The organism is Clostridium oceanicum, from assembly GCF_039521385.1.
Classification (GTDB): domain Bacteria; phylum Bacillota; class Clostridia; order Clostridiales; family Clostridiaceae; genus Clostridium_F; species Clostridium_F oceanicum.
On record NZ_BAAACG010000001.1, the window covers coordinates 1 to 230,686 of the forward strand.

A 230,686-nucleotide genomic window follows, 5' to 3' on the forward strand; every position below is an offset into this window, starting at 1 on the left:
AAGTTGTTGGAATAGTTGGAAGATCAGGTTCTGGTAAGAGTACGTTATCTAAGCTTATGCAAAGATTATATATACCTGAAAGTGGGAAAATAACCATGGATGGAGTAGATTTATCTTTAGCAGATCCAAGTTGGCTTAGACGACAAATAGGAGTTGTTCTTCAAGAAAATTGTCTTTTTAGTGGAAGTATAAAAGATAATATATGTATACATTATCCTCAGGCTACTATGGAGCAAGTAGTAGGATGTGCAAAACTTGCAGGAGCCCATGAGTTTATATTAGCACTTCCACAAGGATATGATACAGAAGTTGGAGAAAGAGGAGCAGCCTTATCTGGAGGTCAGCGCCAAAGAGTAGCAATAGCTAGAGCTTTAATAACTAATCCATCTATATTAATATTTGATGAAGCAACTTCAGCACTAGATTATGAATCTGAAAGGATAATACAAAATAATTTAAAATACATATGCAAGAATCGTACAGTTTTTATAATTGCTCATAGACTTTCAACTATAAAAGATTGTGATGGAATATTAGTTCTTGATAAAGGCAGTTTAGTAGAAGTAGGTTCTCATGAAAATCTTATAGAGAAGAAAGGGTTATATCATCATCTTTTTAGTCAACAAAGCTCTTAATTTACAGTATTAAATATGTAAGATTTTATATGGTTTTTGAACTAGTTTTATTAAAAAATAATTATCTTATTTTAAGTTTTATCAATAGGTTTATTTAATATAAAAAATCAATTAAAACAAAAACAGCTATGCATATAAGATTTTAGGAAACTAAAAATGGAGGAAGCTATAATATGAAATTATTTAAAAGAAAGAATGTTAGAACAGAATTTTTACCTTCAGCTATAGAAATAGTAGAAACTCCAGCATCACCTTTAGGTAAATTTTCTATATGGGCTATTTTTTTAATAGTTTTAGCAGCATTTATATGGTCTTTTAGTAAAGTAAATGAAGTTGCAACAGCAAGAGGAAAAGTTATACCAAGTGGAAATACAAATATAGTGCAATCTCTTACAGGTGGAACTATTAAATCTATAAATGTAAAAGAAGGAGAAGATGTTAAAAAAGGAGAGGTTCTTTTAACCATAGATGATGGACAGTTCAAAACTGATAAATCAAAACTAGAAAATCAATTAGAAGTTTTAAAAACAAGTAAAGATATTTTACAAGCTTATAAGGAAGGAAAAAAGCCAGATATAGATGTAAAAAAGTTTAAAGAATCTAAAGCTTTAATACTTGAAAAGTTAGGTTATAGCAAAACTATAGAAAGTATATATTCAATTGATTTAGAAAATACAGATATGGGCATAAATGATTCTAAAGAAGATATTTCTAAAACTCAAAAGAAATTAAGTGAAGAAGAAGGAAAACTATCTAAATTAAGAATTGAACTTCAAAATTTAGAAAATAATCAAAAGTCTAATGCTAATGAAGATGCTAATAAAGGTGAGGATAAAAAATCAGAAATAGAGAGAAAGAAAAGTGAAATAAAAAATTCGGAAGATAGAATAGAAAATATAAAGGAGAGTATAAAGGATAAACAAGACAATCTAAAAATTAAAGAAAATAATAAAGAAAAATATAAATTAAATCATAAACAGGAATTAGAAAAAGAATCAGTTAATGTACTTAATGCTATAGAAGAACATAAAAAAGCTATAGAAAAGGTAAACAAGCAGATGAAAGAGTTAATTATAAAATCCCCAGTAGATGGTAAAATTCAAAAATCTGCAGTAAATACTGTAGGAGGAGTGCTGCAAGCAGGTGCACCTATAATGCATATAGTTCCTAAAAATAAAGAATTAATAGTAGAAGCTATGATTTTAAATAAAGACATAGGATTTGTATCAAAAGACCAAAAAGTTCAATTGAAATTTGATACTTTTGATTTTCAAAGATATGGAACTATAGAAGGAACAATAACAAAGATAACTCCCGATGCAGTAGAAATAAATAATCAATCTATGTATAAAGCATCTATAAAACTAAGTAAAAAAGATATAAATATAAATGGTAAAGCACTGAAGTTTTCTCCAGGAATGACAGTAACTTGTGATATAGATACAGGAGAGAGAAGAATAATAGATTTCTTTATACCGGGAATCAAAGATGTTAAAAATTCTTTTAGATTAAGATAGGAATAGGTAAGGAGGTGATGGTTTATACCTTATAATACTTATATTTATTAAATTTATACTAATTGTAATTAGGGGGGACAAAACATTATGTACGATTATGAGGGGTACCAAGAAGCAAGAGAAATTTATGAAGCAGAACAAAGAAGAAGACAGGAAGAGGAAGCTCGATTAGAAGTGCAAAGAAAAGAAGAAGAACATAAAAGATTAGTAGAACAAAAAAGGCAAGAACAGCTACAGAAATTACTTACAACAACAGAACATACTGAGGATTTAGAAGGATTAAATATACAACAAATAGAGTCAGCTCCAAGAATACAACAAGAAGAAAGAATAAAAATGTTATCTTTTTTAAACAGTGGCAACAATGGTAGCAGTATTGATTCAAACCAAAACTCAGATAAAAATATTTTAATGCAATTTTTGGAAACGATTAAAAATGAGTATCATAAAGAAGAAGAAAGAGTTGATAGTCTTCAGCAGTATATAACTTCTGAAACTAATACGGCAACAGAAGAGCAAGAAAGATTTGCAAATGAGATAGCAGACAAATTATTTGGGGAATTTGAATTAACTGAAGAGGATAAGTTAGCTATAAAAAACTTAACAGGAAGAGAAAGAGTTGGACTTGCAGGATTAATTTATGGTGGTATAACAGGTGCTACCCAGCTACATACGCAAGCCACAGGACAATCTCATATAAAGGTAAGTGGACTACTTTCTAGATGGGTGAAAGATCCAGTTTCTATGCTAGCAATGGGAAATATAATTTATAAAGCAGTAAAGGATTTTGAAGATGGAGCTTCTACAACAGAAGTATTTTCATTTATATCTCAAGTATCTGTAAGCATGTTTAGTACAGCTAATTTTATAAATAGTTTTGTAGAAGCTAAGACAGAATCATTAACTAATGGAAAATCATTTTTAGAAACTTTAAGAGAAAAATATACAACCTCTAATATGTTAGAGCAAAAGTATAGATATACTTATAATTTTGACACAGATACTCATTCTCTTCAATCAACAAGATTTGTATCAAAAGATGTTTCAGATATAGTAGCTACAGATCCTATGGCAGGGGGTACATATAGACCTTTAAATCCTGATGGTGTTGTTCCACCTAAAGTGCCAGATGTTCCAAATGGAATAAATTTTGGTCACGGAAGTGTTTCAGATGTAGTAGCTACATCAGGAATTCAAGGCACATATAGACCTTTAGGTTCAGGCGTTGGAAATGTAGATCCACCTAAATTGCCAAGCCAATCATTAACTCCAGATGCTCCCCATGGTGGAAAAGGAGCAAAAATATTAGGAGGATTAGCAATAGCTGCTGATTTAGCCTGGGTAGGCTCTGCAATAGCTAACGTAGCAGATGGAGAAGCTAAACCTAGCGAAATAATGGATTTGGTAGGATCAGTAATTGCTACAGCAGGAGATGTTGTAGGATTAGCAGGAGGACCTATAGGAGAAGTAGTTGGAATGGCTATAAGTGCCTTAGGAGGAGTAGTTTCAGCAGCTGGTGGACTTGCAGATTTAAAGTCGGATTCAAGTCCAGCAGAAGTTGGAAGAGCAGTAGGAAATTTCTTTTTAGCTTTAAATCCACTACTGCCTTCAGTTGAATCCGTTGAAACAGCAATAGAGTATCAAAAGCTTAAAGATTCTGCAGATAATGAAGTAGATAGAATAATTTATGATGCTCTTCATAAAATAGCTTCATTAGATTGTACTCCTCTTATAAATTTAACTCATGGAATATATAATGAAGCAATAAGAGATGATGCAGCAGAGGAACTTAGAGATAAATTTGGTTCATTTGATAATATGATGAAACAGTACATTATTTCTGATTCGGAATTTCAGAATAATCTAAAAAATGTAGCTAACTTTTTAAAACAAAATGCTCATACAGATCATACACAATTTTTAACAGCATATCTTACTCCAGCTCAAGTTAAAGAAATATTTGGTGATGAGGCAGATTACAGAAGTGGGTATGATATAAGAAACATAGATACAAATTTAATGATTAAAGGACAGAAAGATGAAGAATTTTCCTATTATAGAGGTAGTGATGTATTTGAACTAAAAGAAGCTAGTGGATTAACTATACTTCCCGCAGGAGCTAGAATGAAAAATATAGGAGGACGAAAAGTATTAGATACTGTTTCTTTAGGCTATGGTATAGGAAGAAAAGTAATAACAGATGAAAGTGGTAAAGAAGTAAAAAACCCTAGAGTAATAGATACAGCAACTCGTATATCTTATAATAAAAGTCAATTACAAGCATTTATAAATGAATTTAAAAGACAACATACTGAAAGGTATATATCAGGATATACATCTGGTGGTTGTATACCGGGAGCTTGTGGCTTAGGCAGAGAACCTATTTATAGTGAAAGGGTAGATCCCCAGTGGCAAAATCCAGTAGTATGGCTTGATTTAGTTGATGACTTAAGTGGGGTAGAATTAACAAATCCGGAAAAACAATATGAAACTATGTTTCCAGAAATAAATAATAGAGTTATTTCAACTATGTCCGATGTAGTATATCCAAATATTAATCTAAGTGCAGGAGATGATGATGCAATATTTTCCGATGTTGTAAGAGCATATAATGGAGCACTTAGTGTAGTTAAGGTAAGAGCAGATGGTGGAGAAGGTACAGATATATTAGATCTTTCTGGTTTGAAAGAAAATGATGATCAAACATTTGATTTTAAGTACTCTGTAAAAGATAATAATTTAAGTTATCTAAGAAAAAATGGCGATGGGAAAGATTATGACTTAAGTTTTTCGAGTTTTGAAGAAATAAGACTTACTAAAGAAAATAATAGAATTTCTATGAAAGATGATTCTGATATTGTTTTAAATGAAGACCAAAAACCTAAAGAAATTAGAATAATAGGAGCCGGTGCTAAGGAAAATTATATAGATTTTTCAACTGTAGAAGGAGCATCACTTTATTTTCAAGGATCACTAAAGAGTACAAATAAAATTTCAGGTACAGAAAATAATGATGTAATAGGACTTTCAAAAGTTGAAGATGAAAGTACATTAGGGTCATTAACGGCTTATGGTAATAATGGTAACGACATGCTTCTAGGGGGAGATTTTAGGATAGCAGGAATGAGTAGTTTTGTTTCAGATGACTATGATGGTTGGCATGATTATGATAATGAAGTATATACTATAAATGTTAATAGAACTAGTCTTAGAAGATATGGTGGATCAATAAAGAACGAGCTTCATGGAGGAAATGGAAATGATTATATAAAAGGTCGTGGAGATTATAATGTGCTTTATGGGGATTCAGGTTCAGATATTATTCAAGGTAGCGATAGAAGAGGGCTTAATATATTAAGTGGTGGATCAGGAAATGATATTCTACTTGCTGGGAATTTTGACACTGAATTAAATGGTGATGAAGGTAAAGATACATTAAATGGTAATGATGGTAGAGATGTTATAAATGGGGGTACAGGAGACGACTATTTATCTGGTGGAAATGGAGCCGATAATTTTGTCTTTTCAAATGATTTTGGTAAAGATACTATTAAAGATTATGAATCTCAGGATAAACTAATTTTTGATAGTACTAGTGGAGTTTCTAGTATAAATGATTTAGTGTTTATGGAAAATGAAGAGCAAAATTACTTAGCTTTAATTCATGATTATGATGTAGTAAAAATCCAAGACTTTGATGATAGTAAAAGTTTAAATATTAGAATTGGAGATAAAGTAGTAGATTCTAATACTATAGAAAGTTTGATAGAAAGTTCAGTAGGATTCAATGATTATAAAGATGCTGTAGTATCTCAAATAGGCAATCTAAAAGAGAGAGAAAGAGTATTAAATTCAATTTCATATTCAACACAAAATCAATATTCTGCAGCTTTCAGTGGTTCAAATAATGGACAAGTATAAAGTTTATAATAATAAAAAATAGATTTAATGTAAAGTATATTAAAATATAAAATAACTTAGAATAAGTGTATTATAGATGATATTGTAGATTTTAATGTAAAATATATTTGTAAAAATTAAATGAAAATAATTTAAAACTGCTTATTAATTAATAAGCAGTTTTTTAACTTATTAAATATAGATTTATAAAAGGAATCTTATTAAATGATTAAAGAAAGAACTTAAATTTATATTGATTATATTTTAAAATTGTAAATAAATAACTTGCTTAAATTTCAATAATTATAGTATAGTATATTGTGGTAAGTTTAAAAATTAAATACTTAAGAAATAGGTTTAGTAGATATTTAATAACTGCTGATTAAAAGGGAAGTGGGTTAGAATCCCATGCGGTCCCGCCGCTGTAATAGAGAAGTTTCTACAATATTTGCCACTAGGAAACTGGGAAGGCTGTAGAAATGCTGATACTTGAGCCAGAATACCTGCCTATTTTAATACACTAAAAACTCTACGAGTGATAGGGGGTGTCAAGGTCGTGAAAAATAAAAAATATATAAGCGATTATTGAGCCCTTTAATTTTATATTAAAGGGCTCTTATTATTAATCAAATTAAAAAAATTAGTGAAATTATTAGGTTAAAAAGTAGGGGGATTACCTAATAAGAGTTTTATAAGTGCTGTATTTCGAAAATTCACAATTTTTGAATTAAATAAACTTAATTATAAGAGGTGAAATATGAAAATAGCAATTGGTGTATGTGAAAAAATAAATGGAATATGTACAACTATGGGATGCTTTAAAGCTTTAAATAATGTAGAAAAAAGCTTTAGTATTTATAAAAATGAAGATTTAGAGCTTGTGTCATTTTTTACTTGTGAAGCTTGTTCAAGTAATTCATATGAAAATTTAATTAATATAGCAAAAAAGTTAGGACAAGCAGGAGTTGAAAGATTGCATTTAGGTGTTTGCATCGTTAAATGTGAAAAGAAAAGAACTAAGGAAATAAGAAAGATATTTGAAGATTATAACATAGAAGTGATTGAGGGAACACATTAACTTAAAATAGTTAAAATTAAAATAATTATACATAAAGGAGAATTTAAAATGAAAAAGAAGGTAACCAGCATACTTTTAATAGCTTTTATGGTATTAGGAATTTTAGGAGTAACTGCTTGTAGTAATAAAACTACAAAAAAAGAAAGCAAAAATGATACAAATGTAGAGAAGAGTGATAAAAATTCTCATTATCCAGTAACAATTACAACTTATAATTATGCTAAAAAACCAATTAAGGTAACATTTGATAAAGCACCAGAAAAAGTTTTAGCAGTATATCAAAATTCAGTAGAGACACTTTTAGGATTAGGCTTGGAGGATAAGATTGTTGCAGCAGCAGCTTTAGATCATGACGTTAAACCAGAATATAAAGAAGCTTTTAAAAAACTAAAATATTATAAAAAAAGACCTACAAAAGAAGAGGTTGTAGGAATGCAGCCAGATTTTATATTAGGGTGGTACTCATTATTTAAAGAAAAAAGACTTGGAGATGTAGACTTTTGGCATGAAAAAGGTATAAACACATATATATCACAAAATAGTGGAGTTAAAAAGCCTAATACATTACAAAATGAATATGATGATATTTTAAATATGGGTAAAATATTTAATGTAGAGGATAAAGCTAATAAAATAGTTGATAACATGAAAAAAGAAATAAAAAAAGCAAAGGATTTTGTAAAAGGAAAAGAAAAGGTTAAAACAGTAATTTTAGAAGTAGAAAAAGATGGAGTATATAGAGTATATGGTGAAGATAGCATAGGTGGAGATGTAGCAAAACAAGTTGGAGCAGATTTAGTTGCAAATAAAAATGGAAGTATAGGTAATGAAGATTTAGTAAAACTTAATCCAGACGTAATATTTACTGTTTATTATGGAGACGAAATTGATAAAAATACAGCAGTAAATAAGTTTTTGCAAAATAAAGGACTTTCAAGTGTTTCAGCTATAAAATCAAAAAGAGTTAACCCTATAATGTTAAGTGAAGTTTATTCAAGTGGAATAAGAACTTTAGATGGAATAAAAACAATAACAAAAGGTTTGTATAAAGATTTAAAGGATGCTAAGTAAATGAGTAAAAATAATATTAAAAAGGGTTTGCTAAAAGCAAACCCTACTTATATAGTTGTTTCTATTTTACTTTTAATTATACTTATATTTTCAGTACTTTTAACAGTAACTATTGGGTCCTTTCATATATCTATAAAGGACGTTTATGAAATTATAATATTTAAAATCTTTGGTATTGGTAGTTCAGAAAATTTATCAAAGGGACCTATTCATGATATTGTATGGATTATAAGGCTTCCAAGAATTATTTTAGCAGTTGTTGTAGGAATAGGGCTTTCTGTTTGCGGAGTAGTTATGCAGGCAATTGTAAAAAATCCTCTTGCAGATCCTTATATACTTGGGGTTTCATCAGGAGCATCACTTGGAGCTACACTTTCTATTATGCTTGGGGTAGGAACTTTTTTTGGAAGTAATTATGTAGGTGTATCTGCTTTTATAGGAGCTTTTATAGTATCTATTTTGGTAATGATACTTGCAAATATAAAAGGAAGGGCAAATACAACGAAACTTTTATTAGCAGGGATGGCATTAAGTACTGTATGTTCAGCATTTTCAAGTTTTATTATATATTTTGCCGGTGATAAGGAAGGAATACAAAGCATAGCATATTGGCTTATGGGGAGTTTTGCTGGTGCAAAATGGGGAAACTTAAAAGTAATTATTCCTCTAATAATAATTATAACAGTGTTTTTTATAACTCAGTATAGAACATTAAATTTAATGCTTCTTGGAGACGAAGTTTCTATAACATTAGGAACAGATTTACATAAATATAGACAAATATATTTATTACTTACCTCTATAATTATTGGATTTATAGTATATTCATCAGGGGTTATAGGATTCGTTGGCCTTATAGTTCCCCATATTTCAAGAATGATATTTGGTACAGATCATAAAAGAATTATAATAATATCTGCATTAATAGGTTCAATATTTTTAGTATGGGCAGATGTTTTATCAAGAATAATAATAAGAGGAAGTGAACTTCCAATAGGAATATTAATTTCTATGATAGGTGCTCCATGTTTTGTATATCTTATGATAAGTAAATCCTATGGTTTTGGAGGTGAGGCTTAATGGAATTAAAAACTTTAGATATAGAGGCATATTTAGGTGAAAAACATGTTTTAAAAGGTATAGATATTCATGTGAAAGAAAAAGAATTTGTAGGAATAATAGGGCCTAATGGTAGTGGGAAAAGTACATTTTTAAAATGCATATATAGAATTTTAAAACCATTTAAGGGAACTATATATATAGATGAAACTAATATAAATAAAATTTCCATGAAAGAAAATGCTAAAAAAATGGCAGTAGTATCTCAAGAAAATAATTATAATTTTGATTTTAAAGTATCAGATATGGTTCTTATGGGAAGAGCTCCACACAAAAAGTTTATAGAAAAAGATAATGAATTAGATTATGAAATTATGAGAGAATCTTTACAAAAGGTAGGGATGTTAGATTACGAGAAAAGAAGTTTTGAAACATTATCTGGAGGAGAAAAACAAAGGATAATTCTTGCTAGAGCTTTAGCACAAAAAACAGAATGTATTGTTTTAGATGAACCGACAAATCATCTAGATATAAAAAATCAGCTTCAATTTATGTCTAGGGTTAAAAATTTAGGACTTACAGTAATATCAGCTATTCATGATCTTAATATAGCTGCTCTTTATTGTGATAAAATATATGCTATAAAAAAAGGCGAAATTATAGCATATGGCACACCAAAAGAAGTTTTAACATCAAAACTAATAAAAAACCTATATGAAGTTGAAGCAAAAATTTTAGAAGATAAAGAAACAGGAATTTTAAATATAATATATAAAAAAATATAAAGTTATAAAAATTATATAAAATTAATACTAAATTATTTGTTTTTAAGATTGATTTAAAAATTTGTTATAAAAGTTATAGAATTTTAAATCCTAAATTATATAATTTTTCTTTTTAACTTACATAAAAATAAATACATATATTGTAATTAATCCTAAAAATATCAATTTAATATGTATTTTATCCAAAAAAATTATTATGTAAATGTTTTAATTACAATTTTTTTGTTGAAATGTTATTGTACTAATGGAGTATATTTATTACAATAGAATAGTCAGGAAAAATGACAAATAGGATCATGCTTATAGTGGGAACTTAAAAGTCCCTGTGGGTCCTAAAGGTGTATACAGTAAAAATTATAATAATATAATTTATTATAGTAATAATTCATTTAAATACAGGAAGGAGAACAAAATATGATTTATTCAACAGAAGTTGAGAGAATGTGCCCTATAACTAAAGGAGCAAATCATCAATCAGCTCCAATTCCAGAAGAAGGAAAATGGGTTCGCGCAAAAGAGGTAAAAGATATATCAGGATTAACACATGGTATAGGTTGGTGTGCTCCACAACAAGGTGCTTGTAAACTTACTTTAAATGTTAAAGATGGTATTATACAAGAAGCTTTAGTTGAAACAATAGGATGTTCAGGAATGACTCACTCAGCAGCAATGGCATCAGAAATACTTCCAGGAAAAACTATTCTTGAAGCATTAAACACAGACTTAGTTTGTGATGCTATAAACACAGCAATGAGAGAACTATTTTTACAAATAGTATACGGAAGAACTCAAACTGCTTTCTCAGAAGGTGGTCTACCAATAGGAGCAGGTCTTGAAGACTTAGGAAAAGGCTTAAGAAGCCAAGTTGGTACTATGTATGGAACAAAAGCTAAAGGTACTAGATATTTAGAAATGGCTGAAGGTTATGTTACAAATGTAGCTTTAGATGAAAATGATGAAGTTATAGGATATAAATTTGTTCATCTTGGAAAAATGATGGAAATGATAGGAAAAGGAATGGATGCTAACGAAGCTAAAGAAAAAGCTACTGGACAATATGGTAGATTTGATGATGCTGTAAAAGTTATAGATCCAAGACACGAATAATATATAAGGAGGAAGAATGAAATGGCACTATTTGAAAGTTATGAAAGAAGAATTGATCAAATAACTCCTGTACTTGAAAAGTATGGTATGAAAAATATAGAAGAAGCTAAAGCAATATGTGATGAAAAAGGAATTAACGTTTACGATATCGTTAAATCAACTCAACCAATATGCTTTGAAAATGCTTGTTGGGCATACACATTAGGTGCTGCAATAGCTATAAAAAAAGGATGTACTAAAGCTGCTGATGCTGCTGAAGTTTTAGGAGAAGGTCTTCAAGCTTTTTGTATCCCAGGATCAGTTGCAGATGACAGAAAAGTTGGTTTAGGACATGGTAACTTAGCAGCTATGCTTTTAAGAGAAGAAACTAAATGTTTTGCATTTTTAGCAGGACATGAATCTTTTGCTGCTGCTGAAGGTGCTATAAAAATAGCTGAAAAAGCTAACAGAGTTAGAAAAGAGCCATTAAGAGTTATATTAAACGGTCTTGGAAAAGATGCTGCATATATAATTTCAAGAATTAATGGATTTACATATGTTGAAACTAAATTTGACTACTATACTAGTGAACTTGAAGTAGTTAGAGAAGTTCCTTTCTCAAAAGGACCAAGAGCTAAAGTTAAATGCTATGGTTCAGATGATGTTAGAGAAGGTGTTAAAATAATGCACAAAGAGGGCGTTGATGTATCAATAACTGGTAACTCAACTAACCCAACAAGATTCCAACATCCAGTTGCAGGAACATACAAAAAAGAATGTGTTAACATGGGTAAAAAATACTTCTCAGTTGCATCCGGTGGTGGTACTGGAAGAACTCTTCACCCAGATAACATGGCAGCAGGTCCAGCTTCTTATGGTATGACAGATACTATGGGAAGAATGCATTCAGATGCTCAATTTGCAGGATCATCATCAGTTCCAGCTCACGTTGAAATGATGGGATTGATCGGAATGGGTAACAACCCAATGGTTGGTGCTTCAGTTGCTGTAGCCGTTGCTATAGAAGAAGGAATGAATAAATAGTATAAAACTATATTAAATTAACACACGTTTTACTGATTAAATTCGGTAATACGTGTGTTTTATTTTTTGCCTATATTTTTTTAGCATAGAAGATTAAAATTCAAAATTTAAAATAGTATATATAAATCCTATGATTTTCTAGTAGGAATTTAAAGGATTTTTAGAAGTAGAAGATAGAAAAATATTTTTTTCAAATGTAGAACTTAGGTTATTGTAAATTTTTTTATTAGTAAAATAGATATAAAACATATTGGATAAAAAAGGTAATAGCTGCAATTATATAGAATAGTTATAATGCATGTGAAAATAAATAGAGGTGTTTTATATGGAGATAGAAGGACTATTGATGTTATCTTTAGTAATTTTAGCATTTTTATTAAAAAAAGTATTTCTAGCTAAAACAATAACTACTATATTAAGTACTTTAGTAGGTGTATTCAGTAATAGTTGTGGATTTACTATATTTTCAGTACTGTTTACCCTATCCATTTTCTATGTTAAAAAATGGATATTTGCTGATAATAAACATATAAATAAGAATAATAAGGTGATTTTTCTTGACGCTTATCATAAATAGGATATAGCGTTTTTTATTATTTAATAAATTATAATTTTATTAAGTAAAGATAAATAAGAGGTCATGTAAAATTTTATTATTGAAATATATATATTTCTTTTATTTAGATTTATAATAAAAAATAAAATATTCTAGATAACGAAATTTTTAAAAAACTGATGCTTTTATATTTAGATTATTAAATAAAAACTATTATTTTTTTATTAAATGTAATGAAAAAGAATACATTTTTGATATATAATAAAATAGTACAAGTAGTTTTCTTTAATCAGATTATATTAAATTTTAATCAAAATGCAAGTTTGATAAGTATATATGTTAAATAATGAATTATTAAATACATATACTTGTTAAAAGAAAAAAAAGCAGTCTACTAATAACAACAGAATTTTAAGGAGTTGATAAAATGGAGTGCAAAGAAAAATACTTTGATGATAAAATGAATCTGACAAATAAGGAAATAGAAGAAAGTTTAAAAAAAGCTATGGAAGAAGGTAAAAAACAAGGGATAAAAATTGGTAGAAAACAATCTCAAATTAAAATTATAACAAATTTATTAGCTATGGACATGGATTTAGATATAATATATAAAATTACTGGTTTAAGTTTAGAAGAAATAAAAGAGCTTATAAACTGAATTTTTTAATTCAGTTTAAACCGGTTAAGAATTTTCTTAAACACATTGTTAAATTTTATATTAAATGTTATAATCTTCATGTTGTATTAATTATATAAAATAGTTTATACATTTAAAGATATAATCTTAACTTTATAGTTATATTAAGTAAGATTTATATAACTATATATAAAAGAACAATCCTATCATAAAAATTCTTAAGAAGAAAATAGTATAAGTCTCATCACATGATATAAAAATAATTTTAATATTATAAGGTTTAATAAAAATAATATAAATTATACTACTACTATATGAATTTCACTCTAAATTAAGTTTGTTTACAAAAGATATTTATAAATTCTAAATTAAACATATAGAGGAGGATTTTATATGAAAAATATCGATAAAATGGGGTTTGCTACTAAATCAATTCATGGAGGCAGCATAAAGGATAAACAATATGGATCTTTAGCAACTCCTATTTATCAAACATCTACTTTTATATTTGATTCTGCAGAGCAAGGTGGAAAAAGATTTGCAGGAGAAGAAGAAGGATTTATATATTCAAGATTAGGTAATCCTACATGCATACAAGCAGAAGAAAAAATAGCACTTCTTGAAGATGGTGAAGCTTGTGTATCGGCAGCGTCAGGTATTGGTGCTATATCCTCAGCACTATGGACAGCACTTAAAGCTGGTGATCATGTAGTTGCATCTGATACCTTATATGGTTGTACGTTTTCTCTTTTAAATCATGGTGTTACAAAATTCGGAATAGATGTAACTTTTGTTGATATGTCAAATTTAGAAGAAGTTAAAAAAGCTTTAAAACCTAATACTAGAGTAGTTTATTTAGAAACACCGGCAAATCCAACTTTAAAAATAACAGATATTCAAAAAATTTCAGAGTTATCTCATAGTAATAACAAAGATAGTTTAGTATTTGTAGATAATACATTTTGTACTCCTTATATACAAAAACCTTTAAATTTAGGAGCAGATGTAGTAGTTCACTCTGCTACAAAATATTTAAATGGTCATGGGGATGTAGTAGCAGGTTTTGTAGTAGGTAAAAAGGATTTTATAAGTCAAGTAAGGTTATTTGGAATTAAAGATATGACAGGATCAGTTCTTGGTCCATTTGAAGCATATCTTATAATAAGAGGACTTAAAACATTACAAATAAGAATGGAAAAACATTGTAGTAATGCAATGAAAGTAGCTAAATTTTTAGAAGGACATAAAGCAGTAGAAAAGGTTTATTATCCAGGACTTGAAAGTTTTAAATATTATGAATTGAGTAAAAAACAAATGAAATTAAAAGGTGCTATGATTTCTTTTGAATTAAAAGGAGGATTAGAAGAAGGTAAAGTTGTTATGAATAATGTGAATTTATCAACTTTAGCTGTAAGTCTTGGAGATTCAGAAACATTGATTCAACATCCAGCTTCAATGACTCATTCACCATACACAGCTGAAGAAAGAAAAGCTGCAGGTATAAGTGAAGGTCTTGTAAGATTATCTGTTGGACTTGAAGATTCTGAGGATATTATAGAGGATTTAAAACATGCATTAGATTTGATAGTTAAATAGATTAAAAACCTACCTTAATTTAATTATATAAGGTAGGTTTTTTAATATATATTTTAAGCTTTAAATTCTTTTGTTAGTGATTTATTTAATTTTACCCTATCATTAACTGCAAGTTTATAAGCTTGAATTATTACTGTAGGTAAAAAAGCTAATATATATATCCATGCAAAATGTTCTACATTAAGAGGAGCAATTTCAAATAGTTTCTTTAAAGGATTGAAAGATAATACTGAATTTAATAATATGAATCCAGTTATAAATGCCATCCAGGTATACTTATTAGAAAATAATCCAATTTTAAATATAGAATTTTTACATCTACAGTTAAATCCATGAAATAATCTACCTAAACATAAAGTTGCAAAGGCCATAGTCATTCCAAGTTCTGTTCCCATATTAGATAACCCTATATGGAAAGCTATCATAGTAAATATAGTTATTAAAATACCCTCTACAGTTATAGCTTTTAAGAAATCATTAGTGAGAATAGGTTCGTCTATATCTCTAGGTTTTTCATTTAATAAGTTACTCTTAGTATTTTCAACACCAATTGCTATAGCAGGTAAACTATCTGTAAGTAAGTTTATAAATAAAAGATGTACAGCGGCAAAAGGTACCGGTAGAGCCATTAATGAAGCATACAATACGGATAAAATACCAGCAGTGTTTCCAGAAAGCAAGAATCTTATAGAATTTTTTATGTTAGCATACATACTTCTACCATTAGCAATAGATTTAACAATAGTTGCAAAGTTATCATCTGTTAAAATCATTGAAGCAGCATTTTTAGAAACTTCTGTACCAGTTATACCCATTGCAATACCAATGTCAGCTTGTTTTAGTGCAGGAGCATCATTAACACCGTCACCTGTCATAGCAACAATTTTATTTTTTTCTTGCCATGCTTTTACTATCCTTATTTTATGTTCTGGAGAAACTCTAGCATATACTGAAATGTTTTGAACTCTTTCTCTTAACTCTTCATCACTCATGTTATTAAGTTCAATGCCTTCTATTGCTTCATCTCCATTTCTTAATATTCCAATTTGAGAAGCTATAGAAGATGCAGTTATTTTATGATCTCCAGTTATCATTACAGGTTTAATTCCAGCTTTAATACATTCTTTGACAGCTTTAAATGATTCTTCTCGTGGTGGATCAATCATTGAAATTAATCCTAAAAATGTGTAGCTGTTTTCGTCATCTACAGAAAGATCTTTATTTTCATTTATTTCTTTATAAGCAAAGGCTAAAACTCTTAAGCCCTTTTGTGAAAATTCATAATTTGTATTTTCAACTTTTTCTTTATCTTTGTTTGTAAATTCTCGTATACCATCAGATGTTTTTATGTATTTTATCCTTTTTAGAAGTACGTCAACAGCACCTTTTGTAATCATAAGGTGCTTACCATTAATTTTATGGGATGTACTCATAAGTTTTCTATTTGAATCAAAAGGTATTTCAGAAAGTCTTTCATATTGAGATCTTAATTTAAGTTCATCTAATGAATAATCTTTCCCAAGTTCTACAAAAGCGATTTCTGTAGGATCACCTATTTTTTTGCCCTGTTGAAAAGTTGAGTCATTACAAAGAATAGAAGATTTCATTAAGAAGTTTTGTATGTTGTCTTTTAAATCAAATTCATTATGATTAAATACTTTATTATCTGTATATATTTTTTGTACTGTCATTTTGTTTTGAGTAAGGGTTCCTGTTTTATCAGAACATATAACAGAAACACAACCTAAACCTTCTACAGCTTTTAGTTTTTTTACAATAGCATTTTCTTTAGCCATTTTTTGAGTCCCAATTGCAAGTACGATGGTTACAATTGAACTTAAAGCTTCAGGAATTGCAGCTACAGCTAATGCTATAGCAAACATTAAAGAGTTTATAATAGTGGCACCTCTATAAAGGTCCAAAAGGAAAATTAAAGCTGATATTATTAAAATTATCATAGAAAGTTTTTTACCAAAGTTATCTAAGCTAACTTGAAGAGGAGTTTTCTTTTCCTCTGTGTTTTCCATAAGTGAAGCAATTTTACCAATTTCAGTTTTCATACCAGTTGCAGTAACTACTATAATAGCTCTTCCGTATGTAACAAAACTACCAGAAAATATCATATTCTTTTGATCGCCAAGAGCAATTTCATCTTTTGATATAATATCAGAAGTTTTAAGAACGCTTTCAGATTCACCAGTTAAAGAACTTTCATTAACTTGAACAGAGTAGTTTTCAATTATTCTTCCGTCAGCAGGTACTGAATCACCAGCTTCTAATATAAGAATATCACCAGGTACTAAATCTTTTGATAGTATTTCAATTTTTTTACCATCACGTACAACTTTAGCATGGGGAGAGGATAGTTTTTTTAAACTTTCTAGTGATTGTTCAGTTTTTACATGTTGGACTGTACCTAGTACTGCATTTAATGTGATAACAGCAAATATTACGATAGTGCTCTCAACACTTCCAGTCATCATAGACACTATTCCAGCTATTATAAGTATAATTACTAGAAAATCTTTGAATTGTTCTAAAAATACCTTAAATGTACTTTTCTTTTTTGCTTTTACTAATTCATTGTACCCATATTTTTCTCGCTCTTTTTGTATCTTTGAAGAATCTAAACCAGTTTTATCTACGTTAAAATGATCTAAAGTTTCTTCAATAGATTTTTGAAAATACTTTTCCATTAAAGTTTCCTCCTTTAGTTTTAAAATTAGAATGCTTTAAGTATTTATTTAAAAAAGTTTCCTTTTAATTAAAGATAATTAAAGTTAATATTTAAAAGGTAGATTGGTATTCATATAGTTACTTATTTATTTGCATTAATTTGCTATTTGTAAAATACCTAAAATTTGTAAATAGCTTATGACAAACAAAAAAGACCCTTAATATAATTCTCAAAACATTGAAGAACTATATTAAAAGTCTTGTAACCAAAATTTGGTATATAACACCAGGTTAGAAAACCAACCGGGAATGTTGATGTTATATTTTATACTACTCCCTCTTAATAAAATAGTAATATTTAACTTAACTACATAATATAACTTTTCAAACTGGTTGTCAACAAAATTTTAAAATGAAAACAGATACATAATGTTAAAAATCTGTAAAGAAGATATACCTTAGATAATAGTTAAGAGACTTTTTAAGTTTTATATAAAAATATAAAATTACAATATTTAAAAGTTATTATTAACTTTTAATATTTGTAAATTAAATCTTTAGTAGTGTAGGTACAAGCTTTAGGGTATAATTATATTAATAGAAAAATGAATTTGTTACATTTTAATACAGATATAATATAAAGGGTGAAATTTAAAAAGATGATAAATATGAAGATAAAAGTTTAAAAGATTCTAGAGATAATAAATAGTTATCAATCTTTATAATGTAACTATTAGATAAGAGTAATTGTTTTTTTAAAAAAATTAGTAAAGGGAGGAGGAGTTACATTAAAGCTAATTAGTATATTTAAAAGGAATATTAATCCTTTAATAAAACTAAATTATAAATTTTAAATAGATATATAATTGTTAAAGTATATGAATACTTAATGCTTTATGTAACGAATAAGTGTGTCTTTAAATAATATAAAGGATTCTGTTCAAGAGGTAGCTGAAGCTATAGCTACAGTTTTAAAAGTTGATGTTACTATAATTGATAAGAATTTTAATAGAATTGCAGCAACTGGTAAGTATAAGAAACTTATAGGAAATAAAATACCTGGCAAATGTTTATTTGAATTAGTTATAAAAGAAAAGAAACCTAATCATATAAAAAGATATTTAAAAGATAATCAAAAGAAGATAAATCCATCTGTATGTGAAAATTGTGAAGCAAAGGATAGATGCACAGAATATGCAACTATTGGTTATCCAATAATAATGAATGATGAAGTAATAGGGGTAATCGGTATAAATATTTTTAATGAAAAGCAACTTAATGTAATATCTGAAGAATTTAATTCTATGATAACATTTTTAAATAGATTAAGTACCCTTATTGTAGGAAATATTATTTATAATGCTACTATAAAGAAATTAGAGATTCAAACGGAAGAAACTAATCATATAATAGATAGCTTAAGTGATGGAATAATTTGCGTGGACAACAATGGAGTTTTAAAATATATCAATCAGAAAGGAAAAAGACTTTTAGGTATTAAAGAAAAAACATTAGTAAATACAAATATCAAAGAGATACTTTCAAATTTTAATACCAAATTTTTAAATAAAGAATATAAAGGAAAGAGAATAAGTATTCATCATAAAAATCAAAGTTTTTTGATTAAGAGTAGCCCAATTATATTTAAAGGTGAAAGAGTAAGTAATATAATAGAATTTAATAAAAAAAGCTATGAAGTACAAGCTGCTTATAAACTTTTTGCTAGCAGTAAAATTGTAGAATTTGAAGATATATTAGGAAATAGTAATAGCATAAAAAATGTAAAACTTATTTCTAAAAATATTGCTAAAACTGATTCTACAGTACTTTTAAGAGGAGAAAGTGGCACAGGTAAGGAACTATTTGCAAGGGCTATACATTTTGAAAGTGAAAGATGTGATGCTCCTTTTATAGCAGTAAATTGTGCTTCTATTCCAGATAATTTATTAGAAAGTGAATTCTTTGGATATGAAGGAGGTGCTTTTACAGGAGCTAAAAGAGAAGGACAGATGGGGAAATTTGAACTTGCAAATGGAGGAACTATATTTTTAGATGAAATAGGAGATTTACCATTGCATCTTCAACCTAAAATATTAAGGGTACTTCAAGAACAAAGTTTTACTAAAATTGGTGGTAAAGAAGAAATTTGTGTGGATGTTAGAATAATAGCCGCTACCAATAGAGATCTTGAAAGCATGGTTAAAAACATACAATTTAGAGAAGATTTGTATTATAGATTAAATGTAATTCCCATTTATCTTCCTAGTCTTAAGGATAGAGGAGAAGATATAATATTACTTAGTGAATGTCTTATGAATAAGTTTTGTATAAGATATAATTTATATACAAAGGAACTTTCAGAGGAAGTAAAAGATAGTTTTAGAAATTATGATTGGCCTGGAAACATAAGAGAACTTGAAAATGTAATAGAATATATAGTAAATACTACAAAAGAAAATGTAATATATAATGAGCAGTTACCAAAATGTTTTAAAAGATTGAGAGAAAAAAGAAAAAATAATAGAAGTCTTCAAGATAGAATTTGTCAGTATGAAAAAGGCTTATTAATATCAATGATAGATGAATATGGTGAAGATGGAAAAGGAAAAGAAAGAATTGCTAAAGAATTAAATATTAATTTGTCTACTTTATATAGAAAATTGAAAAAATACAATTTGCAAAAATGAGAATTTTTTTTGCAATAGTGCAAAAAACCTTAATCTGAATGTATGAAGAGTTAAAATATATAAGTAACCATATTGAATTTTGCAAAAATGCAAAAAATAATATGGTTACTTTTTTATTGAAAATTAAAAAAATAATAAATAAATAGTGAAGTTTAAGGGGTTTGAGGTAACTGAAAGTATAATTTGAAAACTTTGGCATATTTATTGCTAGGTAATATATGTAGAGCATTAAAATTTATGGGGGAGTGTATTTAAGATGTTAAAGCTATCAAAGAAAGAAATAACTGATGAATTACTTGAGTTAATAAAAAATGAAACTAAACCAGCTATAGGCTGTACTGAGCCTGTAGCAGTAGCTTTTACTGTAGCTGCAGGCAGAAAATATGTTAAAGGTGAAATTCTAAAAATAGATTTAAAAGTAAGTAAGAATATATTTAAAAATGGTAAATCAGTTACTATACCAAATACAGAAGTTTGTGGTTTGGATGTTGCTGGTGCTCTTGGAGGTATATGCGGAGATCCAGAAGAAGGGTTATTTGTTTTTAAAAATGTAAATGATGATTACTTAAAAGAAGCTAAAGGAATGATAAATAGAGGAGAAGTAGTCTTAGATACTATTGAAAATACTGATCCTGTTTTTGTAGAAGCTATTTTAAAGGGAAAAGATGAAGAAGTTACTGTGTTTTTAAAAGGCGGACATACTAACATAGTAAAAATTATTGTAAATGGTAAGATAGTATTTGAAAAAAAAGAAGAAGGTAAAGAAGATAACAAAGATTGCAATTTTATGAAAGACATCACTTTAAAAGAGCTTAGAGAAATTTCAGAAGACATTAATATAGAAAAATTGGATTTTATAATAGATGGAATAGATATGAATAAAAAGGCTTCAAAGGAAGGATTAGAAAGAGAGCAAGGCTTAACTTTAGGAGCATCTCTTTTAAAGTTACAAAAAGAAGGAAAAATAGGTAAAGATTCAGCAACTCTAGCAAGAATTTTGACTGCTGCAGGTGCAGATATTAGAATGAGTGGAGGAATGTGTCCTATAATGACAAGTGGAGGAAGCGGAAATCAAGGATTAGGTGTAATTATACCTATTACTGTAGTAGCAGAAGATATAAAAGCTTCCAAAGAAAAACTTTTAAGGGCAGTATTTTTTGGTCATGTAGTAAATAACTTTGTAAAAAAATATACAGGAAAATTATCTGCAATTTGTGGTTGTGCTATAGCAGCAGGAATAGGGGCTACGGCAGGAATAACATGGCTCTTAGGTGGCAAAGATAAGGAAATAGAAGGTGCTATTTCAAATATGCTTGCAAATCTTACAGGAATGGTATGTGATGGAGCTAAAGGTAGTTGTGCTATAAAGCTTTCAACATCAGCATCTGAAGCAGTTATATCAGCTTATTTAGCTTTAAATGATATAATAGTTCCTAATAATACAGGAATTATAGGAAGTTCTGTTGAAGATACAATAAATAATCTTGGAATGTTATGTAAAGATGGATTCTATAAAGCTGATGATGTAATGCTTTCTATAGCTTGTAGTAAATAGTAGTTAGTAATTTTATAAAAAAGAAACTTTAATGATATAGTTTTTATTATAATATATTAATTTAATTAAAAGACTGATGTATGTAATGCATTGGTCTTTTGTATTTTTATAGATTAAGTAAAATTAAAAGAAATAAAATTTTTATTTATATTTAATTTAAAAATATTGAGATATTATATGGAGTATAATGTTAAAATTAGTATAGAAAAGCTTTTCTTTTAGAGATAGATAAAGAAAATATTCACATATTAATGTAAATATTAACCATAACATCAATTGTTTTATTGAAAAATATAAATAAATCTAGTATAATTTGTAAAAAATGAACTATTTATTAATAATCTATATTTATGTGTGTAGATTTGGTTATTTTAAATCTATATTTTACAAAAGGAGATGAATTTAGTGTTAACAATATCTAATCTTACAAAGAAATATAATAAAGTTGTAGCAGTTGATAATTTGAATATTGAAGTAAATGATGGAGAAATAGCAGTACTTCTTGGGCCTAATGGTGCAGGAAAAAGTACAACAATTAAATGTATAACAGGGTTATTAAGATATGATGGAGAAATAGAAATATGTGGTTATAAAAATAAAAGTGTGGAAGCTAAAAAAATATTTGCATACATACCAGAAACACCTTCATTATATGAGCTTCTTACAGTGTATGAACACTTAGAATATATAGCAAAAACTTATAAAATAAAAAACTATAAAGAAAAAGCAGAAGAACTTTTAAAAGAATTTGATCTTTATGATAAGAAAGATAAATTAGGTAAAGAACTGTCTAAAGGTATGCAGCAAAAGGTTAGTGTATGTTGTGGACTTCTTATAAATCCTAAGGTTGTATTATTTGATGAGCCTATGATAGGTCTTGATCCTAAAGCTATAAAAGAGCTTAAGAGAATTTTTTTAACATTAAAAGAAAAAGGGTGCAGTGTAATAATTAGTACCCATATAATAGATAGTATTGAAGAATTGTGGGACAAGGCTCTTATTATGAGTAAGGGGAAGATAGTTTTATCAAGAACAAGAGAAGAGTTAAAAGAGAAAAATGAATCTTTAGAAGAAATTTTCTTTGAAGTTACGGAGGAATAGTGATGAAACCTTTATTTTATATAATAAGAAAAAGTATTAAAAATTATATAAAGAATCTTAGGTATAATAAGGGAGCTTTAGTAGTTTTTATATTTTATGCCTTTCTCTTTGGATATGCAGTAATAAGTTCTATATTTGGACCACCTCCTAAAACAAGTGGTTTTATTTCAAAAGAAATGTACTCTATTATTATAGGAGGAATTATTTTAGGTTTTTTATTTTTAAATTTAAAATCTGCTCTTAAAAATGGGTCAAGTTCTTTTAGAATGGCAGATGTAAATTTAGTATTTACAGGTCCAATATCGGCTAGAAAAGTATTAACTTATGGATTTTTAAAGGATATGAAAGGGGTACTACTTTTATTGTTAATAGTAGCATTTCAGATACCAACTATGAGACGTGTCTTTCCTATGAAAAGTTATGGGCTTTGGGTATTATTTATAGGACTTTTCATATACATATTTTCTCTTTCAATTATAAATATGTTTTTGTATTCAGTGGCATGTAAATCTACGAAACATAAAAAAGTAGTAGAAAAAGTGATTAATAGTATAATGGGTTTACTTGTATTAATTCTATTATATGGTGTATATAAAGGAGGAAGTTTAAAAAATGGGTTATCCTTTGTATTTAATAATCACTATTATACATATATACCTTATGTAGGGTGGATTCAAGGATTTTTTAATGCAGCAATAAATGGCATAGATTTAACTTTTACCATATACTTGTGTTTGATAGTAATATTTGTAGCAGCCATTTTACTCTTACTATATAAAACAGAACTTGACTTTTATGAAGATGTTTTAAGTGGAACAGAATATCTTGAAAGTAGTCTTAAAGCGGCAAAAGAAGGGAAAAATATAATGTTTTCCCCTAAAAAAGTTAGAAAAGTTAAAAATCAATATAAAGGACAAGGCGCAAAAGCTATATTTCATAGGCAACTTCTTGAATATAAAAAAGTTGGAATATTATTTGTAAATAAAGTTACTTTATTTATGGTTATAGTAGGAGTAGGATTTTGTTTTATTTCAAAAAGTAATAATATAAATGTATTGCTTATGTTTATGGCGTATATGTTGCTATTTTCAACACCTCAAGGAAAATGGAATGAAGAACTTAAAAAGCCATACATATATCTAATGCCAGAAGAATCCTGGAGTAAATTATTTTATTCTACCCTTGCAGATAACATAAAAAATTTTGTGAATGGAGTAGCTTTATTTTTAACAGTTGGGATTATATTTAAAACTAATCCTATAGTAATATTACTTTGTATATTGAGTTATACAAGTATTGGAGCTATATATATTTATGGAAATGTACTTTCTAAAAGACTGTTTGGAATGTATAGTAAAACTTTAGGATCACTTTTAAGCTTTTTAATTGTAATTTTAATAATATCACCAGGAATTGCAGGATTTTTAATTATTTACTATGTTTATAAATATGTTTATATAATGAAACTTTTGTCTTATGCAGTTTTGATAGTTTACAATCTTATAGTATCAGCTATTTTATTAGTTTGTAGTAAAGGTATTTTTGAAAAAACAGAATATAATGACTAAAAATATTATTTGAATGTTATTTAAATAGTATAGGAATAAAATATTTACTAAAACTAATAGCATTAGAATGCGATTTATGAAATTAAAAGTAATAAATTATTTTATGAAAAAGAGGATGAGAACTTATGAATAGAAAAGTAATTTTATATATTGCTACAAGTTTAGATGGATACATAGCAAGAAAGAGCGGAGAGGTTGATTTTTTAAAAGGTGATGGAAGTGAACCAGGAATAGATATTGGGTATAATGATTTTTATAAAAATATAGATACAGTAATTATGGGAAATAAAACTTATTCACAAATAATGGGATGGGGAGAATATCCTTATAAAGGAACTAAAGGATATGTTTATACTAGAAAAGATCTTAGAAATGATGAAAATGTAACCTTTACTAATGAAGATCCAAAATCCTTAATAGAAAAATTAAAATCTAAAGAAGGTAAAGATATTTGGTTAATAGGAGGAGCTAATATACTAGATTCATTTATTAAAGAAGATTTAGTAGATGAGTATATAATTGCAGTTATGCCAATAGTTTTAGGTTCTGGAATACCATTATTTAAAGAAAATGAAAGAGAAATAAAATTAAAATTAAAAGAAAGTAAGGCTTTTGATGGAATAGTTCAAAATCATTATGTTAAAAGATAGTTAATTTATTGAATTTATAATTACATTTAGGTTTAATAATATAATTTTAAAGTTTTGTGAAATTTGCAATATATTCTAATGAAATTAAGTAGTTATAAATCTTTATATAAATAGAATGAGAACCAAAATTATATATTTAATAAAAAATATTTAAATGAAAATTTAGACATTTTTATTTAAGCTAATAGCTTTATATAAATATATAAATTGGTTCTTATGTTTTTATATGAAAATTTAATTTTCAAAGTAAGTTTCCCAAAGAAGTTTCTTAAAGTCTTTAAAAAGTGTTATTTTTGAAAGATCCTCTACTTTATTTTTATCTGAGAATATATTAATTACTAAATCATATATTATACTTAGTTGAGGAGCATCTTTTTTATTTATTGCAAAAAGGAATGCAGATTTAATTTTGGTTTTATCCCAATTAATAGGTTTTTTAAATATAGTAACAAATACTGTAGTTTTTATGGAACGAGCATTAGTTGCATGAGGTAGAGCTACACCGGTATTTATTGCAGTTGAGATAAGGTTTTCCCTTTCAAAAACTGACTTCACATAATTATCATCTATATAATTTTTAAGTTTTAATGTATTACACATGTAGTTTATTGAGTCATCTCTTGTTTCTAGATTTATATTAGTATGAAAAAATTCTTCATTAAAAAAATGAGAAAAAATGATTTCAAAGTTATGTTTTTTTAAGTTTTTTAGTAAGTCATTTAAGGTATTTTTTACTTTAAATTGATCAATAAGATTAAAAGATGGATGTATTAGTAAACAACTTTTAATGCTTTGACAAAGTAAATTAGAAGTTGTAATTATTAAATCATATTTATGAAAATTTTTCTCATAAGTTTTTACTTCGTAATTAGTAGATATGCTTGTTATATCTATTTTTTTATTATCAAATAAGTTACAAATTGTATGAGAAATGTGATTTGAAGTTGCATTACCTTCTAATACAATAAGTAATATATTAAGACTATTTTTCATTGAAAGATTGAGATTGCTTTGATTAAAAGCAACACCTAAATAGGAAACTAAATAACTTATTTCGTCTTGTGTTAATTTTAAATTAAGTTTTTTATGAATTTTTTCAGACATACGTAAACCCATATCATATATAAAAGGGTATTCATTTCTCATTTTTTCTTTAAGTGGATTGTTAATTAATATTCCAAATCTAATTCTAAGTAATGCTATCTTAATGTGTAACATTAAATCATACATTATTTTAGGTGAAAATTTAAGATTAACTTGAAACTCTTCATTAAGTTCATTAAGTATTTCTGTTAATATAGTATAGAGTTTATCTGTTGACTTAACATTTAATCTTAAAGCTCGTTCTTTATTTTCAAAATTGATTAAAGAAGAAATATTATAAGTAAAATATGTTAGTTCACTATTATTTATATCAATAAAAAATTCTTTTTCTAGCAATTCTATAATAGATTTTGAAAGTAGAAATTCATAACTATGAGTGTTTACAGTGAAATTTTTAATAATTGGAGGCTTTTTATCTAAGTAAGTTCTTTCTAATATTAATCCAGTATAAGCTATTATATCTGTAAGTGTAAGATATTTTGATGTAAAATCTATGGATATTAAGTATTTGGAAATAGTGCTTGATAATTTTTTAACATCAAAAGTCGTAAATATTTTAGTTAATATTGAATTAGAGGGATCTGTATTAATTAATTTAATTATAGAAGTAATTAATTTATCATAAGAATTAGTTTCGCATTTTAAAATTATAGTATTTACATCTTTAAAAAGAGTGACATTTTTAAAGTTAAGTGTATTTATAAGATTTTTAAGGGTTGCTATATCTCCAAGTAAAGTAGATTCAGATATAAATAATTTTTCACATAGAGTATACATATTAATAGAATTATCATTTAAAATTAATTGGCTTAGTATATAGATTAATCTATCAGAAGAATTCATTATAAATAATTCTTCTATATTAGATAAATTATTATATTCATTATTAAAACGGTAACCGTTAGATTTAGAAGATAATATAATATCATCATTAGTATATTTTTTTATAGAGAGAATATCATTACGAATAGTTCTGCTGCTTACATTGAAAATTTCACCTAAATTTTTGCCTGTAACCCAAGAATGATTATTTGATAAATAATCAATTATTTCTTTTTGTCTTTTGGAAAAAAGCATTTACTCACATCCTTTTATATGAGAATTTATTAAAAGATAAACGTTTTCTAACTCTATAAAATAAAAATAAGAAAGGTAATTTAATTTGTGTTTGTCCTTGAAGTAAAAAATTAATAATAACTATTAACTAAAATCAGTAAAATATTAATTGGTATATTTTGTTTTTTATTAAAAGATATTATATATGATTATTTAGTATAATTATATATATTAAATTAAGTAATGTCTAATGGTTAAAATTACCGCATTAATAGGAGTTTTTAGTTGAATAGTGAAAGTATAAAATTGCTAATTATAAATAAAATTATTTTTTATCATAATTGTTTTGTAAATCTAAAAAATCATTATAGTTTTTAAAAATAAGTAGATAAATTCATTTTTAAAACAAAATCATCTACTTATTTATATAGTATTATAACCTATGCTTTCTTTCATATTCAACAAGAGTAGTTGCTATTTTATTAGCTTTTTCAAATACTAAATTTTCATCTAAAGTGGTAAGTGTACCATCTTTAACTATAACTTTACCATTAACAATAGTCATTTTTACAAGACTGCTGTTACCACAAGTTACTAAACCTACAAGGGGGTTATGACATCCTGCATATGCAATATCCTTTAAATCATAAAGAACTATATCAGCAGCTTTATTTTTAGATAAAATTCCAATGTCGTCTCTTCCAAGGACCTCTGCTCCACCTCTAGTAGCACATTTTAAAATTTCATAGGCATTTAATCCATTATTTCCATATTTTAAATGATTTAATAGATAAGATCGTCTAACTTCTTCCCACATATTTGAACCATCATTAGAAGCGCTCCCGTCTACAGCAATACTTAATTTAACTCCAGCATTTAAAAGGTCAGTAGTAGGACATATTCCACTAGATAATTTCATATTAGATGAAGGGCAATGGGATACTCCACATCCTTTTAATCTTTTTATTTCATCATCATTTACATGAATAACATGGGCAAACCATACGTCACTACCTATCCATTCAACTTCTTCCATTAAATCAACAGGTTTTTTACCATACATATTTAAACAAAAATCTTCTTCATCCTTTGTTTCAGCAAGATGGGTATGAAGCATAACACCTTTTTTTCTAGCTAATTTTTGTGATTCAATCATTAAATTTTTACTTACTGAAAATGGAGAGCAAGGAGCAAGTGCTATTCTTTTCATAGAAAATTTACTATTGTCATGATATTTATTTATTAGTCTTTCAGAATCTTTTAAAATTATATCTTCATTTTGAATTATACTATCTGGTGGTAAGCCTCCTTTGCTTTTACCAAGGGATATAGAACCACGAGCTGCATGAAAACGCATACCTATTTTAGATGCAGCCTTTATTTGTTCGTCAATTAAATTATTAGATGTTTTATTTGGAAATAGATAATGGTGGTCCATTGATGTTGTACATCCAGTTCTAAGAAGTTCAGTAAATGCTACTAGAGCACCATAATGCACAGCTTCTGGATTTAGATGTTTCCAAAATTCACATAATCCAACCAACCAAGGGAAAAGAGGCTTTTCCTGAACTTCATCGATTCCTCTAAACAAAGTTTGATAAAAGTGATGATGAGTATTTACAAATCCAGGCATTGCCAGAAGATTAGAACAATCAATTACTTCAACATTTTCGTCTATAGTAATATTTTTGCCTATAGAGTGTATTTGATTATCTTTTATGAAAATATCTTGATTTTCTAATATTTGATTTTCATCATTAAAAGTTACTATTTTTGAAATGTTTTTTAAAAGTAATGACATTTAAATAATCTCCTTTATAAATATACCAGCATATTTTAAAATATAAATTATTGTTTAATAATATACTAGATTTATAATGTTTTATATGGTGAATTTTAAAAGAAAAAAGCCCATAAAGTTATTAGAAATTTAAGTGGTTTACCTAGATTGTCAATTTTTTTTGTTTTTATAGTTCTAACATATTTAAGTTCAATATATGAAGAACAGATTATGACAATAAGAGGCAAAAATGCATAAGTTGGTTCATTAAATAAAACATATATTGTTATTATTGAAAAATAAATTAGTAATGCACTATTGCAGAGAAGACTAATTATAACTAATCTCTTCCATTTATCATTTAACAATCCATTTGGGGGAATTATATGCTTTTCTCTAGACATTTTGATAAACTCCATAAATTACTTTGTGTCTTAGGTACATATAATGTGGTGAATACATGAATATACTTATAAGTTCTGTGTGAGGATGATTAGTTGAGGTGAATTCTTTTCCATGCATCCCCATAGTTAATGATTTTCCCCCTAAATAAACACATGAATAATTTAAAAATAGTTCATCCATTAGTTCTTCTTCCATAAAAATATGAGTTAAAGTTGGAGATTCTACTAATAACTTTTCTATTCCCATTTTTCTTAAGATCTTTAAACCAACCTTATTATTAGGAATATTATTTTCACCAGTAACAATGATATATACTTTATTTTTATCAGGAATGAAGTCTTTAAAAATAATTTCCTCAGTAGTATTATAAGGTCCAATAATTATAGTTTCCTTTTTAGCATTTTTCTTACAAGTTTTTAAACCAGCAGGAGAAGTATAAAAAATAATAGGAACTTCACCACAAGTGAATTGAATATGATCAAAAGGTATATCAGAACCATCTAGTGTAGGAATTATGTTCCATGGAACTGACTCTCTGCCTAGTAATTCTCTAGCTTTTTCTAAATTGTTATCATATACATGACCAGTTCCATTAGGTTCTGCACTTAAAGTATTTGCTCCAAAGATAATACCATCTGCAGAAGATCTTAAAATATTTAAAGTCCACCAATCAGTAGTACTACCTAGTTTGCTAAGAAAATTTTTAGAAGCAATTAAAGGCCCTTCAGGGTCATCAGTAAAGGCGATTCTTCCGTCTATTGATGTTACTAAAGATGAATAAGTATAAGGTCTATCTTTAGGTATTTCTCCAAACATAAGAGCTTCACCGTATACTTTTCTTAATTCGTTGCAATCTATTCCTAAAGTTGGTAAATTTATATCTTTATTTTTAAAAACTTTGTTTAATTTCATTTCATTATAAGGGTAATTCATACTTTCTAAGTTAGATGGCATATAAGCACCTCCATATTATATTTATTATATTATAAACTTCCACCACAAATTGGTAAGTGGCCTCCAGTCATCCAGGATGACTCTTTTGTTGATAAAAATAAAACAGCATTAGTTATATCATCTACAGTTCCTATTCTTTCTAAGGGATATATACTTTTATAAAAGTTTAGTAAATCTTCAGGGTTATCAGCTTCATGGAGTCTTTTTTCTATCATAGGAGTATGAACAACTCCAGGCATTATAGTATTAGCTCTTATATTTGGAGCATAATCTAAAGCTATACATTCAGTAAGCATGTTAACTGCAGCTTTAGATGGATTATAAGAAATACGTTCTTTTAAGGGCTGTTTTGACATATCAGAAGATATATTTACAATAGTTGAAGTATGTTTTTTTAATTCTTTAATTGTAGCTTTACACATATTAAATACACCAAAAACATTAATTTCAAAAGTTAATTTAAATGTATCTAAAGTAGTAGTTTCTAGTGTTCCTTCTCTTGTTATTCCTGCTGAATTTACTAAACAATCTATTTTACCAAAGGTTTTAATAGCTTTTTCAACTACTTTTTTACAATCTTCTAAAATGCATACATTACCTGAATAATATATAAAATTAGGATCATTAATATTGCAAGTTTCTTCTAAAGAAAAACCAATAACCTTAGATCCTTCTTTTAAAAGTCTATTGGAAATAGCTTTTCCCATCCCAGAAGCAGCACCTGTTACAATGGCTACTCTTCCGTCCATTTTCATAACATAACCTCCTTTAATTATTTAATTTTTATAATTTAGATTATATTCAATAAATTGAAGCTTATCAAAAAATATATTTCCTAAGCTAGTTAGGAAATCAAATATTTGTTCTAGAGTATTAATTAAAATATAATCAAATTAAGCTAGCTTGGGAAAAATAAAATGTATAAAAAGGAAGGGTGAAAATATGGAAAAGTTACAACGATTTCTTTCAAAGTGGCTATTGCCTATAGCTGCTAAACTAGAAAAAAACAAACAATTATCAGCTATTAGAAAAGGAATGATGACTTTAGTACCAGTTACTTTAGTAGGATCTGTACCAATGATATTTATGCAACTACCTAATATACCAAATGCACCACAGTGGCTATTAAATCCTATAATTTATATAGGAAAAATAACAAACCCTATTTATTTTGCAACTTTTGGGTGTATGTCTTTATTTGTAGCAGCTTTTATAGGTTATTATTATGCATTAGAAAGAAAGGTATGGGACATAGGATCTATTGTAACCGCTTTAATGTCATTTATAACTGTAGCTACATTAACTAATGATAAAGGTGTTCAAGATTTTTCTTATTATAGTGGGACAGGAATTTTCGTAGCTATTATAGTAGCTTTAATATCTGTTGAAATACTTCATATATTTAAGAATAAATTGAAATTTACAATCAATTTAGGAGAAGGTGTTCCAACACCAATAAAAAGATCTTTTGAAAACTTATGGCCTATTCTTTTTTCAGTACTCATAATTGCAATACTTAAATTTTTTATAGAAAAATTTACTGGTGTACCAGTAGTTAAGACTGTAGAGGTATTATTTAAACCTTTAACAGCTTCAGTAAATACTTTGCCAGGTATAATATTTATTTTGTTTATACAACAATTATTATGGTGGTTTGGTATTCATGGATATGCGGTTACTTCACCAATTTGGTTAGCAGTTGCATTCCAAAATGCAGATGCCAATGCAGCAATGCTTAAAGCTGGAGTAGCTTCATCACAAATGTTTATTTTAACACCAAATTTTATGTGGGATATGGCATCGTTATCAGGTTCAGGTATAATTGGAGCTTTAGCAATATTAATGTTATTTTCAAAATCTAAAAGATACAAAGCAATTGGTAAACTTTCTATAATTCCAGAGTTCTTTGGAATTGGAGAACCGGTGTTATTTGGTATACCAGTAATTTTAAATCCAATTATGTTCATTCCTTTATTAATAACTTCACCGGTAGCAGCAACTATAGGATGGTATGCTATTAAAACTGGATTTGTACAGCCATTTAAAATGGTAGGTCCATATCTTCCAATACCATTTGGAGCAACAATTGCATCTATGGATTATAAGTATGTATTTGTGGCTATTGCTATAATAGCTTCAGCAGTAGTTATATACTATCCATTCTTTAAAATTGTAGAAAAACAAGCAATAGAAAAGGAACGTGCAGCAGAAGGTAAAAATGTAGAAAAATCATTAGATGATTTTGATTTTGATTTTGAATAATGTATATAAAATTTATTAGTTATCTATTTCAATTTGTATAAATAGAAAAATATGAAAGGGTTGAAGAGTATGAAAATATTATTAGTTTGTTACGGTGGACTTTCAACATCTATATTAGTTAATAAAATGGTTAAGGCAATTTCTGAATCAGAAAAATTTAAAAATAGAGGAATAGAAGTAGAAGCCTGGGGTAAGGAAGAATATGTAGAGCACTTAGATGGTGCTAGAGTAATTCTTTTAGGACCACAAGTATCTATGATTGAAAATGATGTTAAAAATACAGCAAAAAATAATGGCTATGATATACCAGTTTTAGTAATAGATAAAGAAGCTTATGCAATGATGGATCCTGTTCCAGTTTTAAAAGAAGCATTTTTAGCTATAAAAAATCATAAAAAGGATGAGTAAGTGTGATTAGAGAAGAGATTTGTTTTAATGAATACCCAGTTGAATATTTAGTATTTAAAATAGAAGAAACAGCTTCAATAAAAGAATTTTTAGAATTGCAACAAAAAGTATGGACTAAGTATTTATCTTCCTTTGATGCTTTTGTTTCAGAAGAGATATGGATAAATAAAGAAAATCCAGGAGAAATTCATAAAATAGTAGTGTGGAAATCTATGGATGGATGGAAAGATATATGTCCTATTGAGTTAAAAGAAAAGGATGAAGAATTTAAAAAATTATACAATAAACCTTTCCAAATTACAAGAAGACTTCATAAAGAATATAATCATGGATTATACAGAGTTAAATTGTTTTATAAATAGGAGGAAGAGTATGAAGACATTAGTATTTGTAGGGACACCTAAAAGAAAAGGTGATTCAATGGCACTAGTTAATGAAACATTAAAATATTTAGATGGAGAAGTAGAAGTTATTAATGTATTTGATCATTTAGATATAAAGCCTTGTATGGCATGTGGATATTGTGACAAGAAACCAGGATGTTCAATTAAAGATGGGTTCCAAGATATTCTAGAAAAAATTTATAATGCAGATGCATATATTATTGCGTCCCCAATGTGGTTTGGAAATATTACAGGTCCAATGCTTTCATTTTTCTCAAGACTTCAAACTATTTCATCTGGAATTATTTATAGAAAAGATACAAAGCAAACTTGGGATAAAGCAGGTATATTTTTAATGCCAACTGGTTCTAGATGGCATTCAATGGGAAAAGCAGTAGAAACTACAGTAGAATTTGTATTTGATCATTTAAATGCTTTTTGCTTAGATTTTGTTTATGCAAATAATACAAATATATTACCAGCAAAAGATAATCAGCAGGCTATATATAAGTGTAAAATAGCTTCGGAAAGACTTAATCAATGGTACAAAGATAAAAAAGAAGGTAGATATTATAAGTATGGGTATACGTCATATAATCATATAAAACCAGATGTAAAATAATAAATTGTTTTGGAGGTACCTATGAAAACAAACTATCATACTCATACTTATAGATGTAAACATGCCATAGGTAAAGATGAAGAATATATTGAAAATGCTATTAAATCAGGAATTAAGATATTAGCTTTTACAGAACACATGCCTGATAAAAAAATAGGAGATAAATATAGACCATCTTATAAGGAATTTGAAGAATATGTAGATACATTTTCTAAATACAAAGAGATATATAAAGACAGAATACAGTTATTAATAGGTCTAGAATGTGAGTTCTTTAATGAAAATTTGTATACTTATGAAAAATGGAAGAAGGATGAAAGAATAGATTTACTTATTTTGGGTAATCATTTTGCATCTGATAGAAAGAAGTATTTTTTTAATGCTATAAGTAAAGAAGAAATCATTCTATATAAAGATATTTTGTTAGAAGGTATGGATAGTGAATATTTTGATATTATAGCCCATCCTGATTTATATTTAGCTAATTACCCTAAATGGGATAAGGTGTGTAAAGAGGTAGCTATAGAAATATGTAGTAGAGCTAAAGAAAAAGAAATACCTATAGAAGTTAATTCACAGGGTATGAGATCTGTTAATTTATTTGATAAAAATAGAAAAAAATATTATTATCCAGTTAAAAAATTTTGGGAGATAGCAGCTTTATATAATAATGAAGTTGTAATAGGAGGGGATTACCATTCTCCCCTTCATATTGAAGATAAATATGTTCAATTAGCAAGAGATTTTTCAGAAAAACTAAATTTAAATGTTATAGATGAAATTAAATTGAATGGTAATATTAAGGAGGATTAATATATGAACTCAAAAGAAGAAGCAGTTGTATTTAATATAATATCAAGTGCAGGGGAAGCTTCAGCACATTTTTTAAAAGCTATAAAGTTAGCAGAAGAAGAAGGGGAATTTAAAAAAGCTTATGAAGAATTAAAAAAAGGTGAAGAAGTATCACTAGCTGCTCATAAAGAACAAACTAAGTTAATACAACGTGAAGTAAGTGGTGAAAAAATAGAAACTGGTATTTTAATGATACATGCACAAGATCATTTAATGAATTCCATTTTGTTAAAAGATTTAGCAAAGTCAATAGTTTCACTTAATGAAAAATTATATAGATCTAAATAAAAGCTAATAAATAATTTAATATATAAAGTAGTGTAGTTTCTAAGATATAAATTAACCTAACATAGTTTTTTAAAAGTAATTAAGGGAGGAGATCTTTTGTTTAATAATGGAATTGGTTTAAGCTATGATTTTGAAAATAAAGAATTTGTGTATAAGGGAAATAACTTTGGACCAATAACTGAAAAAAGAAGATTAGATGATATAAGAAAAAGTCTTAAAAATCCTAATTGTGATGGACCAGAAGTTGTGTATAGTATAGCAATGGATGTAGGTTTAAAAGAAGATAAAGAAGATTTAATAAATAGAAATTTGTTATATGGAGCCTGTATTTATTCTAATGGAGTGATGGAAGATGAACCAGTAAGATCTCAAGGGCATATTCATGCTATATCAGAATCTTGTAGATATTCAACTGGAGAGTTATATGAAATATGGTATGGAAAAGCAATTATATTTATGCAAGAAACTGCTAAAGATTATCCAGGTAAAGTATATGCTGTAGAAGCTAATACTGGAGATGTAGTATTTGTACCACCAGGATGGGCTCATTATACAGCTAATGCTAATCCAAAAGATTTTATGGTGTTTGGTGCTTGGTGTGTTAGGGATTATGGATTTGATTATAGAGATGTTCGTGAACATAATGGACTAGCATATTTTCCAATAGTTAAAGAAGGAAAGATAGAGTTTGATAAAAATCCTAAATATGATGATTGTAAATTAGAAATAAAAAAACCAAGAAAATATGAAGAATTAAATCTTGATTATTCAAAATCTATTTATGATCAATATAAAGATGAAAAGGATAGATTTAATTTTGTTACAGATCCACTGAAGTATAGAAAAATATGGGAAGATTTTATTCCTTAAAGTTAGGAGAAAATTTATGAAAATAATAGAAGCTAAATATAACCAGGATTTTTTTAATGGAGTAATAGAAGGAGAAAATGTTAAATCTTATAGAAAATTGTACAAGGATATTGCTTTTGCATACAATTCAAAAGATGAAAATTTAAGTGATGATACAGAAATGTATAGAGTCTATTCCTTTGATGAAGGTGGAGATAATACTATACTATGGGGATTAACAATACTTCACCCTGTTACAGTAAGCGGAGAGTGCAATTTAACTAGAGGACATTTTCATCAAGATAGAACTGAACCTGAAATATATTTCGGATTAGGTGGAGAAGGATTGTTATTATATATGGACAGTAAAGGAGAATGTTTTGCACAAAAAGTTGCTAAAGGATCAGTTCATTATATTCATGGTGAGTATGCCCATAGATTAGTAAATACAGGAAATGAAGATTTGAAGGTTGGAGCGGCGTGGAGAAAAGCTGCAGGTCATGATTATGAAGCAATAGAAAAAAATAATTTCCCTTATAGAATATATAAAATTGATGGAAATATAGTTATTAAATAGGAGGAAACTATGAGTTTTAAATATGATAAACAGCCACATGTAGAAGTAAAAGGCTATGAAACTGGACATGCATGGGAAGGCTATGATGAAATTATAGGTAAGATAAAAGATAGTATAGAATCTATTGGAAAAGAAAGAAAAATATTAGCTATAGATTTTTATCCAGGAGTAAGAACAAAAGAAATTAAAGAAGGTATTGTAGATAAATTAAATGGAGATATAGAAATTTATACAGATGAAGATGTATTTGAAGATATTAATACTGTTGAAAAAAAGATAAAAGATGTTGTAACTGATGATAGGATTTTGGGGAAAATGTCACTTCATACATTACAAGATTTTATTAATAAAGAAAAACTCAATAAAGTTAAAGAAAAAATAGAAAATACAGAAGGATTAGTTATAGTATATGGAGTAGGATCTACACTAGTAGCTGATCCAGATATATATATATTTGCAGACTTAGCTAGATGGGAAATTCAACAAAGATATAGAAAAGGTGATATTCCTAATTGGAAAGGTACGAATTATAAGGAAGATCCATTAAGAAAACTTAAAAGAGGTCATTTTTTCGAATGGAAAGTAGCTGATAGATATAAAAAAAGAAATCTTTTTAAATTTGATTATTTACTAGATACAAATTTAAAAGATACACCTAAGATGATTTCAGGAGAAGCTTTTAAAGAAGGACTAAAACAAACAGCCCATAGACCTTTTAGAGTAGTTCCATTTTTTGATCCAGGAGTTTGGGGAGGACAATGGATGAAAGAGGTTTGTGATTTAGACAGAAATATGGAGAATTATGCTTGGTGTTTTGATTGTGTACCAGAAGAGAATTCACTTTTACTTAAATTAGGAGAGACTATAGTAGAAATACCATCAATAGATGTAGTGTTTACACATCCAATAGAGTTATTAGGAGAAAAAGTTCATGCTAGATTTGGACCAGATTTTCCTATAAGATTTGATTTTTTAGATACAGTTGAAGGACAAAATTTATCATTACAGGTACATCCTTTAGTAGAATATGCTCAAGAGAAATTTGGATTACATTATACACAAGAAGAATCATATTATTTATTAGATGCTAAAGAAGAAAAAGATACTTATGTTTATCTTGGTGTAAAAACAGGAATGGACAAAGAAAAGTTTTTTGGTGATTTAAGAAAAGCTCAGCTAGGTGACAGTGATTTTAAAGCAGAAGAATATGCTAATAAAATACCTTGTAAAAAACATGATCATTTTTTAATTCCACCAGGGACAGTTCATTGTTCAGGAGCGGATACTATGGTGCTTGAAATATCTTCAACACCAAATATATATACTTTTAAACTATGGGATTGGGCAAGGCTTGGTATGGATGGAAAACCAAGGCCTATAAATATAGCTCATGGAGAAGAAGTAGTTCAATTTGATAGAAATACAGAGTGGACAATGAAAAATTTAGTTAATAGAGTAGAGAAAGTATCAGAAGGTGATGGTTTTATAGAAGAAAAAACTGGACTTCATGAAAAGCAATTTATAGAAACAAGAAGGCATTGGTTTAATAAAAAAGTAACTCATAATACTAATGGAGGAGTAAATGTATTGAATCTTGTTGAAGGGGATCAAGCTATTGTAGAATCACCAAGCAATTTGTTTAAGCCTTTTGTAGTTAATTATGCAGAGACCTTTATAATACCAGCTGCTGTAGGAGAATATACTATAAAACCTTATAATGATTCAGAAGGGAAAAGAATTGCTACTTTAAAAGCTTATGTAAGAACATAAAAATAATTTATAAAATTTAAAATAGCACACAATGAAAGCATATATTGTAAAGATATAAAATCATTACAATATATGCTTTTAAAGTTGAATACTATTTTTAATATAGTAATTTATGTCTTAAATAAAGGAAAGAGGGAGAATGCATGTGAAGAGATATTAATTTTGAGTGAGGATGATTAGAAGAAGTAAAGGAAGTATTATTACTTCCCATTGAAAGTGCTTTACCTCCAATGTAAAGACAAGAATAATTTAAAAATAATTCATCAAGTAATTTTTCTTCCATGAAATAATGAGTAACTGTTGGAGATTCTACTAATAATCTTTTTATTCCCATTTCTCTTAATATTTTCATACCAATTTTGTGGTCGAATTTTCTTTCCCTGTTAGTAACAATAATATAAGCTTTTTTAGAATCATATTTAAAATTATTAATTTTAATATTATCAATAGAACTGAAAGGACCGATTACTTCTACTTCTTTTTTTATGTTTTTCTTTATAGAATCAATTCCTTCTTCCGTTGTATAGAAAAAAGTTGACATATCTTTATTAGTAAATTGAGCTGCAGAAAAGCAAATATCTTTTCCATCTAATGTAACTACAATTCTCCAAGGTATAGGATCTATTCCAATTTCTTCTCTTCTTTTTTCAATGTGATTATCATAACAGTGGCCTGTTCCACCAGAAGTTGCTTCCGCTGCTATGGAGTTTGTACCAACTAAGATTGCATCTGCAGCACCTCTTAATACATTAAGTAACCAATAATCTAAATCAGCGCCTTTACCAGCATATTTATTTTTACGAGCAATTAATGGTCCTTTAGGATCATCTTCAAAAGCAATTTTTCCATCAATAGAAGTAACTAATGAATTGAATGTATAAGGTCTATTTTTAGGAATTTCTCCAAACATTAAATCTCGTCCAAAAACTTTTCTCACATTTTCATGAATTACACCTTCAGTGCACAGATTAATATTTTTATTAAAATATAATTCTTTTGCTTTCATATTATCATAGTCAAAAGATTTTTTAGGTAAATTTGATGGCATGGTAACCCCTCCTATAAATTTGTCCATATTTAACTTGTTTTTTAGTTGGATAGATAGGTTGTTTTAATAGAAATTTAAGTTTAATAGTTTATTATAGATTATTATTTAGTTCGAAATGTCTTACTTTATGAAGGCCATGATTTAATTCTTTGTGTATTCTCCTTGTCATTTTAAAATTATAACTAAATTTTTCGCAGAATTCTTTGTCTTTTAATTTCAATTTGTCTAAAGGTATATTTTTCCAGTGGTCCATAGATTCCCATATTAGGATCGTATGTATTTCTCCAGGAGTGTCATAATTTACCCATACTTCTTTAGAAATAAAACCAGGAAAAGAAGATAAGAAACTAGTCCATATTTCATGGTCTAATTCTATAAAACGGTCTATGTTTTCTTTATTTTCTATTTGAAAAATCAAATATTCTACTGGAAAGTTTTTATTACTATAATCTTTATTCATTATTAAGCATCTCCTTCTACTATTGATATACTATACATTTTTATTTTATATATGTTAGAAAATGTTTTCAATTAATGTTTTTCCTATCTAACATAGGAAGATAAAAAAACATATAATAGTTAAAGTAGAGTGATATTTGAAAGAATAGTTTATGTAATATGTTTCTTCAATATAAGCTTATCAACATCTAAAATCTTTGGACAATTAATATTAAATTATATATAATATAAAAATGAAAGTTAATGTTAATCAATTATGAATGGTTATATTAACTCTTATTATTTAAAAGTATATAAACACAGGAAAAAAGAGGTATTAAATATGAACCTTAAAAAGAAATATACATCTATATTTTATATATTAAAAAGAAGTTTTAAATGTTTTAAAAAGAGTTTTTATATAAACATAGGATTTGAAGCAATGTTTAAAGTAATTACAAGTTTTATTTTTATTCCATTTGTTACAGTGGTGTTTAATTATTTTGTATATATTAGCAAATTTGACAGTATCACTAATAAACAAATACTTAGCTTTATAGGAAGTATACCAGGAATTTTAACTATTCTAATTTTAGGTATAGCTATGTTTATTTTTGTTTTTATAGAATTTGGTGGATTAATTATTATTTCATCACAAGCATATTTTGAAAGAGTAGTTTCTGCAAGAGATGCATTTTTAACATCACTTAAAAATATTAAAGGGATTATGTCTATTGGTTTTATTCCAATTTTGACTTATGTATTCTTTATTGTTCCTTTTTCTATAGGGTTAGGATTTTCTTCTGATATAATTCCTAATGTAGAAATACCTTCTTTTATTTTAGATGTTGTATATAAATCTGTGAAATGGACTTCACTTTATATATTAGTACTGTTTATAGCAAATTATTTTTTAATAAGATGGATTTTTGCTATGCATTGTGTAATATTAGAAGGTAAGAATTTTTCAAAGGCTCTTAAACGCAGTTCTAAACTTGTTAAGGGTTCTTTCTTCAAAATATTGTTTAGTTTATTATTATTGAATTTAATTATTATGATAGTTTTAGGATTAATCTTTTTATTATTTATTTTTGTAATAAATATATTTGAATACAATTTACATTCAAATAAGAATTTATATTTAGCCATAATTTCTTTTGTAACAACAATAGGTTTTATTATAGCATTATTACTGGGATTATTAATTTTACCTTTAAATATAATAATGATTACCCAGCTATATTATGAACAAGTAGAAATAAAAGATAGCGTAGAACCAACATATTTACATATTAAAGCAAATGTAAGAAAGATAAATTGGAAAGCTTTATTTAACAGACATAAAAAGAAACTTATATCAATGATTCTTTTGTTAATTATGTTTTTTTCAGGAATTATATATTTTTATCTTACAATTAAAGATGTAGGTAATTTAAGGAATATAACTGTTACTGCTCATAGAGGGGATGCAGTAAATGCGCCGGATAATACTATGAGTTCACTTTTAGGTGCTATTAAAAATAAAGCGGATTATAGTGAATTAGATGTACAAGAAACAAAGGATGGAGTGGTAGTTTTAACTCATGATACTAATCTTAAGGAAACAGCAGGTATCAATAAGAGTATTTGGGAATTAACTTATTCTCAGGTAGAAAAATTAGAAGTAGGTAGTCATTTTTCCTCTAAATTTGCTGGTGAAAAAATTCCTACTCTTGAAAGTATCATAAAAGCAGCAGATAAAAAAATAAAATTAAATATAGAACTTAAGCTTAATGGACATGAAAAGCATCTTGAAAAAAGTGTAGTAAAGCTAATTGAAGATAATAATTTTATAGATAAATGTGTAGTTACTTCTTTAGATTATAAAGCTCTTCAGAAAGTTAAAAAGTTAAATTCTAAAATTAAAACTGGATATATTATGTTTATAAGTATTGGTGATATTAGTTCTTTAAATGTAGATTTTTTTAGTGTAGAAGCTTCAGTAGCTACTCCTGATTTCATTGAAAGAGTTCGTAACAATAATAAGAAAATTCATGTTTGGACTGTAAATGATACGGAAACAATGAGAAAATTTATTGATCTTAAAGTAGATAGTATTATTACAGATGATCCAATACAAGTGAAAACATTATTACAGGAAAAGAAAAAAGAAGATCCATCAGATCCATTAAATAGGATTTTAAAACTTATAGAAGAATAAAGATCATTATAAAGTTTAGAAGAATTAAATGGGATAATAGTAAGCTTATTTATATATTAATTTAAAAATATTTTTAGAAAAATAAGTTTATGATTAAAGAATATTATATTAAAATAATAAAAAACATATAACATGTTAATTCTATTAATTATTAAACAATATTAATAAAGTTATTAGAATCTATATTGTTATATGTTTTTAGATTGTGTAGAATTTTAACTAGCTCTATTTATCATAGCAAAAGCTTTTCTTTTAAAGGGAGCCCATTCTTTGTAGCTTTCAGCACTATTAGGTATAAGTTTCATTCTATTTAATCCTTCTCTTGTAGATCTATATTCAGATATTAAAAGATCATTAACCTTATAAATGTTAGTTTCTTTTATTAAGCCAACAGATTTTAAAGCAAGGATATGTTTAGTTATATTTTTATTTGAACATTGTTTTTCATTTCCGTATTCAGATTTTATTAAGTTTATAATATCTGATGTATTTATTATTTTAAACTCAATACTTTTTTCACAAATTAATTGAAGTATTCTAAACTTCATAGGTAATTTCATTTTCATAATTATTACTCCTCATATTCTCTTAGTTTTAACATTTCTTTTGGGTTTCCTGAAACCAAAACAGCCCCAAAAACGATTATAATGCATCCTATTATGAGATTAATAGAAGGTGTATTACCGGTGTATACCCATTCTATTAATATGGCCCACATAGGATAAGTTATATTAAGAGCCATAGCTCTTCCAACTCCAGTCATACTTAATCCAAGATACCAACTTATAAAGGATGTGCTACACAATAATCCAAGAACTATAAAAATTAATGTGTTAGTACCTGTAAAAGAACTAAAAAATATATTGTAGCCTTTTATAAATGGTATAACAAAAACTAGATACATAAGAAAAGAAAGGGTTTGTCTAACTAAAATAGCTATTTCAGGATCTATAATATCCATAGCATAAGCACCAAAAACTCCTTCTAACCCCCAACCAAGAGCTGCAACAAAAGCAAAAGCTATACCTATATAAAATTTAGGATGTAAGGAAGATACTGGAGCTATATATCCTGTAGCTATTGAACCTAGGACACATAATAAAATTCCAATCAAAGTTCTTTTATTTAGCTTTTCTTTTAGAAATACAAAAGCTAAAGCTGTTCCAATTGCGGGATAACTAGAAGTTATAACAGTAGTGTATGATGGTCCGGCCATATTAATTCCAAGTAAATATCCAGACATTGCTAGGGGACCACTACAAAAAGCGCAAACAACAATTATTGCTCCTACTTTACTAAATAGACATCTACCAAATTCTTTTACTTTACCGTTATAAATGGTATAAAGCAAAATTAAAATAGATGAAAAGCCAGTGTGTATTGAGGCTGCTACAAGAGAGGCTTGAATGGCAGTAGCGTTGTTGTTGAAAGGATATCTGGTTAATAAATATCCAAGGATAACTGCATCTATTCCCCAAGTTATTCCAGAAATCAAACAACTTACTATACCATTTTTAGCATAATGTAAATCTCTATCTAAGGTTACACTTGCTATGTTCTTCAAAATTTATCATTCCTTTCATAGATAAAAGGCAATTTAAACAGTGAAATTTAAATTTTATCTATTCCATATTGAATTGTTAATGTACATTTTTATTTAGATGTGCCTTAAGTAATAAAACTAATTAAGACTCTCATAAATGATTTAGGTAAAAGTCCTTATTATTTTTATTACTTTTCTTCTATAGTTCTTAATATTCTACAAGGGTTTCCAACAGCAACTACATTAGCTGGTATGTCTTTGGTAACAACACTGCCAGAACCTATTACGCTATTATCTCCAATTGTTACTCCAGGATTTATTATAGCTCCACAACCTATCCATACATTGTTTCCTATAGTTACAGCTTTTGTATAATCAGCATTTTTAGGTCTAAGTTTTGGACTAACTAAATGTGTTGCAGTAATTATGCTTACGTTTGGTCCTATTAAAACGTCATCTCCGATTTTTACAGGACCATCATCTAAAACTAAAAAGTTGAAGTTTGCATAAAAGCTTTCTCCAATTTCCATATTAGTACCATAGTCGCAATGAAAAGGGGGTTCTATTTCAAAGTTATCTCCTATTTTACCGAATAGTTTTTTTAATATGTTTTCTCTTTGAGTTGTTGCTTCAGGATCTGTAGTATTGTATGCTTTTGTAAGATGTCTAGCTTTATTTCTTAAAAGTATTAAACTATCTTCATAAGCGTCATAAATTTCACCTTTAAGCATTTTTTCATGATTGTTCATTGTTAATTTCCTCCTTTGATATTCCGTGGATATTATAACATAGTTGGATAAATAATACAGATAATACTTTCATAAAGTTTCTTATAGATAGTATAGTATGTCATTTTAAACTATAGATAATATTATTAAAGATTAGAGTATATATCAACAATAATGAGTGTATTATGCAAGTATATAACGGTGGAGATTCATAAATTGATAGTTTTATTTTATGGTTGAAATTAAAATTAAATGATTATACAATTTTAATAAATATTAAAAAGGGAAGAAATTTAATAAAAATAGAATGTTAGTATATAAATAAGGGTAAATATAATTATATTTCTATACTTACAAAACATAATTATATAAAAATTAAAAAAATAGAAAGTAAATTTATTATATTAAAATTTATAAAGGAGCAAAAAATGTATGATATTACTATAATAGGAGCTGGTGTTAGCGGTATCTTTACTGCATATACATTGGTTAGTAAAAATGAAAAATTAGACATTAAACTTATAGATATAGGAAATCCAATAGAAAAGCGAATTTGTAAAATTAAATCAGAAGGATCTTACAAATGCAAAAATTGTGATGTATGCAATAAGTTTTTAGGCTTTGGTGGATTAGGAAAATCAGAAGGAAAGTTTAACTATACTAGCGATTTTGGAGGAGACCTTCAAGATTTAATAGGAGAAAATAGCTTTAATTATTGTATGAGTGAGGTAGATAATATATTAAAAAAATTTGGAGGAGATAAAGTAAATTTATATAGTACATATAATGAATCATTTCAAAATAAATTAGAAAAACAAGGATTTAAAGTTTTGACTTCTAAAGTGAGACATTTAGGAACAAAGTTGTCCAATGAAATTATAAAAGGTATAGAAGAGTATTTAAATGAAAGAGTAAGCATTAGTTTAAATACTAATGTTAAAGATATTTCAAAAGAAGGTGAAAATTTTGTCCTATCAACTAATAAAGAAATATTTAAAAGTAGGAAAGTAGTTTTAGCTACAGGATATACAGGATTACAATGGTTACAAAGGCAGTGTAAAAAGTTTAATATAAAGTTTGGAAAGACTAGAGTAGATTTAGGATTTAGAATAGAATTTTTAGAAAATGATTTAAAGGAAATTACTAAAGAAACCTTGGAAACAAAACTATCTTTAAAGGTGGACAATACTATTGCTACAACATATTGTATGAATCCAAAAGGTAGAGTTATAAAAAAATATCAGAGAGGTTTTGTTTTTGCAGATGGTCAAAATTATTTAGAGGGAGATGGACCTACTTTAAATACTAATTTTACATTGTTTATTCCGAAGTATTTTCCCTCCGGTAAAGCAGGGGATAGGTATGTAAAAAATATTATGACTAAAATAAATAGTTTAGATAAAGAAATTGTTATGCAAAGATTAGGAGACTTAATAAATAATCGTAGTACAACAAAAGAAAAAATTCTAAACAATTCAGTAACGCCTACCTTAAATTGTAACCCTGGGAATTTGAATGAGATAATTCCTAAAGAATATATAAATATTACTATTGAGTTTTTTAAAAGATTAGAAAAAATAATAAAAAAACCAATTAATAAGGATGCTATATTATATGGATTAGATGCTAAATTTTATAATCCATATATCCATATTGATAAAACATTTCAAAATAAAATAGAAGGATTATTTTTTATAGGAGATTGTTCAGGGGTTACATATTCTTTATCTCAAGCCGCTGCAAGTGGAGTGTATCTAGGAAATATTATATTAAATAATTGTATTTAATATTTTGCAAGTAAGTAAAATTCTTACTTGCAATTTTTTAATAGTTATTGTATTATATAAAAAATCTAATAACCAATTAAACAAATCGGAAAAGTATATTAATTTAGTTCATATTTTTATTTAATTTAAACAGAAAGGAGGTAGTAGATATAAATTTAAATTGTTTTAAAACCTACTAAACAAATATGTTAACTTATATTTTAAAATAAAAACCTAGTAAATAAATATGTAATATATGTTATAGTCTTTTTATTATATTGTTAATAATATAATGAAGAATTATTAGATTTATATAGTGAAAATTTTAAGGAGTATATAGGATGAAGAAAACTATTTGGTCAAAAGATATTGAAGATAAAATTTATAAATTTGTTAAAGATTGCTATGGATGTAAAAGTTGTATGAGAAATTGTGTTATGTTAAATGACTTTTGTAGTTCACCTAAAAAATTGTTTGAAGATTTTTTAGAAAAAGGAGAAATTAACTCTATAATTCCGTATTCTTGCAATATGTGTAAACAATGTACTTTAGTATGTCCCAAAAAGCTTAAAATAGATGAAATATTTATGGATATGAGAAAAGAATTGGTTATAGAAAATAAGGGTAAGTCTCCTATAAAAGGTCACAAAGCAGTTGATATTCACCAGAAATTGTCTTATACCAATATATTTAAAGGACAATTTAGAAAAACAAGAGTAGCTTTTATGCCTGGCTGTAGTTTATCTTCATATAATCCCCAAATTGTTGAAAAGACTAAGGATTTTTTGAGTCAACATATAAAAGATATAGGAATAATACTAAATTGTTGTGGTAAACCAACTGAAGCTATAGGAAAACAAGAGAAGTTCAAAGAAAAATATAAAATTTTAGAAACAGATATAAAAAATGTAGATGAAATAATAACAGCTTGCTCTTCTTGTTATTCTATTTTATTAAAACATAGTAAAAATATAAAAGTAAGATCTTTATGGGAAGTAATACCTAAAATAGGAATTCCAGAAGAATTAAAAAATGTAGGAAAAGAAAGTGAAATATTATTTGGAATACAGGATGCATGTACTACTAGAGACAGCTTTAATATACATGAAGGAATACGATGGATATTAAAAGAACTTGGGTATAAATTTTATGAACCTATACATACAAAGGAAAATACCATGTGCTGTGGTATGGGAGGTATGGTCTTTCCGGCTAATAAAAATATTGCCCAAAAAGTAATAAAAAGAAGAGCAATGGAATTTAAATCAGATTATGTTGTAACATACTGTGCATCATGTAGACAGGCTATGGAACTTGGAGATAAAAAATCATTACATATATTGGATTTGATTTTTGGTAAATCTTTTAATTGTGATATAGATTTTAAACAAAAACAATTAACTATTATTAAAAGTTGGGTAAATAGATATAAAACAAAAAAAGCCTGTGAAAATTATAAATAAGTATATATTTAAATTTTTAAATAATAAAATTACATGTTAATCGATTTTTATATAAGAGTAATTAGGGGGAAACAAATGAAAAAAATTATATTAGGAATTTTAGTGATTATATTAGCATTAGGATCAGTTGGATGTGGAAGAAAAGTAAAATCTAAAACTGATAGTGAACTAGAAAAACAAGAAAAAAAATATAAAAGTTATTTAAATAAAAATGTAATTATTAGTGCTAAAAGAGCAAAACAAATCATTGATAAAGGTGGAAATATATCTGTTATAGATATAAGAAAAAGTGGAGATTATAAGGAGGGACATATAAAAAATGCTGTAAATGTTTGGAGACCAGATTATGAAAGTGAAAAATATCCTTTTGGTGGAATGAGAGCAGAAAAAGAAAAAGTAGAAAAAATGTTAGGAAACTTAGGGATAGATAGTAATACATTTATACTTTTATATGATGATAAAGGAGATTATGATGCAGCTAGATTGTGGTGGATATTAGATATGTATGGACATGATAAAAGCAAAATAGCTTTAATCGATGGGGGAATAAATGGTTGGAAAGCATCTGAATTTAAAGAAACAAAAGAGGAGCCTAAAATAATTAAGAAAGAATATAAGTTTAAAGACAAAACAGATGAAAGTAAACTTGCTACTTTGAAAGAGGTTAAAGAAGGAATAAAGGATCCAAATACAATAATATTAGATACTCGTTCAATTGAAGAATTTAAAGGAGATATAAAACTTAAAGGAGCTTTTAGAAAGGGAAGAATTCCAAGTAGTCTTTGGATTGAATATAAAGATGCTTTAAATAATAAAGAAGGGGAAGACACAACATTTAAAAATATTGAAGAGCTTAAAAAAATATATAAAGCAAAAGGTATTACAAAAGATAAAAAAATAATAGTTTATTGTCAATCAGCTGTACGTTCTGCCCACACTACTTTTGTATTAACACAATTAATGGGATATAAGAATGTTAAAAACTATGATGGATCCTGGATTGAATGGAGCTATAATAAAGAGTTACCTATAAAAACTGGGGAAGATGATTAAAATAAACTATAGAAATTTAAATGTAATTATACTATATAAAAATAGAAATAAACTTAGAAAAAATCATTAATATAAATATTTTAAATTGAAGGTATGGATTGTATATCTATACCTTAGATTTTTAGATAGCATTTAATATACTAATTAAGAAAGGAAAACTTATGAAAAAAATAATTAATAAAGATTATATAAAATTTGTTATAATTATTATGTTAATAGGAATAATAGTGTTTTTATTAAAAAAATATGGTGTTTTTAATTGTTTAAGTATTACTAATATACGAAAATTAAAGATAGTTATTGGATCCTTTGGCATTATAGCTCCTTTAATTTACATTGGTATATATATAGTAGCATGTATAGTCTTTTTACCAGGATTGCCTATAACTGTTTTAGGTGCAATAGTTTTTGGGCCTATAATGGGAGCTATATGGACTTTGATAGGAGCAACTTTAGGAGCATCTTTAGCTTTTTTAATTGGAAGATATGCTGGAAGAGGTATGGTAGAAAAATGGGTAAAAGGAAAAGAAGAGTTTGAAAAGATAGATGAAGGAGTTAGAAAGCAAGGATGGAGGATGCTTATGATAACAAGATTAGTACCAGTTTTTCCTTTTAATCTTCAAAACTTTGCTTATGGATTAACCAAAATTGATTTTAAAACATATGTTTTTGTTTCGGCTATATCTATGATACCAGGAATAATTGCTTTTACATTTATGGCTGGAGCTATAGTAAGTGGAGAAGGAATAGGTAAAATATCTGTGTATATTGGTATAGGAGCAATATTTTTTGTTATAATTTCACTTATTCCTAAATGGATAAAAAAGTAGGGAAGGAAGATAGAAAAATGCTAGATACTCATTGCCGGAAATATATAAATCCTATAATAGAAAGAACAGCAAAGTTATTTATATATCTAGGTTTTTCAGCTAATAAAATTACTATTTTAGCATTTTTAGTTGGAATGTTTACAAGTGTTATGATTTATTGTAATACTTCAATTGTTGCATGTACTCTTCTTTGGATATCAGGCTTTTTAGATTCAATTGATGGAGCTGTAGCAAGAATTACAAAGAGCTCTTCTTCAATAGGAACCTTGATGGACATAGTTTCTGATAGAGTTGTTGAAATAGGCATAATTTTAGCAATAGGAATTATAAATTATAATGTAAGACTTGAACTTATAATTTTAACTTCAACCATAGTTATATCTATGACAGTATTTTTAACCGTAGGAGCTTTAAGTGTACATAAAGGAGTAAAATCATTTTATTATCAAGCTGGTATGATGGAAAGAACAGAAGGATTTATAATGTTTACTCTAATGATATTATTTCCTAAATATTTAAGTTGTATTATTTTAATATTTGCTTTGTTTATAATAATTACTGTTTTTCAAAGAATAAATGAAGCTAGAAAAATTTTGAATTAAATTAAATTTAAAAGCAGTTACATGTTTAAGTGTAACTGTTTTTAATGTGGGTAAATATTTTGATTTTTTAATTGTTAAAAGTAGTAAGACTTTATAACAGATTGTTATTAATATAGAATTGTGGTATCTTATATAATGTATATTTTATACATATAAACATAATTATTATATTTAAACCTATAAATGCTAATAGTGTACATAAAAAGATAGTTCTTTATGCTAAAAGCTTAAATGGTTGAAGTTTAAGTAATTAATAAATAGTTAATAGAAGATTACATATTAGTATTAATAGATTTTTGAAAATAAGTTATAAGAGGAGGGTACTTAGGTGAAGAATTTTAAAAGGAGAGTTATGATAAGATTAGTTTGCTTTATATCAATAATAGTAGCAGCTTTTTTATTTATAACAGTATTTTTAAATAACGATACAATTTTTTCAAAGGGAAGTTTTAAATCAAAAGGTTGTATGACAATAAATACAAAGAATAGTATGAGCATGCATTATTTAGATTTTAAAGGCTATAAATACGCGGTATTAAAGCTTAAAAGTGGAGATACATTAGATATAGTAACTAGAATAAAGACAAGAAAAGGTAATCTGAATATATCATTGGTAGATTCTAATAACAACAAGTTATATGAAACTAAAAATTCTAAAGAAGAAATTAATAAAAAAGTAAAAATAAATAAAGATGGAAGTTATAAGTTGAAAATTGCAGGTAATCATAAAGGTAGTTGTAAAATTTCATGGAATGTAAATAAGTAAATATTAGGTAGGGTAACTAGTTTAATATTTGTTTTGTTTATTTACAATAATTACTGTCTTTGAAGAATGAATAAAATCAGGAATATTTTGAATTGAAAATTAAGTTATAAAACAACTACGTTTTGAGATGTAGTTGTTTTATAATGTTTAAAATTTGAATTTGAATGTTAAGATTAATAATAATTGTTATTAAATTTTTTTTATTACTAATATCAACAGTTAGAAGTATTTAAAAATAAAATTTTAATATAAAGAATTAATCCCAAAAGTTAAAGAATTAGTTGGATTTTAGAATATATTAATTTTAAAAAGGAATAAATAGTTTGTGACAATATTAATTAGGGGTAAGTAAAGTTATATTTGATATTAATTATGTCACCATTAGAGTGGATTGTGTTATAAAATGTTTGAATATTCACATAATTCTGAATTGATTTTTAAAAATGAGTTGGTATTAGTGGATTAAAAAAATGTGCCAATGATTAGGCACGATAATTGCTATAAATATAAACAAATAATTTAAAGGAGGGATAGATATGAAATACAGAATTTTATCAGTATGTGGAACTGGAATTGCAACATCAACAGTAGCAACAGAAAAAACAAAGGAATTATTAAAAAGGAGAGGGCTAGATGTAGAAATAATTGAATGTAAGGTTTTAGAAGTATCAAATAAAATTTTAATTTTCAAACCTCATGTAATCGTACACACGACCCCTGTTAGTGATGAAGTTACGAATGGAATAAAAAAGTTTTCAGGTTTAGCTTTTTTAACTGGAGTAGGAATGGATAAAATAGCTGATGATATTGCAGAATATTTAAGGTCATTAGAATAAATTATTTTGTTAGTAATTACTAACAAATATATTAATTATGAAGGAGGAATTTACAAATGCAAATTATTCAATTTATTCTCGATTTAGGTCCTACAGTAATGATGCCAGTTATTATAACTATATTAGGAGTACTATTTGGACAAAAAATATCTAAAGCTTTTAGAGCAGGACTAACAATCGGTATAGGGTTTGCAGGAATTAATCTTGTAATAGGGTTATTAGTAAATAATCTTTCACCTGCAACCCAAGCAATGGTTACTAATTGGGGGTTAAAACTAGATATAATGGATGTAGGGTGGCCAATTGCAGCTTCAATAAGCTTTGGTACAACAATAGTTCCAGCAGTGTTTCTCATTGGAATTTTTATTAATACTGTAATGTTAGGTTTGAATTGGACAAAAACAATGAATGTTGACCTTTGGAATTATTGGCATTTTATATTTACAGGTGCATTAGTAATGTATTTAACAAATAACGTAGTAATAGGGTTAATAGCATCTGCTTTGACAATTATAATTATATTAAAATTAGCAGATTTTACAGCACCATATGTTGAAAAGTTTTTCCAAATGCCTGGAGTATCATTACCACATACAGAAACAGTTTCTTGGGCTTTAGTAGGAATTGGAATTAATAAAATTTTAGATAAAATACCAGGAATAAATAAAATTAATTTTGATACAGATACAATTCAAAAGAAATTTGGGATTTTTGGTGAACCGATGATAATGGGATTAATACTTGGGGCTGGTATAGGAGGACTTGCTAAATATCAAGTTAAAGAAATTATTGTACTAGCTGTTAACATGTCTGCCGTTATGTTTATTATGCCACGAATGGTTAGAATTCTTATGGAAGGGTTACTTCCACTTTCAGAAAGTGCAAGAGAGTTTATTAATAAGAGGTTTCCAGGCAAAGAAGTTTATATTGGATTGGATGCAGCAGTAGTTATAGGTCATCCAGCGGTTATATCAACTGGACTTATAATGATTCCTATAACTTTATTAATTGCAGCTATATTACCAGGAAATAGACTTCTTCCATTTACAGATCTAGCGGTACTACCATTTCTTGTAATATGGGCAGTGGTTCCATCAAAAGGAAATATTATTAGATCAGTAATTACATCAACAATAATGGTTTGTTTTATGTTGTTAATTGCAACAGATATAGCAGGAGTTGCAACAATTATGGCGAAAGATGTAAATTTTGCATTCCCAGAAGGTACTTCAACAATTTCATCCTTAGATGCTGGAGCACATCTTATTCCTTATATCATATTCAAAATTGTTCAATTGTTTATGACCTAATAACTATTAATAAATAAAGAACTAATTAGAATAAAATTTAATATGTTTTTGGATACTGTTATTTAATTATAAGAAAGAAGGGGTGTTCTTGAAAGGTTTAGTAAAGTTAGTTCATGGAGAAAAAAATACTGAACTAAAAGAGGTAGAAAAACCTAAAATACAATCTGGAAAAGTTTTAATTAAAGTTAAAGCGAGTGGTATTTGTGGTACAGATTTAAAATTTTACTATACTGAAGAAGGAAATACTAAGTTAAGTCCTCCAGTAATACTAGGACATGAAGGCAGTGGTGTTGTAGTTGAAGTAGCTGAGGATGTTAATGATATTAAAGTTGGAGATAGAGTAGTATCAGAAACTAATTATTCATATTGTGGTAAATGTCATTATTGTAATTCAGGGAATATAAATATGTGCATAAATGGAAGAAAAGGATTAGGATCAACAGCAAATGGTTTTTTCGCAGAATATGTTTTATGTAATAGTAAAAGGATATATAAGCTACCGGAAGAATTTTCATTTCAAGAAGCAGCTTTGATAGAGCCATTAAGTTGTTGTGTGAATGCAGTAGTTGAAACATCATCAATAAAACCAGGAAATATATGTATTGTTTTTGGTGCAGGGTTAATTGGAAATTTTACTGCCCAATTAGCTTATGCTATAGGAGCTAAGGTAGTTCTTGTGGGAACAAGAAACAGTATTGATAGATTAAAATTAGCAAATAAAATAGGAATAGAAGAAACTCTTGTTTTTGGACAAGACGATATAGAAGGATATATAGAAAATATAAGTGAGGGGTATGGAGCAGATATAGTTTTTGAGTGTTCAGGTTCAGATAAAGCATTGGCTACTGGATTGAATGTAGTTAAAAAAATGGGAGAGATAATTTTATTATCAGCACCTAATGAGATGAATTTAGATTTATGGAACCAAATTGTTTTAAAAGGTATAAAAATGATTGGGGTAATTTCTTCAAGGCCAAGTTGTTGGGAAACTGCTATGAAATTATTAAAAAATAAGAAAATAAATGTAAAAAAATTAATATCATATACCTATCCTTTAAGTAATTGGGAAGAAGCATTTAAGAAAGCAAAATTTGGGAAATCATTAAAGGTAATTTTAGAACCTAATCAATAGAAATTATAGGTAATAAGCCTAATATAGTTACTTTTTATATCAATATGCATAAATATAGTTTAAAATATTAGTAATGAAATGTAAATTTAGATAGCTTATTTGGATATTTACCTGTTATTTTAATTTGAATTTACAGATTTGGATATTATGTTATTTTAAAGAATATTATAGTGTGCCATTGGTGTGAAAATTGCTTTTAAAGGTTAGGTGAGTAAAGTGAAAAAATTATTTGATTTGGTGGACAATGAAGATAAAAAAAATCCTTTGACAGATAATCAAATTGCAAAATTTCTTAATCTTAGTAGAAGTGAAGTGGTAAAATTAAGACATGCTAATAATATTGGAAATTCAAGAGAAAGAAGAGAAGAGATATTAAAAAAGGAAATTAAAAAGATTAAAGAAAAAGAACCCTTTGTTTCTCTAAGAGCTTTAACCTCAAAGTTAAATGAGGAAGGTTTTCATATATCTAGAAATATTGTATCTAGATTATTGAAAACGATTAAAATTAAAAATGATACTATAGTAGATGATACAAAGAAAGTGGAGAAAGATTTTTTGTATTCTTCCTTTGATACTTTAATAGGAATTAGAGGTAGTTTGAAATCAAAAATAAAGTTAGCCCAAGCGGCAATTTTATATCCAACTAATGGTCTTCATACATTAATATATGGACCAGCTGGTGTAGGAAAGAGTGAATTGGCAGAATGTATGTATAAGTTTGCTATAGAATTAAAGACTAAAGAGGAAGTTGCACCTTTTATAGTTTTTAATTGTGCAGATTATGCAGACAATCCTCAATTGTTATTAGCTCAATTATTTGGATATAAAAAAGGAGCTTTTACAGGAGCTGAAGTTGATAAGAAAGGTATTGTTGAAAAAGCAGATAATGGAATATTATTTTTAGATGAAATTCATAGACTTCCTTCGGAAGGACAAGAAATGTTGTTTTATCTTATAGATAAAGGTAAATATAGAAGATTAGGTGAATCCGGTGAATTTCGTGATGCTAAGATTATGATTATTTCAGCAACTACTGAAGATATAGGAGAGTCATTGCTTACAACTTTCAAAAGAAGAATTCCTATGTTTATTGAGTTACCATCTCTTTCAAAAAGGCCTTTGGGAGAAAGATTTGAAATTATCAAAAGTTTTTTTTTACAAGAATCATCAAGAATAAATATGAGAATTATCTTAGAATACAATGTAGTAGTAGCCCTGTTATTATATGTTGCTAAAGGAAATATTGGTCAACTTCGTTCGGATATACAGGTTATATGTGCAAGAGGATTTTTGAATTGTATTATTAATAAGGAAAATTATATAAAAATTGAAATAACAGATTTATCTACTCAAATTGTTAAGGGATTATTGAGGATTAATAATAATAGATCAAAAATAGAAAAATTAATAAATGAAAATATAGAAATACTTCCATTACAACAAAAAAAAATCAAATTGATAAAACAAAATGAATATATACTTCCAAAAGAGATATACACAGAAATTGAAACAAAATATGAAAAATTAGAGAATGAAGGAATGAACAAAGATATAATAAATAGAATTCTTGGAGATGAATTAGAAATTAGAGTTAATCAATTAATAAAGCAAGTGAAAGTTAACAAGAGAAAGTTAAAAAGGAGTGATTTGAAAAATATTGTTGGTGAAAAAATTGTTAATGCTGTTGAGAATATGATGAAAAAAGCTAATGATAAGTTAGGTGAATTAGATGATAGTTTGTTTTATTGTTTAGCAACTCATCTTGCTGAATCATATGAAAGAATACTTAAAGATAAGCCTATACAAAATCCTCAATTAAACAGAATAAAAAATGATTATAAATATAAAAATGAATATGATATAGCTAAAAAAATGGCTAAAATTGCAGAATCTTATCTTAGTATTGATTTACCAGAAGAAGAAGTAGGATTTATAGCTATGTATCTTAAATCTTATTCCCAAAAGAATATATTAAATGATACACATGTAGGTGTTTTGGTACTTACACATGGGCATGTAGCTAAAGGGATTGTTGATGTAGCAAATAGACTTTTAGGGGTAGAACATGCAAGGGCTATAGAAATGTCTTTAGATGATTCTCCAAAGATAGTTTTAGAAAAAGCTATGGAGATTGTAAAAATACTAGATCAAGGTAAAGGCGTTTTAATGCTTGTAGATATGGGTTCACTTGTTAGCTTTGGAAATATAATTACTGATAAAACCGGAATACAAACAGAAACTGTTGTTAGAGTTGATACTATTATGGTGATTGAAGCTGTAAGAAAAGCTTTGCTTACTGATGCAGATTTAAGAGAAATAGCACTATCTATTAAAAGTGAAAAAGAAAATTTACCATTTCAATTAAAACATAATAATAAAATTTATTTTTCAAAATGCATACTAAGTTTGTGTTTAACAGGAAAAGGAACTGCTCAGTTTATTTCAAATTTAATCCAAAAACATATTCCACAAGCTATTAATGATATTGAGATAATATCACTTGCTATATTAAATAAAAAAAATATTTTAGATATTATAGACAATTTAAATGAAAATAAAAATATATTAGCCATAGTAGGAACTGTTAACCCATTATCACATGAAATCCCTTTTATAGCAGCAAAAGAAATTATAAAAGGAGGGGGAATTGATAGATTAAAAAAAATTATTGATATGAATATTAAAAATAATATTATATTAAAAAAATATAATGAAAGAGTATCCTTGGAAAATCTAATTCAGACAGATCTTATTATATCTAATTCAAAACTTGTGGAAAAAAATGAAATTCTAGATGAAATGGCTTCTTTATTGCATTTAAAAGGATATGTAACAGAAAATTTTATTGTTTCTGTACATCAAAGAGAATTAATGGGAGTTACAGTATATCAAAATAGTGTTGCATTACCACATGGTAGCCCAGAAGATGTGAAAAAATCTAAAATATGTATTTTAGTAACAGAAAAACCAGTAGAGTGGGGAGAAAATAATAAAATTCAAGTAGTTTTTATGATTGCACTAAATTATTATAGTAAGGCAGAATTTAAAAAAATTTATTATAAGATAAATAATACTAAAATGATTGATTTTATAAAAAAAGAAAGGAATCCAGAGCAAATTAGGGAGGTGATTATTAATGGAGGATGAATTTGTTATTGACAGTAAAGTAGTAAATATAAAATTGGATGTAAATACTTCTGATGAAGCAATAAAAACAATAGCCTTATCCTTAAAGGATGCTGAATATGTTAAAGAAAGTTATATAAAGGCTGTGTTAGAGAGAGAAAAAATATATCCCACTGGATTACCAATAGAACAATTTGGTGTAGCAATACCTCATACAGATATAGAACATGTTAATAAACCTATGATAGCTTTAGCAACATTAAAAAATCCTGTAGATTTTTATGTAATGGGTGGCTGCAATAATGAAAAAGTACCAATTAAAATTATATTTATGCTTGCAATGACAAATAGTAAATCACAAATTACATTATTAACAAAACTTATGTCACTTATTCAAGATAAATATATATTGGAACATATATATAATTCTCATGATAAAAACGACCTCCTTAATATAGTTGGTGACAAATTACAAATAAAATAAAAAGACTGAAAATTCAAAATATTAAAAATTAAATTTAAAAGGAGAGGTAAATATGTTATTGGAAAAACAAAGGGAAAAAATAATTCAAATTGCATTAGAAGTACAAAAATTAAATCTTGTAGCTTTAACTTTTGGAAATTTTAGTATAAGAGATATAGAAACAGGATATGTTTGTGTTACTCCAAGTGGAATGAAATATGAAGATTTAAAAACAGAAGATATAGTTATTATGGATACTGATTGTAATATAGTAGATGGAAGTAGAAAACCATCAATTGAAGCTTCAATGCATTGTGCAGTTTATAGAAAAAGAAAAGATGTATTTGGTATAGTTCATACACATTCGGTATATGCAACAGCTTGGGCATCTTGTAATAAAAGTATTCCTTGTGTTTTAGCTGAAACAGCAGCTGTAGTTGGAGGTACTATAAAATGTGCTCCATTTAAACCTATGGGAAGTGTTGAACTAGCAGAGGTAACAATTGAAGAATTAGGAAACTCTGATGCAGTATTAATGGAAAGGCATGGAGTATTAGCTGTAGGAAACAATATAGATGTTGCATTAGCAAATGCAATTATTGTTGAAGAATCAGCTAAAGTAGCATACTTTGCTAAAAATATTGGTGAGATTTCTGAACTACCAAAGGATGTTTGTTTAAAACTAAGAAATGATGTTATGGAAAAATATGGTCAAAAATAAATATATTTTAATATAGGAGGTAGTTTTATGAATGGAAAAATGAAAGCACAAATGTTTTATGGACCAGGAGATGTTAGATTTGAAGAAATTGATATTCCAAAAATAAATGAGGATGAAATATTAGTTAAAGTTAAGGCTGCTTTAACTTGTGGAACAGATTTAAAAACGTATAGAAGAGGACATCCATCTATTATACAAAGGATTCCATCAACTTTTGGTCATGAATTTTCAGGTGATGTAGTAGAAGTTGGAAAAAATGTTTCGAATTTTAAAGTTGGTGATAGGGTTGTTGGTGCAAATTCAGTGCCTTGTTTCCATTGTTATTATTGTAAGAGAAACATGCATAGTTTATGTGAAAATTTTGAGTTTTTAAATGGTGCTTATTCTGAGTATGTGGTTATTCCAAAACAAATACTTAAATATAATTATCATAAAATACCAATTGGATTAGACTATAGAGAAGCTGCTTTAGTTGAACCATTAGCATGTGCAGTCCATGGAATTGATAGAACACCTATAAAAGTTGGGGAAAGGGTTGTTGTTATAGGAGCAGGGCCTATTGGGTTAATGTTTGTAAGATTAGCTACGTTAAAAGGAGCTAAAGTAATATCAGTTGATTTATCAGATTATAGATTGGAACAATCTAAGAAATTTGGGGCAATAAGTACAGTAAATGCTTCAGATGAAGATCATATAGAAAAGGTGAAAGCATTAACTTTAGAAGGTAAAGGTGCAGATGTAGTTATTGAAGCTACTGGATATCCTGTTGCATGGGAAAATGGAATTAATATGATAAGAGCTGGTGGACATGTTCTTTGTTTTGGTGGTACTAAGAAAGGAACATCAATAAATATTGATTGTCAAAAATTTCATTATGAAGAATTGCATATAGAAGCTATATTTCATCATACCCCATATCACGTTAAAATGGCTTTAGAATTATTAGCTACAAAACAAGTTGATGGTAGTTTATTTTTAACAGGACAGTATCCTCTTGAAAAAATTATAGATGCATTAGAAAGTGTTGGTAGGCAAGAAGGAATAAAATATGTAATAACTCCTTAGAAATTAAGATTAAAAATGTAATATATAAGTGTCTCTTATTTGATTAAGACATTAAATAAACATTCTAAAAGCAAAGGGGTGAAAATATGATATATAGATTTACTCGATTTATTTCAGGAAAATATCTTAATGGAGTAATTGATTATTATACAAATAATCAAATAATTTTCAATTCTATTGTGGTTATTTTGGGATTTGTTTGGATTGTTTATTTAAGAAATAAGAATAAAGGAAAAAAATCAAAAAAACAAATTTTTTGGTTTTAAAATTAAATAATAAAGAGGAAAAGAGATAGATTTTGTAAAAGTAAATATATCTCTTTTTCTATTGTAAGAAATATCTAGAATTTAGTATTATTTTATAATAGTTATAAAACTATATAAATTTAGCTTTAAAAAACTTATCATTAAAAATTTAACAACTTATGGTCATAAACTGTTGTAATTTTGTTGTTAATATGATATTCTAATATAAAGAAAGTGCCTATGGCTAAGGTTTAACAACATAAGATTTAATTTTATGGTTGTTACAATTTTATTTAGAAATTGTTTCTGTTGGACATTAACATGAGATTTATTTTATTTTTTCAGGTTAAACTAACAGAATTTTTTATATTAATAGGATGCTTTTTATTACAACACAATTAATACTATATTATTTAAACAAACATAAAAAAGATATAAAGTTGGATAAGCTTAACCTTTACTTCCCCCAAACCTTATGTGGTAAAATTAAGCCTTATCCAATTTTTATGTTTAATAATAAAACTTCTCTAATTAGATAAGAAAATGTATCTATATAGGGAGTTTTTTTATTATTAATATAATATTTTAAAAATATATATTTAAGAATAGTAAGTTTATGCTTTTTAAAATTAACTTATAAAAATATTTATTTTTATAAGTTAAGGTAAAGTAATTAATTTATATTTATTTTCTCTTAAGAAATTTGAAAGAATTATATAGAAAGTATTTTAAGATTTTACATATATAATAAGATTAGAAAGTGACAAAGGAGGAGAAAAAGATGTTATAATTTCAATTGAAAGGGTGATAGAAATGACAAAAGGTAATTATAATGTCCTAGTTGTAGATGATGAATTAGAAATAAGAGACGCTATAGAAATATATTTAAAAAATGAAGGAATAAGTGTTTTTAAAGCAAAAGATGGAATAGATGCCTTAATGATTTTAGAAGAAAAAGATATCCACCTTATACTTATGGATATTATGATGCCGAGAATGGACGGTATAAAAACTACTTTTAAAATAAGAGAAAAAAAGAATATTCCTATAATAATGCTTTCAGCAAAATCAGAAGATACAGATAAAATAATGGGGCTTACTATAGGTGCAGATGATTATATTACAAAGCCATTTAATCCGTTAGAGCTTATAGCAAGAGTTAAATCTCAGCTTAGGCGTTATATGAATTTTGGGAGTAGAGATGGAAAAACAAATAAAGATGATAACATAATAATTAGAGGACTTTTATTAAATAAAAAAGAAAAGAAAGTAGAAGTTAATGGAAAAGTATTAAGATTAACTCCTACTGAATATAAAATTTTAGAACTTCTGATGGAAAATAAGGGTAGAGTATTTTCAATTGAAGATATATATGAAAAGGTTTGGAAACAAGAAGCATATAGTGCAGAAAATACAGTTGCAGTTCATATAAGAAGAATTAGAGAGAAAATAGAAATAAACCCTAAGAGTCCTGAATATTTAAAGGTGGTGTGGGGAATTGGATACAAAATTGAAAAATAATGAAAATGATATAACTAAAAAAATGGTAGATGAAAATGATAATAATGAAGAGATAGTTGAAAAACATGATACAACTAAATATGATTTAAGACAGGATAGTACAACAGAGTTTGATTATAATTTAAAGAAAGATAAGTATAATAATGATGAAAAAGATGATTATAATCTAAAGGAAGATAAAGAAAATAAGTTAGAAAAAGAAGATTTAGAAAACTTTAGAAAAAATAAAAAGAAAGATGAAAGTTTAAAATCTCGATTACTTAAGAATAAGAATTTTGTTATTATAAGCTTAATATTACTAATGGGTTTAATAAGTTTTTCATGGCTTTGTACTAAAGATTATATAGATAACTATGCTTATACAAAAAATTATTTTAGAGATGAAGAAATAGCATCACATATGTCAACATATATTGAATCATTTAAAAATTTTTATGATAAATTTAAAGATTATGATAAAAAAGATAGTAAAAATAAAATTATAGAAAATGAAATGTACAGAGTAAAGATAGAAAATAATGATAAATTAAATCAAGAAATCAAAAGAACTAATGAAAAATATACAAAGTATTTATTTGAGGGATCAGAATATAGCAAAGAGGAAAAAGATAGGTATGTATCTCAAAAGAATGAAGAAATAAAATCTGTAGAAAAAATGTATAAAAAGTCAGATGATGAGCTAAGAAAAGAAATAATATCTAAAACAGATAATGAATATAAAGAGCTTAAAGCAACTATAAATGGAAGAACAGATATAAAATATTACATGAAAGATATACAAAGTAATAGAATATATACTAATTTAGATAAGAATGATAATGTACAAGATTATATTAAAAATAAATCTATATATTCTTTTACTGATAACGACTTAACTAGATTAAATTATTATGGTTCTTCATATCTTCCAAGTTACATGGACGTAAAGTTTATAATTCCTAAGTATAAATATGGTTATGGTCCAATGTATAGTTATATAGATAAATATAATGTTAAGAAAAATAAAATACTAAAAGAAGGAATAGTAGGTCCTATATTATTATTTATTAGTATAGTAGGATTAATCTATATCATAAAGAATAAAAAGGTTGAATTTTTATATAAAGATAAGGTTATATACTTATATAAAAAGATACCAATAGATTTTAAATTAATAATGTTAATTTTTTCTACAGTCTTTATTTTAAATTGTAGAAATCCTTTTATAACAGTTGATAGTGTAGATAATATTATATTTTCAATATTGGTACTAGTTATAATGATACTAAGTATTATAATCGTTTTACTTAGCATATGGTATATAAAACTTATTTTTAAGAAGAAAGTTAACATAAAAAAAGAATTTTACAAAAGTATGATTTTCAAATTTTATGGATTTTTAGGTAAAGTATTTGAAAATAGAAATGTATTTCTTAGAACCATAGGAGTACCTGTTGTAATGGGAATTATTATATTTGGTGCTATTATTCTAATAGGACCATATACACCAGGTGGAGGAGAAGTAGCGGCAATACTTGGTATGATATATATGATATATATTATAGTGATTGTTATATATAAAATCATGTATTTTAGTGAAATATCAAAAGGTACTAAAAAAATTGTATCAGGTGACTTAGAAGTAAATATAAAAGAAAGAGGAAAAGGAGAGTTTTCTAAACTTGCAGCTAATATAAACGAAATGAAAGAGGGACTTGATAGTTCATTTAAAAAGCAAGCTAAAAGTGAAAAGTTTAAGTCAGAGCTTATAACTAACGTATCTCATGATTTAAAGACCCCTCTTACATCTATAATAAATTATGTTGATTTATTAAAAAATCCTAATTTAGATGAAGATGAAAGAAAAGCTTATATAGAGGTTTTAGATAGAAAATCTCAAAGAATAAAGGTTTTAATTGAAGATTTGTTTGAGGCTTCAAAGGTTGCAAGTGGAGCTATAGAACTAAATATTGAGAATGTTGATATAGTAGCATTACTTAGACAATCATTAGGGGAGTTTGATGAGAAAATCAAAGAATCCTCTTTAGATTTTAAAGTTAATATTGAAAGTCCTAATATACATTTGAATTTAGATGGTAAAAGAACATGGAGAGTGTTTGAAAACTTGATAGGTAATGCATTAAAATATTCTCAGCCAAATACAAGAGTATATGTAGATTTAGAAGAGTATGAAAAAAAAGCAGTGTTAACTATAAAAAATATTTCAGCTTATGAAATGAACTTTGATGCAAATGAATTAGTTGAAAGGTTTAAAAGAGGAGATACATCTAGAAATACAGAAGGATCTGGACTTGGACTTGCAATTGCAAAAAGTATTGTAGATCTTCAAGGTGGCAGCTTAGATATAAAAATAGATGGAGACTTATTTAAAGTAATTGTAGAATTTTATAAAGATAAGTAGTCCGCTCGTATAGTAGAGATTTTATAAATTTTTTAAAATTAGACAATACAATGATTTTAAATCTTAAAATTACCCTATGGAATAGATCCTAAATATATTCTATAGGGTTTTTTTTATATATAACTATACTAATTTATATTACAATAAATTAATATAGTATTTAAATTTTAAAGCTTATAATCATATCATATTAAGGTTAATTGAATATCATATATATTGGAGTAATTATTGAAAGGAAAAAATATGGCTGAAGGTAAAGATTATAAAATCATTGATGTTAAAGAAGGTAACATATTAGATGAGTTTTCTACTGATAAAGTAATACTTAGAGGAACATATCCTTATGAAAATAGCGCTTTTGCAGAAAATTTAGAGATTCAAATAATACCTGAAAAGGGGGAGGTTATTACTAAAAAGATACCTTATAGTGGATACTTTTTAAAATTGTTTTTAGAAGATTTTACTCTAAATGGTAGGGATGAAATAATGGTTAGAGGAAGTTTTGGAGGAAGCGGAAATTTTGCTATAGCAACTATTTATCAATATAAAGATAATATGCTAAAAGAAATATTTAGCCAAGATATGTTTGATAAAAAATATAAATTTAAAGCAAGATATTTGGATGATTACAAGGTGGAAATTACATCAGATCAGTTGAAACGAAAATATATTATTGATATATCTTCAAAGGATAAAAGTGTTTTAGATATAATATATAATAGTGATGGAACAGTAAAAAAAGGAGTCCTTCCTTATGTATCATCAATTAATGAAGCATTTCCAGTAAATTATGTTTATAGAGATAACTACAATTTGCTAACACAACAAAGAATAATAGGTGTTTCAAATGCGGATACAATAGGGGTTATGGAAAGTTTTATTGATTTTAAAGATGGGGATTTTAAAAATTTTTATAGTAGAGCTACAATAATGGGACAAAAATATGATAACAAAATGAGAATGTCAGTAAACTATAAATAATATATAATCTTTACATTTTTACTAATTAAATTAATTAGTAAATTGAAAGTGTAGTAGAAAATTTTATTTAAGAGATAAGTATATAATTTAGTTATTTAAAATTAAAATGTTTAAAGTGGCTATATGAAAATTTAATTTTTATATATCCACTTTAATTTCATGTCAATATATTAGATATTAATAGGAATTTTTAAAATAGGCTATAAATCTTATAATTATAAGATGAATTTAGTAATATAAAGCTAATTATAGAGTTGACGTGAAAATAATTATCAATTACAATATAAACGGAGTCAAAGGTTGGACATATATGTTATTTATTGAAAATTTATTATAATATAACATTTATATATTTAGTAGATGGAGGGGTTGTAAATGGAAAAAAAGGTTGCTAAAGCTAAAAGTTGTTTAAAACCTGCACCAGATTTATTAATTTCTTGCAGAGATAAAGAAGGAAATAATAATGCATTGGCTGTTGAATATGCATGTAATTGTAGTTTTGATCCACCAATGGTTATGGTGGGAATAGTACCTAGCCGTTATTCATATCATATGGTTAAAGAAACAGGAAAATTTGTTGTAAACTTAGTTCCAGAAAATTTAAGAGAAAAGTACGCATATCTTGGAACTCATAGTGGAAAAGATGAGAATAAATTAGAAAAATTAGAAATGAAAGTAGCTGATGGAACAAAAGTTGATGCTCCATTACTATTAGATTGTCCAGTAAACATAGAATGTACTGTTGTAGATTCTGTTAAAACAGGATCACACGAAATGTTCATAGGAAAAATAGAAGAAGTTCATGCAAATGAAGATATAGTTGATGGAGAGGGAAACATTGATTATTCAAAAATAGATCTTTTAAAATTCAGATAATCCTTTTTATTTTTATAGACAAAATGTTTAATTAGCAAAGAAAATCTCCTTGTAAGTTTTAAGAAAAGCTACAAAGAGATTTTCTTTTGTTTTATAAGAAAAATATTTGTTTTACCGTTACTAAATTAATATCTTTAATTGATATCTTAAAAATAAAATAAGATTTTTAGTGAAGTTATGAGTTCTTAGAAATATATATTTTTCTTCTATGATATAATGTTTAAAGTATTAAATATTTCATATATAGTATTTAATATAAATTAGAAATTATAATATAGCTTATATAAATTTAATGCTTTACAATAATATAGTAGTAATTTTAATATAAAAAATTACTGATTTAAGATTAAAAACACAAAAAGGAGAAAACTATGAACATTCAAATATTTGGAACTAAAAAATGTTTCGATACTAAAAAAGCAGAAAGGTATTTTAAAGAAAGAAGAATTAAATATCAATTTGTAGACTTAAAACAAAAATCTCTAAGCAAAGGTGAACTTAATAGTATTAAATCTGCAGTAGGTCTAAAGGAGCTAATTGATTCTAAGAGTAAAGAATATACTAGATTAAATATGGCAAACATAAGAACTCCTGATGTCAAAGAAAAATTACTTTTAGAAAATCCTAAATTATATAGAACTCCTATAGTTCGTAATGGAAGAAAAGCTACTGTAGGATATAAACCGGAAATTTGGAAAGAATGGGATTAATTTTATTTTTAAAATATCAGATTGTATAAAAAGACTTATGAAAAGCTTAAATTTTTCGTAAGTCTTTTTTATATTATTATATTTTATAAAAATAAATATAATAATATTCTTATATAAATAAAGGAAATAAATGGTAAAATATAGAATGAAAAATACATAAGGAGGATATAGAAATGGAAGATACAAATAAATGTTTTGATTATGACCAATATTCAGAGGATAAAATAATAACATTTAAGGTTAAAGGAAATTTATTTGATGATGGATTTGATTTAAATATTACTTTGAATATATTAAAAGATTTTCAGTATATAATGGATAAAGCATATTTAACCCTAGTAAATAAAAAGAAAATATCTGAAAAAGATAGAGAATTATATAAAATTAAAGCTATAAATTCTAAAGATAAATCTCTTATTTTAGATTTACAAATATACATTGGAAGCACAATGCAAGCAGCAATGCCAATACTATCATCTTATTCTCCAAAGCAAATGTGGGACCTTGTTAAAAATGGATATGATTTCATATCAAATATAACAAAGGCACGAAAACAAGGAAAGTCTGTTAATATAAAACAAAATAAAAATATAGATAAAATTAATGTAGAAATACAAGGAGATGAAAAAGATATTATTATAGATAAAAATACTTATATATTTTCTAATAAAGCTTATGATGACTATAATAAGCTTTCTAATTATATAGATGATGAAAATGTTGAAGAGATATCTATATATGAAAAAGATTTTTCAGAAGATGCTAATATAATAAATTTTGATGTAAATAAGAAAGAAATTTTTAAATATAAAAGCAGAATTCATGAAAATATTCTAAATTTTAAAGGCAGGATTTTTAGAATAGATGTTGATAATAAAAAAGGAAAGATTGATATCTTAGAATCTAAAGAAAAATCTATACCCTTAAATCAATATAATTTTAAAGTTTTAGATGATAAAGACATAAAAGAATGTTGTAATTATATAAATAAGCCTACAGAATTTACTGCTTTGAAAAAAATAATTGAAAATCCTTTTTTAGGAGAAGAGAAAATAGAGTGTTTAATTATTACTAAAATAAATGAGGATAATTTTAAATAAATGAAAAAATATATACTATAGAATTTTATTTGGATAACTCTAATCTAGATATTTATAAATTCATATATTTATTTATACTGTATAGCAGTTATATTAAAGTATTATCATAAATTTTAACTAAAAATATAAAGTTTATTTAATTTTACAATATAGGAATACTACATAAAAGCTAAAAAGTAAAATATACTTTTTAGCTTTTGTTTCTTGTTATTTATTTTACAAAGAAAGTTTATATTTATTATATCTTTAATATTTTATTGAATTCCTTCTTGTGTTATATGAATCTTTAAAAGTAGATTATATTCTCCACAGTCTAAGCTTACATTTTCTTTAAAGTTTATTTTTTTATTACTATTATTAGGTTTTATAGATAGTTCAATAGTATTATTTTTTTCATTATAAGAAGCTAAAGCATATTTTTGAAATGATCCTTCATTAGAATCATTAAATTCATTAACAGATAAGAAAAATGGATTTGCTTTTGAGTTATTTTGTAATTTGTTAATATATTTATCTAATCCCTTTATAGGAATAGGTATTTCTTTTTTTCCACCTTTATTACTTGCATTAATTTTTATAACATTTTCATAATTTTGATCTCCCATATTAATATATAAATTTTTATTAGTTTGAGTAGCTAAAATAAAATCTTGTATTGGAGTAAGATCATATACATAGTTATGGTTAAAAGTAAAATATTCTAGTTTTAATAAATTTTTAGAAAAACTAATATCGCTTATAAAATTATTATCTAATATTAATTTTCTTAAATTTATTAAATTACATATTGGTTGAAAATTTATTTCATTTTTACTGTTGCATGAGCTCATATTTAATGTGTTTAGTTGGGTAAGATTACATATAGGCTCTATGTCTGTTATATTTTTATTATTATTTATATCAATATAAGTTAACTTTTTTAAGTTAGATAGAGGAGTTAACTTAGTTATATTATTTTTTTCTAATCCTAAAAAATTAATATTAGTAAGATATTTTAAAGGATCAATATTAGAGATACTATTATCCCCTAGATCTAAACTACTAAGAGATTTAAGGTTCTTCAAACAATCTATATTGCTGATATTGTTATGTTGTAAATTTAGTTTCTTTAGAGATGTAAGTCTTTTTAATGGAGATATATCTTCAATTAGATTAGATTCTAGGTATAAAGTAGTTAGATTTTTAGCATATTGTAATCCTTCTAAATTTTTAATCCCTTTAGTATATTTGTGATCATGTAATATAGGTAAAGTCCTACTATCAATATAATATAAATGCTCCATATCTTTTTTTGTAATATTATCATTATAATTTCTATTCTCATCTATAAAATGATTTATTACTTCTTTTAATTTAGGATCTGGTATGTTTATTATTTGATCCGCTTGAGATAGTTTTGCAGGAATTAGAATACTTACTTCTTTTAAATTATCATCTTTAAAAATATCATCTTGTAAGGTAACACTATATTTAACTTTTATAGCACCTTGTGTTGATGATTCTATTTTAGGGATAGTTATTTCTAATTTGTTTTTATCTGTGGAGTTTATTACTGGATGGAAAGAATAAATATAGTTACTTTCATTATTTATAGTCTTTAAAATTTTTAAGTTATTAGGGACTTTTAACATTTCTTTATTCATTTTTACTATTAACTTTCCATTTGAAGCGGTTACAGATTTTATAAATAAAGAAGTTTTAGGGTTACTTGAGTTGTTTGATTGTTGATTATTATTAGTATCTGATGAGTTTTCAGAACTAGCATTGTTTTCTTTTTCATTAGAAATATTATCTTTTGCTTTATTTTCTAATGTTTTGTTGATTTTTTCAATCAAACTGTTTGGCATAACGGAATTTGAACCTAAACCTTGTAAGTCTGTGTTTTTGTCTGCATGTTCTTTTATATAGTTAATTGCATTATTATCGGCATTAGATCCTTGTCCATTAACTAATACAAGTGGTGAATTAAATTTTCCTGCTAATGCAGATGCAACTAATGCATCTGGGAATTTGTCTCCTTGTGCGTTTGCAAAGTACATTTTTTTTCCTTTTTCTAAATTGAAAGTTTTTAATATATTTAGATTAGTTTCAAATCTATCATGTCCACCTTTTACTCTTTTTTGAGCATTTAGTCCATTATATACTGATGATGGAACCATTGTTTCGCTTCCAACTACAGTTACTTTTGAATTATGATCTTTAACAAATTTTATGGCTTCTTTTGCATCTCCTAAATCATTTGATACAATTAGAAGTAATTTTTCTTGAGCTGCTGCTACTGGTGCTACTGATAAGCCATCTGAAAATGCTTGTTTACCATTTACAACTAAAACATCACTAGCATTTACTCCTTCTTTTTCTACTAAGTAATTGGCTATCGCTATGTTAGTTGCAAATCTGTCTTTTCCTTGAAGTCTTGTTATTTTAGCATTTCCTACTTCTTTTTCAACGTTTTTAGATATAGCGCCTTCACCACCTAAAATGAATACATTTTTAGGATTTAATTTTTTAACAGCATTTTTTACGCTAGTTTCTAATTGTCCTTTTCTTGTAAGCAATATTGGAGCATCTAATTTTTTAGCTAATACTGATGCACTTAAAGCATCTGCATAATCTTCACCTGATGCAATTATTACGTTTTCTGCTCCTTTTGTCCAGTTTGCTTTAGCAACTTTTGCAGATGTTTCATATCTGTTTGCTCCGCCTATCAAGTCTATTTTACCAGTGGCTGCTTTAACGTTAGTTCCTGATACAGCTGTAGCCAATATCAAACTGGATATTGCATAATTTGTTAAACTTTTTAAGTTTTTCATAATAATCCTCCTATAAAGTTATTGATATATTGATGGTAATATTATATAATATTGCATAATAATTGTAAAATAGTTAAGCGTTTATGATTTTGGTCAAAGATTTAATAGTAGAATACTTATTAAAAAATGATAATAATAATTCTATACATTTTGGTTTATGATAAATGCATTTTTTATAATATATAAGTATGTGTGAAGATTTCCATAGAAAGTAATTAATATAATTTGTTTTTTATAATAGAGGAAATTTATATAAACTTTATTAAGTTTTATAAAGAAATTATGATAGAAAATTAACTTTTGGTGAAATTATTATTGTTTATACTTGTATAATAGTAGAAAATATAACAAAGATTAATATGATTTTAGAATAAGGATTATTTGATGTATTCTACATATTTACCTAATAAACATATCACTATATCATTAAAATCCAAATATAATATATGGGAGAGAAATATAATTTTCTTTCATAATTTAGTCCTATAAAGTGTGATGTAATAATAGAAATAAAATAGAGAAATAAAATTAGTCTATATAATAAGTTATAGAAATTAAACGAAATATACTGAATTTTATGATTAGTTAACTTATTTTGTTATTTATAATATAAAATGTTATTTGATGTATTATATGTAATGGTGATATAGTATATATGTATAAGTGTAATGGTTTTACGCTTTGGGGGAGGATGTTAGGTATATGTGTTATGAAGCTATTGATATTGCACAGTATGTTATAAACTATTCTATAGACAGAGGAAAACCTATAAGTAATTTAAAATTACAAAAGGTTTTGTATTATATACAAGCGGCTTTTTTAGTTAATAGAAATAATCCTTGCTTTAAGGAAGATATACAAAACTGGAGACATGGGCCTGTTGTTCCAGAAGTTTATAAAAGATATAAGATATATAGCAATAGAGAAATAAATGAAAAACAAACAGGTCATTCAGAACTTGCCTTAGATGAAGATTCAAATTTATATACAAAAATAGTAGAGTTTAGAGAAGATAAAATATGTGAAAAAGATAAGATTTTGATAAAAAAAGTGGTGGATTCTTATTTGGATGTAGAACCTTGGGAAATGGTTAAAAAAACTCACCATGAAGATCCCTGGATATACACATCTAGAGCAGAACAAATATCAATTGAAAGTATAAGAGAATATTTTAAGCTAAACAGATCTAGAATTTTCTGTGGAGGTAATTAATGGATAGTATTCTAAGGAAAGTTTGTGAAAAAGAACCTTACGATATAGATGATGAATGGTTAAAAAAAATTACTGATGAGATAAAGGATTATTATAAAATTAGTGGAGGTAGACACTCAGAGTCGGAAGTGTCTGCTTTTATTTATAAAAGCAGAAAGAGTGATTTTGAATATGTAGTGGAAAATCTTACACGCATATCTTATTATTTTAATAAAACTGGATTAAAAGAATATGCAATGAATATAAAAAGTCTTATTGATTATATAACATTAGAACTTTTAAGAGAAGATCATGTTCAAAAGGTTTATGAAACTAAAGTTAATGATTTAGTTTCAAAAGTAATGAAGAAAAATTTGGATAAATTTAATTCTGATATAAAAAAGAATAAGGAAGATACTAAAAAAGAATATAAAAGAATAGAAGAACATTATAAAAATATGATGGCAAAACAAGAAAAAGAACTTTCAGGAATAAATAATACTTTAGTATCTATATTAGGAATTTTCTCAGCAATAATACTATCTTTTTTTGGAGGCCTTAGTATATTAGGTAGTGTTATGCAAAATATCAATAAAGTAAGTAGATATAGACTTTCTTTTAGTATAGTTCTTATAGTGTTTTTTATATTTAACATTATATTTACTTTACTTTATGTTATTTCTAAATTAACAGGAAAAGATATAAGTGTAAAGTGTAATGATAATAAGTGTAGTCATTGTACTAAAGATAAAGACCCAACATATATGTGTTTAAAAAGTAATTTCCCAGCAGTGTTTTGGTATAATTACGTATGCATATGTTTTATGGGTCTTTTATTTATTATGTTTATGGTAGACCAATATAATTTAATTTCAAACATAATAAATATAATGGGAATATCAAGTAATAGTTTAAATATATTGGAAATTGGTATAATAGGATTAATTATTATTTTTATTATAGTATTTGTTTTAACTAAAAAGTTTTTTAAAAATGATGAATGTTATAGTACTACCTCAAAAAAGCAAACAGAAATGCAAATAGCAGCAACAAGAGAAGAAAGAAATAATATGAAAATAAATAGAAATATTAAATCCTATAAAGTAAAAGATGATATTGTAAATATACCTAGAGTGTACAAGCATAACAAAAGAAAATAAACAAATATACAAGAAGATATTTTATCATATTACGGTTATTATTGGAAAATAATGATATATTATGGTATTATATATGTATTTAATTGAGTAGGAGAAGAGAAAATGAGACTTTTATTATTACATCATTATGGTATAGGATTAAATATATTAGTTAGGTTAATATTTTTATTTTCAGTTATAATTGGAGTAATGGCATTTGAAGATGAAAAAAAGATGGACTCAGCAGGAAATTTAATATTGGTAGGAATTTTTGCTTGTATTATATTAGGAGTTTTAACAAGTAGTTTTATTGAATTTATACAAGCAGTTATACTATTTTTAGTTGGCATTTTTTTAGTATGTTTTATAGAGGGTTTAATTGAAGCTATATCTGATGAAAGAAAAAAGAAAAGAAACAAAATAAAAGATTCAAGTATTGGATATCATAGAGAGAAAACAAAAGATTCAAACAAAATTTATAAAGAGGATTTTCAGGATAAATATTTAAATGATGAATATCTTGAAGAGGAAGATTTAGAAGCTGGATATTTAGCATATCAGTATTTAGCATCTGAAAATGAATATGAAGAAGAGTATGAGAATGATGGATATAGTGAAGATATCATAGAGGAGTATGATGAAGAAGAATATAACGAAGATGATTATAATGAAGATGTTATAGATGATTATGATGAAGAAGAATATAACGAAGATGATTATAATGAGGATGTTATAGATGAATATGAAGAAGAATATAATGAAGATGATTATAATGAGGATGTTATAGATGAATATGAAGAAGAATATAACGGAGATGATTATAATGAGGATGTTATAGATGATTATGATGGAGAAGAATATAATGAAGATTAAATAAAAAATGTACTAATGTATATTTAAAAACAAATAATTTATTATTTTATAGGTACACCTACTAATATTATATAAATATATTAGTAGGTGTACTTTTGCTGTTTATAAAATAAACTTAATGAGTATATAGATTTGTTTTATATAAAAGTAATATTATTTATATATTAATTGAAATATATATAATAATATATTACTTACAATATAAATAGTTAAAATATGGAAAAAATAACAAATGTTTGATATAATAATAGAACGGTTATTCATATGGAAAGGATGGTGTTTTATGTCACAAAAACTTAATAAACCATTATATAAGAAATTTTGGTTTTGGATTATTATTTTTTTGATAATAGGTGGAATTGTTGGTGGTATGAGAAACACTAACAAGGAATCATCAAAAACATCTACTAAAAATTCAAATATAGAAGTTAAAAAAGATACTAGAAAAATAACATATGAAAAATTTTCTGAAGTAAAAATAGGAACAACTTATGATGATATAAAAAAAATATTAGGCAAAGGTAAAGAAGCTACATCATCAGAAATTAGTGGTATAAAAACTATTGTATATAGTTGGAGAAATGCTGATGGTAGCAATGTAGATGTAACTGTTCAAAATGGTAAAGTTGTAGGAAAAGGACAGGCAGGACTTTCACTAAAATCCTCAAATGTTAATATGGATAAATATAACAAAATAAAAACGGGCATGAATTATAATAGTGTAAAACAAATATTAGGACAGGGTCAGTTAATTTCTACATCTTCAATGCAAGGTATTAGTACTAGTATATATTCGTGGATAAATTCAGATGGTTCTAATATAACGGTAACATTTCAAAATGGAAAGTTTGCTTCAAAAACTCAATTTGAATTAAAATAAAACTATGTTTAATCAAATATTTATTAAACTATATTAAATAATTTTAAAACCTTAGAATTAACTAAGGTTTTATTTTGATTAACATTATAATTTAACTTAAAGGTTGATTAATAAGGATATTTGTTTAAGTTATAAGCTTAAAATTGTTTAACTAAAGATTTTGAACTATGTAATAAGGATGCTGAAAGTGAGTTTGCATAATAGTATTTATTTCCGTTCTTATGCTATTTTCACTTTCAGCTCATGCAAAGGAGACAAAAATGTTACACATGTCTAGAAGAAAAAAGTATGTGTTATAATTGTTGGAAATTACAGAGATTAATTGCCCAGCGATCACCATACCAGCTAAAACTAATAATGGAGATTTAAGAAAACCTTTTTTATTTGGTTTTCATAGATAGTATTTGTTATAATTTTAATTCTATACTAAAATAAGCATATTTTATAAATTGATTATCTGATTGAAAAAAGGATGATAAATTAGCTTTCTTTTTTTAATCAGCATTTTTTGAAGTATATTTGCTAATAGCTTTAAATATAAACATTACAGCAGTAGCTCCAGAATCTGGTCTTCCTAAAGATTTATCACCATAGTAAGCAGCTCTACCATGAACTGATCTCATGTTTTTAGTTTCTTCAACACCTTTACATGCAGCTCTATAAGCAAGTGCAGTGGTATCAACTATTGAATTTTTTTCAGAAGAGGATTTTTGAAGAGAAATAACTGCAGGATGTAAAGCATCAAGCATAGTTTTATTACCAAGTTCAGTATTACCAATATCAATAACACCTTTAACTGCAGCTGTTCCCATAGTAGCAAAATCTTCTAATCCTATAGATGATTTACCTTTAATAGATTTACCGGCTTTCATAAAGCAGTTTGATATTAATGTACCCATAGTAGAAGGAACAACAGAATTCATACGCATTCCAAGTTTCATAAGTAAAAAGCCAATATCAGAAGTTTCAATCTTATCTATTTCATCAGTTAATGCTTTAAATCCAGTACACATTGTTATACCTAAATCGCCATCGCCCATAGCAGCATCTAATTCTGTTAAATAGGATTTTTCTTCATTCATAACATTTGTGATTTCTTCTAATATACCCTTTATAGTTTTTTTATATGAGTTTTCCATAGATTCATCTCCTTATATTTATAGTTTTAAAAATCATACATTGAATAATAATATTTTAAACAAGTTTTATAAATGTTTAATTAAAAAACTCAATTATATAAACTTATATAATTTGAAGTGAGTATTTAATATTTTTACTTATATAAATATTAAAAAAGGGTTATTGATTAAAAAATGGAGAGTAAGCAGGAGCATCTAATAATTCTTTTAATTCATTATCTAGTTTTAATAAAGTTATTGACATACCAGCCATCTCCATTGAAGTAGCAAATTCGCCTATATAATTTTTATAAACAGATATTCCTAAATTTTTTAAAATAGTATATGTTTTTCTATAGGCAATATAAAGTTCTTCCTTTGGAGTTGCACCTAACCCATTTATCAAAATAGCAACTTCATCACCATTTTTATATGGTAAGTCCTCAACTATTTTATTTACCATTATTTCTACAACTTCATCAGAAGATTTTAACTCAGTTCTTTGTATTCCTGGTTCTCCGTGTATACCCATTCCTATTTCCATTTCCTTTTCACCTATTGAAAAAGTAGCTTTACCTACTTGAGGGACTATACAAGATGTTAAAGCTACTCCCATAGTTCTTGTATGGGAAACAGTTTTTTCTGCAACGTTTTTTACTTCTTTTAGTGAATACATTTTTTCACAAGCAGCTCCAGCAATCTTGTAAGCAAAGAAAAGACCGGCAACACCTCTTCTTTTAGATTCACTACCTTTTGGTGCAGAAGCTACATCGTCAGTTACCATAACTTCTTCAACTTCAATATCATCCATTTCACACATATCTTGAGCCATTCTAAAGTTCATTATATCTCCACCATAGTTTCCATATAAATGAAGGACACCAGCTCCGTTATCTATAGCTTTATCAACTTCATACATACATTCTGAACTAGGAGATGCAAAGACATTTCCAACACTTACTCCATCAGCTAATCCGTATCCTACAAAACCAAGGAAAGTTGGTAGGTGCCCAGAGCCTCCTCCAGTTGCAATAGCTACTTTGCCAGCTTTTTTTTCATCAGCTCTTACAAGACATCTGAAATTATTATTAACCATTTTAAGATCTTTTGGATGGGCTAAAAGGATACCTTCTACTGTTTCTTTTACAAAGTTTTCAGGTTTATTAATTAACTTTTTCATAGTTTATTCCTCCAATATTAATAAAATTTATGATCTATAATTTATATAAAATAATAATTGTTGAACAAAACTTAGAATATAATAGTTATTAATTTTATAGGATTTTAATATATAAGTTTATTTATTAAAAAGAGAGGTATAATGTAGTATTTTTTCTTCTAGATTATTAAAATTATTAAACTGAAACTTAGTCTTAATTTTTGGTATCTGTATAAGACTAAGTTTCAGCTATCAAGGGGCTATTATTTTTTTAATTTTATTTCAGAAGGATAAGCCCATTTTTTTAGCTCTTCAACTGGAAGTTGTTCTGGTTCTTCACCGTTATTTAGAAGTAAAGAACGATAGTAAACTTCAGCAACTTCTTCTATATAATGTGCGTTTAAAAGGGCAGTATCGATGTCTTTTGCAACAGAAACAACTCCATGTTTTTCTAATAAGCAAGCATCTGAAAGTTTTAAAGGTTCAATTACGCTTTTAGCAAGTTTTGTAGTTCCAGGTCGTCCATAAGGTGCTACGTGAACTGTTCCACCATAAGAAACTGCCTCGTAAACTATAGGAGGTATTTCTTTAGAAAGTACAGAGAAAGCAGTAGCAAAGTGTGAATGAGTATGAACTATAGCACTAATATCCTCTCTTGTTTTATAAGCTTCAAGATGAAGTAATAATTCACTGGTAGGTCTTACATCAGTTTCAATTTCTATAACATTTGCATCGATATCTACAACACATATATCATGATAAGTTAATTCTTCTCTAGCTACAGCAGAAGGTGTTACAACAATATAGCCAGTTTCCTCATCACGAATACTGAAGTTACCAGATTTATGTCTACATAAACCACTTTTGTCTGCAGCTTTAGCTACTTTTACTACAGCTTTTTTTAAGTTTTCTAACATTTAAATTACTCCCTTTCCCCATTTAGCTATTTTTTATTTTAAATATTTTAATTTATATCAATTTATTTAGCACTATTTTTAGCATCAATTTGTGCATCTACTTTTTTCATGTGCATATAGTACCAACCAAATAATGCTAGATATGCAATAAGTACTACTAATCCTAAAACATCTCCGTTTATGATATTGGCACCATGAGCCATTGCCCATCTAAAGTCAGGAGTTTCAATACCAAAGTAAGCTAATAATTGACCTTTAGGTATTTCAATTGTTCCAACTTTTTTTGCAAGATCAGTCATAAGAGGACTGAATTGACTTGAAACTATAAGGTAAAGTGGTGTAGCCATTATTCCGATTAATATCATTCTAAGCAAGTTTCCTCCAGTAATTATAAGAAGTGGAACTGCAAAACATATATTTATTATTGATCCTAAAGGTAGAACACTACTTAAACCTAATTTAGAAAATAATACTGCAAGAGCCAATTCTACTGGAACTAATATTATAGCTGTTACCCATATTTCAGATTGTCCAGCTAAGAAAGGCCAATCTAAACCAATGTAGAATTTTCTACCTTTAAATCTTTTTTTCATAAGTTCACTCATTGCATCAGCAATAGGAGATAGAGCTTGCATAAATAATTTTGCTACCATAGGGAAGAGAACTAATGCAGTAGCTACTTGTATACCAGTAGTTAAGATCCCTTTAACGTTATATCCACCAAAAGCGGCTATTATTGAACCGACTATGAAACCCATAGTACTGTTTTCACCGAATATACCAATTTTTTGTTTTAATTTAGCAGCATCTATTTTTACATTGTTTATCCCAGGTATTAAATCTAATAATTTGTTGAATGGTAAAAGTACAGATGCAGTAAGCATCATTGGGTGAGAACAAGCAATTCCCGGGATTTTAGTAATTTCATAAGTTTGTTTCTGGGTAATATCAGCACTTTTAAGTTCAAAGACTACCTGAATAGCTGCAACAACAAAAGCAAGAGCTAAACTTCCAGTTATAGCTGAAACGATTACAGCAGTTAAGATTTTTCCCCAAACATTCCACATATCAACATTTAAACAGTCTGTCCAACCAAGAGCTAGCATTGCAATGTTTATAATTATTTGTAGTGGGAACATTGCTAGTGCATAAGGCCAAGCCCATGCAACTGCAGCCCATGGAGACCAACCAACATCTATAGCGTTAAGATGTATTCCTGTACTTTTAACAAAAGCGTTTGCAGCAGGACTTATTGCTCCAAACATAAAATCTAAAACAACATTCATTCCTATAAATGCAACACCTAAAGTTAAACCAGCACTAATAGCTTTCTTAGGTTTCATTTTAATTAGTAATCCCATTATTATCATTATTATTGGTAAAAATATTCCTGCACCTAAGTCTAAAATATAGTGTATAATAGCACTCATAATCTAATTCCTCCTTAAATTTTATTTTAATTTTTAAAGGTTAAAATTGTTTTGAGTATGAAATATTAGAAATATATTTGTGTTTTTACTAGTCTCAATTTAATCTGTTTTAATAAGTGTAATAGGTAAGTTGTTTATTTAAGTTTTACAATGATTATTTAGTTTTTTACTTTAAAGCTTAGATTATTAGCAATTAATTTTAATTAAATAGTTGTAAGTGTGTGCTATAGTTAAATATTTTATAAGGTCTAATTCTGATTAGTAAAAATCAAAATTTTACTCAATAAGTTCTTTTAATTTATCAAATTCTTCGTCAATTCCCATACCAGTTAAAAATGGTATACCGCTTAATGTAGGTATTTTTATATCTAATCCTTCTGTTGGAACAATTGAAACGTATATATCAGCTTGTCCTATAACACTTTCTAAAGATTTTATATCAACTGCTTCTACGTTTGCTTGTATTCCTGCGTCATCACACATTCTAGCTATTTTTGATGCCACTGTTTGGGAAGTTGCAACCCCTGAACCACATGCTACAATAATATTTTTCATTTTAACTCCTCCTTATTATTTTTAATTTTATATTTTAAATCTCGTTTATGATAGATTAATAAGTTCAATTTTTTGTTTTCATTAATAATGTTGTTATTTTTTTAATTAACTAAGTTCTTTATTTAAAAGTTCTAATATTTCAGAGGCTTCATTAGAATTTTTAAATTTAGTTAAGGTTTCTTCATTTGAAAATATTGACATAAGTTTACTTAATGTTGTTACTTGTTTTTTAGGATTATTTATTGCTAGCATAAATATTAATTCTGAATCTATATCTTTTTCTCCACTTCCCATTTCTTTAAAAGTTATTGGATCTTTTAGTTTAGCAAATATAATTGCGGGTTTTATAACATGCTCTGGATCAGTATGGGGAATTGCAACATTAGCTCCTTTAGTTATAAGTCCTGTGGGAAATACTTTTTCTCGTTCTATTACAGCATTTTTAAATGAAGCTTTTGCATATCCTTTTTGAATTAGTAGTGATGAAAGTTTATTTAAAAGATCAAACTTATCATCTGCAGCAAAATCTAATAAGATTAATTCTTTGTTTATTAGAGAATTAGCTTCCATAGCATCACGTCCTCCTTGAAATTTATTTTCTTGTAAACATATACAGCAACTTTTGTGCCAAACAGAGCATATGAATTTTCAATGTTGAAATTAAAGGCTTTTTTACATGACAATATGCACTAGAACATATTTGATAATTAGTGCATGATGTTTTTAAGGTGAAGCTATACTGAATTTTCAAAAAATATATGCATTGATTAAAAAAATAATCAAATAATAGAATATTATGAATTAAAATAAAATTAGAAATCATATATAAGTGTTGAAATTAAAGATTTCATAAAAGAATGAAATCTTTTATTCCATAATATAACATTGAAATTGAAATATTTTTAATATAATCTATAATAAAATAAATATATAAAAATAATAAAATATTAAAATAAAGGGGTGTTAATATGAAACCAGGGGTTTGGTATTTACTAGTTTTTTTGACAACTACATTATTGATAGCATCTTTTTTTACAAGAAATATATATTTAGGTGGAGCATGTTTTTTAATGGCTATGTATCTTGATAAGTTTAAAGATAAAATACCATTACCAAAAGCTTTTGAAAAACTAAAAATTGTTCATATGAAAGATGAAAAAGATAAATCTAAATAAAATAAAAACTAGAGAAAGGAAGTGAAAGACATAAGATAAATTAATATAAAGGTTGGTGATTAGAGCAATGACAAAAAAAGAAAGTATTTATATATATATAAAGGACAGTGTATCACTTGAGAATATAAAAGAAAATGTAAGAAAAGATGAGGATATTGGCATAAGTGCTTTTGAAATTCAAGAAAAACTTAATATAGTTAGAAATAATGCTAGTACATTATTAAATGAACTTTGGAGAGAAGGCAAGTTAATTAAAATAGTAACAAGACCTGTTAAATTTATTCCAAGTAAAGCAATTAATGAAAACGTTTTTGAAGATATAGGTCAAAACTGGAAAACAGAGCTTACTCCTAATGAATTGAAAGATATTATAAAAGAATGGGCAGTAACAAAAGAAAATCAAAAGGAGGATCCCTTTGATTTACTAATAGGAAGTACCAATAGTCTTTTAAATCAAATAGGTCAGGCTAAAGCTGCAATAATGTATCCACCTAATGGTTTGCATACTTTGATATTAGGTAAAAGTGGTGTAGGTAAAACAACTTTTGCAAATACTATGTATGAATATGCAAAGAAGAGTAAAAAAGTAGTAAAAGAAGACTTTCCATTTATATCTTTTAATTGTTCAGATTATTTTAATAATCCACAATTGCTTTTAGCACAGCTTTTTGGATCAGTTAAAGGAGCTTTTACAGGAGCTGATGAAAATAAAAAAGGACTTGTAGAAGAAGCAAATGGTGGAATATTATTTTTAGATGAGGTTCATAGACTTCCACCAGATGGTCAGGAAATGCTGTTTTTTTTAATGGATAAAGGTGAGTATCATAGGTTAGGGGAGACAGGTAAAACTAGAAAAAGCAGTGTTCTTATAATAGCAGCAACTACAGAAGATCCTAATGATGTTTTGCTTACAACTTTTTTAAGAAGGATACCTGTAATAATTAAACTTCCTTGTTTTTCTAACAAAGATATAGGTGAAAGAGTAGAAATAATAGAAAATTTATTTTACAGGGAAGCGGTTAAATTAAAAATGCCTATAGGTATATCCCCAGAAGTTTTAAAAGCTTTAGCTATATATGATTTTGCTGGAAATATAGGAGAACTTAGTTCAGAAATAAAGCTTTTATGTGCAAAGGCATTTTTATTTTATATACAGACTAATAATCCTAATGTGAAAAAATTAAAAGTTGAATTTCAAATGCTAAAAAGAGAAATTAGAGAGAATATATTTAAAGAAAATAAAATAGAGGGGAAAGTAAAGGAATTTCTAGATATTTTAAATGATGAGATAATTATTTCACCATCTAATACAAGTAGAAATTATTCTGATTCATTTAATGAAAGTATTTATGATTTATTATTTTCAAAATTAGAAGAATTAAAAAAGTGTGGATTAGATGAAAAAGAAATAGATATAAAAATTAACGAATTAATAGAGAATCATTTTGATAAAGTTATAAATAAAATTAATTTTGACGGATTAAATATAAGACAATTATACAAAGTAATAGATAAAGAGATTGTAGACACTTCAATAAACTTAATTAATTATTCTTCTCAAAAGTTAAACACCAAATTTAGTAGCAAATTAGTTTTAGGATTTGCTTTTCATATTCAATCATTAATCAAAAGATTAAAAGAGGAAAAACCTATAAAAAACCCAAATTTATACAAAATAAAGAAGACCTATCCACAAGAATATAAAGTTGCAGAAGGGTTGATAGTACAGTTAAACAACAAATTTAATATTGATATACCAGAAGATGAAAAAGGTTTTTTAGCATTTTTGCTTGCAAATAATAAAGATGAAAAAGAAAATCAATCTAAGATAGGAATAGTTGTAGTGTGTCATGGGGAAAGTACAGCTACAAGTATGGCAAATGTTGCTAATTCATTGTTGAATTCTAATGTTGTTAAATCTATAGATATGCCTTTGGACTCCGAAATAGAAGAAGTATATAATAAAACTCTTGCTACGGCTATAGCTTTGGATAAGGGAAAAGGAATATTACTTTTAGTAGATATGGGATCTTTAGGAAGTTTTGGAGATAGAATAATGAATGAAACAGGAATAAAGGTTAAAACAATTGATAATGTATCTACCCTTTTAGTCCTTGAATCTCTTAGAAGAGTTTTGTATAAAAAAGAAAATTTAACAATAATGCACAAATCACTTACCAAAAAAGAGAAAGTACCTACTATAGGCTCTTTAAAAAATAAAAAGAAAGCAATAATAACAGTATGTGTTACTGGTAAAGGTGCAAGTATGATGGCTAAAAATATATTATTTAATGTTATAAATGAATCATCAAGTAATGAAGACATAGACATTATTCCATTAGATTATATATCTGCTGAAAAAGATTCTAAAGAACTTAAAAAGTTAAAAGATAAATATGATATTATTGCATGTGTTGGAAGTTTGAAACCTAAACTGGATGTACCCTATTTTCCTATAAATCAACTTTTAAATGATAAATTTAAAGATAAATTTATTAAATTTTTACAGATAAATATATCTAAAAGTAAAAATCAACTTAAAGAGGGACAAAAAAGTATATATGATATATCAAGGGAAATGTTAGAACAGTATGTAAAATGTTTGAACCCAAGATTTGCAGTGGCTTATATAAAGAAATTTATAGACAAATTAAATTTAGAGAATAAAAGCGATGAGAGTAATTTGATAGATTTAATAGTTCATTTAGGATGCATGCTTGATAGATGTATACATGAAGATATTGTAAAATTTGATAATATGGATAAATTTATAAAAAATAATAAAATACAGTTTATGAAAATAAGGAATGCATCTAAAATATTAGAAGAAGCATATAGAATAAAAATAACAGATGATGAAATTTGTTATATATTAAAGGTTTTAAAAAAATAATTTAATGGAGAACTATATTCTTATTCATTTAAGAAAAAGATAGTTTTAAACTTTACGGTATTAAAGTGAAGTTATAAACTATCTTTTATTTTTATATAGTAGGATAATGTTTTAAGGTTTTTTAATAATATAAAGGTATTCCCACTAAAAAATTATAATACTCTTTATTATTTTTGAAAAAATTGTTAAAATTACTTATATAAAGTTAGAAAATGGTATATGGATAAACTTAAAATAATTATATAAGGATTTATGATATTTCTAAATTAGGTTAGTTTGAAATATACTAAAATACTTTCGAGGTGAATGTGACATGTGTAAAAATTACTTATCAATTGAATCAGAATATTTTAAGGTTTTTTCTAGCTATGATTTTACTATAGAGGAGCAAAAATTAATTTTACTTTTGGCTAATATGTTAAAAAAAACAGATAAAGATTCTAAAATATATAAAGTTAATATATGTGAATTTATGAAGCTTTTAGAGAATCAGCCAAAAGTAAAGTATACTAAGATGCAAGATATAATAAGACAACTTATGAAAAAGTCTATTGACATACAGGAGGGAGATAGTATTACTGAGACAAAATGGATTAATGGAGCTATATACAAAGAAGGAACTGGATGTGTTGAATTAGTTTTAAGTCCATATTTAAAGACATATATGTTAAACCTTAAAGGAAAATATACTAATGAGCAGTTAGGAAGTATTTAATACTTTAGATATTATTATATAAAAACCCAAATCCTTATAATAAAGTTATAGATTTGGGTTTTTATATTTAAGAATAATTTAGTGAATTTAAAACTATTGATTAGATAAGTTATTTATTAGTAATTTTTAATCTTCTAAAACTTTTCTAGGGATAGTTAATTTAATATCTTTTTCTATTGAAGATAATATGTTTTCGTCTTTAGGTGCTGAAAATAAGAAGGCATAACCTTTTTCACCAGCTCTACCAGTTCTCCCTATACGATGTATATAACTTTCTGCATTTTCTGGCATGTCGTAGTTAAAAACATGTGTAACCCCGTTTATATCAAGGCCTCTTGCAGCAACATCTGTTGCGATAAGGTATTGAATTTCTAAATTTTTAAAAGATTTCATTATTCTTTCGCGTTTTGATTGTTTTATATCACCGTGAAGTTTTTGGCAGTTATAGCCTTTTTTATAAAGAGCTTCTTCAAGGTTATCAACTCTTCTTTTGGTTCTACAAAATATTATTGCCATGAATGGATTTTCTTCATCTAAAACTTTGCAAAGTGCATCTTGTTTCTTTCTATCTGTTGTTTTTATAAGAAGTTGTTTTATATTATTAAGAGTTACTTTTTCTTTTTTTATAGTGATGACTTTAGGATCTTTCATATTTTTGTATGCTAATTTTTTTACATCAGAATTGATTGTTGCTGAAAAGCATAGAGTCTGACGTTTTTTTGGAATGTTAGATATAATAGTTCTAACTTCATTTTTAAATCCCATAAGAAGCATTTGATCAGCTTCATCTAATACTAAAGTTTTTAAATTTTTAAAATTAATAGTTTTTCTTTCCAAATGATCTAAAAGTCTACCAGGGGTTGCGATAACTAGGTGAATATTATTTTTTAGTTTTTTAAGTTGGGACCCTATATCTTTTCCGCCATAAGCTGCTAATATGTTTATGTTTTTAGCTGATTTAAGTTTAGTTGCTTCCTCAGTAATTTGTATGGCTAATTCTCTTGTAGGTGTTATTATTAAACCTTGAACACCTTCTGTGGTAATAGACATTTTTTCAAACATAGGCAGTAAAAAGGCTAAAGTTTTACCAGTTCCTGTTTGAGATTCAGCTATAATGTCATGTCCTTTATTTATAAGAGGAATGGTTTGCTCTTGTACTTTTGTAGCTTTATTAATTCTTTGATGCTTAAGTTCTTTTAATAAGGATTCTCCTATACCTAATTCTTTAAAGTTTATCATAATAAATTACCTTTCATCTTTAAAATATATTTTGATTTATATAAATGTGTTAAACCAATTAAGTATATCATATTTTGAATATAATAAAAATGAAAGATACTAGGGATACAAAACTATTTTATAAAAATCTGAATTTTAACAAAATTTATTATTTTTTTCAACACAAATCATGGATAATAGTGTATAATAATAGTAATAAAAATTTAAAATGCTTTTTCATAAAAATTTCAAGAAAATCCTTGAATTATCTAAAATGTTATGTTATACTTACATGGTATCTTTAATGAGAAATAAATAAGTAATTGAATCAATATTTTAGAATTGTATGTGATTAAGAATAACTTAAATACATAGATTTTGAAATTTTTATTGATGAAGCATTAAAGAAATAAAAATTTCGGAGGTAAGAAATTATGACAGGAACAGTTAAATGGTTTAGTAGCGAAAAAGGATTTGGATTCATCACAACAGAAGAAGGAAATGACGTATTTGCTCATTTTTCACAAATCAACAAAGAAGGATTCAAAACTTTAGAAGAAGGACAAAAAGTATCTTTTGACGTAGCTGAAGGACAAAAAGGACCTCAAGCTGAAAACATCACTTTAGTTTAATTTTATTAAACTAAGTATGTTTTAAGGTTTTAATGGTAAGCTTAGGTTTATTATTAAAATATTAAGATATTTACAAAGTAAATAAAAAGTGATTTCTATTAAGAAATCACTTTTTTTATTTATATATTTCAAATGATTATGTTAGTATATGATTTAATATGAGAAATTATTGTAAAATTTAGCATATTAAATTAGGAGTTCTATTTATTAAATTTAGCTTATAATATATTTGACTATTATAGATAAATATGTTATACTTACATGGTATCTTTAATGAGTAACAAATAATTGACTAAATTGATATTTTGAAATTTTGTGTGGTTAAGAATATCTTAAATACATAGATTTCGAGATTTTTATTGATGTTTTATTTTGAGAAGTTAAAGAAATAAAAATTTCGGAGGTAACAAATTATGACAGGAACAGTTAAATGGTTTAACGGAGAAAAAGGATTTGGATTCATCACAACAGAAGAAGGAAATGACGTATTTGCTCATTTTTCACAAATCAACAAAGAAGGATTCAAAACTTTAGAAGAAGGACAAAAAGTATCTTTCAAAGTAGTTGAAGGACAAAAAGGTCCTCAAGCTGAAGATATTACAATACTTTAATATTATTTAAATATTGTTGTGTACTTAAGTTTATAAAAGGTGATTTCTATTAAGAAATCACCTTTTTTATTTGTTAAAAATTTATTTGTAAAATCTAGCACAAAACTAGGTTTGTTCTAATATAATATGTAGTATAGAACAACAATTTAAAATAAAGTTGGTGCTAGATTATGTACTGCATATGTTGTTTTAGTATTATTGCAGCTTTCATATTTTGGCTTTTGATTTACCAGTATTATATATACTATTGTTATTACTATTATTACTACTGTTTATGTTGTTTGTGCCAAACCTTAAAAGATAGGTATAGTTGCAATAAAAGCCCTTGTAAAGCCAACTGTTCTAAAGGTTGTTCAGCAATTACTATAAATGCAAACAATGTAAATGTGTATTTAAATTGTGATTAAGAGGTGACTTGTTAATGGAAAATATGGATAAAAAAGTTATAATGAATAGAGAAGAAGAAGCAATGGCTAGTTGTTGTGATCATCATGGAAGCAACTGTGGTAAAATAGATATAACTTGTAATAATGTAAATATATATGTTAGTTGTGGTGACTAATAAACTTAATTAGTTATTAACCCTATGCTTTTGCATAGGGTTTTTATAATGTTCTTATTTTAATATTAAAATAACTTTTAGATTAATATCACAAAACAAGCTTTCTTATAATATAATATATAGTATAGAATAACAATTTAAAATAAGGTTGATGCTAGTTTATGTACTTTATATAATATTTTTGTTGTTATTGTTTATTATTATATTAGGAAAAATTGAAATGTAATTATAGTTGTAATAAAAGTTATTATAAACCTAATTATTTTAAAGGTTATTCAAAAATTACAATAAATACAAATGATGTAAATAAGTATTTAAATTGTGATTAAGAGGTGACTTGTTAATGGAAAATATGGATAGACAAGCTAGAAAAGATAGAGAAGAATTAGCAATGGGCAGTTGCTATGATCATCATAGAAGTAACTGTGGTAAAATAGATATAACTTGTAATAATGTAAATATATATATTAACTGTGGTGACTAATAAATTTAATTAGCTATTAACCCTATGCGTTTGCATAGGGTTTTTATAATAAAAAAATTAATTAGTAAGTAAATTACATATGTAAACATAAAGAGTAGGTTAATTAAGTTAAATAATCTACCTTTTATTGTTATAAATTTTAGATTTTAGTTATTATAAGATTGGTATTAGTCTTTTTAAGTTCACTAGCTATTTTTTTGTTTAACAAAGAGTCAGTAACGATATAGTCAATTTTATTAATGGGAGTTATATTTACCATAACATCTTTACCAAATTTACTACTATCTGCAGCTACAAAGATTTCTTTAGATCTCTCTATTATAGTTTTTCTTGTAACTGCTTCTTGCATATTAAAATCAGTAACTCCATTTTTACATGTAATACCACCAGCACATATAAAACTTTTACTTATATTAAGCTGAGAAAAATTAAATAAATAGTCATAACTTACAATAGAATGTTCACTGTGTCTAACTCTTCCTCCTATAAGTATAATTTCAAAGTCTGAATTTAAAAGTTTGGTTGCGATTGGTATAGAGTTAGTTATTATAGTTAAGTTTTTCTTGTCTGATAAATATGATGCTATATGATAGGTAGTAGATCCGCTATCTATGAATATACATTCGCCATTTTTTATAAATTCACTGCAAGTTTTTCCAATAGCATTTTTTTGTTCAATATTACTATTCATCCTATTTTTCATTGCAGGTTCATTAAAGGAATTTTTTTTAAGCTTTGCCCCACCATATACTTTTTCTATTTTATTTTGTTTTTCTAATATGCTTAAGTCTCTTCTTACTGTTTCAATTGATATATTAAATTTCTCTGCAAAAGTAGGTATGGTTATCATATCTTTTTTTGATAACAAATCTAGAAATTTTTTTTGTCTTTCAATTGGAAGCATAATATCACCTTTCAAAATTGATAAGTTTTATTTGTATATATGAAGAATTTATCATATAACATGACAAACTTCAAGCTAAAACGTAAAAAATATGTTTAATATAATAAAATTTTTATTTAAAGTTTATCATAATATTATAAAGATATAATAAACATATTATAATATTTTACACAGTATTAACCTTCTTATAATACAAATTAACATATGAAGATGTATACTTAAGGTGTAGTAAGAAAAGAATTTTAAGTTTATAGGAGGCGAATAATTTTGTTAGAGCTTAAAAATATAAAAAAGCAATTTGATGGCAATATAGTATTAGATGATATAAATCTTAAAATACAAAAAGGTGAAATAGTATCTATGTTAGGACCTAGTGGAAGTGGTAAAACTACATTGTTAAATATAATATTAGGGTTAACTCAAATGGATAGTGGTTCTATTATTTTTGAAGGAGAGGATATAACAAATACATCCATGAAAGATAGGGGTTTTAACATAGTGTTTCAAGATTATGCTTTATTTCCTAATTTAAATGCATATCAGAATATAGTTTATGGATTAAAAAATAATTCAAAGTTGATTAATAAAGAAGAGCTTGATGGATTAATAAATTTTTTAGGATTAGAAGATCACTTAAAAAAGAGTATATATAAACTTTCAGGAGGTCAAAAACAAAGAGTAGCTTTAGCTAGAACCTTAGTTACAAAACCTAAAATACTTCTTTTAGATGAACCTTTAAGTGCTTTAGATGGAGTTATAAAAGAAACTATAAAAAATAAAATAAAGGATATAACAAAAAAATATAACCTTACAACTATAATAGTGACTCATGATCCAGAAGAAGCATTAACTATGTCAGATAAAGTTTTAATTATTAACAAAGGGAGGATATCACAATTTGGAACGCCTAAAGAAGTTATAAACAAGCCTAAAAATAATTTTATAAAGGAATTTATTTTAAGTCAATTGCAAATAAAAAGAAATAATATATATAGTTTGTTTGGAGAATGTTATGTATAGTAAAAAATCAGAAATAAAAATTATATATTTATTATCTACAATATTTTTCATAGGATTTCTTATTATTCCATTAATAATACTTTTACTTAATTCTTTTAAAATCGGAGAAAACTATGGGGTTTCAAATTATATTTTATCTATAAAAGATAAAGATGTGTTAATTTCTATGATTAATAGTATAAAAGTTTCAGCTTTAACTTCAATAGTAACTACATTTATAGCTTTTATATTATCTTATACTATACATTGTACAAACATATATAAATCTATAAAGAATATAATAAAGATTGGAATTTTAGTACCAATGTTACTTCCTACTATAACATATGGGTTTGCAATTATATATTCTTTTGGTAAACAAGGTTTACTAACTAGATTATTTGGAAGAGAAATAGTTCAAATATATGGATTTAAAGGATTACTTATAGGATACATAATATATACACTTCCACCAACTTTTCTTATAATAAATAATTCTTTCACATATATAGATAAAAAATTTATTATAGTATCAAAACTTATGGGAGATGGCAAATTAAGAAGTTTTGTAAATATAATAGTAAAACCATTAATAGGTACTTTATGTGGAGCATTAGTTTTATCTTTTGTTTTGAGTTTTACAGACTTTGGTATTCCAGCATCCATAGGTGGAAACTATAAAGTTATTTCAGCTAAGCTTTACCAAGTTATGTTAGGTGCAATTCCAGATTTTAATATGGGGTCAGTTATAGCCATATACATGCTTATACCAGCAGTGTTTGCAGTCATAATTTTAAAATATGTAGAAAGATTTAACTTTCACTATTATAAATTTAATAAAGCAGAAATAATTAAAAACAATCCTAGAGATATATTTTTTTCCATTGTAGCTATGCTTATATTACTAGGTATTACATCTATATTTTTAGTTATGTTTATAGTACCTTTTACAGAAAATTTTCCTTATAATATGAATTTTACTTTAGATTTCTTTAAAAAGACACTAGTTTCAGAAGATATTTTAGATGTGTACAAGAATTCTATTATAGTATCAATATTTTCAGCAGTTTTAGGAAGCTTAGTGTCTTATATATTAGCAATAATAAATGTGAGAACAGGTATAAATAAAAAAGCTAAAACAGCAATAGATATTATATCTATGATCACAAATACAGTTCCAGGAATGGTACTTGGGTTATCTTATCTTTTATTTTTCAATAAAAGTAGTTTGAAAGGGACATTTATTATAATAATACTTTGTAATGTAGTCCATTTTTTTACTACTCCATATCTTATGGCTAAAAATTCTTTTTCAAAAATGAATCCTAACTTTGAAAACACAGGAGAACTTCTAGGAGATAGTTGGATTAAAACAGTAGTTAGAGTAATTCTTCCTAATTCCATAACAACAATAATAGAAATGTTTACTTATTATTTTATAAATTCTATGGTTACCATAAGTGCAATTATATTTATAGTAAATGCTAGTACATCTGTTATGACAAGTAAGATAAAAGAACTTGAACATTATAGTAATTTTAATCAAATATTTGTTTTATCTATACTAATTTTTATAACTAATATCTTAGTAAAAATTTCAGGCAACGTAATTAATGATAAATTATCCATTTACAAATAAAGTGAAGGATAAAATATAATAATTTAATAAAAGAGGAGAGATATTTTATGAAAAGATCACTTAAAGCTATTATACTTTGCTTAATATCAGTTTTTATGTTGGTAGCAGTAGTAGGATGCGGTAAAAAAACTAGTGACAAAGTTGTTATTTATACTAATGCAGATGATGAGGCAGTAGAGGCTATGAAAAAAAGCCTTGATTTAGAAGGATTTAAAGATAAATATACATTAAAGACTTTTGGAACTTCTGAACTTGGTGGAAAACTTATGGCAGAAGGGGATAAAATAGAAGCTGGTTTAATAACTATGAGTTCTTATTTCATAGAAAGTGCTCAAAATAAAAATGACATGTTTGAAAAATTAAGTTTTAATACTAAAGCATTAGATAAATATCAAAACTATTATTCACCTATCCTTGGAAACACAGGAGCTATATTTGTAAATACTAAAGTTATAAAAGAAAAAGGTGTTTCTATGCCAAAATCAGTAAAAGATTTAACTAAGCTTGAATATAAAGGATTAGTTTCAATACCAAATATAATGGATTCTTCTACAGCGTGGCTTCTTATACAATCAATAATAAGTGAATATGGAGAAGATGAAGGAAAGACTATTTTAACTAATCTTGTTAAAAATTGTGGACCCCATGTAGAAAGTTCAGGTTCAGGTCCAATAAAGAAAGTAAGAGCTGGAGAAGTTGCAGCAGGATTTGGTCTTCGTCATCAAGCAGTATCAGATAATAAAGAAGGTAAACCAATAGATTACATAGATCCAGTAGAAGGTAATTATTCATTAAAAGAAGCAGTTGCAGTAGTTAAAAAGAAGGATAAAGATAGTGAAAAACTTGCTATGGACATGGCTAAAGTTATAACAACGAAGGCAAGAAAAGAACTTTTAAAGTATTATCCAGTAGCTTTATATGAAGGTGAAACTGTAGATGATGAAAATAAACCTAAAAATTCTAAAAGTTTTAAAGAACCTTTAACTTTAGATCTTCTAAAAAAACATCAAGAATTCTTTAAAGCTGCAAAATAATTAATATACTGGATAAATAGTAAGATTTATTTCATATTAAGTTTAAAAATTAAGACTATGTTTACTAATAAAAGATAGGAGAAATTTTATGAATAAATATAAGCTTTTGACACCAGGACCTTTAACAACTACAGATACTGTAAAAAGACAAATGTTAATAGATCGTTGTACTTGGGATAATGATTATAAAAAAATAACAGAAGATATTAGAAGCAAACTTTTAGATTTAGCTGAAGCTTCCAGTGATTTATATACTTCAGTACTTATGCAAGGCAGTGGAAGTTTTGGAGTTGAATCAGTAATAAATACTGAAGTAGGAAGAGATGATAAAGCTTTAATAATTACTAATGGAGCTTATGGAGAAAGAATTGTAAATATGGCTAAATATATAGGAATTAGCTATGTAGTTTATAGTACAGAGTGTGATAAATTACCTGATTTAAGTGAAATAAAAAATATATTAGAAGAAGATAAAAAAATAACACATATAATAATTGTTCATTTAGAAACTACAACGGGAATATTAAATCCAATTGAGAAGGTAGCAAAACTTTCAAAAAAGTATGATAAAACTTTAATAGTTGATGCTATGAGCAGTTTTGGAGGAATACCAATAAAAATGCAAGATTTAGAAATAGACTATTTGGTTAGTAGCTCAAATAAGTGTATTCAAGGAGTTCCAGGATTTAGTTTTGTTATAGCAAATATTAAAAAACTATCAAAATGTAATGGTAATTCAAAAAGTTTATGTTTAGATTTGTATCAGCAGTGGCAAGTTATGGAGAAAGATTCTGGAAAGTGGAGGTTTACTTCTCCAACACATGTAGTAGCAGCTTTTTCAAAGGCCATTGATGAACTTATTAAAGAAGGTGGAATTGAAGCTAGATATAAAAGATATAAAGAAAATAATGATATTCTTATAAAAAAATTTAAAGAAATGGGAATAGATTCTTATATAGATAAAGAAGTTCAATCTCCTGTAATAACTACTTTTCTTATGCCAAATAAGGATTTTAATTTTAAAGATTTTTATGAATATATAAAAGAAAGAGGTTTTGTTATATATCCTGGTAAACTTACTGAGGTAGATACTTTTAGAGTGGGTAATATTGGTGAAATATATAAAGAAGATATAGAAAATTTATGTGGTATAGTAAAAACGTATATAAAGGAGAACAATATGAAGGAGAAAATTGTAAAAAACAACATTGAGGGAGTAATATTTGATTGGGCAGGAACTACTGTTGACTTTGGATGCTTTGCACCAGTAAATGTATTTATTGATATTTTTAAAGAAAAGGGTATAAGTGTAACTATAAGAGAAGCTAGAAAACCTATGGGAATGCTTAAAAGAGACCATATAAAAGCAATGCTTGAAATGGATTCAATAAGAAAGCAATGGAAAGAAAAATTTAATAGAGATTTTAAAGAAAAAGATATAGATGAGCTGTATTCAAATTTTAAACCTAAACTTATAGAAAGTCTTTCAGATTATGTAACACCTATTCCAGAGGTTGTAGATACTGTTAATGAGTTAAGAAAAAGGAATTTGAAAATTGGTTCAACAACTGGATATACTGATGATATGATAGAAATAGTTTTAAAAGGAGCTAAAGAAAAAGGATATGAGCCTGATTTTTATGTGACACCAGATTCTACAGAGTCTTATGGTAGACCATATCCATATATGATATATAAAAACATGGAGGCTTTAAAATTTTCAACCCCTTCTAAAGTAATAAAAGTGGGAGATACAAAATCTGATATAAAAGAAGGGGTAAGTTCAGGAGCTTGGTCTGTTGGAGTTGTAATTGGTAGCTCTGAAATGGGTTTTAGTTTAGAAGAATTTAATAGACTTTCAGAAAATCAAAAAAGTAAAGTTATAAATGAAACTAGAGAAGCTTTTTTAGATGCAGGAGCAGATTTTACTATAAAATCAATGAAAGAACTTCCTGATTTGATAGATCATATTAATAAACTTATATCAGAAAACATAAAACCAGGTTGTAAGGCTGAGTTATATGGAGAATAATTATAAAAAACAATTATTTAATATTAAAGAAAATAGAAGTAATGAGAAAGATCAATGTATAGAAGAAATAACTAATAATTCTCTTAATAGAGAAGGGGATATAAATTTAAGTTTAAATAGAGTTAATTGGAACAAAAATCTAAATCATAATACTAAAAAAATATTATTAGAAGATGAAAAAAATTATATAAAGCAGTCTATGTCAACTCCATGTATGAATGTTATTGTGGATGCTAAAGATTGCTATATAAAAGATTTAGATGGCAAAGAGTATCTTGATTTTCATGGTAATAGTGTTCATCAAATAGGATATAAAAATAAAAAGTTGTACAAGCTATAAAAAATCAAATAGAAGAATTACCATTTATACCAAGAAGATATACATCTAATATAGCTGTAAAGGCTGCAAAAGCTCTTATTGATAAAACAATATCTAAAGATTATAAAGTATTGTTTATTCCATCTGGAAGTGTGGCAATCGGAATAGCACTTAAAATAGCAAGAAAAGTTACTGGTAGGCATAAAGTTATATCTATGTGGGAGTCTTTCCATGGAGCGGGACTTGATTCTATATCTGTAGGAGGAGAATATGTTTTTAAAAAAGACATGGGACCGTTAATTCCGGGGTGCATAAAAGCTATACCCTATAACGGATACAGAAATTTTATAAAGAGTGAATCAAAAGAAATAGTTTCTGACTTTTGTATAAACTATATAGAATATATAATTAAAAATGAAGGAGATATAGGTGCTATACTGCTTGAGCCAGTCAGAGCAACGGATATTCATGTTCCCCCTAAGAGCTATTTTGAAAAATTAAGAAAAGTTTGTGATGAAAATAAAATACTTTTGATTTTTGATGAAATACCAACAGCAATTGGAAGAAGTGGAGAGTTTTATGTTCACCAAAACTTTAATGTAGAACCAGATATACTTGTACTTGGTAAAGGTCTTGGGGGAGGAGTTATTCCTCAAGCTGCAGTACTTACAAAATCTAAATATGATTTAGCAGAGGATATATCATTAGGTCATTATACTCATGAAAAACCAGCATTAGGTTGTGCAGCAATATGTGCTACCATAGATTATATTGATGAAAATAAACTTGTTTTTGAATGTAAAAAGAAATCAGAGTTTGCAAAGAGGTGTTTATCTAATCTTTATGATAAGCATGAATGTATTGGGGATTTTAGAGTACAGGGACTTTTGATTGCATTTGAATTTGTAAAAGATAGAATTTCAAAAGAAAAAGATAATAGTATTGCTGAAAAAATATTATATTATTGTCTAAATAAAGGATTGTCATTTAAAATAGGATCTGGTAATTGTCTTATTTTTCACCCTCCTCTTATTGTAGAAGAAGAAGAATTGTTATTTGCTTTTAATTTGATTGATGAAGCAATAAAGACACTTAAATAAATTTTAGAATTTAATATAGATTATATCTAAAATAATAATCATAAGTAATTATTTAATATAAAGTATTTACAAATAAAATTTTTAGAGTTAAAATAAATATAAAATTAAATATAGTAAAAAGTTGCTAGGAGTGCCTTGTTATGGCTGAGATCGATTTTATCGGAATCCTTTGAACCTGAAATAATTAATATTAGCGTAGGAAAGCATTATTATAATTAAAGTAAATTTTATATTTGGTTATAAATAGAGCTTGCCTTTAGGTGAGCTCTTTATTTATATGCCTATAAAATTATTTATTTGATTATTAATGGGTTAATATTTTTTAGTATAAATTTTTGAAAATAAATAAGAATTTTTAGCAAAGTAAAAAATTTTATAGATATACATGTTTTAGCTTTTTATTATTTAATATATCAAAAATCATTAATATATTTTAGTATTATGTAAATAAAAACAATAAACTTAAAATTAAAGATTTATGTTTAGAGGGGGTAATAACAGTAGAAAATGCTGAAGGTAAAGAATTATATCTTATAACTAATAGAAAACTTATAAAAGAAGGTGATATACAAACTGTTATAAGAAAAGCTATAGATGGAGGAGTAGATACTGTTATATTAAGAGAAAAAGATTTATCATTTGATGAGCTGTATCCTATAGCATATAAATTAAGACAAGTTATAGATAATAAAAATAAAACTGAAGGTAGTAATAAGAAAATAATAATTAATTCAAATATTGATGTGGCTAAAGAAATAAATGCAGACGGTTTTCATACTAATTTTGAAAACTTTATAAATAAAAATATTGAGTTTAATGGTTTGATTGGAGTTTCAGTTCATAGTTTAGAAGAAGCAGTACTAGCAGAGAAAAATGGAGCAAGTTATCTTCTTGCAAGTCACATATATAAGACAGATTGTAAAAAGGGATTAAAACCTAGAGGGTTAGACTTTATAAAAAGTATAAGAGAAAATACATTTATACCATTAATAGGGTTAGGTGGTATAAATGATGAAAATTTAGAAGATGTGATTTTAAAAGGAGCAGATGGAATAGCTGTAATGTCATATATTATGGCAGATGAAAATCCTTTTAAATCAGCTCAAAAATTAAAGAATAATTTAATAAAAGTAAGATAGTTAAAAATAACACTATCTTAGCAATGAAACTAGACTGAATATTCATAATATATTGAATTTTTAGAGAAAGGAGAAGGGTATATGATAGTTAATGGTAAAAATATAGATTACAAAGAAGGAATTACTGTTGAAAATCTTCTTGATAAATTAGATTTAAATATGGACAAGGTTGTTGTAGAAGTTAATCTTAATATAATATCAAAAGAAAACTATAGTGATATTTTACTTAATAAAGAAGATAAGATTGAAATAATAAGCTTTGTAGGTGGTGGTTAATCTATGAGAGTATCTATAAATGAAAAAAGTTTTTATGTAAAAGAAAATAGTAGTATTTTTGATATAAAAAATAGATTTAAAAAAGATGCTGATGTAGTTATTTTAAATGGGTTTCCCATAGAAAAAGATGAGGTTTTAAAAGAAAATGATAAAGTAGTTTTAATAAAAAAAGGTGAGATTCCAAGTAAAGAAGAACTTGAGCATCTTTTAGTTTCTAGGCATACTCCAAAAGTTTATGACAAGCTGAAAAAAGAGGCTGTTGGTATTGCAGGACTTGGAGGGCTAGGATCAAATGTTGCAGTATCTCTTTCAAGAATCGGTATAGGAAAACTTGTTTTAGTAGATTTTGATGTAGTTGAACCAAGTAATCTAAATAGACAACAATATTTAATAAAGCATTTAGGAATGAAAAAAACAGAAGCCATGAAAGAAATGATTTCAGAGATTAATCCTTTTGTAAAAGTAGAAATAAAAGATAAGTATATAACAGAAGATAATGTATTAGATATATTTAAAAATGTAGATATTATAGTGGAAGCTTTTGATAGTCCAAAATGTAAGGCTTCTTTAGTTAGTGAAATTCTAACAAAAACAAAGGATAAAGTAATAGTTGCTGCATCTGGAATGGCAGGTTATTTTTCTAGCAATACTATAAAAACTAAAAAAATAAATGATAGATTTTATTTAATTGGTGATGAAGTAAATGAAGCAAAAGAGGGGTCAGGCCTTATGGCTCCAAGAGTTTCTATTACAGCTAATCATCAAGCTAATATGGTTTTAAGGTTAATAATGGGGCAAAAGGAAACATAAATAAAAATTAAGTTGTTATATTTAACTAACAGATGTATATAATATTTAAATTAAAATTATATATAAATTTTTGAGGCATAAATAAAAAAATAAGAAAGGAAAAGTATAGTGAACTTACTACATATTATTCATTATACAGGGTGATTATATGGATATTTTTAAAATTGGTGGAGTAGAACTTAAAAATAGATTATTTATTGGTACAGGAAAATTTCCAGATAAAAAAATGTTAACAGAGGTTATAGAAAAATCAGAATCACAGGTTATAACTATGGCTCTAAGAAGAGTAGATATAACATCTAAAGAAGAAAATGTTTTAGAATATATACCTAAAGATAGAATACTCCTTCCTAACACTTCTGGTGCTAGAAATGCTGAAGAGGCGGTTAGAATTGCTAAATTAGCTAAAGCTAGTGGATGTGGAGATTGGATTAAAATTGAAGTTATAGAGGACAATAAATATTTACTTCCAGATAATTTTGAAACAATAAAAGCTACAGAAATATTAGCAAAAGAAGGTTTTACAGTACTTCCTTACATGAATCCAGATTTGATAGATGCTAAAAGGCTGGTAGATGCAGGTGCAGCTGCAGTTATGCCTTTAGGTGCACCAATAGGAACTAATAGAGGTATAAGAACTAAAGAAATGGTTCAAATACTTATAGATGAAATTAATGTACCTATAGTTGTAGATGCAGGAATAGGTAGACCATCAGAAGCTTGTGAAGCCATGGAAATGGGAGCAGATGCAGTCTTAGTTAATACAGCAATAGCAACAGCAGGAAATCCAGTAGATATGGCAAAAGCTTTTAATTTAGCAGTGAAGTCAGGAAGAATGGCATATGTTTCAAAGGTAGGAACTCGAAAAAAATGTGCTAGTGCATCTTCACCACTTACAGGATTTTTAAATGAAGGCGAGGCATAAAAGATGGGTTTCTATGATGAATATTTAAAATATAAAGATTTCGATTTCCATAAGTTTTTTGAAAATGTTGATGATCAAGATATATTAAGAGCAATAAATAAAAATAAGTTAGACGTATATGATTTTTTAGCATTATTATCTCCAAAAGCAGAAAATTATTTAGAAGAGATAGCTACAAAAGCTCATAGATTAACGCTTAACAATTTTGGGAAAGCAGTAGTTCTATTTACACCTATGTATTTAGGCAATTACTGTGTTAATAAGTGTGCCTATTGCGGATTTAATTTTGATAATGATATAAAAAGAAAAAAGCTTACAATGGAAGAGGTAGATAGAGAAGCTAAGAAAATTTATGAGACAGGATTAAGACATATTTTAATATTAACAGGATCTTCAAGAAAAGAAACACCAGTTTCTTATATGATAGATGCAATTAATATACTTAAAAAATATTTTGATTCTATATCAATAGAGGTATATCCACTTAAAGAAGAAGAATATAGACAAGTTGTTGAAGCTGGAGTTGAAGGCCTTTCAATATATCAAGAAGTTTATAATGAAGAAATTTATGATAAAGTACATCTTGCAGGACCTAAAAAAAATTATATGTTTAGACTTAATGCTCCAGAAAGAGCTTGCAAAGCTAGAATAAGAAATGTATGTATAGGAGCATTATTAGGACTTGATGATTGGAGACGTGAATTTTTCTATGGAGGACTCCATGCTAAATATCTTCAGGACAAATATTCAGATGTAGATGTAGCACTTGCTCTTCCTAGAATAAGGGCCCATGCGGGAAGTTTCACACAGATATATGATGCAAATGATAAAAATGTAGTTCAAATGGTATTAGCTTGTAGATTATTTATGCCACGAGCTGGAATTACAATGACAACAAGAGAAAAAGCGGAATTTAAAAATCATCTACTACCACTTGGAGTTAATAAGATATCAGCGGGAGTTACTACAGAAGTAGGTGGACATACTTTAGAAGATGAAAGTGATCCTCAATTTGACATAATTGATGGAAGAAGTGTTGAAGAAGTAAGAAAGGATTTACTTAATTTAGGATATCAACCAGTATTTAAAGATTGGATGAAAATCTAGATTAGTTTATAAAAATACCCCCACTATGTAATAATTAATTCAATTTATTCATAAGGATAAATGATTGTATATTATATATGGGGGTTTTGTTATGTCAGAAAATCAAAAAACTAAAAAACCATTTTATAAAAAATGGTGGGTATGGGTAATTGCTATTATTATAGTTATAGGTCTAGTTTCAGCTGGTGGAAGTGATTCTAAAGATACAGGAACTAATAGTAAGGATAAAAAACAAACTTCAGTTAAAAGTGAATCAAAGAAAGACTCTATAAAATCTGGGATGTACAAAGTAGGAAAAGATATAAAGGCTGGTGAGTATGTTGTTGTATCTGATGATTCTGGAGCAGGATATATGCAAGTATCAAAAGATAGTAGTGGAGATATAAATGGAATAATTTGCAATGAAAATATTCAAAATAGAACTATAATTACAATTAAAGATGGACAATACTTTGAAGTTAAAGATGGTGAAATATATCCTATAGATAAAGCACCTAAGGTAGAAACTAAAGATAATGGATTACCATCCGGAATGTATAAAGTAGGAAAAGATATTAAACCAGGAGAATATAAAGTTTCATCTGAAGCAAATGGATATGTAGAAGTATCAAATAATAGTTTACAAGTTACAGAAAGTATAGTTTCAAATGATAATTTTAAAGGTGAAAAATATATAACAGTTAAAGATGGCCAATATTTAAAGATAAATAATGCTACATTGAAATTAAAATAGTATAAAAATAACCTAAGAGTATTCTCTTGGGTTATTTTTTATTTGAGTATTTATGATATGAGTAGATATTAAAGTGAACTTTTTCGTCTTGAATAGTTTATAAAATTATGATTAAATGTAAAATGTGCTATAATAGTTATAATTTTATTATTAAACTGCAGAAACTTAATGAAAAAATATAGCTTGAAAAGGAATGATAAAATATGAAATTAACAGTACTTGTAGATAATAATACAATTATAGATCGTTATTTTTATGGAGAACCAGGAGTATCTTATTTTATAGAAGATGAAGATATTAAGGTTTTATTTGATGTAGGATATAGTAAATTATATATTAAGAATGCAATTAAAATGGGATTAGATATTAAAAACATAGATTCAGTGGTTATTTCTCATGGACATAATGATCATACTGGAGGATTATTTGATTTAATTAAGTTTTATACAGAATGTAAAATAGAAAAGATAAATTATAATAAACCAAAGCTTATTGCTCATCCTTTAGCTTTTTTAGATAAAGAGACAAAAGAGGGAGAAGAAATAGGCTCACTTATAAAAGAAGATAAGTTAAGACAACATTTTAATACAAATTTAAGCAAAGATCCAATATGGTTAACAGATAAATTAGTTTTTCTTGGAGAAATAGAAAGAACAAATGATTTTGAAAATAAAACACCTATAGGAGTAGTTAAACATAAAGGTGAGACTAGAGATGACTATGTTTTAGATGACTCAGCTTTAGCTTATAAAACAGAAAAAGGATTAATTATAATTACTGGCTGTTCTCATGCTGGAATTTGTAATATTATAGAATATGCAAAAAAGGTTTGTAAAGAGGATAGAATACTAGACGTAATAGGTGGGTTTCATTTACTTGATCCAGATGAAAAAGTGATTCAAGCTACTTGTAAATATATAAAACAAAATAATATAAAAGATATTCATCCATGTCATTGTACCGATTTAAAATCTAAAATAGCTTTGTCTAAATCATCTAATTTAAAAGAAGTAGGTGTAGGATTAGTATTAGAATATAAATAAAAATTATAAAAGTATATATTAATAAAAGGATTTTCCGGATTTTACTAAAATTTTTTATTATATATACTTTTTTGTAGGTTTTGGTGCGTTTTAGAAATTTGAGTATATTAAATATTAATTTTAAGTTAGACATAATGTTGTCATATTAAATTTGATAAAATAGTGCTATGAGTAATATAGTAGATATTTATTAATAATTATTATGATTTTCAGTTAATGTGAATTTTCAAATTTGTAAAAGAAAGGTATTTTTTAAATGGAATACATAGAATCAAAAACAATATTATCTCCTTATAAAATTAATAATAATTGGTTCGGATATAATTATAATATGAACATATACAAAGGTTGTTGTCATGGATGTATTTATTGTGACAGTAGAAGTGAATGTTATAATATAGAAGACTTTGATAAAGTAAGGGCAAAAAAGAATGCTATTGGAATACTAAATAGTGAGCTTAAGTCAAAACGAAAAAAAGGAGTAGTTGCTACAGGAGCTATGTCAGATCCTTATAATACTTTTGAAAAAGAGTATGAATTTACAAGAAAAGCGTTAAAACTTATAAATAAATATAATTTTGGTGTTTCAATAGCTACAAAAAGTAATCTTATAACAAGAGATATAGATATATTAAAAAAGATAAAAACACATTCACCAGCTTTAACTAAAATGACAGTTACAACAGCAGATGATAAGTTATCTAAAATACTTGAACCTAATGTGTGTGAATCATCTAAAAGATTTGAAGCAATAAATAAACTTTCTTCTAATGGGATTTATACAGGAATACTATTAATGCCTATACTTCCATTCATTGAAGATACTGAGGACAATATAGTTAGTATAATAAGTTTAGCAAAAGAAAATGGTGCTAAATTTATATATCCTGCATTTGGGGTAACACTTAGGCAAAATCAAAGAGAGTATTTTTTTACTAAAGTTGATAGGTATTTTAAAAATATGTCTAATAATTACATAAAAGAATATGGGAATTCTTATAGATGTGGGTCAAAAAATGCACGTAAATTGTGGTATATTTTTAAAAAAGAATGTGATAAATCAAATATATTATATAAGATGGAAGATATAATAAAGGATTATAAAAAAGAATATGAAATAACACAATTGAGTTTATTTTAAAATAATTTCATATTATTAAAAAACATATATAGCTTTAAATAATATGAAAATTTATACAAATTATCATTAATTGACAAATGGTAATATTTTATAATATATTATACTCATTAGTATGATAAGGAGTAGACAGTATGGAATTAAATGAATGTATAAATTTTTTATTAACAAAAGCACAACATAATGTTTTTAAATATCTAAGTTCAAATCTTGAAGTACTTAATGTTACACCAGTTCAATATGGAATATTAAAATGTCTTTGGACTAAAGATGGTCAAACACCTAAACAGATAGGAGATACTTTAGGTCTTGATGGGTCAACTATTACTGGGATTTTAGATAGAATGGAAAAAAAAGAACTTTTAAAGAGAGCTAAACATCCAAATGATAGAAGAACTCTTAAAGTTGTTATTACTGAAAAAGGGTCTAATCTTAAAAAACCAGTACAAGAAGTTGTAAATAAAGCTAATGAATATATGCTTGAAATATTTACAGAAAAAGAACAAGAGCAGTTTAAAAATTTTTTAAGATTAATTGCTAATCGTTAGATTTATATATTTTCTTAGATTATAAGTATTGATACTATTTTCTGAGCTTTTTTAAGATTTCGATAACTTAGAAAATTAATAATTTTATATTTATTTTACAGCCCCTAATAGGGGTTTTTATTTTTATCATAATTTAATATGTACTGCCATTAGAGCTGGTTTTGTTTATATATTTTTATAAATGCTTTTACATTCTTTAATTTAATGAGTAAAATTGTTTGTTGACAAATCATTTGCATGCAAGTAAAATTAAACTGAACTTGAAAAAATTAACAAATAAATAATATAAATTGATTATAATCTATCATCATTAATTTGATGTAATTTAAGGCATATGAAAAAAATAATAAGTTAAAGATGTTATATATTTTGTTAAATAAAATCACTTATATTCTATTAATAGCATTGTTATTAGTAGGGGGTAAGGATTAGGTGGGTTACAGATTTAAATAAGATATTAACTAGTTATTTATTTTAATATGTTAAACCTAGGATAAATAAAAACTTAAAATCGATAGATAAAAACTTAAAATAATTTATTAGAAATTAGAACATATGGATTTTAAAAAACTAGGAGGGGATTATATGAATTTTGAATTATCCAAGAAACAAAAACTTGTACAAAAAACAGCAAGGGATTTTGCAGAGAAGGAGCTTAAACCTATAGCAATTGAAAATGATGAAAAAAGTGAGTTTCCTATAGATAAGTATAAGAAAATGGGACAAATGGGGCTTATAGGATTACCTTATCCTAAAGAATATGGTGGTTCAGGTGCAGATTATTTATCTTATGTATTAGCAGTAGAAGAAATTTCAAAAGTACATGCTTCTGTAGGAATATCATATTCTGTAACTACATCACTTTGCGCTGGTGGAATATTTAATAATGCATCAGAAGAGCAAAAGAAAAAGTATCTTCCAGACATATTATCTGGAAAGAAATTTGGATCTTTTGGCATGACAGAACCAAATGCAGGTTCTGATGCATCAGCTGCAACTGCTACAGCAGATAAAAAAGGTGATTATTATATATTAAATGGTACTAAGTGTTTTATTACAAATGGACCACTTTCAGAAACATTTTTAGTATTTGCAATAACAGACAAGAATAAAGGACCTAAAGGAGTATCAGCATTTATAGTAGAGAAAGGATATCCTGGATTTTCTATAGGGAAAGTAGAGGATAAATGTGGCATAAAGGCAGCACAAGTATCAGAACTTGTATTTGAAGATTGTAAGGTGCCTGCAGAAAATTTAGTATCTGAAGAAGGTAAAGGACTAAAAATAGCATTGTCTACTTTAGATGGTGGAAGAATAGGAGTAGCAGCACAGGGGCTTGGAATAGCTGAAGGAGCTTTTGAACGTGCAAAACAGTATTTAAAAGAAAGAATACAATTTGGCAAACCATTATTTAAAAAGCAGTATTTAGCATTTAAAATGGCAGACTTATCTCTTGAAATAGAAGAAGCTAAATATATTCTTTATAAAGCAGCAATAGATAAAGAAGAAGGAAGAGCTTATGGTATATCTGCAGCTAAGGCAAAGATAGCATGCACAGATGCAGCTATGCATGTAACTACAGAAGCAGTCCAAATGTTTGGTGGAAATGGATATATGAAAGAATATGAAGTTGAGAGAATGATGAGAGATGCTAAGATAACTCAGATATATGAAGGAACAAATGAAATACAAAAATTAATAATAAGCGGAAAGCTCTTTAGATAGTATATTAATTAAAAATCATAAATTTATAAATATTTTAATATATGGAATTTAAAGATTTTATATTTTTTAATATTAAAAATTACTGGAATTTATTTTTCAGTAATTTTTTTTATAAAATACTTTAATAATAGTACTATCCTTTTACTTTATTATTTAATTAAATTAAGATATTACATCTAGTAGTTTATTAAAGGTGATAAATATTTAAAATGTATAGAAAGTAAAAAGTAAATAATTTTATCTTATAATATTATATTCATATATTGACAGTTCTATATAGAACTATTATAATTATTCTATGTAGAACAAAAATATTGATATGAATTCTAAGGAGGGTTTATGTATAAAGAGAAGATAAATTCGTTACCAAGTTTAATATCAAAGGCCAATAAAAGTATAAAAAATATGCTAATAGAGGAATTAAAAAAAGCTGGAGCAGAAGAACTTTCACCTTCTCATGGATATATTTTAATTGGTTTATATAAAAATGAAAAAATGAGTATGACAGAGATAACTAAAACTATAGGGAAAAAGAAGAATACAGTTACTATGTTAGTAAAAAAACTAATAGACTATAATTATGTACAAAAACATTTAGACCCTAAGGATAGTAGAAAAACCTATATAGTATTAACTAAAAAGGGAAGAGAATTTCACAGTAAATTTGATGAAATATCAAAAAATTTAATAGATACAACTATTAAAGGATTCACTGAAGAAGAAAAACAATTATTTGTTGTTTTAATTGAAAAAATAATAAATAATTTCAAAGAGGTATAAAAAAGGAGAAAAAAAATGAATATAAAAGAAATATATGAAAGATTTAATGAAATAGGCTGTGTGGTTTTTTCTACTATAGATGGAGAATATCCAATGACTAGAATAGCTCATTTTTATGCTTGTGATGAAGAGGGATTGTATTTTAGAACTATGAAAATAAAACCTTTTTATAATCAATTAAATAAAACAAAAAAGGTATCAGTATGTGGTATGTCATCTAATACAGAAGTTTCACATGATGATAAAGGTATGCCAACCTTTGATGCTGGTTATACAATAAGAGTTACAGGAGATGTTAAAGAAGTTTCTTTTAATACATTAGAAGAAAAAGCGAAAAAAAATAAAGATTTTCTAGTAGGGGTTAAGGATACAATAAAATATCCAAACACTGCATCCTTTTGCCTTTATAGAGGATATGGAGAAGTATTTGATTATGACTTTGAAATGATAAGCAGAGATAATAAACTAATAAGAATTCCTTTCCATTTTAATGGAATTAAAGTCCCATTTAGAGGACTTAAAATAAATGATAATTGTATAGGATGTGGAGCATGTTTTAGTAAATGTTCATTTAAAGCAATAGAAAAAGATGGAGAAAAATTTAAAATAGATCCTTATAAATGTGATCTTTGTGGAGATTGTTATAGTGTTTGTAATCATAAAGCAATAGATACATATATGGAATAAATTAATAGTTTTAATATGTTAATTCAAATATTTATATTTAATAAATTCATTAGATTCAATATAAGTACATTAAATCAATAAGAGAATTAGGTGAATTACTATATTAATAATATGAAACCCTTATATATTTTGTTACTTTTTCATATGTGACTACATATATTTATAAGTAGGAGAATGTTTTACACCATAGCTAAACTTAAATATGTTTATAAAATATAGTTTGAGTAGACAAGCATAGGATTAGTTTCAAAATTATAAGGAGGAATATTTAATGAAAATAGGAATAGATTGCGGCCATACTTTATCTGGAGCAGATTATGGTGCTGTAGGTATTAAAGCTGAATCAAATCTTACTAGAGAAGTTGGAAATAGGGTAATACAAAAACTCCAAAAATTGGGGCATACAGTTGTTAATTGTACAGTAGATAGTGCAAGTTCTGTAAATTCTTCTCTATCACAAAGAGTTTCAAAAGCTAATAATTCTAATCTAGATTTATTTGTTTCAATTCATTTTAATGCTTTTAATGGAGCTGCTTATGGAACTGAGGTTTACACTTATGGAGCTAATAGACTTAGTAGTGCAGTTTCTGTTCTAAATAATATAGTATCTTTAGGATATACAAATAGAGGAATAAAAGATGGAAGTAGTTTATATGTAATTAGAAACACGTCTGCAAAATCTATGCTTATAGAATGTTGCTTTATAGATAATACTTCTGATATGAATAAGTTTAATGCAGAAAAAATGGCAGATGAAATAGTAAAGGGTTTAGTAGGAAGAACAACTGATATTCCAGGGGGAGGTTCAGAATCCGGTGGATCAGGTGGTTCTTCTGGAGGTTCTGGTAATATATACGGAAGCCATAGTTTGATAAAAGAACTACAACAAGAGATAAATAAACAAGGTTTTGGAAGTATAGCTGTAGATGGAATAGCAGGAGATGAAACTCTAAATGCATCTCCAATGGTTAGAAAAGGAGCTAGTGGAGGAATAACTAAAGTAATACAAAAAATGCTTATAAATATAGGATACCCTGTAGGATCTTATGGGGCAGATGGAGTATTTGGAAGCGGAACAGAAACAGCAGTAAAAGCATTTCAAAGAGATTGTAATCTTTCATCAGATGGAATAGTTGGTAGAGAAACTTGGAAAGCCTTATTTAGAAATTTAAAATAAGAATTTCATAGATATAAAATTACAAACTATTAGTAAAATAGATATGTAGTGTATAATAATTTCATAAGTATCTTTTATCAAATCTTTTTTAGTTAATATTAATAATGAATAAAGTTTAAAAGTGCAGTACTAACTATTATATAATTAATAATTAGTTTGCACTTTTGTTGTTTTATTTAGGGTAACTTAATATATTAAATTAAATGCTAGTATATAAATTTTTATATTATAAAGGGAAAAGAATCCTTCTGTTACTATTTTAATCTGTATCATACTCACTTATATCTAATATGGATTCATCTTCAAAGAAGGTATTTGCATTGTATAGTATAAGAGTATCTGTTATATTATTGTCTTTTATTAAATCTTGTATTTTATTAGCATAGTATCTTAAATCAACTACTAGTATGTTCTTATAATTAGTAGTTAAAAAAGGTACTATTGAATTAGCATAGGAATCTTTAATAATAAGTATGTTTTTATCAGATTCACTAGAAGTATTAATCTTAATTAATGGATGGTTGCCATCTGTAAATAAAGAATATTTATCTTTAGTATTTAGTCTTTTTGAATTATATAAACTAACAGATTTTTTCTTTTCTTCAATATAATTTACTATAACATTATCCTCTTTTTTAGGTATATATACATTTATTTTATCAGGGCTAACACTTTTAATACCAGATTTTGAATAAAGAGTACCATAAAAACTATTACTTACTGTATCAATATTATAGTCTTTTGAAAGCTTAGGGGTTAATTTTGCTGTTTTACAAAATTCTAAATAAGCTAAGTAAGCTCCTTCTGTAGTCCAGTGGTGATCTGTTTTATAATATATATATTTATTTTTATTATTATTTAAAATATCAAATACATTTATTTTTTTTACATTTTTATCTAAAGAAGAATAAAAATTATTTATATATTTAAGCTGATCATAGGATGGAGCGAAAAAAGGAAGTTTATCTTCTAAAGTTTTTATTTTTGTTGGAACTATCATTATATAGTTTGATAATTTACTATTAACTTTTATAAAAGTATTTATAGCCTTTAATTTTTCATTTATATCTTCTTTATTTGGTTTATTGAATTTACTGATTAAATATTTATCATCGCATATGTATACATTATTATTTTCCTTTTTACCTATTAATTTTTCTACAGATGATTTTATATTTACAAAGAAGTTTCTAAAGATAAATTGATCAGATATGTATTGCTCATATTTTTTAGTAAAATTATTATAGAGTAACTTTTCAATAGAAAACTTAGGTTTAGTTTTTAAATTACGGTTTTCTGATTCAGAAAATGATTTGTCTTTAGTTAAAATATTTAGTATTAAAACTATAAATATAAAAAATATAAAGATTAAAGCTAAGAGTCTTTTATACAAAGTATTAAATTTTTTTTGATTATTTCGTTTATAATTTAAGTTCATATGTATTATCACCTTTTATTATATAGAATGTAAAACTTAATTTATTGTTTAAGAAATTATATGTTTTTAAATAAATTGATTAGATTAAAACTAAGTAGACTGAATTAATAAGAAAACATGTAAAATTATAAAGGGATATTATATGTCCTTTATTTTAATTAGAATCTAAAGTATAAAAATGGGTTAAAACTTTCATTTACTAAGTATGTTGTAGATAAAAACAATATAAAAATAAGGGTGAAAGACATAATAACAGCACTTTTTATTGTAAATCGTTGTTTAAACTTCTTATGTATTATATTTACTATAGGGGTAGAGCAAAGTATAGCAATTATGATTAAAATGAAATTTGTATAAAAGTAGTATATAAAAGCTTTATCTATAAATTTATTTCCGTTAAGACAAAACATTACTTTTAAATATTTAAAAGAATTACTAAGTTTATCTATATCAAAAAAAACCCATCCAACAATTACAATTATCATAGTATATAAGTTTGAAGCAAACTTAGGAATTTTACTTAAATAGTTTCCTAAAAATATTTTTTCAATGAATATAAAAAAACCAAAATATAGTCCCCAAAATATAAAATTCCAACTAGCTCCATGCCATAATCCAGTAGTAAACCAAACTATAAATAAGTTTCTACATTGTTTTGGGAAATTAACACGGTTGCCTCCTAAAGGAATATATATATACTCTCTAAACCAAGAGCCTAAAGAAATATGCCATCTTCTCCAAAATTCACTTACACTTTTTGAGATGTATGGATAGTTAAAGTTTTCAATGAATTCAAAACCAAACATTTTTCCAAGACCAATAGCCATATCAGAATAACCACTGAAATCAAAATAAATTTGAAGAGTAAAAGCTATTATTCCAATCCACGAGGAAAGAACAGATAAATCAGAAATTTCTATGGCTTTTATACTTGTCCAAAGTAAACCTATATTATTTGCTATTAAAACCTTTTTTCCAAGCCCTATGATGAATCTTTCTACACCATCGCTAAATTTATCAAAATTTTCTTTTCTATGTTTAAGCTGGTATGCTATATCACTATATCTAACTATTGGACCTGCAACCAATTGTGGAAACATTGTTACATAGGCTCCAAAATTTATAATGTTTTTTTGAACTTTAACTTTTCCTAAATAAACATCAATAACATAAGATAAAATTTGAAATGTATAAAAAGATATCCCAATAGGAAGAGGGAGTCTATCAACAATTATACTGAGTCCAAATAAAGCATTAATATTATCTATAATAAAAGCAAAGTATTTGAAAAATGCTAGTAATACTAAATTAATGATTATAGTTATTATAAAAATTCTTTTAGATTTTTTTTTGTTATATCTATGTTTGTTTATAAATAAACTTGCAAAATAATCAAATATTATACTAAAAACCATAAGACTTATATAGAGAGGTTCTCCCCAACCATAAAATATTAAACTTATAAAGAGTATAGTGAAATTTTTCAATTTTTTAGGAGAGAAATAATATAATAATAAAGCAAGGGGTAAAAAGACGAAAATAAAAATTAAACTACTGAAAACCAATTACAGTCACTCCGAATCTTATTTTATTTAAAACTATCATTTATATTAATCATAATATTATTTGCATTTTTTGATACAATGAATATTAAATAGGGGCCTTTTACTTTTAAAATATGATTTTCCAATAATTCATACTGATTAGGTGCATAATCTTTAAAAGTATTAGATTGTTTTTCAATTCTTTTTTCTATACGTTCTTTTATAGAATCTATATCATCTTGATTTTTCACTTTTAGTATAAGAAGTTCATTAGCTTCCATGTTTGTTTTAGGGATATAGAGAGCAAAATCTTCTAATGTTTTATAACTAATACCGTAAAGCTTTCTAAGTTTAGATTTAGTAGATTTATTTAGTGAAGATAAATCATTGTTTTTTTTAATATTAGTTATTATTTCAGAAACTTTAGGAGATTTAAAGTGTATGATGGAACAACTACTAAATAAACTTGAGATAAAAGTAAGTGATAGTAGTAATGCAAATATTTTTATTTGTTTGTTTTTAAAATATTTCATTGTAATCATCCTGTCTGTGTTAGTTTTTAATTTTATAGATTAAATAATAAAGTCTTATATTAGTTACCTTTAAACCAATATTTATATCATCTTTGAGTTGTTATTTATTTTTATATGTCTACCCAATTTTGTTAATTACATGATTTGAAACTGAAAATTATGTGATTATAATTTTTGTCTTAAATAGTTTAGCCATAAACTATAAAATTTTGCATTAAAATGGATACCATCTGGTTCGTATAAATAGTTTTTATTAGCAATGACTGGTCTAATATCTATAAAATTAACCTTTTCTTTTTTAGCTACTCTTTTTACAACATCCAAAAATAGACTAGACCTAAAATTAGAAAGCTTTTTATTTCTTTGTTGAGCTTTAGGTTGTGCAGGCATTACTGACTGAAGATATATTTGAGAATTTGGAAGAGCTCTTTTTATATCTTTAACCAGTTTTGTATAGTTATCTTCAAAATCCTTAGCATCGGAAAAGAGTTCTAAATCATTTTCCCCATAAAGTATAAATATCCTTTTGGGATTTAAATTTTTTAGTTGAGGAACGGATTTTCTAGCTTTTATTACGTCTTGTCCCTTTTTAGCTAAAACAGAAGATGAATTTAGTATATTATAAAATTCTAAAGCTTCAGTAATGGAATCTCCCATAAATACTGAGTTTTCAAAAAATAGTTTATTACTTTTATTAGAAATTTGTTTTTGTATTTTTTCGTAAGACTCAGTTTTATTATTATTATTAGAATTTCCATCCTCTGATAGTTTTTTTTCTATATTATTTATATCTCTATTTTCTAGTTTTTGAAGCAAAGCATAGTTTTTCTTTATTAAAGCTTCTTCTTTTTTCTTGTTTAAATATATTTTTGTTATAAAAAAAGTGGTTGTTATAATTACTAGAATTAAAATTAATATTGTAAATTTCTTTATTGTTTTCTTATTATATTTTTTCATTTTTAGTACCTCTTATAATAAATTATAGTAATATTTAATATTAAAAAATATATACAATTAGTAAATAACATACACATAATATAATATAATTTTTTGTACATATTTTGGTTACAAAGTTGTTAAAAATTATTATATAAATTTAGGATTTAAGTAGTAAAACTAATATTTTTGTGTTTTTATAAACTTATATAGTATATTAAAACATAAAATTCCTAAATTAATTTTAAATTAATTAAATATATTAAGCAACAACTATTTTAGATTGTTTTAAAAATAAAATAGTAGTTAGGAAGTATAAAATTATTTTTATATAAATTAGTATAGAAATTTATAAATAATAAGTAATATATTTACATATAAATAATTGAATGATATATTTAATTGATGAGGTTCAAATTATTTGAGAGTATTCTTAAACAATTTGTTCATTAAATAAATAGAACCTTACAAAGAAGAGTAATCTAATTTGTAAAGGAATATATTATAGCTATTGTTTTATGCTACTAATAACTTTCCTTTTCAGGAAAGTTTTTTGTATGCTTTATCCATAAAAACTATATATGAATTAGTTCTTCTTAAAAGAGTTCTGTTACTTTAAAATATTTGGAGGTATATGATGGAAAGCAAAATTGAAAAGAAAGATTTTATCGACGATGAGAAAATTTGGGACGAGCTAAATAATGCTATTAATCCTGATCCTAAAGAGATAAGAAATATACTTAAAAAATCAGAGAATAAAGTAAGATTAGAACCTTGTGAAACAGCAAAGCTTCTTCAAGTAGAAGACAAAGATTTATTAGAAGAAATGTTTTCTTTAGCTAAAAAGATAAAAGAGGATGTGTATGGTAAAAGAATAGTTTTCTTTGCACCTTTATATGTAGGTAATAAGTGTCAAAATAATTGTTTATATTGTGGATTTAGAAAAGGTAATGAATCTATTGTTAGAAAAACTTTAACTATGGATGAACTAAGAGAAGAAGTAAGAATTATGGAAAAGGCTGGACATAAAAGATCTATACTAGTTTATGGAGAATCAAAAGATTATGATGCTGATTTTATTGCTAAAACAATAAAGGTTGTATATGATACTAAACTTTGTAAAGGAGAAATTAGAAGAGTAAATATTAATGCAGCTCCTTTAGATATTGAAGGGTATAAAAAACTTTGTGAAGTTGGAATAGGAACATACCAGATTTTCCAAGAAACTTATCACCACGAAACTTATTCAAAAGTACACCCTAAAGGGGATAGAAAAGGTGATTATAAATGGAGACTTTATGGATTAGATAGAGCAATGAAAGCAGGTATTGATGATGTAGGAATAGGAGCATTATTTGGATTATATGATTGGAAATTTGAAGTTATGGGTCTTTTATATCATACTATTCACCTAGAAGAAAAGTTTGGAGGGGTAGGTCCTCATACAATATCTTTCCCACGAATAGAAGAAGCAATAGATACACCGTTTTCACAAAATCCTAAATACAAAGTTTCAGATGAAGATTTTAAGAAACTTGTAACTGTAATTAGACTTTCAGTGCCATATACAGGAATGATTTTAACTGCTAGGGAAAGTCCAGAAGTTAGAAATGAAGTACTTCCTTTAGGAATATCTCAAATAGATGCAGGTTCAAGAATTGGAGTTGGTGGATATAAAGAATTTGAAAAAGGGTATATTCCAGAAAAAGAGCAATTTCAATTAGGGGATATGAGGTCTCTAGATGAAATTATAAAAGACATATGTAAGGCAGGGTATATACCTTCTTTTTGTACAGCAGGATATAGATCAGCAAGGACAGGAAAAAAGTTTATGGGACTTGCAAAGCCAGGACTTGTACACAATTTTTGCATGCCAAATTCTATTTTGACTTTTAAAGAATATTTATTAGATTATGCATCTGAAGAAACTAAAAAAGCTGGAGAAAAAGCAATAGAAACACATTTTGAAAATCTTCCAAAGGAAAGAAAAAAAGTGGTTAGGGAAAAACTTGAACTTATAGAAAAAGGAAAAAGAGATGTATATGTATAATAAAAAGGATTTTATAAAGCTTTTAGAAAGTATATTAAAAGAGATTTTAAAGAAAGAAGATTTTAAAACCACAGTAGATAAAGTATGTAATAGTATTACGGAGTATTATCCAAATACTCAAATATCTTTAGCAGAAAAGTTAGGAAGAAGACTTTCTTATATAGGTGGTTCTGGTAAGGAAACTTATATTCCATATGAGGTTATAGAATTAAATAATAACTATTCTATAGTTGTACAAAATTTTAAAGAAATACCTTTAGAAAATAGAGATTTATTAATATCTTTATTTAAGATTTTATTAGTTTTAAAATAGCATAGAAATATATTGTAATTATATATTGACAAAAAAGTAATAATAAACTATTATATAAGAGGAAAAAATATTCATAAATATTGGGATAAAATCAATTTATTAATAAAATTGTAAAGGTTATAATTTCAATGTTTTACTATATATAATGTTAAAACTTAATTATGTGTTGAGGGTGAGATATAGAGAGCCTCGTTTTTAAAGATAGACGCCATGATTCTATCTTTAAGGCGAAGGCTTTTTTTATGTTCTTTGTGAAAACGTTAACTAGAGAATTATTTGAAAAACACATAAACAAAATAGCAAATAATTGTGTAAATTTATAATATGTAAATTTACTTAAATTATAAAGTTGAATTAGATATATTAAAATAAATAATAAGTGAAAGATGAAGGTGTGTTTAAAAAAATACAATAACTTCAGTTCTCATAATAGTTGTGCTATTAGTAGAATTAAAGGAAAAAGTATTCTATAAAACAGACTAGTATAGTACTAATTATTTATTTGAGTATGTCTTAAATGGAGGAGTAAAAATGATAGGATTTTTAAAACCGGCACCTCATATAGAGCGTTTGCCACAAAGTAAAATTGATTCCACTTATAAAAGGTATCGTATTCAAGTTTTTTTAAGTATTTATATTGGGTATGCTATGTATTATTTTGTTAGAAGTAACTTTTCAATTGCTAAGAGTTATATGATGACACAACTTGGATTTTCTAAAACAGAACTTGGAATTATAGCTTCTGGGTTAGGAATAGCCTATGGAATAAGTAAATTTGTAATGGGAAGTTTTTCAGACAGATCTAATCCAAAATATTTTTTAGCCTTAGGACTTATACTATCTGGTCTTGCAAATTTATGTTTAGGAGTAACATCAAGTATACCAATATTATTCATATTAATGACAATAAATGGTTGGGTACAAGGTATGGGATGGCCACCATGTGGTAGAACTATGACTCATTGGTTTTCAGATAAAGAACGTGGAGTTAAAATGTCTATTTGGAATACTGCACATAATGTAGGAGGAGGATTAATAGCTACAATAGCAGTTTTAGGAGTAAATATATTTGGAGGAAGTTATAAAGGTGCTTTTTATTTTCCAGGTATAATAGCAATTGCAACAGGAATATTATTTATGGTATTTGCTAAAGATACTCCACAATCAGTAGGATTACCACCAATAGAAGAATATAAAAATGATTACCCAGAATTTGAAGTTGAAGTAAAAGATAGAGAAAAAGAATTAACAGCTAAAGAGATATTGTTTAAATATGTATTAAATAATAAATTTTTATGGATTATTGCTATAGCTAATTTATTTGTTTATTTAGTAAGATATGGTGTTTTAAATTGGGCTCCAGTTTATCTAGAGCAAGTAAGAGGCTTTGATAAAAGTCAAGCAGGATGGGCTTTTGCATTATTTGAATATGCAGCTATCCCTGGTACTATAATAGTAGGATGGATAAGTGATAAAATATTTCATGGACGTCGTGCCCCTGTTGGAGTATTTTGTATGATAGGAGTTGCAATTGCAACATTTATATATTGGAAAAGTACAAGCTTACTTGCTATAGATATAGCATTGGCATCAGTGGGAGCTTTGATTTATGGCCCGGTTATGCTTATAGGAGTTTCAGCACTTGATTTAGTTCCTAAAAAAGCTGCTGGTACTGCTGCTGGATTTACAGGATTATTTGGTTATATGGGTGGAGCTGTATTAGCAGAAGTATTATTAGGAACTATATTTGATAAGTTTGGATGGGATGGAGGATTTATGCTTCTAATTGCCTCTTGTGTTTTTGCTATAATATTCCTATCATTTACTTGGAATGTTCACGATAGAAGTGAAAAAGACGGAGATAAAGAAAAAGTTGCTTGCTAATGATTAAAAGTTTAATAAAAAATAGTATAAATTATAAATAGTATTAATTATAAATAGTATTAATTTTATAACCCTTGAGTACTATAGTACTCAAGGGTTATAAAACATATCAGTTGATTTCTCCTAAAGGACAGAAATTCATTTCATCTAATAAATCATTAGTATCAATTACATTTAAACCTTTATTAATTGAAAATATTATTATAGAATCTCTAGGGTTTTTAGCATAAAGTTGGCCAACATTACCTAGTATTAAAGCTCTTTGAGTATTATCCATGTTTAGTTTGCAAGATAAGCATAGTTGTAGTATTTTATCTCTACTTGGTTTTTTAGTACCATTTAATATTTGGTATCCGTAAGTTCTATCTATGTTAGAAGCTTCAATTAGCTTGCTTTTTTTTATATTATTTTCTTTTATAATATTTTCAAAATAGGTACAAAAATCAATAGTGCTAAAAGTAATCTTAGTTTTTTCTACATAATTGTTTAGTTTAGAGATATCATCTATCGAATTTAACAAATCTAAAAGTTCAGAAGTTTTTTTATCTTCCATAAAATGTCCTCCTTATAATGTAATTACTTATAATTGGTTGATATATGAGTATTATATATTATTTTATAAATATTATAATATATAGAAATATGATATAATTTTTTTAGTATAAAAGCAATATTTAAAGGGGATTTATATGAATAATTTAAAACTAGAGTATAAACTATCACTTTATGATATTTTAACTGAAATCAACAAAAACGAAAAAAGTGAAGTTTATTTAGTGCAACATAATCAAACTGATAATATTTATATAAAAAAAGTTTTGAAAAACTATAATATAGAAGTTTTCAAAAATATAGAAAAATTAGAAAATATTCATATTCCATATATTCATGAGTTTTTTGAATTTGAAGACAAACTTATATTAATAGAAGAATTTGTAAATGGATCTACTTTAGAAGATTTATTGAAAGAAGCTAAAAATATATCAGAAATTAAAACAATAAAGTATGCTTTGGATATTTGTAATGTATTAAAGAATTTACATAGTTTAGATCCTCCAATAATTCATAGAGATATTAAGCCTTCTAATATAATAATTAGTAATGATGGAGTTTTAAAATTAATAGATTATGATATATCAAGGAAATATAACAAAGATGGAAACTGTGATACTATGATAATGGGAACACAAGAATATGCATCACCAGAACACTTTGGTTTTTCACAAACAGATTGTAGAAGTGATATATACTCTCTTGGTGTATTGATGAATGTTTTAACTACTGGAAGTTACCCCAAATATAAAAAAACCAAGGGTTTTTAAAAGAAATAATAAAAAAATGTACTAACATATCACCAGACAATAGATATCAATCAGTAGAAGAGTTAGAAAAAGATTTAGAAAAAAATTTTGTTGAGATAAAGGAACTTAATATTAATAAACAAAAAAACATTTCTAACAGTTTTAAAGGTGAAAATAAAAATGTTAATAAAAAAATATCTTTGAGAAATTTTTATCAAATAATTCCTGGATTTAGAACTCATTGTATATGGAAAAGTATACTAGCTTCTTTTTGGTATTTTATTTTATTAATAATGTTAATAGGAGATAGTGAAAGTTCTTTTTTTGTAGATTTTGTACAGGTTATATTTTTAGTATTAATTACTATGTTGTATACAAATTTTTTGGATATAAAAAATCATTTGCCCTTAATTAATAAAAATGAAATTTATATGAAAATTTTAGGATATTTTATATATACAGTTATATTGTTAGCTGTAGGGGGAATATTTATGGGAAAATGATTTTAAAAAATTAAAGAAGTTAATATTTTTAAGGTTTTACTGACATGTTCTTTTATTTTTATATCTTTTAAAATGTATGCTACTAGCATACCAATAAAACTTCTTATTATAATAAAATAATAATTGTAAACACAGCAATTCATTATACATATTATTATTTTATTATATAGGAGGGCTTTTTAATGAAAAAAAGTAAAGCGTTAATTATATCAGCAGTGCTAGGAATTGCATATTCAATTTATTTAATAACTTATTTTGCAGGACTAGGAGGAGGATCAACTGCTGAAGCTGTAGGAAGTTCTATTGCAACAGCTCTAGTTACTCCTCATATGATTTGTGTAGTTATAGCTACAATATTTAATACAGTTGGGGCATTTTTTAATAAAGCTGGATTTGCTTTAACTGGGGGAATACTTTATTGTGTTGGGGGAGTATTATTTTTAATGTATATTCCATTTGTTATTCCAATGATAATTTTAAGTTTTATTGGATATGTAAGTGTAAAGAAAAATAAAATAAAAGCACAAAAAGTAGCATAAAAAAGCGCACAATCACATTCACATAAAAGCTATAAGCTTAGTTTTAAAATATTCTAAGTTTATAGTTTTTTTTTCTTTTTAAGTAACTATTTTAAATATATTAAAGCAGTAATTATATAGTGATTATTATACATATAAGTTTAATTATGAAAAATTATGGTATTATATTAATCAGATGATGTATTACCACGTCTTTTTATAGTATAATATAAAATTAATTATTAAATTTTAAAGTTTAATAAAAATATATTAATAGGTACATTTAATATTATAAAAGGAGGACAAAATTTAATGAATGAAAATGAACAAAAGGTATATAGAGTTTTAAATAACCTTGGTATTAAATATGATAAATATGAGCATGAAGCAGTATATACTGTTGATGAAGCTCAAAAGTTGAATATATCTATGCCTGGTAAGCATTGCAAAAATTTATTTTTAAGAAATAGAAAAGGCAAAATTCATTATCTTTTAATAATAGATGAATGTAAAAAAGCAGATTTGAAATCTTTACAAAAACAAATTAAATCTACTAATTTATCTTTTGCATCAGAAGAAAGGTTAAATAAATATTTATGTCTTAAGCCAGGTTCAGTTACTCCTTTTGGTTTAATAAATAATGAAGATAAATCTGTACAAGTGCTAATAGATAGGGACTTAATAGGATCAGATGAAATTTATTTTCACCCTAATGTAAACACTGTAACAATTGGTATTTCATATAATGATTTTGAAGCTTTTTTAAAGCATACAGGAAATAAGTTTACTTATGTTTCTATATAATATAAAAATCAGAGGTTTTATAATTAAAGTAGATAAAATTTTATTTATATAATAAACTATGAATAACATAAAAGCAGTTTAAATATATTTTCTAGGATTGAGAGAGATAAAATATTTTATAAATAAAGAAAAGAATAGAAAGGGTTTATTTTAAATCCTATACTATTCTTTTAATTTAATTATAAAGTTTTATTTTTGTTTTTTCCTTTTATAATATATTTTTTTTCATAAGAGTTATACATTAAAATAGCAACTATAATAAAAAATACAGGACCAATTATTGAGAAAAGTGTATCAGATATATTACCTTTTGTAGCTGGCTCTATTATTGTAAAGAAATTAGCAAATGCTATGGTAAATGTAACTACAATAGTAGCAATAAGAGTACTTTTTTTAGTTTTATAAACTTCAAAAGGCTTTTTTATTTCTGTCTTTTTTTTAAAAGAAATAAAGGCAGTTGATAAAAATACATAAGGCATAGTCATTGCAACATTTGTCATGAGAATCAATTTATTAAAGAATTTAGCAGCTACATCTCCTCCGAAGGATACTAATATAATAAATATCACTACAACTATACATTGAACACGCATAGCATTTATTGGCATACCATCTTTGATTTCTGCTAGGTTACCAGGCCATAGTTTCTTTGGTGTACCTTCTATAATTTGTTTTAATGGGGAATAGCATAGAGTAAAGAAAGCACCAGTTAAAGCTAAGAACATAGAAAGTCCTACAAATCTTGCAATCCAATCACCAACTAGTATTGATGATGCTTCATTCATTCCAAAAGAATGTCCTAATTGATAGCCTAAGTTATGCATTAACGAATAAGCTATATTACCTATATTTACATCTTTTGAAGATAAGGCAGTATTCCAGTTAGTAAAAATACCACATAAAAATATTCCTATAGAGTAACCAATTGCTATAATAATAGCTGAAATAGTGATTCCTTTAGGAAAAGTTACTTCAGCATTCTCTGTTTCGTCTACAAGACCTCCAACAACTTCTATACCTCCATAACCAAATATAGCAAAAACTATAAAAGCTAATACAGATATTGGAGTTTGATATGAAGGATTTGGGGAATGTACAAAAGATTTTATAGAAGTTATAGGTTCTGCTAAATGACCACCATTTGCTATAAGAACTATTATTGCACTTATTAGTAAAACAATGTTTAAAAGGGCAACAGCACTTCCACCTATAGAAGTTATTTTTGTGATTTTTTCTAATCCTTTAGAAGCAGTAAAGGTTACAAATATTATCCATACTATTCCTAATACTCCTAAAACTTGAGTTGAATTTAATCCTAAGAATCCCCAACTAGAAGTGGTATCTTTACCAAAAATGGCATTGGAAAGCGGAATCCATAATGTAGAACAAATGTTAACCATCCATATTATATAGGAGGCATACCACATAAAAGTTCCCATAAAAGCATATTTAGCACCTACAGATTTTTCCATCCATGAATAAATACCACCTTTTTCATCTTTAAAAGCTGCACCATATTCTGCCATCATAAATGCATAAGGAATAAAAAATGTTATAGCTGATAGAATATACCAAGGTATAGCTCCATATCCCATTAAGTAAAAAGATCTAGGCATATTTGCAAAACCAAATACTGAAGTGAAAATCATTAATATTAATGATAGCAATGTTAATTTTTTAGATTTTGAATTAGACGACATAATTTCTCCCTCCTTTTGTTTTGAATTTATTCCTTCATAATTAATTATAATTTCTATTAAGGTTAAAAATTACAATATTTTAAAATTTTTATAATTTTATTATTAATTTATATTTATAAGTATTAATTTAACAAATATATTTATTAAATTGATTATAAGGAGAAATATAATTTTAAAGTCATAAAATGTTATTTATAGTTAATATATTGATATGATTGAAGTTTATAGGTAGATATGATATAATTTCCATATATTTCATATGGGGTGTAATAAATAACTAACCTCTAAATAGTTTAAATTATGTATAAATTAATAATATATATTTATAATTTTTAATCTTTATAGTTAAAAATTAAAAGGGGGAAGTATTATGAAAAAACTAGGATTGATACCTAGAATTGTTATTGCTATTATTTTAGGTATTATAGTTGGAAACTATGCACCACAAGCACTTAATAGAGTTTTTCAAACATTTACATCAATTTTTGGGCAATTCTTAAATTTTTCAATACCTTTAATCATACTAGGTTTTATAGTAGCAGGTATTGCAGATCTTGGTACAGGAGCAGGAAAACTTTTGGGAGTTACAGTTGGACTTGCTTATTTATTTACATTAATATCAGGAACATATGCTCTTGTAGTAGGAAAACTTTTATTACCAAACATTATTCCAGCAACAGCTAATCTTCAAAAGGCTAAAAAGAGTCTTGAGCCATTTTTTAAGATGGAAATACCACCTATTATGGGGGTAACAACAGCACTTATATTTGCATTTGTATTAGGGCTTGGTATAGCTAAAATAAAAAATAAAACTTTAAAAGATATGGCTATAGGATTTCAAGAAATTATAAAATTAGTTATAGAAAAAGTAATAATACCATTACTTCCTATACACATACTTGGAATATTTGCTAATATGGCATATACAGGTCAAGCATCAACTGTATTTTCAGTATTTTGGAAAGTATTTATAATTATACTATGTCTTCATATTTCAATGCTTATAATTCAATTTATAGTAGCATGTTCATGTAAAAAAGTAAATGTATTTAAATCATTGAAATCTCAAATTAAAGGATATTTAACTGCTTTAGGTACACAATCTTCAGCAGCTACAATCCCTGTAAATTTACAGTGTGCTGAAGAAATTGGAACAAGCAAAGGAATAAGAGATTTTGTTATTCCACTTTGTGCAACTTGCCATTTATCAGGAAGTACTATGACAATAACAACTTGTGCAATGTCTGTTATGCTACTAAATGGTATGCCCCTAAATATAGGAACTATATTAGGTTTTATTGCAATGCTAGGAGTAACAATGGTTGCAGCTCCAGGAGTTCCAGGGGGAGCGGTAATGGCAGCTTTAGGAGTATTACAATCAGTATTAGGATTTAATGATGCTATGACTGGACTTATGATAGCTTTATATATAGCTCAAGATAGTTTTGGAACTGCTTGTAATGTATCTGGAGATCAGGCGATAGCTATGATAGTTGATAGACTTCAAGAAAAATGGAGTAAAAATAAAACTACTTCAACAACATCTGAAATTCCAGGTTAAATAATTAGAAATTTTAGGATAGACAGAAAAATGTCTATCCTTATTTTTATTTTAATAGTATAGATATTACTTTATATTATTAATTATAAATCATATATAATTAATACAATAATAGAAGTATAAAATTTAATACTATTTTATTTTTAATACAAAAACTGATAAAACATTGACAAATTGTTATTAAAACTATATAATACTTTTATGGTTTTTCAAATTAATGCATTTAATGTAAATATTTTCATAGAAAGGTAGGTGTATTTTTATTGATATAAAAGTATAACTTTATATTATTAAGATTAAATATCTAACCACAATATGGTAAATGTAAATTATTTAATGTTAATAGTTTCAAAGTGAAATGTAAATGATTAAATAAATTTTAATAAAAGTGAGGGAATTACATTGGAATATATAGGATTTATCGCAGCTACATTGACGACTGCTTCATTTTTACCACAATCAATAAAAGTTATAAAAGAAAAAGATACTAAGAGTATATCTTTAGCAATGTATGGAATGTTTACAGCAGGAGTATTTCTTTGGCTTTTATATGGTATAGCAGTAGTGGACAAGCCAATAATAATTGCTAATTTTATAACATTCATATTTGCTTTTAGCATATTAGTAATGAAGATTAAATATAAGTAATTTCAAACAATGTTCTATTTAAATACATAGTTAAAGTAGTGCCAAATATTTTGGTACTACTTTTGTTTTTATATTTATTTTTCACAATAGTACTATATTATTGATAGGCTGTATCCCCTTATAGAAATAAATAAAGGTAAACATAAACCAAGGTTTGGCAATAAAAAGCTTATTATAGTATATTTACAAGTAGCTTCATTTTCTTTTATATTTAGAAGATATTTTAGATATAGAAGAAAAATTTAAAAGGTATTGGATGAAATATATAACTTTAATTTTTACTAAGGTTTTAATAGGGATTCTTCTAAAAACACAAAGGAATTTTAAATAAAGATTTTTCTATTGGAGAGGAATATATAAAATAATTAGGCTATCCATTTTAAAAAATATATAACAGGAGGTATAGAATAAACTAATAAACGGATAACCTAACGGAGCTTAAAATGTATTTTATATGTTTAATTTATAATTAGAGGATTAACAATGTTGAGACATTATTAATTATTGACAAACTTAAATTAATTAAACATTAAATATTTAATAATTACTATATTAAATAAAAAAAGGGAGGAAACTGAAAGCAATAATTTACTTTCAGTTTTTTAGCTGAATTTGGAGGAAATATATAATAAAGAACCTTATAATTATAAAATAGTTTTTAGTTTTAAATCTAATAGTAGAAAGGTTCTTAAATTTAGTATTAGTAATAATAGCTTTGTTATGTATGGAAATTTTTATTGTAATTAAATGTAGTTATGTAGAATATTATGTATATAAATTTTACAATAATAAGTTATTGATATGATGTTATTTATAATATATAATTAATATTAGCTAAATTACTGCATTTTTTTAATTTGCTTTAAATATATTGGAAATTCAAAAAAGGGTTATATAAAAAAGAATACTTACTTTAAGAGTATAAGCATTAAAACTGTAATATTTAATTTTACAGTTTATTTTAATTTATAATATAAAAGGATGATGTCTATTGTCTAATGAAATGTCTAAATTAATAGAAGAAAGAAAAAAACAAAGGAAACAAGAAAATATAAAGAAAAAACCTAATTATAATCAATTTATTTTAGCTATAATTTTAATACTTATAATGGTAATTATATCTTTTTTGTTATTTAGAGACCAATATATGTATTCAATAAGTTTAATTTTAGGAACAGTTATTGGTTTTGTATTAAGAAGTTCTCGTTTTTGTTTTGTTTCTGCTTTTAGAGATCCCTTTTTAATTGGAAGTACTAAAATTCTGAGAGCTATAATATTAGCACTTATAGTTAGTACTATAGGTTTTGCTATTATACAATTTAAATATATTGAAATTAATGGTATTAACTATAATAATATTCCAGGAGCCATAGGATCCGTAGGACTTCATATAGCTATTGGTGCTTTTATATTTGGTATAGGAATGGTCATAGCTGGTGGATGTGCATCAGGAGTTTTAATGAGAATAGGGGAAGGACACACTATTCATTTAGTTGTTCTTTTAGGATTTATAATTGGAACTTTACTTGGAGCAAAAGATTATCCCTTTTGGGACAAGCATATAATGGGAATTAAAAAAGTAATCTATTTTCCCAAATATTTAGATTTTAAGCTAGTAGTAATAATTCAAATAGTCTTACTTGTAGCTTTATATTTATTAGCATTATGGTATGAAAAGAAAAAGTCAAAGTTTATATAAATATGTAGTTATTATGGAGGAGCAAATATGGCAATAAGAGAAATTAACTGTTTATATGAAGGGTGTCCTATACCTTTATTAAGAGCAATTAAGGAATTAAAAACTATGGAAAAAGGTGATATTTTAATTATATCCTCAGATCATAGTTGTGTAGGAATTAATATTGAAGAATGGGCACAAAAGAAAGGATATCCAATAGAACTAGTAGAAACAGAAGATGGAAGTTGGGAAGTGTATATTGAAAAAACTGAGTAGTATGAAACTTTAACAAATATAAAAATAATATTAAATGCAATATAAAATTTAATTATAGATTGAAGGAGGATAGTATGAAATCTATTATAACCTTCTTAAAGAAACCTTGGCCCTATTGGGTTGGAGGAATATTATTAGGATTATTAAATGTAATTTTATTAGGTCTAAGTGGTATAAGCTGGCAAGTTACCAGTGGTTTTTTGATGTGGGGTTCAGGGGTTTTAGATTGTTGTGGAATTAAAATTTTTGATTTGAGTTATTTTGCTTCTTATAAAGATTATTATGAACCGCTAATACAAAATCACAATATATTTCTAAATCAGTATACTATTTTGAATTTAGGAGTTATATTAGGATCTTTAATTGCAACATTACTTGCTTGTCAATTTAGATTTAAAAAAATAAAGAATAAAAAACAACTTATGTTTGCTCTTTTAGGTGGCATTATGATGGGGTATGGAACTAGACTAGGAATAGGTTGTAATATAGGTGCACTTTTTAGCGGTATACCATCTCTTTCTATGCATGCTTGGATATTTGGAATATTTACTATTTTAGGAGCATGGGTAGGAGTTAAAATATTGATGAATTTTATAGATATATTATAATTTGATAAAAACAATCTCAACTGAGAAAACTGAGTTGAAATTGTTTTTATTATATATAATTATTGGATTAGTAATATATTTATGTAATATAATAAAGATTTAAAACTAACAAAAACCTCTTTTGCTAGATATTATGAAATCTATAAACATTTTTTCGTATTCTGTTAAATCATAGTTTTTTCTATAAGTTATGTAATAGTTGAAAAAAGTACTGAAATTTTCGACTGATACTGTTTTAAGAGTTTTTTCTTTAAGTTCTTGTACTATAGTTAATTTAGGAAGAAGAGAATATCCTTTTCCTGAAATTATAGAGGATTTTATAGCTTGTGGAGAATTTAAATCATAAATTATATTTAAATCATTTATGTCTAAATCTTTATTTTTAAGAAAATCTTCTATTAGATGCCTAGTACCAGAATTCTTTTCTCTCAAAATTAAAGGTAATTTTTTAAACTCATCTAAGGTAATAGTATTTTTTAAAACTTTACTATTGCCAACTAGCACTAGTTCATCTGTAACTATTGTATTAAGTTCTAAATCATCTAGTCTATCAAAGTATTGTATAATTCCAATATTTATAGTATGATCTCTAAGTTTTTTTATTATTTCAGAAGAATTATTTACCTCTAGTTGTATATCTAATTCTGTATAAGTTTTTTTAAACGTATATACACTACAAGGAAGAGCATATTCTCCTACACTTTTACAAGATCCTATGATAAGTTTAGGGCTATTGTCTTTTAAGTTTTTTAAGTCTCTTTGTATATTTCCTTGTATAGATAACATAGTACTTGCATAATCAAATACTACACTACCTTCTTCAGTAAGTTCAACTCCTTTATTACTTCTGGTTAAAAGTTTTACTTTAAGGTCTTTTTCAAGATTTCTAAGTTGCATACTAAGACCTGGCTGAGTAACATGCAAGTGTTTAGCCGCTTTTGATATGCTGTTAAATTTCACTGTTGTATAAAACGCTTGTAAGTATTCAAGATTCATATTGTCACATCCTCAAAATAATATAAATAAAATATAAAAACTAAAAATTATTATGTTACTAGGTTATGTAAAAATAACCTTAAGTTATACAGATACTTAGTTTATTTAGTAATTTAAAAATGATTTTAGTTTTTATTTATAAGAAATTGTTATGGTATATAACTTTTTCTTATTATGAAAAGTAGTTAATAGATATTATAATAAAATTGACAAAAAAATAACACGAAATTGATTTAAATAGTCTATCAATTATTATTGTATATGAATTTGTTAATAAAAATCAATATATTAATATGATTTTTAGAATAAATTTTAAGTATTTTTAAATTAAATATGATTTTGAGAAAGCATATTTAGTTATACCTTACATAAAGCTTATAAATATTATAGTGTTGTCTAGATTTGTTATGAAAAAATATGTATATATTAAAATTAAATAATGGAGGTACACAAATGAAAAAGAAAATTTTAATAGTAGGTGGAGTAGCTGGAGGCGCTTCAACAGCAGCAAGACTTAGAAGAATTAGTGAAGAAGATGAAATAATAATGTTTGAAAGAGGACCACATGTATCCTTTTCAAATTGTTGTTTGCCATATCATTTAGGTGGGGTTGTAGAAAATTCTGATGATTTAGTTTTAATGCAGCCAGAAAAATTCTTATCACAATATAAGATAGAAGCAAGAGTTAATAATGAAGTAATGTCTATAGATAGAGAAAACAAAAAAGTTACTATTAAAAATTTACTAACTGGAGAAAATTATGAAGAGTTTTATGATAAATTAGTTTTATCTCCTGGAGCAAAACCTGTAGTACCACCTATAAAAGGAATAGATAATGTAAACACATTTACTATAAGAAATGTTGTAGATATAAAAAAATTAAGTAGTTTTGTAGATTCTATGAAAAGTAAGAATGTAGCAGTAATAGGCGGAGGTTTTATAGGAGTTGAGGCTGCTGAAAATTTAAAAGAAGCAGGATATAATGTAAATTTAATTGAAGCTATGCCCCAAATAATGAGACCATTTGACTATGATATGGTACAAATTCTTCATAAAGAACTACAAGATAACGGGGTAAATTTGGTTGTAGGAGATAAGGTGAATTCTTTTGAAAAAGATACAGTTGTTCTAGAATCTGGTAAAAAAATAGAAGCAGAAGTTGTTGTTATGGCAATTGGTGTAAAGCCAGAAACTGATTTAGCTGTAAATTCAGGATTAGAACTTGGAGAAACAGGAGCTATTAAAGTTGATCAAAATTTTAGAACTAATGATAAAGATATATATGCAGTAGGAGATGCTATTGAAGTTTATAATACTTTAACTAGAACTATGACAAAATTATCTTTAGCAGGTCCTGCTCAAAAACAAGCAAGAGCTGCAGCGGATCATATAAATGGAATTCCACCATTAAATAATGGGGTTATAGGATCATCTGTTATTAAAGTATTTAATTATAACGGTGCTTCTACTGGGCTTTCAGAAGGATTAATTAAAGCTCTTAACTTAAATATAAAATATGATGTAGTTAGAGTAATACCAGGAGATAAAGTTGGATTGATGCCAGGGTGTGAACCGCTTCATTTTAAATTATTATTTGAAGTTCCAACTGGAAGAGTTTTAGGAGCTCAAGCAATAGGAAAAGGAAATGCAGATAAAAGAATAGATGTAATAGCTACAGCTATAAAATTTGGCGCTACAGTAGAAGATTTAAGAGATTTAGAATTATGTTATGCACCACCTTTTGGAACAGCTAAGGATGTAGTTAATTTTGCAGGATATGTAGCTTCAAACATTTTAAATGATACTTTTAGACAAGTATATGTAACAGAAGTTAGAAAATTAGTTGAAAATGGAGCTTGTATTATAGATGTAAGAGAAAAAGATGAATATGAAGAAAGTCACATAAAAGGCGCTTTAAACATACCTTTAAGTGAAATAAGAGATAGATTAGATGAAATTCCAAAGGACAAGCCACTATATTTACATTGTAGAAGCGGACAAAGAAGTTATAATGCAGTATTAGCATTACAACATTTAGGATTTGAAAATGTATATAATGTTTCTGGTGGATTTATGGGAATATGCTTTAATGAGTATTTCAATGACCAAATAACAGGAAGAGAAAAAATAGTTACAGATTATAACTTTGAATAAATTTGATTAAGTAAGAAAATATAAAGGGCTAAAGCACTTTTATATAAAGACTTAGTTGTATGTTATTTAACAAACAATAGTTTGAATTAATAGAAAATTTAATTAGTATAATATAGTTTCTTGTATAAAACCATTATATTATATAAGAAATAATATAATGAAAGGTATGAACCTATTTAAATAAGGTTCATACCTTTTTACATAAAATAATATGTATAGTACAATAATATATATTTAATAATAAGTATATAAATAAGTATTAATATACTTACAAAGATTTTAATGGGCTTTAAGCAAATGATGAATTATTTAAAGGGAGAGAAACTATGATTATGAATGATACTTTAAAAGCGATAATGGAAAGAAGAACTACAAGAAAATTTAAAGAAGATCAAATAAAAGAAGAAGAAATAAACACAATACTTAAAGCAGGAATGTATGCTCCAAGTGCTCATAATGATCAGCCTTGGAATTTTACAGTAATACAAAATAAAGATTTATTAAATGAATTAAATAAGGAATCTAAAGAAATAGCTAAAACATTTCCCAACGAAACTATAAAAAAGATGGGACATAATGAAAAACTTAATATATTCTATGGTGCACCAACTATAATAGTAATATCAGGGAGAGAAAATGCTATGATGCCACAAATTGATTGTGCAGCAGCTACAGAAAATATGTTAATAGCTGCAGAATCATTAGATATTGGTGGGTGCTGGAATGGTATAGTAGGCTTTTTATTTGATAGTAACAAAGTAGAAATATATAAAGAAAAATTAGGTATACCAGAAGGTTATAGACCTTATTATGCTATAGCTTTAGGGTATAAAAAAGTAAAAATTACAAAGGCGTTACCTAGAAAAGAAAATTCAATACAATATATAAAATAAATTAGGATTAAAAAAGAGATAAAGAATAGATGTAATTAATAACAGTATTTATAAGAAGAAAACAACTTATAAGTGCTGTTATTTTAGTTTTATTTAATTGAAAAAAATTACCTTATATGTTATTATTTTATAAAATGATAAATTGTCTATAGTTATTTCAATTCTATATAATCATATCCTATAATTACTGATTTAATTTACTTTAGGCACATTCAGATAAATAACTAGTCAGTATACTAATCTATTTTGTGAATTACTTCTTTTTTAGAAATAACTAATAACACAGTTATTAGTAGATTTTAAGTTATTATATTTCACAAAATACATATATAGAATCTTTGACTTTTATTTATTTTTATAGATGTCTTATAATAATTAAATAATATTTAAGTTATGATGAATTTTAAGGAAGAGGAGATGTATTTAAATGGATGATAACGATTTATCCTCTGAAATTCATAAATACAATATGGAAACCTTATTAGACTGTATAGATGATATAGTATTAATTGTTAATGAAGATAAAGTAGTAGAAAACGTAAACAATGCTTTTTACAAATTAACAAATATAGATGGGAAAAAATTTATAGGGGAAAATATTTGGGCTTTAAAAGAAAAAGGTATAATGGAACAATCTATAATTTTAAGTGTATTTGAAAGTAAGAAAGTATTATCTATGGATGTAACTTATAACAATGGTAGTATTGTTACATATACAGCTATACCAGTTTTAGATGAAAAGAGAGAAATTACTAAAGTTATTGCTACAGGAAGGGATATAACTTATCTTTGTAGATTAAAAGAGAAATTGCAAAAGGTTAATAAAGAAAAACAAATATATATGAAAAAATTACAAAAGTATATGAAACAAAATAATGTTGTTTATTCTAGTGAGAAAATGACTAAAGTATTCAGTATTGCAAATAGAGCATCTAAAACAAATTCTCCTATATTTATAACTGGAGAATCTGGTGTTGGAAAAGAAGAGATAGCTAAATTTATTTATACAAATAGTAATAGAAAAGATAAACCCTTTATTACTATTAATTGTGCTGCTATACCGCCACAGTTGTTAGAATCAGAATTTTTTGGATATGAGGAAGGGGCATTTACAGGAGCTAAAAAAGGTGGAAGGAAAGGTCTTTTAGAAGAAGCAAATAAAGGAACTGTATTTTTAGATGAAATAGGAGAATTAAACATAGAAATGCAAAGTAAACTTTTAAGAGTATTACAAGAAAATAAAATGCTTAGAGTTGGAGGAAATAAGTATATTTCTTTAGATATAAGATATATTTGTGCAACTAACTTATCCTTTGATTCTTTATTAAACAATTCAAAATTTAGACAAGATTTGTATTATAGATTGTGTGTTATTCCAATAAATGTTCCTCCTTTAAGAGAGAGAAGGGAAGACATTGTACCTCTTATAAGTTATTTTTTGAGTATGTATAATAAAAAATATGATAGAAATATAAAGTTAAGTAAGTTTGTTATAAAAAAATTATATACTTATGAATGGCTAGGAAATATAAGAGAGTTAAAAAATATAATTGAAAGATTAGTTGTTTTATCAGAAGAAGATGAAGTAAAAGAAGAGGAGTTTAATATTGCAACAAGACTAGAACAAAGTACTAATAATAAGAAGAACATAAAAGAGCCTATTTCTATAAATGAAATGATAAATTTAAATGATGCCTATAAAAGGGTAGATCAAATTTTAATTAATAAGGCTTTAAAGCAATCGAAAACGATTAACAAAGCTGCAACACTTTTGGGAATAAACCCTTCTACTATATATAGAAAAATAAAAAAAGGTGATATAACAATAAACAAAGCTTAGGTATTTGCATAATGCAAGTACCTTTTATTTTTTATATAGTATATTTGCATTATTAGACTAAATATAGTTTAATAATAGATTTTTAAGCTACTTGTATCAAGGGCAAATAGAATTTTATTGCAAAGTACAAGGGTTTGTTGCATATTGCAATGAATTATTCTTGTAATAAATAATGAGAAAATTTAAAAAATGGGTAGGTATGCAGGTCGTACCACCTTTTTATAATATTGGCATCAAAAATGCTTTAGTAAATTATTGTTAATATTAAAACAATTTAATTTATTAATATATATTTATAAAAGGGGGAAATTTTATCATGAAAGATAATGAAAAGCTTTTAGAAGGAGTTAAAGTTGTAGAGCTTGCCACTTTTATAGCAGCTCCAAGTTGTACAAAAGCTTTAGCAGATTGGGGAGCAGATGTAGTTAAAGTTGAAGCGCCTTTTGGTGACTCAGCAAGGTATGCTGGTGCAAATTTCAAAATGCCTATTTTAGAAGAAGAAAATCCTTTATTTGAAACAGTAAATTCAAATAAAAGAAGTGTATCTATAAATTTAAAATCTGAGGAAGGTAAAAAAGTTTTCTTTAAACTTTTAGATAAAGCAGATGTATTAGTTACAAATATGAGAACAAAAGCTTTAAAAAAATTAGGGTTATGTTATGAACAACTTTGTGAGAAATATCCAAACATAATTTTTGCTCAAATACTTGGCTATGGTGAAAAAGGACCAGACAAGGATAAACCAGGATTTGATTATACTGCTTATTATGCTAGAAGTGGAATAATGGGAACTCTTATGGAAAAAGATACATCTCCAATAAATCCAGCAGCAGGATTTGGTGATCATCAAGCAGGAATGTACTTAGCATCAGGTGTTTGTGCAGCCTTATATAAAAAATTACGTACTGGAAAAGGAGAAAAAGTTACAGTAAGTCTTTTCCATACTGGAGTATATGGAATGTCTCTTATGATAGCGTCATCTAAATACGGGAATAATTGGCCAGTAAGTAGAAAAGCGCCTAATAGCCCATGTTTAAATTGTTATAAATGTAAAGATGATAAGTGGATTCAGATAGCTATAATTGAATATGATAAATATATATCAAAATTGAGTAAGATGATTGAACGTCCTGATATAGCTGATAACGAAAAGTTTAATACATCTAAAGCTGTAAAAAATAATATAGCAGAACTAGTTTCTATATTAGAAGAACAATTTAAAAAGAAAACTCTTAGCGAATGGAAAGAAATATTTACAAAAGGAGATATACCATTTGAAAAAGTACAAGTTTGGGAAGATGTAGCTGAAGATGAGCAAGCTTGGGCTAATGATTATTTATATAAAATACAATATGAAAATGGAAATTCAGGAGTACTTGTAAATACACCAGTTAAATTTAAAAAAATGGGATTACCAGAATTTAATAGAGCTCCTAAATTAGGAGAAAATACAGAAGAAGTACTTAAAGATTTAGGTATTTCAAATGAAAATATAAAAAATATGAAAGAAAAGAAAGTAATAAAATAATAGGCTGTTATTAAAATTTCATTTCTATTATGGGTAAAAATAAATTAAGTGTACATTTAATTTGAATAAAAAGAAAACATTTTCAAACAAAGATGTAAAAGCTTATTTTATAAACAGGAGGTGGTAAAAGTGTATACTATGGGAATAGATATAGGTTCAACAGCATCTAAAGGAATAATTTTAAAAGATGGTAAGGATATTATATCAGAAACTAATATTTCTGTGGGGACAGGTACTAGCGGACCAGAAAGAGCATATAATGGACTTTTTGATAAATGTAATTTAAAAGAAAAAGATATATCAAAAGTTATAGTAACAGGGTATGGGAGAATGCATTTTGATAAGGCTCAAAAACAAATAAGTGAATTAACTTGTCATGCTAAAGGAGCACATTATATATTTCCTAATGCGCATACAATAATTGATATAGGTGGACAAGATGCAAAAGCTTTAAAATTAGATTCAAAAGGCAGGCTTTCAAATTTTGTTATGAATGATAAATGTGCTGCTGGAACAGGAAGGTTTTTGGACGTAATGGCAAGAGTTTTAGAAGTTGATATTTCTGATTTAGAAAAGTTATCTTCTAAATCTAAAAGTGATATTACAATAAGTAGTACTTGTACAGTTTTTGCAGAGTCAGAAGTAATATCTCATTTATCTGCAGGAATAAGTAAAGAAGATATAGCAGCAGGAATTCATAGGTCAATAGCTAAAAGAGTAGCAAGTTTAGTAAAAAGAATAGGGGTAAAAGAGGAAATAGTAATGACTGGAGGCGTTGCTCAAAATTCTGGAGTAGTTAAGGCTATGAAAGAAGAGCTTAATATGGATATTAAAGTATCAAAATATGCTCAAATGAATGGAGCTTTAGGGGCAGCGTTAATTGCATGGAAAGAAGAAAAAAATAAATAGAATATAATAGATAAAAAATGTAGTTTTAAAAGTTATTATTATAATTAGTTTTAATTGAGTTAATTGCATAATTTTAAAATTATGTAATACTCAATTAAATGCTAAATTGTTAATATTAGGTTGTTAAATATTGTGAAAATTTATATATAACATATTAATAAATTTTAGGGGGTTGTAATAAATGGAAGAAAAACCAAGAGCTAAAGATCGTGTTAAAACTTTATTAGCAAATCATTATAAAGATGCTTTCAAAGCTAAAGAAAGAGGAGAATTAGTAGGATGGTCAACTTCTATATTTCCTCAAGAAATTCCTGAAACTTTTGGATTGCATGTTGTTTATCCAGAAAATCATGCAGCTGCAGTAGCTGCTAAACATGAATCACAAAAATTATGTGAAGTTGCAGAAAATGAAGGATATTCTATAGATATATGTTCTTATGCTAGAACTAATATAGGTTATTCAAAATTAAAAGAATGCGAAAGTTTAAATATGCCTCAACCAGATTTTATCCTTTGTTGTAATAATATATGTAATACAGTTATTAAGTGGTATGAAAATCTTGCTAAAGAATTAGATATACCAATGATTATGATAGATACTGCTTTTAATAATGAATATGAAGTTACACAGTCTAGAATAGATTACCTAAAAGGTCAGTTTGAATATGCAATAAAACAGTTAGAAAAGATTACTGGCAAAAAATTTGATGAAGAAAGATTTAAAGAAGTTATGAAAGTTTCATCAGAAGCAGGAAGACTATGGAAAAAATCTATGAGTCTTACAAAAGCAGTTCCAGCTCCAATGAATGGATTTGAAATGTTTAATTATATGGCAGTTATAGTCTGTGCTAGAGGAAAACAAGAAACAGTAGACATATTTAGTCAATTAATAGATGAATTAGAAGATAATATAAAAAATGGTACTAGTACCTATAGAGGAGAACAAAAACATAGAATCATGTTTGAAGGAATACCTTGTTGGCCATATTTAGGATATTTATTAAAGAATTTAACTAAGTATGGAGTCAATATGGTAGGAAGTGTTTATACAGATGCATGGGCTTTAGAATATGAAGCTAATGATTTAGATGGTATGGCAAAGGCATACAGTTCCATAATGAATAATGTAAATTTAGAAAAACAAGTTGATATGAGAAAAGATGTAATCAATAATTTTAAATGTGATGGTTCAATATATCATATGAATCGTAGCTGTAAGGTAATGGATTTTATGCAGTATGAATTAGAAAGAAGAGCGGGAGAAATGACAGATAAGCCATATGTAGGATTTGATGGTGATCAGGCAGATCCAAGAAACTTTACTAAAGCTCAATATGAAACTAGAGTTCAAGGGTTAGTAGAAGTTATGAATGAAAGAAAAAATGAAGGGGGATTAGACAATGAATAATATAGAAAATGTTTTATTTCAAATGAAAGAAGTTGTTGATAACCCTAAAAAAACAATTAAAAAATATATAGATGACACAGGAAATAAAGTAGTTGGATGTTTTCCAGTATATTGTCCAGAAGAAATAGTTCATGCATCAGGAATGCTTCCTGTAGGAATGTGGGGAGGACAAACTGATATATCTCTTGCAAAAACATATTTCCCAGCATTTGCATGTTCTATAATGCAATCTTGCTTAGAATTTGGATTAAAAGGTGTTTATAATGACCTTTCTGCAGTTATTATTCCCTGCCTTTGTGATACTTTAAAATGTGTAGGACAAAATTGGAAAGTAGCAATACCAAATGTTGAGCTTATTTCCTTAGTTCATCCACAAAATAGAAAAATTGAAGCAGGAATTAAATTTTTAGAATCTGAATATAATGAAGTTAAAGATAAGCTTGAAAAGATTTCAGGACATAAAATAACTGATGATGCACTTAATAAAAGTATAGATATATACAATAAACATCGTCAAGTTATGAGAGAGTTTACTAAAGTAGCTTCTAGATATCCAATGACAATTACTCCAACTAAAAGACAAATAGTTATGAAGAGTGCATGGTTTATGGATAAAGAAAAACATACTAAATTAGTACAGAAATTAGTAGATGAACTTAAAAACAAGAAGGAAGAAAAATGGGAAGGTAAGAAGGTTATTTTAAGCGGAATACTTGCAGATGCAGAAGATTTATTGAAAATATTTGAAGACAATAAGTTAGCTGTTGTAGGAGATGATTTAGCACAAGAATCAAGACAGTATAGAGTAGATGTGCCTAAAGGTAATGATCCTATAAATAGATTGGCTAAATTATGGTCAATTATGGAAGGTTGCTCATTAGTATTTGACCCTGATAAAAAGCATGGAAAAATGCTTATTGATTCAGTTAAGGAAAGCAATGCAGATGGTGTTATAGTATGTATGATGAAATTCTGTGATCCAGAAGAATTTGATTATCCAATATATAAAAAGGAACTTGAAAAAGAGGAAATCCCAATGCTTTATTTAGAAATAGATCAGCAAATGGAAAACAATGAGCAAGCACGTACTCGCATACAAGGCTTTACAGAAATGTTATAAAATATAATATTAAATATATTTTATAACATATAGATAAGATTTTCACAGTAGAATTTTAAATAAAATAAAAAGTGAAGTTTATAGTTTAGCTCTCTATTATAAGTTACAATAGGAAAAGTTTTATTTAAGATAAAACCAATATATTATATAATAAAAGCAGGTATTTCTAATTAATACCTGCTTTTATTTTCATTTAAATTATAGGTTCTTTTATATACTAATAAAGCTATAAACAGATTTATTAGTATATAATTTTTTATTTATGCCTACATCTGAAATTAAGATATATCCATGATAGTATGAATAGTATAGTTAAACTAGCACCATACATAGAATGTATATTTATTAAGTTATTATCAAAAATACTAGATTTAATTTCATTTAAAGATGTCATTAATATTCCTAAAAATCCTATTAAAAAAGACAAATTTATAATTAAAATCTTAAATACTTTAGATGTTTTTTTGTAAGTTAATATTAGAATTATTAGACCAATATAAAATATTATAAGAGATATTCTTAAAGATATATTGTTGAAAGTTAAAAACTTGTTTTTTATATCAATAATTAAGTTAAAAGAATTACCTAAAAGGCCACATATACTTCCAATTAAAAATAATTTTTTATTATTTTTAAAAAGGATTGCTATTGATATAAAAAATAAAGCTAATATTTCTGATCCTTGAGATACAATTTCTCCAATTTGAGATTGGGATTTAAAAACAATAAACTGCATCCAGGAATCTTTAAAATCTACTATATCTAATAAAATTATTAATATTAATAACATTAAATAAAATATATTACTTTTTTTAATCATCTGTTAATCGCTCCGATATCCTTAAGTTGATTTTCTCATTATAATAAATAGTGTTATGTTAATACTGGGCAAATTATATCATGATTTATAATTTATAGCAATTTTGTTTTTTTATAGATCAATTAGTATCTATAAATATATTTGATAGATATAAAAAAATAAAAACTCTTAATAGATTTTATTAGAATCATAAAGAGTTTTTATTTAGTAATTATAATTTTATTTTTATATTATTTTTCCTTTTTTTCAGTTTTGAATACAGCAACGCTTTGTTGTAGATTTTCAGCCATACCAACTAAAGTTTGAATAGCAGCAGTCATTTCTTCTATAGTAGCACTTTGTTCTTCTGTAGAAGCTGCAACAGCTTCTGTACTATCTTGAGCATCCTTAGAAATAGTTTCTACATTATACAATTTAGTAGCTACGTTAGTAAAGTTATCTGTAGATGAATTTACCATAGTATCTATATTCTTAAATTTACTATCTATAGAAGCAAAAGAATTTAATATTTTATCTAAAGAAGTAGCAACATTTATTACTATTTTTTGACCTTTGCTTGATTCTGAATCACCTTTTTTTATAGATTCAAGAGCTATTTTAGTTTTATTTTGAGTATTTACAATTAAGCTTTGTATATCACTTGAAGATTTTATTGATTCTTCAGCTAATTTTCTAACTTCATCTGCAACTACTGCAAAGCCTTTTCCAGCTTGACCTGCACGCGCAGCTTCAATTGATGCATTTAAAGCTAAAAGATTAGTTTGATCTGCTATTCCGTTCATAATCTCTACTATTTTGCCTATTTCTTTAGACGTAGATTCAAGTTCATTAATAACTTCAGCAGAGTATGAAACACTATCTTTTATTGTTTCCATCTGATTGGTCATTTTAGTCATATTTGTTTTTCCATCAGAGGCTAATTCATTAGTAGTTTGTGAAAATACTACTATTTCATCTACTTCTGATTTCATATCATATATATTAGTCATTATATCATTCATAGCAGTAGATGCTTCATTTGTAGCAGTAACTTGATTTTCAGCACCATTAGAAATTTCTTGAGTAGAAGTTGCAATTTCTTGTGAAGCTGAAGAAGTTTGTTCTGATGAAGATAATATTTCTTGTGATGATGAAACAAGATCTAATGAGAATTCATTTATATGTTTAGTTATTTCTCTTAGATTGTCTATCATAGAGTTAAAAGAAAAAGCAAGTACTCCTATTTCATCATTGCTTTCTATATTAATTTTTTCAGTTAAATCTCCTTTAGATACTTTAGTTGCTATATCAGATAATTTAGATAAAGGATTTAAAGATTTTCTTGTTATATAAATAAGTAATAAACTAGCTATTAATAATCCTATCAAACTTACTAAAATTGATATGGTTATTATAGATTTAAGAGCTGAGTTTTGTGTTTTTAAAGATAAACCAATATCAATTGCTCCAAGTAGATTACCAGATTTATCTTTAAGAGGCATTATAACATCGTATACATCTTCTTCCCCTTTATATTTATATGTAGATGTATATTCTTTTCCAGAAGAAATAGCGGATTTGCTTCCTTTATCATCTAATATTTTTCCAATTCGTTTTTTATCACTATGAGAAGTAACTTTTAAAGACTTATCCATAACTAAAGCAAATACTATATCATCATCTTTAGCTAAAGTATCTACTAAAGTTTGAGGTGACATAGAATTTTTTAGTTTGTTAATTTCATTAGCTTCCATACCTAATTGTATAAGTCCACCATTTGAAGCAGCTACTCCACAATATTTGTAATAGTTGTGATTTACCTTACTTTGGCGAATTGATTCCGATATTGGTTTTTTATTTGATCCTAATAAAGAGTATACGGCGTACTCTGAAGTAAACTTAAAATTTATATTTTCTTCCATATTAGAATAAATAATTTTACCAGTTTTATCAGTTAAATTGATTTCTTGGATTTTAGTTTCTTTGGCTAGTTTTTTTAAGTAATCATTAGAAATATTTTTAGCTTGGTTTAGAGAGTATCCTACAGAAAATAATTTTTGATCTAATAAGTTATCAATTTGTTTAGATACAGCATTAAAACCAATAAATTTATTGGCTTCTTGAGTTACTAAATTTATTCCATCTGCACGTACTTGTTCTTTGAATTTTTTATCTACAACTAACAAAATAGATGAACTTAAAACTAATGTAGTTAAGAAAAATATTATCAAAGATGATAAAACTATTCTAGTTTTTAAACTGGAATTTTTAAATTTCATTGAGTTTTTAATAGAAAAATTTTTCATCATTAGTCCTCCTGATATAAAACTTTCACATATTATGGTTAAAAATGGAATTAAAAATAAAATTCCATTTTTAATTTTCGTCCATAATATATGATAACTTTACATGTAAAGTTAAAATTATGTAATAAAATAGTTAATTTTGTTAATTAATATATAAATATAGTTGGATTAATATGAGTTTTTTTATTAAGTAAATTATATACTCCATTAATAATTTGATTTATTTAATTATTTACCATTAAAGTATTTTAAAATAAAGTATTTTAAAAATATTTAATGGTGTCTTCTATTTTTCATTTTTACATATTAATTAGATTATATTGTATTTAGAATAAGCCTATAGCTGTTGGAAATACTATTTAGTAAATAAATAATTTAAAATATGGAGGTTATTATGGAAGATTTAGGATTAGTAACAGAAAACAAAATAGGAGTTGCCAAAGATAGCGAAGAAATAAAAAAAATGTTAGAAGGTCAATTTAGAGGAGAGACTGGAGAAGTAGGTCTTTATTTAGCAATGGCAAGAGTTGCTCAAAGAGAAGGATATGGAGAAATTGCAGAAGTTTTAAAAAGAATATCAAAGGAAGAAGCAGAACATGCTGCAAGATTTGCAGAACTTACAGGAAAAATATCTTGTAATACTAAGGATAATTTAGAACAGATGATGAGAGGAGAAATAGGAGCTAACAAAATGAAAAAACAAATAGCAACTAAAGCTAAAGAAGAAAATTTAGATGAAGTTCATGATTTTGTAGATGAATCTGCAAAGGATGAAGGAAGACATGCGAAGATGTTAAAAGGAATGATAGATAGATATTTTAAATAAAATTTTTTATATTATATTGGATTAAATGGTATGTATTACATGTAATACTTATAAATAATTCATGTTAAAAAGGAAACAATATAATTAAACACAAAAGATAAATATATAGTTACAAAGGATAAAATTAACAAATGATGAAATTAACATATATGTTTTTAGGTTTTATTATACAAAAATTGATCTTAACCTAAGATAAAAGAAGATATTCTCAATAATTGAGAATATCTTCTTTCCTTGCACTAAATTACTTTTTGTCATAAATTATTAAAGCAGAGGAGTCACCTTCTCTTATAGAATATTTAATATCTATTAAATTGGTTTTTGAGATATTATTTTTTTCAAGTTCTTCTTCAATTACTTGTTCAAACGTTTTGTTCCAACGATCCCAAACTTGAATTACTTTAATCATAGAAATCTCCTTTAAACAAAAGTAATTTACATAAAATATATGATATTTGTATAAAAATATGCATATAGTACATAAAGAAGAGGTGTATTGTTTGTAGCTTTTTAGCATTTTAAGAAAGGGTGTTTTTTATAAAGCTTTGGACTATAAAAGATGAAAAAGCTTATGAGGAATTAAAAAATAATAAAATTCTTTACGGAAAAACAAAATATGTTCATAACTATTTCAAAAATCCTTATGACTGGATAATAGCTCAAATGAAGAAGAGGCTTCAGTATCCTAGTTTAGATGTTTTTCAGTATCCAGTATGGGCGTGGTATAAATGGGGAGTAGATAAAAAAAATACAGAAGATTTACGATATAGAGGCTACGGACAAAAAGGAGCTAAACTTTATAAAATAGAATTTGAAGAAAGTGAAGAAAAAATATTATTATCTGATTTTTGTCTTTTTAATTTTGTTTTGAATTATTGGTATTTACCTAAAAATGAAAATGATGATATTGAATTTAGAAAAGAAATAAAAAACAGTGGGGCAGATTTATCATATCTTATGAAATTTGATCAGCATTCTAAAGAGTTAGATAAAATAAGACATAAAATAGAAGAGAGTTGGAATCTAATATTTGATTTGAAATATAATAATGAATATATAAATCCTAGTAATAAATACAGATTAATACAAGCTACTTTATGGAATATTAAATGGAATCAAGTAACTAAAGTAGAAGAAATAATAGTTAAATAAAGCTATTTTAATTTTATCAAGTTAATGTGAAAAGCATATTTATATTGAAATATTTTTATATAGTTCAATTTTAAAAGATCTATAGTGGAATATTTTATATAATATATGCTTTTTTTATTTGTATTAATTTCTTTATTTATCCTTTTAAAAGTGAATCTTTTTAATATTTATGATTGTTACAATAATGTAAGGTAAAAGTTTTATATGTAAGTTAAATGAATGGCTAAAATTTTACAGTAATATTAGAATTGATTTAAAGCAGTAAATATACTCTATGTAAAATTAGGAGGATAAGAATGAAAGTGTCAGAAATTAGTATTAAAAATTTAAAAACCAATTATAAAAATTATAGTTTGTATTTTTTCTCTATAATAATAAATATAATTATTTACTATGTATACTATACTATAATTACAAATAATAAATTAACAGATTTAATGGGTAAAAACAATGCAGGATTATCTAGATTCTTATTTAAATTTTCTTCTTATATAATAGTTGTGTTTTGTATAATATTTTTATGGAATTCTACAGAATTCTTTATAAAAAAAAGAAAAAAAGAGATAGGACTTTATTCTCTTTTAGGACTTAATAATAAGAAAATAGGTAATATGATGTCTAATGAAATAATTATAATGGGAGTAATTGCTTTAACTTTAGGCATATTCATAGGAACTATATTTAGCCAAATATGTATGAAAATATTCATGCTTTCTATAGGAATTAAAAAATCTATAGGTTTTATTTTTAGTATAAAAGCTGTATTAAGTACAATAAAAACCTTTGGTATTCTATTTATTATTATTTCTATAAGAGCTTACAGGTTAATTTTCAAATTTAAATTAATAGATTTATTTAAAGCAGATCAAAAGGAAGAAGAAAAAGGTAATTTTACAGGCCTAAAAGGAATGTTATCTATAATATTTTTAATTGGAGGATATTTTTTAGGATCACTATTAGGTATTAAAATATTTGGAGCAAACGGATTGTTCTTAGCTGTAATATTTGTTATAGTAGGAACTTATTTATTTTATAATAGTTTCTTTATGTTTTTCGTTAAATTATTAAGGAAAAGCAGGTTAGGATATAAAAAGGTAGAATTTTTAGTAGTTTTATCTAATATAAGTCATACTATAAGAAGTAATGCAAAGATGTTAACTGTTATAACTCTTTTAAATACTTCTATAATAGTTGGAACTGGTACAGCTCTAACATTTTCGCAAATGGGAAATAGTAATTTAAATCAATATAAATTTTCTTATATATATTTAAATGATAAAAGTATAAATAAAAAAGTTGATTCTATTTTAAAAAAACATAAAGATAAAAAAGTGAATTTAGATTCAAAGATTAATATAATAAAATTAAAAGATAAAATTAGTTCACCCTATGTAATATCAGAAAAAACATATAATAATATTTGTAAATCTTTAAATGTACAAGAAAAGATTTCATTAAAAAATAAAAATGATGTTATAGAATTAAATTCTAACAAGATTTCAGAAAAAAAGTTAACTTTTTTTGAGCATAATAATAGGATTAAACCTATAGAAATAGATAATTTTTCTAAGAAAGAAAAATTAAAAGTATTAGAATATAGAGAGCAAATTATAAATCCAGATATTATAGGAGGTACATTAGTTGTAAAAAATCAGTTATTTGAAGAATTGAAAAAAGTTGGTGAAAGTTTAGAGTTTAGATTTTTAAAAATTACAAATGAAAAAGATAGTAGATTATTAGATGAAGAATTGATGAATGAATTTAAAAAAAGCAAAAAACAAATTTCTAGTTTTTATTCATTTTATAAATCCTCAAAAGGAATAATAGGGTCTATACAATTCCCAGCATTTTTTACTTCCTTTGTGTTTATATTATCTACATTAAGTATAATTTTCTTTAAAACTATGATGGATCAAGATAAGGAAAGCAATATGTATTCTATATTAAAACAAATAGGTTTTGATAATAAAAGAATTAAAAAATGTGTATTTAGAAATAGCTGGTTTATTTTAGGTGGCCCTTTAGTATTAGGCATATCACATTCATTAGTAGCATTATCTTTATTTATGGCGTTTTCACCAATAAGTGTAATTTTAACTGTAGTGTTATTTATAGTTATATATATATTGTTCCATTTTGCTACATCTAATTCTCATTTTAATATTTTAAAACAAAAAATATAGTGTTTTATAGAGTATTATATTTTTTAGAAGAACTATTTAATTTGTTTTTTAGATATATAAAGAGTTAAATGATTTGAATATAAAAAAAGCTTGCAATTAAGTTACAATTGTAAGCTTTTTTATTATTATACTAAATTTAAAATATATTTTTATAAGATTAAGTATAATAGCTAGGTTATAAAAATAAAATATAATAATATATAGTTGATTTAATATTCGTAATAATTTTAAAAATGATATTACTGTAGATATAAATATCATTTATGGTATAACTAAATTTATTAGTTCTGGGAGATGATATTAAGTGAAAACTTTTGAATTAGCTAAAAAGTATAACAATTGGGTAATAGACAAAAGAAGGTATTTTCATCAATATCCAGAAGAATCCTTTAAAGAATTTAAAACAACTAAAATGATAAAAGAAGAACTTAAAAAAATAGGAATTAAAATAATTGGAACATCAAAGACTGGTGTAATTGGTATTTTAAAAGGAGGTAAAGAAGGGAAAGTAGTGGCTCTTAGAGCAGATATAGATGCTTTATCAGTAGAAGAAAAAACAGGAGTTACTTATAGTTCTAAAATAAAAGGGGTTATGCATGCTTGTGGTCATGATTGTCATATAGCAATGCTTTTAGGAGCAGCTAAGGTACTTTTTAATATGAAAGATTATATAAAAGGAACTGTAAAGTTTATATTTCAGCCAGCAGAAGAAATAGCACAAGGTGCTAAGTTTATGATTGAAAATGGAGCATTAGAAAATCCAAAAGTAGATTGTATTTATGGTATGCACATATGGACATATGAAGAACATGGTAAGATGGTAATAGAAGAAGGATCAATAATGGGGTCTGGAGATATATGGACAATTAATATTAAAGGTAAATCATGTCATGGCTCTGAACCTTGGAAAGGATCAGATGCACTTTCCTGTGGAGCTTCAATAATTGAAAAATTAAATACTATAGCAGGGAAGATGAACGATGTAAGACATCCTATAGTTATTAATATAGGTACAATTAAAGCAGGAGAAAGATTTAATATAGTAGCAGGAGAAGCAGAAATTACAGGGATGAATAGAACATTTACTAATTATGAACGAGAAAATCTTCCTAAAACTATGGAAAAAATAATAAAAAATATTTGTGAAGTGTATAATTGTGAATATGAATTTAAATATGAGTTTATTTGTAGTCCAATGATTAATGATAGTAATTCTACTAAAATAGCAAAAGATGCAGTAGCTAAAGTTATAGGAATAGAAAATATAACAGGAATGGAAAAAGTTATGGGATCAGAAGACTTTTCAGAATATATAAAATATGTACCAGGAGCTATAATACATTTAGGAGCATATAATAAGGATAAAAAATGTTTCTATCCACATCATTCTAATTACTTTAATGTAGATGAAGATGTTTTAAAAATAGGTGTTGCAAGTTATGCACAAATAGCATTAGATTTTTTAAATAAATAGTAAAATATTTATGTGAAAACCTAGTATTGATTTATAGTACTAGGTTTTTACAGTTGATTAATTAAATAATTATAATGTAATATTAATTTTAAATTTATATAAATTTAATTAACATATAATAAAACTATTTTATAATTTATTATTGTAAGGGTAATTGCAATTGTAAAGGGGATTTGACTTTGATAAATATTACATATAACAATAAAATATGGTATAATATATCATAATATTACAAACATATAATCAATACTACAAAAAATTGAAATTTTACCTGTAGGAGGGGACTAAATGGGAATATTCAGTAGAATGTCAAATATGATTAAAGCTAAAACTAATAATGCTCTAGATAAAATGGAAAATCCAATAGAATTATTAGATCAAAAAATTAGAGATATGGAAGAAAGTTTAAATAAAGCTAAGTTGTCTTCTGCACAAGTTTTAGGAAATATTCGTGAAACTAAAGGAAAGATGGACAAGGCTAAATTAGAAATGGAAGATTATGAAGCTAAAATCAAACTTGCACTAAGTAAAGGAAATGAAGAATTAGCTAAAAAAGCTTTAGAAAGAAAAATATCAGCTCAAAAAGAATATGAAAGTTTAGGAAAAACTTATGAATCATCAAAAGTTAAAGGGGAAGTTTTAAAGAAAAAGTTATCTGATCTTCAAAAGGAAATAGATAATACAAGAAAGTATAGAGACGAAGCAGAAGCGAGATTAAATAATGCAGAAGCTTCTGAAAAAGTTAATGAAATACTTTCAGATGTAAGTTCTGGAAGTAACAAAATAAAATTAGATGATATTGAAAGAAAGATATCTAAAAAAGAGTCTATGGCTGAAGGATTAGGTGAATTAAGAGTAGAAGATACATTAGAAAAAGAATTTGAAGAACTTGAAACTCTTGATTTAGATGCAGAACTTGCTAAGTATAAGTAGTATAGTTTAATTAAAAAAGAAATAAGTTTATTTATATTTTACGAAAGGGGTATATATGAATAAGATTAAGGAATATACAGATAACGAAAGAAAAATTTTTGGGAAAACCTATACAGATATTATGAAAGCAATAACTGAAATAGAAGATTATATTTCAAAGGAAAATCTAAATAATAGAAAATACGTAAAAAAATACGGTTTACTTAAAGAGTACATTAATCTTATAGATAAAGCGGATAAATTAGCAGATGGTAAAGGGCTATTTGAAGCTTTAAAAAGCGATGAAAAATACAAAAAAATGCTTGAAGATTTCAAAATGGAAAACATAAAAGAATTATCACAACTTGATAATTGTTCTAAGTGTGCCTGTTTAAATTGTCCTAATGAATGTGATTTTGATGCATGTTTAGGATGTAGAGAAAGTTCTAAGATAAAATACTGTGATCATAAGAAAATTAATATAACAACTTTTACAAGTTTTACTTTAGATCTTACAGATGATGAAACCGGGGAAGATAATACTTATAAAGTTTTAGCTGTGATTCAAGATTTAGAGAGAGAACAAAAATATATAATAATAGAAAATGTGGAAGATGAAGAAGACAAATTTATATTATATTATTATCCAGGAATAAAAGAAGATAGTTATGGTGAAATAACAGATGAAGAGGAATTTGATTATATTGCATCAATGTATCAATCTCACTGTTAATTTTAAAATTATCATACACACTAAAATATAAATTAATATATTTTATAATATTAGTATGGGAATATATTGATTTTGAATTTAAAATGAGGGGCAGTACATAATATGTTTAAAACTAAAAAAAGAAATAGATTGATTTTATCTTTTTTGCTTATATTTATTTTTACTATATCAGGTATTTTTAGTGCAGTTAATCCTGTATCTGCAAAATTTAGTTCAAAAAGTGTTAGATCCACTAGTAGTAAATCAGGGGGATTCAAATCAAGTGGATTTAAATCCAAAAGTTCCTCTAGTTCCAGGGTCTCTTCTAGATCAAAGGCATCTACGTCAAAATCGAAGAGTTCATCTGTATCTAAACCTTCTACTTCAAAGAAAAGTACTTCAAAAACTTCAAGCTCAGGATTTAAAAGTAGAAGTAAAAAAAGTACTCCTAAGATAACACCTAAGAAAACTAGTACAAAGCCAGTTTCAAAAGGGAGTAGTACAAAAGCAAAAAAGACTAGCTCAAAGGCTTCAAGTTCAGGATTTAAGAGTAAAAGTCTTTCAAAAACTAAAACTAAACCTAAAGCTACTAGTACTAAAACTTCAAGCGAAACTTCTAGTAAAAGTACTAGTGGATCTTCAAGTAATAAAGAATCCTATAAAAACAGTAAAAATAGTAGTGGTAGTTCATTTTTAAAAGGATTATTTCTTGGGAAAATGGCTGGATCTAAAAATTCTTCAAATAAGTCTTATGCTACAAGCTCTGGAGAAGAAGGTGGGCTTTTTACAGATATATTGTCTTGGATAGTAATTATTTTAATTCTATTTTTTATAGTTAAAATAATTAGAAAAATTATAAGAGCATTTAAAAAGAAATAAAATATAAATATAATATTAAAAGATAAGCTAACTTTACTTTATTTAAATATACCTAACTATAATTATATATAGTTAGGTATATTATTTATGATTTTTATATATTAAGTTTTAATAAATTATATAAAGAATTTTACTATATAGGAGATAATTAATATACTATTAATAAAATCTTAAGGTTAATATTATGTAGTATATATAGATATTATGGTATAATATCACAAGTGTATAATTAAGTAATGGAAAAATAAGTTTTATCTATAGGAGGGAAACAAATGGGTGTGTTTAGTAGAATATCAAATATTTTCAAAGCTAAAACTAATAATGCATTAGATAAAATTGAGAATCCAATAGAATTATTAGATCAAAAAATTAGAGATATGGAAGAAAGTTTAAATAAAGCTAAGTTATCTTCTGCACAAGTTTTAGGGAATATTCGCGAAACTAAAGGAAAAATGGACAAGGCTAAATTAGAAATGGAAGATTATGAAGCTAAAATCAAACTTGCACTAAGTAAAGGAAATGAAGAATTAGCTAAAAAAGCTTTAGAAAGAAAAATATCAGCTCAAAAAGAATACGAAAGTTTAGGAAAAACTTATGAATCATCAAAAGTTAAAGGGGAAGCTTTAAAGAAAAAGTTATCTGATCTTCAAAAGGAAATAGATAATACAAGAAAATATAGAGATGAAGCAGAAGCGAGATTTAATAATGCAGAAGCTTCTGAAAAGGTTAATGAAATACTTTCAGATGTAAGTTCTGGAAGTAATAAAATAAAATTAGATGATATTGAGAGAAAAATATCTAAGAAAGAATCTATGGCTGAAGGATTAGAAGAATTAAGAGTAGAAGATACTTTGGAAAAAGAATTTAAAGACCTTGAAAAAGTTGATTTAGATGCAGAACTTGCTAAATATAAGTAAATTTATTTAAAGAGGTGTTTATATTAAAATGAAAATAAATAGAAAACATAAGTTACTATTATCTTTTATAATATTATTTGTTTTTTCCTTTTCAAGTATATTTACTAATTTTAATTCTGTATCTGCTAAATTTCGTTCTAGAAGTTTTAAATCAAGTAGAAGTAGCTTTGGGGGATTCAAATCTAGTGGATTTAGCTCTAAAACTTCATCTAGTTCAAAATCTTATAAATCAAACAGTAGTTCAAAAGCTTCAGGCGCTGGGTTTAAAAGTAGTAATTTTTCCAATAGTAAAAAATCAACTAGTGAAAAAAATAATAATACATCTTCAAATAAAAACCATTCTTATGAAAATAATAAAAGTGGAAGTAGTTCATCATTTTTAAAAGGATTATTTTTAGGTAAGATTTTTGGAAATAGAAGATACAATAATTCCTATAGAGGAAGTTTTTTTGGAAGCGGTGGAATTGTTTCTAATATTATTGGTATAATAATAATCCTTCTTATTATTATATTTATAATAAGGATTATTAGAAGAATTAGAAGAAGGTAAAAATTAATTTAAGAAAAACTAGCTATAATCACTATATAGCTAGTTTTTTTAATTTTTTAAAATTACTATAAATCTATTGTTTCTATTAACTATTTTACTATTATAAGGATATCTTATAAGACTTATTCCATGATATATATCATTAAAAGATAAAATAATATTAAGTATAAATATGAAATTACCAATCCAACTAGGTAATAATAAACATAGTAATGATATTATTGTAGCAGGAGATAACATAATAATTAAAAATTTGTTTAAAGAAAGTCTCTTTTTTGATCTTTTTTCGAAAGCAGTTAATATAAAACTAAATTGATATTTTATTTTTCCTCCAAAACAGTTATATATTAAACTGTGAATTAAACTATGTAGATTTGTAACTGTAAAAAAGGTTATAAATGTAATGAAAAATAAATAACTACATTTATAATATGTTGGAGTATAATTATAAGGTTGAAAAGCGTTTATATTAATGTAAAAAGTAGTAATTATATTGTAAACAGATTTATGGAATATAGCTAAAAATAACATAGAACTTATGATTCCTATTAAATGTGTTTTATATGTAGTTTTATACTGCACAAAAATCACCTCAGTATATTTATTCCCATTTAACTTTAAAAATATTAATAAAAATAGATAAAAACAAAAGAATAGTAAAATATTCTTTTGTTTTTATCTATTTTTATACTAGAAGAATAAATGTATTAGATTTTTTTTAGTAAAAAATGTGCTAAAGGAGTAAGTGTGAAACATTGCCATATTATTCCTACATATATACAATTAATCATATTAAGATAAAATGGATTATTTGTTTTTTGATAAATACTTAATAAAACAATTACGGCTACAAGAAAAAAACCTACAGTTAATATTGAATTCTTTTTTAAATCATCTCTTTCTTTTGGATCATTTATTGGTTTAGCAGGGCTATCTACTGGAGCTAATGTATTTAGTATATAATAAGAATAAATTAAAACTAGTATTCCCCAAAATACAACCATATAAAAAAACATACAGCATAAAACTTTTTTTACAAATAAAGCAAGGAGTGTTGAGATAATCATTCCTATAATTGCACACTTATTAGGAGAGTTTGCATGTACCCCTCCTGAAAATTTTCTTAATGTAGCTATACAGAAGGTAATTACTAATGTTTGAGGAAGTACATCAAATATTATTCCAAAAACAACAACCCATAGTATACACCAAAGCATCTGTAATAAAATAAAAGCACCGTAAGAAAGTATTTCTTTATTATCATTATCTAATTTTAAATCCTTAGAAATTTTAGAACCTATTTTATTAGACATTTTTTCAATAACGTACATTTTAAAACTCCTTTTATTTAATGTAATAGTATAGTTAACTTAAACTATATTGTAATATTATGTAATTATTATACCATAAAATTACATAATATAAAGTGCTTTTTAGATTTATAAGTTAAATGATAAAAAAACTCAAAAAAACATAGATAAAATTTTAACTATTTTACTGTTTTGTATAGCAAAAAAATTTATATATGTTATAATTTAGGTGAAGAAAAAAGTTGAGCAAATTTATAAAATTTACTTAAAATATTATATTTAATTTAGAGGTGAGAGAAATGAAAGAGATAACAACAATCATTTATTCATTAATTTTTACTTTAGGAGGAACCATTCTTACATCAATGTATAGTGTTAGTTGTTATGATAGCCCAAGTAATGTTTTTTTCTTTACCTCAGGACTATTATTAATAATAAGTGGTGTTTTAACAGGATTTACATCTATAAAGATATGTAATAAATAGTTAAATAATTAACTAAAAATATACTAGATAAACAACAAAATTTTTTGAAGAATTTTGTTGTTTATTTAGTTTGTAATAATATGGAATTGTGTGGTACAATAAAATAGTATATTTTAATGTGTATACGTTTACCGAAAGGGTATTAATTATTACATTAATAGTTAATTCAGTCTATAAAACAATAAAAATAGTTATATATTTAATAAAATAGGGGGGAGTTTTATGAAACATTATTGTCCTAAATGCAACGGTGAATTAAAGAAAGGTATGCTTTGTAAAATACCTATGACAGCAGTTCCTTTTGTGAAATTTAATTATGATGTGGAAACATTTAATAGTTCAGATGAACCTATTATAAGTCCTTATGTTTGCAGAGAATGTGGTTATGTTGAATGGTATATAGACAATAAAGGAGCCTTAAAATAAGAATTTTAAAGTTTATTTAAATAATTTTAATTAATATATGTTTTTAAAGTTTAAAAAATATAAAATTGTTTTGTAAAAGCTACATTTTCAATGTAGCTTTTACAGTATCACTTAATAACAAGTTGAAAATATATTTTAAATATTAGTTTAAAATATATTAGAATATAAGAATTTTTTTTATTATAATTTTAACATTATATTTTGTTTATTTATAACAGCTTAGAAATGTTTTACCTATAATTTTTATGTTATTATTATATTGATGAGTAAATAATTTATTTAAATAGGAGAATTAAAAGAGTATGAAAATAGAAATACCTAAGTCTGTGGAATTTATTATAAATAATATAGAAACAGAGGGCTATGAAGCTTATATAGTTGGTGGTTGTGTAAGAGATAGTTTAATTGGAAGAATTCCTAATGATTGGGATATAACTACAAATGCAAAACCTACTGAAATAAAGGATATATTTTCGAAGTTGGATATAAAAGTTATAGAAACAGGAATTAAACATGGAACTGTAACTTTAATATTTGAGAAAATACCGTATGAGATTACAACCTATAGAATAGAAGGAAAGTATTCTGATAAGAGACACCCAGATATGGTTGAATTTACCAAAAACATAAAAAAAGATTTAAATCGTAGAGATTTTACTATAAATGCTATGGCTTATAATTATAAAAATGGATTAGTTGATTGTTATAGTGGGCTCTGTGATTTGAAAAATAATATTATAAAATGTGTAGGTGATCCTTCAAAGAGGTTTAGGGAAGATGCTTTAAGAATGATAAGAGCAATAAGATTTTCAGCTCAACTTAATTTTGAAATTGAAATACATACAAAAGAAGCAATAAAAGATTTAAGTTATAATATTAAAAATGTATCAATGGAAAGAATTAAAGAGGAATTTAATAAGATATTGTTATCAGATGATGTTTTTAAAATACATAAGTTAAATAAATATGGATTAATGAAGTATTTTTTACCTGAATTTGATATATGTGAAAATACTAAACAAAATCATCCATATCATATTTTTAATGTAGGGAGCCATATACTTCACGCTGTTAGTGAAATTTCTACTGAGTTGCATTTAAGATTAACTATGCTTTTGCATGATATATGTAAACCTAATTGTAAAATTACTGATGAAAAAGGTATTGATCATTTTTATGGTCATGCAGAAAAATCAGCAGAAGCTTGCAAAAATATTTTAAAAAGAATGAAGTATGATAATCAAACTATAATTAAAGTTTATAACTTAGTTAAATATCATGATTATGAAGTTTATAGTAATAGATCTATAAAAAGACTTTTGAATAAAATGGGAGAAGAGAATTTTAGAGATTTGTTAAAGGTTAAAGAAGCAGATATAAAAGCTCAAAACCCTAAATATTATAATAAAAACCACAATATATTATTAGAAATAGAAAAAAGATTAGAGCATATATTAGAAAATAAAGAATGTTTTTCACTGAAGAATTTAAATATAAGTGGTAAAGATTTAATAGAACTGGGATTTGAACAAGGAAAAGAAATGGGATATGTTTTGAAAAAACTTTTAGACATAGTTATTGAAAATCCAGATTTGAATGTTTCAGAAGAACTTAAATCTATGGCTTTAAAAATGATTAAGGATAATAAACAAATATAATTTATAAAATTAATATATAAATTGAAAAATGGAAAAGTTTAATTATATTGTAATATTAATTAAACTTTTTCTTAATAATTATATATTACAATTATTTTATAGCCTAGATAAAATAAAAAATAATATTTTAGGTTAGCTGTGTAAGGTACAGTTATTTTGTTATATGAAAATATAATAAGTTTAATATGTATATTGAGATAAAATTATTTTAAATCATGTAAATTTTAATTTATAACTTTGCATTTGAAACATGATTGGAAGTGGTAGTATGAATAATGTAGCAAGAAGGCAAAAAAATAATATAAACTATAGAAAAAGTAGAAAAGTATATAAAGCTTATAAAAATAAGAGATTGAGAAATGTAAATTGTAACTATAAATTAAGTAGTAAAGATTATAAAAAAGCTTTTAAAAATAAAATAAAAAAGTCTGAAATTAAAAAATATAAAAAAAGAAGAAAAGTATTTAATAAGGAACAGAGATTTTTAAAAAGAAGAATATTATTTTATTTTATAATAGTCCTTTTAGTATGTTTTTTAGCTTTGTCATTTGTAAAAAAACAAAATAAAGTATATAATGGAAAATCTAATGAGAATATAAGTGGTATTTCTAATATTATGAATAAATCTATAGTACATAAAGTTTTCAGTTGACATTATTAAATATATAGGAATAGTGCATTTATTTGAGTAAACATAAGATATTAAGCCCTATACAAAATAGGTACTAAGTTATATGTGTTTACTAATAACTGGTGATATGTTAATATATACTATATACATGTAAAATATTTACAGGTAAGAAGGGGCTGATTGGCATATTAGTGAGTATAGCAGATTTAGAAGATAATTTTAAAAAATTTAAATTTATTGAATCTAGTATATACGAAAATAAAAATCCAAACAATAAAATGATAAATTCCTTTATTTCCTTAATTATAAAAAAAGCTATATGTAAAATAAATATTTTTTTGAAAGACTTAAAATGTGAAGATAAAGAAGTAAAAAAAACAGGTTTGTTTGATAGAGAAGAGTGGAAAAAATATTGGGAACTGTGGGAGAAAAAAAGTAATAAAAAACATATTGCTGAAATTGAATATCTTTATAAATAATAGTTATTACTTATAGAAATAATAGTAATAATTATGATTCATAAAATTTAATAGTAAAAGTAAAGGCTTCTAGATTAAAATCTAGTAGTCTTTTATATTAGAAGTATTTTTTAAAAGGATGATTTATAAAAATCGTATTTCATATAACTACAAATTGTTTTAAATAATTTCAGAAAAAATTATTGTATTAATGAGAAAAAAATAATATGGTAAGGAAGTATTAAATTATTTATACTATTAAGTAAAATGATTAATAGAAATATCAATGGATAGATACTTGCATTTATTATTAGATATGCTAGAATATATAATCATACAATATTTGGAAATGGATAATAACTTATATCTGTTGATAAAAATTAAAATTCTACCTTTAATAATTATAAGGTTATATATAGAATAATTTACTTATAAAAAGGAGGCAAAAAATGAATATATTTATATCATTATTCTTTATGATGTGTATTATTTTATTTATTTATATGTGTTTAAAAAATAGAATAATTCTTGATTTAAATAAAAAATGTTTTAATTTATATGAACTAAAAAAGGCTACTAAGCAGAAGCTTATTGAAGATGGTCACAATTGTGAAATAATTGACAATGAATTTTTGATGATAAATGGAGAGAAGTATATTTTATCTAAAATGATTGAAAAGAGTTATTTTCCTATTGAACAAGTAATATTAGTAAAATCTAAGTAAAGGGTAATCTTGCTTTTTATAATATATAAATTTTGTTATATGATTAGAGATTAGGTTTTAACTGAAAAATTAATAGAATTAAGTGCTTCAATTTTAGATATTGAAATTTTAATTAATAAAAATATAAAAGAATTTAAAATAGGGAAATTGTGTACTTTGTTGTATGCAATTTCCCTATTTTAATTATAAAGAATAAACTTACAAAATTTCATTCACTTAAGTTATTAAAAAAGAAGTTATTTTATTATAATTTATATAATAAAATTTGAATTTTATATTGCATTTTTAAAATATTTAAAGTAATAAATTTAATATTTTAACATAAATTTTAATATCTATCTAATATTTTTAATTCATATATTTTATATATATGACTAACTACCTTTCATATCATAAGTATGTTTTAATATACTTTTCAGTAAATTTAAGGTGAAGTCATATGTTATAGTGTTTTTTTTGTGTAAAATATTATAAAAATTATAAGGAGGGATACATGATGTCATCGAATGTAAAGAAAGAATCACACCCGAAGGCTTTTTGGCTAATTTGTTTTACAGTTTTATGGGAAAGATTTAGTTATTATGGTTTAACTTCTTTAGTAATATTATATTTTACAGCAACAGTTACTCAAGGTGGTGTTGGATTGTCAACAGGTGAGGCAACTATGCTTTTTGCTTGGTTTGCTGGACTTGTTTATTTAGCACCAGTTATTGGTGGATTATTAGGAGATAGAGTACTTGGACAGCAAAAATGTATAATAATAGGTTCTTTTTTAGCTGTAATAGGAGATTTATATCTGTTTTTGGGAAGTGGTACTAAATCAGCAGTGTATATTGCTTTGGCTATAATAATTGCTTCAAATGGATTTTTTAAAGGTAATCTTGCAAATTTAGTAGGAGATTTATATCCTAAAAATGCTTCATCAAGAAAAGATGCTGCATATAATTTATTTTATAGTGCTGTAAATGTAGGCGCCTTTATAGCACCAATAATAACAGGTTTAGTTGCAAATAATTGGTTTGCAGTAAGACAGGGTAGTGAAATAATATCTTATGGTTACAGACAAGTATTTTTAGTTTGTGGTATAGGTATTCTTATAGGCGCAATAGGATTTACCCTTTCAGCTCCTAAATATTTAGGGGATATAGGTAAATATCCTGCAACTAAAAATAAAGAAGGTAAAAAAGTAGAAAGTAGACCACTTACTAAACAAGAAAAAAGAAGATGTGTTGCAATGTTTATAATAACTGTCTTTGTTATAGTATTTTGGACTGGGTATTTCCAAAGTCAAAATTCATTTTTAATATATGGTAGAGATCATGTAAATAGAACTATTGGTGGGTTCGAAATACCAGTGGCATGGTTTACTTCTTTTAACGCTATTTTATGTATATTTTTAGCTCCTTTAATGGGTTCCCTTTGGGTTAAGTTATCTAAAACAAAAAAAGGTGATTTAAAAATACCTACTAAAATGGCTCTAGGAATTTTCTTAATGGGAATAGGATTTTTAATTATGGTATTTTCTGTTTTATCTACAGGAGGTACTGGATCAGGAGCTGCAAAGGCTAGTCTTATATGGATAATTTTCACATATATATTTAATACTGTAGCTGAAATATGCTTATCTCCTATAGGCCTTGCCATGTTTAATAAGTTATCTCCTGAAAAATATAAAAACTTTTTTATGGGTATTTGGTATATGTCAACCTTTTTCTCAAGTCTAATTTCTGGAAAACTTGCTGCGTTTACAGAGAATATGGGATTTATGTCTATTTTTAGATTGATATCTATATCTATGTTTATAATGGCAGCTATTTTATTCCTTATGAGAAATAAACTTCATCATATGATGACAGATGAAGATGTTGAATTAAAGAACTCTCCAAACTTAAATGCGTAATTTTTAAATTAAATAATGAATCTTACCATACTTATAAAATAATGATTTTAAAAATATGATAGAGAAATATAAATACAAATGGAAAATCGTACACTTATTGGTGTGCGATTTTTTATGTTAAAGAGTATTAATATTAAAATGTATTTGCATTTTTAAAAATAAGAATAGGGGATACAAAATATTAAACCGTTTTATATAATTACCATAAATGTAAGACGAGTTTTATTAGTAAATACAATATAAGAATGGTATTACTAAATAATGTATTTTAAATATATATTGATTTTAAAGGATTTATAGTTAACAGTATTTTAATGTGAATTAACATATGCTTAATTTAATCTAAACAAAACCGGTTTAATATGTAACTATGAGGTGAATAAATATGCCTACAATAAATGATGTTGCAAAAAAAGCTAAAGTTTCAAAAGGTACAGTTTCTAATGCCTTTAGTGGTAAAAGACCTATTAGTAAGGAGGTGAGAGAGAAAGTATTAAAAGCTGCAAAAGAATTAGGTTATGAACCGAATTATATTGCTAGAAGTTTGGCTACAAAAGAAACGAAAATAATTGGTATTAATATGTTAAAAGGAGAAAATGTGAAATTTAATCAATTTCATTTATCTTTATTAAATGGTGTTTTGAAAGTATGCTATGAAAATGGTTATAGACTATTAGTTAATACGTTATCTGAAGATGATCAATTTAAAAGTTTAGATCCTGTAGATGGTGAAATTATATTAAACCCCTCTATTAATGATAAAAGAATAGATAAAAGACTGAAAAAAAGGATACCTATAGTAATTGTTGGTAAACCATGTGAAAAATATGAAAAATTAGTATCTTATGTAGATAATGATAATATAAATTTAAGTAAAGATATAACAGATAGCTTGTTAAATTTAGGATACGATAATATATTATTTTTTAATTCTTTGAAAAATAGGACTGTTAGTAAAGATAGATTAGAAGGATATAAATTAGCATTTAAAAATAAATTCGGTAAAGAATCTAAAAACTATAATATATTTCATAATGTTAGTTATGTATCTTCTTTTGAATATGGATACAATACAACAAAACAATTAATAGAAGAAAATAGAACAATAAAAGTAATAATTGCAGATAATGATAAAGTTTCAAAAGGCATATGTATGGCAATAAAGGAAAGTAGTACTTATGAATTAAAAGATATTTTGATAGTAGTATTTAGCAATGATATGTATAGTAATGATTTTATGCCCTTTATCATGAATGTTTATCTAAATCCAGAAGCTTTAGGTAGAGAAGCTGCAAAAACATTGATTGATGAAATAAAAATAAAAGACAATGTACATAAAAAAATTATAATTGATTCTAATTTTGATTTGAGAGGTTTCAAAAGATAAAGACTATTTTTATAAATAACAATATATCCTTAAGGAGGATTAAAATGAAGTTGAAAAAATTAAAGCTATTATTAACTACAGTATTGATAGGAAGTTTTGTTTTATCCGGTTGTGGAAGTTTAGGTAAGAAATCTAGTGAAAAAGATAGTGACAGAACACTTAGAATTTTAACAGGGGTAGTAGGAGGAAAAGATGCTAAAGGGCATGAGTTATTTGTTAAAGAGTTAGAAAAACACTTAGGGTGTAAAGTTGAAATGGTAAAGCCAAGTGCAGATTATGATAAAAAAATGTTTACAGCACTGTCATCAGGTGAAAATTATGATTTAGTATATTCTACAGCTCCTAATATGAATATATTAATAGATAAAGGAGCTATAAAAGATTTAAGTGAAGATATAAAAAACTCAAAGATTCTATCTGATACTAATAAAATTCCAGAAAGTGAATGGGATCTTATAAAAACAAAAGATGGAAAACTATATGGAGTTCCTAATAAATTTGAAGGTGGAACTATGCCAATAGTAAGAAAAGATTGGCTTAAAGAATTAGGAATGAAAACGCCTGTTACTTTAGATGACTGGCATGAATATTTTAAAGCTGCTAAGAAAAAATATGGAGCTTATGGTATTTCCACATCAGGATTATATGATATACAAGGATTTATGAGTGCTGCTGGAGTAAAAGCAGGATACGTTGAAAAAGATGGTAAAAAAACTATACCTTATGCTACTAAAGAAGCCGCACCAATATATGATTGGTTTGCTAAGTTAAATAAAGAAGGGTTATTAGATCCTAACTTTGCTTCAAATGGGTCTGATGATTTTAGAAAACTGTTTTTAAGTGATAAAGCTGCATCAGTAACTTATTGGGATATGTGGGTAGGACTTTTTAATAATATGAAAAAAAGTGAAGATCCTAACACAAAGTTTGAAGCAGAAGGTGTTCCAGCAGTTCCAGATAAAGATGGAAAAATAACTATGAGACGTGGAGATTCAAGTGTATGGTTAATGCCAGTTAATGCTAAGAATCAAGATTTAGCTATGAAATTTTTAGAATTTTGGCATAGTGACCCAGGGTATATCATGGGAACTTTAGGAGTTAAAGATTACGATTATAAAGTTAACAATGGTAAATATACTTTAACGGAAATAGGTGAAAAAGCAGGCATGGATCATGGTGCTCCAAGAGTTAGTAATCCAAACTGGAAAAATCCTATAGGAGAACTTCCAGGAGTTAAAAAAGCCCAAGAAATAGCAGTTAAATATGGTACAATTGAAAACTTACCAGCTAAGTGGGATGATGCTAAACCTATAGTTGAAAAATGGGCATTTAAAGCAATGAAAGGTGAAGTTAAAGGAGAAGAAGCTGTTAATAATATGCAAAAGGAATTAAAATCTAAAAACTTAATAGATTAATAACATTAAAATTACATTATAAAGTTTAGTTAGATTAATTAATTAATAGATAGATTTGAATTTCCCTATTAAATTATTTGATGGGGAAATTCAAGTTATTAATTAGAGGTGTATAGATGAGAAATATTAAAAAAAATAGTACTATATATTTATTTGTATTACCAGCAATTTTGTATTTGATGATATTTATATTTTATCCTCTATTTAGAGGAATGATAATAAGCTTTCAAAAATATGGTATAGGTGGATCAAATGGATTTGTTGGTTTTGAAAATTATATAAATGTTATAAAAGATAAAACTTTTATAACTTCTGTAGTAAATACTTTGATGATTAGCTTTGGGATATTAATTATTGGGTTTTCCTTTCCTATATTAGTAGCTTTAGGATTAAATCAAATTACTAATAAGTATTTTAAGAAATTTTCACAGAGTATAGTGTATATTCCCCATCTTTTATCATGGGTGGTTATATTAGGTTTGTGGATGAACATATTGTCTACAGATGGAATAATAAATTCTTTTTTGAAAAATTTTGGAGTTATAGACAAATCTATAACATTTTTTTCAAAAGAAAGTTTTGCTAGACCATTAATTGTTCTTATGACTATATGGAAAGATATGGGGTATACAAGCATTATATATTTAGCTTCACTTGTAACAATAAATCCAAATTTATATGAAGCTGCAGATATAGATGGAGCAACAATGATTCATAAGGTAAGATATATAATTTTACCACACCTTGTTCCAACTATGAAAGTAGTTTTTCTGATTACTTTAATGGGAGTTCTGCGTACTTTTGATTCTGTATTTATAATGAGCAATGGAATGATTGCTGATAAAATAAGAACAGCTATTGTATATACATATGAGAAGGGGATACTAAAATTTGATTTAGGATTAGCTACGGCAGGAGCTATATTAATATTCTTAGGAACTATGTTTTTTACAGTATTAACTAAAAAAATTATTAAATATAATGATTAACGGATGTGATTAAATGATAAAGTTTAAAAATAAACTTGATTTACTTAAAATCTTAAATATAATTTTTATATTAGTTTTAGTTAGTGTAATGATTTTACCAATACTAAATTCTATAGCAGTATCTTTTTCAACTAATATGGATTCAATGAGACCAGGTATAACTTTATGGCCTAAAAAATTTAGTGTTGAAGGATATAAAACAATAATTAGAAAATTAAACATATGGAGACCTTTTCTAGTTTCTGTATTTGTAACAATCCTAGGTACCTTTTTTCATGTTATGCTTTCAGCTTTTGCAGCTTATTCATTAATTCAAAAAGATTTATTATATAAAAAAATATTAACTATGATAATAATAGTTAGTATGATGGTACCATCTCAAGCTATAATGGTTCCTCAATATATAGTTTTTAAACAGCTTGGATTAATGAATAGTTTAAATGCCTTAATAATATCAGGACTTGTATCAGGATTTAGTATACTTCTTTTAAGTAATTATTTTAAAACTGTTCCATATGCTTTATATGAGTCAGCTGTTATAGATGGAGCAGGTCATTTTACTATATTAAAGAATATTTATTTTCCTATTGCAAAGCCTGGACTTATGACGGTAACTTTATTTGAATTTGTAAGTAGATGGAATGATTTTACGTCAGCCCTTTTATATATAAATAATCCTAAGTTATATACTTTGCAGTTGGCTTTAAGATCTGTACTTACATCAGATGATGCTACTTCTACTGCTAATTTGCTTACTAATAATGCTAAAATGGCCGGTATTGTTATATCTTTAATACCACTACTTTTAATATATCCATTTGTTCAAAAATATTTTATTAAAGGAGTAAATTTAGGTGCTATAAAAGAATAGTAGTACTATAAAATAAACATTAGATGAGGAGAAATATATGAGTAAAAGTACTTTATCTTTAGAAGAAATAAATAATAAAATAGAGAAAAATAAGAATACACACATTTGTTATAAAGATGAGAAAAAATATATAGAAGTTCCTTTTAATGTAGATGAGGATATAGAAAAAATAGAAGTATCAGTATGGTTTGATAAAAAAGATGGAAGCTGTGTTATAGATTTAGGACTTAGAGATTCAGAAAATATAAGAGGATGGAGCGGTGGTGCTAGAAATAAAATATTTGTTTCTCAGTATAGTGCTACTTTTGGATATGTGAAAAATGAAATAAAAAAAGGTCAGTGGGCAGTAATACTTGGAACCTATAAAATTCCAAAAGATGGCTGTGAAGTTAATATAAAAATCACTTTATATAAGAAGCATTATAGATGGTTAAAAGGAGATTTTCATACCCATTCTTATCATAGTGATGGTAAATATACCTTAGAAAATGTAGCTCAAATAGCAGAAGAGAAAGGTCTAGATTTTATAGCATTAACAGATCATAATACAGTCTCTCAAAACTATAGTTATGATGAAACAAAAGATGTGTTATTTATTCCCGGAATGGAACTTACAACTAATTTTGGACATTGTAATTTTTTAGGAGTAGATAACCCTATAAGAGATTTTAGATGCTTAAATAGAAAACAAATAGAGAAACTTATAGATGAAGCAAAAAATAATAAAGCTAAAATTGTATTAAATCATCCTTTAGATGAAAATTGTGGATGGAAATTTGGACTTGATGTTTATTATGATGCTATAGAAATTTGGAACGGACATCCTTTAGGAATTCATAATATGAAAGCTTTAAATTGGTGGCAAAAGGAACTTGAAAAAGGTAAGAAAATAAACATAGTAGGTGGAAGCGACATACATAGAGATAATGATTTTATTGAGCATGGAAGACCTACTACTTGGGTTTGGTCTTTAGAAAAATCTAAAAGTCATATATTAGATGCTATATGCAAGGGACATTCTTTCATTTCTTATAAAGAAAACGGTCCTACTATAGATATTAGATGCAGTAAATATCTAATGGGAGATATAATTGGATTAAATAAAAAAGAAGAAATAGATATAAAATGCAAAAGTCTTCAAGATAATGATTTGGTAAGGATAATATCAAATAAGGGGACTATAGAACAATACAAAATTAAAGAATATACAACATTACATAGAAAAGTAAAGATGGAAGATAAAAAATTTATAAGAGTAGAAGTATGGAGATGGTGCATAGAAGTAGATGACTATGTAATAGCATCTATAAGTAATCCTATATACAATAAATAAAAATTCGGAGAAAATAAAATATGAAGAAAACTATACGAGAGTTTAAGACAACTTACTTTGTGTTTAATTTTGTAATAACTGTTTTTGCAGGTTTTTTATTACCTTATATGAAACACATGAATCTTAGTAATTCATACATAGGAATAATTACAGCTATAATGACAGTATCAGGCATATTAGGACAAGTTATAACTGGATACTTATGTGATGTTAATAGGACAATAAAAAAGATATTTATTCTTTGGGAAATTATATTAACTATACTAGTTATAATATTTTCTATTGTAAATAGAAATCTATATTATTTAGTAGTTTTATTATTTTTAATAGGATTTGTACAATCAGCTTTATGTTCATTAATAGATAGCTGGATTATAGAAAAAAGTGAAGAAATAAAAAACAAGTTTGGACCTATAAGGGCATATGGTTCTATAGGGGCAGGAATAGCTTCTATATTGTTTGGATATTTAACTGATAAATATGGGTGGAATAGTATTTTTATAGCATATCCCATAATTATGTTAATTCTTATAATGATAACTTTTAAAATGAAAGATGTTAATAAGAATCTAAAAAATGCAGAAGAAAAAAAGTGTGCACAAAACAAAATAACAATGGAGGATATAAAGCTTTTATTTTCAAATACAAGATATGTATATCTTATATTTATATTTTTAATTCTATATATGTCACTTAAAGTTATTACTATGTTTTCTGTGCTAAATATAAAAAGTATAAGTGAGGAAAATTGGTATTTTGGAGTATATACTTTTATAACTGCTTTTAGCGAAATACCTATATTTATATATAGTCCTAAAATTATGAAGAAGGTTAATTCGTACTATCTTTTAATATTTGCTTCTTTGTTCTTCATAATAAGAATTATAATGGTTGCTACATCTAGAAATGTATATACAATTATAGCTTCAGGTATATTTCATATGACTACATTTTCTTTTATAGCTCTTTCATCTAAGTATTTAATAGATGAAGTAAGTCCTGAAAATTTAAAAACAACATCTCAAATGGTAGCAATGGCTATATATTTAAGCCTTGGAGATAGTATATCTTCCCTTATTTCAGGAATAATGTCTGATTTTATTGGAACTTCTAATACTCTATTTGTGTTTTGTGGATTGTGTGTAATTGCTTTTATTATGAGTATTAGATATAACAAAAAGTATAATTGTATAAAAGTTAGGAGTGAATAATTTGGCAAATCTAGATTTGAAAAATATTAATAAAATATATTCTAATAAAGTTCATGTAGTAAAAGATTTTGATTTACATATAAAAGATAAAGAATTTATAGTGCTTGTAGGACCTTCAGGCTGTGGTAAATCTACAACATTGAGAATGATTGCAGGATTAGAAGATATATTTTCTGGTGAGCTTTATATAGATAATGAAATTATGAATGATATAAAGCCAAAAGATAGAGATATAGCAATGGTTTTTCAAAATTATGCTCTATATCCTCATATGACGGTTTTTGAAAATATGTCTTTTGGACTTAAACTTAGAAAACAAGATAAAGAAGATATAAGAAAAAAAGTTGAAAGTGCAGCGAAAACTTTAGATATTTTACATCTTTTAGATAGAAAACCTAAAGAGTTATCTGGAGGGCAAAGACAAAGAGTAGCTTTAGGGAGAGCTATAGTTAGAAAACCTAAAGTATTTTTAATGGATGAACCTTTGTCAAATTTAGATGCAAAGCTTAGAGTTCAAATGAGAGGAGAACTTATAAAACTACATAAAGAACTTCAAACAACTTTTGTATATGTAACTCATGATCAAACTGAAGCTATGACTATGGGAGATAGAATAATAGTAATGAAAGATGGAGTAATTCAACAGGTAGATAATCCGAAAACAATATATAATAATCCAGCTAATTTATTTGTAGCTAGTTTCATAGGAAGTCCTCAAATAAATACAATTGATGGGATTTTGATTCAAAAAGATAATAGAGTTTATTTCAAATCACAAAATATAACAATAGAAATTCCAAAAAATAAAATTAAATTAGTAGAAGATAAAATAAATGAAGAAATAGTTTTAGGAATTAGGCCAGAGAATATGTTTGAAAAGAATGAAGTAAGATTTGATAAAAAATGTAGCATTAAAGGTGTTTTAGAAGTTAAAGAACTTTTAGGATCTGAAATGTATATATACATAAAAGCTGGTAATGATAAAATTGTAGCTAGAGTTTCACCAGATTTTACTGGGAAATATAATGAAAGTATTGAAGTTTCATTTCATAAAGATAAAATTCATTTATTTCTTAAAAAAAATGGTGAAAATATATTTTAAAATTACAATGAATATGGTTTTATAAACACCACTTAAACTTAATTTTGTTAAGTTTAAGTGGTGTTTTTGCTTTATATAATTAAAGCTTATTACAATCTTGTAATAAAACTGAAAGATAAATCGATAGAAGAAAAAATATAAAAAATTTAAAATATAGTTGTGAAGAGGAAAGCATTAAAAATAAAATTGAATTTAATGAAAATGAAAGGATGATAGATATGAAAAATGTATTGGTATCAAATAATTTAAAAAAGATTTATGGCAGTAAGGGAAACGTATATACTGCACTTAAAGGAATAGATTTAAACATTAAAGAAGGAGAATTTATAGGAATTATGGGACCATCAGGAGCTGGTAAAACTACTTTATTAAATATAGTATCTACTATAGATAAAGCTAGTAGCGGGACAGTTGTTATTGATAACAAGGATATAACAAAAATGAAAGACAAAGATTTAGCTAGGTTTAGAAGAGAAAGCTTAGGATTTATATTTCAAGACTTTAATTTGTTAGATACTTTAACTGTTAAAGAAAATATAGCATTACCTTTAGCTTTAACAAAAGTTAATGTAAAACAAATAAATAAAAAAGTAGGGGAAGTATCAACGGCACTTGGTATTGATGATTTATTAAACAAATATCCTTATGAAATTTCAGGAGGACAAAAACAAAGAACAGCAGCAGCAAGAGCAATTATAACAACACCTTCTTTAATTTTGGCAGATGAACCTACTGGAGCATTAGATTCAAAATCTGCAAAAGAGTTACTAGGAGCTTTAAAAGATTTAAATGAAAAAAGTAAAGCAACTATTATGATGGTAACTCATGATGCTTTTGCAGCAAGTTATTGTAGGAGAGTTTTATTAATAAAAGATGGAGAAATCTATGAAGAAATATATAGAGATTCAAATAGAAAAGCTTTTTTTCAGCAAATAGTTGAAATGATGGGCAAAATAGGTGGTGACAATATTGAGCTTGTTTAGTATAGCGTTAAACAATATAAAGAAAAACTTTAAAAATTATTTTATATATATTTTCTCAATGATTTTTAGTGTTACTATATATTTTATATTTAAATCAATTCAATATAATGATGAAATAAATGGGGCATTGCAATCAGTTGGAAAGTTAAGTGATGCATTTAAAGCTTCAGCTATAGTTATTGCACTATTCTCAGCAATCTTTGTTTGGTATTCTAATACTTTTTTTATAAAAAAACGAAAAAAAGAAATAGGATTATACTCACTTTTAGGAATAGAGAAAAAGCAGATTGGAAGAATGTTATTTTATGAGACTTTAGCTATAGGAATTCTATCAACAGCTATAGGGATATTTGTAGGAATACTTTTTTCAAAGATTTTTATAGGTATTCTTATAAAATTAGTAGGAATACCTGCTGTTATAAAATTTTCTATATCTTTTAAAGCTATAAAAGATACTTTAATTGTATTTTTAATATTGTTTATAGCAATTTCAATACATGGATATTCAATAATTTATAGATATGAATTAATTGAATTGTTTAAAGCTGAAAATAAAAGAGAAAAAGAACCAAAGGCTTCTTTAATATTAGCAGTATTATCATTATTATTTATAGGAGGTGGATATTATAGGTATAATTATCCATTAGATGATTTTATGATGACTATTATGATTACTCTTATATTAGTAGTTATAGGAACATATTTATTATTTAGTTCATTTGTAATATTTATTGTTAAGTTTTCTAAGAAAAATGAAAGGAAATATTTTAAAGGATTAAATATGATAGCTACATCTCAACTTCTTTATAGAATAAAAGGAAATGCAAAAACATTAGCAACTATAGCAATTTTAAGTGCATCTACTTTAACTGCTATGGGAGTTAGTATAAGTTTTTATAAAAATTTTTCTGATACTATTAATAAAACAATGCCATTTTCATATGTAAGTACTTTACCTCAAAATAAATTTGATAAAGATTTTAAGAAAATAGTATCTAAATATGATAATCATAAGTTATTAAATGAAGTTCATATAAATGTTGCTGAAGTTGAAGGTACAATTTCAAATTCTAATTATAATGATAAAGAACAATTAAGTATAGTCTCTGAAAGTAATTTAAAGGAAATTTTTAAAATTAGAAAATTAAAGTATGATCTTCCTAGACTAAAAGAAGAGAAAGAAGTATTAATTTTTGATGAGATGTATAATTCAAAATTTATGAGTAGTTATAAAAATAAGAAGGTTACTATAAATTTAGGCAATTTAAAAAAGAAATTTAATATAGTAGATTTTAAGGGGTACCCAGTATTTAATGAACATCTTATAAACAAAATGATTGTAGTAAAAGATAGTGCTTTTAATAAATATAATTTAAAGAATAAATCCAAAAAAGTTAGCGGATATATTATAGATAATCAAAATAAAAGTGAAGATTTAAATAAAGAAGTACTAAGTCTAAAAGAAAAGATAGAAAGTAAAGTTTTAGATAGGGAAAATTCAAAGTATTTAGGTACAGTTTCATCATATTATTCAACTTATAAAGAAGCAGCTGTGTCTTCAGGAGTTATGCTTTTTATAGGTAGCTTCTTAGGATTAGTTTTCTTGATATGTACAGGAAGTATAATATTTTTTAAGCAGATTTCAGAAGCTCAAGAGGAGATACATCGATATGATATTTTAAGAAAAGTAGGAGCAGACAATAGAGAGATTAAACTAAATATTTTTAAACAAATGATAGTTGTATTTTTTATTCCATTTATAGTAGGAGCTACCCATAGTTTAGTTGCAATTTCACTTTTTACAGAAGCTTTTAAAGTAAATTTAATAGACATAAGTATTTTAACTTTAATACCCTACTTAATAATATATCTATTATATTACCTTATAACTTCAAACTTTTATTATAAAACAGTTACTAGTACAAGTTGTAGTTAAAGAAATTAAAGGATTAAATTGTAAAATAATAAACTAATGTATTATAAATAAGGAGGAATAGCAGTATGAAAAAAATAGGTTCAATATTAATAATAATACTAATTTTATGTATAGGAGTGGGACTAGCAGCTAGAAGTATTGCATTTCCAATAAAAAATAAAAGTGAAATACAAAAATATTCTAAAGAATATAAAATTAAACCAGAATTTGTTGCAGCAGCTATAAGGTTAGGCCCTATTTATAATGGTAAAGACAAAAAATATGGAGACTTTAAACTTCAAGCTAAGGCAGCTAAAGCTATAGCAAAAGAAATGGGACTAAAAGATTTTAATGAAAAAGATTTAGAAAATAAAGATTTAAATATAAAAATTGGAACATGGTTTTTAGCTAAATATTATAAAGAAAAAGGATTAGAATATGCTTTAGCAAAATTTGGTGGAATAAATTATGCATATGTTAATGACAGTTCTAGAAAAAGCGATAAAGAAAATAAAGAAAGAGCGGAAATGATTTATAATGATAAACAATATGTTAACAAGATTAAAAATAATATGAAAATATATAAGATACTATATCCAACATTATAGTAAATTGTGATAAAAACTGAAGAGATCAGAATCTCTTCAGTCTTCTTGTAATTAAGGAAATTATAAATTCTTTTAGTAAATTTATTAGATTGAAAATAGGTGGATTAAAGGGATAAAAGATTTATGTGAAATTGTATATGTGAATTTGTATATGTGAATTTATAATTTCTTAGATAAGTTAAATGAATTTCTAGTAATTGTAGTTTTCTTTTTATACTAAAATAGTATAAAAAGAGCTATAATAATATGTAATTGGTTCTTGAAAGGAGTTTTAGCATGGGTTATAAAATAATGATAGTAGAAGATGATAAAAATATAGCAAAACTTTTGGCAGATTATATTGAGAGATATGAATATGAAACATTAGTGGTAGAGGATTTTAATAATGTTTTAGATGTTTTTAGTATAGAAAAACCAGATTTGGTTTTATTAGATATAAATTTACCTAAATATGATGGATATTTTTGGTGTTCTAGAATAAGAGGAAAATCTTTATGTCCTATAATATTTATTTCTGCTAGAGATAGTGAAATGAATCAAGTTATGGCAATAGAAAGTGGTGCCGATGATTATATAACAAAACCTTTTTATTATGAAGTAGTTTTAGCAAAAATAAAAGGACAATTAAGGAGAGCTTATGGAGAATATTCTAATAAGGATAGTGATAAAGAAAGAGTTGTAGAAATAGAAGGACTTTTATTATATCCAGAGCGTTTAGAAATTAGTTTTGGAAATGAAGAAATCAATTTAAGTAAAAAGGAGATGGAACTTTTAGAAGTTATAATTAAAAAATATCCTAAGGTTGCAACAAGAGAAGTGCTTTTAGAGAAATTATGGGATGATCAAAATTTTGTTGATGAAAATACGTTAAATGTTAATATTACTCGAGTTAGAAAAAAGTTAAATGAGATTGGAATAAATAATTCTATAGAAACAGTAAGGGGATCAGGATATAAGTTGAATGTTAGTTGGAGGAATTCTTAATGAGAACATTTTTAAGGGACCAAATAGGATTAATTGTTTTATATATATTTAATTTTATTATTTTATTTGCAATTTACTCTGTATTTAATGGATTTAGTGATTTGAATAATAGGTTATACTTTATATTTTTAAGTCTATTTTTACTTTTTAGTTACTTAATATTAAAGTATTTAAATAATAAAAAAATATATAGTACAATTAATACTAAACCTGAAAATTTTGATGATGTTATAGGAAGTTTTGGAACATCAGAACTAGGAAAAGATTTAAACAGATTTATAAATAGGCTATATAGTTTATATCAATATAAAGTTCATTTATATTTAAAAAAGCAAAATGAACATCTGAATTTTATAAATCAATGGGTACATCAAATGAAAACTCCTTTGTCTGTTGTAAAGCTTATAATACAAGAAAATGAAGATAAAATCTATATTAACGAAATAAAAGAAGAATTTGATAAATTAGAAAGAGGACTTAACCTAGCATTATATAATGCTAGATTAGATACTTTTGAACACGATTTTAATGTAGAGAATTTTAACTTAAAAGAATTAATAAAGCAAGTGGTCAACTCATTAAAAAGATATTTTATAAAAAATAATATATATCCTAAATTAAATATTAGTGATAATTTGATTATAAAATCTGATAAAAAATGGATCAAATTTATAACAGAACAATTATTAATAAACGCTGTTAAGTACTCTTTTGATAAAGGCAAATATGTTGAAATAAACGCTTATAAAAATAGTGATAATACTACTTTAGAATTTTCAGATAAAGGAATAGGAATACCTAAGAAAGATTTGAAAAGAGTTATGGAACCTTTTTATACAGGTGAGCATGGAAGGAACTTTGGAGAATCTACAGGTATGGGGCTTTATTTAGTAAATGAAGTTTGTAAAAAATTAGAGCATGATATAAGTATTGAATCAGAAGAGAATGTTGGAACAAAAGTAAAAGTTACTTTTAAAAATTTTAGGGTATATAATGAGGTGCTATGATGAGTGCTTTAGAGCTAAAAGAGATTTATAAGATTTTTGGAAATGAATACGGATGCATAGCTTTAGAAAATATTAACTTACTTGTTGAAAAAGGAGAATTTATTTCTGTAATGGGACCTTCTGGTAGTGGCAAAACTACTTTAATTAATATCGCATCTACTGTTATAAAAAAATCCTCTGGTAAAGTAATTATAGATGGATTAAATATAGAAAAATTGAATAATGAAGAATTAGCTATGATGAGAAGAGAGAAAGTAGGATTCGTTTTTCAAGACTTTAGACTTATAGATAGTTTAAACATAGAAGAAAATATAATATTACCATTAGTTTTAAAAGGGTTAAATCATAATAAAATATATAGGAAATTAAAAAAAATAAAAGAGATTTTAAAATTAGATTACATAATAAGTAAAAAAAGTATTTATGAACTTTCAGGTGGAGAAAAGCAAAGAGTTGCTATTGCTAGAGCTATAATACATGATCCTAAAATACTATTTGCAGATGAGCCAACAGGAAAATTAGATACTAATTCCTCAAATAGTATAATGGATTTATTTGAAAAAATAAATAAGAATCTTAATATATCTATAATTATAGTTACACATAATCCAGTATCAGCAAGTTATTCAGATAGAGTTGTATTTTTAAAAGATGGAAAAATATATAACGAAATATACAAAGGAGAAGAAAAGAGTAGTTTTTATAGTAGAATTTTAGATATGGTTGCTTTTCTAGGAGGAAAAAATTATGACCTTTGAAAAAATTATACTAAATAATATACTTAGAAATTTAAGAATATATATAGGATATTTATTAAGTAGTATATTTTCAGTTGCTATATTTTTTATATTAACTACTATTTATTATCATCCTTTAGCTAAAGAAATTTATTTGAATGAATCATTATTATTTGTTAAAGAAGTAATTTATATAATAACTATATTTTTTATTATATATTTTTTAAAGCTTTTTATTAAATCTAAGAAAAATGATTTTGGAATATTGATTATCTTAGGGATAGATAAAAAACAGTTAAGAAAAATTTTGTTTTTAGAAAATATGGTTATAGGTGTTTTGTCTATAATTATAGGAATAATATTTGGAATAGTATTTTTAAAGTTTTTTTTAGTTGTAATTTCCAGTATATTTGAAATTAAAGAACTAAATTTTTACTTATCAATAAAAGTTATGTTTATTACTATAATTAGATATTTAGTATTGTTTTTAGTTATACCAATAGTTATGAGAAGAATTATAAATATAAGAAATGTTATTGATTTAATTAATTATAAGAAAAAAGAAACTACAAAAATAAAACCTTCTTTAGTTAAATCTATAATTGCTATTATTATAATAGTAATAGGATGTTTTTTAGTTATTAGTTCAAATATAAATAATATTTTATCTAAAAGGCTTTTAATAATATTAAGCTTTTTTGTGTTAGGCAATTATTTGTTTTTTAAATATATACTTAATTATGTTATTTATTTAATTTCTAAAAATAAAAAGATATATATAAATAAAAAGAATTTTTTATTTATATCTAATTTAAAATATACTTTATATAATAATATTTCAATGCTTTTTATAGTAACTATACTTTTAGCAGTATCATTTACTTCAATAGGAGCTGCTTATATACAGAAATCTATATTGAGAAAAGATGCCTTTAAAAATGTACCTTTTAGCTTAAATTATATTATTAAAGACTATTCTAAATATAATAATGATGAAGTCTTTATAGATAATATGCTTAAATCTAATAATATAAGATATAGAAAAGTTAAGTTATATATTATAGAAATAAGTAAAAATGGAAAAGAAAATAATTATTTTAATTTAATTAAGGAAAGTGAATATAATAAAATAGCTAATATAATAAAAAGAAAAACAGTAGCTTTAAAAGAAAAGGAAACTATATTAGTACCTAATTATGAAAATATACTTCCATTTGAAAAAGAGTCAGTTGGTAAAACAATAAAACTTTATGAGAATAAAAATTTTGTTATTAAAGACAATTTAAAAGGATGTATAGCTTCTAAGGGATTATTACTAAATACTTTTATAATATCAGATAAACAGTTTAATAGTATTTATTATAAATATAAAAAGAAATTATTTGTAGGGTATGAATTTGAAAAATGGGATAAAATGAAAAAAATAACAAAAGAAATACAGTATAAATCTAATCAGCTAAATAAAAGTAGAAATACTGAAAATTATTTTATTTCTAGAATGTATATGTATAATATGGATAAACAAACTAGTAATATGTTTTTATATTTTTTATTTTTAATAGGCTCCATAATATATATAGCTGCTATTAGTTTTATGAATTATAAGTTTTATATGGAATTAAAACGAGAAAAAAATAAATATGCTAATATGATTACTTTAGGATTAACTTTTAAAGAATTAAAACTAATAATTTCTAAAGAAATGATAGTTATATTTTTTGTCCCATATATACTAGCTACTATAGATGCTATATTTGCTTATAGGATTTTGTATTTAATTTATGAAATACCAATTTTAGAATCAGTTTTACAAATAGTATGTATATTTTTATTTATAAATTTAATATATTTTTTTATTTGGAGATTTAAAAATATTTCATTTTTGGATGATTAATAATAGTAGGTATAAATAAAAGGTCTTATAAATTTATATTATAAGACCTTTTATTTTTCTAATAAGAATAGAAATAAAATAAACATAACTATCATACATAAATCTAATTTAAAGAAAGACTTGCTATGCATAATATCACCTACCTTATTAGTATTATTCCCATAAAAAAATAAAAAATAAGTAAGTTTAAAATTAAATATTATCTTTTAGTGTACGTAAATAATAATGTAGTATTTTGTAAATTTTTAAAATGGAAATATTTTATTTATGATATACTATAATTTAAAATAATAGATTATGCAAAATATTCTTAAATGTGTATTTGAATTTTGAATATTATTAGTATTTAATCTTAAAAGGGGGATGAATAAAATTAAAAACTACATTAAAAAGAGTGCTTTTATAATTACTATGATCTTTTCATTTTTAATTCTATTTAATAATTATTCATGTTATGCAGATGATAGTTTTTCTAAAGTAGACGCTCACAAAACTTGGACAATTCATTTTAATAAAAGAGTTGATGAATCTAGTATAAATAGTAGAAATATACTAGTTACAGATTCTAATAATACTACTGTATCTGGAATAACCTTTACTACTATAAATAATGGACTAGCTGTAAAAGTTATTCCACCTAAAGAAGGTTATAAAGAAGGACAAAGTTATAGGTTAACTGTTACTTGTAATTTAAAATCCTTATGTGCTGGTAATTTAAAAGAACAAAAGGTAAAGCTATTTTCTATAAATAAGACTGAAATTCCTAAAATAAAAACTCCTATTCAAGGAGTTGCTGATGTTACAGCTAATCAAATGGCTTCATATGTTTTAAGATATAATAGTAATCCTAATTTACCTATAAGTATAAATGAATTAGCTAAAATATTTTTACAAGAAGGAGCAAAAGAAGGTATAAGAGGAGATATAGCATTTGCTCAAAGTATAAAAGAAACAGGCTTTTTTAGATATGGTGGACAAGTATTACCGGAGCAAAATAATTATGCAGGTATAGGAGCAATTAATAACAGTCCTACTGGAAAAGGTGCTTGGTTTAAAGATCCAAGAGAAGGAGTCAGAGCTCAGATACAGCATTTAAAAGCTTATGCATGTAGAGAGCATTTAAATAGTACATGCGTAGATCCTAGATTTAATTTAGTAACAAGAGGAATAGCACCGAATTGGCAAGACTTAGATGGAAAATGGGCAGTGCCAGGAGTTGGATATGGAGATCAAATATTATCAATTTATAATTCAATTAAAGGAATGTAAATTAAAACAATTTAAAGAAAGTATATTTTAAATTTATAATAATACTGTGACATATTCATATAAAAATATCTGTAATTATAATTACATAGTATGTTTTTAGGCTAGATTATATTTTAATTATTAATATTAAAATATAATCTAGCCTTTTAAGTAGCGAACCCAAATTTATAATTTGGTGTGAGTCACTTACTCAGATGAAGAATGAATCTGAGTTACCTAGATAATTTTAAAGAAAAGAGAAAGAGTTTCATAGATTTCGAACCAAATTATAAATATTAACAAAATATAATAATCTAAAGGTATATTATAGTTATAAAATATAGAAACTACAAATATATGAAGATTTTTTTATTTATACAATGGCAAACTTTTTAAATTTGATATTTATTGTTTAAATAATTATAGATACATTAAAAGGAGAATTGAAATGAGTAAAAAAGTGATTATTGTAGGAGCTGGAATTGGGGGATTAGCTACAGCGGTAAGACTTTTAAGTAGAGGATATGATGTTACTATTTATGAGAAAGAAAGAAACTTAGGGGGAAAGGTAAATGTATTAGAAAGTAAAGGGTTTAAATTTGATTTAACAGCATCTATTTTAATGAATCCAGAAACTTATAAAGAAGTATTTGCTTATGCCAATAGAAATTATAAGGATTATTTAGAATTTATTAAATTAGACCCATTTTATACAGTTAATTATTATGATAAGACTATATATAATCTTTCAACAGATATGGTTAATTTAAGTTCTTCTCTACAATCAGTATCTCCAAAAGATTTTCATGAGTATATAGATTTTTTATCAGAATCTTATAGAAAATATATTATAGCAGATAAATATTTTTTAAATAGATCTTTTAATAATGCTTTTCAGTTTTTTAATCCTATAACTTTAAAAAAAGCCTTAAGTTTAAAAACTTTTTCAAATACATATAGTTATGTATCAAAATACATACAAAATGAAAAAATAAGACAATTTATATGCTTTCAGGCTATGTATATAGGAGTTTCACCTTTTGAGGGTCCTAACATATATACATTAATACCTACTGTATCTCAAATATATGGGCTTTGGCATTTAAAAGGAGGAATGTATTCTTATATTGAAGCTTTGGAGAAATTAATAAATGAATTAGGTGGAGTTATTAAAAAGAATTGTGATGTAAAAGAGATTATAACTTTTAAAAATAAAGCTATAGCTGTTAAAACTCATAATGGAATAGATAAAGGGGATTTAGTAGTTTGTAATGTTGATTATCCTTATGCTGTGAAATATTTGATTAAAGATAAGAGTTTAATAAAAAATGATATCAGAAAAATATCATCTATGGATTATTCTTGTTCTAATTTTATAATTTATTTAGGATTAGATAAAAAATATGATGAACTATCGGTACACAATCAATATATTGGTGTAAATTTTAAAAGAAATATAGAAGATCCTTTTAAAGGTAAAATTCCTAAAAGTCCATCTCTTTATATATACTGTCCAAGTAGGATAGATGATACAGTTGCTCCTAGAGGAAAAGAGTGTTTAAATGTTATGGTAAGAGTTCCTAATCTTTTTTACAAGAATATAAAATGGAATGAAACAACTATAAAATCTTTGAGAAAAAAAGTATTTAATGCTTTAACAAATATAAAAGGATTAGAAGATATAAAGCAGCACATAATATATGAAAATTATCTAACACCTGTAGAAATAAAAAAGTTTTTTAATTCCTATGGAGGAGCGGCCTATTCTTTTAGTAGCAATTTAAATCAAACAAATTATTTTAGACCTCATATAAAATCAGAAAAGATTAGAAATTTATATTTTGTTGGACAGTCTGTACATCCTGGACCAGGAGTATCTATAGTATTACTTTCAAGCAAATTAGTATCACAAGAGATATTAAAGAATCATTAAAAAAATAAATAGAATTTATTCCTATATATTTTAAATTCTATTTATTTTTTTAAATTATATGGATTGTTTAAAATTTATATTGTTTAAATTTTTCTTTTTTATATCTAAAGGCATTAACAGGACATTTGTTTAAACATCTTTGACAAGAAATACAATTAGAATTAAATGTTATTTTACCATTACTTAGCTTTATGTTATTTGTAGGACATTCTTTAACACATTTACCACAGTGAGTACATATGCTTTCATCTACAGATAACTTTTTTTTAGCCCAATTTTTAGAATACATATAGAAAAATTTATAAGAAACCTTTCCAAGATTAACTCTAAATTTGGATATGTGTTTAACATTTTTATTACCTTTTAAGAAAGTGTTAACTAATTTAGAGATCTTTTTATTTGTATTAATTTTTATAGATTTTTTTTCTTCTTCTGGTGTTTCTTTAAACATAGGAACTATATAGTAATTATTGGGCATTTTTATAAAATCTTCTATTACTACATCCATTCCTTTTTCCTTTAAAATTAGATTTAGTTCTTCAGCTCCAGTTCCTTTATTAGAAGCTTGAGTAGAAAATATTATACATTTTTTACTAGTTACGTTTTTTACATTCTTTCTTACCCAAGTAATAAAGTTTTTAGGAAACATTTCTGCATGGATAGGAGCTCCAAAAACGTAAAAATCATATTTGCAGTCTAGATTAGTATTTGTATCAATATCTATTAAATCACAATTTATATTTTTGTTTTTAAATTCTTCATTAAACTTCTTTATAACGTATTTTGTATTACCAGTTCCAGAAAAATATATTAAAGCACCTTTCATATAATACCTCCAATAATATTTAATTAAAAATAAAAGTCTTTATATAAGCATTTATATTATACTAACTAAATAATAATTCTTCAATAATAATTATAATATATAATATTTAAATATTCGTTAATAGATTTTAACCTTATATATAGAGAGATTTTTAGTAATATATTAAAAAGTTATCTAGTATATATAAATATAATTATACGTTAGGAGATGGTAAAGTGAGAAAAAAATTTCATGTAATAGAAGTAAACTGGATAGATAAAAAAGGAAAGAAAAAGAGAGCATGGATAGGAACAAACTCTACATTTAAATAGTTTTAAAATAATACTTATTAAGTAATTGTTAGTTTATATAAAAGCCACCTTATAATTAAATAAGGTGGCTTAGTTTATTTTATGGTGCCAAATTCATATCCTTGTGATTTTAAATAATCTATAATAAGAGGGAGAGCTTTAGCGGAACTTTCTTTTCCGTAAGTATCATGAGTTAATATAACTACTTTATTTTTACCTTTTATAGAATTTTTTAAATAATTTAATAGTTCATCACTACTTTTATGTCCCCCTTCTGCATCTCCGCTCATAGAATTCCAATCAATTGAATAAAATTTATTTTTATTAAAGGTTTGGTTTAAAGCAGGTATATTAGGATCATTATAATAACTTCTTGACATATATCCTCCAGGAAGCCTTATTATTCTTGTAGTAAAATTTTTCCCTAAAATTTTTTTTAGAGAATTATTGGTAAGATTTATTTCTTTCATTAAATTTTCCATACTTATTTTATTATGAGGATATATTATACTTAAGTTATGAGTATAAGAATGATTACCAATAGAATTCCCATCATTATAAATTTGTTTAACTAATTTTTTTGAATAACTATCGCTATTTATGCTTTTGCCTACAAGAAAAAAAGTTCCTCTTACTTTTTTTTCTTTTAAAGTTTTTAATACTTTAGGTGTTACTGTTACTGATGGACCGTCATCAAAGGTTAAAAATGCTATTTTTTTTTCTTTAGGTATAGTTAGTCCATTTTTTTTCATACAATAGTTTTTATTAGAAAGTAACTTCATAACCTCTGGAGCGGCATATTCATAATCTTTTAAATTAGAATAAGGGTTGTACTTTTGTTTATTAGATTGAATAGCCATAGTTTCCTTTGACTCATTCCATTTAAATAAAAGATATTTAGTTAAAAAGAAAGATGCTAAAAATAGTAATATCAATACTGCTGAAGTTAGTATTGATTTCTTTTTTGTTTTTCTATTCATTTTATCTCACCTACCAATATATTTAATATGCATTGTTATAAATTAATATTACATCTAATGTTACTAAAATATAACTTATAACTATAAATTAGATATAATTTCAATATATTATTCATACAAATAGTAATGTAATAATAAGGAAGAGGAGATTATGTATAAAGATAATAGCTATTATATTGATCTAAACAATAAAGCAGAAAATCTTATAAGAAAAGGTGAATTCTTAGGATCGGGTCATAATGGGATAGTATATATGCTTCCTAAAAATAGAGTGATTAAAATTTTTAAAGATATGAAAGTATGTGAGCAAGAATATACTATACTAAAAAGGGCTGGAAAAAATAAAAGTAAATATTTCCCTAAGGTATATGATAGAGGTTCATATTATATTGTTAGAGAATATGTTGGCGGTAAGAGATTAGACAAATATATAAAAAGAAATGGAATAAATAAAAAAATAACTCATAATATAATTAAATTAATAAGAGAATTTAAAAGGATAGGCTTTAATAAATTAGATATAAGATGTAAAGATTTATATGTTAATGAGAAATTTAGTTTAAGAGTAATTGATCCTAAGAATAATTATTCTAAAAAGATGGAGTATCCAAGACATTTGATGAAAGGACTAAATAACCTTGGAGCACTAGAAGATTTTTTAGAAACAGTTAAAGATGAAGCTCCTAAGGAATATAATTTTTGGAGTGAAAGAATAGAGCAATATTTAAAATATGGTATTAAATAAAAACAGAGCTATAATTTTGCTCTGTTTTTTGTTAATTTGATAATTAATTCATAGTATTATGATAAATAAATAATAATATGGCGTTTAACGTCATATATGTTAAAAAAATAACTTTAAAGAGGGATTTCCATTCTTAAATTGAATATATATAGTAAGAAATTACTAATTTTCCTAAAATATAATAATTTATCACTAGGAAAATAGGTTATTTAAATGTGTTTTGAAGGAGGGGTCTACATGGAGTTAATTGATATTGTTAAAAGTATAAATAATGTGTTGTGGAATTATGTATTAATATTTTTACTTTGTGGGGCAGGGGTAATTTTTACTATTTCTTTAAGATTTGTTCAAGTAACTAAATTTAAAAAAGCATTTAAAAAAGCTTTTGGTGGAATAAGATTAAAAGGGAATAAAGCAGGAAGTGAAGGAATGTCTTCCTTTCAAGCTTTAGCAACAGCAATAGCTGCTCAAGTTGGTACAGGTAACTTAGCCGGTGCAGCTACAGCTATAGCATCAGGAGGACCAGGTGCTATATTTTGGATGTGGATAAGTGCTTTTTTTGGAATGGCAACTATATTTGGAGAAGCAGTTTTAGCACAAATTTTTAAAGAAAAGATTAATGGACAAATAACAGGTGGTCCTGCTTATTATATAAGTAAAGGTTTTAAAAGCAAATTTTTAGCAAGCTTTTTTTCAGTAACAATAATAATAGCTTTAGGATTTATAGGTAATATGGTTCAAGCTAATTCAATTGGTGAAGCATTTAAAAATGCTTGGAATGTTCCAACTTTACTTATAGGAGTAATTCTTGCTGTACTTGCATGTTTTGTTTTTATAGGAGGAATAAAAAGAATAGCATCTTTTACTGAAAAGATAGTTCCTATAATGGCACTATTATATATAATAGGAAGCATAGTTATTTTGATTAAAAATGGTTCTAACATATTACCAGCTTTTAAAATGATATTTGTAGCAGCATTTAGTTCTAAGGCTGTAGTAGGTGGAGTGGCCGGTGTTGCTGTAAAAGAATCTATAAGATATGGTGTTGCAAGAGGGCTATTTTCTAATGAAGCTGGTATGGGTTCAACACCTCATGCTCATGCAGTTGCTAAGGTAAAACATCCAGCAGAACAAGGTTTGGTTGCTATAATGGGAGTATTTATGGATACCTTTGTAATACTTACTTTAACAGCCTTAGTAATTTTAACTACTGGAGTTTTAGATGGAAAAACAACAGGGATAGCTTTAACACAAAATGGGTTCGTAGCTGGACTTGGATCTTTTGGAAGTTATTTTATAGCAGTTTCATTATTTTTCTTTGCATTTTCTACAATAATAGGGTGGTATTTTTTCGGAGAAGCAAATGTAAAATATTTATTTAAAGGAAAAGGTTTAAATGTATATAGAATATTAGTAGCTATTTTCATAGTATTAGGAACAACTTTAAAAGTAGATTTAGTTTGGCAACTTGCAGATACCTTTAATGGTCTTATGGTTATTCCTAATGTAATAGCTCTTATAGGACTAGTTAAATTAGTTAAAAAATCTTTGGATGATTACAATGAAAATTTTGATGTACCAAAAATAAATAAATAAATATATTATTTTTAAGATATGTAATAATAAGATAGAACTATCCTAAATATTTAGGATAGTTCTATTTATACAAAATTATATAAATAAATTTTAATTTAATAAAAATTTCAATTAAAGTTTTTTTATAAATATACAATGAATATTATCTTAAGAATACAGAAAAAAAGTCTAAAATATCCGAAAAATGTAAAAATACATATAAAAATATAGTTTTTGTGATTTTTTTATGGTAAATATATATAAAATATGCTATAAAATGTTGCTTTTTGATTTTTTATCATATATAATATGGCAAAAGGATGAGAGTTAAAATAATAACAATTATAAATATAGATTAAATATTTATACATCCTATAAATATATGGAATCATTTAAGATTAATTGTAAGTATAATCGTAAAAAATATTGTTTTAAAGTATTAGGAAATTTATTCAAGCAAGTAAAATTCATAATATTTTGAATATTTTGATTGTAATGATAGTTAATAGCTATCACCACAATAAATTATTTACTTACGATGAGGGGGGATATTATGACAAATAAAAATTCACAATTATTAAACGTCAATGCACATTTATCAAATACTTGTAGTTCAAATGAACAAGTTACAGTTGCACCAGGTGGTTGTTGTTGTACATGCTGTTGTTGTTGCTGTGTATCTGTAAATGTAGGTTCAGGTTCATCATCAACTCAAGGAGGGGCTTAATATGTTAAATAAAAATATGGAATTATTAAATGTAAATTCACACTTATCAAATACTTGCAGTTCAAATGAACAAGTTACAGTTGCACCAGGTGGTTGTTGTTGTACATGTTGTTGTTGTTGCTGCGTATCTGTAAATGTAGGTTCAGGTTCATCATCAACTCAAGGAGGGGCTTAATATGTTAAATAAAAATATGGAATTATTAAATGTAAATTCACACTTATCAAATACTTGCAGTTCAAACGAACAAGTTACAGTTGCACCAGGTGGTTGTTGTTGTACATGTTGTTGTTGTTGCTGTGTATCTGTAAATGTAGGAGGAGGATCTTCATCTACAGCAGGTGGAGGATCAAAATAGTTTAATATCATTTAAGTAATAGTACTTTTAAAATTAAAGGATACGCTAGTTACTATATTAGCGTATCCTAAAGCAATTTTAAACATGTTAGTTAATATTTTGTTTTAGGCACATTCAAATAAATAACTAGTCAGTATGGTAATTTATTTTAATATGCATTATTAAGATAAAGGAGCAATTTACATGAAGAAAAAACATAAAAAGCAGGAAGCTTTAAATGATATAATAAATAATTCTTATAGAAGTAATTTGTTGTCTTTTAATACTCAATATTGTTCAGTATCTCCTTATACAGATACAACGGTAGTTAGAACTCCTGATATGGTGATGAAAGGCAGTTTATTTTCAAAAAATAATAGATTTAGGTCAGAAGAATATCTTTTAAATTATAGAACTAATAATTATTATATAGGTTTTAAGGCAGGAGTAGGTAATTTTTTTCAAACAGGAGCAGCTTTAACTTCTGCTAATAAAGAATTAGAAGAAGAACTGAGTAATGTTGTATATTTATCTAATCCTAAAAAAGTGAAAACATCTCTTGGAATGGCTATTACAGAAAGAAGAAGTATTAGAAATTATTCAAATGACAATATTTCAGAAAAAGAATTATCCACTATACTATATTATTCTCAAGGTGTTTCAACAGAAGCTAAAATTGAAAATATACCTGCTGGGAAAGATACAATTAAATTGAGAAATGCACCTTCTGGAGGAGGGCTGTATCCTATTAAGTTATACGTATACATAAGTAATGTAAAAGGGTTAAGAAATGGTATATATATGTATTATCCTTATTCACATTCTCTTAAACCTATAAATTTGGAATTTAACAAGAAAGATAGTAATAAGTTAGCTGAATTTGCAATGATACAATCTGAAAATTTAAATTTGATATTTTTCTATGTTTATGATGTTTACATTAATACAAGGAAATATGGTGATGGTGGTATGGCATATGCTTTTATTGAAGCAGGAGAAATAGCTCAAAATGTGCAACTACTATCAACAGCATTAGGACTTGGAGCTTGTGATCTTGGAGGATATGAAAAACAGTTTATTGAAAAAACTTTAAATATAGATGGAATAACTAAACATGTTATACACGTTACAGTAGTAGGAAATGAGGATGATTAATGATGAATTCAAACCTTAAAAATTATACTTTAGATGAAAATTTAAGAATTTTTGACAATGGTTCTGATGAAATAAGGCTTAGAATAGGTATTTGGAATTATAATGAAGCTGTTATTAATTTAACAGGACAATCAGAGGACTTTAAGAAATGCATTAGAGATATTTTAAATAAAATGCTTGAAGGAAAAAGTTTTGAAACAACTTCATTAAAAGAATACAATATTTTAGAAGAAGAACAAAACAATATAGTAGGATTATTTGATGGGTTAGTAGCTGCTAAAATGTTATGCTCAAAAGAGCAAAGGGAGTTATCTAATAAAATAACATCTTGTCTTTTAGGAGATTATAAAGCTTGTGTTATGGAGGATGTAACTAAGGAGAAATACAATAATATAGATAGAATTTTATTTATATCAGATAGTAAGTATTGTATTAAAACAGCAAAAGACATGGCAAAAGATATGGAACTTAATATGGATTTTATATCTCACGAATTATATAAAGAAATTAGCATTTCAGATTTGACTACTAATATAGATGCATTTACAACTATATCTCAAATAGAAAAGTTAAGCTTGGAATTTGAAAAATATTGTGGCATAGTAATATGCATGCATAAACCTAAAATTTCCTTACTTAGAAATATAAATAGAATAGCTTTAAAAACAGAAACACCAGTAGTTTCTACATTTATAGATGGACCATTTATAACAGCTTTTTCTATAAATCCACCAAAGACTGGGTGTATAGAATGTTTTGAACAAAGAGCTTTATCTAGAATGGAAGACCATGTATCTTATCAGAAATTTATTAGCAGTAATATAGCTAAAGGTGATGAAGAAAATAAAGGTGTAGTACCTATTTTAAATATGATTACAAATCTTGCCCTATCAGAAGGATATCTTTTAAGTAAACTAAAGGCGTCTAAATTTGAAGGAAGAGTACTTAATATATATGTTCCTTGTTTAGAAATTCAAGTAGAAGATCTTTTAAGAGTACCTTATTGTCCTGCCTGTGGAAATGTATCTAAAGCACAATTAAATGAAATGAATTTATCATCTAGAAGAATAGTAGATGATATAGTAAGCAAAATTGTTGATTAATCATAAGAGGAGAGAGAAAAATGATTCAGTTTTATCCTAGTTTCAATAATGTACTAGATAATTTTCATTCCTTAGCAGGAAATCAAACAGGAATTATGAAATCCGTAATAATGCCTTTAGTTAATATAGAAAGTGATGTTAATTTAAAAAGTATGACAGGAACTATGCCAAATTATCATAAACAGCTTTTTAAAGAAGATGTTAATGTTCAATACCATATTATAGGATATGGTTCTTACTATGAGGAAGCCCTTATAAAATATACAGGAGAAAGTATTGAAAGATATTCAACTGTAGTTACTCCTAAAATGGTAGAAGATAAAATAGTATATGCAACTTATAGAGAAATTAGTAAGCTTGGCAAAACAATGCCTCTTAAATTTATGGATGTCTTTACAAAAGAACAACTTGAAGAAAATAGTAAATATAATAAAGAGTTTTCTGATAAGAAGGTTACTGAAGATGACGTTATAGGATGGATAAAATGCCCATCACTTTTTAATCCTAAAGAAGATATTTATGTTCCTGCTAAAATGATGTTTGTTGGCTATACTGCTAATGAAAAAAAGGGAGAAAAAGCATATATACATTCTTTTAGTACAGGAACAGCATCTCATAAATCATTAAAAAAAGCATTGCTTAATGCTTTAGTAGAATATGTACAAATAGATGCTATGATGATTAATTGGTATACAAACAGAAAAGCACCAAAAGTTATTATAGATGATCCTAGAGTTAAAAATATACTCCAAAGTGTTGGTCTTGGAGAAGATTCTGTATATGAAATTATTCCATTGTATATATCTTTAAAAGATTTACCACTACCTATTTTTTCTATATTTTTAAGGCGTAAGGATAAAAAAATGCCTTATTTATTATATGGAGTGCAAGGAGATTTTGACGTATATAATGGAGTACTTAGAGGAATTATGGAAGGTGCATCTATTTCTTATAGTTCATATTTTAATGCTGTTTATAATACAGATGCTATAAAAAAAGCTGTAAAAGAGGATGTTAAATTTTTAGATTTAGATTCTAATGTTATGTTCTATGCTGCTAATAATAAAATAGAAAAAAAAGATGATTTAGTTAATAGTTTTATTGATGGAGAAATAAATCTATCAGAAGTTCCTACTATAGAGAATTTAAGTGTAGATTCTCAAATTGAAAATCTAATAAAATACTTAAAAAAAGTAAGTGAATATGCAGTATATTTGGATATAACACCACCGGAATCTAGAGAAAAAGGATGGTATGTAATGAGAGTTTTAATTCCAGAAATATTAGAAATGTGTATACCAGATTTTCCATTTAAAAATCATCCAAGAATAGTTAAACATGGAGGAGTAACTAATGGATATCCACATCCAATGCCTTAATGCTATAATATTATTTTTCAGTTTAAATCCTATAATTTTAGCACAAACAGCATTATATAGGAAACCTAAAGATAAGTATACATTTATAGATTTTTTGAAAATACTATCAATAATATACATATTTATATGCATTTGTATATGGATTATTATGCCATATAATTTTAAGTTTAATTTACCAAGGGAAGGTTATTGGTATTGGATATCTGGTGGAGCGGTTTTTGTTTCTTTTTTTATTGAAGTTATAATATCATATATAACTTTGTGGATAAAAGGTAAAACCATAAAAGGGTTAAAAGTTTCATTTTGCTTTCAAAAATCAAGTTTTAAAGCCATAAGTATTACAATAGCAATTGCTATATTTGAAGAATTTATATATAGACAAGTATGGTTTAATATACTTTTAAAAGATTTTAGATTAAATATTATATTGGTTTTAATAATAACTTCATTTGTATATTCTTTAAATCATATGTATCTAGGTAAAATAGTAGTATTTCAAAAATTTTCTTCAGGATTAATTTATGGATGCTTATTTTATTTTAGTAGTGGAAGTATAATTATACCTATAATTACCCACTGTATTCAAAATGTAATTATACTAATGAAAGGTAGGCAATAATGAAAGATTTTTATTCATGTATTTGTACTATACTTATAACAAGTATTTTGGCCATTTTATGGGCCTTGGTTTATAAATTTAATATTAATAAGAGTAAATTTTTAAAAAAAAGTTATCTTTATATTGGAGACTTATTTAATATACAAAAAAAAACATTTTTGTATATGATAAAATTTACTTATTATGTTATGTTTAGTTTAATTTCAATTATTTCTTATAAGATGTATTTTAACGTAAATTTAAAAAATTTATTTAATATACCTTTTAACTTATCTAATATAGGAATAGAAATATTATTATTTATTATATCTATAATTGCAATAATTGAAGTTTGGTTTTTTATAAGTTCTAGTTTTATATATTTTGTATTAAAGAAAGATATGAATAGTGTTATGAATAGTATAAATTGGATTGTGTATGATAAAAAACATCCCATATATACAGGTATTATAAGACCTTTAGGAATAGTGATTATAGAAAGTATATTTTATTATGGGATTATTCTTAACATATTAACTACAAAATATAACATTAGTTATTTATTATCACTTTTTATATTAAGTTTAATATTTGCTTTAAGTAAAATTTTAACTTTAAAAGATATGGATCAGAAGATTCTATTTGGAGCCTGGAGTTTTAGTATGTTCTTTATTTTAGGGGGGTTATTTGGATATACAGATAACATTATCATAGTTATGATTATGTATTGGTTAAATATTAGCTTTTGGGTTTTTAAAAGGTAAAGGGAGGCACATTATTGTGAATATATTAGAAGTAACAAATTTAACTAAAAAATTTGGGAAATTATCCGCAGTAGATGATATTAGTTTTAATATTAAAGAAAAAGAGATCTATGGACTACTTGGTCCTAATGGAGCAGGAAAAAGTACTACTATAAATATGATTTGTGGACTTTTATCTCCTAATGAGGGGCACATAAAAGTATTAGATAAGGATATAAAGAAGTATCCGAAATTTATAAAAAAGAACTTAGGAATTGTACCACAAGATATAGCTATATATGAAGATTTAACAGCTTATGAAAATGTAACTTTCTTTGGAAGTTTATATAGTATAGGTGGTAGTAAACTTAAAGCTAAAGCTCTTGAAGCTTTAGAATTTGTAGGATTAAGGGATAAAGCAAAAGAATTTCCATCAAAATTTTCAGGTGGAATGAAAAGAAGACTTAACATAGCTTGTGCTTTAGTTCATGATCCTAAACTAATAATAATGGACGAACCTACAGTAGGAATAGATCCTCAATCTAGAAATCATATATTAGAATCAATTAAAAAACTTAATGAAAAAGGATGTACCATAGTTTATACAAGTCATTATATGGAAGAAGTAGAAGCTATTTGTAACAAAATTGGAATAATTGACCAAGGCAAAATAATTGCCGAAGGAACAAAAGATCAGTTAAAGAAAATATGTACTGATACAAATATGGTGAAAGTTTCTGTTGATACTACTAAAAATTTAGATGTTAATAAGTTAAAGGAAATAGATGGAGTGGTAAATGTAGCAATTAAAGGTAAAGTAATAAATATTAATACCTTAACATCTATGAAGAATTTAGATAAAATTATCATATATTTTATAGAAAATGATATTACAATAAATAATATAGAAAATGTAAGTGTAGATTTAGAAACTATATTTTTAAAACTTACTGGCAAAAATTTAAGAGATTAGGAGGGAGAGTAGTGATACTTTTAAGTATAATAAAGAAAGAGCTTATTCAAAACTTAAGAGATAAAAAGTCTATGTTTATGATGGTTATCTTCCCTCTTATAATGATAGGCATATTAGGAATGTCTTTGTCATCAGTATTTACATCTTCCAAAGTTATATCAAAATCTAAAGTTTTATATTCAATAAATGATAAATATAAATTAGGAAAAGACTTTAAAGATTTTACAAAGTCTATTGAAAAAGATATGAATATAGAATTTAAAGAAGTTAAAAAAGATAAAGATATTTATAAATATATTGAAGATAGTAAATATGATTGTTATATAAAGATTTCTAGTAACGATAAGATACAGTTATATAACAATAATTTAAGAGATTTTAACTCTAAATTAGTTGAAAGTTTAATTAATACATTTATACAAAAAAACAATGGATTAGAACAAATAGGTGAAGATAATCCTAGAAGTATTGAGAAAATTAATTTAAAGAAAGAGCCTAATTTTGTTAAAATTCAATCCGTTGTAGGAAATAAAAAGCCAAGTTCTATAGACTATTATTCAGTTACAATGTTTACTATGATAATTTTATATGGATCAGCAGTTGGAGCTGGAACAGTAATGTCAGAAAATAGAAGGAATACTTTAAAAAGAGTATATACAAGTTATGCAGGAAAAGGAAAACTTGCTTTAGGTAAAATAATAGGTAGTTTAATAATTGTATTTTTCCAAGTTATGCTAGTTTTCTTGTTTAGTAAGTATATGTTTCATGCATATTGGGGGAACCACATAAAGGAAGTAATACTTATAGCTCTAACACTTGTTATTATGTCAGTTAGCATAGGAATTGGTGCTGCTACTATGAGTAAAAATCAAAATGTTGTATCCATAATTATAAATATGGCTATACCAATAATGGTTTTCTTAGGTGGTGGATATCTTCCTTTAAATATGTTTGGAAAAATATTTTCTAATGTATCACATATATCTCCTATAAAATGGACTAATGATGCTATATTTAAGATAATATACAGTAATGATTTTACTTATATGAGTACTGCTATAACAATAAATTTAATAATAGCAGCAGTATTTATATTACCAGTTATACTAAAGAAAAAGGAGGCATACTAATATGAAAAATGCACTTTTAATAATGAAAAACGTATTGAAAGTTACTTTTAGGAAAAAAATTAATATAATATCTTTATTAGTATTGCCAACTTTAGGTATACTCATATCATTATTTCTTAATAGTGCAAGTTCTAGTTCAATTAAAGTTGGAGTAGTAAATTTAGATAAAAGTATTATTTCTAAGGATATAGTGAAATCAATAAAAGATAACAAAAGATATAATTTGATAGAATTAAAAGAAAAGGAAATAAATCCTAAAGTATCAGATCAAATTGTAGATTGTGCAATAGTTATACCTAATGATTTTGAAGAAAAAATAATAAAAAATGATTTTAAAGAAATTAAGATTATATCTATAAAAGGTGAAGATGTTACAGCATGGATAAAAAATTATATGAACTATTATATTGATACGTTATCTGATATAGCAATCTCATCAAAGGGAGATAAGGATGAATTTTATAAAACCTACAATGGATTTAAAAATCAAAAACTAAAGCTTGAAAATATAAAAATTCAAGATAAAACTAAATCAAAAGGTGTTACAAAACAAAGTATAGGATTTTTATTAGTATTTATGATGATAGCTTGTAGTGTTACTGCTAATTTTATAATAAGAGAAAAAACTATGAGAACATATTTTAGGATAAGTTGTTCTCCAGTAAGTAAAACTCAATATGTACTTGGAAATGTATTAGCTAATTTAGTAATAAATATTATACAGATATCTATAATACTTTTAGTATCAATGAAATTACTAAATCTTAATTTTAATGTTAGTACAGACATACTAATTTACATATTAGTAAGCTTTTCATTTGTTACTATAGGGATAGGTATTCTTATATCTGCATTTTCAACTACAGTAAATCAATCTTCTCAAATGGCTAATATAATAATAACTCCTACATGTATGTTATCAGGATGTTTGTGGCCTATAGAAATGATGCCATCTGTATTTAAAAAAATAGCATATATTTTCCCACAAAGTTGGGTTTTAAAAGCCATAAATGATCTTCAATATGGAAAAACTTTTGGGGATGTATATAAATATATAATAATAACTTTATGCTTTGCTTTAGTGTTTTTTATAATAGGAATAATTAAGATGAAAAAAGACGAAGAATTAAAGAGTTTTGTGTAATATTACTATTTCAAAATTAAATTATGCTACCTTATATATAAGTCAGATTCAAATAAATAACTAGTGAATAATATAGTTTATTTTCACTTGTTATTTATTTTTATATTCTTAATACAAAAATAAAGAGAGTACTCTATTTTAAAGGGGTATTCTCTTTATTTTATTTTTATAAAATACATAGTTTTACTTTCTTTTTACAACTTCAATGAAAAATTAATATATAAGACTTGTATTATATAATTGTAATATTATTTATTTTATAAAATAGGGGGATAGGAATTTGAATTTAAAGAAAATTAATATTTATTTTATGTTAGTAGTTATATTAATAATTGGTATAGGAATATTAAAAATTCAGTTTAATAAGAAGAAAACTTTAAATAAAAAAGATATAAAATTAACTAGCAGTGAAAACAAAGAAGATAGTGAAGAAATTTCACTTAAAACCTTAAAATTTATTCCTAGTTTCAACCTTAAAGATGAAAAAGACAAAGAAATAAATAGTGGAATTTTTAAAGATAATAAAATTACATTAGTAAATTTGTGGGGGTCCTGGAGTAAGGACTCCTTAGATGAATTAGTATATATTGAAGAAATACATAATGAAATGAAAGATCAAGGGGTAAATGTAATAGGAATAGTAGAAGATGGACCTAAAAATAAAAAAGGTATAAAATATATTCTTAGAAATGAAAATATAACATTTAGAAATATTATACCTAATGAAGAGTTCTATAGAGAATTTGTAAGTTTATTTTCATCATATCCTTATTCTGTAATCGTTGATAGCAACGGTAAAATTATAGAGTTTATAAATGGAAGAAGGGAAAAATCTCAATATAAAAATCTAATCGAAAAAGCATTGAAAAAGTAAATAAGATTTAAAGATAAATAAATTACTAAGGGGAAAGTTTTTGTTTCCCCCCTTTAGTATTATCTTAAATTGTATTGATCGATTATTTTTCTAGTTTTTATTAAATTATTTTCTATATCATTAATATTATCTTTAGAAATTCCAATGAAAAGCATATCAATAATAGTAAGTTGAGAAAGTCTAGAAGACATGGCTCCTTCTCTAATGTCTTTTTCTATATAAGGAATATACAAATTTATATCAGATATTTTTGCTAGCTTATTATTTAGGCTATTTCGAGTAATTGATATTATTGGTACATTAAGTTTTTTACAATTTTCAGCAATTGATATTATTTCATGGGTATTTCCAGAATAGGATATAATTAAAGCTACATCATCTTTATTCATAAGTATGGAAGAAGTCATTTGAAGATGGGAATCTATATTACAAGTAGATTTTTTGTTTATCCTTATTAGCTTGTAATATAGATCCATACCAACTAAAGAAGAAACCCCAATTCCGTATATACATATATTATTAGCATCTCTAAGAATGTTAATAGCTTTATCTAAATCTTTTTCTTTTATAAGATCTATAGTTTCATCTATAGTAGAAGTTATAGAATGTTTTATTCCAGATATTATATTTTTAGTAGATAAATCTTTACCTATATAGTCAAAAGGTTTATGAACAGTATTTTTAGCATTACATATTGAAACCTTTAGTTTTAACTCATTAAAACTATCTAGCCCTAATTTTTTAGAAAACCTAATGACTGTAGCGGCAGATGTATTAGTTAATTTACCTAAATCTTTTGAAGAAAGATTTAAAAGATCATCCTCTGTATTAAGTATATAATTGGCAATTTTTTTTTCTGTTGAAGTAAAGTTATTATAATTTTTTTTAACATAGCTTAAAATAGTCATCTTATCACCTAAACCATTCTAAATTTGAATTTTTTATTGTTTGTTATGTATTTTAATAAAAATCTTTCTTCTTTTAAAATATTTCCAACAACATTTACACGTTCATCTCTTGGAAGGTCTGTAGTTAATATTTGAATTTCTCCCATATATCTTAGGTAATCTTTATTATCTATAGTAATGCTTCCATAAGGTCTATTAGAAGTTTTTTCTTTTTCTATTATATTATTTTCTAAAAGCAGTCTACTTTCATTAGTTCTTATAACATCTCTTGAAGTATCTTTTCTAGATGTATAAGTATAGTTTAAAAGCTTTAAGCTGGTTTTATCAGAAGTTATAGGTTTCATAGAAAGTTCTATTATATCTTTATTAAGAGAAGATAAATCTTTTAATTCTTTTATACTTGGCATAGAATCACCAATAAATATATCATCAATACCTAAAGCATATAGGTGTTTTGATGCTAAATAAACAGACATATCTCTGTGATCTTCCATAGTTGGTAGACCATCTTTTAAAGGACTTCTCTTTTTATTATTTGATTGAACAAAGGCACTTACTTTTATACCCTTTTCTTTTAGTAAATGATTTTTTTCAAGGAGGCATTTTTCTGATATACCTGTATTTCTTCTAGGATAAAAATTATGTAAGGAATCTATATTATTATAGTTTGGATTAAAGTTATCTAATTTATTAAAAAAGTTTTTTGTGATTGTTGAAGCGTTTAATTGAACTTTTATATTATAAGGATTCCTACTTATGTTTGCAATTTCTTTTTCAGAATAACCAAAATCGATTCTAATAGTTTGAATCCCAAAATTTTTAAGTGATTTTAAATCTAAGTTATTTAATCCTAAGAATTTAAAAGTATTAGGCGATATGTCGCTTATTATATCCATATTATATTCTTTAGCTACTTTTAAAAAATTTGTTACTTCTTTTTTTAGTATATCATAATTTGTTTCTGGTATATGTAATGAAGTAAATATTCTATTAAATCCTAGTGTTTTAGCTTGTTTTAACAATTGTAAATTTTCTTCTTTTGAGTTATCAAGTCCAAAATAAATAGATATTCCAAAACTCATAAATTTAACCTCCAATTAAAAAGGCATATTTAAGGTTTATATGCCTAATTTATATTTTATTAGGGCAAAAAACACATATTGCCTAATGTGTAAGCAATATATGTTTTTTATAATAATTATATATTTTATCATTTAATTAATTTTCAGGATCTTCAAAGCCTAGTAATGTAGTTGCTATAAAACCAGCTATGTAAGAAACTAATAAACCAATAATATACATAAGTATTTTATTAGTTGTTGCAGCTAAAGGTAATCCAGATAAACCCATTGATGTTGCGGATACACTTAATAATGCTTGAGCTGAACCACCGAAGGCTCCACCTATACATGCTCCTATAAAAGGTTTTCCTAAAGGTAATGTTACACCATATATTAAAGGTTCACCTACACCCATTATACCAACAAGTAAACTAGATGCTACAGTCTTTTTTAATCTATCATTTTTACTTTTGAAATATACTGCAATAGAGGCACCAACTTGTCCAGCTCCAGCCATAGCTAATATTGGAAGTAATGGATTTAATCCAGTACTACTTAATAAATCAGCATGTATTGGTGTTAATCCTTGATGTAATCCTGTCATAACTAGTGGAAGGAATGTACCACCTAGTAAGAATCCTGTAAATGCCCCACCTTTTTCAATGGCTGTTTTTGTTGCTAAACCTATAGATTCAGAAATTACTCCACCTAGAGGTTGTAATATTAAAATTGCTACAAATGTAGAAACTAATATAACTATTAATGGTGTTAAAAATAAGTCCAATGTACTAGGAACTATTTTTCTTGTTTTCTTTTCAATAAAAGATGCAAAGAAAACTACTAATAATACTGCTATAATACCACCTCTAGCAGGTACAAGTGGTTTACCAAACAAAGAAATTTTAGCTAAATCAGGATGAGAAATAACTGCAGCCATTACACCACCAAGCATAGGAGAACCACCAAATTCTTTTGCTGCATTAACACCTACAAAAAGATTTAATCCAAAAAATACAGCATTACCTGCAACTTTTAATAACCCTATAAATGGGCCAGTTGATAGGGAAGGATTAACTTTTAAAACTATATTTAATATAGCAGTTACCAGTCCACAGGCTATAAAAGCTGGTATTAAAGGTATAAATATATTAGAAAGCTTTTTTAACCCTAATTTAAAAGGTGTTGCATTTTTTTTCTTTAGTTCTTGTTTTAATTTTTTACCATTATCAATACCTATTTTTACTTTATCTTTAGAATCTGAATTAACAATTTTAGAAAACTTTTCATAAACTTTGTTAACTTTTCCTGGACCTATAATTATATGGAGTTCAGAGTTAGATTTTATAGCCCCCAAAACTCCATCAACTTCTTTTAGTTTTTCAATATTGATTGTATCTAAGTTTTTTAAGTTAAGCCTTAATCTTGTCATACAATGTTCTATAGATACAATGTTCTCCTCAGGTCCTACGATGTTATAAATTTTTTGTGCCAGTAATTCAAAGTTTTCACTCATATAAAATATCCTCCTTAAAATTTTTAAATATTTTCTAGAGCTTTTGAAATGTAACCTTGATTTTTTTCAAGTTTTAACTTGGCTTCTTCTTTTGATAATTTAGATAAAATCATAAAGATTGATAATTTAACATCATATTTTGTTTCTTTTAAGATTTTTATAGCATCATTTTTTGAAATTCCTGTAGCTTCTGTAACTATATTTTTAGCTCTTTCTATTAATTTAGCATTTGTTGGTTTGACATCAACCATTAAGTTACTGTATACTTTTCCAAGTTTTATCATCGCTCCAGTTGATAACATGTTTAAAACTAATTTTTGAGCAGTTCCAGCTTTAAGTCTAGTTGAACCAGTTACAACTTCTGCACCTACTATAGGACATATAGATATTTTAGATACTTTAGATACTTCAGATTTTGAATTACATGAAATTGATATAGTTAAAGCATCTATTTCATTAGCATATTCTAGTGCTCCTACTACATAAGGTGTTCTTCCAGAAGCTGCAAGACCTACTACTATATCAGTAGGATTAAGCATTTTTATTTTTAAATCTTTAACAGCCAGCTCTTTAGAATCCTCAGCTCCTTCTTTTGCTCTAAATATAGCTTCATATCCACCAGCTATTATACCTTGTACTAATTCTTCAGATACGCCATAAGTTGGTGGACATTCTGAAGCATCTAAGATTCCAAGTCTTCCAGAAGTACCAGCTCCAACGTATATAAGTCTTCCTCCATCTAATAATCTTTCGTGAATTTTATCAATAGCTTTTGCTATTTTAGGTAATTCTTTTTCAATAGCTTTAGGAACTTCTTTGTCTTCTTTATTTATTTTTTTTACCATTTCTAGTGTAGAAATAGTATCAATATCTAAAGTATTAGAATTCCTACTTTCTGTAGTTAATGATTTTAAATCAATATTTTTCATAATTATACTCTCCTCAAAGTTAAATTATTTATAAAAGATAGTTATATGATAGCACTTATGAAATAGTGTTTCAATAATATTTAATAAATTTGAAATATTATTTCAAATAATTATATGGAAATCATTACCTAAAAATTTTATGCTAAATATTGTTATAATTTGAATAGAAAGTACGATATAATTATTATATAGGTAATTTAGGTTTTAATTAGTTTTAAAGTATAAGATTTAGGCATATGAAAATAGATAGTAAGTTAAAGATTCCAGCTGATTTTTTAAATATAATCACTTAGTTTCTATTAATAGTTTGTTATTAGGTTGTAAGGAAAAAGTGATTTATGGATTAGACTAGAATATTGACTAGTTATTTATTTGAGTGTGTCTTGTACTAAATAAGAAAAGGAAGTGCAATTTATTATGGACATAAATAAAAAGAATATATTAGTAGTTGATGATTCACAAAGTGTAAGAAATTATATGAAAATGATCTTAGAAAGAGCGAAATACAGAGTATTTGTGGCTAAGGACGGCCAAGAAGCTATTGATATATATAGAAAGTATAAATGCATAGATTTAGTTGTTACAGATATATATATGCCAAGGAAAACTGGCGGAGATTTAATAATGGAATTAAAAAAAGAAAATAATAACATAAAAATAATAGCTTTTTCTGATGGTGGAAAATATAATTTTTCCAATGAATCTGGTGAGTGTGAATCAATAGGTGCAACTTACTTTATAAAAAAAGAAAATATAAATAACGAATTAGTAGATTTAGTTAATAAAATATTTTCAAAATAAAAAAGAACTTCTAAAAGTATAAAACTAAATTTTATATCTATAATAAATTAGTTTTATATTATTATATCCATATTTTAATCGTGGCTTGTCTAATAAATCTGTACTTGTTAAATTATCAAGTAACATGTCTAGATATAAGGATGTTAATGAATATAAGTTAGTTTAGCTATAAAAATATATAATTAAATTTGTAATTTTAAAGAGAACTTTTAAGTTCTCTTTTTTATTTTTGCATTTTTTAAAATTTATTGTTGTTGTATTTTTTTTATGTAAATATATTATGATGTTACATGACAAATTTGTAAGAAAAGTGTAAGCTAATTCCCTTTGAGTTAATGTGTCTAGTTGATATGATAAATTTAGAAACAGATTAAAAGAAGAGGTGATTAATTTGAAAAAGAGATTAATAAAAGTATTTATTATATTATTTGTTATTGTATTAGGATTTGGAATTGCAGAGAAGAATAACTTTTTAGAAATGAAAAGATGGGGAGAAAGAAAGTACTATATTCAAGTAAAAGAGAATGGAACAAAAGTAAATACTAAAGATAAAAAAGGTAATCCTTCCTATTATTATAATTATGAAAAAGTAGCTGCATATAATAAAGATGGACAAAAAATAGAAATAAATTATATCAGTAGTAAAAATTTAAAGATGAATGCTTATATTTGTGTTTATGTAAAATTTCCTAGAAAAAATAAAATAAATACTATACAAAGTTATGAAGAAGTAGCTTACGAAAAATTACCTCAAAAGGTAAAGGGTAAATTAAATAAAGTAAAATAAGATTTTGATTATAGGTTAAAGTGGCTATAATATAAACTAGATTGATGAATTAATACATCAATCTAGTTTATATTATTTAATCAGTGAAATACTATTTAATGATATAATTATAAATAATTATATTTACTTTGGAGGATAGAATATGAAAAAAATCATAATAGTTGAAGATACAAAGACTATAAGATATGAACTAGCAAAATTTTTATCTAAGTATGGGTATGAAATTGATGCTCCAGAAAATTTTGAAAATATAGTTCAATATATAAGAGAATCAAAAGCAGATTTAATATTACTTGATATAAAATTACCACTATTTGATGGCTATTATGTATGTAGAGAGATTAGAAAAAAGGAGGATACTCCTATAATAGTAGTTACAAGCAGAGATACAGAAACAGATGAACTTATGAGTATGAATTTAGGGGCAGATGATTTTATAACTAAACCTTATAATCTTCAAATATTGTTAGCTCATATATCAGCAGTTTTAAAAAGAACTTCTGAAAAATCATATAAAGAAATATTAGAATATAATGGCTTAGAGCTGAATTTGTCAGATGGATCTATTAAGTTTAAAGAAAATTTAGAGCAACTTACTAAAAATGAATTAAAAATACTTTCCTATCTTATAAAAAATAAAGGTAGTATAGTTTCTAGAGAAAAGCTTATGAAATATTTATGGGATTCAGAAGTATTTATAGATGATAATACCTTATCTGTTAATGTAACAAGAGTTAGAAGAAAACTTGAAGATATTGGAGTTAAAGATATAATAAAAACAAGAAGAGGACTTGGGTATATAATGCCATGAATATAAAACAATATTTAAAGGAAAGATTTTTATTTTTGTTTATAAGCTTAAGTATTTTCTTTGGAGTTATGTGTGTATTATTAATATTAAATGTAAAAGCTATAATGATATTATTGATTTTTATTTTATCTTTTTTACCTTTAATCACTTATATAATAATAGAGTATATAAAATATAAAAGATATTTTAATAATATAGAAAAAGTATTAGATAGTTTAGATAAAAAGTATTTATTACCAGAAATAATTGAAATTCCTAGATTTATACAAGGAAAAATCTTTCATGAGGTACTTAAAAAATGTAATAAACAAATGCATGAACATGTAAATTATTATAAAAATGAACAAATTGAATATAGAGAATACATAGAAACGTGGGTTCATGAAATAAAAACACCTATTTCATCAGCTATGCTTATATTAGAAAATAATGATAGCCATTCTATTAGTAAAGATATAGAAGATGAAATGAAAAACATAGAAGGACTTGTAGAACAAGTCTTATATTACTCAAGAAGTAGTGACGTTAACAAAGATTATTTAATAAAAAAAATTAAACTAGATTCTATAATAAAAAATGTTCTTAAAAAAAATTCAAAAGACTTTATATATAAAGGGATAAAATTACAATTAGATAATATAGAAGAATATGTATACAGTGATTCAAAATGGATACAGTTTGTAATAAATCAGATTATAAACAATTCTATAAAATACATTAATCCTAAAAAAGGAGTAATTAGTATATATTCTAAGTCCAATAATAATAATGTAATTCTTACAATTGAAGATAATGGTATAGGAATATATGAAAAGGATATTGATAGGGTTTTTGAAAAGGGATTTACAGGAAAAAACGGTAGGAAATATGCAAAATCTACAGGAATGGGGTTATATATATGTAGAAAGCTTTGTTATAAACTAGGATTACATATATCTATAACATCTAAAAGAGATGTTGGAACTAAGGTTAATATAATTTTTCCTTTAAGTAAACATAATTTACTTAAATAGAGTAAATATTTAAATGTTATTAAAGAATTGATATTGTATAGGAGTATAAGTGAAAAGCTTATACTTTTTATTTTCTAAAAATAGAAAAGTTTAAGAAATAATATGATATCTAAAATTCTAACATATAAATTTATTATTTGGTTTATATGTGTTAAAAGATATTTATCTTACAAAAACGTAATTTAAATGATAGATAAATCAATATGATATAAAAAGATACTTTAATATAATTAATTTATAAGTTACATGAAAGATAATAATTTGAAAATTAATTATACAAGGAGGTATATATGAAAAATACATTGATAGTTAAAAATGTTGAAAAGTATTATGGAAAGCGAGGAAATGTAGTTAAAGTATTAGATAATATAAATTTTAAAGTAAATGAAGGAGAATTTGTTGGAGTTATGGGTCCTTCTGGCAGTGGGAAAACTACACTCCTTAATTGTATTTCAACCATTGATAATGTAACAACAGGTCATATAATTATAAATGAAAAAGATATTACAAATTTAAAATCTAAAAAAATGGATCAGTTTAGAAGAAATGACTTAGGTTTTGTTTTTCAAGATTTTAATTTATTAGATACATTAATAGGATATGAAAATATAGCTTTAGCATTAACTATACAAAAAAGATCTCCTAAAGAAATAGATGTTCTTATAAGAAAAATTTCAGAAACTCTTGATATTACATCAGTTTTAAAGAAATACCCTTATGAAATGTCTGGAGGACAAAAACAAAGGGTTGCATCAGCTAGAGCAATAATTACTAATCCATCTTTAATATTAGCAGATGAACCTACAGGGTCATTAGATTCTAAAGCTTCAAGAGTATTACTTCAGTATTTTGAGAAGCTAAACCAAGAATTAAAAGCTACTATTTTATTAGTAACTCATGATGCTTTTACTGCAAGTTATGCAAATAGAATTTTATTTATAAAAGACGGAAAAATATTTAATGAATTAATTAAAGGAAAAGATTCTAGAAAAGAATTTTTTAACAGGATAATAGAAGTAACAACACTTCTAGGTGGTGATATAAATGATGTATTTTAAATTAGCTATGGAGAATGTTAAAAATAGTTATAAAGATTACATAATATATTTTATAACATTAATATTAGCGGTATGTGTATTTTACAACTTTAATGCTATAACTTCTCAGAGCTTGATTTTTAAAATGAATATATATCAAAAACAAAGCATAGATAGTTTATCTAAAATTATATATTATTTATCAATATTTATAGCTCTAGTATTTTGTAGTTTAATTGTATATGCAAATAATGCCTTGATAAAAAAACGTAAAAAAGAATTTGGGATTTATGGAACCTTAGGTATGTCTAAATTTATAATATCTAAAATTTTAATATATGAAACTTTAGTGATTGGAATAATATCTTTAGTTTTAGGGTTAATCATAGGAATAATAACTTCACAAGGTGTTTCTGTTTTTGTATCTAAAGTTTTTAATTTTGATATCAGTAAATATAAATTTATTGTATCTAGTGATACTATAATAAAGACTATATTATATTTTGGAATAATGTTTTTACTTATAATGGTTTTTAATGTAATTGTTGTATCAAAAAATAAATTGATTGATTTAATATATGCTTCAAAGAAAAACGAAAATATAGTTGTTAGAAATTCTATGATTTCAGTTAGTATATTTATCATATCTTTATGTATTTTAGGTACAGCCTATTATATGGCATGGAAATATATTGTTACACCTAAAAATATAAAACTTCCTTATTCAGTGTTACTTGGAGGGGTAGGAACTTTTTTATTTTTCTTTGGACTTTCTGGGGTAATGCTTTTTATATTAAAGAAAAATAAGAATATATATTTAAAAGATTTAAATATATTTGTCATAAAACAACTTACTAATAAGATAAATACTAATTTTATATCAATGGCATTAATATCTTTAATGATATTTTTATCTATAGTAATATTAGGAGTCAGTGTAAATGCTAAATATCAGCTTCAAAAACATTTAGACATATCAATACCTTCTGATGTTAAAATAACAATAAGCAAAATGAAAAATAATAAACTTCCAAATGCTTATAAAACACTAAATAAATTAAATTTTAAATTAAAAGATTCTTATACAAAAGATAAACTGGATATGTATGATTCAAATATTAAAATATACAATCTATTAAATAAATATGCAGATAAAGACTTAAAAAAGGATCTTAAAGAATATATAGGGAATTTAAGAGTTATTAAATTATCACAATATAATAAATTAAATAAAATATATGGGAATAATAAAGATATAAAATTAAAAGAAAATGAAGTTTTGTTATTGGCAAATGATAAAGATAAAAATAATACTTTAAAAAGACTAAAAGAAGATAAAAATAGCATAAAAATAGGAAATATTCTTTATAGTATAAAAGAGAAAAGTGATTTTAAAGATGAAACTACTTTAAATACAAAGGAGTTTTATTATAATTATATAGCTATAATTCCTGATTTAAATGATTCTAAGCTAAATTTAAATAAAGATGAAACTACTATATATATAACAGCTTCTAAAAAAGAAAAGTGGTTATTAGAAAAAGATTTTATGAAGTTAGATAAAGTTTTAGAAGAGCCAGGATCTAATATACAAAATAAACAAGGATGTTATATAAGTGCTGAAAGCAGAAAACAAAATTATAATAAACAGCAAAATTCAGTAGGAACCATATTATATATGGGGCTTTATTTAGGGTTTGTATTTTTAATAGCAAGTTCTGCAATGCTTTCAATACAGCAACTAACAGAAGCAAGTGATAGTGTTAATAGATATAAATCTCTTAAAAGGATGGGTATATCAGATGAAATGATAAATAACACTATAAAAAGTCAAATATTGATACATTTTATAGTCCCTTTTAGTTTGGCAATAATTCATACAATAGCTGCAATGAAAATTTTAAATAAGGCTACAAACAGTGGACAAATTAATATAGTGTTAGGATTTAATTTAACAGTAGCTATAGTAATGACAGGTATATTAATAGTGTATATATTATATTTATATTGTACCTATATATTATATAAAAATATAATTAGAGGTAAATAAAGAAGTAGATTTATAGCTATATTAGAAAATATAAGAATAAAAATAATATAATTATATGTTAATATAGTAATTTATGTAAAAATTTAGTATAATTAATTACAGAGAAGTATTATTTTAAGGTACTTAATATTTTAAAATTCTTCTCTGTAATTTATTTTATATAAATAAAGTGAAGAATAATAAAAAGATTAAGGTTAAACTCTTAGGAGATGTATTAAATATGGTATTTATGTGTACAGCTATGTATTCAGAAGCTTATCCATTTATACAAAAGTTAAATTTAAAAAAGGATTTTTTATGTCATAAATTTCAAATATTTAAAAATAAAGAGGTAGTATTAATAATAACAGGAATAGGGAAAATAAAGGCGGCTATAGGGGTTACTTACTTGTTTTCAAAATATAATTTTAAAGTATCAGATGTTTTAATTAATATTGGAGTATGTGGAACTAATGATAAAAACATAGAAATAGGTACTTTGTTTTTGGTAAATAAGATAATAGAAGAGGATACTAAAAAAACATTTTATCCTGATATGATTTTTAAAAATCCTTTTAAAGAAACAAGTATTGAAACTTGTTCCTTAAGTGAAAAAAATTCTGATAAAAAATATAAAGGTAAATTAGTAGATATGGAAGCTTCAGCAGTATATGAAGCTGCTTTAATGTTTATGGAGTGTCATCAAATTTTCTTTATAAAAATAGTTTCAGATCATTTAAATAATGAAAAATTAACTAAAGATTTAATATCAAAGCTTATTTATGATAAATCTTTACAGGTATTAGAGTGGATAAGCAGTTTAAAAGAAGTTTTTACATATGATAAAAGTGTTCTTTCTAAATTGGAAAAAGAAAAAGTAAAAATTATATCAGAAAAGCTTAAATTTTCTTCTACTATGAAAAGTCAGCTTAAACAGATACTTATATATTTTAAACTTCAAAATGGAAGCTTAAATAAATTATTCGATTATTATTTAGATATAGAATGTAGTTCTAAAAATGAGGGGAAGAGATGCTTTGCAGAATTTAAAAAAAGAATTATTTAATCCTTATTTTTCACATATATACGTTGAAAAGGAAGCGGTAAATAGTCCTAATACAAAAAAGATATTATCAAATTTTAAAGAATCTAAAATTGTTTATATAGATCATTATAAAGATGTGTTTTGTAGGACTCATCAAAACTATAATCTTCAAAAGAAAAGTTCAAAACTAATAATTGCAGTAAAAAAAGATAATTTATTATATAAAGGTGCTAAGGTTTGTGAAGACTTTGGAAATGAATATTTTTATTATACTTCAACTATGATGAACTGCATATATGATTGTGAATATTGTTATTTGCAGGGGATGTATAGCTCGTCTAATATAGTTGTATTTGTGAATATAGAAGATATATTTAGAGAGGTAGAAAAGCTTTTAAAGAGTCATTCAGTATATCTTTGTATTTCTTATGACACAGATATATTAGCATTTGAAAACATAGTTGGTTATGGGAGAAAATGGATTGAATTTGCAAAAGCTCATCCTAATTTAAAAATTGAATTAAGAACTAAAAGTACTAATTTCAATTCAATAGAAGATATTAGAGCTATAGAAAATGTTATATTAGCATGGACTGTGTCTCCAGATAGGGTTATAAAAAACTATGAAAATAGAACTCCTTCTTTAAAAGAAAGATTAGAAACTATAAAGAGAGCTATAGACAAAGGGTGGAAAGTCAGAATTTGCTTTGATCCAATGCTTTATATAAAAGATTGGAAGAAAATTTATAAAGATTTATTTGAGTATACATTTAACAGGGTAGATGTAGATAAAATATATGATGTTAGCATAGGAGTATTTAGAATATCAAAAGATTATTTAAAAACAATGAGAAGACAAAGATTTGATTCTGTTATAGTAAATTATCCCTTTGAAACAGTTAAGGGAGTATGCAGTTATAAAGATACATTATCAAAAGAGATGATAAATTATGCTTATAATACTGTAAAAGAGTATGTGGAAGAAGAAAAAATATATATTTAAGGAAGGGAAGATAGTATTGAAATCAGCAATAGTAACAGGAGCTTCTTCTGGAATAGGTTTTGAAATTAGTAAAAGTTTAATAAATTTAGGGTATAAAGTTTATGGTATAGGAAGAGATTTTTCAAAAGTTGATTTTTGTGATGAAAACTTTATAAAAGTGGTATGTGATATTTTAAATACAAATATTCTTTGTAAAACAGTGAGAGATATAAAAAAAAAGAGAATGTATATATATTAGTTAATAGTGCAGGGGTAGGATATTTTGGACTTCACGAAGAGCTTAATACTAACAAAATACAAGAGATGGTTAGGGTTAATCTTGAAGCACCACTTATAATAAGTCAAATATTGCTTAGGGATTTAAAAAAAAATTTAGGATTTATAATAAATATATCATCTATAACAGCTAAAGAATCTAGTCCTCATGGATGTGCTTATGGATCAACTAAGGCAGCTCTTACTCATTTTTCTAATAGTCTATTTGATGAAAATAGAAAATATGGAGTTAAAGTAATTTCTATACATCCAGATATGACTAAATCTAATTTTTATAGAAATGCTGATTTTAAAGAAGGAGATATAAAGGAAAGTTATATTAATCCAAAAGAAATAGCCAAAGTACTTGAAACCATTTTAAATCAAAGAGAAGGTATGGTTGTTACAGATATAACTTTAAGACCTCAAAAACATAAAATAGTGAAAAAGTAAAAAGGCATTTAAATTTATTTTTAGTATTTTTATTAGATGTTAAAAAATATTATATCATGACTAATTTTGATTAAAAGTAATATTTTTGTATTAAAATTGACATAGATACCTAAAAAAACTATAATAATAATATATATCTAATATGTGAAAATATTTTAAACTAATAATTGGATATAAAAATTATAGTTTTATAATAATAAAAGTAGATAGGATGTATAACATGAGTTTAAGTGAAATTTGGGCACATAAGCTAGCTCTTTTAATAAACGAATATGCCCAAAAAGATGATGAGTATGTTCAGACATTGGAATATGGACTAGCTATGACATTTATAAGTATTACAAAAGCAATAGTGTTATTTATTCTTGCATATTTTTTAGGATTATTTAAAGAAACAATTTTATTTCTTATATGTTTTGTATTTATGAGAAAAAGTGTTGGTGGAATTCATGCACAAAAAAGTAATAATTGTACCATTGCAACATCTATAATAATTGTTGGAGGAGCATATGTAAGCATTAACATATATTTAAATAAATGGATTGTTGGAATATTATTTTTAATTAGTTTGATTCTTATATATTTGTATGCTCCAGCAGATACAAAGAAAAATCCTATTACTGATGAAAAATGTAGAAAGCTTCTTAAAAAAAGAAGTATAATAAAAACTTTGGTTCTAGTATGTATAGTTTTTTTTATTAAAGAAAATACATATGTAAATATAATAAGTTTATCTACTTTTGTGGCGAGTGTTATGATAACACCTTATATATATATAAAATTTGGAAAGGAGTATGGAAACTATGAAAAAATTAGAAAATAATATTAAAAAAGCAATTCTTCTAAAATTAGGTGATGTTGTTACAGGAGAAGTACGTAAAGGTGGAAAATTTGGATGGGCAGTGTATGAACCTAAAAAACCAGAACATTTGATTAAAAAATAGGACTAGTCTTTTGAAAAAAGATTATAATCAAAAATAAGATGATTTCTAAAAACATGGAAATCATCTTATTTTTTCAATTTGAAATTAAGAAATCTTTATTTTAGTATATATTTTTTAACATGTATATAAATATGAGGTATTATTTTGTGATTTCATAAAATATAAAAAATATTAATTGTATAGCCTAATATACATAAAAAATTTGATATAATTTATAATGAAGTTTAAACAAGAAAGAAGGTGGGAAAATATGTATTTAGCTAGTATTATAACAGCTATTTCAACATCCTTTTGTATGTGTTTTAATGCATATATGTTAAATTTAGTAAAAATAAGTTTAAAGAAAACAGTAATATATTCTATTATAGGGTCTGGGCTAGTATTTGCTAGTATAAATTTAAATGAAAAACTGATTTTACCTACAATAATTATTTTTTTATTAATTGCTTTAATTATTAATAATAAGAACTTTATAAGAAGTATAGTAACTGTAACAATATCTATTACAGTTATTTCCGTTTTAAACGTATTTATAGGGGTTGTATTAGCACTTACTTATAGGGTTGATTTAGATATAATTAATAATATAATATTAAAAAATATACATATATGCATCATAATGTGGTTATTCACTTATTTTATTGGGATTTTACTAAGTAAATTTATAGGTGAAATGTACAAAAAATATAAAATAATACAGGGTAAAGCAAGGAATCATAAAGAGATAAAAACATTAGTATTAATAAATAGTTTAATAACTATTATACTAGTATATGCACATACAAATATACTTATAGAAATAAAGTCAAAGAATTTAATATTAATCATGACATCTTTGATTTTTTTATCTTATTTAGTATTAAATGTAATTATAACTTATTTTTTCTTTAAAAATATAAAAAAAGAAATTGAATATGAATATAATAAAGATAATTTAAAAACATTAAAGGGATACGTAAATACTATAGAAAATATAAATAATGATATGAGAAAATTTAAACATGATTATATAAATATATTATCTACTCTAAATGTATATATAGAAAATGAGGATTCAGATGGGATAAAATCTTTTTTTTATAATGAAGTTCTTCCTTTTAAGGTTAATGTAACTGAAAAAAATCAAAGATTAGGGCTTTTGAAAAATATAAAGATAGATGCTTTAAAAGGAGTCTTATTTTCAAAAATAATGAAAGCATATGAAATGAATGTTGATTTATATTTAGATATATCTGAAGAAATAAATCGTATTTCTATGGAATATATAGATTTATCTATAATTATAGGTAACTTGTTTGATAATGCTATTGAAGAAGCGGGCAAGTGTACAAGTCCTAAAATAAAGTTTGGAATTATAAGAAAAGAACATTCTGTTATAATCGTTATAATAAATTCTTGTAGAGAGGATACACCTCCTATATATAAAATGTTTAAAGAAGGTTTTTCTACTAAAGGAGAAGATAGAGGCCTAGGTCTTAGTAATATAAAATCTATAATTAATAAAAAATATGATAATGCAGTGTTAAATACATATATTGAAAAAAATGAATTTAAACAAGAACTTATAATAAAATTTGTTGAAAAGAATAAATAATACATAGTAAAATAATAAAAAAAGTTATAATATAGTTGTTTTTACTAAACTATAATGCCTACGTGATAGGAGGACTACATATGTTAAATGTGATTGTATGCGAAGATAATAATGTTGAAAGGTCTAAGATAACCCAGATAATAAAAAATACTATAGTTAGATATGAAATGGATATGAAAATTCAATTATCAACAGGTAATGTTAACGATGTATTAGTATATCTATATAAGAATAATTCAACAGGTATATATTTCTTAGATGTAGATTTAAAATCTAAAATTAATGGGATAGCTTTAGCAGAGAGAATAAGGAAGTATGATCCTAATGCATTTGTTGTTTTTGTAACTACTCATGCTGAAATGAGTTTTTTAACTTTTGAATATAAAGTTGAAGCTATGGATTATATAATAAAGGACGATTTTGACAAAATAAAGAAAAGAATAGTTTCATGTATTCAAACAGCTTATGAAAGATACCATCAAAAGACTAGTAAAAATAAAAGTGATAAAATTTTTGATATTAATCTTGATGATAAAATAATTAGTATAAAATATAAGGACATATTGTTTTTTGAAACATCACAAAAAGCACATAAAGTTAGAGTTCATGAATTTAATAGACAATTAGAGTTCTATGGAACTTTAAAAGAAATTGAAAAGAAGTTAGATGATAGATTTTATAAATGTCATAGATCTTATGTTGTAAATGTTGATAATATAAAAACAATAAACAAGAAAGACAGAGTGGTAGTTATGAAAAATAATGAAGAGTGTTTTGTATCTGTAAGATATTTAAAAGGGCTTATAAAATTAAAAACTAATATATAGATACTAGGGAGTTCTTTATTTGCTTATAATAACTATCTAAATATTTAATAGTAAATTTATTGACATTCCCCCTTGTTTTCTATAAACTGGAAAATAAACAGTAACTTAAAATCATAAGGAATTGTATATTAGGGGGTAAGTTCATGGGAAAATTAGATGGAAAGGTAGCATTTATAACGGGTGCTTCTAAAGGAATTGGACAAGGTATAGCAAAAGTTTATGCAAAACATGGTGCAAAGGTTGTTTTACTTGCAAGATCTTCAAAGGTAGATGATTTAGCTAAAGAACTAAATGATAACGGTTTTGAAGCTTTAGCTGTAAAAGCAGATGTATCAAACATAGAGGATGTTAAAAGGGCTGTAGAAGAAGCTGCTTTTAAATTTGGTAAGATAGATATATTAGTAAGTAATGCAGGAGTATGCAAACTAGATAATTTTTTAGAAATGACAGGAAAAGATAGAGATTTTCATATTGATATAAACATAAAAGGAACTTGGAATGTTTGTAGAGCTGTTTTGCCTTTAATGGTTGAAGAAAAATATGGGAAAGTAGTTATAATGTCTTCAGTTACAGGAGATATGGTATCAGATAAAGGAGAAACTGCTTATGCAACTACAAAAGCAGCATTAGTTGGATTAACTAAGTCTTTAGCAAGAGAATTTGCAGAGTATAATATAACTGTTAATGCTATTTGTCCAGGATATGTTAAAACTCCAATGGCAGACAGTATAGCAAAACAGTCAAATGAAAAAAATCCAAATTTAGTTATTAAAGGAATAGTAGATGGAGTACCACTTAAAAGATTAGCTGAGCCTAAAGAAATAGGAGAATTAGCAGCATTTTTAGGATCAGATGAATCATCTTATATAACAGGTACACAGGTTGTTATAGATGGAGGAAGCACTCTTCCAGAGACTGTAAGCATAGGGGTTTAATAAGTTTTTAATTGGTATAGATTTAATTAAGCATACATTTGTGTAATACATGTATGCTTAATTTTTATGTAACTATTTTTCCTTTTTTTCTAAGTTTTCTTGATTTGCTAGATTTTACAAAGGTAAGATTATATAATTTAACAAAAGGGATTATATGTTAAGGAGGGCAAAATGAATTCTATAGCAATAGTTACAGATAATGTTGACTCAAAATTATCTGGATTTTTAAAAGAAAACTTAAAATTAGTTTTTGAAGATATTATTAATATAACTATATATTCTTTTGAAGAATTGAATAATGGTAAAGTAATTCATGAAAAGGTTATATTAGTTATGATAAAAGAAAGAGCCATTGAAATACAAAAGTATCTTTCTCATAATCAAAGAGTTATTGTTGTTCAAAGAACTATAAAAGAAGAAGAGACATTTAAACTTTTTTCCATATCAAAAGGAATGGATGTTTTGGTAGTTAATGATAATAAAGAAACTATTTTAGAAACAATTTCTTTGTTTTATCAATTAGGAATAAATCATTTGAATTTTATTCCTTATAATCCTAAGTTGGATTATAGTAATATTAAAATTGCAGTAACACCTGGAGAAATACAAAAAGTGCCTAATTATATAGAAAAAATAATAGATGTAGGAGATAGGTGGATAGATTTATCTATTTTTATGAAGATATCTGAAATATTAAATATAAAAAATAAAATTATTGATAAAAATATAATCAAATATTCTCAACGAATTGTTAGTTTAGATGTTGGAATAAAAGAAAAATATAAAGAATTATTTATGAAAAATGAAGAATTAGATATCATAATTAATTTATCAAAAGATGGTATAATATTTACTTCAAAAGATGATGAGATAGTAGTATGTAATAGAAGTTTTAATTCTATGTTTAATTTAAAAACTAACTTAGAAGGTAAGAATATTAATGATATATTACCAAAGAATATAAAATATTTAAATAAAAAAGATAAAATAGAAAACGAAGTAATAAAGTTAAACAATAAATATTTTAACGTTAACAAGGAATCTATATATGATTTGGGAAATAAAATTGGTACTTATTATAACATACAAGAAGTTACCTATATAAAACAACTTGAACAGAATTTAAATAGAAAAATTAAATCAACGGGCCAATTTGCAAAATATAGATTTGATGATTTAAAAACTAAATCTTCTAAGATGAAATTCTGTTTAAAATTAGCTAAGAAAATTTCTAAATCTGAATTAACAGTTTTAATTTTAGGAGAAAGTGGTACTGGGAAAGAGGTTATAGCTCAATCAATACATAATAATTCTGATAGATCTAAATATCCATTTATAGCGGTTAATTGTGCTTCTATGCCAGAAAATTTATTAGAGAGTGAACTATTTGGATATGAACCAGGAGCTTTTACTGGAGCACTAAAAGAAGGTAAAAAAGGATTATTTGAGCAAGCTAATAATGGAACTATATTTCTAGATGAAATAGGAGATATGCCCCTTATTTTACAAACAAAGCTTTTAAGAGTTCTTCAAGAAAGACAAGTTATGAGAATAGGATCTTATAAAGTGATAGATATAAACGTAAGAGTTATTGCAGCTACAAATAAAAAATTATTTAATATGATTGAAAAGGGAACCTTTAGAGAAGATCTTTATTATAGAATTAATGTATTACCTATAGAAATACCTCCATTAAGGGAAAGAAAAGAAGATATATTGCCCTTATTTCAGCATTTTATAACCAAGGAGTTAATATTATCAGATGAAATAAAAGAATATATTAAGGAATATAAATGGAAAGGAAATATAAGAGAACTTCAGAATGTAGCTGCTTATGTATCTCTTATGTGTGAGAAAAAAGTAGATTTTAGTAGTTTGCCTTTTAAATTTAAAATTAATAAGAATAATTTAATTAAAAATAATGGGCATAGTGTTAGTGGGAATGATAAATCTATAACAATATTAAAGATATTAAGAAGTTATAAAAAAGAAAATAAAAGTTTAGGTAGAAAGGGATTATTAAAAAACATGATAGATTATAATATAGAAATTACAGAAGGAGAAATAAGAATGCTTTTGAAAAAGTTATCAGATAAAGGCTTTGTTTCATCAAAAGTAGGGAGAGGGGGCAGTAGTATAACAGAAAAAGGGGAAGATTTAATTAAAGATATATCTAGCGAAATTTAAATAAATAGGTTTTAATTAGGTAAAAAAACAGGTTGAAAAATAGGTTTTTAGTTAATAAACCTATTTAGGTGTATTAATTTATTTTATTAATTCAGATGTTTTAAAAAATTCTAAAAATTTATTAAAGTGAGAAATTACATAAATTATTATAGTTTAACTTATAGGTTATAAATATTTGGTTCTATATTTATATATAATAAAAAAGGATAAAAGCTTCTATTTCAAGGGAATAGAAGCTTTTTTTATTAGTTTATATAAAGAATTATAGATTGAATTTAAATTAGTAGATTTTTGATTATGATAAAAATATTTTTTGCTCTAATTAAATCTGAATGTTAAATATTATACAATATCAATCTTTTGGCATGAGAATTGCTTTAGATAAAAACGAATACATATTAATCAGGAGGGCATAAAAATGGCTAGAAGACCAATTATAGGAATATCTGGAAGTTTAATAATTGATGAAGGAGGTATGTTTCCCGGATATGAAAGAGCTTATGTAAATAATGATTATATTCAATCTGTGGTTAGAGCTGGAGGGATTCCATACATTATTCCAATAGTTTACGATGAAAAAATAATTAAAGATCAAGTTGAAAATATTGATGGCTTAATTTTATCCGGGGGACATGATGTTAATCCATTATTATTTGGGCAAGAACCATCTCAAAAATTAGGAGCAATAATGCCTAAAAGAGACAAATTTGATTGTAAATTATTAGAATTGACTAAAGAACAAGAAAAGCCAATATTAGGAATATGTAGAGGCCATCAAGTTATAACTGTACATAGCGGTGGTAGTTTATATCAAGATTTATCAGAAATAGATGGATGTTACATAAAGCATAATCAAGAACATTTATCAAATATACCAACTCATACTGTTAATATAAAAAAAGGAACCATTTTAGAAGAGATTTTAGGAAAACAAATAATAACAAATTCTTTTCATCATTTAGCAGTTAAAGATGTACCAAAAGGATTTAAAATAGCAGCAACTGCTAAAGATGGAGTTATAGAAGCTATAGAAAGTGAAACTCAATTTATATTAGGTATACAATGGCATCCAGAGATGATGTCAAAAGATAACGATTATATGGCAAAAATATTTGAGAGATTTATAAAAGAAGCTAAGAAAAACTAAGGAGAGATAATATGGCTAATAAACAAAAGTTTGGATTTTGGAGTATAGTTCTTTTAGGAATTAACGCTATAATAGGTTCTGGAATATTTTTATTGCCTAATCAAGCAATGAAACTAATAGGAACTGCAAGTATAGGTGTAATATTATTTGACATGCTTTTAGTTGTAAGTATAGCAGTATGTTTTGCAGAAGTTGGAGGCATGTTTAAGAAAAATGGTGGTCCATATGTTTATGCTAAAGAAGCCTTTGGGGATTTTGTAGGCTTTGAAGTAGGATTTATGAAATGGGCTATAAGTATAATAGCTTGGGCAACTATGGCTGTTGGATTTACAACAGCACTTGGAAAGGTATGGCCAGCTGCAGCGGAAGGTACAATAAAAAATTTTATAGTTGTAGGTATTTTAGTTGGTCTTGGAGTATTAAACATATTAGGTGTAAATATATCAAAAACATTAAATAATATAATAACTTTAGGCAAATTATTGCCACTAATTTTATTTGTAGCTGTAGGTATATTTTTTATAAAGGGAGGTAGTTTTACTCCTTTATTTCCAGGAGGATCGTATAAAGCTGGTTCTTTTGGTTCAGCAGCTCTTTTGATTTTTTATGCATTTACTGGTTTTGAATCTATAGCTGTTGCTGCTGAAGATATGGAAAATCCTCAAAAGAATATCCCTAAAGCAATTATAACAGTAATGATTATAGTATCTGTCTTTTATTTGTTAATTCAATCAGTGTCTATAGGGATTTTAGGACAAAGTTTAGGGAGTACATCTACACCAGTTGCAGATGCAGCAGGAGTGTTTTTAGGCCCTATAGGAGGGGCTGTAGTTACAGCAGGTACACTTATATCTATAGGTGGAATAAATATAGCAGCGTCATTTATAACTCCAAGAAGTGGTGTAGCTCTTGCAGAAGATGGATTAATCCCTAAAGTTGTGGCTAAGAAAAGCAAATTTGACACTCCTTATATTGCTATAATAATAACAGTAGCTCTTGCAATACCAATAGCTTTATCAGGAAGTTTTACAAAGCTTGCTGCAATAAGTGTTGTTTCAAGATTCGTTCAATATGTTCCTACTTGTTTAGCAGTTATAATTTTAAGAAAAAAGAGACCAGACTTAAAAACTTCATTTAGAGTGCCTCTTGGACCTGTAATACCAATTCTTGCAGTAATAGTCAGTGGATGGCTTATAACTCAATCATCAATGGAAAAAATACTTTGGGGTCTTGGTGGTTTACTTCTTGGAATACCTTTATACTTTTTTATGAAAGATAAAAATGTACAAACTGAAGAATTAGATTGTGAAATGTAGAAATTATAAGTTGTATAAAATATTTTTATTCACAGTATTTTTAAATAAAATATTTTATAATATTAAAACTTTGTTAAAAATATTGAAAAGAAAATAATACCATGATATTATAATATATATAAATTTGGTTATTATTTCATATGCTTTAAAGGGTTTTGTGTTTTATCCTATTTATAGGGATAAATAATAAATAATAATTTTATCTTGACACTTGTAGTTATAACTTATTTTTATAAATATTAAATCATTAATAAAAATAAATATCCTTTTAGGGGAACTTTGAAATACATACTTATTTCGGGCATCTTGTATGTATGGAGTTAGTGATGCAACCTACCCAATGTTCATATTTTGAACGTTGGGTTTGTTTTATATATGGGACATTTAAATATTAATTTTTAATAAAAAGGAGATGGTAATTTGAAAAGTGGAAGCTAAAAATTATAGAAGGTAGGTGAGTTATTTGATTTATTATGAAAATTATTATTCCTTGGAGTTTTAGATTATTAATATAGAATTCAATTGGAATGAACTTAATATATTAAACTTAGGAGGATATATTATATGAACATAAGAAAAATAGATTCACTAGAATTTAAAAAAAATTCTTACTTCAAAAATAAAGCTTTAAAAAAATCTAGAAGGATTAATGAAATAAAATTTAAAGATAAAGTTGAAATATCATCTGTAGGAAAGCAACTTAGTTTCTGCATGTTAAATGAAGATACAAATATTAATGATGAAAAAATATTTTCTATACAAAAACAAATTAAAAATGGAAATTACAAAATTGATTCTAAATTAATTGCAAAAAAAATTTTAAAATCTATAAAAGAAAAATATTAATAAGTAACTATATTATTAAAAATAAAATCATAATATTTAAAATTTGTTATATTAAAACGTTTAAAAAAATATTCTTTAAAAAAGTATTCAAAATGTATTGACAATTGAATTATTTTGATGTTAAAATGATAAAAATTAATTATTGAGGTTCATTTGAAAAAGAAAAAAACTATTGACATAAATTAATTTTCATAGTAAAGTAATAAACAATAAAATAAATTATATAAAAGCAATGACAGGATTAAGTAGATATTTAAGTATTTTAAAGAGAGTGGGAGTAGCTGAGAACCCATAAATGCACCTATCGAAACTCACCCTGGAGCTGTAGGCTGAAATTGTAGTAAGCTAAGCCGGCATAGCCGTTATTTAGATTAAGTATAAATTTGGGTGGTACCGCGACAGACTTCTCGCCCCATAGAGGGAGAAGCTCTGTCTTTTTTATTATAAAAAAATACCCTCAAATTAACAAAAATAGATATTATTAAAAAATGAATTATATAAAAGCAATGACAGGATTAAGTAGATATTTAAGTATTTTAAAGAGAGTGGGGATAGCTGAGAACCCATAAATACACCTATCGAAACTCACCCTAGAGCTACTAAGCTGAAATTATAGTAAGCTAAGTCGGCATAGCCGTTATCAAAATTAAGTGAAAAAAATGGGTGGTACCGCGACAGATTTCTCGCCCCATAGGGGAAGACTGTCTTTTTTTTATACCTAAAATTAAGTTAAGTTTAATATTTTTTCATTTGGCCAGTGGAACTTTATTATATATAAATATGTTTAAATATAAATCAAAGGAGGAAATTTATTATGTCATACGTACAATTTGTAAATTCTAAAAATTTGGAAAATTCTGATTTAAAAAAGGAAAGAGATTCTAAAATTCATGAGGTAGATAGTTCATACTATGAATATTTAAGAACTATGAAAAAAGAAGACAGCGATGATTGTGACTATTCAGTAGCATTTATGACTTTTTAATTTTACACAAATTTAAAAGAATAACTACTAACAAAACATAATTTTTTAGTAATGAAAGGGTGGTTTTAGTGAATAAAAAAATATATATTTTTGATACTACATTAAGAGATGGGGAGCAAACTCCAGGAGTAAGTCTTAACATAAATGAAAAAGTAGAAATTGCAAAACAATTAGAAAAACTAGGAGTAGATGTTATTGAAGCAGGTTTTCCCGTTGCATCTAAAGGTGATTTTGAAGCAGTTAAAGCCATTTCAAAAAATATCAAAAATACTGTAGTTACAGGGCTTGCAAGAGCAACAAAAAAAGATATAGATACTGCATGGGAAGCTTTAAAGTATGCTAGAAAGCCTAGAATACACACTTTCATTGCTACTTCTGATATTCATATGGAAAATAAGTTAAAAATGAAACCAAAAGAGGTTTTAAAAAGAGCCTGTGAAATGGTTAAGTATGCTAAATCACTTTGCAAAAATGTTGAGTTTTCTCCAGAAGATGCATCAAGAACTAGAAAAGATTTTTTGTATGAGGTTTTAGAAAAAGTAATTGATGCAGGAGCAGATGTATTAAACATACCAGATACTGTTGGATATACGACTCCTGATGAATATGGTGAATTTATAAAAGGGATAAAAGAAAATGTTAAAAATATTGATAAAGCTATTATAAGTGTTCATTGTCATAATGATTTAGGTATGGCAGTATCAAATTCATTGGCAGCAATAAAAAATGGTGCTGAGCAAATTGAATGTTCTATGAATGGACTTGGAGAAAGAGCTGGAAATGCTGCAACAGAAGAAATAGTTATGGCAATTAAAACTAGAGAAGATATATATAATTCCTATACAGATGTCGTCACAAAGGAGATAATGAGAACTAGTAGGTTGGTTAGTGATTTAACAGGAATTCATATACAAAATAATAAAGCTATTGTAGGAGAAAATGCCTTTGCTCATGAATCTGGAATTCATCAACATGGAGTTTTAAATTGTCGAGAAACTTATGAAATTATGACTCCAGAGTCTGTAGGATTAAATAAGAATTCAATAGTTTTAGGTAAGCATTCAGGAAGACATGCTTTTGAAAAGCGATTAGAAGAAATTGGGTATAATGATTTGAAAGAAGAAAAAATAACAGAAGCTTTTTATAAATTCAAAGATTTAGCAGATAGAAAAAAAATCGTATCAGATGAAGATATAGAAGCCTTAGTTAGAGAAGAAGTATTTAAAGTAGAGGAAACTTTTAAACTTGAATATTATCAAGTTTCAAGTGGAAGTGTTGTTTCAACATCTACTGTTAAAATACGTTTTAAAGATGAAGAAATTAATGAGGCCGCTTGTGGTGATGGTCCTGTAGATGCAACTTTTAAAGCAATAGAAAAAGCAATAGGAATTAATTTTAACTTAAAAGATTACCTTTTGAAATCTGTAGGTAGTGGAAAAGATGCTTTAGGTGAAGTTACTGTAAAAATTGAAAAAGATCAAAAGATATTTTCAGCTAAAGGAATAAGTACAGATATAGTTGAGGCCAGTGCTAAGGCTTTTATAAATTCTGTTAATAAAATGTATTGTTATATTTAATTATATAAGGAATTTTAACTTTAGATATAGTTTGAAAATTAAATTTTGATAAACAAGGATTAAATTTATATAAAGGGGTTTTAATAATATTTAGTATTATAAAATATCAAGTATTTATAAATTTTAAGGGGATTTTATAATTATAAATAGGTTTATTTATACTATTAAATATAATAAATACAACCACTATTTACTTATACAGATAGGAGGAAACAAAAAAATGGGAATGACTATGACGCAAAAGATATTAGCCAAACATGCAGGATTAGATAAAGTAAAAATAGGTGAATTAATTAAGGTGAAATTAGACTTAGTATTAGGAAATGATATTACTACACCAGTTGCAATTAAAGAGTTTAATAAGATAGGGATTAATGAAGTTTTTGATAAGAAAAAAATTGCTATAGTTCCAGATCACTTTACTCCAAATAAAGATATTAAATCAGCAGAACAATGTAAACTTTGTAGAGAATTTGCAGATGAAATGGATATTGAAAATTATTTTGAAATAGGTGAAATGGGAATAGAACATGCTTTGATTCCTGAAAAGGGGTTAGCAGTTTGTGGTGATGTAATAATTGGAGCAGATTCTCATACATGTACTTATGGGGCATTAGGTGCTTTTTCTACAGGAATAGGAAGTACTGATATGGGAGCTGGAATGGCAACAGGAGAGGCTTGGTTTAAAGTGCCAGAAGCTATAAAATTTGTTCTTAAAGGTAAACTTAAGCCTTGGGTAAGTGGAAAAGATGTAATACTTCATATAATAGGGATGATAGGAGTAGATGGAGCTTTATATAAATCCATGGAATACACTGGAGAAGGGCTTTATAGTTTATCTATGGATGATCGTTTTACTATGGCTAATATGGCAATTGAAGCTGGTGCTAAAAATGGTATTTTTGAAGTTGATGAAAAGACAATAGAATATGTAAAAGAACATTCAAATAGAGAATATAATATTTTTAAAGCAGATGAAGATGCAGAATATGAAAAAATTATAGAGATAGATTTATCAAAGATACGTCCAACAGTAGCCTTCCCTCATCTTCCTGAAAATACAAGAACAATTGATGAAATTCATGATATAACTATAGATCAAGTTGTGATAGGGTCTTGTACAAATGGTAGAATAGAAGATTTAAGAGCAGCAGCTAAAGTCTTAAAAGGAAATAAAGTAAACAGAAAGGTTAGAACTATAATATTTCCAGCTACTCAAAAGATTTATCTTCAGGCTATGAAAGAAGGGCTTTTAGAAATATTTATAAAAGCAGGAGCGGTAGTTAGTACTCCAACTTGTGGACCTTGTCTTGGTGGTCATATGGGAATACTTGCAAAAGGGGAAAGAGCTATAGCTACAACTAATAGAAATTTTGTAGGAAGAATGGGTCATCCTGAAAGCGAAGTATATTTATCTAGTCCAGCTGTAGCAGCGGCATCTGCAGTTACTGGTAAAATCACATCACCAGAGGAGGTAGCAAGATAATGATACAAGGTAAAGTTATTAAATATAAAGATAATATAGATACAGATGTTATTATTCCAGCAAGATATTTAAATACAAGTGATCCTAAAGAACTTTCGCTTCATTGTATGGAAGATTTAGATAAAGACTTTGGAGAAAAAGTTAAGAGTTCAAATATAATGGTAGCAGGTAAGAATTTTGGATGTGGATCATCAAGAGAACATGCTCCTATAGCTATAAAAGCTTCAGGAATTAAGTGCATAGTTGCAGAAACATTTTCAAGAATATTTTATAGAAATTCAATAAATATAGGGTTACCAATAATAGAATGCAAAGAGGCTTCAAAAGATATTGATAAAAATGATGAAATAATTATAGATTTTAAAAAGGGATATATAAAAAATATTACAAAGGATAAAAACTATGCTATAAACCCATTTCCACCTTTTATGCAAAAAATTATTGAATCAGAAGGACTTATAAATTATATAAAAAATCAGAATTCATAAAATAGCCTTTTAAGTTATTTAATATATAAATTTTAAAATAATAGGTTTAGATATAAAAAGTAACTAAATAAGGTATAAGTTAAATTATGAAAAACTAAGATAGAGGTGTATATAATGAAGATAGCAGTATTGCCAGGGGATGGAATAGGAAGAGAAATTATTAATGAAGCTATAAAGGTTTTAGATAAAGTAGCTTTAAAATATAAATTAAAATTTGAATTTAATGAAGGACTAATTGGGGGATGTGCTGTAGATGAAAAAGGTAGACCTTTTCCAAAGGAAACACTAGAGATTTGTAAAAACAGTGATGCAGTTCTTTTAGGAGCAGTAGGCGGTCCTAAATGGGATAAGAATCCTTCAAATATGAGACCGGAAAAAGGTCTTTTAGAACTTAGAAAGTCACTAGGAGTATTTTCAAACTTGAGACCAGCTATTTTGTTTTCTGATCTTAAAGAAGCTTCAAACTTAAAAGAAGAAGTTATAAAAGATGGATTAGATATTATGATAGTTAGAGAACTAATTTCAGGAGCTTATTTTGGAGAGAAAAAAAGAATAGATACTAAAGATGGGGAAAAAGCTTTAGATACTATTGAATATTCTTCTTATGAAATAGAGAGAATTACTAAAAGAGCTTTTGAAATTGCAAGAAAAAGAAATAAAAAATTAACCCTTATAGATAAAGCAAATGTTCTTGAAACGTCAAAACTTTGGAGAAAAATAGTTTCTAAAATATCTTTAGATTATAAAGATGTAAAACTTGATTACATGTATGTTGATAATGCAGCGATGCAGCTTATTAAAGATCCTAATCAATTTGATGTTATACTTACAGAAAATATGTTTGGGGATATTTTAAGTGATGAAGCTTCAATGCTTACAGGATCTTTAGGAATGTTACCTTCTGCTAGTCTTGGAAAAGATAATGCAGGGATATATGAACCTATTCATGGTTCAGCTCCGGATATAGCTGGAGAAGATAAAGCTAATCCTATTGGTACTATAATGAGTGTAGCTATGATGCTTAAGTATAGCTTTGGTATGGAAAAAGAGGCAAGAGATATAGAAAAGGCAGTTGAAACAGTTTTAAATAAAGGTTATAGAACTTCTGATATATATAAAGAAGGTAAAAAATTAGTTGGAACAGAGAAAATGGGAACTTTAATATCAGAAGAAATATAGATATTATAACAAATTATATATTTTAATTATATGTAGAGCTAATTTTTTATTATAAAATTAGCTCTATTAATATTTTCTATTCTATGATAATTTGAGGGTTATTATAAAGTTTTCATTTTAAAAATAGTGATGTAGTTTTTATCTTTTATTTATTATTTGTTTTAATAAGATAAAATGCTTATTGGAGAATGGAATGTTCTATAATGGAACGTTTTTTATGAAAATGAATAGCTTTACAAAAAATATGTATTAAAATGGTACAAAATATTATATAATATAAAATATATAACGTTTTGTATTTTTTTGTTATTTAAATGTAGCAAAGAATACACAGCAGTATATTTATATTAATACATAATAAGGGGGAATTAATGTGAAAAAATTTTTGGCTATTTTAACTAGTGCTATTTTAACATTAAGTTTAGTAGCTTGTGGTAACAGTGATACTACTAAAAATGATGAGGAAAAAGGTAAAAACAGAAGTATGATATTAGCTACAACTACTAGTACACAAGACTCTGGGCTTTTAGATTATTTATTGCCTAAGTTTAAAGAAGATACAGGTATAGATGTTAAAGTTGTTGCTAAAGGAACTGGTGAAGCACTTAAGCTTGGACAAAATGGTGATGCAGATTGTCTTTTAGTTCATGCTAAATCTAAAGAAGAAGATTTTATTAAAAAAGGTTATGGTACTGAAAGACATGATGTTATGTATAATGATTTTGTTATAGTTGGATCTAAAGAAGATTCAGCAAAATTAAAAGAGAAAGCGCCTAATGATCCATTGAAAGCTTTAAAATTGATTAATGATAGTAAAGCTAGTTTTGTGTCTAGAGGTGATGAATCAGGAACTCACACTAAAGAGAAAAAGTTTTGGAAAGATGTTAATATAGATCCTAAAGGTGACTGGTATATAAGTGCAGGTAAAGGTATGGGAGCTGTGCTACAGATGGCAAATGAAAAGAAAGCTTATACTTTAACAGATAGAGCAACTTATTTGTCTATGAAAGATAAATTAGATTTAGAGATTTTAACAGAGAAAAACGATAAATTATATAATCAATATGGAGTTATAATGTTAAATACTGAAAAACACAAAATTAAAGAAAAAGAAGCAAAAGAATATATAGATTGGATGCTTTCTGATAAAGCACAAAAACTTATAGCTGAATATGGAAAAGATAAATTTGGACAAGCACTTTTTGTACCTAATGCAAAGAAATAGGTGATATTATGGAACAGGAATTTTTAAAGGTTATAGATTTAAAAGAAATTCTTCCTGTGGTATTAATGTCTCTTTATGTTTCATTAAGTTCAACTTTAATTGCTTCAACACTGGGAATGTTTATAGGCATTCCCTGTGCTTTATTAGAGTTTAAATTTAAAAAAATTATAATTCAAATTAATCATACTTTAATGAGTGTTCCTCCAGTTCTTATGGGACTTTTAGTCTATCTTTTACTATCAAGAAAAGGACCTTTAGGTGAATTTCAATTACTTTTTACTCCTACTGCTATGATAATAGCTCAAACATTACTTATATTTCCTATAGTATTTGGTCTTAGCATATCAATTATAATTAAAAATGGTAAGGATATAAGAAATACTTGTATGACATTAGGAGCTAATAACACTCAAACTTTTTTTATTATTATAAAGGAAAATAAAATACAACTATTGGCAGTTATAACAGCAGCTTTTGGAAGAGCTATATCAGAAGTAGGGGCAGTTATGATAGTAGGTGGTAACATTAAAGGATTTACAAGAGTTATGACTACATACATTGCATTAGAAACAGGTAAGGGAGATTTTAATGAAGCTTTAGTAATAGGAGGAATATTATTAGCTATATCTTTTATTATTAATGGAATTCTTCATTTTTTTCAAGGGAGTGAAGATTTTTGAAAATAGAAGTAACTAATGTGGTAAAAGAGTATGATGGTAGAAGAGTACTAGATGTAGAAAAAATGACTTTTAAAGAAGGCTTTATATATGCAATACTAGGTCTAAATGGAAGTGGTAAAAGTACTTTTTTAGAGTGTATAGCAGGTTTTAATAAGCTATATGAGGGACAAATTATTTATGATGGCAAAAATTTTTCTGAAGTGAAAGATAGCATTTCTATGATGACTCAAAAACCTTTTTTATTTAGTTGCTCTGTATATGATAATATTGTAATGGGACTTAAATTCAGAAAATTTTCTAAAAAAGCTATAGAATCTAGATTTAAAAAATATATTAAATATTTTAATATAGATGAGATTTTAAATAAAAATGGAAAGAAACTATCTGGAGGAGAAACAGAAAAAGTAGGACTTCTTAGGAATATTATATTAGAAAGTAAAATTTTAATATTAGATGAACCTACTGCTAGTATGGATATAGAAAGTACTTTGGTTTCGGAGAATTTAATCAAGAATGTTTTAGATGATGAAAAAACTGTTATTATGGTTACTCATGATTTTTATCAAGCACAAAGAATCGCAGATTATATAATATTCATGGATAAAGGAAAGATTATAGAGCAAGGTGAAAAAGATATTGTATTTAATAATCCTAAAGATAGTAGAGTTAAGATGATGCTAAATAAATAATGAAAAAGTAATAAATTAGATTTAAAATAATATTTATTTTAAACCCAGGACTTTAAAAAGTATTTATAGGTAAGGGGGAAAATTATGATAAAAACAGCTATTCTTACAGTAAGCGATAAAGGATCTAAAGGAGAAAGAAAAGACGAAACAGGAAAGAAATTAAAAAACCTTTTAGAAAATAGAGACTATAAAATAGAGTATTATAAAATAATACCAGATGAAATTGATATTATAAGTAAGGAACTTATAAATTTATGTGATAAAGAAAAAGCAAATCTTATAATTACTAATGGTGGAACAGGATTTTCTAAAAGAGATGTAACTCCAGAGGCTACAAAAATGGTTATTGAAAAATATGTACCAGGTTTTGGAGAGGCTATGAGGGCTAGTTCTCTTTCTATAACTCCAAAAGCAATACTTTCTAGAGGAATTTCTGGTATTAGAAAAAATTCTCTTATAATAAACCTTCCAGGAAGTCCTAAAGCAGCAACAGAAAATTTACAAGCGGTAATTGAAGCGATACCTCATGGAATAGAAATTTTGTTAGGTCAAGCATCAGAATGTGCAAGATAGTAGGGTTAAATAAATACAGTGTTTTAGAAAAAAGCTGATTTAAATGGAACTAGTTAAGGAGGAATAAAATGGATTTATTTAAAGTTGTATCTATTGAAGAAACTAAAAAACTTATAGAAAAAAATTTTGATTTTAAACCTTTAAAAGAAGAGGTTGGACTTTTAAATAGTACAAATAGAGTTATATTTGAAGATATAACTTCAGATATAAATGTACCAAATTTTAGAAGATCTACTGTAGATGGATATGCTGTAAATTCTAAAGATGTAGCAGGAGCCAGTGAAAGTATGCCCTCTATGATGAACTATAAAGGGGAAGTTTTTATGGGAGCGGTTCCAATGTTTGCTATAGATTTTCCAGGGGATTGTGTTTATGTTCCAACAGGAGGAATGATTCCAGAAGGAGCTGATTCTGTGGTTATGATTGAATATACAGAAAAAATTCATGAAGATACAGTACTTATAAATAAATCTACAGCTTATGGTGAAAAGGTAGTTCAAATAGGTGAAGATATATCTAAAGGAGAAACTATAATAAAAAAAGGTAAAAAACTAAGACCTTATGAAATAGGCGTGTTGTCTAGTCTTGGTATAACTAAGGTTCCTGTATTTAAAAAACCTAAAATAGCTATAATATCTACAGGAGATGAGGTAGTAAAGCCTAGTGAAAAGCCAAAATTAGGAGAAGTGAGAGATATAAATTCATATCTTTTAGAAGCAGCTATTATTGAAGATGGAGCTATTCCTATAAATTATGGGATAGTAAGAGATAGTTTTGATGATTTAAATAAAACTGTTAAAAAAGCTTCAGAAGAAGCAGATATTATTCTTATATCTGGAGGTAGCTCTGTAGGGAAAAAAGATGTTACAATAGATGTTATAAATAGTTTAGGTAGTCCTGGAGTATTTGTTCATGGTGTAGCAATAAAACCAGGGAAGCCAACTATTGTAGGAAAAGTTAAAGATAAAATAATTTTTGGACTTCCAGGTCATCCACTATCTTCAGCTATTGTATATAAAGTTATGGTTAAATACTATATAGATAAGATTACAGGTTATAAAGAGAATAGTTTCCCTATAATTTCTACATTTGATACAAACTATCATAGTGCTAAGGGCAGAGAAGAATATCTTCCTGTAACTTTAAATTTAGATGAAAGTAATGTAATTGCATCACCTATATTTTCTAAATCAGGTCTTATAAGTGGTTTTTCTAAGGCTTATGGTTTTATAAAAATAAACAAAAATCTTGAGGGAATAAAAAAAGGTGAAAAAGTTTTTGTGTATAGATTTTAGGAGGGTTTAATATGGGGCAAAAGGTATATCTTTCAAATTATGAAATTGAAGATGCATTAAATCTTTATTTTAGTAAATTAAAAATGGACAAGGAAAAAGAGATTATAGATACAGAAAATAGTGCAGGTAAAATAACTTCAATGCCTATATATTCTAAAATATCTTCTCCTTTTTATAATTCTTCTGCTATGGATGGTATTGCAGTTGATAGTGAAAAAACTTTAGGAGCGAATGAAAAGAATCATATAATTTTAGTGGAAAATGAAGATTATATAGTAGTAGATACTGGTGATCCTATACCTAAAGAATATGATGCTGTTATAATGGTAGAGGATTTGATTGAAGTAGATGATAAAAGTGTAAAAATATATAAAAGTGTAGCTCCTTATCAAAATATAAGACCTTTAGGAGAAGATATAGTAGAAAAATCTCTTATAGTTCCATCAAATCATAAAATTAGACCGGTAGATATTTCAGCAATGATTGCTGGAGCAGTAAATGAAGTAGAGGTTTATAAAAAGCCAGTTGTTGGGATAATTCCTACAGGTACAGAACTTGTAGAACCAGGCAGCAATTTAAAAATAGGAGATATAATAGATTTTAATTCAAGAACTTTTAAAGCTCAAGTTTATGAATATGGTGGTATAGGTAAAAGATATGAAATAGTTAAGGATGATTATGAAAAAATAAAAGATTCTGTAAAAAAAGCAGCAGAAGAATGTGATATAGTTCTTATAAATGCTGGTTCCTCTGCTGGTAGAGAAGATTATACAGCTAAAGTTATAGAAGAGCTAGGAAAAGTTTACATACATGGAGTAGCTATAAAGCCAGGTAAACCTGTTATTTTAGGAGAGGTATATAATAAACCTGTTATAGGAATACCAGGCTATCCAGTATCAGCTTATGTTATAATGGAAAATTTCGTAAGACCAATTATTGAAAATTTTATAGGAGAAAAACCTTATAAACATAAGTCAATTAAAGCTATTTTATCTAAAAGAGTTATGTCATCTTTAAAGTATTTTGAATTTGTTAGGATAAAATTAGGAAAAGTAGGAGATAAGATAGTTGCAACTCCTTTAAGTAGAGGAGCCGGGGCTACTATGAGTCTTGTTAAAGCAGATGGAATACTTGAAGTTCCTCAAAATATTGAAGGTATAGAAAAACAATCAGAGGTAGAAATAAAACTTTTAAAAGATGAAGAAGAAATAAATAATACTATAGTTTGTATAGGAAGTCATGATCCAATAATAGATGTAATAGCAGATTTAATGCAAGTAAAGGGAGGTGCGTATTATTTATCCTCTGCCCATGTAGGTAGTATGGGAGGGATAATGGCACTAAAAAATAATGAAACTCATATAGCTCCTATACATCTTTTGGATATGGAAACAGGGAAATATAATGTTAGTTATATTAAAAAATACATTGGTAATAGACCTATGGCACTTATAAAATGTGTAAAGAGAATTCAAGGTATTATAGTGCCTAAGGGAAATCCTAATAATATTAAATCTATTAAAGATATAAGGGATAAGAAACTAAAATTTGTAAATAGACAAAGAGGTGCAGGTACTAGACTTTTATTCGATTATAATCTTAAAAAACTTAATATAAGTCCTAAAGAAATACAAGGATATGAAAGAGAAGAATATACTCATTTACAAGTTGCTGCAGCTATATCAAATGGAGATTGTGATTGTGGACTTGGAATATATTCTGCAGCTACTATGATGGGATTAGATTTTATACCTATTTGTAATGAAGAATATGATATAGCTATTTTTAAAGAATTTTTAAATATGGAATCCATAAAAGAGTTTATAAATATTATAAAAAGTGATAAATTTAAAGAAAAGCTAGATGAATTAGGCGGATATGATTATAGTGAATCTGGAGATATTATTTATATATAAAAACAATAGATATATTTAAAACACAAAGGAGGAACATATTTAAAGGAGGATTTAAATGTTAGACAAGCATGGAAGAAAAATTAATTATTTAAGAGTATCAGTAACAGATAGATGTAATTTAAGATGTGTTTATTGTATGCCGAAAGATGGTGTAATAAAAAAAGAGCATGATAGTATTATGAGATATGAAGAAATATTTTCTGTAATTAAGTCAGCGAGCGTTCTTGGAATAGATAAAATTAGATTTACAGGCGGGGAGCCCCTTATACTTAAAGATATTGATAGATTAATTTATAATACATCAAAAATAGATTCTATTAAAGATATTGCTATGACTACAAATGCTATTTTATTAGAAGATAAGGCAGTAGAATTAAAAAAAGCTGGACTTAAAAGAGTAAATATAAGTCTTGATTCATTAAAGAAAGATAGGTTTAGAAATATTACACGAGGTGGTGATATAGATAAAGTTTTTAAGGGAATTGATAAGGCTTTATCTCTTGGAATAAAACCTATAAAAATTAATACTGTAATGATGAGAGGAATAAATGATGATGAAATAAAAGACTTTATGAATTTAACAAAGGAATACCCTATATCAGTAAGATTTATAGAATTAATGCCTATAGGAGAAGGAAGTAAATTATATAAAGATAGCTATATAAGTTCAGAAGAGGTAATATCAAAGTATAGTGATCTTATACCTGTAAAATCTAATAAAAGTAGTACAGCCCAATTATACAAATTTAGTAAATCAAAAGAGAATGTTGGATTTATAAGTCCTATGAGTTGTAAATTTTGTAGTAATTGTAATAGAGTTAGATTAACTGCTGAAGGTACATTGAAGCCTTGTCTTCATAGTGAAAAAGAAGTAGATCTTAAAAAGTATTTAAAAGATAGTGAAAGTCTTTTATCTAAGATAAATGAAAATATTTATAATAAACCCTTAGAACATCATATGGTAGAAGAGAAAAAAAGTAATAGTAAAAAAATGATGTATCAGATTGGAGGCTAAAATATGGATTTAACCCATATAAATAAACAAGGAAGAGCAAAAATGGTAGATGTAGGTAGTAAAGATGATACTAAAAGAGAAGCTATTGCCTATGGACATATAACAATGAAAAGTGAAACATTAAATAAAATAAAAGAAGGTACTATGTTTAAAGGGGATGTATTGTCTGTATCTCAAGTAGCTGGTATTATGGCAGCAAAAAACACATCAAGTATTATACCTATGTGTCATCCTATAATGATAAATGGTTGTAATATAAACTTTGATTTAGATTTTGAAAATAATAGAGTTAACATAGAGTCTTCAGTAAAAACTACAGGGAAAACAGGAGTTGAAATGGAAGCTTTAACTGCAGTTACTGTAGCTGCATTAACCATTTACGATATGTGTAAAGCTATAGATAAAAAAATGGTTATATCTGAGGTAAAACTTATGAAAAAAACAGGTGGAAAATCAGGAATATTTAAAAGGGAGGAATTATAAAATGGCAAAAGTAATAGCGATTAATATAAGTGAAAAGAAAGGTCAAATAAAACATCCTATAGATGAAGGTTTTTTTAAGGTGGATCACGGTTTAGTTGGTGATGCTCATGCAGGAAATTGGCATAGACAAGTTAGCCTTTTAGGCACAGAAAGCATAGAAAAAATGAAAAAACTAGGACTTGAAGGTTTGTGTACTGGTAAATTTGCAGAAAATATAACTACAGAAGGAGTAATTTTATATGATTTGCCTGTAGGAACTAAGATGAAAATAGGGGAAGTTCTTATGGAAGTAACTCAAATAGGAAAAGAATGTCATGCTGGTTGTGAAATAAGAAAAGTTATAGGAGATTGTATAATGCCAAGAGAAGGTATTTTTACAAAGATATTAAAAGAAGGATCTATTAAACCTGGTGATAAAATAGAAGTTCTATCTGATTTATAATATTATAATTTGAATGTGACTTAAAAAGCTGTTTTGTTTAAAAGGGGAAGATATTCAAATGAAGGATAATTTCATAAAAGAAAAATTTTATGTGTTAAAATCCCATGAAAAGTGTAGCAATTTAGGAATAAGCAAAGATTTAGTCTATAGTAAGAAAATAATAAAAAATAAAGAATTTAAAAAAATTATGGAGTATAATTCAGAATTAGTTGTAATAGCTACACCTTTTATGAATAAGCTTTATCAGTTTCTTAAAGGATCTAATTTCTTTGTTATTCTTACAGATAGAGATGGTTGCATATTAAATGTTATAGGAGATGAATCAATATTAAAAGAAGGATTCAATTTAAAGATGTTTCCTGGAGCCTATATGGATGAAAAAAATATGGGAACTAATGCTATGAGTTTGGCATTAAGTGAAAAAATTCCTGTTCAAATATCTGGAAAGGACCATTATGTTAAAGCATATCATAAATGGACTTGCTCTGCAGCTCCTATAAAAAATGTAAATGGAGAAATAATTGGTACACTTGATTTAACAGGATATAGCGAAAATGTTCATTCACATACATTAGGAATGGTAGTTGCAGCAGTTACTTCTATAGAGAAAATGATAGAATTAAATGATTATACTGGAGCTCTTAGAGCATCTCAAAGGGGTATTGAAAATGTGTTTAATTCTATACAGAAAGCTATACTAAGATTAGATTTATCTGGTTCTATAAAGATAGTAAATAAAAAAGCTACAGAACTTTTTGGTTTTAATGAGAAATATATGAAAGAAATGAAAATATGGGATTTAATACCTAATTGGTCTATGATATTAGATGAGATTTATGATAAAGGAAGTTTACTTGATGAGGATGTATATGTATGTTCTAGAAAAAATAAATTGCAATTAAATTTAAGTGCATACCCTATATATGATTCTTCTATGAGAGTTTTTGAAATAACTTGTATAATTTCAGATATAAAACAAAAAACTAGAAAGCTTACAGGGAAAATACTTAAATCCCAGGCTATATATACCTTTGACAAAATTATAGGTAAAAGTAAAAAACTTTCTCATATAATAGATTACTCTAAAAAGATTGCAGATAGTAAGTCAACAATACTTATTACTGGTGAAAGTGGAACAGGAAAAGAAGTTTTTGCACAATCAATACACAATTATAGTAATAGAAAAGGGAAACCATTTATAGCTGTTAATTGTGGTGCTATACCGAAAAATTTAATTGAATCAGAACTTTTTGGATATGAGGAAGGCTCTTTTACTGGAGCTAAAAGAGGTGGATATAGAGGAAAATTTGAAGCTTCAAATAGTGGAACTATATTTCTTGATGAAATAGGTGAAATGCCTTTAGATATGCAAATAAAGCTATTAAGAGTTATAGAAGAAGGGGTTATAAATAGAATAGGAAGTTCTAATCAAATTCCTGTTAACTGTAGAATAATTGCAGCTACTAATAAAAATTTAAAGGAAGAAGTTGAAAAAGGGAATTTTAGAAAAGATTTATTTTATAGAATAAATGTTTTACCTGTATATTTACCTCCATTAAAAGAAAGAAGAGAAGATATACCACTTCTTATAGATTATTTTATGAACAAAACATCTAAACATTTAAATAAAAGAAAAGTAGAAATATCTCCTATATAT

210 protein-coding genes, 2 pseudogenes, 3 riboswitches and 2 other annotated features (1 of these 217 cut by a window edge) are annotated in these 230,686 nt (G+C 25.8%); of the genes and pseudogenes, 174 read left to right on the forward strand and 38 right to left on the reverse strand.

Annotation, left to right across the window (positions count from 1 at the left end; genetic code table 11):
• The 12 genes from ABDZ71_RS00005 to megL form a co-directional block, all read left to right on the forward strand.
• A partial coding sequence (locus ABDZ71_RS00005) for a peptidase domain-containing ABC transporter (RefSeq protein ID WP_343757544.1) occupies nucleotides 1-635 on the forward strand: 635 nt, incomplete at its 5' end.
• A gap of 173 nt (nucleotides 636-808) precedes the next feature.
• Entirely contained in the window at nucleotides 809-2,152 is a 1,344-nt protein-coding gene (locus tag ABDZ71_RS00010) for an HlyD family type I secretion periplasmic adaptor subunit (RefSeq protein WP_343757547.1), read from the forward strand.
• Between the two features lie 87 nt (nucleotides 2,153-2,239).
• Nucleotides 2,240-6,073, forward strand: coding sequence for a hypothetical protein (locus ABDZ71_RS00015; protein WP_343757549.1), 3,834 nt, complete (start codon nucleotides 2,240-2,242; stop codon nucleotides 6,071-6,073).
• 315 nt (nucleotides 6,074-6,388) lie between these two features.
• Nucleotides 6,389-6,577, forward strand: a riboswitch (cobalamin riboswitch).
• A gap of 232 nt (nucleotides 6,578-6,809) precedes the next feature.
• On the forward strand, nucleotides 6,810-7,130 hold the full coding sequence (locus tag ABDZ71_RS00020) for a CGGC domain-containing protein (protein WP_343757552.1): 321 nt from the start codon (nucleotides 6,810-6,812) through the stop codon (nucleotides 7,128-7,130).
• Nucleotides 7,131-7,178: 48 nt separating this feature from the next.
• On the forward strand, nucleotides 7,179-8,201 hold the full coding sequence (locus ABDZ71_RS00025; protein WP_343757554.1) for an ABC transporter substrate-binding protein: 1,023 nt from the start codon (nucleotides 7,179-7,181) through the stop codon (nucleotides 8,199-8,201).
• On the forward strand, nucleotides 8,202-9,281 hold the full coding sequence (locus ABDZ71_RS00030; protein ID WP_343757556.1) for a FecCD family ABC transporter permease: 1,080 nt from the start codon (nucleotides 8,202-8,204) through the stop codon (nucleotides 9,279-9,281).
• The gene (locus tag ABDZ71_RS00035; RefSeq protein WP_343757558.1) at nucleotides 9,281-10,045 is read left to right on the forward strand and encodes an ABC transporter ATP-binding protein; all 765 of its coding nucleotides are present in this window, start codon (nucleotides 9,281-9,283) and stop codon (nucleotides 10,043-10,045) included. The genes ABDZ71_RS00030 and ABDZ71_RS00035 overlap by 1 nt, the downstream gene beginning before the upstream one ends.
• Nucleotides 10,046-10,459: 414 nt before the next feature.
• Nucleotides 10,460-11,152 carry an iron-sulfur cluster assembly scaffold protein gene (locus tag ABDZ71_RS00040; protein ID WP_343757560.1) on the forward strand — a complete coding sequence of 231 codons (693 nt, stop codon included), beginning with the start codon at nucleotides 10,460-10,462 and terminating at the stop codon, nucleotides 11,150-11,152.
• A gap of 21 nt (nucleotides 11,153-11,173) precedes the next feature.
• The gene (locus tag ABDZ71_RS00045) at nucleotides 11,174-12,175 is read left to right on the forward strand and encodes a GGGtGRT protein (RefSeq protein ID WP_343757562.1); all 1,002 of its coding nucleotides are present in this window, start codon (nucleotides 11,174-11,176) and stop codon (nucleotides 12,173-12,175) included.
• A gap of 325 nt (nucleotides 12,176-12,500) precedes the next feature.
• Complete coding sequence (locus ABDZ71_RS00050; protein WP_343757564.1) at nucleotides 12,501-12,752, forward strand: hypothetical protein; 252 nt, start codon at nucleotides 12,501-12,503, stop codon at nucleotides 12,750-12,752.
• A gap of 406 nt (nucleotides 12,753-13,158) precedes the next feature.
• Nucleotides 13,159-13,389, forward strand: a complete 231-nt coding sequence (locus ABDZ71_RS00055; RefSeq protein WP_343757566.1) for an RpnC/YadD family protein — start codon at nucleotides 13,159-13,161, stop codon at nucleotides 13,387-13,389.
• A 372-nt stretch (nucleotides 13,390-13,761) separates the two neighbouring features.
• Nucleotides 13,762-14,964, forward strand: coding sequence for a methionine gamma-lyase (gene megL, locus ABDZ71_RS00060; RefSeq protein WP_343757568.1), 1,203 nt, complete (start codon nucleotides 13,762-13,764; stop codon nucleotides 14,962-14,964).
• Nucleotides 14,965-15,017: 53 nt separating this feature from the next.
• On the opposite strand, the gene ABDZ71_RS00065 is transcribed toward megL, so the two are convergent.
• A complete protein-coding gene (locus tag ABDZ71_RS00065) occupies nucleotides 15,018-17,660 on the reverse strand; it encodes a cation-translocating P-type ATPase (protein WP_343757570.1) in 2,643 nt (880 codons plus the stop codon).
• Between the two features lie 891 nt (nucleotides 17,661-18,551).
• Here ABDZ71_RS00065 and ABDZ71_RS00070 point away from each other — a divergent pair.
• From ABDZ71_RS00070 to ABDZ71_RS00090, 5 genes are all read left to right on the forward strand, one after another.
• The gene (locus ABDZ71_RS00070) at nucleotides 18,552-20,327 is read left to right on the forward strand and encodes a sigma-54 interaction domain-containing protein (protein WP_343757572.1); all 1,776 of its coding nucleotides are present in this window, start codon (nucleotides 18,552-18,554) and stop codon (nucleotides 20,325-20,327) included.
• A 256-nt stretch (nucleotides 20,328-20,583) separates the two neighbouring features.
• Nucleotides 20,584-21,882 carry an L-cysteine desulfidase family protein gene (locus ABDZ71_RS00075; RefSeq protein WP_343757574.1) on the forward strand — a complete coding sequence of 433 codons (1,299 nt, stop codon included), beginning with the start codon at nucleotides 20,584-20,586 and terminating at the stop codon, nucleotides 21,880-21,882.
• A gap of 396 nt (nucleotides 21,883-22,278) precedes the next feature.
• Nucleotides 22,279-22,983 carry an ABC transporter ATP-binding protein gene (locus tag ABDZ71_RS00080; RefSeq protein WP_425544675.1) on the forward strand — a complete coding sequence of 235 codons (705 nt, stop codon included), beginning with the start codon at nucleotides 22,279-22,281 and terminating at the stop codon, nucleotides 22,981-22,983.
• A gap of 2 nt (nucleotides 22,984-22,985) precedes the next feature.
• Complete coding sequence (locus ABDZ71_RS00085; RefSeq protein ID WP_343757578.1) at nucleotides 22,986-24,551, forward strand: putative ABC exporter domain-containing protein; 1,566 nt, start codon at nucleotides 22,986-22,988, stop codon at nucleotides 24,549-24,551.
• Nucleotides 24,552-24,676: 125 nt separating this feature from the next.
• Nucleotides 24,677-25,201, forward strand: coding sequence for a dihydrofolate reductase family protein (locus tag ABDZ71_RS00090; RefSeq protein ID WP_343757580.1), 525 nt, complete (start codon nucleotides 24,677-24,679; stop codon nucleotides 25,199-25,201).
• A 234-nt stretch (nucleotides 25,202-25,435) separates the two neighbouring features.
• Here ABDZ71_RS00090 and ABDZ71_RS00095 read toward each other — a convergent pair whose 3' ends face one another.
• From ABDZ71_RS00095 to ABDZ71_RS00115, 5 genes are all read right to left on the reverse strand, one after another.
• Nucleotides 25,436-27,382 (reverse strand): BglG family transcription antiterminator, encoded by a 1,947-nt coding sequence (locus ABDZ71_RS00095; protein WP_343757582.1) that lies wholly within the window; start codon nucleotides 27,380-27,382, stop codon nucleotides 25,436-25,438.
• Nucleotides 27,383-27,794: 412 nt separating this feature from the next.
• A complete protein-coding gene (locus tag ABDZ71_RS00100) occupies nucleotides 27,795-29,162 on the reverse strand; it encodes an 8-oxoguanine deaminase (protein ID WP_343757584.1) in 1,368 nt (455 codons plus the stop codon).
• Nucleotides 29,163-29,257: 95 nt separating this feature from the next.
• Entirely contained in the window at nucleotides 29,258-29,545 is a 288-nt protein-coding gene (locus ABDZ71_RS00105; RefSeq protein WP_343757586.1) for a hypothetical protein, read from the reverse strand.
• A complete protein-coding gene (locus ABDZ71_RS00110) occupies nucleotides 29,538-30,500 on the reverse strand; it encodes a RibD family protein (RefSeq protein WP_343757588.1) in 963 nt (320 codons plus the stop codon). Before ABDZ71_RS00110 ends, ABDZ71_RS00105 begins: the two co-directional genes overlap by 8 nt.
• A gap of 29 nt (nucleotides 30,501-30,529) precedes the next feature.
• Nucleotides 30,530-31,255, reverse strand: a complete 726-nt coding sequence (locus ABDZ71_RS00115; protein WP_343757590.1) for an SDR family NAD(P)-dependent oxidoreductase — start codon at nucleotides 31,253-31,255, stop codon at nucleotides 30,530-30,532.
• 187 nt (nucleotides 31,256-31,442) lie between these two features.
• Between ABDZ71_RS00115 and ABDZ71_RS00120 the strand changes: the two genes are divergently transcribed.
• From ABDZ71_RS00120 to ABDZ71_RS00160, 9 genes are all read left to right on the forward strand, one after another.
• Nucleotides 31,443-32,762: a PTS sugar transporter subunit IIC gene (locus ABDZ71_RS00120; protein ID WP_343757592.1), complete on the forward strand. Its 1,320-nt coding sequence runs from the start codon at nucleotides 31,443-31,445 to the stop codon at nucleotides 32,760-32,762.
• A 69-nt stretch (nucleotides 32,763-32,831) separates the two neighbouring features.
• Nucleotides 32,832-33,170, forward strand: coding sequence for a PTS sugar transporter subunit IIB (locus tag ABDZ71_RS00125; protein ID WP_343757594.1), 339 nt, complete (start codon nucleotides 32,832-32,834; stop codon nucleotides 33,168-33,170).
• Nucleotides 33,171-33,172: 2 nt separating this feature from the next.
• On the forward strand, nucleotides 33,173-33,532 hold the full coding sequence (locus ABDZ71_RS00130) for a TIGR03792 family protein (protein WP_343757596.1): 360 nt from the start codon (nucleotides 33,173-33,175) through the stop codon (nucleotides 33,530-33,532).
• 10 nt (nucleotides 33,533-33,542) lie between these two features.
• Nucleotides 33,543-34,175 carry a flavodoxin family protein gene (locus ABDZ71_RS00135; RefSeq protein ID WP_343757598.1) on the forward strand — a complete coding sequence of 211 codons (633 nt, stop codon included), beginning with the start codon at nucleotides 33,543-33,545 and terminating at the stop codon, nucleotides 34,173-34,175.
• Nucleotides 34,176-34,196: 21 nt separating this feature from the next.
• On the forward strand, nucleotides 34,197-34,988 hold the full coding sequence (locus ABDZ71_RS00140; protein ID WP_343757600.1) for a PHP domain-containing protein: 792 nt from the start codon (nucleotides 34,197-34,199) through the stop codon (nucleotides 34,986-34,988).
• 3 nt (nucleotides 34,989-34,991) lie between these two features.
• The gene (locus ABDZ71_RS00145; RefSeq protein WP_343757602.1) at nucleotides 34,992-35,315 is read left to right on the forward strand and encodes a PTS lactose/cellobiose transporter subunit IIA; all 324 of its coding nucleotides are present in this window, start codon (nucleotides 34,992-34,994) and stop codon (nucleotides 35,313-35,315) included.
• Between the two features lie 96 nt (nucleotides 35,316-35,411).
• Nucleotides 35,412-36,185, forward strand: coding sequence for a glucose-6-phosphate isomerase family protein (locus ABDZ71_RS00150; RefSeq protein ID WP_343757604.1), 774 nt, complete (start codon nucleotides 35,412-35,414; stop codon nucleotides 36,183-36,185).
• Between the two features lie 16 nt (nucleotides 36,186-36,201).
• Nucleotides 36,202-36,741, forward strand: a complete 540-nt coding sequence (locus ABDZ71_RS00155; protein ID WP_343757606.1) for a glucose-6-phosphate isomerase family protein — start codon at nucleotides 36,202-36,204, stop codon at nucleotides 36,739-36,741.
• Between the two features lie 9 nt (nucleotides 36,742-36,750).
• The gene (locus ABDZ71_RS00160; RefSeq protein WP_343757608.1) at nucleotides 36,751-38,511 is read left to right on the forward strand and encodes a class I mannose-6-phosphate isomerase; all 1,761 of its coding nucleotides are present in this window, start codon (nucleotides 36,751-36,753) and stop codon (nucleotides 38,509-38,511) included.
• Nucleotides 38,512-38,608: 97 nt separating this feature from the next.
• Here ABDZ71_RS00160 and ABDZ71_RS00165 read toward each other — a convergent pair whose 3' ends face one another.
• Both ABDZ71_RS00165 and ABDZ71_RS00170 read right to left on the reverse strand, forming a co-directional pair.
• Nucleotides 38,609-39,559, reverse strand: coding sequence for a RibD family protein (locus ABDZ71_RS00165; RefSeq protein WP_343757610.1), 951 nt, complete (start codon nucleotides 39,557-39,559; stop codon nucleotides 38,609-38,611).
• Nucleotides 39,560-39,650: 91 nt separating this feature from the next.
• A complete protein-coding gene (locus ABDZ71_RS00170) occupies nucleotides 39,651-40,019 on the reverse strand; it encodes a TIGR03792 family protein (protein WP_343757612.1) in 369 nt (122 codons plus the stop codon).
• A 321-nt stretch (nucleotides 40,020-40,340) separates the two neighbouring features.
• On the opposite strand from ABDZ71_RS00170, the gene ABDZ71_RS00175 reads away from it, so the two are divergent.
• Nucleotides 40,341-42,197: a glycerophosphoryl diester phosphodiesterase membrane domain-containing protein gene (locus tag ABDZ71_RS00175; RefSeq protein ID WP_343757615.1), complete on the forward strand. Its 1,857-nt coding sequence runs from the start codon at nucleotides 40,341-40,343 to the stop codon at nucleotides 42,195-42,197.
• A 215-nt stretch (nucleotides 42,198-42,412) separates the two neighbouring features.
• Here ABDZ71_RS00175 and ABDZ71_RS00180 read toward each other — a convergent pair whose 3' ends face one another.
• The 3 genes from ABDZ71_RS00180 to ABDZ71_RS00190 form a co-directional block, all read right to left on the reverse strand.
• Nucleotides 42,413-42,763: a hypothetical protein gene (locus ABDZ71_RS00180; RefSeq protein ID WP_343757617.1), complete on the reverse strand. Its 351-nt coding sequence runs from the start codon at nucleotides 42,761-42,763 to the stop codon at nucleotides 42,413-42,415.
• A gap of 5 nt (nucleotides 42,764-42,768) precedes the next feature.
• Entirely contained in the window at nucleotides 42,769-43,761 is a 993-nt protein-coding gene (locus ABDZ71_RS00185; protein ID WP_343757619.1) for a DMT family transporter, read from the reverse strand.
• Between the two features lie 167 nt (nucleotides 43,762-43,928).
• Entirely contained in the window at nucleotides 43,929-44,489 is a 561-nt protein-coding gene (locus ABDZ71_RS00190) for a sugar O-acetyltransferase (protein WP_343757621.1), read from the reverse strand.
• Between the two features lie 407 nt (nucleotides 44,490-44,896).
• Here ABDZ71_RS00190 and ABDZ71_RS00195 point away from each other — a divergent pair, with 407 nt between their 5' ends.
• The 19 genes from ABDZ71_RS00195 to ABDZ71_RS00285 all read left to right on the forward strand — a co-directional run bounded on the left by ABDZ71_RS00195 (nucleotide 44,897) and on the right by ABDZ71_RS00285 (nucleotide 67,435).
• Nucleotides 44,897-46,255, forward strand: a complete 1,359-nt coding sequence (locus tag ABDZ71_RS00195; protein ID WP_343757623.1) for an NAD(P)/FAD-dependent oxidoreductase — start codon at nucleotides 44,897-44,899, stop codon at nucleotides 46,253-46,255.
• Between the two features lie 320 nt (nucleotides 46,256-46,575).
• A complete protein-coding gene (locus ABDZ71_RS00200) occupies nucleotides 46,576-47,697 on the forward strand; it encodes a (Fe-S)-binding protein (protein ID WP_343757625.1) in 1,122 nt (373 codons plus the stop codon).
• Nucleotides 47,698-47,772: 75 nt separating this feature from the next.
• Nucleotides 47,773-48,750, forward strand: coding sequence for a sulfurtransferase (locus ABDZ71_RS00205; protein WP_343757627.1), 978 nt, complete (start codon nucleotides 47,773-47,775; stop codon nucleotides 48,748-48,750).
• A gap of 161 nt (nucleotides 48,751-48,911) precedes the next feature.
• Nucleotides 48,912-49,580 (forward strand): TVP38/TMEM64 family protein, encoded by a 669-nt coding sequence (locus tag ABDZ71_RS00210; protein ID WP_343757629.1) that lies wholly within the window; start codon nucleotides 48,912-48,914, stop codon nucleotides 49,578-49,580.
• Between the two features lie 17 nt (nucleotides 49,581-49,597).
• Nucleotides 49,598-50,182, forward strand: a complete 585-nt coding sequence (locus ABDZ71_RS00215; RefSeq protein WP_343757631.1) for a CDP-alcohol phosphatidyltransferase family protein — start codon at nucleotides 49,598-49,600, stop codon at nucleotides 50,180-50,182.
• Between the two features lie 328 nt (nucleotides 50,183-50,510).
• On the forward strand, nucleotides 50,511-50,948 hold the full coding sequence (locus ABDZ71_RS00220) for a hypothetical protein (RefSeq protein ID WP_343757633.1): 438 nt from the start codon (nucleotides 50,511-50,513) through the stop codon (nucleotides 50,946-50,948).
• 536 nt (nucleotides 50,949-51,484) lie between these two features.
• Entirely contained in the window at nucleotides 51,485-51,784 is a 300-nt protein-coding gene (locus tag ABDZ71_RS00225) for a PTS sugar transporter subunit IIB (protein ID WP_343757635.1), read from the forward strand.
• A 56-nt stretch (nucleotides 51,785-51,840) separates the two neighbouring features.
• Nucleotides 51,841-53,094, forward strand: a complete 1,254-nt coding sequence (locus ABDZ71_RS00230; RefSeq protein ID WP_343757637.1) for a PTS galactitol transporter subunit IIC — start codon at nucleotides 51,841-51,843, stop codon at nucleotides 53,092-53,094.
• An 88-nt stretch (nucleotides 53,095-53,182) separates the two neighbouring features.
• A complete protein-coding gene (locus ABDZ71_RS00235; protein WP_343757639.1) occupies nucleotides 53,183-54,226 on the forward strand; it encodes a zinc-dependent alcohol dehydrogenase in 1,044 nt (347 codons plus the stop codon).
• Nucleotides 54,227-54,442: 216 nt separating this feature from the next.
• Nucleotides 54,443-57,373 (forward strand): sigma 54-interacting transcriptional regulator, encoded by a 2,931-nt coding sequence (locus ABDZ71_RS00240; protein ID WP_343757641.1) that lies wholly within the window; start codon nucleotides 54,443-54,445, stop codon nucleotides 57,371-57,373.
• Nucleotides 57,363-57,836: a PTS sugar transporter subunit IIA gene (locus ABDZ71_RS00245; protein WP_343757643.1), complete on the forward strand. Its 474-nt coding sequence runs from the start codon at nucleotides 57,363-57,365 to the stop codon at nucleotides 57,834-57,836. The genes ABDZ71_RS00240 and ABDZ71_RS00245 overlap by 11 nt, the downstream gene beginning before the upstream one ends.
• A 52-nt stretch (nucleotides 57,837-57,888) precedes the next feature.
• A complete protein-coding gene (locus ABDZ71_RS00250; RefSeq protein WP_343757645.1) occupies nucleotides 57,889-58,536 on the forward strand; it encodes a class II aldolase/adducin family protein in 648 nt (215 codons plus the stop codon).
• A gap of 27 nt (nucleotides 58,537-58,563) precedes the next feature.
• Nucleotides 58,564-59,601 (forward strand): zinc-dependent alcohol dehydrogenase, encoded by a 1,038-nt coding sequence (locus ABDZ71_RS00255; protein WP_343757648.1) that lies wholly within the window; start codon nucleotides 58,564-58,566, stop codon nucleotides 59,599-59,601.
• Between the two features lie 1,058 nt (nucleotides 59,602-60,659).
• On the forward strand, nucleotides 60,660-61,367 hold the full coding sequence (locus ABDZ71_RS00260) for a response regulator transcription factor (protein ID WP_343757650.1): 708 nt from the start codon (nucleotides 60,660-60,662) through the stop codon (nucleotides 61,365-61,367).
• Nucleotides 61,345-63,768 (forward strand): HAMP domain-containing sensor histidine kinase, encoded by a 2,424-nt coding sequence (locus ABDZ71_RS00265; RefSeq protein WP_343757652.1) that lies wholly within the window; start codon nucleotides 61,345-61,347, stop codon nucleotides 63,766-63,768. Before ABDZ71_RS00260 ends, ABDZ71_RS00265 begins: the two co-directional genes overlap by 23 nt.
• Nucleotides 63,769-63,996: 228 nt before the next feature.
• Nucleotides 63,997-64,749, forward strand: coding sequence for a hypothetical protein (locus ABDZ71_RS00270; protein WP_343757654.1), 753 nt, complete (start codon nucleotides 63,997-63,999; stop codon nucleotides 64,747-64,749).
• 375 nt (nucleotides 64,750-65,124) lie between these two features.
• On the forward strand, nucleotides 65,125-65,625 hold the full coding sequence (locus ABDZ71_RS00275) for a flavin reductase family protein (protein WP_343757656.1): 501 nt from the start codon (nucleotides 65,125-65,127) through the stop codon (nucleotides 65,623-65,625).
• Nucleotides 65,626-65,996: 371 nt separating this feature from the next.
• Nucleotides 65,997-66,335 (forward strand): arsenate reductase family protein, encoded by a 339-nt coding sequence (locus ABDZ71_RS00280; protein ID WP_343757657.1) that lies wholly within the window; start codon nucleotides 65,997-65,999, stop codon nucleotides 66,333-66,335.
• Nucleotides 66,336-66,508: 173 nt separating this feature from the next.
• Nucleotides 66,509-67,435 carry a hypothetical protein gene (locus ABDZ71_RS00285; protein WP_343757660.1) on the forward strand — a complete coding sequence of 309 codons (927 nt, stop codon included), beginning with the start codon at nucleotides 66,509-66,511 and terminating at the stop codon, nucleotides 67,433-67,435.
• Nucleotides 67,436-67,689: 254 nt separating this feature from the next.
• Here the strand turns inward: ABDZ71_RS00285 and ABDZ71_RS00290 are convergent, their stop codons facing one another.
• Nucleotides 67,690-70,248 carry a cell wall-binding repeat-containing protein gene (locus tag ABDZ71_RS00290; RefSeq protein WP_343757662.1) on the reverse strand — a complete coding sequence of 853 codons (2,559 nt, stop codon included), beginning with the start codon at nucleotides 70,246-70,248 and terminating at the stop codon, nucleotides 67,690-67,692.
• A 702-nt stretch (nucleotides 70,249-70,950) separates the two neighbouring features.
• On the opposite strand from ABDZ71_RS00290, the gene ABDZ71_RS00295 reads away from it, so the two are divergent.
• The 4 genes from ABDZ71_RS00295 (at nucleotide 70,951) to ABDZ71_RS00310 (ending at nucleotide 74,331) form a co-directional block, all read left to right on the forward strand.
• On the forward strand, nucleotides 70,951-71,460 hold the full coding sequence (locus ABDZ71_RS00295) for a Panacea domain-containing protein (protein ID WP_343757665.1): 510 nt from the start codon (nucleotides 70,951-70,953) through the stop codon (nucleotides 71,458-71,460).
• Nucleotides 71,460-72,599: a hypothetical protein gene (locus ABDZ71_RS00300; RefSeq protein WP_343757667.1), complete on the forward strand. Its 1,140-nt coding sequence runs from the start codon at nucleotides 71,460-71,462 to the stop codon at nucleotides 72,597-72,599. Before ABDZ71_RS00295 ends, ABDZ71_RS00300 begins: the two co-directional genes overlap by 1 nt.
• A gap of 102 nt (nucleotides 72,600-72,701) precedes the next feature.
• Nucleotides 72,702-73,451 carry a hypothetical protein gene (locus ABDZ71_RS00305; RefSeq protein WP_343757669.1) on the forward strand — a complete coding sequence of 250 codons (750 nt, stop codon included), beginning with the start codon at nucleotides 72,702-72,704 and terminating at the stop codon, nucleotides 73,449-73,451.
• Between the two features lie 283 nt (nucleotides 73,452-73,734).
• Nucleotides 73,735-74,331: a DUF3862 domain-containing protein gene (locus ABDZ71_RS00310; RefSeq protein ID WP_343757671.1), complete on the forward strand. Its 597-nt coding sequence runs from the start codon at nucleotides 73,735-73,737 to the stop codon at nucleotides 74,329-74,331.
• Between the two features lie 494 nt (nucleotides 74,332-74,825).
• Here ABDZ71_RS00310 and dhaL read toward each other — a convergent pair whose 3' ends face one another.
• From dhaL to ABDZ71_RS00340, 6 genes are all read right to left on the reverse strand, one after another.
• Complete coding sequence (gene dhaL, locus ABDZ71_RS00315; RefSeq protein WP_343757674.1) at nucleotides 74,826-75,470, reverse strand: dihydroxyacetone kinase subunit DhaL; 645 nt, start codon at nucleotides 75,468-75,470, stop codon at nucleotides 74,826-74,828.
• Nucleotides 75,471-75,630: 160 nt separating this feature from the next.
• Nucleotides 75,631-76,629, reverse strand: a complete 999-nt coding sequence (locus tag ABDZ71_RS00320; RefSeq protein WP_343757676.1) for a dihydroxyacetone kinase subunit DhaK — start codon at nucleotides 76,627-76,629, stop codon at nucleotides 75,631-75,633.
• A 242-nt stretch (nucleotides 76,630-76,871) separates the two neighbouring features.
• Nucleotides 76,872-77,525 (reverse strand): class II aldolase/adducin family protein, encoded by a 654-nt coding sequence (locus ABDZ71_RS00325; protein ID WP_343757678.1) that lies wholly within the window; start codon nucleotides 77,523-77,525, stop codon nucleotides 76,872-76,874.
• Nucleotides 77,526-77,587: 62 nt separating this feature from the next.
• Nucleotides 77,588-78,955, reverse strand: coding sequence for a PTS galactitol transporter subunit IIC (locus ABDZ71_RS00330; protein ID WP_343757680.1), 1,368 nt, complete (start codon nucleotides 78,953-78,955; stop codon nucleotides 77,588-77,590).
• A 276-nt stretch (nucleotides 78,956-79,231) separates the two neighbouring features.
• Nucleotides 79,232-79,510 carry a PTS sugar transporter subunit IIB gene (locus tag ABDZ71_RS00335; protein ID WP_343757682.1) on the reverse strand — a complete coding sequence of 93 codons (279 nt, stop codon included), beginning with the start codon at nucleotides 79,508-79,510 and terminating at the stop codon, nucleotides 79,232-79,234.
• Between the two features lie 105 nt (nucleotides 79,511-79,615).
• Nucleotides 79,616-80,080, reverse strand: a complete 465-nt coding sequence (locus ABDZ71_RS00340; protein ID WP_343757684.1) for a PTS sugar transporter subunit IIA — start codon at nucleotides 80,078-80,080, stop codon at nucleotides 79,616-79,618.
• Between the two features lie 398 nt (nucleotides 80,081-80,478).
• Between ABDZ71_RS00340 and ABDZ71_RS00345 the strand changes: the two genes are divergently transcribed.
• The 3 genes from ABDZ71_RS00345 (at nucleotide 80,479) to ABDZ71_RS00355 (ending at nucleotide 84,293) form a co-directional block, all read left to right on the forward strand.
• Entirely contained in the window at nucleotides 80,479-80,685 is a 207-nt protein-coding gene (locus ABDZ71_RS00345) for a hypothetical protein (RefSeq protein WP_343757686.1), read from the forward strand.
• A gap of 67 nt (nucleotides 80,686-80,752) precedes the next feature.
• Nucleotides 80,753-83,578, forward strand: a complete 2,826-nt coding sequence (locus ABDZ71_RS00350) for a sigma-54-dependent transcriptional regulator (RefSeq protein ID WP_343757688.1) — start codon at nucleotides 80,753-80,755, stop codon at nucleotides 83,576-83,578.
• A gap of 313 nt (nucleotides 83,579-83,891) precedes the next feature.
• Nucleotides 83,892-84,293, forward strand: a complete 402-nt coding sequence (locus ABDZ71_RS00355; protein ID WP_343757690.1) for a replication initiation protein — start codon at nucleotides 83,892-83,894, stop codon at nucleotides 84,291-84,293.
• A gap of 126 nt (nucleotides 84,294-84,419) precedes the next feature.
• On the opposite strand, the gene ABDZ71_RS00360 is transcribed toward ABDZ71_RS00355, so the two are convergent.
• Nucleotides 84,420-85,532, reverse strand: a complete 1,113-nt coding sequence (locus ABDZ71_RS00360; protein WP_343757692.1) for a DEAD/DEAH box helicase — start codon at nucleotides 85,530-85,532, stop codon at nucleotides 84,420-84,422.
• Nucleotides 85,533-85,945: 413 nt separating this feature from the next.
• Between ABDZ71_RS00360 and ABDZ71_RS00365 the strand changes: the two genes are divergently transcribed.
• The 4 genes from ABDZ71_RS00365 (at nucleotide 85,946) to ABDZ71_RS00380 (ending at nucleotide 87,800) form a co-directional block, all read left to right on the forward strand.
• Nucleotides 85,946-86,143: a cold-shock protein gene (locus tag ABDZ71_RS00365; protein ID WP_343757694.1), complete on the forward strand. Its 198-nt coding sequence runs from the start codon at nucleotides 85,946-85,948 to the stop codon at nucleotides 86,141-86,143.
• 413 nt (nucleotides 86,144-86,556) lie between these two features.
• Nucleotides 86,557-86,754, forward strand: a complete 198-nt coding sequence (locus tag ABDZ71_RS00370; RefSeq protein ID WP_343757696.1) for a cold-shock protein — start codon at nucleotides 86,557-86,559, stop codon at nucleotides 86,752-86,754.
• 421 nt (nucleotides 86,755-87,175) lie between these two features.
• On the forward strand, nucleotides 87,176-87,316 hold the full coding sequence (locus ABDZ71_RS00375; RefSeq protein ID WP_343757698.1) for a hypothetical protein: 141 nt from the start codon (nucleotides 87,176-87,178) through the stop codon (nucleotides 87,314-87,316).
• Nucleotides 87,317-87,659: 343 nt separating this feature from the next.
• Nucleotides 87,660-87,800 (forward strand): hypothetical protein, encoded by a 141-nt coding sequence (locus ABDZ71_RS00380; protein ID WP_343757699.1) that lies wholly within the window; start codon nucleotides 87,660-87,662, stop codon nucleotides 87,798-87,800.
• 139 nt (nucleotides 87,801-87,939) lie between these two features.
• On the opposite strand, the gene ABDZ71_RS00385 is transcribed toward ABDZ71_RS00380, so the two are convergent.
• Nucleotides 87,940-88,704, reverse strand: coding sequence for a DeoR/GlpR family DNA-binding transcription regulator (locus ABDZ71_RS00385; protein WP_343757701.1), 765 nt, complete (start codon nucleotides 88,702-88,704; stop codon nucleotides 87,940-87,942).
• Nucleotides 88,705-88,971: 267 nt separating this feature from the next.
• On the opposite strand from ABDZ71_RS00385, the gene ABDZ71_RS00390 reads away from it, so the two are divergent.
• The 20 genes and pseudogenes from ABDZ71_RS00390 (at nucleotide 88,972) to ABDZ71_RS00480 (ending at nucleotide 107,915) form a co-directional block, all read left to right on the forward strand.
• On the forward strand, nucleotides 88,972-89,724 hold the full coding sequence (locus tag ABDZ71_RS00390; protein ID WP_343757703.1) for an ABC transporter ATP-binding protein: 753 nt from the start codon (nucleotides 88,972-88,974) through the stop codon (nucleotides 89,722-89,724).
• Complete coding sequence (locus ABDZ71_RS00395) at nucleotides 89,717-91,342, forward strand: ABC transporter permease subunit (RefSeq protein ID WP_343757705.1); 1,626 nt, start codon at nucleotides 89,717-89,719, stop codon at nucleotides 91,340-91,342. The genes ABDZ71_RS00390 and ABDZ71_RS00395 overlap by 8 nt, the downstream gene beginning before the upstream one ends.
• Before the next feature lie 47 nt (nucleotides 91,343-91,389).
• Nucleotides 91,390-92,376, forward strand: a complete 987-nt coding sequence (locus tag ABDZ71_RS00400; RefSeq protein ID WP_343757707.1) for an extracellular solute-binding protein — start codon at nucleotides 91,390-91,392, stop codon at nucleotides 92,374-92,376.
• Nucleotides 92,377-92,464: 88 nt separating this feature from the next.
• Nucleotides 92,465-93,547, forward strand: a pseudogene (gene phnW / locus ABDZ71_RS19880) (2-aminoethylphosphonate--pyruvate transaminase); the annotation flags it as partial.
• 9 nt (nucleotides 93,548-93,556) lie between these two features.
• Entirely contained in the window at nucleotides 93,557-94,408 is an 852-nt protein-coding gene (phnX, locus tag ABDZ71_RS19885) for a phosphonoacetaldehyde hydrolase (protein WP_425544679.1), read from the forward strand.
• Nucleotides 94,398-94,748 carry a hypothetical protein gene (locus ABDZ71_RS00410; RefSeq protein WP_343757711.1) on the forward strand — a complete coding sequence of 117 codons (351 nt, stop codon included), beginning with the start codon at nucleotides 94,398-94,400 and terminating at the stop codon, nucleotides 94,746-94,748. Before phnX ends, ABDZ71_RS00410 begins: the two co-directional genes overlap by 11 nt.
• A gap of 26 nt (nucleotides 94,749-94,774) precedes the next feature.
• Nucleotides 94,775-95,827: an aminotransferase class III-fold pyridoxal phosphate-dependent enzyme gene (locus ABDZ71_RS00415; RefSeq protein ID WP_343758232.1), complete on the forward strand. Its 1,053-nt coding sequence runs from the start codon at nucleotides 94,775-94,777 to the stop codon at nucleotides 95,825-95,827.
• Nucleotides 95,828-95,943: 116 nt separating this feature from the next.
• A riboswitch (TPP riboswitch) is annotated at nucleotides 95,944-96,046 on the forward strand.
• A 314-nt stretch (nucleotides 96,047-96,360) separates the two neighbouring features.
• Nucleotides 96,361-96,966 (forward strand): thiamine phosphate synthase, encoded by a 606-nt coding sequence (locus tag ABDZ71_RS00420; protein WP_343758234.1) that lies wholly within the window; start codon nucleotides 96,361-96,363, stop codon nucleotides 96,964-96,966.
• Nucleotides 96,967-97,047: 81 nt separating this feature from the next.
• Nucleotides 97,048-97,242 carry a sulfur carrier protein ThiS gene (thiS, locus tag ABDZ71_RS00425; protein ID WP_343757713.1) on the forward strand — a complete coding sequence of 65 codons (195 nt, stop codon included), beginning with the start codon at nucleotides 97,048-97,050 and terminating at the stop codon, nucleotides 97,240-97,242.
• Between the two features lie 3 nt (nucleotides 97,243-97,245).
• Entirely contained in the window at nucleotides 97,246-98,052 is an 807-nt protein-coding gene (gene thiF / locus ABDZ71_RS00430; RefSeq protein WP_343757715.1) for a sulfur carrier protein ThiS adenylyltransferase ThiF, read from the forward strand.
• Nucleotides 98,053-98,200: 148 nt separating this feature from the next.
• Nucleotides 98,201-98,977 (forward strand): thiazole synthase, encoded by a 777-nt coding sequence (locus ABDZ71_RS00435; protein ID WP_343757717.1) that lies wholly within the window; start codon nucleotides 98,201-98,203, stop codon nucleotides 98,975-98,977.
• A gap of 3 nt (nucleotides 98,978-98,980) precedes the next feature.
• Nucleotides 98,981-100,084 carry a 2-iminoacetate synthase ThiH gene (gene thiH / locus ABDZ71_RS00440; RefSeq protein WP_343757719.1) on the forward strand — a complete coding sequence of 368 codons (1,104 nt, stop codon included), beginning with the start codon at nucleotides 98,981-98,983 and terminating at the stop codon, nucleotides 100,082-100,084.
• A 91-nt stretch (nucleotides 100,085-100,175) separates the two neighbouring features.
• Nucleotides 100,176-100,817, forward strand: a complete 642-nt coding sequence (locus ABDZ71_RS00445; RefSeq protein WP_343757721.1) for an Rv1352/Rv1906c domain-containing protein — start codon at nucleotides 100,176-100,178, stop codon at nucleotides 100,815-100,817.
• Between the two features lie 203 nt (nucleotides 100,818-101,020).
• Nucleotides 101,021-101,860: an MBL fold metallo-hydrolase gene (locus ABDZ71_RS00450; protein WP_343757722.1), complete on the forward strand. Its 840-nt coding sequence runs from the start codon at nucleotides 101,021-101,023 to the stop codon at nucleotides 101,858-101,860.
• A 256-nt stretch (nucleotides 101,861-102,116) separates the two neighbouring features.
• Nucleotides 102,117-103,001, forward strand: a complete 885-nt coding sequence (locus ABDZ71_RS00455; RefSeq protein ID WP_343757723.1) for an SPL family radical SAM protein — start codon at nucleotides 102,117-102,119, stop codon at nucleotides 102,999-103,001.
• A gap of 131 nt (nucleotides 103,002-103,132) precedes the next feature.
• Nucleotides 103,133-103,546, forward strand: coding sequence for a MarR family winged helix-turn-helix transcriptional regulator (locus tag ABDZ71_RS00460; protein WP_343757725.1), 414 nt, complete (start codon nucleotides 103,133-103,135; stop codon nucleotides 103,544-103,546).
• A 585-nt stretch (nucleotides 103,547-104,131) separates the two neighbouring features.
• Nucleotides 104,132-105,271, forward strand: coding sequence for an acyl-CoA dehydrogenase family protein (locus ABDZ71_RS00465; RefSeq protein ID WP_343757727.1), 1,140 nt, complete (start codon nucleotides 104,132-104,134; stop codon nucleotides 105,269-105,271).
• Nucleotides 105,272-105,610: 339 nt separating this feature from the next.
• Entirely contained in the window at nucleotides 105,611-106,051 is a 441-nt protein-coding gene (locus tag ABDZ71_RS00470; protein ID WP_343757729.1) for a MarR family winged helix-turn-helix transcriptional regulator, read from the forward strand.
• 15 nt (nucleotides 106,052-106,066) lie between these two features.
• Nucleotides 106,067-106,738, forward strand: a complete 672-nt coding sequence (locus ABDZ71_RS00475) for a 4Fe-4S binding protein (RefSeq protein ID WP_343757731.1) — start codon at nucleotides 106,067-106,069, stop codon at nucleotides 106,736-106,738.
• Nucleotides 106,739-107,009: 271 nt separating this feature from the next.
• Nucleotides 107,010-107,915: an N-acetylmuramoyl-L-alanine amidase gene (locus ABDZ71_RS00480; RefSeq protein WP_343757733.1), complete on the forward strand. Its 906-nt coding sequence runs from the start codon at nucleotides 107,010-107,012 to the stop codon at nucleotides 107,913-107,915.
• A gap of 259 nt (nucleotides 107,916-108,174) precedes the next feature.
• Here the strand turns inward: ABDZ71_RS00480 and ABDZ71_RS00485 are convergent, their stop codons facing one another.
• From ABDZ71_RS00485 to ABDZ71_RS00500, 4 genes are all read right to left on the reverse strand, one after another.
• Nucleotides 108,175-109,353, reverse strand: a complete 1,179-nt coding sequence (locus ABDZ71_RS00485; protein WP_343757735.1) for a DHHW family protein — start codon at nucleotides 109,351-109,353, stop codon at nucleotides 108,175-108,177.
• A 158-nt stretch (nucleotides 109,354-109,511) separates the two neighbouring features.
• Entirely contained in the window at nucleotides 109,512-110,918 is a 1,407-nt protein-coding gene (locus ABDZ71_RS00490) for an MBOAT family O-acyltransferase (RefSeq protein WP_343757737.1), read from the reverse strand.
• Between the two features lie 23 nt (nucleotides 110,919-110,941).
• Nucleotides 110,942-111,430 carry a DUF4358 domain-containing protein gene (locus ABDZ71_RS00495; RefSeq protein ID WP_343757739.1) on the reverse strand — a complete coding sequence of 163 codons (489 nt, stop codon included), beginning with the start codon at nucleotides 111,428-111,430 and terminating at the stop codon, nucleotides 110,942-110,944.
• 165 nt (nucleotides 111,431-111,595) lie between these two features.
• Nucleotides 111,596-112,387, reverse strand: a complete 792-nt coding sequence (locus tag ABDZ71_RS00500; protein ID WP_343757741.1) for a GDSL-type esterase/lipase family protein — start codon at nucleotides 112,385-112,387, stop codon at nucleotides 111,596-111,598.
• Between the two features lie 616 nt (nucleotides 112,388-113,003).
• Here ABDZ71_RS00500 and hydG point away from each other — a divergent pair.
• From hydG to glpT, 3 genes are all read left to right on the forward strand, one after another.
• Complete coding sequence (gene hydG, locus ABDZ71_RS00505) at nucleotides 113,004-114,416, forward strand: [FeFe] hydrogenase H-cluster radical SAM maturase HydG (RefSeq protein ID WP_343757743.1); 1,413 nt, start codon at nucleotides 113,004-113,006, stop codon at nucleotides 114,414-114,416.
• Nucleotides 114,409-114,729 carry a hypothetical protein gene (locus ABDZ71_RS00510; protein WP_343757745.1) on the forward strand — a complete coding sequence of 107 codons (321 nt, stop codon included), beginning with the start codon at nucleotides 114,409-114,411 and terminating at the stop codon, nucleotides 114,727-114,729. Before hydG ends, ABDZ71_RS00510 begins: the two co-directional genes overlap by 8 nt.
• 531 nt (nucleotides 114,730-115,260) lie before the next feature.
• Nucleotides 115,261-116,613, forward strand: a complete 1,353-nt coding sequence (glpT, locus tag ABDZ71_RS00515; protein WP_343757747.1) for a glycerol-3-phosphate transporter — start codon at nucleotides 115,261-115,263, stop codon at nucleotides 116,611-116,613.
• Between the two features lie 109 nt (nucleotides 116,614-116,722).
• Here the strand turns inward: glpT and ABDZ71_RS00520 are convergent, their stop codons facing one another.
• Nucleotides 116,723-117,166 carry a hypothetical protein gene (locus ABDZ71_RS00520; protein ID WP_343757748.1) on the reverse strand — a complete coding sequence of 148 codons (444 nt, stop codon included), beginning with the start codon at nucleotides 117,164-117,166 and terminating at the stop codon, nucleotides 116,723-116,725.
• 136 nt (nucleotides 117,167-117,302) lie between these two features.
• Between ABDZ71_RS00520 and ABDZ71_RS00525 the strand changes: the two genes are divergently transcribed.
• From ABDZ71_RS00525 to ABDZ71_RS00535, 3 genes are all read left to right on the forward strand, one after another.
• On the forward strand, nucleotides 117,303-117,935 hold the full coding sequence (locus ABDZ71_RS00525; RefSeq protein WP_343757749.1) for a serine/threonine-protein kinase: 633 nt from the start codon (nucleotides 117,303-117,305) through the stop codon (nucleotides 117,933-117,935).
• A gap of 664 nt (nucleotides 117,936-118,599) precedes the next feature.
• Nucleotides 118,600-118,956, forward strand: coding sequence for a hypothetical protein (locus ABDZ71_RS00530; protein WP_343757750.1), 357 nt, complete (start codon nucleotides 118,600-118,602; stop codon nucleotides 118,954-118,956).
• Between the two features lie 291 nt (nucleotides 118,957-119,247).
• Nucleotides 119,248-119,739 (forward strand): prolyl-tRNA synthetase associated domain-containing protein, encoded by a 492-nt coding sequence (locus ABDZ71_RS00535; RefSeq protein ID WP_343757751.1) that lies wholly within the window; start codon nucleotides 119,248-119,250, stop codon nucleotides 119,737-119,739.
• A 179-nt stretch (nucleotides 119,740-119,918) separates the two neighbouring features.
• Here ABDZ71_RS00535 and yjeM read toward each other — a convergent pair whose 3' ends face one another.
• Nucleotides 119,919-121,439, reverse strand: a complete 1,521-nt coding sequence (yjeM, locus tag ABDZ71_RS00540; RefSeq protein ID WP_343757752.1) for a glutamate/gamma-aminobutyrate family transporter YjeM — start codon at nucleotides 121,437-121,439, stop codon at nucleotides 119,919-119,921.
• A 370-nt stretch (nucleotides 121,440-121,809) separates the two neighbouring features.
• Between yjeM and ABDZ71_RS00545 the strand changes: the two genes are divergently transcribed.
• The 5 genes from ABDZ71_RS00545 to ABDZ71_RS00565 all read left to right on the forward strand — a co-directional run bounded on the left by ABDZ71_RS00545 (nucleotide 121,810) and on the right by ABDZ71_RS00565 (nucleotide 126,210).
• On the forward strand, nucleotides 121,810-123,000 hold the full coding sequence (locus ABDZ71_RS00545) for a dicarboxylate/amino acid:cation symporter (RefSeq protein ID WP_343757754.1): 1,191 nt from the start codon (nucleotides 121,810-121,812) through the stop codon (nucleotides 122,998-123,000).
• A gap of 402 nt (nucleotides 123,001-123,402) precedes the next feature.
• Entirely contained in the window at nucleotides 123,403-123,648 is a 246-nt protein-coding gene (locus ABDZ71_RS00550) for a SemiSWEET transporter (protein ID WP_343757756.1), read from the forward strand.
• A gap of 991 nt (nucleotides 123,649-124,639) precedes the next feature.
• On the forward strand, nucleotides 124,640-125,347 hold the full coding sequence (locus ABDZ71_RS00555) for a YeeE/YedE thiosulfate transporter family protein (RefSeq protein ID WP_343757758.1): 708 nt from the start codon (nucleotides 124,640-124,642) through the stop codon (nucleotides 125,345-125,347).
• Nucleotides 125,348-125,374: 27 nt separating this feature from the next.
• Nucleotides 125,375-125,602, forward strand: coding sequence for a sulfurtransferase TusA family protein (locus ABDZ71_RS00560; RefSeq protein ID WP_343757760.1), 228 nt, complete (start codon nucleotides 125,375-125,377; stop codon nucleotides 125,600-125,602).
• Between the two features lie 74 nt (nucleotides 125,603-125,676).
• Nucleotides 125,677-126,210 carry a YeeE/YedE thiosulfate transporter family protein gene (locus tag ABDZ71_RS00565; protein ID WP_343757762.1) on the forward strand — a complete coding sequence of 178 codons (534 nt, stop codon included), beginning with the start codon at nucleotides 125,677-125,679 and terminating at the stop codon, nucleotides 126,208-126,210.
• A 105-nt stretch (nucleotides 126,211-126,315) separates the two neighbouring features.
• On the opposite strand, the gene ABDZ71_RS00570 is transcribed toward ABDZ71_RS00565, so the two are convergent.
• Nucleotides 126,316-127,206 carry a LysR substrate-binding domain-containing protein gene (locus ABDZ71_RS00570; protein ID WP_343757764.1) on the reverse strand — a complete coding sequence of 297 codons (891 nt, stop codon included), beginning with the start codon at nucleotides 127,204-127,206 and terminating at the stop codon, nucleotides 126,316-126,318.
• Nucleotides 127,207-127,659: 453 nt separating this feature from the next.
• Here ABDZ71_RS00570 and ABDZ71_RS00575 point away from each other — a divergent pair, with 453 nt between their 5' ends.
• The 7 genes from ABDZ71_RS00575 to ABDZ71_RS00605 all read left to right on the forward strand — a co-directional run bounded on the left by ABDZ71_RS00575 (nucleotide 127,660) and on the right by ABDZ71_RS00605 (nucleotide 137,058).
• Nucleotides 127,660-129,360, forward strand: a complete 1,701-nt coding sequence (locus ABDZ71_RS00575) for an FAD-dependent oxidoreductase (RefSeq protein WP_343757766.1) — start codon at nucleotides 127,660-127,662, stop codon at nucleotides 129,358-129,360.
• Nucleotides 129,361-129,692: 332 nt separating this feature from the next.
• Nucleotides 129,693-130,253: a nitroreductase family protein gene (locus ABDZ71_RS00580; protein WP_343758236.1), complete on the forward strand. Its 561-nt coding sequence runs from the start codon at nucleotides 129,693-129,695 to the stop codon at nucleotides 130,251-130,253.
• Between the two features lie 427 nt (nucleotides 130,254-130,680).
• Nucleotides 130,681-132,093, forward strand: a complete 1,413-nt coding sequence (locus tag ABDZ71_RS00585; RefSeq protein WP_343757770.1) for a sigma-54 interaction domain-containing protein — start codon at nucleotides 130,681-130,683, stop codon at nucleotides 132,091-132,093.
• Nucleotides 132,094-132,409: 316 nt separating this feature from the next.
• Nucleotides 132,410-133,621: a CaiB/BaiF CoA transferase family protein gene (locus ABDZ71_RS00590; protein WP_343757772.1), complete on the forward strand. Its 1,212-nt coding sequence runs from the start codon at nucleotides 132,410-132,412 to the stop codon at nucleotides 133,619-133,621.
• Nucleotides 133,622-133,750: 129 nt separating this feature from the next.
• Nucleotides 133,751-134,530 carry an acyl-CoA dehydratase activase gene (locus tag ABDZ71_RS00595; protein ID WP_343757775.1) on the forward strand — a complete coding sequence of 260 codons (780 nt, stop codon included), beginning with the start codon at nucleotides 133,751-133,753 and terminating at the stop codon, nucleotides 134,528-134,530.
• Between the two features lie 181 nt (nucleotides 134,531-134,711).
• Nucleotides 134,712-135,938 carry a (R)-2-hydroxyisocaproyl-CoA dehydratase subunit alpha gene (gene hadB / locus ABDZ71_RS00600; protein ID WP_343757777.1) on the forward strand — a complete coding sequence of 409 codons (1,227 nt, stop codon included), beginning with the start codon at nucleotides 134,712-134,714 and terminating at the stop codon, nucleotides 135,936-135,938.
• Nucleotides 135,931-137,058 (forward strand): 2-hydroxyacyl-CoA dehydratase subunit D, encoded by a 1,128-nt coding sequence (locus ABDZ71_RS00605; RefSeq protein WP_343757778.1) that lies wholly within the window; start codon nucleotides 135,931-135,933, stop codon nucleotides 137,056-137,058. Before hadB ends, ABDZ71_RS00605 begins: the two co-directional genes overlap by 8 nt.
• A gap of 256 nt (nucleotides 137,059-137,314) precedes the next feature.
• On the opposite strand, the gene ABDZ71_RS00610 is transcribed toward ABDZ71_RS00605, so the two are convergent.
• Both ABDZ71_RS00610 and ABDZ71_RS00615 read right to left on the reverse strand, forming a co-directional pair.
• Nucleotides 137,315-137,878, reverse strand: a complete 564-nt coding sequence (locus ABDZ71_RS00610) for a hypothetical protein (RefSeq protein WP_343757779.1) — start codon at nucleotides 137,876-137,878, stop codon at nucleotides 137,315-137,317.
• Nucleotides 137,879-138,108: 230 nt separating this feature from the next.
• Nucleotides 138,109-140,163, reverse strand: a complete 2,055-nt coding sequence (locus tag ABDZ71_RS00615; RefSeq protein ID WP_343757781.1) for a methyl-accepting chemotaxis protein — start codon at nucleotides 140,161-140,163, stop codon at nucleotides 138,109-138,111.
• Nucleotides 140,164-140,557: 394 nt separating this feature from the next.
• Between ABDZ71_RS00615 and ABDZ71_RS00620 the strand changes: the two genes are divergently transcribed.
• Complete coding sequence (locus ABDZ71_RS00620; protein WP_343757783.1) at nucleotides 140,558-140,989, forward strand: ferritin-like domain-containing protein; 432 nt, start codon at nucleotides 140,558-140,560, stop codon at nucleotides 140,987-140,989.
• 244 nt (nucleotides 140,990-141,233) lie between these two features.
• Here ABDZ71_RS00620 and ABDZ71_RS00625 read toward each other — a convergent pair whose 3' ends face one another.
• The gene (locus ABDZ71_RS00625; protein ID WP_343757785.1) at nucleotides 141,234-141,398 is read right to left on the reverse strand and encodes a hypothetical protein; all 165 of its coding nucleotides are present in this window, start codon (nucleotides 141,396-141,398) and stop codon (nucleotides 141,234-141,236) included.
• A 119-nt stretch (nucleotides 141,399-141,517) separates the two neighbouring features.
• On the opposite strand from ABDZ71_RS00625, the gene ABDZ71_RS00630 reads away from it, so the two are divergent.
• The 8 genes from ABDZ71_RS00630 to ABDZ71_RS00665 all read left to right on the forward strand — a co-directional run bounded on the left by ABDZ71_RS00630 (nucleotide 141,518) and on the right by ABDZ71_RS00665 (nucleotide 149,768).
• Entirely contained in the window at nucleotides 141,518-142,141 is a 624-nt protein-coding gene (locus ABDZ71_RS00630) for a DUF3841 domain-containing protein (protein ID WP_343757787.1), read from the forward strand.
• A gap of 296 nt (nucleotides 142,142-142,437) precedes the next feature.
• On the forward strand, nucleotides 142,438-144,324 hold the full coding sequence (locus ABDZ71_RS00635) for an FtsX-like permease family protein (RefSeq protein WP_343757789.1): 1,887 nt from the start codon (nucleotides 142,438-142,440) through the stop codon (nucleotides 144,322-144,324).
• Between the two features lie 304 nt (nucleotides 144,325-144,628).
• Complete coding sequence (locus tag ABDZ71_RS00640) at nucleotides 144,629-145,798, forward strand: M20 metallopeptidase family protein (protein ID WP_343757791.1); 1,170 nt, start codon at nucleotides 144,629-144,631, stop codon at nucleotides 145,796-145,798.
• 288 nt (nucleotides 145,799-146,086) lie between these two features.
• Complete coding sequence (locus ABDZ71_RS00645; protein WP_343757794.1) at nucleotides 146,087-146,731, forward strand: PspA/IM30 family protein; 645 nt, start codon at nucleotides 146,087-146,089, stop codon at nucleotides 146,729-146,731.
• Between the two features lie 55 nt (nucleotides 146,732-146,786).
• Complete coding sequence (locus ABDZ71_RS00650; RefSeq protein ID WP_343757796.1) at nucleotides 146,787-147,443, forward strand: DUF1292 domain-containing protein; 657 nt, start codon at nucleotides 146,787-146,789, stop codon at nucleotides 147,441-147,443.
• Nucleotides 147,444-147,545: 102 nt separating this feature from the next.
• Nucleotides 147,546-148,301, forward strand: coding sequence for a hypothetical protein (locus ABDZ71_RS00655; protein ID WP_343757798.1), 756 nt, complete (start codon nucleotides 147,546-147,548; stop codon nucleotides 148,299-148,301).
• Nucleotides 148,302-148,573: 272 nt separating this feature from the next.
• Nucleotides 148,574-149,218, forward strand: coding sequence for a PspA/IM30 family protein (locus ABDZ71_RS00660; protein WP_343757800.1), 645 nt, complete (start codon nucleotides 148,574-148,576; stop codon nucleotides 149,216-149,218).
• A 28-nt stretch (nucleotides 149,219-149,246) separates the two neighbouring features.
• Nucleotides 149,247-149,768 carry a hypothetical protein gene (locus ABDZ71_RS00665; RefSeq protein ID WP_343757802.1) on the forward strand — a complete coding sequence of 174 codons (522 nt, stop codon included), beginning with the start codon at nucleotides 149,247-149,249 and terminating at the stop codon, nucleotides 149,766-149,768.
• 48 nt (nucleotides 149,769-149,816) lie between these two features.
• Here ABDZ71_RS00665 and ABDZ71_RS19890 read toward each other — a convergent pair whose 3' ends face one another.
• Together ABDZ71_RS19890 and ABDZ71_RS00670 are read right to left on the reverse strand one after the other, a co-directional pair.
• Nucleotides 149,817-150,299, reverse strand: coding sequence for a DUF3267 domain-containing protein (locus ABDZ71_RS19890; protein WP_425544680.1), 483 nt, complete (start codon nucleotides 150,297-150,299; stop codon nucleotides 149,817-149,819).
• A 176-nt stretch (nucleotides 150,300-150,475) separates the two neighbouring features.
• A complete protein-coding gene (locus ABDZ71_RS00670) occupies nucleotides 150,476-151,099 on the reverse strand; it encodes an accessory gene regulator ArgB-like protein (RefSeq protein ID WP_343757805.1) in 624 nt (207 codons plus the stop codon).
• Nucleotides 151,100-151,377: 278 nt separating this feature from the next.
• Here ABDZ71_RS00670 and ABDZ71_RS00675 point away from each other — a divergent pair, with 278 nt between their 5' ends.
• The 23 genes from ABDZ71_RS00675 (at nucleotide 151,378) to ABDZ71_RS00785 (ending at nucleotide 176,978) form a co-directional block, all read left to right on the forward strand.
• Complete coding sequence (locus ABDZ71_RS00675) at nucleotides 151,378-151,563, forward strand: hypothetical protein (protein WP_343757807.1); 186 nt, start codon at nucleotides 151,378-151,380, stop codon at nucleotides 151,561-151,563.
• Nucleotides 151,564-151,785: 222 nt separating this feature from the next.
• Nucleotides 151,786-151,989, forward strand: a complete 204-nt coding sequence (locus tag ABDZ71_RS00680; RefSeq protein WP_343757809.1) for a hypothetical protein — start codon at nucleotides 151,786-151,788, stop codon at nucleotides 151,987-151,989.
• A 302-nt stretch (nucleotides 151,990-152,291) separates the two neighbouring features.
• A complete protein-coding gene (locus tag ABDZ71_RS00685; RefSeq protein ID WP_343757811.1) occupies nucleotides 152,292-153,647 on the forward strand; it encodes a CCA tRNA nucleotidyltransferase in 1,356 nt (451 codons plus the stop codon).
• Nucleotides 153,648-153,915: 268 nt separating this feature from the next.
• Nucleotides 153,916-154,299: a hypothetical protein gene (locus ABDZ71_RS00690; RefSeq protein WP_343757814.1), complete on the forward strand. Its 384-nt coding sequence runs from the start codon at nucleotides 153,916-153,918 to the stop codon at nucleotides 154,297-154,299.
• Between the two features lie 170 nt (nucleotides 154,300-154,469).
• Nucleotides 154,470-154,757, forward strand: coding sequence for a hypothetical protein (locus ABDZ71_RS00695; RefSeq protein WP_343757816.1), 288 nt, complete (start codon nucleotides 154,470-154,472; stop codon nucleotides 154,755-154,757).
• A gap of 428 nt (nucleotides 154,758-155,185) precedes the next feature.
• On the forward strand, nucleotides 155,186-155,461 hold the full coding sequence (locus ABDZ71_RS00700) for a hypothetical protein (RefSeq protein ID WP_343757818.1): 276 nt from the start codon (nucleotides 155,186-155,188) through the stop codon (nucleotides 155,459-155,461).
• Between the two features lie 496 nt (nucleotides 155,462-155,957).
• Nucleotides 155,958-157,361: a peptide MFS transporter gene (locus ABDZ71_RS00705; RefSeq protein WP_343757820.1), complete on the forward strand. Its 1,404-nt coding sequence runs from the start codon at nucleotides 155,958-155,960 to the stop codon at nucleotides 157,359-157,361.
• 385 nt (nucleotides 157,362-157,746) lie between these two features.
• Nucleotides 157,747-158,748, forward strand: coding sequence for a LacI family DNA-binding transcriptional regulator (locus ABDZ71_RS00710; RefSeq protein ID WP_343757822.1), 1,002 nt, complete (start codon nucleotides 157,747-157,749; stop codon nucleotides 158,746-158,748).
• 44 nt (nucleotides 158,749-158,792) lie between these two features.
• Nucleotides 158,793-160,163, forward strand: coding sequence for an ABC transporter substrate-binding protein (locus tag ABDZ71_RS00715; protein WP_343757824.1), 1,371 nt, complete (start codon nucleotides 158,793-158,795; stop codon nucleotides 160,161-160,163).
• 116 nt (nucleotides 160,164-160,279) lie between these two features.
• Complete coding sequence (locus ABDZ71_RS00720) at nucleotides 160,280-161,152, forward strand: ABC transporter permease subunit (RefSeq protein ID WP_343757826.1); 873 nt, start codon at nucleotides 160,280-160,282, stop codon at nucleotides 161,150-161,152.
• A 13-nt stretch (nucleotides 161,153-161,165) separates the two neighbouring features.
• Nucleotides 161,166-162,023: a carbohydrate ABC transporter permease gene (locus ABDZ71_RS00725; RefSeq protein ID WP_343757828.1), complete on the forward strand. Its 858-nt coding sequence runs from the start codon at nucleotides 161,166-161,168 to the stop codon at nucleotides 162,021-162,023.
• A 37-nt stretch (nucleotides 162,024-162,060) separates the two neighbouring features.
• Nucleotides 162,061-163,356 carry a CehA/McbA family metallohydrolase gene (locus ABDZ71_RS00730; protein ID WP_343757830.1) on the forward strand — a complete coding sequence of 432 codons (1,296 nt, stop codon included), beginning with the start codon at nucleotides 162,061-162,063 and terminating at the stop codon, nucleotides 163,354-163,356.
• Between the two features lie 20 nt (nucleotides 163,357-163,376).
• The gene (locus ABDZ71_RS00735; protein WP_343757832.1) at nucleotides 163,377-164,567 is read left to right on the forward strand and encodes an MFS transporter; all 1,191 of its coding nucleotides are present in this window, start codon (nucleotides 163,377-163,379) and stop codon (nucleotides 164,565-164,567) included.
• A gap of 1 nt (nucleotide 164,568) precedes the next feature.
• On the forward strand, nucleotides 164,569-165,669 hold the full coding sequence (locus tag ABDZ71_RS00740) for an ABC transporter ATP-binding protein (RefSeq protein ID WP_343757834.1): 1,101 nt from the start codon (nucleotides 164,569-164,571) through the stop codon (nucleotides 165,667-165,669).
• A 218-nt stretch (nucleotides 165,670-165,887) separates the two neighbouring features.
• Nucleotides 165,888-166,652, forward strand: a complete 765-nt coding sequence (locus tag ABDZ71_RS00745; protein WP_343757836.1) for an ABC transporter ATP-binding protein — start codon at nucleotides 165,888-165,890, stop codon at nucleotides 166,650-166,652.
• On the forward strand, nucleotides 166,639-168,588 hold the full coding sequence (locus ABDZ71_RS00750) for an FtsX-like permease family protein (protein ID WP_343757838.1): 1,950 nt from the start codon (nucleotides 166,639-166,641) through the stop codon (nucleotides 168,586-168,588). The genes ABDZ71_RS00745 and ABDZ71_RS00750 overlap by 14 nt, the downstream gene beginning before the upstream one ends.
• Before the next feature lie 65 nt (nucleotides 168,589-168,653).
• Nucleotides 168,654-169,175 carry a lysozyme family protein gene (locus ABDZ71_RS00755; RefSeq protein ID WP_343757840.1) on the forward strand — a complete coding sequence of 174 codons (522 nt, stop codon included), beginning with the start codon at nucleotides 168,654-168,656 and terminating at the stop codon, nucleotides 169,173-169,175.
• 276 nt (nucleotides 169,176-169,451) lie between these two features.
• A complete protein-coding gene (locus ABDZ71_RS00760) occupies nucleotides 169,452-170,159 on the forward strand; it encodes a response regulator transcription factor (RefSeq protein ID WP_343757842.1) in 708 nt (235 codons plus the stop codon).
• Entirely contained in the window at nucleotides 170,159-171,166 is a 1,008-nt protein-coding gene (locus ABDZ71_RS00765; protein WP_343757844.1) for a sensor histidine kinase, read from the forward strand. The genes ABDZ71_RS00760 and ABDZ71_RS00765 overlap by 1 nt, the downstream gene beginning before the upstream one ends.
• Nucleotides 171,166-171,924, forward strand: a complete 759-nt coding sequence (locus ABDZ71_RS00770; RefSeq protein WP_343757846.1) for an ABC transporter ATP-binding protein — start codon at nucleotides 171,166-171,168, stop codon at nucleotides 171,922-171,924. The genes ABDZ71_RS00765 and ABDZ71_RS00770 overlap by 1 nt, the downstream gene beginning before the upstream one ends.
• On the forward strand, nucleotides 171,914-173,797 hold the full coding sequence (locus ABDZ71_RS00775; protein WP_343757848.1) for an FtsX-like permease family protein: 1,884 nt from the start codon (nucleotides 171,914-171,916) through the stop codon (nucleotides 173,795-173,797). The genes ABDZ71_RS00770 and ABDZ71_RS00775 overlap by 11 nt, the downstream gene beginning before the upstream one ends.
• Before the next feature lie 363 nt (nucleotides 173,798-174,160).
• The gene (locus ABDZ71_RS00780) at nucleotides 174,161-175,066 is read left to right on the forward strand and encodes a glucosaminidase domain-containing protein (protein ID WP_343757850.1); all 906 of its coding nucleotides are present in this window, start codon (nucleotides 174,161-174,163) and stop codon (nucleotides 175,064-175,066) included.
• A 427-nt stretch (nucleotides 175,067-175,493) separates the two neighbouring features.
• A complete protein-coding gene (locus ABDZ71_RS00785; protein ID WP_343757852.1) occupies nucleotides 175,494-176,978 on the forward strand; it encodes a phytoene desaturase family protein in 1,485 nt (494 codons plus the stop codon).
• Nucleotides 176,979-177,045: 67 nt separating this feature from the next.
• On the opposite strand, the gene ABDZ71_RS00790 is transcribed toward ABDZ71_RS00785, so the two are convergent.
• Entirely contained in the window at nucleotides 177,046-177,804 is a 759-nt protein-coding gene (locus ABDZ71_RS00790) for an EFR1 family ferrodoxin (protein ID WP_343757854.1), read from the reverse strand.
• Between the two features lie 385 nt (nucleotides 177,805-178,189).
• Complete coding sequence (locus tag ABDZ71_RS00795) at nucleotides 178,190-179,074, reverse strand: polysaccharide deacetylase family protein (protein ID WP_343757856.1); 885 nt, start codon at nucleotides 179,072-179,074, stop codon at nucleotides 178,190-178,192.
• Between the two features lie 151 nt (nucleotides 179,075-179,225).
• Between ABDZ71_RS00795 and ABDZ71_RS00800 the strand changes: the two genes are divergently transcribed.
• From ABDZ71_RS00800 to ABDZ71_RS00865, 14 genes are all read left to right on the forward strand, one after another.
• The gene (locus ABDZ71_RS00800; RefSeq protein WP_343757858.1) at nucleotides 179,226-179,819 is read left to right on the forward strand and encodes a serine/threonine-protein kinase; all 594 of its coding nucleotides are present in this window, start codon (nucleotides 179,226-179,228) and stop codon (nucleotides 179,817-179,819) included.
• 237 nt (nucleotides 179,820-180,056) lie between these two features.
• Entirely contained in the window at nucleotides 180,057-181,415 is a 1,359-nt protein-coding gene (locus tag ABDZ71_RS00805; protein WP_343757859.1) for an alanine/glycine:cation symporter family protein, read from the forward strand.
• 532 nt (nucleotides 181,416-181,947) lie between these two features.
• Nucleotides 181,948-182,121 carry a streptolysin S family TOMM toxin gene (locus tag ABDZ71_RS00810; protein WP_343757860.1) on the forward strand — a complete coding sequence of 58 codons (174 nt, stop codon included), beginning with the start codon at nucleotides 181,948-181,950 and terminating at the stop codon, nucleotides 182,119-182,121.
• A gap of 1 nt (nucleotide 182,122) precedes the next feature.
• Complete coding sequence (locus ABDZ71_RS00815; RefSeq protein ID WP_343757861.1) at nucleotides 182,123-182,296, forward strand: streptolysin S family TOMM toxin; 174 nt, start codon at nucleotides 182,123-182,125, stop codon at nucleotides 182,294-182,296.
• A gap of 1 nt (nucleotide 182,297) precedes the next feature.
• Entirely contained in the window at nucleotides 182,298-182,477 is a 180-nt protein-coding gene (locus tag ABDZ71_RS00820) for a streptolysin S family TOMM toxin (protein ID WP_343757863.1), read from the forward strand.
• Nucleotides 182,478-182,660: 183 nt separating this feature from the next.
• Nucleotides 182,661-183,611: a SagB family peptide dehydrogenase gene (locus ABDZ71_RS00825; protein ID WP_343757865.1), complete on the forward strand. Its 951-nt coding sequence runs from the start codon at nucleotides 182,661-182,663 to the stop codon at nucleotides 183,609-183,611.
• The gene (locus tag ABDZ71_RS00830; RefSeq protein WP_343757867.1) at nucleotides 183,611-184,714 is read left to right on the forward strand and encodes a streptolysin associated protein SagC; all 1,104 of its coding nucleotides are present in this window, start codon (nucleotides 183,611-183,613) and stop codon (nucleotides 184,712-184,714) included. Before ABDZ71_RS00825 ends, ABDZ71_RS00830 begins: the two co-directional genes overlap by 1 nt.
• A gap of 20 nt (nucleotides 184,715-184,734) precedes the next feature.
• Nucleotides 184,735-186,093 (forward strand): YcaO-like family protein, encoded by a 1,359-nt coding sequence (locus ABDZ71_RS00835; RefSeq protein WP_343757869.1) that lies wholly within the window; start codon nucleotides 184,735-184,737, stop codon nucleotides 186,091-186,093.
• Nucleotides 186,068-186,712 (forward strand): CPBP family intramembrane glutamic endopeptidase, encoded by a 645-nt coding sequence (locus tag ABDZ71_RS00840; protein ID WP_343757871.1) that lies wholly within the window; start codon nucleotides 186,068-186,070, stop codon nucleotides 186,710-186,712. The genes ABDZ71_RS00835 and ABDZ71_RS00840 overlap by 26 nt, the downstream gene beginning before the upstream one ends.
• Nucleotides 186,712-187,455, forward strand: coding sequence for a SagF family protein (locus ABDZ71_RS00845; protein WP_343757873.1), 744 nt, complete (start codon nucleotides 186,712-186,714; stop codon nucleotides 187,453-187,455). The genes ABDZ71_RS00840 and ABDZ71_RS00845 overlap by 1 nt, the downstream gene beginning before the upstream one ends.
• A 16-nt stretch (nucleotides 187,456-187,471) precedes the next feature.
• The gene (locus ABDZ71_RS00850) at nucleotides 187,472-188,407 is read left to right on the forward strand and encodes an ABC transporter ATP-binding protein (protein ID WP_343757875.1); all 936 of its coding nucleotides are present in this window, start codon (nucleotides 187,472-187,474) and stop codon (nucleotides 188,405-188,407) included.
• Between the two features lie 11 nt (nucleotides 188,408-188,418).
• Nucleotides 188,419-189,537: a SagH family ABC transporter permease subunit gene (gene sagH, locus ABDZ71_RS00855; RefSeq protein ID WP_343757877.1), complete on the forward strand. Its 1,119-nt coding sequence runs from the start codon at nucleotides 188,419-188,421 to the stop codon at nucleotides 189,535-189,537.
• 1 nt (nucleotide 189,538) lies between these two features.
• On the forward strand, nucleotides 189,539-190,681 hold the full coding sequence (locus ABDZ71_RS00860; protein ID WP_343757879.1) for an ABC transporter permease: 1,143 nt from the start codon (nucleotides 189,539-189,541) through the stop codon (nucleotides 190,679-190,681).
• 280 nt (nucleotides 190,682-190,961) lie between these two features.
• Entirely contained in the window at nucleotides 190,962-191,555 is a 594-nt protein-coding gene (locus ABDZ71_RS00865) for a TlpA family protein disulfide reductase (protein WP_343757881.1), read from the forward strand.
• A 59-nt stretch (nucleotides 191,556-191,614) separates the two neighbouring features.
• Here ABDZ71_RS00865 and ABDZ71_RS00870 read toward each other — a convergent pair whose 3' ends face one another.
• The 4 genes from ABDZ71_RS00870 to murQ form a co-directional block, all read right to left on the reverse strand.
• Nucleotides 191,615-192,463, reverse strand: a complete 849-nt coding sequence (locus ABDZ71_RS00870; RefSeq protein ID WP_343757883.1) for a MurR/RpiR family transcriptional regulator — start codon at nucleotides 192,461-192,463, stop codon at nucleotides 191,615-191,617.
• Between the two features lie 8 nt (nucleotides 192,464-192,471).
• On the reverse strand, nucleotides 192,472-193,545 hold the full coding sequence (locus ABDZ71_RS00875; RefSeq protein WP_343757885.1) for a DUF871 domain-containing protein: 1,074 nt from the start codon (nucleotides 193,543-193,545) through the stop codon (nucleotides 192,472-192,474).
• 136 nt (nucleotides 193,546-193,681) lie between these two features.
• On the reverse strand, nucleotides 193,682-195,037 hold the full coding sequence (locus ABDZ71_RS00880; protein ID WP_343757887.1) for a PTS transporter subunit EIIC: 1,356 nt from the start codon (nucleotides 195,035-195,037) through the stop codon (nucleotides 193,682-193,684).
• Nucleotides 195,038-195,060: 23 nt separating this feature from the next.
• Complete coding sequence (murQ, locus tag ABDZ71_RS00885; protein ID WP_343757889.1) at nucleotides 195,061-195,966, reverse strand: N-acetylmuramic acid 6-phosphate etherase; 906 nt, start codon at nucleotides 195,964-195,966, stop codon at nucleotides 195,061-195,063.
• Nucleotides 195,967-196,383: 417 nt separating this feature from the next.
• Here murQ and ABDZ71_RS00890 point away from each other — a divergent pair, with 417 nt between their 5' ends.
• From ABDZ71_RS00890 to ABDZ71_RS01050, 33 genes and pseudogenes are all read left to right on the forward strand, one after another.
• A complete protein-coding gene (locus ABDZ71_RS00890) occupies nucleotides 196,384-196,767 on the forward strand; it encodes a response regulator (protein ID WP_343757891.1) in 384 nt (127 codons plus the stop codon).
• Nucleotides 196,768-197,158: 391 nt separating this feature from the next.
• On the forward strand, nucleotides 197,159-197,554 hold the full coding sequence (locus tag ABDZ71_RS00895; RefSeq protein WP_343757893.1) for a YxeA family protein: 396 nt from the start codon (nucleotides 197,159-197,161) through the stop codon (nucleotides 197,552-197,554).
• Nucleotides 197,555-197,696: 142 nt separating this feature from the next.
• Nucleotides 197,697-198,365, forward strand: coding sequence for a response regulator transcription factor (locus tag ABDZ71_RS00900; protein WP_343757895.1), 669 nt, complete (start codon nucleotides 197,697-197,699; stop codon nucleotides 198,363-198,365).
• Nucleotides 198,362-199,378, forward strand: coding sequence for a sensor histidine kinase (locus tag ABDZ71_RS00905; protein ID WP_343757897.1), 1,017 nt, complete (start codon nucleotides 198,362-198,364; stop codon nucleotides 199,376-199,378). Before ABDZ71_RS00900 ends, ABDZ71_RS00905 begins: the two co-directional genes overlap by 4 nt.
• 290 nt (nucleotides 199,379-199,668) lie before the next feature.
• On the forward strand, nucleotides 199,669-200,436 hold the full coding sequence (locus ABDZ71_RS00910) for an ABC transporter ATP-binding protein (protein ID WP_343757899.1): 768 nt from the start codon (nucleotides 199,669-199,671) through the stop codon (nucleotides 200,434-200,436).
• The gene (locus ABDZ71_RS00915; protein WP_343757901.1) at nucleotides 200,423-202,465 is read left to right on the forward strand and encodes an ABC transporter permease; all 2,043 of its coding nucleotides are present in this window, start codon (nucleotides 200,423-200,425) and stop codon (nucleotides 202,463-202,465) included. Before ABDZ71_RS00910 ends, ABDZ71_RS00915 begins: the two co-directional genes overlap by 14 nt.
• A gap of 220 nt (nucleotides 202,466-202,685) precedes the next feature.
• Entirely contained in the window at nucleotides 202,686-203,510 is an 825-nt protein-coding gene (locus ABDZ71_RS00920; RefSeq protein ID WP_343757903.1) for a 5'-methylthioadenosine/S-adenosylhomocysteine nucleosidase family protein, read from the forward strand.
• On the forward strand, nucleotides 203,482-204,492 hold the full coding sequence (locus ABDZ71_RS00925; protein WP_343757905.1) for an SPL family radical SAM protein: 1,011 nt from the start codon (nucleotides 203,482-203,484) through the stop codon (nucleotides 204,490-204,492). Before ABDZ71_RS00920 ends, ABDZ71_RS00925 begins: the two co-directional genes overlap by 29 nt.
• Nucleotides 204,464-205,200: pseudogene (locus ABDZ71_RS00930) on the forward strand (SDR family oxidoreductase). Before ABDZ71_RS00925 ends, ABDZ71_RS00930 begins: the two are co-directional and overlap by 29 nt.
• 220 nt (nucleotides 205,201-205,420) lie before the next feature.
• Entirely contained in the window at nucleotides 205,421-206,023 is a 603-nt protein-coding gene (locus ABDZ71_RS00935; RefSeq protein WP_343757907.1) for an accessory gene regulator B family protein, read from the forward strand.
• Nucleotides 206,004-206,144, forward strand: a complete 141-nt coding sequence (locus ABDZ71_RS00940) for a hypothetical protein (RefSeq protein WP_343757909.1) — start codon at nucleotides 206,004-206,006, stop codon at nucleotides 206,142-206,144. Before ABDZ71_RS00935 ends, ABDZ71_RS00940 begins: the two co-directional genes overlap by 20 nt.
• Nucleotides 206,145-206,394: 250 nt before the next feature.
• Nucleotides 206,395-207,738, forward strand: coding sequence for a sensor histidine kinase (locus tag ABDZ71_RS00945; RefSeq protein ID WP_343757911.1), 1,344 nt, complete (start codon nucleotides 206,395-206,397; stop codon nucleotides 207,736-207,738).
• An 80-nt stretch (nucleotides 207,739-207,818) separates the two neighbouring features.
• Complete coding sequence (locus ABDZ71_RS00950) at nucleotides 207,819-208,565, forward strand: LytR/AlgR family response regulator transcription factor (RefSeq protein ID WP_343757913.1); 747 nt, start codon at nucleotides 207,819-207,821, stop codon at nucleotides 208,563-208,565.
• A 143-nt stretch (nucleotides 208,566-208,708) separates the two neighbouring features.
• Complete coding sequence (gene ucpA / locus ABDZ71_RS00955; protein WP_343757915.1) at nucleotides 208,709-209,500, forward strand: SDR family oxidoreductase UcpA; 792 nt, start codon at nucleotides 208,709-208,711, stop codon at nucleotides 209,498-209,500.
• A gap of 171 nt (nucleotides 209,501-209,671) precedes the next feature.
• The gene (locus ABDZ71_RS00960; protein WP_343757917.1) at nucleotides 209,672-211,687 is read left to right on the forward strand and encodes a sigma 54-interacting transcriptional regulator; all 2,016 of its coding nucleotides are present in this window, start codon (nucleotides 209,672-209,674) and stop codon (nucleotides 211,685-211,687) included.
• A 418-nt stretch (nucleotides 211,688-212,105) separates the two neighbouring features.
• Complete coding sequence (locus tag ABDZ71_RS00965; protein WP_343757919.1) at nucleotides 212,106-212,834, forward strand: gamma-glutamyl-gamma-aminobutyrate hydrolase family protein; 729 nt, start codon at nucleotides 212,106-212,108, stop codon at nucleotides 212,832-212,834.
• 11 nt (nucleotides 212,835-212,845) lie between these two features.
• Nucleotides 212,846-214,150, forward strand: coding sequence for an APC family permease (locus ABDZ71_RS00970; protein ID WP_343757921.1), 1,305 nt, complete (start codon nucleotides 212,846-212,848; stop codon nucleotides 214,148-214,150).
• A 263-nt stretch (nucleotides 214,151-214,413) separates the two neighbouring features.
• A riboswitch (cyclic di-GMP riboswitch) is annotated at nucleotides 214,414-214,497 on the forward strand.
• A gap of 217 nt (nucleotides 214,498-214,714) precedes the next feature.
• The gene (locus ABDZ71_RS00975; RefSeq protein WP_343757923.1) at nucleotides 214,715-214,996 is read left to right on the forward strand and encodes a flagellar biosynthesis anti-sigma factor FlgM; all 282 of its coding nucleotides are present in this window, start codon (nucleotides 214,715-214,717) and stop codon (nucleotides 214,994-214,996) included.
• 223 nt (nucleotides 214,997-215,219) lie between these two features.
• Nucleotides 215,220-215,414, forward strand: a binding site (T-box leader).
• Nucleotides 215,415-215,493: 79 nt separating this feature from the next.
• Nucleotides 215,494-215,690 (forward strand) — a binding site (T-box leader).
• Between the two features lie 120 nt (nucleotides 215,691-215,810).
• Nucleotides 215,811-215,981 carry a hypothetical protein gene (locus ABDZ71_RS00980; protein ID WP_343757925.1) on the forward strand — a complete coding sequence of 57 codons (171 nt, stop codon included), beginning with the start codon at nucleotides 215,811-215,813 and terminating at the stop codon, nucleotides 215,979-215,981.
• Nucleotides 215,982-216,049: 68 nt separating this feature from the next.
• A complete protein-coding gene (locus tag ABDZ71_RS00985; RefSeq protein ID WP_343757927.1) occupies nucleotides 216,050-217,558 on the forward strand; it encodes a 2-isopropylmalate synthase in 1,509 nt (502 codons plus the stop codon).
• Nucleotides 217,559-217,778: 220 nt separating this feature from the next.
• Nucleotides 217,779-219,044: a 3-isopropylmalate dehydratase large subunit gene (gene leuC, locus ABDZ71_RS00990; protein WP_343757929.1), complete on the forward strand. Its 1,266-nt coding sequence runs from the start codon at nucleotides 217,779-217,781 to the stop codon at nucleotides 219,042-219,044.
• A complete protein-coding gene (leuD, locus tag ABDZ71_RS00995; protein ID WP_343757931.1) occupies nucleotides 219,044-219,532 on the forward strand; it encodes a 3-isopropylmalate dehydratase small subunit in 489 nt (162 codons plus the stop codon). Before leuC ends, leuD begins: the two co-directional genes overlap by 1 nt.
• A gap of 114 nt (nucleotides 219,533-219,646) precedes the next feature.
• Nucleotides 219,647-220,711 carry a 3-isopropylmalate dehydrogenase gene (gene leuB, locus ABDZ71_RS01000; RefSeq protein ID WP_425544676.1) on the forward strand — a complete coding sequence of 355 codons (1,065 nt, stop codon included), beginning with the start codon at nucleotides 219,647-219,649 and terminating at the stop codon, nucleotides 220,709-220,711.
• A gap of 373 nt (nucleotides 220,712-221,084) precedes the next feature.
• Nucleotides 221,085-221,936, forward strand: a complete 852-nt coding sequence (locus tag ABDZ71_RS01005) for an ABC transporter substrate-binding protein (RefSeq protein ID WP_343757935.1) — start codon at nucleotides 221,085-221,087, stop codon at nucleotides 221,934-221,936.
• Nucleotides 221,937-221,944: 8 nt separating this feature from the next.
• A complete protein-coding gene (locus tag ABDZ71_RS01010) occupies nucleotides 221,945-222,616 on the forward strand; it encodes an ABC transporter permease (protein WP_343757938.1) in 672 nt (223 codons plus the stop codon).
• Complete coding sequence (locus ABDZ71_RS01015) at nucleotides 222,613-223,305, forward strand: ATP-binding cassette domain-containing protein (protein WP_343757940.1); 693 nt, start codon at nucleotides 222,613-222,615, stop codon at nucleotides 223,303-223,305. The genes ABDZ71_RS01010 and ABDZ71_RS01015 overlap by 4 nt, the downstream gene beginning before the upstream one ends.
• 84 nt (nucleotides 223,306-223,389) lie before the next feature.
• Nucleotides 223,390-223,878, forward strand: coding sequence for a molybdopterin adenylyltransferase (mog, locus tag ABDZ71_RS01020; RefSeq protein ID WP_343757942.1), 489 nt, complete (start codon nucleotides 223,390-223,392; stop codon nucleotides 223,876-223,878).
• A gap of 68 nt (nucleotides 223,879-223,946) precedes the next feature.
• Nucleotides 223,947-225,173, forward strand: coding sequence for a molybdopterin molybdotransferase MoeA (locus ABDZ71_RS01025; protein WP_343757944.1), 1,227 nt, complete (start codon nucleotides 223,947-223,949; stop codon nucleotides 225,171-225,173).
• An 11-nt stretch (nucleotides 225,174-225,184) separates the two neighbouring features.
• The gene (locus ABDZ71_RS01030) at nucleotides 225,185-227,089 is read left to right on the forward strand and encodes a molybdopterin biosynthesis protein (protein WP_343757946.1); all 1,905 of its coding nucleotides are present in this window, start codon (nucleotides 225,185-225,187) and stop codon (nucleotides 227,087-227,089) included.
• Nucleotides 227,090-227,144: 55 nt separating this feature from the next.
• Nucleotides 227,145-228,104 carry a GTP 3',8-cyclase MoaA gene (moaA, locus tag ABDZ71_RS01035; RefSeq protein WP_343757948.1) on the forward strand — a complete coding sequence of 320 codons (960 nt, stop codon included), beginning with the start codon at nucleotides 227,145-227,147 and terminating at the stop codon, nucleotides 228,102-228,104.
• A 3-nt stretch (nucleotides 228,105-228,107) separates the two neighbouring features.
• Nucleotides 228,108-228,587, forward strand: coding sequence for a cyclic pyranopterin monophosphate synthase MoaC (gene moaC, locus ABDZ71_RS01040; protein WP_343757951.1), 480 nt, complete (start codon nucleotides 228,108-228,110; stop codon nucleotides 228,585-228,587).
• Between the two features lies 1 nt (nucleotide 228,588).
• Nucleotides 228,589-229,029: an MOSC domain-containing protein gene (locus tag ABDZ71_RS01045; protein ID WP_343757953.1), complete on the forward strand. Its 441-nt coding sequence runs from the start codon at nucleotides 228,589-228,591 to the stop codon at nucleotides 229,027-229,029.
• A gap of 58 nt (nucleotides 229,030-229,087) precedes the next feature.
• Nucleotides 229,088-230,686: the 5' portion of a sigma-54-dependent Fis family transcriptional regulator gene (locus ABDZ71_RS01050; RefSeq protein ID WP_343757955.1), read on the forward strand. It continues 297 nt past the right edge of the window; the window shows 1,599 of its 1,896 coding nt (coding positions 1-1,599); it begins with the start codon at nucleotides 229,088-229,090; its stop codon lies off the right edge, out of view.

Coding starts and splice junctions, on each gene's coding strand:
- ABDZ71_RS00875 (WP_343757885.1), bottom strand. CDS start 193,545: ATGAGTTTTGGAATATCTATTTATTTTGGACTTGATAACTCAAAAGAA.
- ABDZ71_RS00495 (WP_343757739.1), bottom strand. CDS start 111,430: ATGAAATATTTTAAAAACAAACAAATAAAAATATTTGCATTACTACTA.
- ABDZ71_RS00180 (WP_343757617.1), bottom strand. CDS start 42,763: ATGAAAATGAAATTACCTATGAAGTTTAGAATACTTCAATTAATTTGT.
- ABDZ71_RS00345 (WP_343757686.1), top strand. CDS start 80,479: ATGAAACCAGGGGTTTGGTATTTACTAGTTTTTTTGACAACTACATTA.
- ABDZ71_RS00980 (WP_343757925.1), top strand. CDS start 215,811: ATGTCATACGTACAATTTGTAAATTCTAAAAATTTGGAAAATTCTGAT.
- ABDZ71_RS00455 (WP_343757723.1), top strand. CDS start 102,117: ATGGAATACATAGAATCAAAAACAATATTATCTCCTTATAAAATTAAT.
- ABDZ71_RS00030 (WP_343757556.1), top strand. CDS start 8,202: ATGAGTAAAAATAATATTAAAAAGGGTTTGCTAAAAGCAAACCCTACT.
- ABDZ71_RS00230 (WP_343757637.1), top strand. CDS start 51,841: ATGCAAATTATTCAATTTATTCTCGATTTAGGTCCTACAGTAATGATG.
- ABDZ71_RS00090 (WP_343757580.1), top strand. CDS start 24,677: ATGAATAGAAAAGTAATTTTATATATTGCTACAAGTTTAGATGGATAC.
- ABDZ71_RS00500 (WP_343757741.1), bottom strand. CDS start 112,387: ATGAAAAAATATAATAAGAAAACAATAAAGAAATTTACAATATTAATT.
- ABDZ71_RS00530 (WP_343757750.1), top strand. CDS start 118,600: ATGAAAAAAAGTAAAGCGTTAATTATATCAGCAGTGCTAGGAATTGCA.
- ABDZ71_RS00105 (WP_343757586.1), bottom strand. CDS start 29,545: ATGTCTAGAGAAAAGCATATAATTCCCCCAAATGGATTGTTAAATGAT.
- ABDZ71_RS00195 (WP_343757623.1), top strand. CDS start 44,897: ATGTATGATATTACTATAATAGGAGCTGGTGTTAGCGGTATCTTTACT.
- ABDZ71_RS00155 (WP_343757606.1), top strand. CDS start 36,202: ATGAAAATAATAGAAGCTAAATATAACCAGGATTTTTTTAATGGAGTA.
- ABDZ71_RS01025 (WP_343757944.1), top strand. CDS start 223,947: ATGGATTTATTTAAAGTTGTATCTATTGAAGAAACTAAAAAACTTATA.
- ABDZ71_RS00890 (WP_343757891.1), top strand. CDS start 196,384: ATGGACATAAATAAAAAGAATATATTAGTAGTTGATGATTCACAAAGT.
- ABDZ71_RS00910 (WP_343757899.1), top strand. CDS start 199,669: ATGAAAAATACATTGATAGTTAAAAATGTTGAAAAGTATTATGGAAAG.
- ABDZ71_RS00800 (WP_343757858.1), top strand. CDS start 179,226: ATGTATAAAGATAATAGCTATTATATTGATCTAAACAATAAAGCAGAA.
- ABDZ71_RS00475 (WP_343757731.1), top strand. CDS start 106,067: ATGAATATAAAAGAAATATATGAAAGATTTAATGAAATAGGCTGTGTG.
- ABDZ71_RS00045 (WP_343757562.1), top strand. CDS start 11,174: ATGGCACTATTTGAAAGTTATGAAAGAAGAATTGATCAAATAACTCCT.
- ABDZ71_RS00175 (WP_343757615.1), top strand. CDS start 40,341: ATGAACCTTAAAAAGAAATATACATCTATATTTTATATATTAAAAAGA.
- ABDZ71_RS00040 (WP_343757560.1), top strand. CDS start 10,460: ATGATTTATTCAACAGAAGTTGAGAGAATGTGCCCTATAACTAAAGGA.
- ABDZ71_RS00275 (WP_343757656.1), top strand. CDS start 65,125: ATGGAAAAAAAGGTTGCTAAAGCTAAAAGTTGTTTAAAACCTGCACCA.
- hadB (WP_343757777.1), top strand. CDS start 134,712: ATGGAAGAAAAACCAAGAGCTAAAGATCGTGTTAAAACTTTATTAGCA.
- ABDZ71_RS00280 (WP_343757657.1), top strand. CDS start 65,997: ATGAACATTCAAATATTTGGAACTAAAAAATGTTTCGATACTAAAAAA.
- hydG (WP_343757743.1), top strand. CDS start 113,004: ATGGAAAGCAAAATTGAAAAGAAAGATTTTATCGACGATGAGAAAATT.
- ABDZ71_RS00450 (WP_343757722.1), top strand. CDS start 101,021: ATGAAATTAACAGTACTTGTAGATAATAATACAATTATAGATCGTTAT.
- ABDZ71_RS00965 (WP_343757919.1), top strand. CDS start 212,106: ATGGCTAGAAGACCAATTATAGGAATATCTGGAAGTTTAATAATTGAT.
- ABDZ71_RS00720 (WP_343757826.1), top strand. CDS start 160,280: ATGAGAAATATTAAAAAAAATAGTACTATATATTTATTTGTATTACCA.
- ABDZ71_RS00050 (WP_343757564.1), top strand. CDS start 12,501: ATGGAGATAGAAGGACTATTGATGTTATCTTTAGTAATTTTAGCATTT.
- ABDZ71_RS00665 (WP_343757802.1), top strand. CDS start 149,247: ATGAAAATAAATAGAAAACATAAGTTACTATTATCTTTTATAATATTA.
- ABDZ71_RS00470 (WP_343757729.1), top strand. CDS start 105,611: ATGTATAAAGAGAAGATAAATTCGTTACCAAGTTTAATATCAAAGGCC.
- ABDZ71_RS00810 (WP_343757860.1), top strand. CDS start 181,948: ATGACAAATAAAAATTCACAATTATTAAACGTCAATGCACATTTATCA.
- ABDZ71_RS00020 (WP_343757552.1), top strand. CDS start 6,810: ATGAAAATAGCAATTGGTGTATGTGAAAAAATAAATGGAATATGTACA.
- ABDZ71_RS00295 (WP_343757665.1), top strand. CDS start 70,951: ATGTGTTATGAAGCTATTGATATTGCACAGTATGTTATAAACTATTCT.
- ABDZ71_RS00670 (WP_343757805.1), bottom strand. CDS start 151,099: ATGTACGTTATTGAAAAAATGTCTAATAAAATAGGTTCTAAAATTTCT.
- ABDZ71_RS00370 (WP_343757696.1), top strand. CDS start 86,557: ATGACAGGAACAGTTAAATGGTTTAACGGAGAAAAAGGATTTGGATTC.
- ABDZ71_RS00095 (WP_343757582.1), bottom strand. CDS start 27,382: ATGCTTTTTTCCAAAAGACAAAAAGAAATAATTGATTATTTATCAAAT.
- ABDZ71_RS00100 (WP_343757584.1), bottom strand. CDS start 29,162: ATGTCATTACTTTTAAAAAACATTTCAAAAATAGTAACTTTTAATGAT.
- ABDZ71_RS00250 (WP_343757645.1), top strand. CDS start 57,889: ATGTTATTGGAAAAACAAAGGGAAAAAATAATTCAAATTGCATTAGAA.
- ABDZ71_RS00760 (WP_343757842.1), top strand. CDS start 169,452: ATGGGTTATAAAATAATGATAGTAGAAGATGATAAAAATATAGCAAAA.
- ABDZ71_RS00710 (WP_343757822.1), top strand. CDS start 157,747: ATGCCTACAATAAATGATGTTGCAAAAAAAGCTAAAGTTTCAAAAGGT.
- phnX (WP_425544679.1), top strand. CDS start 93,557: ATGAAGGAGAAAATTGTAAAAAACAACATTGAGGGAGTAATATTTGAT.
- ABDZ71_RS00795 (WP_343757856.1), bottom strand. CDS start 179,074: ATGAATAGAAAAACAAAAAAGAAATCAATACTAACTTCAGCAGTATTG.
- ABDZ71_RS00160 (WP_343757608.1), top strand. CDS start 36,751: ATGAGTTTTAAATATGATAAACAGCCACATGTAGAAGTAAAAGGCTAT.
- ABDZ71_RS00605 (WP_343757778.1), top strand. CDS start 135,931: ATGAATAATATAGAAAATGTTTTATTTCAAATGAAAGAAGTTGTTGAT.
- ABDZ71_RS00310 (WP_343757671.1), top strand. CDS start 73,735: ATGTCACAAAAACTTAATAAACCATTATATAAGAAATTTTGGTTTTGG.
- ABDZ71_RS00655 (WP_343757798.1), top strand. CDS start 147,546: ATGTTTAAAACTAAAAAAAGAAATAGATTGATTTTATCTTTTTTGCTT.
- ABDZ71_RS00960 (WP_343757917.1), top strand. CDS start 209,672: ATGAATTCTATAGCAATAGTTACAGATAATGTTGACTCAAAATTATCT.
- ABDZ71_RS00755 (WP_343757840.1), top strand. CDS start 168,654: ATGAAAAAAATAGGTTCAATATTAATAATAATACTAATTTTATGTATA.
- ABDZ71_RS00650 (WP_343757796.1), top strand. CDS start 146,787: ATGAATAAGATTAAGGAATATACAGATAACGAAAGAAAAATTTTTGGG.
- ABDZ71_RS00585 (WP_343757770.1), top strand. CDS start 130,681: ATGGATGATAACGATTTATCCTCTGAAATTCATAAATACAATATGGAA.
- moaA (WP_343757948.1), top strand. CDS start 227,145: ATGTTAGACAAGCATGGAAGAAAAATTAATTATTTAAGAGTATCAGTA.
- ABDZ71_RS00725 (WP_343757828.1), top strand. CDS start 161,166: ATGATAAAGTTTAAAAATAAACTTGATTTACTTAAAATCTTAAATATA.
- ABDZ71_RS00080 (WP_425544675.1), top strand. CDS start 22,279: ATGAATTTAGTGTTAACAATATCTAATCTTACAAAGAAATATAATAAA.
- dhaL (WP_343757674.1), bottom strand. CDS start 75,470: ATGGAAAACTCATATAAAAAAACTATAAAGGGTATATTAGAAGAAATC.
- glpT (WP_343757747.1), top strand. CDS start 115,261: ATGATAGGATTTTTAAAACCGGCACCTCATATAGAGCGTTTGCCACAA.
- ABDZ71_RS00085 (WP_343757578.1), top strand. CDS start 22,986: ATGAAACCTTTATTTTATATAATAAGAAAAAGTATTAAAAATTATATA.
- ABDZ71_RS00950 (WP_343757913.1), top strand. CDS start 207,819: ATGTTAAATGTGATTGTATGCGAAGATAATAATGTTGAAAGGTCTAAG.
- ABDZ71_RS00355 (WP_343757690.1), top strand. CDS start 83,892: ATGTGTAAAAATTACTTATCAATTGAATCAGAATATTTTAAGGTTTTT.
- ABDZ71_RS00635 (WP_343757789.1), top strand. CDS start 142,438: ATGAAAGTGTCAGAAATTAGTATTAAAAATTTAAAAACCAATTATAAA.
- ABDZ71_RS01030 (WP_343757946.1), top strand. CDS start 225,185: ATGGGGCAAAAGGTATATCTTTCAAATTATGAAATTGAAGATGCATTA.
- ABDZ71_RS00485 (WP_343757735.1), bottom strand. CDS start 109,353: ATGAACTTAAATTATAAACGAAATAATCAAAAAAAATTTAATACTTTG.
- ABDZ71_RS00110 (WP_343757588.1), bottom strand. CDS start 30,500: ATGCCATCTAACTTAGAAAGTATGAATTACCCTTATAATGAAATGAAA.
- ABDZ71_RS00010 (WP_343757547.1), top strand. CDS start 809: ATGAAATTATTTAAAAGAAAGAATGTTAGAACAGAATTTTTACCTTCA.
- ABDZ71_RS00365 (WP_343757694.1), top strand. CDS start 85,946: ATGACAGGAACAGTTAAATGGTTTAGTAGCGAAAAAGGATTTGGATTC.
- ABDZ71_RS00690 (WP_343757814.1), top strand. CDS start 153,916: ATGAATAATGTAGCAAGAAGGCAAAAAAATAATATAAACTATAGAAAA.
- leuD (WP_343757931.1), top strand. CDS start 219,044: ATGATACAAGGTAAAGTTATTAAATATAAAGATAATATAGATACAGAT.
- ABDZ71_RS00835 (WP_343757869.1), top strand. CDS start 184,735: ATGATTCAGTTTTATCCTAGTTTCAATAATGTACTAGATAATTTTCAT.
- ABDZ71_RS00205 (WP_343757627.1), top strand. CDS start 47,773: ATGAAAAAAATTATATTAGGAATTTTAGTGATTATATTAGCATTAGGA.
- ABDZ71_RS00065 (WP_343757570.1), bottom strand. CDS start 17,660: ATGGAAAAGTATTTTCAAAAATCTATTGAAGAAACTTTAGATCATTTT.
- ABDZ71_RS00840 (WP_343757871.1), top strand. CDS start 186,068: ATGGATATCCACATCCAATGCCTTAATGCTATAATATTATTTTTCAGT.
- ABDZ71_RS00645 (WP_343757794.1), top strand. CDS start 146,087: ATGGGAATATTCAGTAGAATGTCAAATATGATTAAAGCTAAAACTAAT.
- ABDZ71_RS00400 (WP_343757707.1), top strand. CDS start 91,390: ATGAAAAGATCACTTAAAGCTATTATACTTTGCTTAATATCAGTTTTT.
- thiF (WP_343757715.1), top strand. CDS start 97,246: ATGAGAGTATCTATAAATGAAAAAAGTTTTTATGTAAAAGAAAATAGT.
- leuB (WP_425544676.1), top strand. CDS start 219,647: ATGAAGATAGCAGTATTGCCAGGGGATGGAATAGGAAGAGAAATTATT.
- ABDZ71_RS00620 (WP_343757783.1), top strand. CDS start 140,558: ATGGAAGATTTAGGATTAGTAACAGAAAACAAAATAGGAGTTGCCAAA.
- ABDZ71_RS00135 (WP_343757598.1), top strand. CDS start 33,543: ATGAAGACATTAGTATTTGTAGGGACACCTAAAAGAAAAGGTGATTCA.
- ABDZ71_RS00335 (WP_343757682.1), bottom strand. CDS start 79,510: ATGAAAAATATTATTGTAGCATGTGGTTCAGGGGTTGCAACTTCCCAA.
- thiS (WP_343757713.1), top strand. CDS start 97,048: ATGATAGTTAATGGTAAAAATATAGATTACAAAGAAGGAATTACTGTT.
- ABDZ71_RS00880 (WP_343757887.1), bottom strand. CDS start 195,037: ATGAGTGAAAACTTTGAATTACTGGCACAAAAAATTTATAACATCGTA.
- ABDZ71_RS00660 (WP_343757800.1), top strand. CDS start 148,574: ATGGGTGTGTTTAGTAGAATATCAAATATTTTCAAAGCTAAAACTAAT.
- ABDZ71_RS00300 (WP_343757667.1), top strand. CDS start 71,460: ATGGATAGTATTCTAAGGAAAGTTTGTGAAAAAGAACCTTACGATATA.
- ABDZ71_RS00820 (WP_343757863.1), top strand. CDS start 182,298: ATGTTAAATAAAAATATGGAATTATTAAATGTAAATTCACACTTATCA.
- ABDZ71_RS00140 (WP_343757600.1), top strand. CDS start 34,197: ATGAAAACAAACTATCATACTCATACTTATAGATGTAAACATGCCATA.
- ABDZ71_RS00765 (WP_343757844.1), top strand. CDS start 170,159: ATGAGAACATTTTTAAGGGACCAAATAGGATTAATTGTTTTATATATA.
- ABDZ71_RS00255 (WP_343757648.1), top strand. CDS start 58,564: ATGAATGGAAAAATGAAAGCACAAATGTTTTATGGACCAGGAGATGTT.
- ABDZ71_RS00920 (WP_343757903.1), top strand. CDS start 202,686: ATGGTATTTATGTGTACAGCTATGTATTCAGAAGCTTATCCATTTATA.
- ABDZ71_RS00260 (WP_343757650.1), top strand. CDS start 60,660: ATGACAAAAGGTAATTATAATGTCCTAGTTGTAGATGATGAATTAGAA.
- ABDZ71_RS00790 (WP_343757854.1), bottom strand. CDS start 177,804: ATGAAAGGTGCTTTAATATATTTTTCTGGAACTGGTAATACAAAATAC.
- ABDZ71_RS00805 (WP_343757859.1), top strand. CDS start 180,057: ATGGAGTTAATTGATATTGTTAAAAGTATAAATAATGTGTTGTGGAAT.
- mog (WP_343757942.1), top strand. CDS start 223,390: ATGATAAAAACAGCTATTCTTACAGTAAGCGATAAAGGATCTAAAGGA.
- ABDZ71_RS00290 (WP_343757662.1), bottom strand. CDS start 70,248: ATGAAAAACTTAAAAAGTTTAACAAATTATGCAATATCCAGTTTGATA.
- ABDZ71_RS00115 (WP_343757590.1), bottom strand. CDS start 31,255: ATGAAAATGGACGGAAGAGTAGCCATTGTAACAGGTGCTGCTTCTGGG.
- ABDZ71_RS00940 (WP_343757909.1), top strand. CDS start 206,004: ATGAAAAAATTAGAAAATAATATTAAAAAAGCAATTCTTCTAAAATTA.
- ABDZ71_RS00900 (WP_343757895.1), top strand. CDS start 197,697: ATGAAAAAAATCATAATAGTTGAAGATACAAAGACTATAAGATATGAA.
- ABDZ71_RS00815 (WP_343757861.1), top strand. CDS start 182,123: ATGTTAAATAAAAATATGGAATTATTAAATGTAAATTCACACTTATCA.
- leuC (WP_343757929.1), top strand. CDS start 217,779: ATGGGAATGACTATGACGCAAAAGATATTAGCCAAACATGCAGGATTA.
- ABDZ71_RS00525 (WP_343757749.1), top strand. CDS start 117,303: ATGAATAATTTAAAACTAGAGTATAAACTATCACTTTATGATATTTTA.
- ABDZ71_RS00615 (WP_343757781.1), bottom strand. CDS start 140,163: ATGAAAAATTTTTCTATTAAAAACTCAATGAAATTTAAAAATTCCAGT.
- ABDZ71_RS00575 (WP_343757766.1), top strand. CDS start 127,660: ATGAAAAAGAAAATTTTAATAGTAGGTGGAGTAGCTGGAGGCGCTTCA.
- ABDZ71_RS00125 (WP_343757594.1), top strand. CDS start 32,832: ATGAAAATATTATTAGTTTGTTACGGTGGACTTTCAACATCTATATTA.
- ucpA (WP_343757915.1), top strand. CDS start 208,709: ATGGGAAAATTAGATGGAAAGGTAGCATTTATAACGGGTGCTTCTAAA.
- ABDZ71_RS00535 (WP_343757751.1), top strand. CDS start 119,248: ATGAATGAAAATGAACAAAAGGTATATAGAGTTTTAAATAACCTTGGT.
- ABDZ71_RS00165 (WP_343757610.1), bottom strand. CDS start 39,559: ATGCCATCAAATTTACCTAAAAAATCTTTTGACTATGATAATATGAAA.
- ABDZ71_RS00870 (WP_343757883.1), bottom strand. CDS start 192,463: ATGACTATTTTAAGCTATGTTAAAAAAAATTATAATAACTTTACTTCA.
- ABDZ71_RS00305 (WP_343757669.1), top strand. CDS start 72,702: ATGAGACTTTTATTATTACATCATTATGGTATAGGATTAAATATATTA.
- ABDZ71_RS00610 (WP_343757779.1), bottom strand. CDS start 137,878: ATGATTAAAAAAAGTAATATATTTTATTTAATGTTATTAATATTAATA.
- ABDZ71_RS00380 (WP_343757699.1), top strand. CDS start 87,660: ATGGAAAATATGGATAGACAAGCTAGAAAAGATAGAGAAGAATTAGCA.
- ABDZ71_RS00685 (WP_343757811.1), top strand. CDS start 152,292: ATGAAAATAGAAATACCTAAGTCTGTGGAATTTATTATAAATAATATA.
- ABDZ71_RS00825 (WP_343757865.1), top strand. CDS start 182,661: ATGAAGAAAAAACATAAAAAGCAGGAAGCTTTAAATGATATAATAAAT.
- ABDZ71_RS00560 (WP_343757760.1), top strand. CDS start 125,375: ATGGCAATAAGAGAAATTAACTGTTTATATGAAGGGTGTCCTATACCT.
- ABDZ71_RS00225 (WP_343757635.1), top strand. CDS start 51,485: ATGAAATACAGAATTTTATCAGTATGTGGAACTGGAATTGCAACATCA.
- ABDZ71_RS00190 (WP_343757621.1), bottom strand. CDS start 44,489: ATGAACAATCATGAAAAAATGCTTAAAGGTGAAATTTATGACGCTTAT.
- ABDZ71_RS00745 (WP_343757836.1), top strand. CDS start 165,888: ATGAAAAATGTATTGGTATCAAATAATTTAAAAAAGATTTATGGCAGT.
- ABDZ71_RS00735 (WP_343757832.1), top strand. CDS start 163,377: ATGAAGAAAACTATACGAGAGTTTAAGACAACTTACTTTGTGTTTAAT.
- megL (WP_343757568.1), top strand. CDS start 13,762: ATGAAAAATATCGATAAAATGGGGTTTGCTACTAAATCAATTCATGGA.
- ABDZ71_RS00675 (WP_343757807.1), top strand. CDS start 151,378: ATGAAAGAGATAACAACAATCATTTATTCATTAATTTTTACTTTAGGA.
- ABDZ71_RS00705 (WP_343757820.1), top strand. CDS start 155,958: ATGTCATCGAATGTAAAGAAAGAATCACACCCGAAGGCTTTTTGGCTA.
- ABDZ71_RS01010 (WP_343757938.1), top strand. CDS start 221,945: ATGGAACAGGAATTTTTAAAGGTTATAGATTTAAAAGAAATTCTTCCT.
- ABDZ71_RS00465 (WP_343757727.1), top strand. CDS start 104,132: ATGAATTTTGAATTATCCAAGAAACAAAAACTTGTACAAAAAACAGCA.
- ABDZ71_RS00565 (WP_343757762.1), top strand. CDS start 125,677: ATGAAATCTATTATAACCTTCTTAAAGAAACCTTGGCCCTATTGGGTT.
- ABDZ71_RS00520 (WP_343757748.1), bottom strand. CDS start 117,166: ATGGAAGATAAAAAAACTTCTGAACTTTTAGATTTGTTAAATTCGATA.
- ABDZ71_RS00730 (WP_343757830.1), top strand. CDS start 162,061: ATGAGTAAAAGTACTTTATCTTTAGAAGAAATAAATAATAAAATAGAG.
- ABDZ71_RS00785 (WP_343757852.1), top strand. CDS start 175,494: ATGAGTAAAAAAGTGATTATTGTAGGAGCTGGAATTGGGGGATTAGCT.
- ABDZ71_RS00460 (WP_343757725.1), top strand. CDS start 103,133: ATGGAATTAAATGAATGTATAAATTTTTTATTAACAAAAGCACAACAT.
- ABDZ71_RS00350 (WP_343757688.1), top strand. CDS start 80,753: ATGACAAAAAAAGAAAGTATTTATATATATATAAAGGACAGTGTATCA.
- ABDZ71_RS00845 (WP_343757873.1), top strand. CDS start 186,712: ATGAAAGATTTTTATTCATGTATTTGTACTATACTTATAACAAGTATT.
- ABDZ71_RS00780 (WP_343757850.1), top strand. CDS start 174,161: ATGAATAAAATTAAAAACTACATTAAAAAGAGTGCTTTTATAATTACT.
- ABDZ71_RS00340 (WP_343757684.1), bottom strand. CDS start 80,080: ATGGAAGCTAATTCTCTAATAAACAAAGAATTAATCTTATTAGATTTT.
- ABDZ71_RS00210 (WP_343757629.1), top strand. CDS start 48,912: ATGAAAAAAATAATTAATAAAGATTATATAAAATTTGTTATAATTATT.
- ABDZ71_RS00775 (WP_343757848.1), top strand. CDS start 171,914: ATGACCTTTGAAAAAATTATACTAAATAATATACTTAGAAATTTAAGA.
- ABDZ71_RS00480 (WP_343757733.1), top strand. CDS start 107,010: ATGAAAATAGGAATAGATTGCGGCCATACTTTATCTGGAGCAGATTAT.
- murQ (WP_343757889.1), bottom strand. CDS start 195,966: ATGAAAAATATTGATTTAAAATCATTAACTACAGAAAGTAGGAATTCT.
- ABDZ71_RS00375 (WP_343757698.1), top strand. CDS start 87,176: ATGGAAAATATGGATAAAAAAGTTATAATGAATAGAGAAGAAGAAGCA.
- ABDZ71_RS00945 (WP_343757911.1), top strand. CDS start 206,395: ATGTATTTAGCTAGTATTATAACAGCTATTTCAACATCCTTTTGTATG.
- ABDZ71_RS00680 (WP_343757809.1), top strand. CDS start 151,786: ATGAAACATTATTGTCCTAAATGCAACGGTGAATTAAAGAAAGGTATG.
- ABDZ71_RS00035 (WP_343757558.1), top strand. CDS start 9,281: ATGGAATTAAAAACTTTAGATATAGAGGCATATTTAGGTGAAAAACAT.
- ABDZ71_RS00625 (WP_343757785.1), bottom strand. CDS start 141,398: ATGATTAAAGTAATTCAAGTTTGGGATCGTTGGAACAAAACGTTTGAA.
- ABDZ71_RS00025 (WP_343757554.1), top strand. CDS start 7,179: ATGAAAAAGAAGGTAACCAGCATACTTTTAATAGCTTTTATGGTATTA.
- ABDZ71_RS00055 (WP_343757566.1), top strand. CDS start 13,159: ATGGAGTGCAAAGAAAAATACTTTGATGATAAAATGAATCTGACAAAT.
- ABDZ71_RS00120 (WP_343757592.1), top strand. CDS start 31,443: ATGGAAAAGTTACAACGATTTCTTTCAAAGTGGCTATTGCCTATAGCT.
- ABDZ71_RS00435 (WP_343757717.1), top strand. CDS start 98,201: ATGGATATTTTTAAAATTGGTGGAGTAGAACTTAAAAATAGATTATTT.
- ABDZ71_RS00935 (WP_343757907.1), top strand. CDS start 205,421: ATGAGTTTAAGTGAAATTTGGGCACATAAGCTAGCTCTTTTAATAAAC.
- ABDZ71_RS00510 (WP_343757745.1), top strand. CDS start 114,409: ATGTATAATAAAAAGGATTTTATAAAGCTTTTAGAAAGTATATTAAAA.
- ABDZ71_RS00015 (WP_343757549.1), top strand. CDS start 2,240: ATGTACGATTATGAGGGGTACCAAGAAGCAAGAGAAATTTATGAAGCA.
- ABDZ71_RS00215 (WP_343757631.1), top strand. CDS start 49,598: ATGCTAGATACTCATTGCCGGAAATATATAAATCCTATAATAGAAAGA.
- ABDZ71_RS00830 (WP_343757867.1), top strand. CDS start 183,611: ATGATGAATTCAAACCTTAAAAATTATACTTTAGATGAAAATTTAAGA.
- ABDZ71_RS00285 (WP_343757660.1), top strand. CDS start 66,509: ATGGAAGATACAAATAAATGTTTTGATTATGACCAATATTCAGAGGAT.
- ABDZ71_RS00905 (WP_343757897.1), top strand. CDS start 198,362: ATGAATATAAAACAATATTTAAAGGAAAGATTTTTATTTTTGTTTATA.
- ABDZ71_RS00145 (WP_343757602.1), top strand. CDS start 34,992: ATGAACTCAAAAGAAGAAGCAGTTGTATTTAATATAATATCAAGTGCA.
- ABDZ71_RS00580 (WP_343758236.1), top strand. CDS start 129,693: ATGAATGATACTTTAAAAGCGATAATGGAAAGAAGAACTACAAGAAAA.
- thiH (WP_343757719.1), top strand. CDS start 98,981: ATGGGTTTCTATGATGAATATTTAAAATATAAAGATTTCGATTTCCAT.
- ABDZ71_RS01045 (WP_343757953.1), top strand. CDS start 228,589: ATGGCAAAAGTAATAGCGATTAATATAAGTGAAAAGAAAGGTCAAATA.
- ABDZ71_RS00075 (WP_343757574.1), top strand. CDS start 20,584: ATGTTAAAGCTATCAAAGAAAGAAATAACTGATGAATTACTTGAGTTA.
- ABDZ71_RS00970 (WP_343757921.1), top strand. CDS start 212,846: ATGGCTAATAAACAAAAGTTTGGATTTTGGAGTATAGTTCTTTTAGGA.
- ABDZ71_RS00545 (WP_343757754.1), top strand. CDS start 121,810: ATGAAAAAACTAGGATTGATACCTAGAATTGTTATTGCTATTATTTTA.
- ABDZ71_RS00915 (WP_343757901.1), top strand. CDS start 200,423: ATGATGTATTTTAAATTAGCTATGGAGAATGTTAAAAATAGTTATAAA.
- ABDZ71_RS00715 (WP_343757824.1), top strand. CDS start 158,793: ATGAAGTTGAAAAAATTAAAGCTATTATTAACTACAGTATTGATAGGA.
- ABDZ71_RS00170 (WP_343757612.1), bottom strand. CDS start 40,019: ATGAATAAAGATTATAGTAATAAAAACTTTCCAGTAGAATATTTGATT.
- ABDZ71_RS00975 (WP_343757923.1), top strand. CDS start 214,715: ATGAACATAAGAAAAATAGATTCACTAGAATTTAAAAAAAATTCTTAC.
- ABDZ71_RS00385 (WP_343757701.1), bottom strand. CDS start 88,704: ATGCTTCCAATTGAAAGACAAAAAAAATTTCTAGATTTGTTATCAAAA.
- ABDZ71_RS00395 (WP_343757705.1), top strand. CDS start 89,717: ATGTATAGTAAAAAATCAGAAATAAAAATTATATATTTATTATCTACA.
- ABDZ71_RS00325 (WP_343757678.1), bottom strand. CDS start 77,525: ATGTTAGAAAACTTAAAAAAAGCTGTAGTAAAAGTAGCTAAAGCTGCA.
- ABDZ71_RS00410 (WP_343757711.1), top strand. CDS start 94,398: ATGGAGAATAATTATAAAAAACAATTATTTAATATTAAAGAAAATAGA.
- ABDZ71_RS00360 (WP_343757692.1), bottom strand. CDS start 85,532: ATGATAAACTTTAAAGAATTAGGTATAGGAGAATCCTTATTAAAAGAA.
- ABDZ71_RS00860 (WP_343757879.1), top strand. CDS start 189,539: ATGAAAAATGCACTTTTAATAATGAAAAACGTATTGAAAGTTACTTTT.
- ABDZ71_RS00770 (WP_343757846.1), top strand. CDS start 171,166: ATGAGTGCTTTAGAGCTAAAAGAGATTTATAAGATTTTTGGAAATGAA.
- ABDZ71_RS00245 (WP_343757643.1), top strand. CDS start 57,363: ATGGAGGATGAATTTGTTATTGACAGTAAAGTAGTAAATATAAAATTG.
- ABDZ71_RS00330 (WP_343757680.1), bottom strand. CDS start 78,955: ATGAGTGCTATTATACACTATATTTTAGACTTAGGTGCAGGAATATTT.
- ABDZ71_RS00590 (WP_343757772.1), top strand. CDS start 132,410: ATGAAAGATAATGAAAAGCTTTTAGAAGGAGTTAAAGTTGTAGAGCTT.
- moaC (WP_343757951.1), top strand. CDS start 228,108: ATGGATTTAACCCATATAAATAAACAAGGAAGAGCAAAAATGGTAGAT.
- ABDZ71_RS00570 (WP_343757764.1), bottom strand. CDS start 127,206: ATGAATCTTGAATACTTACAAGCGTTTTATACAACAGTGAAATTTAAC.
- yjeM (WP_343757752.1), bottom strand. CDS start 121,439: ATGTCGTCTAATTCAAAATCTAAAAAATTAACATTGCTATCATTAATA.
- ABDZ71_RS00445 (WP_343757721.1), top strand. CDS start 100,176: ATGTCAGAAAATCAAAAAACTAAAAAACCATTTTATAAAAAATGGTGG.
- ABDZ71_RS19890 (WP_425544680.1), bottom strand. CDS start 150,299: ATGTTATTTTTAGCTATATTCCATAAATCTGTTTACAATATAATTACT.
- ABDZ71_RS00700 (WP_343757818.1), top strand. CDS start 155,186: ATGAATATATTTATATCATTATTCTTTATGATGTGTATTATTTTATTT.
- ABDZ71_RS00320 (WP_343757676.1), bottom strand. CDS start 76,629: ATGAAAAAGTTAATTAATAAACCTGAAAACTTTGTAAAAGAAACAGTA.
- ABDZ71_RS00200 (WP_343757625.1), top strand. CDS start 46,576: ATGAAGAAAACTATTTGGTCAAAAGATATTGAAGATAAAATTTATAAA.